At 64.7% G+C, this 175,218-nt stretch carries 173 protein-coding genes and 2 tRNA genes (1 of these 175 running past the window's edge); 74 read left to right on the plus strand and 101 right to left on the minus strand.

All coding sequences use genetic code 11. The annotated features are described in order from the left end of the window. The 10 genes from BLW02_RS03745 to BLW02_RS03790 all read right to left on the minus strand — a co-directional run. Positions 1–537, minus strand: the 5' portion of a protein-coding gene (locus BLW02_RS03745) for an NADH-quinone oxidoreductase subunit C (RefSeq protein WP_092697216.1). Its footprint begins 72 nt before the window's first position; the window shows 537 of its 609 coding nt (coding positions 1–537); its start codon is at positions 535–537; the stop codon falls past the left edge of the window. A 10-nt stretch (positions 538–547) separates the two neighbouring features. Continuing rightward, positions 548–1,027: a NuoB/complex I 20 kDa subunit family protein gene (locus BLW02_RS03750; protein WP_007849129.1), complete on the minus strand. Its 480-nt coding sequence runs from the start codon at positions 1,025–1,027 to the stop codon at positions 548–550. A gap of 24 nt (positions 1,028–1,051) precedes the next feature. Next, positions 1,052–1,411: an NADH-quinone oxidoreductase subunit A gene (locus tag BLW02_RS03755; protein ID WP_026436480.1), complete on the minus strand. Its 360-nt coding sequence runs from the start codon at positions 1,409–1,411 to the stop codon at positions 1,052–1,054. A gap of 73 nt (positions 1,412–1,484) precedes the next feature. Beyond that, positions 1,485–1,569: transfer RNA gene (locus BLW02_RS03760), tRNA-Leu, on the minus strand. Positions 1,570–1,682: 113 nt separating this feature from the next. After that, positions 1,683–2,069: a preprotein translocase subunit SecG gene (gene secG, locus BLW02_RS03765; RefSeq protein WP_092697098.1), complete on the minus strand. Its 387-nt coding sequence runs from the start codon at positions 2,067–2,069 to the stop codon at positions 1,683–1,685. Positions 2,070–2,110: 41 nt separating this feature from the next. Further along, entirely contained in the window at positions 2,111–2,854 is a 744-nt protein-coding gene (gene tpiA / locus BLW02_RS03770; protein ID WP_092697099.1) for a triose-phosphate isomerase, read from the minus strand. Continuing rightward, complete coding sequence (locus tag BLW02_RS03775) at positions 2,851–3,843, minus strand: NAD(P)H-quinone oxidoreductase (protein WP_092697100.1); 993 nt, start codon at positions 3,841–3,843, stop codon at positions 2,851–2,853. Before BLW02_RS03775 ends, tpiA begins: the two co-directional genes overlap by 4 nt. Positions 3,844–3,934: 91 nt before the next feature. Then, positions 3,935–6,181 carry a polyribonucleotide nucleotidyltransferase gene (gene pnp, locus BLW02_RS03780; RefSeq protein ID WP_092697101.1) on the minus strand — a complete coding sequence of 749 codons (2,247 nt, stop codon included), beginning with the start codon at positions 6,179–6,181 and terminating at the stop codon, positions 3,935–3,937. Between the two features lie 207 nt (positions 6,182–6,388). Further along, positions 6,389–6,655 (minus strand): 30S ribosomal protein S15, encoded by a 267-nt coding sequence (gene rpsO, locus BLW02_RS03785; RefSeq protein WP_034712472.1) that lies wholly within the window; start codon positions 6,653–6,655, stop codon positions 6,389–6,391. 112 nt (positions 6,656–6,767) lie between these two features. Beyond that, positions 6,768–7,925: a pyridoxal phosphate-dependent aminotransferase gene (locus BLW02_RS03790; RefSeq protein ID WP_092697102.1), complete on the minus strand. Its 1,158-nt coding sequence runs from the start codon at positions 7,923–7,925 to the stop codon at positions 6,768–6,770. Between the two features lie 89 nt (positions 7,926–8,014). Here BLW02_RS03790 and BLW02_RS03795 point away from each other — a divergent pair, with 89 nt between their 5' ends. The 8 genes from BLW02_RS03795 to ribD all read left to right on the plus strand — a co-directional run bounded on the left by BLW02_RS03795 (position 8,015) and on the right by ribD (position 15,161). Next, entirely contained in the window at positions 8,015–8,305 is a 291-nt protein-coding gene (locus BLW02_RS03795; RefSeq protein ID WP_092697103.1) for a hypothetical protein, read from the plus strand. A 263-nt stretch (positions 8,306–8,568) separates the two neighbouring features. Next, positions 8,569–9,150 (plus strand): GspH/FimT family pseudopilin, encoded by a 582-nt coding sequence (locus BLW02_RS03800; RefSeq protein WP_159433763.1) that lies wholly within the window; start codon positions 8,569–8,571, stop codon positions 9,148–9,150. Between the two features lie 112 nt (positions 9,151–9,262). After that, positions 9,263–9,748 (plus strand): type IV pilin protein, encoded by a 486-nt coding sequence (locus tag BLW02_RS03805; protein ID WP_092697105.1) that lies wholly within the window; start codon positions 9,263–9,265, stop codon positions 9,746–9,748. Continuing rightward, a complete protein-coding gene (locus BLW02_RS03810; RefSeq protein WP_092697217.1) occupies positions 9,745–10,263 on the plus strand; it encodes a GspH/FimT family pseudopilin in 519 nt (172 codons plus the stop codon). Before BLW02_RS03805 ends, BLW02_RS03810 begins: the two co-directional genes overlap by 4 nt. After that, on the plus strand, positions 10,257–10,952 hold the full coding sequence (locus BLW02_RS03815; RefSeq protein WP_159433764.1) for a PilW family protein: 696 nt from the start codon (positions 10,257–10,259) through the stop codon (positions 10,950–10,952). The genes BLW02_RS03810 and BLW02_RS03815 overlap by 7 nt, the downstream gene beginning before the upstream one ends. Then, on the plus strand, positions 10,952–12,292 hold the full coding sequence (locus tag BLW02_RS03820) for a pilus assembly PilX family protein (protein ID WP_092697107.1): 1,341 nt from the start codon (positions 10,952–10,954) through the stop codon (positions 12,290–12,292). The genes BLW02_RS03815 and BLW02_RS03820 overlap by 1 nt, the downstream gene beginning before the upstream one ends. Continuing rightward, positions 12,292–13,929, plus strand: coding sequence for a hypothetical protein (locus BLW02_RS19580; RefSeq protein WP_139285327.1), 1,638 nt, complete (start codon positions 12,292–12,294; stop codon positions 13,927–13,929). Before BLW02_RS03820 ends, BLW02_RS19580 begins: the two co-directional genes overlap by 1 nt. 125 nt (positions 13,930–14,054) lie before the next feature. Further along, entirely contained in the window at positions 14,055–15,161 is a 1,107-nt protein-coding gene (gene ribD / locus BLW02_RS03825) for a bifunctional diaminohydroxyphosphoribosylaminopyrimidine deaminase/5-amino-6-(5-phosphoribosylamino)uracil reductase RibD (RefSeq protein ID WP_092697108.1), read from the plus strand. A gap of 35 nt (positions 15,162–15,196) precedes the next feature. Here the strand turns inward: ribD and selD are convergent, their stop codons facing one another. Further along, positions 15,197–16,261: a selenide, water dikinase SelD gene (gene selD, locus BLW02_RS03830; RefSeq protein ID WP_092697109.1), complete on the minus strand. Its 1,065-nt coding sequence runs from the start codon at positions 16,259–16,261 to the stop codon at positions 15,197–15,199. Between the two features lie 57 nt (positions 16,262–16,318). Here selD and mnmH point away from each other — a divergent pair, with 57 nt between their 5' ends. From mnmH to BLW02_RS03845, 3 genes are all read left to right on the plus strand, one after another. Beyond that, positions 16,319–17,368, plus strand: a complete 1,050-nt coding sequence (gene mnmH / locus BLW02_RS03835; protein WP_092697110.1) for a tRNA 2-selenouridine(34) synthase MnmH — start codon at positions 16,319–16,321, stop codon at positions 17,366–17,368. 255 nt (positions 17,369–17,623) lie between these two features. Continuing rightward, positions 17,624–18,826 carry an ammonium transporter gene (locus BLW02_RS03840; protein ID WP_092697111.1) on the plus strand — a complete coding sequence of 401 codons (1,203 nt, stop codon included), beginning with the start codon at positions 17,624–17,626 and terminating at the stop codon, positions 18,824–18,826. 162 nt (positions 18,827–18,988) lie between these two features. Continuing rightward, a complete protein-coding gene (locus BLW02_RS03845; RefSeq protein ID WP_092697112.1) occupies positions 18,989–20,854 on the plus strand; it encodes a phospholipase D family protein in 1,866 nt (621 codons plus the stop codon). 7 nt (positions 20,855–20,861) lie between these two features. Here BLW02_RS03845 and BLW02_RS03850 read toward each other — a convergent pair whose 3' ends face one another. Continuing rightward, positions 20,862–21,815: a tRNA dihydrouridine synthase gene (locus BLW02_RS03850; protein WP_092697113.1), complete on the minus strand. Its 954-nt coding sequence runs from the start codon at positions 21,813–21,815 to the stop codon at positions 20,862–20,864. Between the two features lie 263 nt (positions 21,816–22,078). Between BLW02_RS03850 and BLW02_RS03855 the strand changes: the two genes are divergently transcribed. Continuing rightward, positions 22,079–22,594 carry a hypothetical protein gene (locus BLW02_RS03855; RefSeq protein WP_092697114.1) on the plus strand — a complete coding sequence of 172 codons (516 nt, stop codon included), beginning with the start codon at positions 22,079–22,081 and terminating at the stop codon, positions 22,592–22,594. A 40-nt stretch (positions 22,595–22,634) separates the two neighbouring features. On the opposite strand, the gene BLW02_RS03860 is transcribed toward BLW02_RS03855, so the two are convergent. The 3 genes from BLW02_RS03860 to BLW02_RS03870 all read right to left on the minus strand — a co-directional run bounded on the left by BLW02_RS03860 (position 22,635) and on the right by BLW02_RS03870 (position 24,936). Then, the gene (locus tag BLW02_RS03860; RefSeq protein WP_092697115.1) at positions 22,635–23,783 is read right to left on the minus strand and encodes a methyltransferase; all 1,149 of its coding nucleotides are present in this window, start codon (positions 23,781–23,783) and stop codon (positions 22,635–22,637) included. Between the two features lie 9 nt (positions 23,784–23,792). Then, positions 23,793–24,311, minus strand: coding sequence for a GNAT family N-acetyltransferase (locus BLW02_RS03865; RefSeq protein WP_024814453.1), 519 nt, complete (start codon positions 24,309–24,311; stop codon positions 23,793–23,795). A 121-nt stretch (positions 24,312–24,432) separates the two neighbouring features. Further along, positions 24,433–24,936: a hypothetical protein gene (locus BLW02_RS03870; protein ID WP_092697116.1), complete on the minus strand. Its 504-nt coding sequence runs from the start codon at positions 24,934–24,936 to the stop codon at positions 24,433–24,435. A gap of 218 nt (positions 24,937–25,154) precedes the next feature. Here BLW02_RS03870 and BLW02_RS03875 point away from each other — a divergent pair, with 218 nt between their 5' ends. Then, a complete protein-coding gene (locus tag BLW02_RS03875) occupies positions 25,155–25,805 on the plus strand; it encodes a response regulator (RefSeq protein ID WP_092697117.1) in 651 nt (216 codons plus the stop codon). After that, positions 25,792–27,651 (plus strand): hybrid sensor histidine kinase/response regulator, encoded by a 1,860-nt coding sequence (locus BLW02_RS03880; protein WP_092697118.1) that lies wholly within the window; start codon positions 25,792–25,794, stop codon positions 27,649–27,651. Before BLW02_RS03875 ends, BLW02_RS03880 begins: the two co-directional genes overlap by 14 nt. Here BLW02_RS03880 and BLW02_RS03885 read toward each other — a convergent pair. From BLW02_RS03885 to BLW02_RS03905, 5 genes are all read right to left on the minus strand, one after another. Further along, positions 27,623–29,071 carry a coniferyl aldehyde dehydrogenase gene (locus tag BLW02_RS03885; RefSeq protein ID WP_092697218.1) on the minus strand — a complete coding sequence of 483 codons (1,449 nt, stop codon included), beginning with the start codon at positions 29,069–29,071 and terminating at the stop codon, positions 27,623–27,625. The genes BLW02_RS03880 and BLW02_RS03885 overlap by 29 nt on opposite strands. 60 nt (positions 29,072–29,131) lie before the next feature. After that, on the minus strand, positions 29,132–29,473 hold the full coding sequence (locus BLW02_RS03890) for a hypothetical protein (RefSeq protein WP_092697119.1): 342 nt from the start codon (positions 29,471–29,473) through the stop codon (positions 29,132–29,134). Between the two features lie 105 nt (positions 29,474–29,578). Then, positions 29,579–32,185 carry an ATP-dependent chaperone ClpB gene (gene clpB / locus BLW02_RS03895; protein WP_092697120.1) on the minus strand — a complete coding sequence of 869 codons (2,607 nt, stop codon included), beginning with the start codon at positions 32,183–32,185 and terminating at the stop codon, positions 29,579–29,581. 209 nt (positions 32,186–32,394) lie between these two features. Continuing rightward, positions 32,395–32,871, minus strand: a complete 477-nt coding sequence (locus BLW02_RS03900; RefSeq protein WP_092697121.1) for a molybdenum cofactor biosynthesis protein MoaE — start codon at positions 32,869–32,871, stop codon at positions 32,395–32,397. A 26-nt stretch (positions 32,872–32,897) separates the two neighbouring features. Further along, positions 32,898–33,128: a hypothetical protein gene (locus BLW02_RS03905; RefSeq protein ID WP_026436456.1), complete on the minus strand. Its 231-nt coding sequence runs from the start codon at positions 33,126–33,128 to the stop codon at positions 32,898–32,900. Between the two features lie 74 nt (positions 33,129–33,202). Here BLW02_RS03905 and BLW02_RS03910 point away from each other — a divergent pair, with 74 nt between their 5' ends. Both BLW02_RS03910 and BLW02_RS03915 read left to right on the plus strand, forming a co-directional pair. Then, a complete protein-coding gene (locus tag BLW02_RS03910; RefSeq protein ID WP_092697219.1) occupies positions 33,203–33,457 on the plus strand; it encodes a hypothetical protein in 255 nt (84 codons plus the stop codon). 9 nt (positions 33,458–33,466) lie between these two features. Continuing rightward, positions 33,467–33,802 carry a hypothetical protein gene (locus BLW02_RS03915; RefSeq protein WP_092697122.1) on the plus strand — a complete coding sequence of 112 codons (336 nt, stop codon included), beginning with the start codon at positions 33,467–33,469 and terminating at the stop codon, positions 33,800–33,802. A gap of 51 nt (positions 33,803–33,853) precedes the next feature. On the opposite strand, the gene BLW02_RS03920 is transcribed toward BLW02_RS03915, so the two are convergent. From BLW02_RS03920 to BLW02_RS03950, 7 genes are all read right to left on the minus strand, one after another. After that, a complete protein-coding gene (locus BLW02_RS03920; RefSeq protein WP_092697123.1) occupies positions 33,854–34,180 on the minus strand; it encodes a c-type cytochrome in 327 nt (108 codons plus the stop codon). Between the two features lie 255 nt (positions 34,181–34,435). Further along, positions 34,436–34,690, minus strand: coding sequence for a molybdopterin converting factor subunit 1 (gene moaD / locus BLW02_RS03925; protein WP_092697124.1), 255 nt, complete (start codon positions 34,688–34,690; stop codon positions 34,436–34,438). A gap of 79 nt (positions 34,691–34,769) precedes the next feature. After that, positions 34,770–35,987, minus strand: coding sequence for a molybdopterin molybdotransferase MoeA (locus BLW02_RS03930; RefSeq protein WP_425285641.1), 1,218 nt, complete (start codon positions 35,985–35,987; stop codon positions 34,770–34,772). Continuing rightward, entirely contained in the window at positions 35,984–36,553 is a 570-nt protein-coding gene (mobB, locus tag BLW02_RS03935; RefSeq protein ID WP_092697126.1) for a molybdopterin-guanine dinucleotide biosynthesis protein B, read from the minus strand. The genes BLW02_RS03930 and mobB overlap by 4 nt, the downstream gene beginning before the upstream one ends. A 109-nt stretch (positions 36,554–36,662) precedes the next feature. Beyond that, positions 36,663–38,093 (minus strand): threonine synthase, encoded by a 1,431-nt coding sequence (thrC, locus tag BLW02_RS03940; RefSeq protein ID WP_092697127.1) that lies wholly within the window; start codon positions 38,091–38,093, stop codon positions 36,663–36,665. A 13-nt stretch (positions 38,094–38,106) separates the two neighbouring features. Further along, entirely contained in the window at positions 38,107–39,468 is a 1,362-nt protein-coding gene (locus BLW02_RS03945; protein WP_092697128.1) for a homoserine dehydrogenase, read from the minus strand. A gap of 69 nt (positions 39,469–39,537) precedes the next feature. Then, positions 39,538–40,767 (minus strand): pyridoxal phosphate-dependent aminotransferase, encoded by a 1,230-nt coding sequence (locus BLW02_RS03950; protein ID WP_092697129.1) that lies wholly within the window; start codon positions 40,765–40,767, stop codon positions 39,538–39,540. Positions 40,768–40,923: 156 nt separating this feature from the next. Between BLW02_RS03950 and BLW02_RS03955 the strand changes: the two genes are divergently transcribed. The 4 genes from BLW02_RS03955 (at position 40,924) to BLW02_RS03970 (ending at position 44,260) form a co-directional block, all read left to right on the plus strand. Further along, a complete protein-coding gene (locus BLW02_RS03955; protein ID WP_092697130.1) occupies positions 40,924–41,304 on the plus strand; it encodes an Mth938-like domain-containing protein in 381 nt (126 codons plus the stop codon). A gap of 135 nt (positions 41,305–41,439) precedes the next feature. Continuing rightward, entirely contained in the window at positions 41,440–41,925 is a 486-nt protein-coding gene (locus BLW02_RS03960; protein WP_026436445.1) for a peroxiredoxin, read from the plus strand. Positions 41,926–42,107: 182 nt separating this feature from the next. Further along, positions 42,108–43,871: a PhoH family protein gene (locus BLW02_RS03965; protein WP_092697131.1), complete on the plus strand. Its 1,764-nt coding sequence runs from the start codon at positions 42,108–42,110 to the stop codon at positions 43,869–43,871. Between the two features lie 2 nt (positions 43,872–43,873). Next, positions 43,874–44,260, plus strand: coding sequence for a TraB/GumN family protein (locus BLW02_RS03970; protein WP_092697132.1), 387 nt, complete (start codon positions 43,874–43,876; stop codon positions 44,258–44,260). Positions 44,261–44,336: 76 nt separating this feature from the next. Here BLW02_RS03970 and dnaB read toward each other — a convergent pair whose 3' ends face one another. The 5 genes from dnaB to rpsF all read right to left on the minus strand — a co-directional run bounded on the left by dnaB (position 44,337) and on the right by rpsF (position 47,386). After that, positions 44,337–45,755 (minus strand): replicative DNA helicase, encoded by a 1,419-nt coding sequence (gene dnaB / locus BLW02_RS03975; RefSeq protein ID WP_092697133.1) that lies wholly within the window; start codon positions 45,753–45,755, stop codon positions 44,337–44,339. A 179-nt stretch (positions 45,756–45,934) separates the two neighbouring features. Further along, complete coding sequence (gene rplI / locus BLW02_RS03980; RefSeq protein ID WP_026436441.1) at positions 45,935–46,387, minus strand: 50S ribosomal protein L9; 453 nt, start codon at positions 46,385–46,387, stop codon at positions 45,935–45,937. Between the two features lie 12 nt (positions 46,388–46,399). Then, positions 46,400–46,681: a 30S ribosomal protein S18 gene (rpsR, locus tag BLW02_RS03985; RefSeq protein WP_005795932.1), complete on the minus strand. Its 282-nt coding sequence runs from the start codon at positions 46,679–46,681 to the stop codon at positions 46,400–46,402. 17 nt (positions 46,682–46,698) lie between these two features. Continuing rightward, the gene (gene priB, locus BLW02_RS03990) at positions 46,699–46,989 is read right to left on the minus strand and encodes a primosomal replication protein N (protein ID WP_092697134.1); all 291 of its coding nucleotides are present in this window, start codon (positions 46,987–46,989) and stop codon (positions 46,699–46,701) included. A 19-nt stretch (positions 46,990–47,008) separates the two neighbouring features. Continuing rightward, positions 47,009–47,386, minus strand: a complete 378-nt coding sequence (gene rpsF / locus BLW02_RS03995) for a 30S ribosomal protein S6 (protein WP_026436440.1) — start codon at positions 47,384–47,386, stop codon at positions 47,009–47,011. 229 nt (positions 47,387–47,615) lie between these two features. Between rpsF and grpE the strand changes: the two genes are divergently transcribed. From grpE to accD, 16 genes are all read left to right on the plus strand, one after another. Further along, a complete protein-coding gene (gene grpE, locus BLW02_RS04000; RefSeq protein ID WP_092697135.1) occupies positions 47,616–48,167 on the plus strand; it encodes a nucleotide exchange factor GrpE in 552 nt (183 codons plus the stop codon). Between the two features lie 81 nt (positions 48,168–48,248). Next, a complete protein-coding gene (dnaK, locus tag BLW02_RS04005; protein WP_026436438.1) occupies positions 48,249–50,195 on the plus strand; it encodes a molecular chaperone DnaK in 1,947 nt (648 codons plus the stop codon). Positions 50,196–50,282: 87 nt separating this feature from the next. After that, positions 50,283–51,428: a molecular chaperone DnaJ gene (dnaJ, locus tag BLW02_RS04010; RefSeq protein ID WP_026436437.1), complete on the plus strand. Its 1,146-nt coding sequence runs from the start codon at positions 50,283–50,285 to the stop codon at positions 51,426–51,428. A 218-nt stretch (positions 51,429–51,646) separates the two neighbouring features. Beyond that, the gene (locus tag BLW02_RS04015) at positions 51,647–53,011 is read left to right on the plus strand and encodes an MBL fold metallo-hydrolase (protein WP_026436436.1); all 1,365 of its coding nucleotides are present in this window, start codon (positions 51,647–51,649) and stop codon (positions 53,009–53,011) included. Positions 53,012–53,151: 140 nt separating this feature from the next. Next, positions 53,152–54,078, plus strand: a complete 927-nt coding sequence (locus BLW02_RS04020) for a LysR family transcriptional regulator (RefSeq protein WP_092697136.1) — start codon at positions 53,152–53,154, stop codon at positions 54,076–54,078. A 48-nt stretch (positions 54,079–54,126) separates the two neighbouring features. Further along, on the plus strand, positions 54,127–55,548 hold the full coding sequence (gene leuC / locus BLW02_RS04025; RefSeq protein WP_026436434.1) for a 3-isopropylmalate dehydratase large subunit: 1,422 nt from the start codon (positions 54,127–54,129) through the stop codon (positions 55,546–55,548). 11 nt (positions 55,549–55,559) lie between these two features. After that, positions 55,560–55,685: an entericidin A/B family lipoprotein gene (locus BLW02_RS04030; protein WP_026436433.1), complete on the plus strand. Its 126-nt coding sequence runs from the start codon at positions 55,560–55,562 to the stop codon at positions 55,683–55,685. Positions 55,686–55,696: 11 nt separating this feature from the next. After that, positions 55,697–56,347: a 3-isopropylmalate dehydratase small subunit gene (leuD, locus tag BLW02_RS04035; protein WP_026436432.1), complete on the plus strand. Its 651-nt coding sequence runs from the start codon at positions 55,697–55,699 to the stop codon at positions 56,345–56,347. 90 nt (positions 56,348–56,437) lie between these two features. Further along, entirely contained in the window at positions 56,438–57,508 is a 1,071-nt protein-coding gene (leuB, locus tag BLW02_RS04040) for a 3-isopropylmalate dehydrogenase (protein ID WP_026436431.1), read from the plus strand. A gap of 317 nt (positions 57,509–57,825) precedes the next feature. Next, positions 57,826–58,983, plus strand: a complete 1,158-nt coding sequence (gene asd, locus BLW02_RS04045) for an aspartate-semialdehyde dehydrogenase (RefSeq protein WP_092697137.1) — start codon at positions 57,826–57,828, stop codon at positions 58,981–58,983. A gap of 287 nt (positions 58,984–59,270) precedes the next feature. After that, positions 59,271–61,793 carry a motility hub landmark protein FimV gene (locus BLW02_RS04050; RefSeq protein WP_244273611.1) on the plus strand — a complete coding sequence of 841 codons (2,523 nt, stop codon included), beginning with the start codon at positions 59,271–59,273 and terminating at the stop codon, positions 61,791–61,793. Positions 61,794–61,855: 62 nt separating this feature from the next. After that, positions 61,856–62,662 (plus strand): tRNA pseudouridine(38-40) synthase TruA, encoded by an 807-nt coding sequence (gene truA, locus BLW02_RS04055; RefSeq protein ID WP_034712444.1) that lies wholly within the window; start codon positions 61,856–61,858, stop codon positions 62,660–62,662. Beyond that, positions 62,659–63,420 (plus strand): phosphoribosylanthranilate isomerase, encoded by a 762-nt coding sequence (locus BLW02_RS04060; protein ID WP_051248881.1) that lies wholly within the window; start codon positions 62,659–62,661, stop codon positions 63,418–63,420. The genes truA and BLW02_RS04060 overlap by 4 nt, the downstream gene beginning before the upstream one ends. Continuing rightward, positions 63,398–64,675: a tryptophan synthase subunit beta gene (gene trpB / locus BLW02_RS04065; protein WP_026436426.1), complete on the plus strand. Its 1,278-nt coding sequence runs from the start codon at positions 63,398–63,400 to the stop codon at positions 64,673–64,675. Before BLW02_RS04060 ends, trpB begins: the two co-directional genes overlap by 23 nt. Continuing rightward, positions 64,672–65,493: a tryptophan synthase subunit alpha gene (gene trpA, locus BLW02_RS04070; protein ID WP_026436425.1), complete on the plus strand. Its 822-nt coding sequence runs from the start codon at positions 64,672–64,674 to the stop codon at positions 65,491–65,493. The genes trpB and trpA overlap by 4 nt, the downstream gene beginning before the upstream one ends. Positions 65,494–65,663: 170 nt before the next feature. After that, complete coding sequence (gene accD / locus BLW02_RS04075; RefSeq protein ID WP_026436424.1) at positions 65,664–66,536, plus strand: acetyl-CoA carboxylase, carboxyltransferase subunit beta; 873 nt, start codon at positions 65,664–65,666, stop codon at positions 66,534–66,536. 98 nt (positions 66,537–66,634) lie between these two features. Here the strand turns inward: accD and BLW02_RS04080 are convergent, their stop codons facing one another. Next, positions 66,635–67,186 carry a YggT family protein gene (locus tag BLW02_RS04080; RefSeq protein ID WP_026436423.1) on the minus strand — a complete coding sequence of 184 codons (552 nt, stop codon included), beginning with the start codon at positions 67,184–67,186 and terminating at the stop codon, positions 66,635–66,637. Positions 67,187–67,263: 77 nt separating this feature from the next. On the opposite strand from BLW02_RS04080, the gene BLW02_RS04085 reads away from it, so the two are divergent. The 3 genes from BLW02_RS04085 (at position 67,264) to BLW02_RS04095 (ending at position 70,325) form a co-directional block, all read left to right on the plus strand. Next, complete coding sequence (locus BLW02_RS04085; protein WP_092697139.1) at positions 67,264–67,902, plus strand: LON peptidase substrate-binding domain-containing protein; 639 nt, start codon at positions 67,264–67,266, stop codon at positions 67,900–67,902. A gap of 194 nt (positions 67,903–68,096) precedes the next feature. Next, a complete protein-coding gene (gene lysS / locus BLW02_RS04090) occupies positions 68,097–69,641 on the plus strand; it encodes a lysine--tRNA ligase (protein ID WP_026436421.1) in 1,545 nt (514 codons plus the stop codon). A gap of 21 nt (positions 69,642–69,662) precedes the next feature. Further along, positions 69,663–70,325: a mechanosensitive ion channel family protein gene (locus BLW02_RS04095; protein WP_092697140.1), complete on the plus strand. Its 663-nt coding sequence runs from the start codon at positions 69,663–69,665 to the stop codon at positions 70,323–70,325. 23 nt (positions 70,326–70,348) lie between these two features. On the opposite strand, the gene nagZ is transcribed toward BLW02_RS04095, so the two are convergent. From nagZ to BLW02_RS04200, 20 genes are all read right to left on the minus strand, one after another. Continuing rightward, entirely contained in the window at positions 70,349–71,440 is a 1,092-nt protein-coding gene (gene nagZ, locus BLW02_RS04100) for a beta-N-acetylhexosaminidase (protein WP_092697141.1), read from the minus strand. 69 nt (positions 71,441–71,509) lie between these two features. Next, positions 71,510–71,911: a holo-ACP synthase gene (acpS, locus tag BLW02_RS04105; RefSeq protein WP_092697142.1), complete on the minus strand. Its 402-nt coding sequence runs from the start codon at positions 71,909–71,911 to the stop codon at positions 71,510–71,512. A 58-nt stretch (positions 71,912–71,969) separates the two neighbouring features. Next, positions 71,970–72,752, minus strand: coding sequence for a pyridoxine 5'-phosphate synthase (locus BLW02_RS04110; RefSeq protein ID WP_244273612.1), 783 nt, complete (start codon positions 72,750–72,752; stop codon positions 71,970–71,972). Beyond that, positions 72,749–73,513, minus strand: coding sequence for a DNA repair protein RecO (gene recO / locus BLW02_RS04115; RefSeq protein WP_092697143.1), 765 nt, complete (start codon positions 73,511–73,513; stop codon positions 72,749–72,751). Before recO ends, BLW02_RS04110 begins: the two co-directional genes overlap by 4 nt. Before the next feature lie 12 nt (positions 73,514–73,525). Further along, on the minus strand, positions 73,526–74,530 hold the full coding sequence (era, locus tag BLW02_RS04120; protein WP_092697144.1) for a GTPase Era: 1,005 nt from the start codon (positions 74,528–74,530) through the stop codon (positions 73,526–73,528). Further along, positions 74,527–75,210: a ribonuclease III gene (gene rnc / locus BLW02_RS04125; RefSeq protein WP_092697145.1), complete on the minus strand. Its 684-nt coding sequence runs from the start codon at positions 75,208–75,210 to the stop codon at positions 74,527–74,529. The genes era and rnc overlap by 4 nt, the downstream gene beginning before the upstream one ends. Continuing rightward, positions 75,211–75,573 (minus strand): DUF4845 domain-containing protein, encoded by a 363-nt coding sequence (locus BLW02_RS04130; protein WP_092697146.1) that lies wholly within the window; start codon positions 75,571–75,573, stop codon positions 75,211–75,213. It lies immediately after the preceding gene. A 35-nt stretch (positions 75,574–75,608) separates the two neighbouring features. Then, positions 75,609–76,583 (minus strand): signal peptidase I, encoded by a 975-nt coding sequence (gene lepB, locus BLW02_RS04135; RefSeq protein WP_092697147.1) that lies wholly within the window; start codon positions 76,581–76,583, stop codon positions 75,609–75,611. Then, on the minus strand, positions 76,583–78,391 hold the full coding sequence (lepA, locus tag BLW02_RS04140; RefSeq protein WP_026436411.1) for a translation elongation factor 4: 1,809 nt from the start codon (positions 78,389–78,391) through the stop codon (positions 76,583–76,585). Before lepA ends, lepB begins: the two co-directional genes overlap by 1 nt. A 511-nt stretch (positions 78,392–78,902) precedes the next feature. Next, a complete protein-coding gene (locus BLW02_RS04145; protein ID WP_092697221.1) occupies positions 78,903–80,369 on the minus strand; it encodes a DegQ family serine endoprotease in 1,467 nt (488 codons plus the stop codon). A gap of 276 nt (positions 80,370–80,645) precedes the next feature. Beyond that, positions 80,646–81,263, minus strand: coding sequence for a sigma-E factor negative regulatory protein (locus BLW02_RS04150; protein WP_092697148.1), 618 nt, complete (start codon positions 81,261–81,263; stop codon positions 80,646–80,648). Between the two features lie 69 nt (positions 81,264–81,332). Next, positions 81,333–81,959 (minus strand): RNA polymerase sigma factor RpoE, encoded by a 627-nt coding sequence (gene rpoE / locus BLW02_RS04155; protein WP_092697222.1) that lies wholly within the window; start codon positions 81,957–81,959, stop codon positions 81,333–81,335. A 637-nt stretch (positions 81,960–82,596) separates the two neighbouring features. Next, positions 82,597–83,841 carry a beta-ketoacyl-ACP synthase II gene (gene fabF, locus BLW02_RS04165; protein ID WP_092697150.1) on the minus strand — a complete coding sequence of 415 codons (1,245 nt, stop codon included), beginning with the start codon at positions 83,839–83,841 and terminating at the stop codon, positions 82,597–82,599. A 47-nt stretch (positions 83,842–83,888) separates the two neighbouring features. After that, positions 83,889–84,128: an acyl carrier protein gene (acpP, locus tag BLW02_RS04170; RefSeq protein ID WP_003058049.1), complete on the minus strand. Its 240-nt coding sequence runs from the start codon at positions 84,126–84,128 to the stop codon at positions 83,889–83,891. Positions 84,129–84,231: 103 nt separating this feature from the next. Continuing rightward, positions 84,232–84,978 carry a 3-oxoacyl-ACP reductase FabG gene (gene fabG, locus BLW02_RS04175; RefSeq protein ID WP_092697151.1) on the minus strand — a complete coding sequence of 249 codons (747 nt, stop codon included), beginning with the start codon at positions 84,976–84,978 and terminating at the stop codon, positions 84,232–84,234. Continuing rightward, the gene (fabD, locus tag BLW02_RS04180) at positions 84,975–85,925 is read right to left on the minus strand and encodes an ACP S-malonyltransferase (RefSeq protein WP_092697152.1); all 951 of its coding nucleotides are present in this window, start codon (positions 85,923–85,925) and stop codon (positions 84,975–84,977) included. The genes fabG and fabD overlap by 4 nt, the downstream gene beginning before the upstream one ends. Before the next feature lie 57 nt (positions 85,926–85,982). Continuing rightward, positions 85,983–86,960, minus strand: coding sequence for a beta-ketoacyl-ACP synthase III (locus BLW02_RS04185; RefSeq protein WP_092697153.1), 978 nt, complete (start codon positions 86,958–86,960; stop codon positions 85,983–85,985). Next, entirely contained in the window at positions 86,960–88,012 is a 1,053-nt protein-coding gene (gene plsX / locus BLW02_RS04190) for a phosphate acyltransferase PlsX (RefSeq protein WP_092697154.1), read from the minus strand. Before plsX ends, BLW02_RS04185 begins: the two co-directional genes overlap by 1 nt. A gap of 108 nt (positions 88,013–88,120) precedes the next feature. Then, a complete protein-coding gene (gene rpmF / locus BLW02_RS04195; protein WP_005794249.1) occupies positions 88,121–88,303 on the minus strand; it encodes a 50S ribosomal protein L32 in 183 nt (60 codons plus the stop codon). A 100-nt stretch (positions 88,304–88,403) separates the two neighbouring features. Beyond that, positions 88,404–88,955, minus strand: coding sequence for a YceD family protein (locus BLW02_RS04200; RefSeq protein WP_026436402.1), 552 nt, complete (start codon positions 88,953–88,955; stop codon positions 88,404–88,406). 25 nt (positions 88,956–88,980) lie between these two features. Here BLW02_RS04200 and BLW02_RS04205 point away from each other — a divergent pair, with 25 nt between their 5' ends. Beyond that, a complete protein-coding gene (locus BLW02_RS04205; RefSeq protein WP_092697155.1) occupies positions 88,981–89,580 on the plus strand; it encodes a Maf family nucleotide pyrophosphatase in 600 nt (199 codons plus the stop codon). Further along, on the plus strand, positions 89,577–90,392 hold the full coding sequence (locus BLW02_RS04210; RefSeq protein ID WP_092697156.1) for an SAM-dependent methyltransferase: 816 nt from the start codon (positions 89,577–89,579) through the stop codon (positions 90,390–90,392). The genes BLW02_RS04205 and BLW02_RS04210 overlap by 4 nt, the downstream gene beginning before the upstream one ends. Positions 90,393–90,518: 126 nt before the next feature. Here BLW02_RS04210 and BLW02_RS04215 read toward each other — a convergent pair whose 3' ends face one another. The 4 genes from BLW02_RS04215 to BLW02_RS04230 are packed head-to-tail and all read right to left on the minus strand — an operon-like array spanning position 90,519 to position 93,678. Continuing rightward, positions 90,519–91,568 carry a S49 family peptidase gene (locus BLW02_RS04215; protein ID WP_092697157.1) on the minus strand — a complete coding sequence of 350 codons (1,050 nt, stop codon included), beginning with the start codon at positions 91,566–91,568 and terminating at the stop codon, positions 90,519–90,521. A gap of 3 nt (positions 91,569–91,571) precedes the next feature. After that, entirely contained in the window at positions 91,572–91,949 is a 378-nt protein-coding gene (locus BLW02_RS04220; protein WP_092697158.1) for a Rieske (2Fe-2S) protein, read from the minus strand. A 39-nt stretch (positions 91,950–91,988) separates the two neighbouring features. Further along, positions 91,989–92,660 carry an HAD family hydrolase gene (locus tag BLW02_RS04225; protein ID WP_092697159.1) on the minus strand — a complete coding sequence of 224 codons (672 nt, stop codon included), beginning with the start codon at positions 92,658–92,660 and terminating at the stop codon, positions 91,989–91,991. A 7-nt stretch (positions 92,661–92,667) separates the two neighbouring features. After that, positions 92,668–93,678, minus strand: coding sequence for an RluA family pseudouridine synthase (locus BLW02_RS04230; protein WP_092697160.1), 1,011 nt, complete (start codon positions 93,676–93,678; stop codon positions 92,668–92,670). A gap of 583 nt (positions 93,679–94,261) precedes the next feature. Between BLW02_RS04230 and BLW02_RS04235 the strand changes: the two genes are divergently transcribed. The 4 genes from BLW02_RS04235 (at position 94,262) to queF (ending at position 100,065) form a co-directional block, all read left to right on the plus strand. Continuing rightward, a complete protein-coding gene (locus tag BLW02_RS04235; RefSeq protein ID WP_092697161.1) occupies positions 94,262–97,300 on the plus strand; it encodes an Rne/Rng family ribonuclease in 3,039 nt (1,012 codons plus the stop codon). A 119-nt stretch (positions 97,301–97,419) separates the two neighbouring features. Further along, a complete protein-coding gene (gene yaaA / locus BLW02_RS04240; protein ID WP_092697162.1) occupies positions 97,420–98,205 on the plus strand; it encodes a peroxide stress protein YaaA in 786 nt (261 codons plus the stop codon). Between the two features lie 36 nt (positions 98,206–98,241). Further along, complete coding sequence (locus BLW02_RS04245) at positions 98,242–99,153, plus strand: 2OG-Fe(II) oxygenase (RefSeq protein ID WP_092697163.1); 912 nt, start codon at positions 98,242–98,244, stop codon at positions 99,151–99,153. Positions 99,154–99,219: 66 nt separating this feature from the next. Further along, positions 99,220–100,065: an NADPH-dependent 7-cyano-7-deazaguanine reductase QueF gene (gene queF, locus BLW02_RS04250; protein WP_092697164.1), complete on the plus strand. Its 846-nt coding sequence runs from the start codon at positions 99,220–99,222 to the stop codon at positions 100,063–100,065. A gap of 12 nt (positions 100,066–100,077) precedes the next feature. Here the strand turns inward: queF and BLW02_RS04255 are convergent, their stop codons facing one another. From BLW02_RS04255 to BLW02_RS04265, 3 genes are all read right to left on the minus strand, one after another. Next, positions 100,078–100,344: a hypothetical protein gene (locus tag BLW02_RS04255; RefSeq protein ID WP_092697165.1), complete on the minus strand. Its 267-nt coding sequence runs from the start codon at positions 100,342–100,344 to the stop codon at positions 100,078–100,080. A gap of 116 nt (positions 100,345–100,460) precedes the next feature. Then, entirely contained in the window at positions 100,461–101,666 is a 1,206-nt protein-coding gene (locus tag BLW02_RS04260) for a Y-family DNA polymerase (protein ID WP_092697223.1), read from the minus strand. Positions 101,667–101,804: 138 nt separating this feature from the next. Continuing rightward, positions 101,805–102,752, minus strand: coding sequence for a DMT family transporter (locus tag BLW02_RS04265; protein WP_092697166.1), 948 nt, complete (start codon positions 102,750–102,752; stop codon positions 101,805–101,807). Positions 102,753–102,835: 83 nt separating this feature from the next. On the opposite strand from BLW02_RS04265, the gene BLW02_RS04270 reads away from it, so the two are divergent. Further along, positions 102,836–103,717: a LysR family transcriptional regulator gene (locus BLW02_RS04270; protein WP_092697167.1), complete on the plus strand. Its 882-nt coding sequence runs from the start codon at positions 102,836–102,838 to the stop codon at positions 103,715–103,717. 13 nt (positions 103,718–103,730) lie between these two features. Here the strand turns inward: BLW02_RS04270 and BLW02_RS04275 are convergent, their stop codons facing one another. The 5 genes from BLW02_RS04275 to amaB form a co-directional block, all read right to left on the minus strand. Next, positions 103,731–105,416 (minus strand): thiamine pyrophosphate-binding protein, encoded by a 1,686-nt coding sequence (locus tag BLW02_RS04275; RefSeq protein ID WP_092697168.1) that lies wholly within the window; start codon positions 105,414–105,416, stop codon positions 103,731–103,733. 27 nt (positions 105,417–105,443) lie between these two features. Beyond that, entirely contained in the window at positions 105,444–106,670 is a 1,227-nt protein-coding gene (locus BLW02_RS04280; protein ID WP_092697169.1) for a pyridoxal phosphate-dependent aminotransferase, read from the minus strand. After that, a complete protein-coding gene (locus BLW02_RS04285) occupies positions 106,667–107,584 on the minus strand; it encodes an amino acid ABC transporter substrate-binding protein (protein WP_092697170.1) in 918 nt (305 codons plus the stop codon). Before BLW02_RS04285 ends, BLW02_RS04280 begins: the two co-directional genes overlap by 4 nt. 50 nt (positions 107,585–107,634) lie before the next feature. After that, positions 107,635–108,825 carry an NAD(P)/FAD-dependent oxidoreductase gene (locus BLW02_RS04290; protein WP_092697171.1) on the minus strand — a complete coding sequence of 397 codons (1,191 nt, stop codon included), beginning with the start codon at positions 108,823–108,825 and terminating at the stop codon, positions 107,635–107,637. 140 nt (positions 108,826–108,965) lie between these two features. After that, a complete protein-coding gene (gene amaB / locus BLW02_RS04295; protein ID WP_092697172.1) occupies positions 108,966–110,513 on the minus strand; it encodes an L-piperidine-6-carboxylate dehydrogenase in 1,548 nt (515 codons plus the stop codon). A 250-nt stretch (positions 110,514–110,763) separates the two neighbouring features. Between amaB and BLW02_RS04300 the strand changes: the two genes are divergently transcribed. Then, the gene (locus BLW02_RS04300; RefSeq protein ID WP_208859683.1) at positions 110,764–111,681 is read left to right on the plus strand and encodes a LysR family transcriptional regulator; all 918 of its coding nucleotides are present in this window, start codon (positions 110,764–110,766) and stop codon (positions 111,679–111,681) included. 131 nt (positions 111,682–111,812) lie between these two features. Here the strand turns inward: BLW02_RS04300 and BLW02_RS04305 are convergent, their stop codons facing one another. The 5 genes from BLW02_RS04305 to argH form a co-directional block, all read right to left on the minus strand. After that, a complete protein-coding gene (locus tag BLW02_RS04305) occupies positions 111,813–112,976 on the minus strand; it encodes an alpha-hydroxy acid oxidase (RefSeq protein ID WP_092697173.1) in 1,164 nt (387 codons plus the stop codon). Positions 112,977–113,165: 189 nt separating this feature from the next. Then, on the minus strand, positions 113,166–115,442 hold the full coding sequence (locus BLW02_RS04310; protein WP_092697174.1) for a diguanylate cyclase domain-containing protein: 2,277 nt from the start codon (positions 115,440–115,442) through the stop codon (positions 113,166–113,168). Between the two features lie 21 nt (positions 115,443–115,463). Continuing rightward, complete coding sequence (locus BLW02_RS19895; RefSeq protein ID WP_159433765.1) at positions 115,464–115,640, minus strand: biosynthetic peptidoglycan transglycosylase; 177 nt, start codon at positions 115,638–115,640, stop codon at positions 115,464–115,466. Between the two features lie 126 nt (positions 115,641–115,766). Continuing rightward, entirely contained in the window at positions 115,767–116,750 is a 984-nt protein-coding gene (locus BLW02_RS04320; protein WP_092697176.1) for a Bug family tripartite tricarboxylate transporter substrate binding protein, read from the minus strand. Between the two features lie 155 nt (positions 116,751–116,905). Continuing rightward, on the minus strand, positions 116,906–118,366 hold the full coding sequence (gene argH / locus BLW02_RS04325) for an argininosuccinate lyase (protein ID WP_092697177.1): 1,461 nt from the start codon (positions 118,364–118,366) through the stop codon (positions 116,906–116,908). A 51-nt stretch (positions 118,367–118,417) separates the two neighbouring features. Between argH and BLW02_RS04330 the strand changes: the two genes are divergently transcribed. Both BLW02_RS04330 and BLW02_RS04335 read left to right on the plus strand, forming a co-directional pair. Next, positions 118,418–119,566 carry a sensor histidine kinase gene (locus BLW02_RS04330; protein WP_092697178.1) on the plus strand — a complete coding sequence of 383 codons (1,149 nt, stop codon included), beginning with the start codon at positions 118,418–118,420 and terminating at the stop codon, positions 119,564–119,566. Continuing rightward, positions 119,563–120,312, plus strand: coding sequence for a LytR/AlgR family response regulator transcription factor (locus tag BLW02_RS04335; protein WP_026435897.1), 750 nt, complete (start codon positions 119,563–119,565; stop codon positions 120,310–120,312). Before BLW02_RS04330 ends, BLW02_RS04335 begins: the two co-directional genes overlap by 4 nt. Before the next feature lie 87 nt (positions 120,313–120,399). On the opposite strand, the gene BLW02_RS04340 is transcribed toward BLW02_RS04335, so the two are convergent. Together BLW02_RS04340 and BLW02_RS20390 are read right to left on the minus strand one after the other, a co-directional pair. Next, positions 120,400–121,278, minus strand: coding sequence for a ZIP family metal transporter (locus tag BLW02_RS04340; protein WP_092697179.1), 879 nt, complete (start codon positions 121,276–121,278; stop codon positions 120,400–120,402). Positions 121,279–121,321: 43 nt separating this feature from the next. Next, positions 121,322–121,483 carry a hypothetical protein gene (locus BLW02_RS20390; protein ID WP_425285642.1) on the minus strand — a complete coding sequence of 54 codons (162 nt, stop codon included), beginning with the start codon at positions 121,481–121,483 and terminating at the stop codon, positions 121,322–121,324. A 176-nt stretch (positions 121,484–121,659) separates the two neighbouring features. Here BLW02_RS20390 and BLW02_RS04345 point away from each other — a divergent pair, with 176 nt between their 5' ends. Then, positions 121,660–122,550 (plus strand): NAD-dependent epimerase/dehydratase family protein, encoded by an 891-nt coding sequence (locus tag BLW02_RS04345; protein WP_092697225.1) that lies wholly within the window; start codon positions 121,660–121,662, stop codon positions 122,548–122,550. An 81-nt stretch (positions 122,551–122,631) separates the two neighbouring features. Here the strand turns inward: BLW02_RS04345 and BLW02_RS04350 are convergent, their stop codons facing one another. The 6 genes from BLW02_RS04350 to polA form a co-directional block, all read right to left on the minus strand. Next, entirely contained in the window at positions 122,632–123,132 is a 501-nt protein-coding gene (locus tag BLW02_RS04350) for a flavodoxin family protein (RefSeq protein ID WP_092697180.1), read from the minus strand. A gap of 4 nt (positions 123,133–123,136) precedes the next feature. Continuing rightward, positions 123,137–123,769, minus strand: coding sequence for a glutathione S-transferase family protein (locus BLW02_RS04355; protein WP_092697181.1), 633 nt, complete (start codon positions 123,767–123,769; stop codon positions 123,137–123,139). 128 nt (positions 123,770–123,897) lie between these two features. Further along, on the minus strand, positions 123,898–124,773 hold the full coding sequence (yghU, locus tag BLW02_RS04360; RefSeq protein ID WP_092697182.1) for a glutathione-dependent disulfide-bond oxidoreductase: 876 nt from the start codon (positions 124,771–124,773) through the stop codon (positions 123,898–123,900). A gap of 229 nt (positions 124,774–125,002) precedes the next feature. Continuing rightward, positions 125,003–125,308, minus strand: coding sequence for an AzlD domain-containing protein (locus BLW02_RS04365; RefSeq protein ID WP_092697183.1), 306 nt, complete (start codon positions 125,306–125,308; stop codon positions 125,003–125,005). Continuing rightward, positions 125,305–126,027 carry an AzlC family ABC transporter permease gene (locus BLW02_RS04370; RefSeq protein WP_092697184.1) on the minus strand — a complete coding sequence of 241 codons (723 nt, stop codon included), beginning with the start codon at positions 126,025–126,027 and terminating at the stop codon, positions 125,305–125,307. The genes BLW02_RS04365 and BLW02_RS04370 overlap by 4 nt, the downstream gene beginning before the upstream one ends. Before the next feature lie 250 nt (positions 126,028–126,277). Beyond that, the gene (polA, locus tag BLW02_RS04375) at positions 126,278–129,070 is read right to left on the minus strand and encodes a DNA polymerase I (RefSeq protein WP_092697185.1); all 2,793 of its coding nucleotides are present in this window, start codon (positions 129,068–129,070) and stop codon (positions 126,278–126,280) included. A gap of 158 nt (positions 129,071–129,228) precedes the next feature. On the opposite strand from polA, the gene BLW02_RS04380 reads away from it, so the two are divergent. The 5 genes from BLW02_RS04380 (at position 129,229) to BLW02_RS04400 (ending at position 134,386) form a co-directional block, all read left to right on the plus strand. Then, a complete protein-coding gene (locus BLW02_RS04380; protein ID WP_092697226.1) occupies positions 129,229–129,648 on the plus strand; it encodes a hypothetical protein in 420 nt (139 codons plus the stop codon). A 119-nt stretch (positions 129,649–129,767) separates the two neighbouring features. Beyond that, the gene (locus tag BLW02_RS04385) at positions 129,768–130,127 is read left to right on the plus strand and encodes a hypothetical protein (protein WP_092697186.1); all 360 of its coding nucleotides are present in this window, start codon (positions 129,768–129,770) and stop codon (positions 130,125–130,127) included. 56 nt (positions 130,128–130,183) lie between these two features. Continuing rightward, entirely contained in the window at positions 130,184–131,134 is a 951-nt protein-coding gene (locus tag BLW02_RS04390) for a homoserine kinase (protein ID WP_092697187.1), read from the plus strand. A 101-nt stretch (positions 131,135–131,235) separates the two neighbouring features. Then, on the plus strand, positions 131,236–132,078 hold the full coding sequence (locus tag BLW02_RS04395) for a BPSS1780 family membrane protein (RefSeq protein WP_092697188.1): 843 nt from the start codon (positions 131,236–131,238) through the stop codon (positions 132,076–132,078). Positions 132,079–132,337: 259 nt separating this feature from the next. After that, positions 132,338–134,386: a PhoX family protein gene (locus BLW02_RS04400; protein WP_092697189.1), complete on the plus strand. Its 2,049-nt coding sequence runs from the start codon at positions 132,338–132,340 to the stop codon at positions 134,384–134,386. A 288-nt stretch (positions 134,387–134,674) separates the two neighbouring features. On the opposite strand, the gene BLW02_RS04405 is transcribed toward BLW02_RS04400, so the two are convergent. Together BLW02_RS04405 and BLW02_RS04410 are read right to left on the minus strand one after the other, a co-directional pair. Further along, positions 134,675–135,805, minus strand: coding sequence for an FUSC family protein (locus BLW02_RS04405; RefSeq protein ID WP_092697190.1), 1,131 nt, complete (start codon positions 135,803–135,805; stop codon positions 134,675–134,677). 30 nt (positions 135,806–135,835) lie between these two features. Then, positions 135,836–138,697 (minus strand): UvrD-helicase domain-containing protein, encoded by a 2,862-nt coding sequence (locus tag BLW02_RS04410; RefSeq protein WP_092697227.1) that lies wholly within the window; start codon positions 138,695–138,697, stop codon positions 135,836–135,838. Positions 138,698–138,728: 31 nt separating this feature from the next. Between BLW02_RS04410 and BLW02_RS04415 the strand changes: the two genes are divergently transcribed. The 5 genes from BLW02_RS04415 (at position 138,729) to BLW02_RS04435 (ending at position 143,244) form a co-directional block, all read left to right on the plus strand. Next, the gene (locus BLW02_RS04415) at positions 138,729–139,484 is read left to right on the plus strand and encodes a hypothetical protein (protein WP_092697191.1); all 756 of its coding nucleotides are present in this window, start codon (positions 138,729–138,731) and stop codon (positions 139,482–139,484) included. Positions 139,485–139,651: 167 nt separating this feature from the next. Continuing rightward, positions 139,652–140,629: a GMP reductase gene (locus tag BLW02_RS04420; RefSeq protein WP_092697192.1), complete on the plus strand. Its 978-nt coding sequence runs from the start codon at positions 139,652–139,654 to the stop codon at positions 140,627–140,629. A gap of 107 nt (positions 140,630–140,736) precedes the next feature. Continuing rightward, on the plus strand, positions 140,737–141,624 hold the full coding sequence (locus BLW02_RS04425) for an NAD(P)-dependent oxidoreductase (protein ID WP_092697193.1): 888 nt from the start codon (positions 140,737–140,739) through the stop codon (positions 141,622–141,624). Between the two features lie 83 nt (positions 141,625–141,707). Further along, positions 141,708–141,783 (plus strand) — tRNA-Lys (locus BLW02_RS04430). A gap of 225 nt (positions 141,784–142,008) precedes the next feature. Further along, positions 142,009–143,244, plus strand: coding sequence for a multidrug effflux MFS transporter (locus tag BLW02_RS04435; protein WP_092697194.1), 1,236 nt, complete (start codon positions 142,009–142,011; stop codon positions 143,242–143,244). Between the two features lie 272 nt (positions 143,245–143,516). Here the strand turns inward: BLW02_RS04435 and BLW02_RS04440 are convergent, their stop codons facing one another. Next, a complete protein-coding gene (locus BLW02_RS04440) occupies positions 143,517–145,403 on the minus strand; it encodes a DEAD/DEAH box helicase (RefSeq protein WP_026435879.1) in 1,887 nt (628 codons plus the stop codon). A 320-nt stretch (positions 145,404–145,723) separates the two neighbouring features. Then, positions 145,724–146,302, minus strand: coding sequence for an oligoribonuclease (orn, locus tag BLW02_RS04445; RefSeq protein ID WP_026435878.1), 579 nt, complete (start codon positions 146,300–146,302; stop codon positions 145,724–145,726). A gap of 38 nt (positions 146,303–146,340) precedes the next feature. On the opposite strand from orn, the gene BLW02_RS04450 reads away from it, so the two are divergent. The 3 genes from BLW02_RS04450 to rsgA are packed head-to-tail and all read left to right on the plus strand — an operon-like array spanning position 146,341 to position 148,943. Next, a complete protein-coding gene (locus BLW02_RS04450) occupies positions 146,341–147,648 on the plus strand; it encodes a M48 family metallopeptidase (RefSeq protein WP_092697195.1) in 1,308 nt (435 codons plus the stop codon). Continuing rightward, positions 147,645–147,980: a 4a-hydroxytetrahydrobiopterin dehydratase gene (locus BLW02_RS04455; RefSeq protein ID WP_092697196.1), complete on the plus strand. Its 336-nt coding sequence runs from the start codon at positions 147,645–147,647 to the stop codon at positions 147,978–147,980. Before BLW02_RS04450 ends, BLW02_RS04455 begins: the two co-directional genes overlap by 4 nt. An 18-nt stretch (positions 147,981–147,998) precedes the next feature. Further along, positions 147,999–148,943, plus strand: coding sequence for a ribosome small subunit-dependent GTPase A (rsgA, locus tag BLW02_RS04460; protein ID WP_092697197.1), 945 nt, complete (start codon positions 147,999–148,001; stop codon positions 148,941–148,943). A gap of 41 nt (positions 148,944–148,984) precedes the next feature. On the opposite strand, the gene BLW02_RS04465 is transcribed toward rsgA, so the two are convergent. The 6 genes from BLW02_RS04465 to rpsP all read right to left on the minus strand — a co-directional run bounded on the left by BLW02_RS04465 (position 148,985) and on the right by rpsP (position 153,054). After that, a complete protein-coding gene (locus BLW02_RS04465) occupies positions 148,985–149,971 on the minus strand; it encodes a CobD/CbiB family protein (RefSeq protein WP_092697198.1) in 987 nt (328 codons plus the stop codon). A gap of 58 nt (positions 149,972–150,029) precedes the next feature. Continuing rightward, the gene (locus BLW02_RS04470; RefSeq protein WP_026435873.1) at positions 150,030–150,749 is read right to left on the minus strand and encodes a CoA pyrophosphatase; all 720 of its coding nucleotides are present in this window, start codon (positions 150,747–150,749) and stop codon (positions 150,030–150,032) included. A 94-nt stretch (positions 150,750–150,843) separates the two neighbouring features. After that, complete coding sequence (rplS, locus tag BLW02_RS04475; protein WP_026435872.1) at positions 150,844–151,230, minus strand: 50S ribosomal protein L19; 387 nt, start codon at positions 151,228–151,230, stop codon at positions 150,844–150,846. A 140-nt stretch (positions 151,231–151,370) separates the two neighbouring features. Beyond that, positions 151,371–152,129, minus strand: a complete 759-nt coding sequence (trmD, locus tag BLW02_RS04480) for a tRNA (guanosine(37)-N1)-methyltransferase TrmD (protein WP_092697199.1) — start codon at positions 152,127–152,129, stop codon at positions 151,371–151,373. Between the two features lie 29 nt (positions 152,130–152,158). Beyond that, positions 152,159–152,728: a ribosome maturation factor RimM gene (gene rimM, locus BLW02_RS04485; RefSeq protein WP_092697200.1), complete on the minus strand. Its 570-nt coding sequence runs from the start codon at positions 152,726–152,728 to the stop codon at positions 152,159–152,161. A 74-nt stretch (positions 152,729–152,802) separates the two neighbouring features. After that, on the minus strand, positions 152,803–153,054 hold the full coding sequence (rpsP, locus tag BLW02_RS04490; RefSeq protein ID WP_010463504.1) for a 30S ribosomal protein S16: 252 nt from the start codon (positions 153,052–153,054) through the stop codon (positions 152,803–152,805). A gap of 144 nt (positions 153,055–153,198) precedes the next feature. Here rpsP and BLW02_RS04495 point away from each other — a divergent pair, with 144 nt between their 5' ends. Together BLW02_RS04495 and BLW02_RS04500 are read left to right on the plus strand one after the other, a co-directional pair. Further along, a complete protein-coding gene (locus BLW02_RS04495) occupies positions 153,199–153,720 on the plus strand; it encodes a GNAT family N-acetyltransferase (protein WP_092697201.1) in 522 nt (173 codons plus the stop codon). Positions 153,721–153,811: 91 nt separating this feature from the next. Further along, positions 153,812–154,258 (plus strand): TM2 domain-containing protein, encoded by a 447-nt coding sequence (locus BLW02_RS04500; RefSeq protein ID WP_092697202.1) that lies wholly within the window; start codon positions 153,812–153,814, stop codon positions 154,256–154,258. Between the two features lie 79 nt (positions 154,259–154,337). On the opposite strand, the gene BLW02_RS04505 is transcribed toward BLW02_RS04500, so the two are convergent. From BLW02_RS04505 to BLW02_RS04540, 8 genes are all read right to left on the minus strand, one after another. Next, on the minus strand, positions 154,338–155,348 hold the full coding sequence (locus tag BLW02_RS04505) for an inorganic phosphate transporter (RefSeq protein WP_026435867.1): 1,011 nt from the start codon (positions 155,346–155,348) through the stop codon (positions 154,338–154,340). Between the two features lie 18 nt (positions 155,349–155,366). Next, the gene (locus tag BLW02_RS04510; RefSeq protein WP_026435866.1) at positions 155,367–156,014 is read right to left on the minus strand and encodes a DUF47 domain-containing protein; all 648 of its coding nucleotides are present in this window, start codon (positions 156,012–156,014) and stop codon (positions 155,367–155,369) included. A 165-nt stretch (positions 156,015–156,179) separates the two neighbouring features. Beyond that, a complete protein-coding gene (locus tag BLW02_RS04515; RefSeq protein WP_026435865.1) occupies positions 156,180–156,542 on the minus strand; it encodes a DMT family protein in 363 nt (120 codons plus the stop codon). Between the two features lie 183 nt (positions 156,543–156,725). Then, entirely contained in the window at positions 156,726–157,454 is a 729-nt protein-coding gene (locus BLW02_RS04520; RefSeq protein WP_026435864.1) for an ABC transporter ATP-binding protein, read from the minus strand. A 2-nt stretch (positions 157,455–157,456) separates the two neighbouring features. Further along, on the minus strand, positions 157,457–158,239 hold the full coding sequence (locus tag BLW02_RS04525) for an ABC transporter ATP-binding protein (RefSeq protein WP_092697203.1): 783 nt from the start codon (positions 158,237–158,239) through the stop codon (positions 157,457–157,459). A gap of 22 nt (positions 158,240–158,261) precedes the next feature. After that, the gene (locus BLW02_RS04530) at positions 158,262–159,338 is read right to left on the minus strand and encodes an ABC transporter permease subunit (RefSeq protein WP_026435862.1); all 1,077 of its coding nucleotides are present in this window, start codon (positions 159,336–159,338) and stop codon (positions 158,262–158,264) included. Positions 159,339–159,350: 12 nt separating this feature from the next. Beyond that, the gene (locus tag BLW02_RS04535) at positions 159,351–160,280 is read right to left on the minus strand and encodes a branched-chain amino acid ABC transporter permease (protein WP_026435861.1); all 930 of its coding nucleotides are present in this window, start codon (positions 160,278–160,280) and stop codon (positions 159,351–159,353) included. A 313-nt stretch (positions 160,281–160,593) separates the two neighbouring features. After that, the gene (locus BLW02_RS04540) at positions 160,594–161,907 is read right to left on the minus strand and encodes a replication-associated recombination protein A (protein WP_092697204.1); all 1,314 of its coding nucleotides are present in this window, start codon (positions 161,905–161,907) and stop codon (positions 160,594–160,596) included. A 102-nt stretch (positions 161,908–162,009) separates the two neighbouring features. Between BLW02_RS04540 and BLW02_RS04545 the strand changes: the two genes are divergently transcribed. Both BLW02_RS04545 and BLW02_RS04550 read left to right on the plus strand, forming a co-directional pair. After that, complete coding sequence (locus BLW02_RS04545) at positions 162,010–162,405, plus strand: DUF488 domain-containing protein (protein WP_092697205.1); 396 nt, start codon at positions 162,010–162,012, stop codon at positions 162,403–162,405. 120 nt (positions 162,406–162,525) lie between these two features. Further along, positions 162,526–163,146: a uracil-DNA glycosylase family protein gene (locus BLW02_RS04550; protein WP_092697206.1), complete on the plus strand. Its 621-nt coding sequence runs from the start codon at positions 162,526–162,528 to the stop codon at positions 163,144–163,146. A gap of 42 nt (positions 163,147–163,188) precedes the next feature. On the opposite strand, the gene lolA is transcribed toward BLW02_RS04550, so the two are convergent. Further along, the gene (lolA, locus tag BLW02_RS04555; protein ID WP_026435857.1) at positions 163,189–163,821 is read right to left on the minus strand and encodes an outer membrane lipoprotein periplasmic chaperone LolA; all 633 of its coding nucleotides are present in this window, start codon (positions 163,819–163,821) and stop codon (positions 163,189–163,191) included. A 38-nt stretch (positions 163,822–163,859) separates the two neighbouring features. Then, on the minus strand, positions 163,860–166,193 hold the full coding sequence (locus BLW02_RS04560; RefSeq protein WP_092697207.1) for a DNA translocase FtsK: 2,334 nt from the start codon (positions 166,191–166,193) through the stop codon (positions 163,860–163,862). A gap of 323 nt (positions 166,194–166,516) precedes the next feature. Here BLW02_RS04560 and trxB point away from each other — a divergent pair, with 323 nt between their 5' ends. From trxB to rpmG, 3 genes are all read left to right on the plus strand, one after another. Further along, positions 166,517–167,470, plus strand: coding sequence for a thioredoxin-disulfide reductase (trxB, locus tag BLW02_RS04565; RefSeq protein ID WP_026435855.1), 954 nt, complete (start codon positions 166,517–166,519; stop codon positions 167,468–167,470). Positions 167,471–167,731: 261 nt separating this feature from the next. Continuing rightward, positions 167,732–167,965 carry a 50S ribosomal protein L28 gene (gene rpmB / locus BLW02_RS04570; RefSeq protein WP_010463481.1) on the plus strand — a complete coding sequence of 78 codons (234 nt, stop codon included), beginning with the start codon at positions 167,732–167,734 and terminating at the stop codon, positions 167,963–167,965. A gap of 11 nt (positions 167,966–167,976) precedes the next feature. Then, on the plus strand, positions 167,977–168,147 hold the full coding sequence (gene rpmG / locus BLW02_RS04575; RefSeq protein WP_008904999.1) for a 50S ribosomal protein L33: 171 nt from the start codon (positions 167,977–167,979) through the stop codon (positions 168,145–168,147). A gap of 127 nt (positions 168,148–168,274) precedes the next feature. Here the strand turns inward: rpmG and BLW02_RS04580 are convergent, their stop codons facing one another. Continuing rightward, positions 168,275–169,489 (minus strand): DesA family fatty acid desaturase, encoded by a 1,215-nt coding sequence (locus BLW02_RS04580; RefSeq protein WP_026435854.1) that lies wholly within the window; start codon positions 169,487–169,489, stop codon positions 168,275–168,277. A gap of 80 nt (positions 169,490–169,569) precedes the next feature. Then, entirely contained in the window at positions 169,570–170,844 is a 1,275-nt protein-coding gene (locus tag BLW02_RS04585) for an RsmB/NOP family class I SAM-dependent RNA methyltransferase (protein ID WP_026435853.1), read from the minus strand. Between the two features lie 186 nt (positions 170,845–171,030). Here BLW02_RS04585 and BLW02_RS04590 point away from each other — a divergent pair, with 186 nt between their 5' ends. Beyond that, positions 171,031–171,291 (plus strand): DUF1653 domain-containing protein, encoded by a 261-nt coding sequence (locus tag BLW02_RS04590; RefSeq protein WP_026435852.1) that lies wholly within the window; start codon positions 171,031–171,033, stop codon positions 171,289–171,291. Positions 171,292–171,312: 21 nt separating this feature from the next. Here the strand turns inward: BLW02_RS04590 and purN are convergent, their stop codons facing one another. After that, the gene (gene purN / locus BLW02_RS04595) at positions 171,313–171,894 is read right to left on the minus strand and encodes a phosphoribosylglycinamide formyltransferase (protein WP_026435851.1); all 582 of its coding nucleotides are present in this window, start codon (positions 171,892–171,894) and stop codon (positions 171,313–171,315) included. Positions 171,895–171,914: 20 nt separating this feature from the next. On the opposite strand from purN, the gene BLW02_RS04600 reads away from it, so the two are divergent. The 3 genes from BLW02_RS04600 (at position 171,915) to BLW02_RS04610 (ending at position 175,089) form a co-directional block, all read left to right on the plus strand. Next, positions 171,915–172,616, plus strand: coding sequence for a YceH family protein (locus BLW02_RS04600; RefSeq protein ID WP_026435850.1), 702 nt, complete (start codon positions 171,915–171,917; stop codon positions 172,614–172,616). Positions 172,617–172,662: 46 nt separating this feature from the next. Beyond that, complete coding sequence (locus BLW02_RS04605) at positions 172,663–173,844, plus strand: acyl-CoA dehydrogenase family protein (protein WP_026435849.1); 1,182 nt, start codon at positions 172,663–172,665, stop codon at positions 173,842–173,844. 129 nt (positions 173,845–173,973) lie between these two features. Continuing rightward, a complete protein-coding gene (locus tag BLW02_RS04610) occupies positions 173,974–175,089 on the plus strand; it encodes an acyl-CoA dehydrogenase family protein (protein WP_092697208.1) in 1,116 nt (371 codons plus the stop codon). Positions 175,090–175,218: the final 129 nt, after the last annotated feature.

Here is a 175,218-nt window from a genome sequence, read left to right on the forward strand (position 1 = left end):
CTCATAGACCACGCGCCGCTGCTCGGTGTCGTAGCGCATTTCCACATGCCCGGACAGCGGAAAATCCTTGCGGAAGGGGTGGCCGATGAAGCCATAGTCGGTCAGGATGCGGCGCAGGTCGCTGTGGCCATCGAACACGATGCCGAACAGGTCAAAGGCCTCGCGCTCGTACCAGTTGGCCGAGTTCCACAGATCGGACACCGACGCCACCACCGGAAAATCATCGTCCGGGCAGAACACCTTGACGCGCACGCGCTGGTTCAGGCTGACGGACAGCAGGTGCGACACCACGCCATAGCGGGCACCCTCGTTCACGGCGTCGGCATAGGCAGAATAGTCCACGCCACACAGGTCGATGAGCTGCTCGAAGCGGCAACCCTCGGCATCGCGCAACACGCGCATGGCATCCAGGTAATCAGCAGCAGCCACCACCACCGTGACTTCGTCCAGGGCCACCGTGATTTGGAGCGCCCGGGCGCCCAGGGCCGCAGCAATGTTGTCTTGGAGTTTTTCCGGCCGAATGGCAACAGCAGTCATCATCAACCCTTCAGACACGAGCAATGGTGTTGGTGCGGCGGATCTTCTGCTGCAACTGGATGATGCCGTAGATCAACGCTTCGGCCGTGGGCGGGCAGCCAGGCACATACACATCCACCGGCACGATGCGGTCACAGCCACGCACCACGGAATAGCTGTAGTGGTAGTAGCCACCGCCATTGGCGCACGACCCCATCGACAGAACCCAGCGCGGCTCCGACATCTGGTCATACACCTTGCGCAAAGCCGGTGCCATCTTGTTGCACAGCGTGCCGGCAACAATCATCAGATCGGACTGTCGCGGACTGGCGCGGAACACCTCGGCACCAAAGCGCCCGATGTCGTAGCGCGCAGCGGCGGCATGCATCATCTCGACCGCGCAGCATGCCAGACCAAAGGTCATGGGCCACAGGGATCCGGTCTTGGCCCAGTTCACCACGGAGTCGTAGCTCGTGGTGATGAAGCCTTCCTTCATCACGCCTTCAATCATTGCATCAGTCCTTGTGAAGCCCGCTCATTCCCAGTTCAGGGCGCCTTTTTTCCACTCGTAGGCAAAACCCACGACCAGGATGGCCAGGAAGATCACCACGGCGACAAAGCCGGTAATCCCTACCTCCTGCAGCGACACGGCCCAGGGAAACAGGAAGGCGATTTCCAGATCGAACAGGATGAAGAGAATGGCCACGAGGTAGTAGCGCACATCGAATTTCATGCGCGCATCCTCGAAGGCTTCGAAGCCACATTCGTAAGGGGAGTTCTTCGCCGCGTCCGGGCGATTGGGGCCCAGCACATACCCCAGGGCCAGGGGAACGACACCTACGGCGATGCCGACCAAGATAAACAAAAGGACGGGGAGGTACTGTTCGAGGTTCATCTGGAGGATGTGCTCACCGCTGTGGCCTTGCCCGTCAGAACCCTGGCCGGGTCATGCAGGCAGGCCTTTGTTTTGGTGCCGTCGGCGAGACTCGAACTCGCACAGCTTTCGCCACTACCCCCTCAAGATAGCGTGTCTACCAATTTCACCACGACGGCTGATTTTTCATCTGGATGGCATGAGGAACCTTGCGGTTTTGGCTTTCCAGACAATCCGGAATTCTACTCCGGAAAAACCCTGCTCCGGAGCCAGAAAACCAATTTAGTGCAGTTTATTTCGTCGGGATCTGCGCTGCACCCGAGGCGGGCGCTGCAGGCGCAGGAACCACCGTATTCGATCCTGCCGTCGCAGGCGCTTCCACCGAAGCCGCGGGAACCACTGCAGCCGGCGTTTCCAGCACGCTGCCCGAACTGGCGGGACGCACATTGCCAAAATAAGCCAGCGCCAGCGTCGCCACGAAGAACACCGTGGCCAGCACGCCCGTGGTGCGCGAAAGGAAGTTGGCACTACCACTGGCACCAAACAGGCTACCCGAGGAGCCGCTGCCAAAAGCGGCCCCCATGTCGGCACCCTTGCCATGCTGGACCAGGATCAGGCCAATCATGCCCAGCGCCGTCAGCATCTGCACACCCAAAATCACATTCACAAGCACATTCATTCTCTGTTCACTCCTGATTTAATCGCTGCCAGCGCAATCCCTTATTGGGCGGCAGCAATAATTTGCAAAAAGTCTTGGGCCTTCAATGCCGCACCGCCCACCAGGCCGCCGTCGATATCTGCTTGCGCCAGCAACTGCGCTGCATTGGCGGCGTTCATGCTGCCGCCGTACAGCAGGCGAATGCGGTCCGCATGTTCACTGGCGGCGGCCAACTGGGCCCGCAGCACGGCGTGCACCTGCTGGGCCTGCTCTGGCGAAGCCGTGCGCCCGGTTCCAATGGCCCAGACGGGCTCATAGGCCACCACGATTTCGCTGATGCAATGGCCGTTGAGATGGATCACCGCCGCCAGCTGGCGCTTCACGACCACCTCGGTCTGGCCAGCCTCCCGCTCGGCCAGGGTTTCACCCACGCAAACAATGGGCGTGATGCCCAGCGCCAGCGCCCGCTGCGCCTTGACGGCCACCACGGTATCGCTCTCGCCGTGGTACTGGCGGCGCTCGGAGTGCCCCACCAGCACATAGCGCACACCGAATTCCTTGAGCATGGCTGCCGAGGTTTCGCCCGTGTAGGCGCCCGCCTCATGCACCGAGACATCCTGCGCAGCCAGCGCCAGCGCCGACCCCGCCGCGATGCCCGCCACCTGCGCCAGATAAGGTGCCGGCACCGCCACCGCCACGTCGCAGGCGGGTTGCCCCATGCCAGCGATCAGGGCGCGCACCAGCGCGTCGTTGGCAGCCAGGCTGCCATTCATCTTCCAGTTGCCTGCGATGAGTTTCTTTTTCATGATGACCACGTCAAAACAATCTTGCCGATGTGCCGGTTGGACTCCATCAGCGCATGGGCCTGCGCGGCATCCGCCGCAGCGAAAGTGCTGTGAATGACCGGGCGGACCGTGCCCGCCGCGATCAGGGGCCAGACATGCTCACGCAGCGCGCGCGCAATGGCACCCTTGAACGCCACCGGGCGCGGCCGCAAGGTCGAACCCGTGATGGTCAACCGGCGCCGCAGCACCAGCCCCGCGTTGAACGCACTCTTGACCCCGCCCTGCACGGCGATGATGACCAGGCGACCGTCCTCGGCCAGGCACTCCACCTCGCGCGCCACATAGTCGCCGGCGACCATGTCCAGCACCACATCCACGCCCTTGCCGGCGGTGATGCGCTTGGCCTCCTCGACAAAGTCCTGCGTCCTGTAGTTGATGGCATGGTGCGCGCCCAGCGCCAGGCAGGCCGCACATTTTTCATCGCTGCCCGCCGTCACGATCACCGTGGCACCCAAGGCGCGCGCCAGCTGGATGGCCGTGACGCCAATGCCGCTGGTGCCGCCCTGCACCAGCAGGGTTTCGCCCGGCTGCAGGCGTCCGCGGTCGAACACATTGCTCCATACCGTGAAGAAGGTTTCGGGCAAAGAGGCCGCCTCGATGTCGCTGAGCCCGGCGGGCACCGGCAGGCACTGCTCGACCGGCGCCACGCACCACTCGGCATAGCCGCCACCAGCCACCAGCGCGCAAACGCGGTCGCCCACCTTCAAACCGGCCTTGGACAGAGCGACAGCATCGCCGCTTTCCACAACACCCGCCACTTCCAGCCCCGGAAGGTCGGAAGTACCCGGTGGCGGCGCGTAATGGCCCAGACGCTGCAACACGTCGGGCCGGTTGATGCCACTCGCACTGACGCGGATCAGCAACTCGCCCGTCCCCGCCTGGGGCATGGGGCGCTCGCCCAGGCGCAACACCTCTGGAGCACCAAAGGCCGTGATTTCTACAGCGCGCATACCGGAACCCTTCGCACGTCCATCTGAATGATTTTGACCTCCAGCACTTGTGCAACAAGTGCCAGAAGCTCCTATATCAACAGCAGATCAATCAACCGTTCAGCTGGCCCGCGCTGCTTTCGGAAGGCACCGCTTGCTGCTGCTGTTGCTGCTGCTCGGCGGGCTGGCGATCACGACCACCATCGCGGCGCTCGCCACCGCGGTCACCCCGCTCGGCCGGGGCCGGACGATCGCTGCCGCCGGCTGGACGCTCGGCCAGTGCCTTCATCGACAGCTTGACGCGGCCCTTTTCGTCGGTCTCCATGACCTTGACCTTGACGATCTGGCCTTCGGTCAGGTAGTCGCCCACGCGCTCGACGCGCTCGTGCGCAATCTGGCTGATGTGCAGCAGTCCGTCCTTGCCGGGCAGCAGGTTGATCAGCGCGCCGAAGTCCAGGATCTTGGTGACCGGGCCTTCGTAGATCTTGCCGATTTCGACTTCGGCCGTGATCTGCTCGATGCGGCGCTTGGCTTCGTCGGCCTTGGCGTTGTCGGTGGCGGCGATGGTGATGGTGCCGTCTTCCTCGATGTTGATCTGGCAGCCGGTTTCTTCGGTCAGCGCACGGATCACGGCGCCGCCCTTGCCGATCACGTCACGGATCTTCTCGGGGTTGATCTTCATGGTGTAGAGCTTGGGCGCGAAGTTGCTCACCTCGGTCTTGGCTTCGCCCATGGCTTCCTGCATCTTGCCCAGGATGTGCACACGCGCTTCCTTGGCCTGCGCCAGCGCGACCTGCATGATTTCCTTGGTGATGCCCTGGATCTTGATGTCCATCTGCAGCGCCGTGATACCGGCGGTGGTGCCTGCCACCTTGAAGTCCATGTCGCCCAGGTGATCTTCATCGCCCAGGATGTCGGTCAGCACGGCAAAGCGGTTGTCTTCCTTGATCAGGCCCATGGCGATACCGGCCACATGCGCCTTCATGGGCACGCCCGCGTCCATCATCGACAGGCAGCCGCCGCAGACCGAAGCCATCGACGAGGAGCCATTGGATTCGGTGATTTCCGACACCACGCGCATGGTGTAGGGGAACTCTTCCTTCGTTGGCAGCACCGCCACCAGCGCGCGCTTGGCCAGGCGGCCGTGGCCGATTTCGCGGCGCTTGGTGCTGCCCATGCGGCCCACTTCGCCGGTGGCGAAGGGAGGCATGTTGTAGTGCATCATGAAGCGGTCTTCATACTCGCCGGCCAGCGCGTCGATGCGCTGCGCATCGCGCTCGGTGCCCAGCGTGGTCACCACCAGCGCCTGGGTCTCGCCACGCGTGAATAGGCTGGAACCGTGGGCGCGGGGCAGCACGCTGCTGCGGATTTCGATGGGGCGCACGGTGCGCGTGTCGCGGCCATCGATGCGGGGCTCGCCCGCCAGGATCTGGCTGCGCACGATGCGCGCTTCGATGTCGAACAGCATGCCTTCGACCTTGACGCTGTCGAACACGACACCGGCTTCCTTCAGGTCGGCCATGACCACGGCATAGGCCTCGCGGCAGGCGTGCGTACGGGCCTGCTTGTTGCGGATCTGGTAGGCAGCGCGCAGCTTGCCTTCGGCCAGCTCGGTCACCTTGGCGATGAGCGATTCGTCCTTGGCGGGGGCTTTCCAGTCCCACACGGGCTTGCCGGCCTCGCGCACCAGCTCGTGAATGGCGTTGATGGCCACATTGCCTTGCTGGTGACCAAACACCACGGCACCCAGCATGACTTCTTCGGACAGTTGCTGCGCCTCGGATTCGACCATCAGCACGGCCGCTTCGGTACCGGCCACGACCAGGTCCATCTGCGAGCTCTTGCGCGCCGTCTGGCCGGGGTTGAGCACGTATTCACCGTTGATGTAACCCACGCGCGCAGCGCCGATCGGGCCATTGAAGGGGATGCCCGAGATGGCCAGCGCGGCGCTGGTGGCAATCAGGGCGGCAATGTCGGCGTCCACTTCGGGGTTCAGCGACACCGTGTGGATGACCACATGCACGTCGTTGTAGAAACCTTCGGGGAACAGCGGGCGGATCGGGCGGTCGATCAGGCGGCTGGTCAGGGTCTCGTGCTCGCTGGGCTTGGCTTCGCGCTTGAAGAAGCTGCCGGGGATCTTGCCAGCGGCGTAGGTCTTCTCGATGTAGTCCACCGTCAGCGGGAAAAAGTCCTGCCCCGCCTTGGCCACCTTGGAGGCCACCACGGTGGCCAGCACCACGGTGTCGTCGATATTCACCAGCACGGCGCCGCCGGCCTGGCGGGCGATTTCGCCCGTTTCCATGATGACGGTCTTGTCACCCCATTGGAAAGATTTGGTGACCTTGTTGAAAATGCTCATATTAAGCTCCTGTTTTAATAGCTGGCAGCGATCTGCCAGATTGGCTTGGAGAGCAATTCAGAACACGATGCCATTCCAGTGAACCTGCCTGCCACCCGCGTGGGGCAAGGCCATTGGAATGACACAGCTTCGCTCTGTTTTGCGGCTCCGAAGTAAAAAACGCCTGAGCTAGCGGACTAACCCAGGCGTTTTGGCATGCAAATCAGATTACTTGCGCAGACCCAGCTTGGCGATCAGCGCGGTGTAGCGGTCGGCATCCTTGGCCTTGAGGTAATCCAGCAGCTTGCGGCGACGGCTCACCATGCGCAGCAGGCCACGGCGACCATGGTGGTCCTTGGCGTGCGTCTTGAAGTGAGGCATCAGTTCGTTGATGCGGGCGGTGAGCAGGGCCACCTGCACTTCTGGGCTGCCCGTATCGTTGGCAGCGCGTGCATTGGCCTTGACGACTTCGGCCTTGATAGAAGATGCGATCATTGATTTTTCCTTGATGAAGACCTGCAGCAAAGCCACAGGCCAATAGTTTTTACTTGCGCCTGCGGCTGGAACGGCCATGGGCGTGCGTCTTGCACCGTGCAAAACCTGCGGATTATAACCCGAGCCAGTTTTTGAGTCGCTCCACCCCCTGCACCAGGCGCTGTGGGTCCTTGGAGGCAAAACACCAGCGCAGCCAGCCCTGGGCCTCCTCGCCAAAGGCATTGCCGGGCGCCAGGCCCAGCCCCGCCTCGGCCACCAGGCGCTTGGCCGTGGCCAGCGAATCGCCATGCCCCGGCAGGCGAAAGAACGCATACATCCCACCGCGTGCGCTGGCCACCTCCACGCCGGGCAGGGCCTGCAAAAGCGGCACCAGGGTGTCGCGGCACTGCTTCAGGTGCGCCACCACGCGCGGCGTGATCGCGTCCGCATGCTGCAGCGCCGCAATACCAGCCCGCTGGGTGAACACGCTGGCACACGAGGTATTGAACTCGACCAGCTTGCCCATGTGGTGCGTCATGGAGGGCGGCATCACCAGCCAGCCCAGGCGCCAGCCCGTCATCAAAAAACTCTTGGAAAAACTGTGCACCACCACCAGGCGGTCCTCGGGCTCGGCCAGGTCCAGGAAACTGGGGGCGCAGCCGTTGGCCGTGGGCTCGTAATACAGGCGTTCATACACCTCGTCGGCCAGGATCCAGGTGCCCGTGGTGCGGCAATGCGCCAAAATGCCTTGCTGCTCCTGCGCCGTCAGGGTCCAGCCCGTGGGGTTGTTGGGCGCGTTCACCACCAGCAATTTCGTGGCCGGCGTGATGGCGGCCAGCAATTCAGCCATGTCCAGCGCCCAGGCACCACCCGGCTGGGGGCGCAGTGAAACACAGCGCAAATCCGCCCCCATGATCAAGGGCTGCGCCGTGAGATTGGGCCACACAGGTGTGACCGCCACCACCTCATCGCCGGCGTCCACCAACGCCTGCACCGCCAGCATCAGCGCATTGACGCCACCCGACGTGATGGCAATGCGGTCGGCACCCACCGGCCGGTGCAGCCGGCTGGTATAGGCCGCCACTTCGGCGCGCAACTCTGGCAAACCCAGGTTGTGGGCATAAAACGTTTCCCCCCGCTGCAGCGAATCGATGGCTGCCTGGCGCACCACATCGGGCGTACCCTCGTCACTCTCGCCAAACCAGAAGGCCAGCACATCGCTGCGCCCCATGCCAGCGTTGGCCACTTCACGGATACGGGATTCTTCGAGGTTCAGCAGGGCGTGGCGCATGGCAGGATGGACGTGGAGAATGTCAAAGCCGCATCGTACGGGATGCCGGCCGCGAACCATCCGATCCACCCGACAGCCATGGAGCACGCATGTCCCTCAACCATTGCAACAAAGTCCCGCCAAGCCCTTGGGAAAGCGCCCTCCTGTGTGCCTGCCTGGCACTTGGCCTGATGGCCACCTCCTTGGGCGCGCAGGCAGCGTCCAAAAAGAACGCCACAGACACAGTCGCCAGCGAATCCGTCAAAAAGAAGGGCTCAGTGAAGGTGAAGCACCAGCGCAGCCCGTCGGAAGAAAGCACCGCCGAGCGCGACCGGCGCCTGTACCGTGAATGCCAGGGCCGGCCCAATGCGGGAGCATGCCTGGGATACACAAGACGCTGACAAGGCCAGGGAAGACCAGGGCGCCAACGAGACCAGCGCCCCTGCCGATCCGGCCCGATGATGCTGGAACCGTTCGCCCCCAACTCGTCGAAGGGCGCTGACCCGCTCAGCCCGAACGGTATTCGAGATTTCAAAGGGCCGAATTTAAAAACATGCGCTCAACTGCCATTCGTCCAACCACAGCAACACGGTAGCCAAAGACACAGTAAATCCATAGCATGCGCTGCAGGCCTCGCAACACCCCCATACAGGAAGTCGCCGCCATGCCGTTGAACCGCCAAACCACCCGCCGCCCCGCGCTTGCGGCAAGTGCCAAAACCAGCCGGCTCCAAGGCTTCAGCCTGGTAGAGGTGATGATCGTGCTCAGCATCGTGGCCATCCTCATGGGGCTGGCCGTTCCGGCATTTCAGGGGCTACAGGAATTGCGCCGCCTTGAAGGCCACGCCGCAGAGCTGGCCACAGACATCCAGCACATCCGCAGCGAGGCCGTGACCAAAAACCGGCAAATGCACCTGCGCTTTGGATCTGACGCGGCAGGCACCTGTTATTTATTGCACAGCGGCAACACCGGCAACTGCACCTGTACCAGCGCCGGGGCCGCGCAATGCACCGACCCCGCCAACTCGCCCGTGAAAAGCGTGGGCCTGGCTTCCAGGCAGGGCGTGCGCCTGCAGGCCAATGTCACCACCATGCTGTTCGACCCGGTTCGCGGCACCACAACCCCTGCGGGATCCATCAACCTGATCGCCGACAGCGGCAAAACCATCCGGCACGTGGTCAACATCATGGGGCGCACCAGAACCTGCTCGCCCCAGGGCAGCGTCAGCGGCTACACCACTTGCTGAAACCCGCAGCCACCCGTCAGCCAACAAGGAAACCTGATAAGCGGCCCGGCACAATCGACCAACGGCACATTCGAAACATCTTTTTCGAAACCTTACGCGACAAAATGGGGGCATGAAAACCTCTATCGCACCACAGGTACGCCGCCAATCCCCCAAGCCGAATGGATTCACGCTGATCGAACTGATGATCGTCGTGGCGGTCGTGGGCATTCTTGCAGCCGTCGCTTACCCTTCGTATGCCGAATATGTCAGAAAAAGCCGCAGGTCGGATGCCATGGCAGCTATTTCCAAAGTCCAGCAGGCTCAAGAAAGATGGCGGGCCAATAACGCCAGTTATAGCGCCGACGTTAGCTCTTCGCCCACGGGCTTGAAGTTGGTATCTGACGCCACCGTAGCGTCAAGCTACAACCTCCCCTCCGGCTACTACTCAATTGGGATCAGCGGCCAGTCGGCCACCGGATACACCGTTACAGCAACGGCTATAGGCGCCCAAACCAGTGATGCCAAGTGCACCACGCTAACTGCGACTTTGGCAAATGGCACTATTACCTATGGAAAAACTGGGACAGGTACAGTAAAAACCTGCTGGAACCAATGAAGCGCCCTATTAAAAATCCCAACGCCAAGGGATTCACACTCATTGAGTTGTTGATATCTGTGGCACTGATTGCAATCATTGCGTCTCTTGCAGCACCATCATTTACTACCATGATAGCCACGCAAAGAATCAAAGGTTTGGCAAATGAAATAATGACAGACCTATCTTTTGCAAAAATGGAGTCCGTACAGAAAAATCAATGTATTGCCGTTGATTTCAGTGCACAAGGCTACACCATAACTCAGTTGACTACATGCACCACAACGACAGGGGCAACGATTAAGACCGTCAACAACATTTCGGCCAGCAACAATTCTTTCTCCCCTTCTTCAGGCACCACCTATTTGGGAATAAAGTTTGAACCTGTCAGAACCACTGCGACCATTACCGGCACGGATCTTGTCATATCCAATACCAACGCAAGCACGCGCTCATTAAAAATAGTGGCAAACACAATGGGTCGAGCAGAAATATGCAGCCCAAGTGCAACCATCACAGGATTCAAACCATGCTAAAAAACCCGCTGAAACGCTCCAGACAGAAAGGGTTTAGTCTGGTAGAGAGCATGGTGGGCATCACGCTGGGATTATTTGTAGTGACCGGCGCTTTAGTGCTCATGTCAACTATGACAAAAAATAATCGCGATCTGATGATGGAAACCCGATTGATTCAAGACTTGCGTACCAGTTCTGATCTGGTCGCAAGAGACATCCGCCGCGCGGGATACTGGGCAAGTGCCGCAGATGGTGTTTATGTGCCACCTAGTGCAGGCAGCCCGGTGGCTGCTGCGTCCTTACCTAAAAATCCCTATCAAAATATTATTCAGGACAGTTGCGACGCTCCAACTCCTGCATCGAGTAACCCATCTACCGCCATATGCTATTACATAGACGCGAATAATTATGGTTTCAAACTAGATGCAACGGCGGGTGTTTTATATGCGTTTGTTGCAGGCACCCCCCCGCAAGCGCTAAGCGACCCCAACACCGTCAAAATTACCCAATTCAACCTGATTGCTTCACCTTTGCAAATATCGCTACCTGGCAACTGTGCAGCAGCCTCAGTTCCCAACCCACCTCAAGTGGTTGTACGCGAATTTGAAATCGAGTTGCGGGGTCACCCGCCATCAGATTCCACATTGGTTCGTGCGGTAAGAACCAAGGCAAGAGTTCGAAATGACGCAGTTAGCGGGAGTTGCAGCTAATGAATAACCACACCAACAGGCAGATTCTTTGCATGCCTGGAATAAATCAGCGCAAATATGAACGCGGAGCAGCATCTGTTGTCGTGGTTGCGTTACTTCTACTGATCATGGCCATCGTGGTTGCTTTTGCCAATCGAACCATAATTTTTGAGCAAAAAACATCGGCCAATCAGTACCGTGCCACGCTAGCCTTCGAAGCTGCCGAAGCGGGTCTTGCATGGGCCCAAGCGATGCTCAATGAACAAAAATATATTACTACAGCCTGTACAGAGGCCACAGCATCAGGCAATGAAAGATTTAAAAATCGTTATCTTAATATTCGACCAGACACCACTATAGAGTTTACATACGTTAACTCTGCCACTCCACCAGCACCCATAGCTGCTTGCATTTACAACCAAGCAGGCGGCAGCATGAATTGCAGTTGCCCTGTACGGGCAAGTCCCTACCCGAACCCACCCACGCTTTCCCCTACAAATACACCGAACACACCCAACCCCTCCGTCCCCACAGCGGGCTCAGGATATAACTTACGGTTTGATATTGCTTTCGAAAGCAACACAAGAACAGGAACCGTAAACATTATTTCTCAAGGCTGCACATTACCAGCGGGCGCTACGGCATGCGCTGGCGGCGACGCCAGTGCAACCGTCAGAGCCACCTTAGGCCAAATCTCTGGATTAGCTACTCCGCCAGCCTCACCACTTACTGCACGGGGCAATGTCAGCATTGGAAATGCCGCCCTAGGCGTCAGCAATCCAGACCCCAATACCAACGGCGTCACAATCAATTCTGGCGGCACCATTGACGCCGCAAGCGCAAGAATAACTACCGTACCAGGCACACCGCCTAAAGCGACGCTGGTAGGTAATGATGCTTCTTTGCGGGATAAAACGGAGGACGGCTTATTCTCCTCATTTTTTGGCATGAGCAAAGACGCTTACAAGAGCTTAAGCTACGTATTACCGTGTACTGCATGTACTAATACCGATTTAATTAAGGCCTACGATGCAGGCGAAAGGCAAATTTGGGTGCCAGGCTCAATGACTATCAATGCGAGCCCCACAATCGGAACATCCACAGATCCTTTTGTCATGGTTGTTGATGGTATGGTCAATATCAGCGGTGGCCCTCAAATTTCCGCCGTAATCTACTCCACCGCTGCCACCTGGGATTCAACTGGCGGCGGTAGCGCATTGTTTCGCGGCGCTATCATTTCTGAAGGTGATTACACAGGGAATGGCACACCCGACTATTATTACGACCCCGAAGTCATGAAAAATATTCGATCAAGTGCAAAATCATTTGCGCAAGTACCTGGCAGTTGGAGGGATTTTTAATGGCCAAAATAAATAAAAGCAGCCATGGCAAGCATGGCGTCACCACCCAACAGCGCGGTATCGCGCTGATTGAAGCCATGGTTGCGCTGCTGATAGTTTCTCTTGGCGCACTCGGCTTGATAGGAATGCATTTATTCCTGAACCGCAATGCCGACGTCGCCAAGCAACGCAGCGAGGCAGCCAAGCTGGCGCAGGGTGAGATGGAAAATATGCGCGTTTATAGAACTGCAACACCAAGTTCTGATGCCTTGTTTTGGACAAATGTTATTAAAACTGATGCAACCGGTGCCGAAATAAAAACCGGGACTGCCAGCAGCCCATACACCTCCAATACGGCTTATACATTGCAACGCAGCGTCCCTGCTTCAGCCCCCACCGCTGGTAATTACAGAGATGTGCAGGTGAAGGTGACATGGCCGGATCGAAGTGGCGAAAACCAAGCCCTTGTCTTCAGAAGCATAATGAATGGCGTCGATCCCGCGACAGCAGTATCGCTATCGCTTGTCCCCAACGGTTCCAATGTGCGCGACACCTTGGGCCGTAACGTGAGCATACCTATTCCATCGAAAAATCTGGGTGATGGCACGAGTGTTTTCAAACCAAAATCGGGCGATGATACTGCTATTGTTTTTGACAACACCACTGGATTGATCAAAAAAACATGCCGAATAACAAAAACAATACAAAGCGCCCAAATTACGCTTGCCGACCTAACCGATTGCACCAATAAAATCGCCTATTTATTGAGTGGTTTCATACGCTTCAAGTCCGTCGACCTGAAATCCAATTTCGTTTCAACCGATGCAAATGATCCAGTACCTACCAACACCACTTGGTCGGTTAACATGATCATGAATGATGCTACTCCATTACCGGGAAGTGCTCTCCCTACTCAAAAACACGGCTTACTATCTCTTTTATCAAAAAACTCTGCGGCCTGGACCACCACCATTTCCAACAGTCGCTATCCATCCGCCCCTAAATGTGCGGCAGAGTCGTTAAAAACCATCAAATTCACGGCCGCCGTCGACTACAGCTTTACCAACAATGGCAGCACCACCCCTACGACCAGCACCACGGTATATTTAACGATACCAGAATCAACCGCACTCACACCCACTGCCATTGCACCATATACCATATATCCAGCAGAAAAAATTATAAATACAAGCATTGTTGATTTAAGTGAGTACTATGTTGGCTACTCCTGCGTCATTGAACCGATTGATTTGGATAATGACCCTTTAACAGCAAATGCCTGGACAGGTATAACCCAGTTGTCCGTCTCAGGAACAGGCACAGCATCCAGCGCTTCTATAGGCACGACATACAAGATCTGCCGATTCAGCGCGGACTACAACCTTAGCTACAATCCATCTTTTCCATATAGTTCTAGCAATTATCCTATTTGGTACCCTGTCTCTCCGACCCCTGATGCTGCGACCAATCAAAATATCGACAGAATAAATAACGAAGAGCATCCCTATGCCTACCTCAATGTGCAAAGATCCCTTAGCAATCAGAACTTTCTTGTGATTAATGGAAGCAACAGTTGTCCATCGGGTTCCGCTGTCGAGGTGAATGGCACTGGCAGTGAGGTTTATACAGACACCACAACCGTATTGCACCAACCTTAACCGTTGAGAAGGCGCCATTTACTTGCCTGGGAGCAGCAGTCGTAACCCTGCGTGACGCGGGAAAAGCAGGCACCATCGTTGCCAAGCGGCAAAGTCCACAGCGCCTGCATTACCATCACCGCGCAATGACCACACCAGCGCACTTCACCTCCCAAGCGCTTGGGCTCGCCGCCCAGGCGCTTTTTCTTTCCAACCCCAACCCCCGCGTGGGCTGCGTGCTGGTGGCGCCCGATGGCCGGGTGATTGGCCAGGGTTTCACCCAGCAGGCCGGTGGCCCGCACGCTGAAGTGGTGGCGCTGCGCGATGCGGCGGCTGCCGGGCAGGATGTGCGGGGCGCCACGGCCTACGTCACGCTGGAACCTTGCGCCCACCAGGGCCGCACGGGGCCTTGCTGCGACGCGCTGGTGGCGGCGGGCATTGGCAAGGTGGTGGCCTCCATTGCCGACCCCAACCCCCTGGTGGCCGGCCAAGGTTTTGCGCGGCTGCGCGCTGCGGGCGTGGCGGTGGAGGTGGGGCCGGGTGCAGCCGAGTCACGCGAACTCAACATCGGGTTTTTCAGCCGCATGGTGCGGGGCACGCCCTGGGTGCGACTCAAGGCGGCGGCGTCACTCGACGGCACCACGGCATTGCACAACGGCACCAGCCAGTGGATCACCTCACCCGCTGCGCGCGCCGATGGCCATGCCTGGCGTGCGCGGGCCTGCGCCGTGCTCACCGGCATTGGCACGGTGCTGGACGACAATCCGCGCCTGGATGTGCGCGAGGTGCCAACCCCACGCCAGCCGCATGTGGTGGTGGTGGACAGCCAATTGCAAACCCCGCCGGATGCGCGCCTTTTCATGGCCGGCCGCGCTTGCTATATCTACGCAGCCACCCAAAATGATGACAAAAAGGCCGCACTGGAAGCGCGTGGCGCCACGGTGGTTTATTTACCCAACCCACAAGGCAAAGTGAGCTTGCCCGCCATGCTGCGCGACCTGGCCCGGCGCGGCGTGAACGAGCTGCATGTGGAAGCCGGCAACAAGCTCAATGGCTCGTTCGTGCGTGAAGGGCTGGTGGACGAGATGCTGGTGTACCTGGCGCCCACCTTGCTGGGACCAGGCCTGGGCATGGCCCATGTCGGTCCGTTCGATACCTTGGCGCAAGGCCTGGCCATGGATTTCACTTCGGTAGAACGGGTGGGGCCGGACATCCGCCTCGTGGCAAGAGTGCGCGGGCGCGACGCTTTTTGAGCGCAATGGCGCAGGGCCTGTGGGGCCGGCCTTTTTCACCGGCAAACCAGCTGGCTGCCCTGCCCCGGCGCCCGCACCTGCATGCCACCGATGGCGGCAGCCGCTGCAAAGCCGGCCTGGTGAAAAGTGTCGAGCACGCGCGCCAGCGCGCCGGGGCTGCAGCTCACCAGCAGGCCACCGCTGGTCTGGGGGTCGGTCAGCAGGTGGCGCTGCCATTCGGGCACGCCAGGGGCCCAGGCCACATCGGCACCATAGGCGGCCTCGTTGCGTGCCGAGGCTCCCGTGACCACGCCCTCGGCCGCAAACCGCGCCGCGGCCTCAATGACGGGCACCTGGGCCAGCTCCACCTGGGCTGAAAGCCCCGAGCCCCGGCACACCTCCAGCAGGTGGCCTGCCAGGCCGAAGCCGGTGACGTCGGTCATGGCGTGCACGCCATCCAGCGCACCCAGGGCAATGCCCACCCGGTTGAGCTGTGTGGTGTAGCGCAGCATGTCGGCGTAGCCGGCAGCATCCAGCAGGCCTTTTTTCAGTGCCGCCGAGAGAATGCCCACCCCCAGCGGCTTGCCCAGCACCAGCACATCGCCCGCATGCGCGTCGGCATTGCGGCGCACGCGCTGCGGGTGCACCAGGCCCAAACCCACCAGGCCATAGATGGGTTCGAGCACGTCGATCGAATGCCCGCCCGCGATGGGGATGCCGGCGTCGCGGCACACGGCGGCTCCGCCTTCCAGCACACGGCCAATCACTTCGGCCGGCAGCTGGGCAATGGGCATGCCCACCAGGGCCAGCGCCATGATGGGTGTGCCGCCCATGGCGTAGATGTCGGACAGCGCATTGGTGGCGGCAATGCGGCCAAAGTCATAGGGGTCGTCAACGATGGGGGTGAAGAAATCGGTGGTGGCCACCAGCGCCTGGCTATCGTTCAGGCGGTAAACGGCCGCATCGTCGCTGGTTTCGGTACCCACCAGCAGTTCGGGCGGGACGATGCCCTGCGGTGCGCGTGCCAAAATCTCCTGCAGCAGGCCCGGCGCTATCTTGCAACCGCAACCGCCGCCGTGCGAGAACTGGGTAAGACGAATGGGTTTTGAATCAACAGTCATGGTGCGCGCGATTGTGCCAGCCGGCCGCCGGCCCGCGCGGGGCAAGGGCCTGGCGCCATGAGCCACCGCGGTCCCGTGCGCGTGGCGGATCGCCATGCATTTCACACCCTGATCGATGCGCGCTCGCCCGCCGAATACGCACTCGACCACATTCCCGGCGCCATCAACTGCCCGGTGCTCGACGATGACGAGCGCCGTATCGTCGGCACCATCTACAAGCAGCAAGGCGCCTTTGAGGCGCGGCGCGTGGGCGGTGCCATGGTGGCAGCCAACCTGGCGCGGCATTTGCAAACGCAGTTTGCCGACCAGCCCGCCAGCTGGAAACCCCTGGTGTACTGCTGGCGCGGCGGCATGCGCAGCGGCTCGATGGTGACCTGGCTACGCCTGGTGGGCTGGGACGCCCAGCAGCTGGCCGGTGGCTACAAGGCGTGGCGCCGCCATGTGATAGACCGGCTGGCCGAGCTGGCGCCGCAGCTGCCCCTGCGCGTGATCTGCGGCCCCACCGGCAGCGCCAAGACGCGCGTGCTGCAGGCCCTGGCCGCGCGCGGCGCGCAGGTGCTCGATCTGGAGGCCTGCGCCCGCCACCGGGGATCGGTGCTGGGCGCCTGGCCGGGGGTGGAGCAGCCCTCGCAAACCGCCTTCGAGACCGCCCTGCTGCATGCACTGGAGCCCCTGGATCTGCAGCGCACCATCTATGTCGAGGCCGAAAGCAGCAAGATCGGCCGCCTGGCGGTGCCCCAGCCCCTGGTGCAGCGGTTGCGCGCCAGCCCCTGCATCGAGATCGCCGCCAGTGTGCCGGCGCGGCTGGATTTTCTGCTGCGCGACTACGCCAACCTGGGCGACGACCCCGCCCTGCTGGCCCACCAACTGGGTTTGCTCAAGGAGTTGCACGGCAAGCAGGTGATTGCACGCTGGCAGGACTGGGCCGCAGCAGGTGCGCTGGCGCCGCTGTTTGCCGAGCTGGTGGCCTTGCACTACGACCCGCTCTATGCCCGCTCGCAAAGCACGCACCTGCACCAGTGGGCCACGCGGCTCAGCCTGGCCAGCGACGATCTTTCTGCGGCCGGCATTGATGCCCTGGCCGAGCAGCTGCTGGCGCTGGGTTGACTTCCCCGGCACCAGGCTGTGCTACCCCCTCCACTGGCCATCAAAAAAGATCGCTTTTCGCGCTTGCCAGCAAAGCGCCATAGCCATGTTTCAACATTGTTTTTGCACTTGCCTCAAGACAATGCCCCATGATGGGGCGAACCGGCGGTGCACCTCCATGTTTTTTTTGGCGCGTTTATTGCTTAATTTTGGTGCAAGTCTGGCGCCTGCGTCCGGATTGCACCAGAACAGATCAATTCAGAGCACGAGGAAGTTATGAATGCACACCAACAGGGCGGCGATGCCTTGTTCATATTGCTGGGCGCCATCATGGTGCTGGCCATGCACGCCGGTTTTGCGTTTCTGGAGCTGGGCACCGTGCGCAAAAAGAACCAGGTCAATGCCCTGGTCAAGATCCTGGTGGATTTTTCGGTGTCCACGGTGGTGTATTTCTTGGTGGGCTACGGCGTGGCCTATGGCACGCATTTCTTGGTGGGCGCGGAGACGCTGGCCCAGCAAAACGGCTTTGCACTGGTGAAGTTCTTTTTCCTGCTCACCTTCGCGGCGGCGATTCCGGCCATTGTGTCGGGCGGCATTGCAGAGCGTGCCAAGTTCTGGCCCCAACTGCTGGCAACAGCCGCCATCGTTGGCTTTGTGTACCTGTTTTTTGAAGGTATCGCCTGGAACGAGCATTTCGGCATCCAGGCTGGCATTGCCGCCCTTACCGGCGCCGCCTTCCATGACTTTGCCGGCTCGGTGGTGGTGCACGCCGTGGGCGGCTGGATTGCCCTGCCCGCCGTTCTGCTGCTGGGGTCACGCGCCAACCGCTACCGCAAGGATGGCGCCATCTCGGCCCATCCACCCTCCAACATCCCTTTTCTGGCGCTGGGTGCGTGGGTGCTGGTGGTGGGCTGGTTTGGTTTCAATGTGATGAGCGCGCAAACGCTGGACAAGCTGTCGGGGCTGGTAGCGGTCAACTCGCTGATGGCCATGGTGGGCGGCACGCTGGCCGCGCTGGTGCTGGGCAAGAACGACCCCGGCTTCGTGCACAACGGCCCGCTGGCCGGCCTGGTGGCTGTTTGCGCGGGTTCCGACCTGATGCACCCGCTGGGTGCGCTGGTGGTGGGCGGCGTGGCCGGCAGCATCTTTGTGGTGATGTTCACCCTCACCCAGAACCGCTGGAAGATCGACGATGTGCTGGGCGTGTGGCCCTTGCACGGGCTGTGCGGCACCTGGGGCGGCATTGCCGCAGGCATTTTCGGCAGCAAGGCCTTGGGTGGGCTGGGCGGTGTCAGCCTGTGGGCGCAACTCATGGGAACGGCCATGGGCGTGCTGTGGGCGCTGCTGGGCGGTGCACTGGTGTATGGCGTGCTGAAGGCCACGCTGGGCCTGCGTTTGTCGCAGGAAGAGGAGTTCGACGGTGCCGACCTGTCGATCCACAAGATCAGCGCAACGCCGGACCGCGAAGTGAGCTGGTAAGCCTGCAGCCGCCAGGGCCCGGATGCGCCGTGCCCCGAGAGCTTGGTTTGGTGTGTTGAAACGACGGCGCCACGTCTGACATCCACCGGGCGCGCGGCCCGCTACGCTGGGGCGCACCCCGTTGGGAGTGCCCGCCACCAATTCACGCCGCTACGCCCGCCCATGACCCTCGCCCTTGTTTCCGGCTTTCTTCCCACGCTGCTGCGCCGGCACCTGCCGCCATGGTGGGCTGCCCTGCTCATTCTTGCGCTGAGTGGCTGCGCCGAACTGCCCAAGAATGTGCGGCGCCCTGTTTCCACGGCGCTCGAAGCCACCGCCGGCACCGCACTGGCCACGCTGGTGGACGAGCGCCGCGCGACGGCGAACGCACGCTTTGAATCGGGCTTTGTGCTGCTGGCCGGCCCCCAGGCGGCCTATGGCAGCCGCCTGGCCATGGTGGAAGCGGCACAGAAAACGCTGGACCTGCAGTACTACGCTATCCACGCCGACACCAGCACCGAGCGGCTGCTGCTCGGTGTGATCGCCGCCGCCCGGCGCGGCGTGCGCGTGCGCGTGCTGCTGGACGACTTTCACAGCACCGGAAAAGACGCACAGGTGATGCGCCTGGCCTTCGAGCCCAACATCGAAATGCGCATGTTCAACCCGGTGGCCGGCGCCCGCAACTCCACCGTGTGGCGCATGGTCAGCGCCCTGGGCGATTTTTCGCGGGTGCAGCAGCGCATGCACAACAAGCTCTTCATCGCCGACAACGCCATGGGCGTGGCCGGCGGGCGCAACCTGGGCGATGCCTATTTCGGCCATGACACATCGGGCAACTTTCTCGACCTCGATGTGCTGGCAGCCGGCCCCATCGTGAAGGACCTGTCGCGCAGCTTCGACAGCTACTGGAACAACGAGCGGGCTTACCCTGTGCAGTCGCTGATCACGCCCAAAGAGCTGGACGCCCTGCGCTCGTCGCCTGCCACCACCGACAAGGAGCCAGGCGCACACGCCGGGCCTGCCACGGTGCGCGCGGCCGCCTCCAGCCCGTTGGCCGCGGCGTCCACCCCGGTGGCACCCGACGCCGACGCGGCCGCCAGCCAGGCCCGGCGCAGCCGGGTCTGGGACCAGCAGCCGCTCGACTTGAAGGCCGCACGCTTTGTGTGGGCCCCCGCCGTGGTGCTGGTGGACAAGCCGGCCAAGATTCCGGCCGAGTCCTCCGCCGCCACTCAGCCGCTGGTACCCCAGCCCGCCACGCCCTCGCCGGGCGTCACGGTGGCGAAGTTGAAGGCCCAGCGGCGCAACGCCAAAGCCCCCCACCCCGACGCTGCCACCGATGCACCTGCCGACGATACCCCGGGCGCAGCGCAGAGTGCTTCGGCTGACGATCTGGCCGGCAGGGAAGACACCGTGGTGGATGGCCTGCTGCAGCTCATGGGCCAGGCCCGCAGCGACCTGCTCATCGTTTCACCCTATTTCGTGCCCGGGCCCGAGATCACCGCCGCCTTTGCCGCAGCGCGGGACCGGGGCGTGCGGGTGCGTGTGCTGACCAATTCGCTGGCGTCGAATGATGCGCCCATCGCCCATGTCGGCTATGCGCGCCACCGCAAGGCGCTGCTGGCCATGGGCGTCGAACTCTACGAGATGCACAGCGAGGCCACCGACCTGCGCCAGGCCTTCAGCGCCACGGGCGGCAGTGGCGGCAGCACCGGGTCTTCGCGCGCCATGCTCCACTCCAAGCTGCTGATCATGGACAACCGGTTGCTGGCCGTTGGCTCCATGAACCTGGACATGCGCTCGCAAAAGCACAACACCGAGATCGCGCTGCTGATCCGCAGCACCATGCTGGCACGCCAGGCCGGCACCAGCATCGAGCAGGCGCTGCGCACGGCCGCATGGCAGGTGGAGCTGCAGGCCGGCGGTGGCCTGGTCTGGCGGGCGCCGCAAGGCAGCAAGCTGCCGGACGCCACCGCCGATCCCGACACCAGCCTGCCGCTGCGGCTGATCCTGTGGCTGCTGGGGCCGCTGGCCCCCGACCATCTGCTGTAGCCCGGCCTCAAGGCTGCAAGCCAGCCACCCAGGCGGTGATGGCGCGCTGATCGGTCATGGTGCGCAGCTGCTGAAAGGCCTGCTCGGCCTGCGGGTAGCGGCGGCGCAGCAGGTTGAGCCATTGCTTGAGCCGGCCGGCCCGCTGGCGTGGCTCCAGGTCGTTGCACACCAGTTGCCAGAACGCTGCCAGCTGCGGCAGCAATGCCGGCCACTCCACCGGGTCGGTGCCGGGCTGGCCCCGGTCTGCAGCGCGGATGGCGCGGGCCAGGCCGGGGTCGGCCACCATGCCACGGCCCAGCATGAGGGCGTCGCAGCCCGACAGCGCGCGGCAGCGCTGTGCATCGGCCACGGTCCAGATCTCGCCATTGGCCACCACGGGGATGTGCACGGCCGCGCGGATGGCCGGAATCTGCTCCCAGTAAGCGGGCGGGCGGTAGCCATCGGCCTTGGTGCGCGCGTGCACCACCAGCTCGCTGGCGCCACCGGCTTGCATGGCCTGCGCACACTCGCGCGCCAGGCTCGCATCGTTGAAGCCCAGGCGCATCTTGGCCGACACCGGCAGGTGGGCCGGCACGGCGCGGCGCACGGCGGCCACCAGCGTGGCAATGCGCTCGGGCTCCTGCAGCAGCGCCGCGCCGCCGCCGTGGCGGTTGACCACCTTGGCCGGGCAGCCAAAGTTCAGGTCGATCCCCTCGGGCCCCAGCGCGGCCAGGTGGGCCGCGTTGTCGGCCATGCACGCCGGGTCGGAGCCGAGCAGCTGCGCGCGCACCGGCACGCCCGCCAGCGTGCGCCCGCCATGGCGCAGCTCGGGCAGGTAGCGCAGAAACACCTTGTCGGGCAGCACGGTGCCGGTGACGCGGATGAACTCGGACACGCAGCGGTCCACGCCGCCCACGCGGGTCAGCACATCGCGCAGCACAAAATCCAGAAGCCCCTCCATGGGGGCGAGCAGCAGGGTCATGGGACGATCCACCCGCCAGGGCGGGTCGGAGGATTTTCAGAGGAAATTGACAGTAAAACAGGCCATTGCGCCTATGCAGAAAGCGTCGATAGCTACTATAAATATAGCAAAACAACACCCCGCCGAAGGCCGCGGCAGAGCCCGCCATTGTGCGGCAGCCCGGCGCGGGGCCCGGCCGGCCATGCCGGGCTCTGGGCAGGTCATGACAGCGTCATCGCGCGCTGCTGGAATGCGTGCACTCCCCTTCCGTGATCCGCGCGCCCATGTTGCTCCAACGAACCGAAAAAGCCCGCCGTGAACTCTCGCCCGGCGTTCGCACCCTGAGCCTGCGTGAACGCTCGCTGCTGTTGCTGGCGGACGGCAGGCCCCTGGCCGAACTGCAGGCCATGTACAACGGAATCGGCGCGCAGATGGTGGAGCACCTGCTGCACGAGGGCTACCTCACCGATCTGGCCACCACCGACGCCACAGGCACTGCCGCCCCCGCGCCACCAGCGCCCCCCGAGCCGACCGAAGCCCTGCGCTCCCTGGCGGGCACGCGCATGTACCTGTTCGATCTGTCCGAGCGCCTGTTTGCCCGCCGCGACCCCGATCTGGCCCGCGCCTACCACGCGGCCCTGCGCGCAGCGCGCGACCGCCAGAGCATGCTGGAAGTGGGCGAATCCCTGATCGCCGAGGTGGCCAAGGTGGCCGGTCAGGAGCGCGCCCACGGCATCCGCGAACGCCTGGAGCAGCTGCAGCCGCCAGAACGCGCGCTGTCGGCCGCCATGAGCGACTGAGCGGGCAGCGCAGCCCCGTCACCCCATCGGTTGGGATCGATCAGGCCGCCGCCAGGCGCCACAAAGAGGTGACTTCCGCCGCGCGGGCCGCGTGCAGGGCATCGCTCGCGTCGACCGCCTTGGCGTGGCGCGGGCGCATGTCCGCGCGGCCCAGCACCTGCAGGCCGGCCGCGGCGATCCAGCCCAGCAGCTGTTCGCGCGAGCGCAAGCCCAGGTGCTCGGCCAGGTCCGACAGAATCAGCCAGCCCTCGCCGCCAGGCTCCAGGTGATCGGCCAGCCCCGCCAGAAAGCCCCGCAGCATGCGGCTGCCCTCGTCGTACACGGCATGTTCAATGGGCGAGCTGGGGCGTGCAGGCACCCACGGCGGATTGCACACCACCAGCGGTGCGCGCCCGGCAGGGAACAGGTCCACCGGCTGCAGCTCGACCTGCGGCAGCACGCCCAGGCGCTGCAGGTTGTCACGGGCACAGGCCAGCGCGCGCGGCGCGTTCTCGGTGGCCACCACGCGCTGCACGCCGCGGCGCACCAGCAGGGCCGACAGCACGCCCGTGCCCACGCCGATGTCAAAGGCCAGCGCCTTGGACGGCAGGGTTGCGGCTGCCACCAGGTCCACATATTCGCCGCGCACGGGCGAAAACACCCCGTAATGCGGATGGATACGGTTGTTCGGTGCGGCGCCCAGCGCGGGCACCTCCACGCCCTTCTTGCGCCACTCGTGCGCTCCCACCAGGCCCAGCAGCTCGCGCAGCGAGGCCACCGAGCGCTCGCCCGTGGCCGGACCCCAGGCTTCGGTGCAAGGCTGGCGCAGGTCGGGCGCACGGCGCAGCGCAATGCCGTAATCACCCTCCAGCGGGATCAGCAAGGCCGACAGCACGCGTGCGCGCTGGGCCTGCGCCTGGCGGTGCAGGTGAAACACCTCGGCCGCCGTGGCTGCCGCTATCTTCTGGGCGGCCTTGGCCGTCGCCTTGGGTGGCTTGCGGTCCACCCGCCGCATGAGGGCCTGCAGCAGCATGCGGGCGTTCTGGAAGTCGCCCTGCCACAGCAGGCCGGTGCCTTCACAGGCGAACCGATAGGCCGTGTCGGCAGGCAGCGTGTCATCGGCCACCACCACGCGGCGCGGCGCGGCCGCCCCGCTTTCGGAGCGCCAGCGGGCTTCGTGGGTCTGGCCCGAGTCGCTCCAGGAGATCATGGGATGGCCTTAGTTGATGGGGCGCTTGAGGCGCACTTCCTCGATCTTCACGCCGCCCACCACGGCCGTCTTGGCGGTGGAGAGTTCGCGCTTGAAGCCGGCCATTTCATGGAAGCGGATGGCGCGTTCGTTGCGCAGGGGCACCCACGCGGTCACGTTGGTGCAGCCTTCTTCGTGCAGGCCGTCGCGGGCAGCATCCCACAAGGCCAGGCCTACGCCCTGGTTCCAATGGGTGGGCGCCGCGTAGATGGCCCAGATTTCACCGGTGGTGGGGCGGGATTTTTCATCGCGCGAGCGGTCATAGCCGACAAAACCGACGATCTTTTCACCATCGATGGCGACCTGCACCTGGGGTTCGCAATACTCGATGGCCTCGCGCCAGTAGGCTTGGCGCTTTTCGACCGACATGGATTTCAACTGCTCGTCTGGCACCAGACCTTTGTAAGCCTCTTGGGCGGATACGGTGTGGATCTGTGCAATGGCTTTGGCATCGCGAAGCGTGGCGGGACGAACCTGGATACTGGACATGGAAAAACCGAACGAAAACAGGGAGTGGAAAAACAAAAAGGACCGGCATTGTCGCCGAAACGCTTTTTCACCCTGCACCGCCGGTTAATCCGGGGGCCTGCACAGGCCCCTGCACCCGCCCTCAGGCAAGCGCCAGCGCAGCCGCGCGCGCACCCTGCGCCAGGGCCCGCTTGTTGCGCGGACGCGGCACTTTCACGGCCGGCGGCACCCCGTTGATGGCGCCCAGGCCCAGCACCAGCGTCACACTGAGCGAGGCGTCCTCGCGTTCATCCGGTGCGTAGGGGCGATAGCTGCCGTTGCCGGGGCCATGGCTGCGCTGCACGGCATGGAACACCATGCGTGCTCCCTCGCGGCTGGTACCCAGGGGCACCACGCGCAAACGCGCGCCGTGATCGAGGGCCAGGCCCATGTGGCCGGGCCGGTTGATCAGGTCGGTGCGGATGGCGCGCCAGGTCTGCCCGTCGTCCAGCGAAAACTGCCAGGTGCCCGCCTGCGCATCCAGGTATTCAAGGACCACGCCGACCGATGGCAGCAGATGGGGGCAGTTTTCCTGGACCAGCCGGGCTACGGTGTTGCCCCCCACGCCAGCACCCGCAACCGTTGCCACGGTGCGCGGATGGGCCATGTGTGGGTGGGTTGCGGAAGCTCCGGCGGCAAAATGCAAAGCACTGGCACTCATGATGAACCTCTTTTTTGGACAACCAGGACAGGATCGGCGGTACGTTGCGGCCCAGCTGCGAGCCCTCACAACGCCTGGGACAAAGTCTAGAAAGCGCACGCCGGTGCGTCCATCGCACAAATGGACTAGGCCCACGCCCGGGCGTTGTGCGCAATACTCGCCACATGCCCGCCAGCCTGCTGCTTGTTGACGACCACACCCTGTTTCGCACCGGGCTGCGCCTGATCGTGCAGGACCATCCCGCGGTGGCCTGCATTTCCGAGGCCGGCACGGTGGCCGAGGCCTGCGCGCTGCAGCTGGACGACGCGGACCTGGTGCTGCTGGATATTCAGATGCCCGGCATGAGCGGCCTGGACGGCCTGCGCCTGTTGCGCCAGGCCTGCCCCCGGGCGCGCATCGTGCTGGTATCCGCCAGCATGGCACCCGACGCCGTGTACGAGGCCCGCATGCGCGGCGCCGACGGCTTCCTGCCCAAGTCGGCCAGCGGCGAGGACATTCTGGAGGCGATCACCTGCGCCCTGTCGGGCGCGCCCTGCTTCCCCCCCAACAGCGGCAACGCCGCCGCCACCCGTGCCCCGGCCGCGCCCTCGCTGACGGCACGCCAGCTCGATGTGCTCGCGCTGCTGTGCACCGGCAAGCCCAACAAGGTGATTGCGCGCGACCTGGGGCTGAGCGAGAACACGGTGCGCGTGCATGTGGCCGCCATCTTTGCGCAGCTGGGCGTCAACAGCCGCAGCGCAGCCTTGCTGGCTGCGCAGCGGCTGGGCCTGTCGCTGCCGCCACTGCAGACGCTGCCTGACCATGACGCCGGCTGAAGCGCTGGGCATCGCGTTGCGCTGGCCCTGGCCGTCGCTGCGCTGGGAGCGCGATGATGTCCTGCGCGAGCAGGTCGCGTTGCTGCGGCAGAACTTTCCCATGACCCTGCTGGCCTCGCTGGCCACGGCACTGGGCACCCTGTGGGTGATGGGCAGCGGGGTCGACGGGCAGGCGCTGGCCGCCTGGCTGGTCTCGCACCTGCTGGTGGTGGCGGGGGTCTATCTCGCGCTGCGCAGCATGGACCCGACCCACGCACCCGCCCGCCCGTCGGCCTACAAGCTCATGGCCTGCATGGCCTGCATGGCCGGCATGGGGCTGAGCTGGGGCAGCCTGGGCCTGGTGGTGATGCAATGGGGCAACGCCGACAGCGTGATCTATGCGATCGGCATCATCAGCACGGTGTCATCCGGCGCCCTGGGGCTGGGGGCGCCGCTGTACCGCGCCTACCTCACCTACCTGAGCTGCGCCATCGGCGGCGTGCTGCTGGCCATTGCCATGGCGGGCGGGCCGGTGCTGTGGCCGGCGCTGGTTCTCACGCTGGTGTACTACGGCCTGACCTGCATGCAGGCCAGCACCACCGACACGGCCACGCGCCGCAGCATTGCCCTGAAGCTGGAAAACGTGCGCCTGGTGGGCGAGTTGCGCGCCGAATCCCAGCGCGCCCTGGCGGCCCAGAAGACTGCCGAAAAGGCCGATCGCGACAAATCCCGCTTCCTGGCGGCAGCCAGCCACGACCTGCGCCAGCCCCTGCATGCCATGGGCCTGTTTCTGGAGAGCCTGCAGCGCAGCCCCCTGAACGAGCACCAGCAGACGGTGCTGGACCATGCCCATGCCGCATCCAGCGCCGCGGCAGAAATGCTCACCACCTTGCTCGACTACTCACGGCTGGAGGCAGGTGTGGTCAAGGTACGCCCGGCGGCATTTGCCGTGCAGCCCCTGCTCACGGCCCTGGAGCAGGAGTTTGGCGTGCAGGCCGACAACGCGCGCCTCGTGTACCGCACGCGCGAGACTTCGGCGGCCGTCCACGCCGACCGCGCGCTGGTCGGCCTGGTGATGCGCAACTTCATCTCCAATGCGCTGCGCTACACCGCCCGGGGCGGCGTGCTGATTGCATGCCGCCGGCGCGGCCAGCGCGTGGCCCTGGAGGTGTGGGACACCGGGGTCGGCATTCCCCAGCACCAGTGGGATGACATTTTTCAGGAGTTCCTCCAGCTCGACAATCCGGAACGCGACCGGCGCAAGGGACTGGGTCTGGGCCTGGCCATCGTGCACCGGCTGGTGCGCGAGATGGGTACCACGGTCGAGCTGCACTCGCAGCCGGGCCGGGGCTCGGTGTTTCGCCTCTGGCTGGATGCGTGGGACGGTGCACTGGAAGATGAAGCCGCGCCACCATCCGACGACCACAGCCTGGAGGGCCTGCATGTGCTGGCCATCGACGACGACGAAGCGGTGCTCCTGGGCATGCAGTCGCTGCTGCAAAGCTGGGGCTGCCGCTGCACCGTGGCCGGATCGGGCGCGGAAGCGCTCGCGCGCCTGGGCGAACGCCGGCCGGATCTCATCATCACGGACTTCCGGCTGCGCCACGAGGAAACCGGCAAGCAGGTGCTGCAGGCCCTGCGCACCCGTCTGGGCATTGCGGTGCCGGCCATCATCATGACGGGCGACACTTCGCCCCAGCGCCTGCGCGATGCGCAAAGCACCTCGGCGCTGCTGTTGCACAAGCCCGTGTCCACCGGCCAGCTGCGCGAGGCCATGGTGCAGCTGCTGGCCCAGGGCCAGGAGCGCCCCGCCACCCGAGGCACATTGACAGCGGCGCTTACAGCCAGCGGCGCAACAGCCCCATGATGCGGTCGAACCGCGGGCCGTACGGCGGATAGAGCAGCGAACCCATGGCCCAGCGCGACTGCACCAGCACCGACTTCTGGTGGCAAAAGCGCAGGAAACCCTGCTCGCCGTGGTAGGCGCCCCAGCCGCTGTCGCCCACGCCGCCAAAGGGCAGGTTGTCGTGGGCGAAGTGCATGAGCGTGTCGTTCACCGTGACACCGCCACTCACGGTACGGCGCAGCACATCGCGCTGCACCGCTTCACTGCGGCCAAACCAGTACAGCGCCAGTGGGCGGGGCCCCGCATTGATGTGGGTGATGGCATCGTCCAGCCGGTCGTACGAGATCACGGGCAGGATGGGGCCAAAAATCTCCTCCTGCATCAGGCCCATGCCCGACGTGGCGCCAAACACCAGCGAGGGCGCCATCTGGCGGCTGGCCCCGTCGCCCAGTGTGCCCACGGTGGCGACCACAGGCTTGCCTGCGGTGGGATCGATGGTGTGCACCTCTGCGCCCTGCGTCTGGGCCTGCTGCAGCAGGGTGCGCAGCCGCGCATAGTAGCGCGGCGTGATGATGGAGGCGTAATCGGGGTTGCCCTCGATGCCGGGAAACAGGCGCGCCACCGCGGCCTGGTAGGCCTGCAAAAACTCGGCCTCGCGCCCGCGGGGCAGCAGCACGTAATCGGGGGCAATGCAGGTCTGGCCCGCATTGAGCAGCTTGCCGTGGGCAATCTTGAGCGCGGCGTCCTGCATGTCGCAATCGGCGTCCACGATGCACGGCGACTTGCCCCCCAGCTCCAGCGAGGTGGGCGTCAGGTTCTGCGCCGCCGCCTGCGCCACCTTGCGCCCCACCGCGGTGGAGCCGGTGAACACCAGGTGATCAAACGGCAGTGAGGCCACCAACTGCGCCGTGGCCGCATCGCCCTGCACCACGCAAAATTCATCCGCCGCAAAGAACTGCGCCACCAGCAGGGCCAGCTGCGCCGATGTGTGGGGCGTGAGCTCGCTGGGCTTGAGCATGACGCGGTTGCCCGCCGCCAGCGCCGTGATGGCGGGCGCCAGCGCCAGTTGCACGGGGTAGTTCCAGGGAGAAATCACACCCACCACGCCCAGGGGCTGGCGCGCGACCCAGCCCCGCGCGGGCTGCAAAAAGAAGGGCGTGCGCACCCTCTGGGGTTTCATCCAGCGCGCCAGGTAGCGCAAGGTGTGCGACAGCAAGGTGCGCAGCACGAAAAAATCGGCCATCTCGGTCAACCGCGGCGAGCGCATGCCGAAGTCGGCCTGCACGGCGGCGACCAGCACGGGGCCGTGCTCGTCGAGCATCTTCTGCATGCGCAGCAGGCGCTCGCGGCGGACCAGCAGGGGCACGTCAATGTGCTCGCGGCTGGCCTGGTGTTGCAGATTGAATTGGGCGCGGATGTCGTCAGGTGTCATGGCAGCCATCATAGAAGACGGCCCCCCTGCCTGAAACGTAAGAACCTGTGCCTTGCCAGCTTGCCGGCTTTACCGCAAATCGGCTGGTTCGCGCGGTTCGCGCGGCTCCACGTCCACCACCTCGCCGGCCCCCGGCAGCACGCCCGCGCGGCGCGAGGGCGTATCGGCAGCGGGCGCGGTGGACCAGCGCTCGGTGGAGCGGTACACCGTGCGCCAACCCGTGCGCGGGTCCACCCGCATGGTCCAGGGCATGACGGGCCGGCCGGTAAGCCGCGCCCAGACCGCCCGCAGCCCCCACGCCAGTGCGAGCACCAGCACAGCGGCCAGCAGGCTCAGAAACATCACCAGCCCGGCCACCACCACCACGGCCCGGATGAGCCAGCGGGTCAAGCCCGCCACAAAATCATTCAAACAACCTCCTCAGGCATCCGCCAGTTCTTTGCATTCAACAGGCCGCCAGCGCTTATTCATAAATCGCCAGAAGCTATATTATTTATAGCACCATAATCCCATCTGTCACGCCGACGCGAATGCGCCGAAGTGAAAGATGCCGGGCTCCCGCACCGGATCGACATCGACCGGGATCACGCTCTTGGGCGGGAAGCGCCCTTCCAGCAGCAGTTTGGACAGCGGGTTCTCGATGCGCTGCTGGATCGCCCGCTTGAGCGGCCGCGCACCAAACACCGGATCGAACCCCACCTTGGCCAGTTCTGCCAAGGCGGCGTCGGACACCTGCAACTCCAGGTCCATCTTCGCCAGCCGGGTTTGCAGCAGCTGCAGCTGGATCTTGGCGATCGATGCAATGTGCTGCGCATCGAGCGCATGGAACACCACGGTCTCGTCGATGCGGTTCAAGAACTCGGGGCGGAAATGGTTCTTGAGCTCGCCCCAGACCGCATCCTTGATGTCCTGCGAGTCCTGCCCCACCATGGCCTGGATCAGATGCGAGCCGATGTTGCTCGTCATCACGATCACCGTGTTCTTGAAGTCCACGGTGCGGCCCTGGCCATCGGTCAGGCGGCCATCGTCCAGCACCTGCAGCAGCACGTTGAACACGTCGGGGTGGGCCTTTTCCACCTCGTCGAGCAGCAGCACGCTGTAGGGCTTGCGGCGCACGGCCTCGGTGAGGTAGCCGCCCTCCTCGTAGCCTACGTAGCCGGGCGGCGCGCCGATCAGGCGGGCCACGGAATGCTTTTCCATGAACTCGCTCATGTCGATGCGGATCAGGTGTTCCTCGCTGTCGAACAGGAAGCCCGCCAGCGCCTTGCACAGCTCGGTCTTGCCCACGCCCGTGGGGCCGAGAAACAGGAACGAGCCCGTGGGACGATTCGGATCGCTCAGGCCCGAGCGCGAACGGCGGATGGCGTTGGCCACGGCGGCAATGGCCTCCTGCTGGCCCACCACGCGCTCGTGCAGCTTGGCTTCCATCTGCAGCAACTTGTCTTTTTCGCCCTGCATCATCTTGGCCACGGGGATGCCGGTGGCGCGGCTCACCACCTCGGCGATTTCCTCAGCGCCCACCTGGGTGCGCAGCAAACGGTTGGCCTGGGCCGCACCGTCCTTGCCTTCTTCCTTGGCCTGGGCTTCCTTGAGCTGCTTTTCCAGATCGGGCAGCTTGCCGTATTGCAGCTCGGCCACCTTGTTGAAGTCACCCTTGCGCTTCAATTCCTCGATCTGCAGCTTGACCTGCTCGACCTGCTCGCGCACCTGCTGGCTGCCCTGGGCCTGGGCCTTTTCGGATTGCCAGATTTCGTCGAGGTCGGCGATCTCTTTTTGCAGGGAGGCGATTTCTTCCTCGATCAGCTCAAAGCGCTTTTGCGAGGCCTCGTCTTTTTCACGCTTGACGGCTTCGCGCTCGATCTGCAACTGGATCAGGCGCCGGTCCAATTTGTCCATGACCTCGGGCTTGGAATCGAGCTCGATCTTGATCTTGCTGGCCGCCTCGTCAATCAGGTCGATCGCCTTGTCGGGCAGGAAGCGGTCGGTGATGTAGCGGTGCGAGAGTTCCGCCGCAGCCACGATGGCCGGGTCGGTGATCTCCACGCCGTGGTGCACCTCGTACTTTTCCTGCAGGCCGCGCAGGATGGCAATGGTGGCCTCCACCGTGGGCTCGCCCACCAGGATTTTCTGGAAGCGCCGTTCCAGCGCCGCGTCTTTCTCGATGTACTTGCGGTACTCGTCGAGCGTGGTCGCGCCCACGCAGTGCAGCTCGCCGCGCGCGAGCGCCGGCTTGAGCATGTTGCCGGCGTCCATCGCGCCCTCGGCCTTGCCCGCCCCCACCATGGTGTGCAGTTCGTCGATGAAGACGATGGTCTGGCCCTCGTCCTTGGCCAGCTCGTTGAGCACGGTTTTCAGGCGTTCCTCGAACTCACCGCGGAACTTGGCACCGGCCAGCAGCGCCGCCATGTCGAGCGACAGCACGCGCTTGCCCTTGAGCGATTCGGGCACCTCGCCGGCCACGATGCGCTGGGCCAGCCCCTCGACGATGGCCGTCTTGCCCACGCCGGGCTCGCCGATGAGCACGGGGTTGTTCTTGGTGCGGCGCTGCAGCACCTGGATGGCACGGCGGATCTCATCGTCGCGGCCGATCACCGGGTCGAGCTTGCCGATGCGGGCGCGCTCGGTCAGGTCGATACAGTATTTCTTCAAGGCCTCGCGCTGGCCCTCGGCCTCGGCGCTGTCCATCTTCTGGCCGCCGCGCACGGCGTCAATGGCGGCCTCCAGGCTCTTGCGCGTGAGGCCGTTTTCCTTGGCGATGCGCGCGGCCTCGCCCTTGCTGTCGATCACGGCCAGCAAAAACAGCTCGCTGGCGATGAACTGGTCGCCGCGCTTGATGGCCTCTTTTTCGGTGGCCTGCAGCACGCGGCCCAGCTCGGGCCCGACCTGCACCTGGTCCTGGCCCTGCACCTGGGGCAGGCGCTTAACGGCCGCTTCGGCCGCTGCCAGCAGGCCGGGCACATTGACGCCCGCCCGCTGCAGCAGCGCCTTGGGGCCGTCGTCCTGCTGGAGCATGGCCACGAGCATGTGCACGGGCTCGATGTAGGCGTGGTCGTTGCCCAGCGCAATGCTCTGGGCATCGCTCAGGGCTTCATGGAACTTGGTGGTGAATTTGTCGAGACGCATGGGTCAATGTCCTCCGAATTGCAGAGCACTTGGGGCAGGGGCTGCCTGATTTCAAGGCAGTGCCCTGCCTGCCGGTTGCGCTGTGTCAATGCACCATTCAGAAGCCATCGCCCCTGAAAACTACTTTTTTGATAGCTGCCAGCGCTTTACCAATCGCCATCAAAGGCCAATTTCATCCAAATTCTCCATGTCGAACAACGCCCAGGGCTTCAGGCATTGCTCGCCGTGATGCCCCAGCGTGCCAGGGCGGCGTCGTCGCTCACGCGCGCATCCACCCAGCGTGCGCCCTGGGGCGTTTCTTCCTTCTTCCAGAACGGTGCCTGGGTCTTGAGGTAGTCCATCAGGAACTCGCAGGCCTGAAAACTCTGGCCCCGGTGCGCGCTGGTGACGGCCACCAGCACGATCTGGTCGAGCGGCTGGAGCAGCCCGACGCGGTGGATCACGCGGGCACCCAGGATGTCGAAACGCCGCAAGGCCTCGTCCACCATGGCTTCGATGGATTTCTCGGTCATGCCGGGGTAATGCTCCAGCTCCATGGACGACACCGCGTCCCCCTCGTTCCTGTCGCGCACCGTGCCAATGAAACTGCATACCGCACCCACGCCCTTGTTCTCCCGGCGCAGAGCGGCGATTTCACAGGACAGGTCGAAGTCCTCGGTCTGGATGGAAACGCGGGGCAGGTTCATGGCAAAACGACTTTCATGCGACAGATTCACGGCGAGCGGTGCAGCCGGGGTGCGGCCAGCAATGCGCGCTCTTCCTCCACCACCTTGTTCAGTTGCGCGAGCGCGGGCGAGGGCGGCAATTGGGCCAGCAGGGTTTGCAGGCGCGTGACATCCGCCACGGTGGGGGCCACCTTGATCTGCGCGATGGCGGCGGGCAGGTTGCCGCCCCGCACCAGCGCCAGCACCTTGGCGGGCCATTCACTTTTATTGCGTGCCATAGATTGTGAAACAGGTTTGTCTGTACGATTCGCCCGCACTGTACCCGCACTGCAACCCCCTGCACCTGATTACCATGGCCACCCAAACGATTCAGACCGATCTGTACAAGCTCTACCCGTCCCCGCGCAACACGGTCCGCGATGTGTTCGAGTACCAGGTCTTCGTGCCCCACCCCTACGCCATCATCGACCTGGCGGCCATGGAACTGGCCGGCAAGACCACGCTGTTTGCCGCCTGCCGCCTGTCGGACATGAAGATGGGGCAACTGGTCACGTTCGCGCTGGCGGCCGACCAGGCCAAATTCGAGCGCCTGTTCACCCCCGACTGAACCGTGCCCATGGACGACGACAACCAGATCCACGTGCCGCCCTCCTTCCTGGCGGTGTACACCGACGCCCGCGGGCGCCTCACCGAAAAGGCCGATGAAGTGCGCAGCCGCTACGAGCTGTGCGAAGACCTGGCGGGCCACCTGGTGGAACACGCCCAGACGCTGTACCACGTGCAGGCGCCCTCCGAGGCCGAGATCCTGCGGCGCATCCATGCGGGGCTGTGCACGGCGGAATCGGGTGTGTCAGTGCCCGAAGCCACCTGGATCGTCACCCGGCTGGCCGAGTTGCTGGCGTGGCAGTGCCCTGAACTGGCCCTGGCGAAGGATGCAACGGTGAGCGACTGACGGGTGGCGCCGCCACTCCGTCCCTGCGCCCCAGGTTGCTGCGTGCAGCGATCAGAGCGACAGAATCCATTTGGCGAGCTGTTTGGCCTCAGCCTCACTGACCAAGGGCCGCTCGGAATCGTCGGGCATCTTGGCGATGCCCCAATGCCGACCGCTCCCGCCGTCACTGCCCTTCCGAATGGTGGCCACCAAGGTTTTCTCGGCACTCCGATCACCTTTCCACCGAACCGCAATCTTCTGGAATGCAGGGCCCGCGCCATCCTTGGTGATCGAGTGACACTGCATGCATTGTTTTTCGTCAGCGAGCTGGGGGTTGGCCCACGCAGAAAAGCCCATACCCAGCAAACCTGCGACGACGAGGAGGTGGAACGTCTTCATAAATATCCCCTTGCGGTTTGGCGACATGCCACATGCAAGATATTCCTGACGCAACCGCACGTCAATTGGCCCGCAACCAAATGCCATCGCAGTATTGACATACGTCAAAACAACCCAGGGGGATACGCAGGCCGACTTTCGGGGGCGGCGGCCGCTAGCAGACTGCAAGCCATGGTGCACCCGGTTACCGCCCACACCATTCAACGGCGGCACAGTGCCGAAACACAGCCGGTCTGGCCGATCCGGCTCCCCCGGCTACCCCCCCGTCACGGGCGGGAAAAACGCCACCTCGGCGCCATCGACCAGAACCGCCGACTCTTCGCTCAAGGCCTGGTTGAGCGCCATGCGCACCGCACGGCCACGTGCAAGGCTGGTGGCATGGGCACCACCGCGGGCAATGAGCTCGTCGCGCAACGCGCCCAAGGTGGTGGCCGTGGTTTGCATCGGCTCTTGCCCCGCGCCGATGGCCTCGCGGATGGAGGCGAAATAGCGCACTGTGATCTTTTTCATCGCTGGGCCGCCCCAAGATGAAAAGCGGTCCCCTCGGGGGGCAGCGAGCACACGAAGTGGGAAGTGTGGGGGCACATGTTCATGACAGCAACTCCGAAAACGCGATGAACCGCACCGTATCACCGGGTGCGATCGTCTGGCCGGCCGGGTTGTCCACCACGCCATCGCCCCAGGCGGCCGAGGTGAGCACGCCCGAGCTCTGGTTGTCGAACAGGTCCAGCCCGCCCGTGGTGTTGTGCCGCACGCGCAGGAATTCGCGGCGTTTGTCGGCCTTGGGCCAGGTGAAATCAGCGCGGACAGCCATGGATTGGGGTGCAACATCCTGCACGCCCTGCAGCCGCAGCACAAATGGCCGCACCAGCAGCGCGAAGGTCAGAAAACTGGACACCGGGTTGCCGGGCAGGCCCATGAAGTGCGCTGCACCCACGCGGCCATAGGCGAACGGCTTGCCGGGTTTCATGGCGATCTGCCACAGATCGAGCGTGCCCAGCGATTCGACGGCGGGCTTGATGTGGTCTTCCTCGCCCACGCTCACGCCGCCGCTGGTCAGGATCAGGTCGTGTGCGTTACTGGCTTGGCGCAAGGCGGCTATGGTGGCGTCGCGTCGGTCGGGCACGATGCCGAAATCGCTCACCTCGCAGCCCAGGCGCAGCAGCATGGCGCGCAGAAAGAAACGGTTGCTGTTGTAGATGGCGCCGGGGCGCATCTGCTCGGGCGGCACGTCGCCGGGCATGACCAGTTCATCGCCGGTGGAGAACAGTGCCACGCGTGGGCGGCGGGCCACCTGCAGTTGTGCCAGGCCGATGCTGGCAGCCAGGCCCAGCTCGGCCGGCGTGAGGCGGGTGCCGGCCTGCAGCACCACGGCGCCGCGCGTGATGTCTTCGCCGGCGCGGCGAATCCACTGGCCCGGCCGGGGCACGGCGTTGACGCGCACTCGGCCGTCGGCAAGCGCCTCGCAGTCTTCCTGCATCAGGATGGCGTCGGCGCCTGCGGGCACGGGCGCACCGGTGAAGATGCGCGCGGCGGTGCCGGCCTGCAGCGGCTCGCCCGCGCTGCCGGCGGCAATGCGCTGAGACACGGGCAGCGCAAGCCCCACCGCCGCTACATCGGCGCAGCGCACGGCATAGCCGTCCATGGCGCTGTTATCGATAGGAGGCACCTGCAGCACCGAGGAGCAACCCTGCGCCAGCACGCGGCCGTCGGCATCAAAAGTGGTGACAGTGTCGGTGCCCGCCAGCGGTGTGGCGTGGCCCAGCAGCTCGGCCAGCGCCTCATCCAGCGGTTTCAGGGGTTTCATTGGGGGACGCATGGCAACAGGTCTCCGTGCAGGTCCCACTGGTAGTCGAAGCGGTCGGCATGCTGCAGCAGCCAGTCCACCACCTGATCGGGGGCATTGAGGTCGAGCACGGGCCGTTGCGTGGGTACGGGCAGGTTGTGCGGGGCGTCGGTGGCGATGGCGACCACAAAGTCGTCGTCGGGGTACCGCACGGGCTTGGCCGCGCGGCCGGGCTCGGGTGCGCGCCAGACTTCGATCTTGAGCAGATCGCTGTCCTTGAAGCCCTCCACCAGCACCCAGTCCACGCCCTGGTACAGCTCTGCCAGCAGGTGGTGCACGCTGAGCGTGGCGGGCTGTTCGAACTCGCGCACCAGCATCAGGCGCTTGTCGGAGGCGGCCACCACTTCGAAGGCCCCGGCTTCGCGGTGGCGGTAAGTGTCCTTGCCAGGGTGGTCGATGTCGAAACTGTGGTGGGCATGCTTGACCACCGACACCCGCAGTCCCCGCAGGCGCAGCTCGGGGATGAGCTGCTCGACCAGCGTGGTCTTGCCACTGCCAGAGAAACCGGCAAAGCCTACAACCTTCATCCAATGCTCCTGTGAATAGCTATGCTATTTATAGCTGCCAGCGCTTATCAGAAAATCGCCAGGGGCATTTTTTACTCAAAACCCTGATATCCCGCACTTCCGACAGGGATCACTGGCAATGCCGCTCGATGTAGGCCTTGACCCGTTCCACATCGGCCGGCATGACCTGAACACGCTTGGGCAATGCCTCGATGCCGGCAAACCTGGCGGGCCGCTCGGGCGCATGGCCCAGGGCCTCCTGGATGGTTTCGGCAAACTTGATGGGCAGCGCCGTCTCCAGCACGATCATCGGCACCGCCGGGTCGCCCCGGTGCTCGCGCGCCACCTTCACGCCATCGGCGGTGTGGGTATCGATGGTCACGCCAAAGCGGTGGTAGGTGTCCTTGATCGTGGCCAGGCGGTCGGCGTGCGTGCTCCTGCCGCTTTCAAAGCCGTATTTGGCGGCGGCATCGGCAAACAGCGGGTCGGCGCTCAGATCGAAGCGGCCATAGGTCTGCAAGGCAGCGCTGAACAAGGCCTTGGTGCGCTGGCCATTGCGCCCCAGCAGGTCAAAAATGAAACGCTCGAAGTTGCTGGCCTTGCTGATGTCCATCGAGGGGCTCGACGTTTCGTGCGTGTCGGCACTGCCGCGCACACGGTACACGCCGGTGCGAAAGAACTCGTCGAGCACATCGTTTTCGTTGGTGGCCACCACCAGCCTGGCAATCGGCAGGCCCATGCAGCGCGCCACATGGCCGGCGCAGATGTTGCCAAAGTTGCCGCTGGGCACGGTGAAGCTGACCTTCTGGTCGTTCGTTTCCGTGGCCTGGATGTAGCCCGCGAAGTAGTACACCACCTGCGCCAAGAGGCGCGCCCAGTTGATGGAGTTGACCGTGCCGATCTTGTACTGGCGCTTGAAGTTAAGGTCATTGCTGACCGCCTTGACGATGTCCTGGCAGTCGTCGAACACGCCTTCGATGGCGATGTTGTGGATGTTCTCGTCCTGCAGGCTGAACATCTGCGCCTGCTGGAACGCGCTCATGCGGCCGTGCGGACTGGTCATGAAGACGCGCACGCCCTCTTTGCCGCGCATGGCGTATTCGGCCGCGCTGCCGGTGTCGCCGCTGGTGGCGCCCAGGATGTTGAGCTCTTCGCCCCGGCGCTTGAGTTCATATTCGAACAGATTGCCCAGCAGCTGCATGGCTATGTCCTTGAATGCCAGCGTGGGGCCATTGGACAGGGCTTCGAGCCACAGGCCGTCTTCGAGGTGGCGCAGGGGCACGATCTCGCCCGTGCCGAAGACTTCGGCGGTGTACGTCTTGGCGCACAGGGCTTTCAGGTCGGCGGCGGGAATGTCGTCGATGTACAGCGACAGGATCTGGAACGCCAGCTCGGCGTAGCCTTGGCTTTGGTACGCCTTGCGCAGGCGCGTGAGGGCGGCATCGTCGATCTGCGGGTAATGCTCGGGCAGGTACAGCCCGCCATCGGGCGCCAGGCCTTCAAGCAGGATGTCGCAGAAATGCTTGCGGTCGGGATGGCCGCGCGTGGACAGGTACAGCATGGCAATCTCGCTCTTAATTCAGCTCTTCCTTGCGGATGCGCGTGATGGGGGCCAGCACCGTGGGGAGCTGCTGCATCTGGGCGATGGCATCGTTCATGGTGCCTTCGCGCGTGTCGTGCGTGAGGATGATGAGGTCGGTTTGCGTGGAGCCCTCGCCGCCCACCTCGTCGGCCTCGCGCTGCAGCACGGCGTCGATGCTGATGCCGGCGCCAGCCAGGATGCCGGTGACCTTGGCCAGCACGCCGGCCTGGTCGGCTACGCGCAGGCGCAGGTAGTAGCTGGTGACCACTTCACTCATGGGCAGCACCGGCAGCTCGCTCATGGCCTGGTCGAGGGTGTGGGGCTGGAAAGCCAGGTGCGGCACGCGATTGAGCGGGTCCACGGTGTGCAGGCGGGTGATGTCCACCAGGTCTGCAATCACGGCACTGGCCGTGGGCTCGGAGCCCGCGCCCTTGCCGTAGTACAGCGTGGCACCCACGGCGTCGCCCTGCACCACCACGGCGTTCATAGCGCCTTCCACGTTGGCAATCAGGCGCTTGGCAGGCACCAGGCTGGGGTGTACGCGCAGCTCGATGCCCCCGACGGCTTTGCCGGTGGCATCGGTTCTTTCCACGCGCTTGGTGATGCCCAGCAGCTTGATGCGGTAGCCCAGCTGCTCGGCGTACTTGATGTCGGTGGCGCTGAGCTGGGTGATGCCTTCGACATAGGCCTTGTCGAACTGCACCGGTATGCCAAAGGCAATGGCACTCATGATGGTGGCCTTGTGCGCGGCGTCCACGCCCTCGATGTCGAAGGTGGGGTCGGCCTCGGCGTAGCCCAGGCGCTGCGCTTCCTTCAGCACCACGGCAAAGTCCAGGCCCTTGTCGCGCATCTCCGACAGGATGAAGTTGGTGGTGCCGTTGATGATGCCGGCCAGCCACTGGATGCGGTTGGCGGTGAGGCCCTCGCGCAGCGCCTTGATGATGGGGATCCCCCCGGCCACGGCGGCTTCAAACGCCACCATCACGCCCTTGGCCGATGCGGCGGCGAAGATCTCGGTGCCATGCACGGCCAGCAGCGCCTTGTTGGCGGTGACCACATGCTTGCCGGCGGCGATGGCTTCGAGCACCAGCGCCTTGGCCACACCGTAGCCGCCGATCAGCTCGATGACGATGTCGATGTCGGGATTGGCAATGACGGCGCGCGCGTCGTTCACCACCTGCACGCCCTCGCCCACCACTTTTCTGGCGCGCTCCACGTCGAGGTCGGCCACCATGGCGATCTCGATGCCCCGGCCGGCGCGGCGGCGGATTTCTTCCTGGTTGCGGTGCAGCACGTTGAAGACGCCACTGCCAACGGTGCCAATGCCCAGCAGGCCTACTTGGATCGGTTTCATGGAAAATTTACCAGTCAAAATGATTGCAGCGCTTTACCTATCAGCGCAAGCAGCTATCAAAAAAGAGTCTCAGTTGGTGCCAGACCGCTTGCGGTACTGCTCCAGGAAGCGGGCCACGCGGCCAATGGCCTCGCGCAGGTCATCCTCGTGCGGCAAAAACACGATGCGGAAATGGTCGGGCCAGGCCCAGTTGAAGCCCGTGCCCTGCACCAGCATGACCTTGGTTTCCTGCAGCAATTCCAGAAAGAACTGCTGGTCGTCCTTGATTGGATAAATCTCCGGATCGAGGCGCGGAAACATGTACAGGGCAGCCTGTGGCTTCACGCAGGTGACCCCCGGAATGGCGGTGATGAGCTGGTAGGCCAGGTCGCGCTGCTTGCGCAGGCGCCCGCCCTCGCCCACCAGCTCGTTGATGCTCTGGTAGCCGCCCAGCGCGGTCTGCACGGCCCACTGGCCAGGCACATTGGCGCACAGGCGCATGTTCGAGAGCATGTTCAGGCCCTCGATGTAATCGCGGGCGGGCTTCTTGTCGCCCGACACCACGAGCCAGCCGGCGCGGTAACCGCACGAGCGGTAGCTCTTGGACAGCGAGTTGAAGGTGAGCGTGAGCACGTCTTCGCTCAGCGAGCCAATGGCCGTGTGCTTGGCGCCGTCGTACAGCACCTTGTCGTACACCTCGTCGGCAAAGATCACCAGGCCATGCTCGCGGGCGATGGCCACAATGCCCTTGAGCAGCGCGTCGGAGTACAGCGCGCCCGTGGGGTTGTTGGGGTTGATGACAACAATGCCCTTGGTGCGGGGCGTGACCTTCGCGCGGATGTCATCGAGGTCGGGCATCCAGCCATTGGCTTCATCGCACAGGTAATGCACGGGCGTGCCGCCCGACAGGCTGGCCGCCGCCGTCCACAGCGGGTAGTCGGGCGAGGGCAGCAGCAGTTCGTCGCCGGTGTCGAGCAGCGCATTGGTGGCCATGACGATGAGTTCGCTGGCACCGTTGCCCAGGTAGATGTCGTCCAGCGTGACGCCCTTGATGCCCTGCTTCTGTGTCTCGTGCATCACGGCCTTGCGCGCCGCAAAGATGCCCTTGCTGTCCGAATAGCCTGCCGAATTGGGCAGGTTGCGGATCATGTCCTGCTGGATTTCCTCGGGGGCATCGAAGCCGAACACGGCCAGGTTGCCGATGTTGAGCTTGATGATCTTGTGACCGTCCTCCTCCATCTGCCGGGCCGCGTCCATGATGGGGCCCCGGATGTCGTAGCAGACGTTGGCGAGCTTGGCGGATTTGTGGACGGTTTTCATGGGCTGACGTTGGAATGCGATGGAGCCAGAGACCTGACAGCGCCCGGGCGCTTTGGCGAAACCTATAATTTGACCACAGATCGCCGGCGACCCCGAGGCCACAACGCCCCCGTAAAGCCCCAACCCACGGCCCGCGCCCACCCACCCCGTCCTTGCATGAAATTCCAGCCCGAACCTTCCACCGCGCAGACCATCCGTGCCTACGGCCCCGGCTGGATCGGTGTGGATACGGAAAAGATCACCACCAGCATCATCCTGGGTTCGGGCGGCCTGCGCCTGGCCTGGCCATGCACCCGCTTTGAAGACCTGACACCCGAGCATTTCGCCCAGCTGGCCACCCTGGAGGCGGAACTGATCGTCTTTGGCAGCGGCACACGCAACCGCTTTCCGCCACCCGCCTGGCTGCAGCCGCTGATGGCCCGGCGACTGGGCCTTGAAACCATGGACACCCCCGCTGCCTGCCGCACCTACAACATTCTTGCCAGCGAAGGCCGCAACGTGGTGGCGGCGCTCATTCTGGAAGCGCCAGGGTCTTAGGGGGCGGGGTGGCAGCTTGGTTCTCGGGCGTTTTCAGGGTAAAATCTCGGGTTGCGGTCGGGGGCACCACCAAAAGCAATAACACCCCAGCTCCCCCGGCTTTTCAACGACTACATCCTGAGAGATTGAAGTGCCATGGCGATCGTTGTCAACAAACCCCTCCCTGAATTTGAAGCCAACGCGACTGGTGGAATCAAGGTGTCCAACACCTCCCACCTCGGCCAGATTGTGATTCTGTACTTCTACCCCAAGGACAACACCCCTGGATGCACCACGGAAGCCATGCAGTTCCGTGACCGGTACAAGGACTTCGTCAAGGCGGGTGCAGCCGTTTTCGGCGTATCGCGCGACAACATGAAGTCGCACGACGAGTTCAAGGAAAAGCTGGAGCTGCCGTTTGAGCTGATCGCCGACACCGAAGAAAAGATGTGCCACATGTTCGGCGTGGTCAAGAACAAGATCATGTACGGCAAGAAGGTCAAGGGCATCGAGCGCAGCACCTTCCTGATCGGACCCGATGGCATTCTGCACAACGAATGGCGCGGTCTCAAGGTGCCGGGCCACGTGGACGAAGTGCTCAAGGCCGTCAAGACCATCAAGGCCCTGAAAAAGGCCGCCTGAAATTCACCGTTGCAAGCCTGCCGACACGGACTGCGGACGCCTTCCGCAATCCGACACGGTGAATGGGCATAATGGTTCGATGCTTCTGAAATCAGCAACGCTTTTTTCTCCCTCCAAAGCCGCCTTGGTCTCCAGGCGGCTTTTTGCTTTCTGAACACCCCACTGCCCGAGACCCCGCCACCATGCCCCTGCCCCCCGCCCCCAGCCGGCGCGCCGCCCTCCTCGCGCCTGAAGCCTACAAAGCAAGCGCCCGCGCCCGCCCCGTCGAAAATCTGCTTCCCGACCCAGAGACAGTGGCCATCCCCGCCAGCCGGGGTGGACGCAAGAGCGCACGCAACGATGGGGCGCCCATCGAAATGGGCGCGGCCCCTGCCCTGATCCAGGTCGAGACCCGGTCGCGCACGCCGGAACCCGCACGCACGCCCGCCACGGCCCCTGCACCCGCTGCGCGCAGCTCTGCCAGCACACGCGGCTCGCGCAGCCCCGGCAGCAAGACCACTGCCAGCGCGCCCGCAGCAGCCGGTGCGTCCCGCAGCAAAAAGGCGGCACCGCAGGGCCCTGCGAAGCTGTTCGTGCTGGACACCAACGTGCTGCTGCACGATCCGACCAGCCTGTTCCGCTTTGAGGAACACGACATCTTCCTGCCCATGATCGTGCTGGAAGAGCTGGATGGCCACAAGAAGGGCATGACCGAAGTGGCCCGCAACGGCCGCCAGACCAGCCGCACCCTGGATGCCCTGGCGGGCGTGCAAGGCGCCGACATTGCGCATGGCCTCAAGCTCGACTCCACAGGCCAGCGCGCTGCGGGCGGCCACCTGTTCTTCCAGACGGCCCCGCTCGATTACAGCCTGCCCACCAGCCTGCCGCAAGGCAAGGCCGACAACCAGATCCTGGGCGTGGTGGAAGCGCTGCGCAAGCTGCACGCCCCGCGCGAAGTGGTGCTGGTGTCCAAGGACATCAACATGCGCGTCAAGGCGCGCGCCCTGGGCCTGAACGCCGAGGACTACCAGAATGACAAGACGCTGGAAGACGGCGACCTGCTCTACTCTGGCGTGCTGGCCCTGCCCCCCGACTTCTGGGCCAAGAGCGGCAAGAACGTGGAAAGCTGGCAAAGCGGCGCGAGCACCTATTACCGCATTGGCGGCCCCATCGTGCCGCAGCTGATGATCAACCAGTTTGTGTACTTCGAGGCTCCGGGCGAGCCCAGCATGTTTGCCCGGGTCAGCGAGATCCGCGAGAAAACCGCGGTGCTGCAGACGCTCAAGGACTATGGCTCGGCCAAGCATGCGGTGTGGGGCGTGACCACGCGCAACCGCGAGCAGAACTACGCCATGAATCTGCTCATGGACCCCGAGGTCGATTTCGTCACACTGACCGGCACGGCCGGCACCGGCAAGACCCTGCTGGCCCTGGCCGCGGGCCTGACCCAGGTGCTGGACGACCGCCGCTACACCGAAATCATCATGACCCGCGCCACCGTGAGCGTGGGCGAGGACATCGGCTTTCTGCCCGGCACCGAAGAGGAAAAAATGGGCCCCTGGATGGGCGCGCTCGACGACAACCTCGAATTCCTGGCCAAGGGCGACGGCGGCAACGCCGGCGAATGGGGCCGCGCCGCCACCAACGAGCTCATCCGCAGCCGCATCAAGATCAAGAGCATGAACTTCATGCGCGGGCGCACCTTCCTGAACAAGTACGTGATCATCGACGAGGCGCAGAACCTGACGCCCAAGCAGATGAAGACGCTGATCACCCGCGCCGGCCCCGGCACCAAGATCATCTGCATGGGCAACCTGGCGCAGATCGACACGCCCTACCTCACCGAAGGCTCGTCGGGCCTGACCTACGCCGTGGACCGCTTCAAGGGCTGGCCGCACAGCGGCCACATCACGCTGGCGCGCGGCGAGCGTTCACGCCTGGCGGACTTTGCCAGCGAGGTGCTGTAAGCATGGCGGTGGGCTGGGTTACCGCCCTCAAGCTGGTTCCCTGGGGCGATGTCCTGGAGGCAACGCCCCAGATCCTGCAGGCAGCCAAGAAGCTGCTGGGCACCACGCGCCAAGGTACTGCGGATGCCGCTGCAGGCAAACTGGCGGATACGGACGGCGCAGCCGCTCCCCCGGTCACCCTGCAACTGCAGCAATTGCGCGAACGCGTGGCGCGGCTAGAACTGGAGCAGCAGGAATCAGCCCTGTTGATCCAGTCCCTGGCCGAACAGCATGCCCAGGTGGTGCAGGCGGTCGAGGCACTGCGCCTGCGCAACCGGCGCCTCACGGCAGCCGTCGCCATACTGGGGACGTTGTGCGTGGGCCTGCTGGCGTGGGCACTGCGGCCGTAGCATCGCTCGCAGCACCAAACCGCTTTTATTTTGATAGCTGCTAGCGCTTATGTATAAGCGCTAGCAGCTATTTTCATTAGAAGTCGTCGCCCGACCCCATCGCCAGGCTTTCGAAGCGCGTCTGCGACTTCTGGAAGAACAGCTTCACGGTGCCGGTGGGGCCATTGCGCTGCTTGCCGATGATGACCTCGGCCACATTCGGCTCCTTGCTGTCCTTGTTGTAGTAGTCGTCGCGGTAGATGAACATGATGATGTCCGCATCCTGCTCGATGGCGCCCGACTCGCGCAAATCGCTCATCATGGGGCGCTTGTCGGTGCGCTGCTCCACCGAACGGTTGAGCTGCGACAACGCGATCACCGGGCACTGCAGCTCCTTGGCCAGCATCTTCAGGCCGCGCGAGATCTCGCCCAGCTCGGTGGCCCGGTTCTCGCCCTGCGAGCCGCTGGAGCCGCTCATCAGCTGCAGATAGTCCACCACGATCAGGCCCAGCTTGCCGCACTGGCGCGCCAGGCGCCGCGCATTGGCGCGCAGCTCCGACGGCGTCAGGCCCGGTGTTTCATCGATGTGCAGCGACACGGTGCGCAGTTTTTCGATGGCCTCGGTCAGGCGCGGCCATTCCTCGTCGGAGAGCTTGCCGGTGCGCAGGTTGCCCTGGTTGATGCGGCCAATCGAGCCCACGATACGCACGGCCAGCTGCGCGGCGCCCATTTCCATCGAGAAAATGGCCACGGGCAGGCCTTCGTTCAGCGCCACATGCTCGGCAATGTTCACGGCAAACGCCGTCTTGCCCATGGACGGACGCGCCGCCAGCACCACCATGTCGCCGGCCTGCAGACCCGAGGTCATGCGGTCGAGGTCGATGAACCCGGTGGGCACGCCGGTGATGTCGTTCGGGTTGTCGGCCATCTCCTGCACGCGGTCGAGCAGGTCCACCACCAGCGTGTCCATGGCCTGAAAGCCCTGCTTCATCCGCGAGCCTTCCTCGCCGATGTTGAAGATCTTCTGCTCGGCCTCGTCCAGGATCTTGTCGACCGGACGCCCCTGCGGATTGAACGCATTGGTGGCGATCTCGTCGCTGGCCGTGACCAGCTTGCGCAGGATGGCGCGCTCGCGCACGATCTCGGCGTAACGCCGGATGTTGCTCGCGCTCGGCACATACTGCGCCAGATTGTTCAGGTACCCCAGGCCACCGATTTCCTCGGCCTTGCCCAGCCCCTGGAGCTGCTCGTACACCGTGATCACGTCGGCGGGCTTGCTGCCATTGATCAGGCCACCGATGGCGGCATAGATCAGCTTGTGCTCGTAGCGATAAAAGTCGCCATCCTTGAGCAGGTCGCCCACGCGGTCCCAGGCGTTGTTGTCCAGCAGCAGCCCGCCGAGCACACTCGATTCCGCCTCGATCGAGTGCGGTGGCACGCGCAACTGGGCAATTTCGCGATCCGGCAGGGGCGGAGCAAAACCGTGGTCTTCGAGCGGGGGAAAAACAGCGGACATGGGGTTCCTTGGGACAGGCGTTCAATGCTAGCGCAGAGCAGCCTGGCGGGATGGGGACAAGCCTGTGGATAACCAGGTGGCAGACTGTGGATGGCCCTGTATGGGCGTACCGCACCAAAAACAAAAGCCGCCCGAGGGCGGCTTTTGCACAACGTCACGAAATGACGATGGAGCGACGATCAGGCGGTTTCGCCGTAGACCGACACGTTGACTTCCACCACCACATCGGTGTGCAGAGCCACGCTGACAGCCGTTTCGCTGACAACCTTGATAGGGCCGTTGGGCAGGCGAACCTGGGCCTTCACCACCTTGTAGCCTTGCTTGTTCAGCTCTTCGGCGATGTCATGGTTGGTCACGGAACCGAACAGACGGCCGTCCACGCCCGCCTTTTGCGTCAGCTTGACGGTGGTACCGGCCAGCTTTTCGCCTTCAGCCTGGGCTTGTGCCAGCTTGGCAGCGGCTGCCTTTTCGAGTTCGGCGCGCTTGGCTTCGAACTCGGCCTTGTTGGCTTCGGTGGCGCGGCGTGCACGGCCCGAAGGAATCAGGAAGTTGCGGGCGTAGCCGTCTTTCACCTTGACGATTTCGCCGAGGTTGCCGAGGTTCACAACCTTGTCGAGCAGAATGATTTGCATGGGTTGTGCTCCTTAGATCTTGTGCTGGTCGCTGTAAGGCACCAGGGCCAGGAAGCGGGCGCGCTTGATGGCGGTGTTCAGCTGGCGCTGGAAAATGGCGCGCGTGCCGGTCAGGCGTGCGGGAATGATCTTGCCGTTTTCGGCGATGAAATCGCGCAGCGTGTCGACATCCTTGTAGTCGATTTCTTCAACACCGGTCACCGTGAAGCGGCAAAAGCGCTTGCGCTTGAACAGCAGGGACTGGGTGTTGCGCTTTGGGCGCTTGTCTTTGTTGAACTTCTTGAACGTGGCCATTGCGGACCCCTTGAAAATTAATTTTGTTGAATATCCTGGATGTGGAGCACTGCGTTCTTGCCGTTGCGCGGTGTGGCCAGAAATCCACTGAAAGTCCAGAGACTTCCGATGTTCTGCCGGGCCAACCGTTCGGCCATTGCACCAAAGGCAACGGCTTTCATGGCAGCCTTGACGTCCCGGGGCTGGCCTGCTTCGGTTTGCTGGGACTCGTGTTCGAGTCGCAGGGCGATGGCAGGCAATCCAGCGGGGGTGTAGCGCAGGGCCTCGGCCTCAGCGATACATGCAGTCAAGACAACGCGGTTTTCCACTCCCGTGAGGGCTGGAAGATCAGCGGTCGTTGGCCGCTGCGTACTCGGCCTGGCTGACCTTGCGGGCTTCTTCGCGCTCGACGGTCTTCATCATCGAAGACGGGCCGGTCTCGGCCTTCTTCTTCTGAACCGTCAGGTGGCGCAGCACGGCGTCGTTGAACTTGAAGGCGTGCTCCAGTTCAGCCATCACGGCCTGGTCGGCTTCGATGTTCACGCACAGGTAGTGGGCCTTGGCCAGCTTGTTGATCAGGTACGCCAGTTGACGGCGGCCCCAGTCTTCCACGCGGTGCACCTTGCCACCGCCAGCGGTGATCATGCCCTTGTAGCGCTCCAGCATGGCTGGAACTTGTTCGCTTTGATCCGGATGGATCAACAAAATGATTTCGTAATGACGCATGCATACTCCTTTTGGGTAAGACCACCCACTGCGTCTCGAAGTGGTGTGGCAAGGCAAAGCCGGCAATTATAACCAGCATGTTTGCGCTTGTACACTCCCGGCCTGATCCATGCGTTCCTTCGGTGTCAGCGGACATGGATAAAGCGCCCTGGCGCTGCCGCAGGCCTTGAAATACGGGCCACCCGCCCCATCCTTGTCGCGTATCCGTACGTTTCATAAAAATTCCGACATGCCAGATAACAGCCAGTCCTCCACCCTCCCAAGCAATCCCGCCCCCGAAGAAGCCGAGGCCGCCATGGCCGCCAACGCTTCTGATGAAATGGCCCGCCTGCAGGGCGAGCTGGCCGAACTCAAGGCCAAGAGCGCCGATCTGGCCGACCAGTTCCTGCGCGCCAAGGCCGAGGCAGAGAACGCCCGCCGCCGCGCGGAAGACGAGGTCTCCAAGGCCCGCAAGTTCGGCATCGAGAGCTTTGCCGAAAGCCTGCTGCCCGTCTGCGACAGCCTGGACGCCGCCCTGGCCATCCAGAACGCCACGGCCCAGCAACTGCGCGAAGGCTCCGACGCCACGCTGCGCCAGCTGCAGGCCGCCCTGGAACGCAACAAGGTGCAGGCCATCAACCCGGCCGCCGGCGACAAGTTCGATCCGCACCAGCACCAGGCCATCAGCGTGGTGCCGGCCGAGCAGGAGGCGAACACCGTTGTGGCCGTGCTGCAAAAAGGCTATGTGATCGCCGAGCGCGTGCTGCGCCCCGCCCTGGTGACCGTGGCCGCCGCCAAATAATTTCACGGAACCAGCTTGAAGCCCTTCAAGTTATCCACAAGTTACTAGCTATCCAACCATTCCAACATTGCGGAGAAGAACATGGGAAAAATCATCGGTATCGACCTGGGCACCACCAACAGCTGCGTGTCCGTCATGGAAGGCAACACCACGCGCGTGATCGAGAACTCGGAAGGTGCCCGCACCACGCCGTCGATCGTGGCCTACCAGGAAGATGGTGAAGTGCTGGTCGGCGCCTCGGCCAAGCGCCAGGCCGTGACCAACCCCAAGAACACGCTGTACGCCATCAAGCGCCTGATCGGCCGCAAGTTCACCGAGAAGGAAGTGCAAAAGGACATCGACCTGATGCCCTACAAGATCACGGCCGCCGACAATGGCGACGCCTGGGTGGAAGTGCGCGGCAACAAGATCTCGGCCCAGCAGGTCAGCGCCGACATTCTGCGCAAGATGAAGAAGACCGCCGAAGACTACCTGGGCGAGCCCGTCACCGAAGCCGTGATCACCGTGCCCGCCTACTTCAACGATGCCCAGCGCCAGGCCACCAAGGACGCCGGCCGCATCGCCGGCCTGGAAGTCAAGCGCATCATCAACGAGCCCACCGCTGCAGCCCTGGCCTTCGGTCTGGACAAGCAGGAAAAGGGCGACCGCAAGATCGCCGTGTACGACCTCGGTGGCGGCACGTTCGACGTGTCCATCATCGAAATCGCTGACGTCGATGGCGAAAAGCAGTTCGAAGTGCTGTCAACCAACGGCGACACCTTCCTGGGTGGCGAAGACTTCGACCAGCGCATCATCGACTACATCATTGCCGAGTTCAAGAAAGAGCAAGGCGTGGACCTGTCCAAGGACGTGCTGGCCCTGCAGCGCCTGAAGGAAGCCGCCGAAAAGGCCAAGATCGAGCTGTCCAACAGCGCGCAGACCGACATCAACCTGCCCTACATCACGGCCGATGCCTCGGGCCCCAAGCACCTGAACATCAAGCTCACGCGTGCCAAGCTCGAAGCCCTGGTGGAAGAGCTGATCGAGCGCACCATCGCCCCCTGCCGCACCGCCATGAAGGACGCCGGCATCAGCGTGTCCGACATCAACGACGTGATCCTGGTCGGCGGCATGACGCGCATGCCCAAGGTGCAGGAGAAGGTCAAGGAATACTTCGGCAAGGAACCCCGCAAGGACGTGAACCCTGACGAAGCCGTGGCCGTGGGCGCGGCCATCCAGGGCCAGGTGCTGTCGGGCGACCGCAAGGACGTGCTGCTGCTGGACGTGACGCCATTGAGCCTGGGCATCGAGACTCTGGGCGGCGTGATGACCAAGATGATCACGAAGAACACGACCATCCCCACCAAGTTCGCTCAGACCTTCTCCACCGCCGACGACAACCAGCCGGCCGTGACCATCAAGGTCTACCAGGGCGAGCGCGAGATGGCCAGCGGCAACAAGCTGCTGGGCGAGTTCAACCTGGAAGGCATTCCACCTGCATCGCGCGGCACGCCGCAGATCGAGGTGTCGTTCGACATCGACGCCAACGGCATCCTGCACGTGGGCGCCAAGGACAAGGGCACAGGCAAGGAAAACAAGATCACCATCAAGGCGAACTCCGGCCTGTCCGAGGACGAGATCCAAAAGATGGTCAAGGACGCCGAGCTGAACGCCGCCGACGACAAGAAGAAGCTCGAACTGATCCAGGCCCGCAACCAGGGCGAGGCTGCCGTGCACAGCGTGAACAAGAGCCTGGCCGAGCATGGCGACAAGCTCGACGCCGGCGAAAAGGATGCGATCACCGCTGCGGTCAAGGCACTGGAAGAAGCGCTCAAGGGCGAGGACAAGGACGCCATCGACGCCAAGACCACGGCGCTGATGGCTGCCAGCCAGAAGCTGGGCGAGAAGATGTACGCCGAGACCCAGGCTGCGCAGGCCGCCCAGGCAGCCGGTGGCGCGGACGCGGCAGGCGCATCGGCGTCGTCGGGCAAGGCCGCGGACGACGACAACGTGGTCGACGCCGAAGTGAAGGAAGTCAAGAAGGGCTAAAGCAGCCCTTGCTGACCCGAGCCGCCGCGCCGGCCCCTTTCCAGGGTGCCTGCGCGGCGTTCCTCTTCCAACCAGGCTGATTCATCCATGTCCAAAAGAGACTATTACGAGGTCCTCGGCGTTCCCAAGAACGCCTCCGAGGACGAAATCAAGAAGGCCTATCGCAAGCTGGCGATGAAGCACCACCCTGACCGCAACCAGGGGGATAGCGCCAAGGGCGCCGAGGAGAAATTCAAGGAGGCCAAAGAGGCCTACGAGATGCTTTCCGATGCCCAGAAGCGCGCGGCCTACGACCAGTACGGCCACGCTGGCGTGGACCCGAACATGCGCGGCCCCGGTGGCCCCGGTGCGGAAGGGTTTGGCGGCTTCGCCGAGGCCTTCGGCGACATCTTCGGTGACATGTTCGGCCAGCAGGGCGGACGCGGGCGTGGTGCGGGCGGCCGTCAGGTGTACCGCGGCAGCGACCTCAGCTACGCCATGGAAATCACCCTCGAAGAAGCCGCGCGCGGCAAGGATGCACAGATCCGCATTCCATCGTGGGAAAGCTGCGACACCTGCCACGGCAGCGGCGCCAAGCCCGGCACCAGCGCCAAGACCTGCACCACCTGCAGCGGAAGCGGCACAGTGCAGATGCGCCAGGGTTTCTTCAGCGTGCAGCAGACCTGCCCGCACTGCCGCGGCACGGGCAAGATCATTCCCGAGCCCTGCACGTCCTGCCACGGCCAGGGCCAGCTCAAGAAGCAAAAGACGCTGGAAGTGAAGATTCCGGCCGGCATCGACGACGGCATGCGCATCCGCAGCACCGGCAACGGCGAGCCGGGCACCAACGGCGGCCCGCCGGGTGATCTGTACATCGAGATCCGCCTGAAGAAGCACGACATCTTCGAGCGCGATGGCGACGACCTGCACTGCCAGGTGCCGGTGAGCTTCATCACCGCGGCACTCGGTGGCGAGATCGAGGTGCCCACGCTCGCCGGCAAGGCCGCCATCGACATCCCCGAAGGCACGCAGGCCGGCAAGCAGTTCCGACTGCGCGGCAAGGGCATCAAGGGCGTGCGCGCCAGCTACCCCGGCGACCTGTATTGCCACATCACGGTGGAAACACCCGTCAAGCTGACCGAGCACCAGCGCAAGCTGCTGCGCGAGCTGGATGAATCGCTGAAGAAGGGTGGCGGCCGCCACTCGCCCAGCGGCGAGAGCTGGACCGACCGGCTGAAGAACTTCTTCAGCTGAACGCGTGGCGCCGCATCGGGCGCCGGCCATGGCACACCAGGCTGCCCCGCACCGCGCGGGGCAGCCTTTTTTCTTGCGCCCGCGTTCCTGCCGCGCGTCCTCCCGCAATCTTTGCCAGCGCAGCTTGATCTGAATCACCTTTCGACCCGCTCCACCCCGAGAAGTCAGCCAGCACAGGCCGCTACGATGGCAGCCATCGGCATGCATGGAGGATCGCAATGGAAGTCAACATCACCTTTCTGGGCGGCGCGGGCACCGTCACCGGCTCCAAATACCTGGTGCGCCACAACGGCCACAGCATGCTGGTCGATTGCGGCCTGTTCCAGGGCTACAAGCAGCTGCGCCTGCGCAACTGGCAGCCCCTGCCCCTCACGCCCCACCAGATCGATGCCGTGGTGCTGACCCACGCGCACCTGGACCACAGCGGCTACCTGCCCCTGCTGGCACGCGATGGCTATACCAAGGCCATCCACTGCACGCCCGGCACGCGCGACCTGTGCGCCATCCTGCTGCCCGACAGCGGGCACCTGCAGGAAGAAGACGCCGCCTTCCTGAACCGCCACCAGCTCTCGCAGCACGCACCGGCGCTGCCGCTGTACACCCGGCTGGATGCGCAGCACTGCATGAAGCAGTTCCGCCCCCACGCGTTCCACAAGGCCTTCGAGCCCATTCCCGGCTGGCGCGTGACCTTCACGCCGGCCGGACATATCCTGGGCGCGGCCAGCGTGCTGCTGGAAGTGGGCGGGCGACGCATCCTGTTCTCGGGCGATCTGGGCCGGCCCGATGACCTGCTCATGAACCCGCCCGAGGCTCCGCCGCAGGCCGACACCGTGCTGGTCGAAGCCACTTATGGCGACCGCCAGCACCCGCAGGAAGACATCCTGCAAGAGCTGGCCCCCGCCCTGCAACGCCTGGCCCAGCGCGGCGGCGTGGCCGTGGTGCCGGTGTTTGCCGTGGGCCGGGCGCAGGCCGTGCTGCACGCCATCAACCTGCTCAAGAAGCAGGGCAGCATTGCGCGGTCGCTGCCGGTGTTTCTGGACAGCCCCATGGCCGTGAGCACCACCGGGCTGTTCGCGCACCACACGGGCGAGCACCGGCTGACCAGGCACGAGGCCGATGCCCTCGCGCACTGCGCCACCATGGTGCAGACCACCGACGAATCGAAGGCCCTGGCGCGCCGCCACGGGCCCATGGTGATCCTGTCGGCCAGCGGCATGGCCACGGGGGGGCGCGTGCTGCACCACCTGGCCCTGTACGCGGGCGACCACCGCAACATGGTCATCATCACCGGCTACCAGGCGCCGGGCACGCGCGGCGCGCGCATCGCCAGCGGCGAAAAGACCACGCGCATCCACGGGCAGGACATTGATGTGCGCGCCGAGGTGGTGCAGCTCACGTCCGCCTCGGCCCATGCCGACGCCAACCAGACGCTGGCCTGGCTGCGCAGCATGGGGCACGCGCCCGACCGGGTGTTTGTGGTGCACGGCGAGATGGGCGCGGCCGACATGCTGCGCCAGCGCATCGAACATGAGCTGCGCTGGCGCGCCACGGTGCCCGAGCATGGCAGCACGCTCCCTGCCTGAAGGTGCGGGATCAGCATCTCATCAACTGGATGAATCCGCCTCTTGCACGATGAATGCCATCGCATTCAGCGATGGCAACAAACAATAATTGAGCTGAGAATACACAGTCTTCTCGAAACAAGAAGACTACACCCCATCCCATGAAAAGCTCCGAGCGCAGTTTTGCGCGCCGTATCGACCTCACCTCGCTGCAACTGTTTGTGGCGGTGTGCGAGCTCGGCAGCATCGGCCGCGCGGCGGAGCGCGAGTTCATTGCCGCCTCGGCCGTCAGCAAGCGGCTGTCCGACCTGGAGACCGCCGTCGACACCGCCCTGCTCTATCGCCACAGCCGGGGCGTGACGCTCACGCCTGCCGGCGAGAGCCTGCTGCACCATGCGCGCACCGTGCTGTTTGGCCTGGAGCGCATGCAGGGCGAACTCAGCGAATACGCCGAAGGCGTGCGCGGCCATGTGCGCATGCATGCCAACATCTCGGCCATCGTGCAGTTTCTGCCCGAGGACCTGGGCGCTTTTGCGCGCGCCCACAGCCAGGTCAAGATTGATCTTCAGGAACACTTGAGCAGCGATGTGCTGCACGCCGTGCAGGAAGGCGCGGCCGACTTGGGGCTGTGCAACACCGGCGGCCCCGCCGCCGCCGATCTGCAAAGCCGCCCTTACCGCACCGACCGTCTGGTGCTGGTTGTGCCTGCAGCGCACGCCCTGTCTGCGCAAGAAGCGATCCATTTTGAAGAAGTGCTGGACTGGGACATTGTCGGCCTGCATGCCAACAGCAGCATCAGCCTGGCCATGCGCGCTGCTGCGGCGGCGGCCGGCCGGCCCCTGCGCCAGCGCATCCAGGTCACCGGGCTCGACGCCATGTGCCGCATGATCGACAACGGCCTGGGCGTGGGCCTGCTCCCCGACCGGGCCTTTGCCCTCATGCAGGGTGTGGGCCGCCTGCAGGCCGTGCCCCTGGCCGACCCCTGGGCACGGCGCGAACTGCGCCTGGTGGCCCGCGATTTCGACGCCCTGCCCGTGACGGCCCGGCTGCTCGTGGAACACCTGGCACCCCCACGCGCGGCACTTTGACGCACCCCTAAAATCCAACCACCCCACCTGAAAGTAGAAAGCCACGCCATGGGACGCACCCTGTACGACAAGATCTGGGACGAGCATGTCGTCCACACCGAAGAGGACGGCACCTCCATCCTCTACATCGACCGCCATCTGGTGCACGAGGTCACCAGCCCCCAGGCCTTTGAAGGCCTGCGCGAGGCCGGCCGCAAGGTCTGGCGCATGAGTTCCATCGTGGGCACGGCCGACCACAACACGCCCACCACCGGCTGGGAGCGCGGCTACGACGGCATTGCCGATCCCATCAGCAAGGAGCAGATCACCACGCTGAACGACAACATGGCGCAGATCACGCCAGCGGCGTTCTTCCCCTTCATGCACAAGCGCCAGGGCATCGTCCACGTGATCGGCCCCGAAAACGGCGCCACCCTGCCCGGCATGACCGTGGTCTGCGGCGACAGCCACACCAGCACCCATGGCGCGTTTGGTGCGCTGGCCCACGGCATCGGCACCTCCGAGGTCGAGCACGTGATGGCGACCCAGACCCTGCTGGCCAAGAAGGCCAAGAACATGCTGGTGCAGGTGGACGGCCAGCTGGCCAAAGGCGTGACCCCCAAGGACGTGGTGCTGGCCATCATCGGCAAGATCGGCACGGCCGGCGGCACGGGCTACACCATCGAATTTGCCGGCTCGGTGTTCCGCGCCATGAGCATGGAAGGCCGCATGACCGTGTGCAACATGGCCATCGAAGGCGGCGCGCGCGCGGGCCTGGTGGCGGTGGACGACAAGACCATCGAATACGTCAAGGGCCGCCCCCTGTCGCCCACGGGCGTGGAGTGGGACCAGGCCGTGGCCTACTGGAAGACGCTGCACTCGGATGCCGACGCGGTGTTCGACACCGTCGTCAAGCTCGACGCCGCCACCATAGTGCCCCAAGTCACCTGGGGCACCTCACCCGAGATGGTGCTGGGCGTGGACGCCCGCGTGCCCGACCCGGACAAGGAAAAGGACGCCAACAAGCGCGGCGCCATCGAGCGCGCTCTCACCTACATGGGCCTGCAACCGGGCAAGGCGATCAACGACATCACCATCGACAAGGTGTTCATCGGCTCGTGCACCAACAGCCGTATCGAAGACATGCGCGAAGCCGCCGCCGTGGTGAAGAACCTGGGCCGCAAGGTCGCCAGCAACGTCAAGCTGGCGATGGTGGTGCCCGGCTCGGGCCTGGTCAAGGAACAGGCCGAGCGCGAAGGCCTGGACAAGATCTTTGTCGCCGCGGGCTTTGAATGGCGCGAGCCCGGCTGCAGCATGTGCCTGGCCATGAACGCCGACCGGCTGGAGCCCGGTGAGCGCTGCGCCAGCACCAGCAACCGCAACTTCGAAGGCCGCCAGGGTGCTGGTGGTCGCACCCACTTGGTGAGCCCCGCCATGGCCGCAGCGGCTGCCGTGCACGGTCATTTTGTGGACATTCGCCAATTCGCCTGAAGGAGACCGCCATGAAGAAGATCGCCACCCTTATCGCCCTGTCCGCCGCTTTCCTGCTGGCTGGATGCAACACCGTCAAAGGCGTGGGCCAGGACATCGAACGCGCAGGCAGCGCCATCGAACGCGCCGCCAAGTAACAAAGAACGCCATGCAGAAATTCACTTTGCTCAAGGGGATCGTCGCCCCCATGGACCGCGAGAACGTCGATACCGACGCCATCATTCCCAAGCAGTTCCTCAAGTCGATCAAGAAGACCGGCTTTGGTGTGAACCTGTTTGACGAATGGCGCTACCTGGACCACGGCGAGCCCGGCCAGGACCCCGCCAGCCGCCAACCCAACCCCGACTTCGTGCTCAACCAGCCGCGCTACCAGGGCGCCTCCATCCTGCTGGCGCGCAAGAACTTCGGCTGCGGCTCCAGCCGCGAGCACGCGCCCTGGGCGCTGGACCAGTACGGCTTTCGCGCCGTGATCGCGCCGAGCTTTGCCGACATCTTCTTCAACAACTGCTTCAAGAACGGCCTTCTGCCCATCGTGCTGCCCGAAGCCACGGTGGCCCAGCTATTCGACGAAGTGGCCGCCTTCCCCGGCTACCAGCTCACCATCGACCTGGAGCGCCAGGTCATCGTGCGCCCCCAAGGCGAAGAGATCGCGTTCGAGGTGCAGGCCTTCCGCAAGTACTGCCTGCTCAACGGTTTTGACGACATCGGCCTGACCCTGCGCCAGTCCGACAAGATCAAGGCCTTTGAAGCCCAGCGCCTGGCCACCAAGCCCTGGCTCGCGCACACCATGGTGTCGTGAGACCGTGCAGGCATCGAAAGCATCAGTCAAACTGGCATCTAGCGTTTTAATCATAAGCGCTGAACGCTATCAAAAGTAAAGCATCCGACAATGAAAATCGCAGTTCTACCAGGTGACGGCATTGGCACCGAAATCGTGGCCGAGGCCGTCAAGGTTCTCAAGGCGCTCGACCTGAAGTTCGAGATGGAGTCCGCCCTGGTCGGCGGCGTGGCCTATGACGCCCACGGACACCCCCTGCCCGAGTCCACCCTCCAGCTCGCCAAGGAAGCCGACGCCATCCTGTTTGGCGCCGTGGGCGACTGGAAGTACGACAAGCTCGACCGACCCCTGCGCCCCGAGCAGGCCATCCTGGGCCTGCGCAAGCACCTGGGCCTGTTCGCCAACTTCCGCCCCGCCATCTGCTACGAGCAACTGGTGGACGCTTCCAGCCTCAAGCCCGAGCTGATCGCCGGGCTGGACATCCTCATCATCCGCGAGTTGACCGGTGACATCTACTTCGGCCAGCCGCGTGGACGCCGCGTGGCCACCGACGGCCACTTCCCCGGTGCCGAGGAAGCCTTCGACACCATGCGCTACAGCCGCCCCGAGATCGAGCGCATCGCCCACGTCGCCTTCCAGGCCGCGCGCAAGCGGAGCAAGAAGGTGACCAGCGTGGACAAGGCCAACGTGCTGGAGACCTTCCAGTTCTGGAAGGACGTGATGACCGAGGTGGGCCAGCAATACCCCGACGTGGAACTGCAGCACATGTACGTGGACAACGCCGCCATGCAGCTCGTGAAGGCCCCCAAGGCGTTTGACGTGGTAGTCACCGGCAACATGTTTGGCGACATCCTGTCGGACGAAGCCTCCATGCTCACCGGTTCCATCGGCATGCTGCCCTCCGCATCGCTCAACAGCAAAAACCAGGGGCTGTACGAGCCCAGCCACGGCAGCGCCCCCGACATCGCCGGCAAGGGCGTGGCCAATCCGCTGGCCACCATCCTCTCGGCCGCGATGATGCTGCGCTTCAGCCTGAACCAGGAGGAAGCCGCCCAGCGCATCGAGGCCGCCGTGCAAAAGGTGCTGGCCCAGGGCCTGCGCACGCCCGACATCTACAGCGAAGGCACCACCAAGGTAGGCACGGCGCAAATGGGGGATGCGGTGGTGAAGGCGCTGGGATAAATAAATAAGCCCCGCGGACACGACACCAGGGCGGCCCCGTGCCGCCCTTTCGCTTTTTGCGGACCTCGCGGCGGCGCCCCGCAAACGGGCGTCAAGCCACCATCCGCTACAATCCGAACCATGTTTGTCGCCCGCCCGTTCGCCCTGAACACAGCATCCGCCGCCCTGGCCGGTGTGGCTGCGCGCGCAATCACCACCAAAACCACGACCATTAAGGACTGATCCAGCTCCGGTTCGTCGTGCGCCCTCCCTGGCCAGACGAGCCGGGGCAAAACAGCCAGGTCTGGCACTGTTTCTTACTTTGAAAGGGCGTTGAAATGAGCAAGTTGGTAGGTTTGGTCGGCTGGCGCGGCATGGTCGGCTCGGTGTTGATGGACCGCATGGTGCAGGAGAAGGATTTCGATCTGATCGAGCCCCTGTTCTTCTCCACCTCCAACGCCGGCGGCAAAGCCCCTGCACAAGCCAAGAACGAAACCACGCTGCAGGATGCGTTCAACATCGACGCCCTCAAGCGCTGCGACATCATCCTCACCGCCCAGGGCGGCGACTACACCAACGAGGTGTATCCCAAGTTGCGCGCAGCCGGCTGGAATGGCCACTGGATCGACGCCGCATCCTCCCTGCGCATGGAGAAGAACGCGGTCATCGTGCTCGACCCGGTGAACATGCCCGTCATCCAGAACGCGCTGGCGAACGGCGGCAAGGACTGGATCGGCGGCAACTGCACCGTCAGCTGCATGCTGATGGGCGTGGGCGCGCTGTACAAGGCCGGCCTTGTCGAATGGATGAGCACCCAGACCTACCAGGCCGCCAGCGGCGGCGGCGCCCAGCACATGCGCGAGCTGCTCACGCAGTACGGCACGCTGAACGCCGAGGTGGCGGACCTGCTCCATGATCCCAAGAGTGCCATCCTGGAGATCGACCGCAAGGTCATCGCCAAGCAGCGCAGCCTCACCGCCGCTGAGACCGCCAATTTCGGCGTGCCGCTGGGCGGCAGCCTGATCCCCTGGATCGACAAGGACCTGGGCATCGGCAAGAGCCAGGACGAGCCTGGCTGGGGCACATCCAAGGAAGAATGGAAGGGCATGGCCGAGACGAACAAGATCCTCGGCATGGGCGAAGGCTTCAACTCGGCCGCCATCCCGGTCGATGGCTTCTGCGTGCGCGTGGGCGCCATGCGCTGCCACAGCCAGGCCCTGACCTTCAAGCTCAGGAAGAATGTGCCTGTGGCCGACATCGAAGCCATGATTGCGGCCGACAACCAGTGGGTGAAGGTGGTACCCAACACCCGCGAGGCGACCATCCAGGACCTGACCCCCGTGGCCGTGACCGGCACCATGACGATCCCCGTGGGCCGCATCCGCAAGCTGGCCATGGGCCCCGAGTACGTGGGCGCCTTCACTGTCGGTGATCAATTGCTGTGGGGCGCGGCAGAGCCTCTGCGCCGCATGTTGTGCATCCTCCTGAGCGCCTGAACCAGACAGATCCCGCAAGCGCGCACGGCCTCGCCGCTGCGCGCTTTTTCTTGTCCGCCCGGCCAGAAACACCCGGTTACGCTACGTTGGCAATTGACAACAAGGAAATACGCCAAAACCGGGCACCAACACCCCGCACAAAGCTTCCACGCTACCTCAGCTTGTCAGTGCAAAACATTGATGCTATGGTGCTTTTTACATATTTTCACGCGCCGGGGCGGGATCAGACCATGAGAAGAACCACGCCGCTCGACCGGGCCGCACAACCACCACTTTTGATGGCACACATGCATCGTTGGAAATTTTCTGTCCTGGCCGCTGCGGCCGTCGCATTGACCGGCTTCCATGCCGACGATGCTTCTGCCTTAGCTCTGGGTCGCATCACGGTGCAGTCTGCTCTTGGTGAGCCGCTGCGCGCCGAAATCGAACTCCCCCAAATCACCCCGGAAGAGGCTGACACCCTGCGCGCCACCACCGCTTCGCCCGAAGTGTTTCGCGCCCAGGGCATGGAGTTCAATCCGGCGGTGACCAACCTGCGCGTGCAACTGCAGCGACGTGCCAATGGCACTGCCGTGTTGCGCCTGTCCAGTGACCGCCCCGTCAACGACCCCTTTGTTGACCTGGTTCTAGACGCCTCGTGGAGCAGTGGCCACATCGTGCGCAACTACACCATGCTGTTTGATCCCCCGGCATCGCGCCGCGCAGCACCTGCCGTCACTGCGGCAGCGCAAGCCTCAGCGCCCACCGCTCAGGCACGGGGCGGCTCTGCAGCGGCAAGCGCACGCGCATCGGCTCCCGCTGCACCCCGCAGCACCGCTGCAGCCGGCCCACGCCCAGCGCCTGCCAATGGTGTCACCGTTCAGGCGGGAGACACGGCTGGCCGCCTCGCCAATGCTTACCGCCCCGCCAGCGTATCGCTGGATCAGATGCTCGTGGCACTGCTGCGCGCCAACCCGGACGCCTTCATCCAGGGCAATGTCAACCGGGTCAAGGCCGGAGCTGTGCTGCAAATGCCTGACGAGGCTTCCGCACTGGCAACGCCACCGGCCGAAGCCCGCCAGATCCTGGCGGCACAAAGCCGGGATTTCAACGATTTCCGCCGCAAACTCGCTGCGGCAGCCCCCGCGACCAAGGTGGCGGCCGCAGAGCGCTCTGCCAGCGGCACCGTACAAACCCGCATCGAAGACAAGAAGCCCGCAACGGCAGCGCCTGACAAGCTGACCCTGTCCAAGGGGTCCATCACGGGCCAGAAGGCGGCAGAAGACCAGCTGGCCAAGGACAAGCAGGCCAGCGAATCCTCGGCCCGGATGGCCGAACTGTCCAAGAACATCAACGAGTTGAACCAGCTCAGCGCGGCGTCTGCGCCAGTTGCCGAACCTGCAGCTGCTGCCTCCAGCACACCCGGCCTGGTTGCCGTGGCCACGCCGGCATCGCTGCCCAGCCAGCCAGCCGCCTCCGAGCCAGCGGCCGTTGCGGCCTCCCCTGCGGCCAGCATGCCCGCTGCAGCCGAAGCAGCCGCCTCGGATCCCGCCGTGCCAGCAAAAGCCGCTGCACCGGCATCCGCTCCTGCGCCAGCACCTGTGCCCAAGCCCGCACCCGTGCCTATGCCAGCCATCGAAACGAGCTTTCTTTCGGGCCTGATGGAAGACCCCCTGGTGCCTGCTGGGGGACTGCTCGCATTGATCGCCCTGGGGGGTTACGGTGCCTACCGCGTGGTCCAACGGCGCCGTGCCAACGCCGGTGTTGACAGTTCATTCATGGATAGCCGTGCACAACCCGACTCCTTTTTTGGCGCCAGCGGCGGCCAGCAAGTGGACACGGCCAACAGCCAGATGAGCACTGGCTCGTCCATGGCCTACTCCCCCAGCCAGCTGGATGCCGGTGGTGACGTGGATCCAGTGGCCGAAGCCGATGTGTACCTGGCATACGGCCGCGACCTCCAGGCCGAAGAAATCCTCAAGGAAGCGATTCGCCACAACCCGGCCCGCGTATCGATACGGGTCAAGCTGGCCGAGATTTACGCCAAACGACAGGATCGCAAGGCCCTGGAGGCCGTGGCAGGCGACGTATTCCAGCTCACACAGGGGGAAGGCCCGGACTGGACGCGTGTGACCGATCTGGGGCGCGATCTGGACCAGGAAAACCCGCTGTACCAGCCTGGCGGTCGCCCTGGTGCGCCAAATGGCGATGCCTTGGCCACACCCGCCGCCAGTGCGGCGAGCGCCGCGATGGCCGTGGCGTCCGCGGCAGCAACGCTGCCACCCGATCTCGACCTGGATCTGGATTTCCTCCAGGACGCTCGGACCAAGGCACCAGCTGCCGCAACCCACGAAGGTGACACCGCATCGGCCGGACTTCCACCACTGGATCTGCCCACGTTGCCGCATGCCGCTGAGCCAGCCGTGGCAGCAACCCCTGCCATCACGCCACCTCCCATGGCAGACCTGGATTTTCCAGCCACCGACGACCTCGCCATGCTCACGTCCGGGGCCATGCCGACAACGGCCAGCCTCCCGGCAGCCACCCCGCACACGGCCCCGATGGAGTTTGACCTGGGCGATCTGACGCTGGACTTGGGCACACCATCCAAACCTGTCACCGCGCCCGTATCGGCCGCGGCACCGGCCTTGGCTGACAGCGGCGTCGATGCGGCGGCAGACGATCCATTGGCAACCAAACTGGCACTGGCGCAGGAGTTCAATGCCATCGGCGATACAGACGGCGCCCGAACCCTGATCGAAGAAGTGGTCGCCGAGTCCTCGGGAGCGCTCAAGGCCCGCGCCCAGCGGCTGCTGACCGACCTGGGCTGATGCGCCCGGTCGATTCCACCGCACCGCATAACCCGACCCCGGGCCACCTATCCAGGGTGGCCATGGGGGTCGGCTACAACGGCCAGCGCTACAGCGGCTGGCAAAGCCAGCTCTCTGGCAACACCATCCAGGATCACCTCGAAGCGGCCCTGAGCCGCTTCGCTACGCAGCGGATCAGCACCCTGTGTGCGGGCCGCACCGATGCGGGGGTGCACGGCCTCATGCAGGTCGTCCACTTTGATACCCCGCTGCACCGCCCGGCGGCATCGTGGGTACGCGGCACCAACACCTTTCTGCCAGCGGATATCGCCGTGCAATGGGCCCAGCCAGTGCCCGCTGGCTTTCATTCGCGCGGGAGCGCCATTGCACGGCGCTACGCCTATGTGCTGCTCCAGTCTCCCGTACGCCCCAGCGTCGATGCGGGCCGCGTGGGCTGGGTCTTTCACCCGCTCGACCATGCTGCCATGCAGCAGGCGGCGCAACAGCTACTAGGCGAACACGACTTCACCTCGTTCCGGGCTTCGGCTTGCCAGGCCAAGTCGCCCGTCAAGACCCTGCAACGGATCGCCATCACCCGCACGCCAGCCAACGGGGCAGGGCCGTCTGACGGCTTTGCGCCCTGCTACTGGCGTTTCGAGTTCGAAGCCAATGCCTTCCTGCACCACATGATCCGCAACATCATGGGCTGCCTGATCGCTGTGGGCCAGGGCAAGAAACCGCCGCAATGGATCGGTGAAGTGCTGGCCGCGCGCTCACGCAACGCGGCAGCGCCCACCTTTTCACCCGACGGCCTGTATTTTCAAGGCCCGGTTTACGAACCCCATTGGGGCCTGCCCAGCCGCACGGCTGCGTATGATTGGCTGCCATGAGCAGCCTGCCACCTGAAAAAACATCCACTTCCCCCTGCATTCGCACCCGCATCAAGATCTGCGGGCTGACACGCGAACAGGACGTTGACGCAGCGGTCGCCGCGGGTGTGGATGCCATCGGCTTCGTGATGTACCCAGCAAGCCCCCGGGCCGTCACCCCGCAAAGGGCTGCCGCGCTGGCCTCCCGCCTGCCCCCGTTCGTTACGCCTGTGCTGCTGTTTGTCAACGAGACCGCTTCCAATATCCTAGCTGCCAGCACTTTACTGGCGGGCGCTACCATTCAGTTTCATGGTGACGAGTCCCCTGCGGATTGCCTGGCTGCCACCCTCGGGGGCGCCCGTCCGTTTCTGCGCGCTGCCCGCATTCCCCTTGGCGATGGTGCCGAACGCTTCGACCTCGTAAAATACGCACAGGATTTTTCACGCGCCCAAGCCATCCTGCTCGACGCCCATGTCGACGGCTATGGCGGCGGCGGCAAGGCATTCAATTGGTCACTCCTTCCACCAAGCGTCAACTCTCATCTCGTTTTGTCTGGTGGACTCACGCCTGCAAACGTGATCGATGGCATTTTGCAAGTCCGCCCGCGAGGCCTCTCGCTGGCGGTTGACGTCAGTTCCGGCGTCGAGGCCGATGGCCCCGATGGCAAACCCATCAAGGGCATCAAGGACGCCAAAAAAATCCAACGCTTCGTTGCCGCCGTGCGTGCGGCCGATGCCCAACTTGCAAAGACCCCCCATGAATTCCTATCAGCAACCTGATGCTTCCGGCCATTTCGGCCCCTACGGCGGCAGTTTTGTCAGCGAAACCCTGACCCATGCCATCCAGGAGCTGCGCGACGCCTACGCCCGCTACCAGAACGACCCCGAGTTTCTGGCCGAGTTCGAGTACGAACTCAAGCACTTCGTGGGCCGCCCCTCGCCCATCTACCACGCAGCCCGCACCAGCCGCGAAATGGGCGGCGCGCAGATCTACCTCAAGCGCGAAGACCTGAACCACACTGGCGCGCACAAGATCAACAACGTCATCGGCCAGGCCATGCTGGCCAAGCGCATGGGCAAGCCGCGCGTCATTGCCGAAACCGGCGCCGGCCAGCATGGCGTGGCCACCGCCACCATCTGCGCACGCTATGGCCTGGAATGCGTGGTGTACATGGGCAGCGAGGACGTCAAGCGCCAAAGCCCCAACGTCTTTCGCATGAAGCTGCTGGGCGCCACCGTGGTGCCCGTGGAATCGGGCAGCAAGACACTGAAGGATGCACTGAACGAAGCCATGCGCGACTGGGTGGCCAATGTGGACAACACCTTCTACATCATCGGCACCGTGGCCGGGCCCCATCCCTACCCAATGATGGTGCGCGACTTCCAGAGCGTGATCGGCAAGGAATCCATCGAACAGATGCCCGCCATGCTGGCCGACCAGAAGCTGCCAGCCCGGCAACCCGATGCGGTGATTGCCTGCGTGGGTGGCGGCAGCAATGCCATGGGCATCTTCCACCCCTACATTCCGTTCGAGAACACCCGCTTGATTGGCGTGGAGGCGGCCGGAGAAGGACTGGAGTCGGGCAAGCACTCGGCCTCGCTGCAAAAAGGCAGCGCCGGGGTGCTGCATGGCAACCGCACCTTCATCCTGCAGGACGACAACGGCCAGATCACCGAAACCCACAGCATCAGCGCAGGCCTGGACTACCCCGGCGTGGGACCTGAGCACGCCTGGCTGCAGGAAATCGGCCGCGCCGAATATGTCGGCATCACCGACAAGGAAGCCCTGGAAGCCTTTCACTACCTGTGCCGCACCGAGGGCATCATCCCTGCGCTGGAGTCCAGCCATGCCGTGGCCTATGCCCTGAAGCTGGCCAAAACCATGCGCCCTGACCAGTCCATCCTCGTGAACCTGTCAGGCCGGGGCGACAAGGACATAGGCACTGTGGCCGACCTGTCCGGCGAAGATTTTTACGACCGCCCCTCCATGCGCGGCCTGTCCGTCAAGGGCGCTGTGGGAGACGCCAAGCCATGAGCCGCATCCAGACCACTTTCAACCAACTGCAAGCCCAGGGCCGCAAGGCGCTGATCCCCTACGTCACGGCCGGGTTCCCGTTTGCGGACATCACCCCTTCGCTCATGCACGGCATGGTGGAAGCCGGTGCCGACGTGATCGAGCTGGGCGTGCCGTTTTCCGACCCCATGGCCGACGGCCCGGTCATCCAGAAGGCGGGTGAAAAAGCCCTGGGCATGGGTGTTGGCATGGTGCAGGTGCTGGAGCATGTGCGCGAATTCCGCCAACGCAACACCACCACCCCCGTGGTGCTGATGGGCTACGCCAACCCGGTCGAGCGCTACGACCAAAAGCACGCCACGACAAAGGCAGGCAGCGCCTTTGTGCGCGATGCCGCCGAGGCCGGGGTGGACGGCGTGCTCATCGTGGACTACCCGCCCGAGGAATGCGAGGCCTTTGCAGCCGATCTGCGCGCCCACGGCATGGACCTGATCTTTCTGCTGGCACCCACCAGTACCGACGAGCGCATGGCCCAGGTGGCCCGCGTGGCCAGCGGTTATGTGTACTACGTGTCGCTCAAGGGCGTCACAGGCTCTGGCGCTTTGGACACGGCGGCCGTGGAGCAGATGCTGCCCCGCATCCGCCAGCATGTGCACATCCCTGTGGGTGTGGGCTTTGGCATCCGGGATGCCGCTACGGCCCAGGCGATCGGCCAAGTGGCCGATGCGGTAGTGATCGGCAGTCGCATCATCCAGCTGATTGAAGACCAGGAGCACGCCAAGGTGGTCCCCATCACGATCGACTTCCTGCGCGGTATCCGGAAAGCGCTCGACGCATAATAGAGGGCAACCCCCTGAGCGGCTTCGCCGCTTCCCCCTTCTCTCGCGCTGCGCGCGGGAAGGGGGACGCTCCCAGCGCTGCGGGGCGGCCCTTGCGCGGGAGCCCTGGTCTGGGCAGCGCCCGTTTCAAGGCCGCTCCGCAACTGGCCCATCTATACAGAGGAATACGCATGTCCTGGCTTGAAAAACTTCTGCCCTCCAAGATCCAGCAAACCGACCCCACCGAGCGCCGCCAGGTGCCCGAGGGGCTGTGGATCAAGTGCCCGAGCTGCGAAACAGTGCTCTACAAGGCCGATCTGGAACAAAACCAGAACGTCTGCCCCCACTGCAGCCACCACCACCGCATCGGTGCACGCGCACGGCTGAATGCCTTCCTGGACCCCGAAGGCCGTTACGAAATCGGCCAGGAAGTTCTGCCGGTCGATGCACTCAAGTTCAAGGACAGCCGCAAATACCCCGAGCGCCTGAAAGAAGCGCTGGAACACACGGGCGAAACCGACGCCCTCATCGTCATGGGCGGTGCGGTCAAGAGCGTCAATGTGGTGGTCGCCTGCTTCGAGTTCGACTTCATGGGCGGCTCCATGGGCTCGGTAGTGGGGGAGCGCTTCGTGCGCGGCGTCGAAGCCGCCATCGAACAGAAGGTCCCCTTCATCTGCTTTACCGCCACCGGCGGCGCGCGCATGCAGGAAGGCCTGCTCTCGCTCATGCAGATGGCCAAGACCAATGCGGCGCTGACCCACCTCGCCAAGAAGGGCCTGCCCTACATCAGCGTGCTGACCGACCCGACCATGGGCGGTGTGAGCGCCGGCTTTGCATTTGTGGGCGACATCGTGATCGCCGAGCCCAAGGCCCTGATCGGCTTCGCCGGGCCGCGCGTGATCGAGTCCACCGTGCGTGTGACCCTGCCCGAAGGCTTCCAGCGCGCCGAGTTCCTGCAGACCAAGGGGGCCGTCGATCTCATCTGCGACCGCCGCGAGCTGCGCAACACCGTGGCCAGCAGCCTGGCCATGCTGCAACGCCTGCCAGCCGACGCCGTTGTGTAAGCCGGCTCAGCGTCGGCTTTGCGCAGTAGCTATTCATTGAATAGCTACTAGCGCTTGTCCCATAAACGCCAGCAGCCAATCTGCCACAAAACCCGCCATCACCCCTGCATGACGCCCGCCTGCAGGTGCCCCAGGACGATCATGGCAACCTGCAAGAGCACCAGCACGGCCAGCGGCGAAAGATCCACCCCACCGACCAGCGGAATGATGCGCTGAAACGGCCGCAGCACCGGTGCGCACAAACGCGCCACCACATCGGCAATGGGCGAACGGGTCTGCATCCATGACATGACCGCATGGACAATCAGCAAACCGATCAGGCCCGAGATGGCCACCCGCACCAGACCAAAAAGCGCCAGCCACGGCAGCCAGGCCCAGGCGGACCCCGCCCCCAAAATCAGCCACAGCAGAAAATACTGGACCAATTGCAACAAGGCGGCCGCGACCAGGCTGGAGAGATCCCAGCGGCCCACCGGGGCAATCACACGCCGCAGCGGCATGACCAGCCAGTCGGTGAGAGCAAACACCAGCCCGCCGATCGGATTCGAGAACGGCACACGCTGCCACTGCATGTACAGACGCAACAGGCAGGCCCCGGTCAGCAGGCCACCGATGACATCGAGCAGGAAAGAGGCGATCTGGTAGAGCATGGATGAGACAAATTGGATGGAATCGCGTGCGAAAGCGGACTGCTGCATGGGATGATAGCGACCGCAGATCCCCGCCCATGACACAACCCCTCACCCTGTCATCCCTTCCGCTGTTCCCGCTCCATTCCGTGCTGTTTCCTGGCGGAGTGCTGGCGTTGCGCGTGTTCGAGGTGCGCTACCTCGACATGGTGCGCAAATGCCACCACGCTGGCGCCCCCTTTGGTGTCGTGGCGCTCACGCAGGGCCACGAGGTCCGGCAGGCGGGTGCGCCAGAGGAAGGGTTCCACGACATCGGCACCCTGGCCGTGATCGAAAGAATCGACTATCCGCAGCCCGGGCTGATCACCCTGCTGTGCCGCGGCAGCCAGCGTTTTCGCATCACAGAGCGTAGCCATTTGCCCCATGGCCTGTGGATTGGCAATGTGGAGCAACTGGCCGCCGACCTGCCTGTGCCCATTCCCGACGATCTTCTGCCCACCGCAACCACCCTGGCCCAGGTGCTGGCATCCCTGCGCGAGCGTGACACCGAGGCCGCCACGGCCATCCACCCCACCCCCGAACAGCTGGCCGACTGCGGCTGGGTTGCCAACCGCTGGTGCGAGCTGCTGCCCATCCCCCTCAAGCTCAAGCAGCAGCTGATGGAACTGGACAATCCGCTGGTGCGGCTGGAGCTGGTGGGGGATGTGCTGGAGCGGACGGGGATTGCGCCGCCATAGACGAATGCCCTAAAACCGGTATTTATTGCGCCAAGTTCTGGAATGGCCACGCTCGGCACCACACCCTATACCGACATGACGTAACGGACGTGTTGCCAGCGCTGCCCGGATCCCGTCGATAGCCCATAAAATCAACGGTTTGGCTGGCATCGGCCCGTCCAGTCCTTTATTCACGCCCCGCATCCACGGCTCCTATGTCTGACCAGAATCACGCCCCAGCCCCCCAAGACGAAAACCAGCTCATCGCCGAGCGCCGCGACAAGCTGCGCGCACTGCGCGAGGCCCATGCACAGGGCGGGGGCGTCACGTTCCCCAATGACTTCAAGCCGGCGCACCACGCGGCCACGCTGCAGGACCAGCACGCCAGCAAGGACGCTGCATCGCTTGAAACCCACGCCGTTCATGTGAGCGTTGCCGGGCGCATGATGCTCAAGCGCGTGATGGGCAAGGCCAGCTTTGCTACCGTGCAAGATGGCTCGCTGGGCGAAACCGGCGGGCGCATCCAGCTCTACATCACGCGCGATGCGCTGGGCGAAGAACTGTATGCAGCCTTCAAGCACTGGGACCTGGGCGACATCATCGGCGCCGAAGGCACGCTGATGAAGACCAAGACCGGCGAGCTGTCGGTCAAGGTGACCACCCTGCGCCTGCTGACCAAGAGCCTGCGCCCCATGCCGGACAAGTTCCACGGCGTGGCCGACCAGGAGGTCAAATACCGCCAGCGCTATGTCGATCTGATGACCGACGAGCAGGCGCGCAAGCGCTTCGTGGCACGCAGCAAGGCCGTGAGCGGCATCCGCGACTTCATGGTGCAGCACGGCTTCCTGGAGGTCGAGACGCCCATGCTGCACCCGATTCCGGGCGGCGCCAATGCCAAGCCTTTCGTCACGCACCACAATGCGCTGGAACAGGAGATGTACCTGCGCATCGCGCCCGAGCTGTTCCTCAAACGCCTGCTGGTGGGCGGCTTCGAGCGCGTGTTCGAGATCAACCGCAACTTCCGCAACGAAGGCATCTCGGTGCGCCACAACCCCGAGTTCACCATGATGGAGTTCTATGCGGCCTACTGGAACTACCAGGACCTCATGGGCTTTACCGAACAGCTCGTGCGCGACGCGGCCCTCAAGGCCACGGGTACGCTGCAGCTCAGCTACCAGGGCCGCGAGGTCGACCTGGCCCAGCCCTTTGCGCGCCTGACCATCCGCGAGGCCATCTTCCAGCACACCGAGGCTGGAGCCCATGTGGACGATGCGGCATGGCTCATCAGCGCCCTCAAGAAGCTGGGCATGTCGGAAGAAAAGAACCAGCTTTCCGGGCGCACTCTGGCTAGCCTGCAGGTGCTCTACTTCGAGGAAACGGTGGAAGACAAGCTGTGGCAGCCCACCTTCATCATGGAGCACCCCACCGAGATCTCACCGCTGGCCCGTGCCAACGACACGCGCCCCGAGGTCACCGAGCGCTTTGAGCTGTACATCACCGGCCGCGAATTCGGCAACGGTTTCAGCGAGCTCAATGACGCCGAAGACCAGGCCGCGCGCTTCCACGCCCAGGTGGCGGCCAAGGACAGCGGCGACGACGAGGCCATGTACTACGACCACGACTTCGTGCGCGCGCTCGAATACGGCATGCCGCCCGCCGGCGGCTGCGGAATCGGCATCGACCGACTGATGATGCTGCTGACCGACAGCCCCAGCATCCGTGACGTGATCCTGTTCCCGGCCCTGCGGCGCGAGTCCTGAGGCGGCCCACCGCACCGCTCGATGGCCGCATCCCGATTGCAGTTGCTGAAGGCCCACCTTCCCGAGTGGGTGCAGGACTGGCTCGACGTCATTGTTCCGGGCGCGCAGATCCTGCTGATCCTTGTGGCTGCATGGGCGCTGCAACGCCTGCTGCGCCGCGTTCTGGCACGCGCGAGCGTGCGCTTCCAGTTTCCCGAGGAACTCCTGGCTCCCATCAAGGGGCTGGTCCGCTGGACCATTGTGGCCAGCGCCTTGCTGCTGGTGCTGGAGCGGCTGGGTGTGTCGGCCACCGTGCTGTGGACGGCTTTCACCGGCTTTGCCACGGTGGGCGCCGTGGCGTTCTTTGCGGCCTGGAGCGTGCTGTCCAACCTATTCTGTGCGCTGCTCATCTTCACCGCGCGGCCTTTTCGCGTGGGCGACTACATCGAGGTGCTGGACACCGCCGAGAAGCCCGGTGCCAAGGGCCGGGTGGTGGACATCAATCTGCTCTACACCACGCTGAAAGACCACAGTGCAACCCCAGGCCAGGCGGCCTGGCTGCAGATTCCGAACGCCCTGATCTTCCAGCGCGTGGTGCGCCGCTTCCAGGATGCACCGCCACCGGACCCGGCTGCACCGGAGCCCACCGTGGCAACCACCAGCCCATCTGACGCCTTGCCCGCCCGCGCCACTCCAGCGCCGTAGCGCGGGCCCACACCCTCAAGGCGTCAAGGCAGCAAATCCAGCGCCTGCAGATAGGCCGGCTGGTACATCAGATCGTCCCAGGCCTGGGGCAAGGTTTCCGGCAGCAAGGCCAGGCGGCGCGATTCGCTGTCCACGCTGGGCTGCCAGCGGCCCTGGGCGCGGGCCTCGTCCAGGCCGGCGAGGAGTTCGTCCACCGCCCGGCCATCGCCCACGCTCTGGTTGCACAGCAGCACCAGGTCGCAGCCGGCGGCCAGCGCTGCAATGGCGGCATCGGTGTAGCTGACCACCTGGCCGTCCAAACGGCGGGCGCCTTCCATGCTGAGGTCGTCGCTGAAGATCGCGCCGTCAAAGCGCATCTGGCGCCGCAGGATGTCCTGCAGCCAGCGCTGCGAGAAGCCCGCCGGGCGGCTGTCCACCTTGGGGTAGATCACATGGGCCGGCATCACGCTGGTGAGCGTGCTGCTGAGCCAGGGGTACGGCGCGGCGTCGTCGGCCAGAATGGCCTGGAGGCTGCGTTTATCGACTGGCACCTCGGTGTGCGAATCCGCCTTGACGAAACCGTGCCCCGGAAAGTGTTTGCCGCAGTTGGCCATGCCCGCCTGCAGCAGGCCATGCATGAGGCTCTTGGCGAGCAGGGCCACTACACGAGGGTCCCGGTGAAAGGACCGGTCGCCGATCACGCCACTCTCTCCCCAGTCGAGGTCCAGCACAGGCGTAAAGCTGAAGTCCACACCGCAGGCACGAAGCTCGCTGCCCAGGACGTAGCCCGCAGCGGTGGCCGCATTGGTGGCGCGCAGCGCACCGCTGCCGGGCACAGTCTTGGCGCCCTTGCCGTCATTCATCCACAGCGCACCCAGGGCGCGCATGGGCGGCAGGTGCGTGAAGCCATCGGTGCGAAAGCGCTGCACGCGGCCGCCTTCGTGGTCCACGCAGATCAGCAGGTCATCGCGCACGGCCTTGATGGCGGCGGTGAGCTGCAGCAGCTGTGCGCGGTTTTCCCAATTGCGGGCAAACAGGATGACACCGCCCGTCAGCGGGTGGGCCAGGCGGCGGCGGTCGGCGGGGGTCAACGCTGTGCCTGCCACGTCGAGGATCAGGGGGGCGTGTTCGGTCATCGGGCTTCCAATCATCAATTTGCTATCTAAAAAATAGTTGCTTGCGCTTATTAAACAAGCACTACAGAGCTATTTGGTTTGGATTTTTTCGACCACGCAAAAGCTGGCGGCGTAGTCGGTCTCGTCGGTCACGCTCAGGTGCGCCTGCAGACCCTTGGCGTCGAACCACTCCTTGAGGGCGCCGTGCAGCACGATCACCGGCTGACCGCTGGGCAGAGACCCCACCTCACACGCACGCCAGGTCATGGGCATGTGCATGCCCAGCCCGACGGCCTTGCTGAAGGCCTCCTTGGCGGAAAAGCGCGTGGCCAGGTAGCGCACGCCGCGCTCGGGCCAGCGCGCGCTGCGCGCGCGCCAGGTGGCCAGCTCGCCATCGGCCAGCACCTTCTCGGCAAAGCGCTCGCCGTGGCGCTCCAGGCTGGCCGCGATGCGGCGCACGTCGCAGATGTCGGTGCCAATGCCGTAGATCATGTTTTTTGAACGGAATATGCCGATAGCGCTTATTCAGCAAGCGCTGAAAGCTATCAAATCAGGAGTTACTGGTGGACGCAAAACCCGCCTCGATGCAGCCCAGGTACGCCTGTACCGTGGCGCCATAGCCCAGCTCCAGCGCGTCGGCGATGAGGGCATGGCCAATCGATACCTCCAGCACGCCGGGCACCTCGCGCACAAAGGCGGCGAGGTTGTCGCGGTTCAGATCGTGGCCGGCGTTCACACCCAGGCCTGCATCCAGCGCGGCCTGTGCCGCCGCCGCGTAACGTTTCAGTTCGATGGATTGCCGCGGCGTGCCCCAGGCAGCGGCATAGGGCTCGGTGTACAGCTCCACGCGGTCGGCACCCACCGCCCTGGCAGCGGCCATCTGCTCAGGAATCGGGTCCATGAACAGGCTCACGCGCACACCCAGTGCCTTGCATTCGGCCACCAGCGGCGCCAGGCGCCCGGCATCCTGTGGAAAGCTCCAGCCATGGTCGCTGGTGAACTGGTCTTCGCTGTCGGGCACAAAGGTGGCCTGGTGGGGTCGCACCTGGCGGATGAAGTCCATCAGGTTCTGCGACGGATTGCCCTCGATGTTGTATTCGCGGCCCGGCCAGGCTTTCATCAATGCGGCCAGCTCGAACACGTCCTGGCTGCGGATGTGCCGCTCATCGGGCCGGGGGTGCACCGTGATGCCCTGGGCACCGGCCTGCAGGCACAGCTCGGCCGCGCGCGTGACACTGGGGATGCCCAGGTGGCGCGTGTTGCGCACCAGGGCCACCTTGTTGACGTTGACCGACAGGGCGGTGCGTTGCGGAGCGTGTAAAGGCATGGTCATAAGGACTGCAGGTCGATCATGAGCTGGCGGGTGCGCAGCGTGGGGCTGCCACAATGGTATTGCAGCAGGGCACGCAGCTGGGGTTTGAGTTCTGCGGCCACCGGCACACAGGCGCGCAAGGTGGCGGTGTAACTGGCGGCATCATCGAGCGCACGTTGCAAGGCCTGCCACTGGCGGCCAGGCAGCCCTGCGCGGTCGGCATCGGACGAAATGCGCAGGCCGCCTTCGGGCACCAGCGTGTAGCGCGCGGTGGCCTGCAGCGGCGCAAACGTCATGGTCTGGGCATCCAGGCTGGGCAGCAGGCCGATCTCGCGCAGCAGCAGCAGCTCGAAGCTGCGCAAAACCGGCTCCAGCGCATCGCCATGCTCGCTGGCCAGCACACGCACCACGCCCGCGTAGGCGTCGAACAGGGCGGCGTGCGGGTCGGCCCGGGCCAGCAGGCGCAGCAGCAATTCGTTGAGGTACAGGCCCGACAGCAGCGCATCGCCCGTGGGCATCACATGGCCACCCACCCACTCGGCGCCCTTCAAGCTGTGGATGTCGGCCGTGCCATCTCCCGCCAGGGTGTAGGTCACCAGCAGCGGCTGCAGCGGCAGCAGCACGGGGCGGAAGTTGGAGCTGGGTTTCTTGGCCCCCTTGGCCACCAGGGCCACGCGCCCCTGGCGGCGGCAGAACACTTCCAGGATCAGGCTGGACTCGCTCCAGTCGTAGCTGTGCAGCACGAAGGCGGGTTCATCGGAAATGCGCTTGGCGGCAGCCACGGAAGCCCGGGATTATTCGTAGCCAAAAGAGCGCACCCGCGCTTCATCGTCGGCCCAGCCCGAACGCACCTTGACCCACAGCTCCAGGAACACCTTGGCGTCCATGAGCTTTTCCAGCTCCTGGCGGGCTTCGGTGCCGATGCGCTTGAGGCGCTCGCCCTTGTCGCCGATGACCATCATCTTGTGGTTGTCGCGCTCGACCACGATGGTGGCGGCGATCTTCACCAGGCGCTTGTGCGCCTTGCTGGCTTCTTCTTCAAACTTGTCGATGACCACGGTGGAGGTGTAGGGCAGCTCGTCGCCCGTGAAGCGGAACAGCTTCTCGCGCACGGTCTCGGAGGCCAGGAACTTTTCGCTGCGGTCGGTCAGCTCGTCTTCGGCATACCACCAGGCCTGCTCGGGCAGGTATTTGGCGCAGATGCCAAACATCCGTTCGATGTCGCCCTTGTTCTTGGCCGACATGGGCACGAACTCGGCAAACGGGTGGCGCTCCTGCATGCTCTTGAGCCAGGGCGCCAGTTCGGCACGGCGGTGCACCATGTCGAGCTTGTTGGCCACCAGCAGCGTGGGGATGCCGGGCTTGAACAGGCTCAAGACCTTGGCGTCGGCCAGCGTGAAGTGACCGGCTTCGACCACGAACAGGATCAGGTCCACATCGCCGATCGCGCCCATCACGGTCTTGTTCAGCGACTTGTTGAGCGCCGTGGCATGGCGGGTCTGGAACCCGGGCGTGTCGACAAAGATGAACTGCGTCTGCTCGCGGGTGCGGATGCCGGTGATGCGGTGGCGCGTGGTCTGTGCCTTGCGCGAGGTGATGCTGATCTTCTGGCCCACCAGGGCATTGAGCAGCGTGGACTTGCCCACGTTGGGCTTGCCCACGATGGCAATCACGCCACAGCGCTGGCCCGGCACGGCGGCCGGCGCACCGGCAGCGGCCAGCATGGCTTCGAGGTCATTTTGCACGGGGGCGCTTTCAGCACCAGCGCTGTCAGCTACATCCTTGGTAGCATCATTCATACATTCTTCGCTTTCAGTGTGGCCAGCATGGCGGCGGCGGCGGCCTGTTCGCCGGCACGGCGCGAACCGCCGATGCCACGTTCGGTCAGACCCAACTCGGTGATTTCGCACTCCACGTCAAAGGTCTGGCGGTGCGCCGCCCCTACCGTGGCCACCACGCTGTAGTGCGGCAGCTTCATTTTGCGACCCTGGAGCCACTCCTGCAACGCGGTTTTGGGGTCCTTGGCGGCGGCCTGCATCTGGGGGTTGATCTCCACCCCCTGGAACAGGCGGTGCACCAGCGCTTCGGCGCTGGCGTAACCGGCATCCAGGTACACGGCGCCAATCAGTGCTTCGAGGGCGTCCGCCAGGATGGAGGGCCGTTGCTGGCCACCGGACTTGGACTCGCCCTCCCCCAGGCGCAGCACGTCGGACACCTGCAGGCGCAGTGCCAGCTGGTGCAGGGTGTCCTGCTTGACAAGGTTGGCGCGCACGCGCGACAGGTCGCCCTCGGGCAGATCGCTCAGACGCTGGTACAGCAGGCTGGCCACGGCCAGATTGAGCACCGAGTCCCCGAGAAACTCCAGGCGCTCGTTGTGGTCCGCCGAAAAACTGCGGTGCGTGACGGCGCGCTGCAGCAGCGAGGCGTTGGAGAACTGGTGCTGCAGACGACTCTGCAGCGCGAGAAGTGCCGGCTGCACCTAGTTGGTCTGCCCATCAAAGCGATACACCAGGTAGGCTGGACCTGCCAGGGGTATCTCGCGCGCATATTTGAAGGACACCACCACTTTCTCACCCCGCTTGGTGATTTCGAGGTCCGAACCCTTGAGCGAATTGATGTCGTCAATGGCTGCGGCGCGGTCGAAGGCTGCACGAATCGCAGGCACTGTGCTTTCGGTCTTGGCCTTCTCGATGGCTTTTTTGGCGGCGACGTATTCCAGGAAGATCGGAATGGACTGCCCGCCAATGGCAAAGGCAGCCACGGCAAACAGACCGACAAAGATCAGCCCGAAAAACGACAGACCGCGCTGACGCGACCGGCTGGCTGTGCGATGCATGCTCATGCTTTTACTCCCTCGTTGTTCTGTGTCTGGCGTCTTCAATGGAACGAACCAATCCGCTTGAGGTTGCCAAAATTCATCCAGACAAAGAATGCCTTGCCGACGATGTTGGCCTCTGGCACAAAACCCCAATAGCGTGAATCCAGCGAATTATCGCGGTTGTCGCCCATCATGAAATAGTGCCCCTGCGGCACCTTGCACACGACCCCTTCCACGCTGTAGCGGCAGTTCTCGCGGTAGGTGAAATTGCTGGCCCCCTGCACAAAGGCGGGCACATCGGGGTTGTTCAGCAGCCGGTGCGGCTGGCCACCCAGCTGCTCTTCGTACTGCTTGAAGTAACGCATGGCGTCTTCATCCAAGAAATCGGGCATGGCCGTGGTTGCCACCGGCTTGCCATTCACGGTCAGGCGCTTGTTGAGGTAGGCCACCTCATCGCCGGGCACGCCCACCACGCGCTTGATGTAATCCAGGCTGGGCTGTGGCGGGTAGCGAAACACCATCACATCACCACGCGCTGGTGGCGTGCCTTCGGTCACTTTGGTGTGGATCACGGGTAGCCGGACGCCGTAGGTGAACTTGTTGACCAGGATGAGGTCGCCCACCAGCAGCGTCGGAATCATGGAGCCGGACGGAATCTTGAAGGGCTCGAACAGAAACGAGCGCAGCAGGAACACCGCGGCGATCACCGGAAACAAACCAGCGGTCCAGTCCAGCCACCAGGGTTGCATCAGGATGCGGCCCTTGGCCTCCTGCACGTCCATGTCCACCTTCTGGATGCCCATGCGGTCGAGTTCCGCGCGGCGCTGCACGGCCGCATCCTCGACGGCCTGGGCCGCGCGGCGCCGGCGCGGCAGAAAAACCAGACGCTCCGCCAGCCAGTAGGCCCCGGTGACCACGGTGGCCAGGAACAGCAGCAAGGCAAAGTTGCCCTCGATTGCCCCCGTGTACCAGGCACCGATATAGCCCACGAACGCGGCGAGCACCATCGAAGTCAGAATTTGCATGAACTGCATCAATCTTCCACCTGCAAAATGGCGAGGAATGCCTCCTGGGGCACCTCGACCGAGCCAATCTGTTTCATGCGCTTCTTGCCCGCCTTCTGCTTTTCAAGCAGCTTGCGTTTGCGGCTGACGTCGCCACCGTAGCATTTTGCCAGCACGTTCTTGCGCAAGGCCTTGATGGTTTCGCGCGCAATGATGTTGGCGCCAATGGCCGCCTGGATGGCCACGTCGTACATCTGGCGGCTGATGATTTCGCGCATCTTGGCCACCACGGCGCGGCCGCGGTACTGCGACTGCGAACGGTGCACGATGATGGACAGCGCGTCCACCTTGTCGCCATTGAGCAGGATATCGACCTTCACCACATCCGACGCGCGGTACTCCTTGAACTCGTAGTCCATCGAGGCATAGCCGCGCGACACCGATTTGAGCTTGTCGAAGAAGTCGAGCACGATCTCGCCGAGCGGCATCTCGTAGGTCAGCATGACCTGGCGCCCGTGGTAGGCCATGTTCATCTGCACGCCGCGCTTCTGGTTGGCCAGCGTCATCACCGGGCCCACGTAGTCCTGGGGCATGTACAGGTGCACGGTGACGATGGGCTCGCGGATTTCTTCCAGGCGCCCCTGGTCGGGCATCTTGGAAGGGTTTTCGACCATGATGACTTCACCGTCGGCCCGCACCACCTGGTAGACCACGCTGGGCGCGGTGGTGATGAGATCCTGGTCGAACTCGCGCTCCAGGCGCTCCTGCACGATCTCCATGTGCAGGAGGCCCAGGAAGCCGCAGCGGAAACCAAAACCCAGGGCCTGACTGACTTCGGGCTCGTAATGCAGCGAGGCATCATTGAGCTTGAGCTTTTCGAGTGCATCGCGCAGCGAGTCGTACTCGCTGGCCTCGGTGGGGTACAGCCCGGCGAACACCTGGGGCTGGATTTCCTTGAAGCCGGGCAGCGCCTCGGCCGCAGGACCTGCATTGTTGGGCAGCTTTTTTTCGAGCGTGATCGTGTCGCCCACCTTGGCCGCCTGCAGCTCCTTGATGCCGGCGATGATGTAGCCCACCTGGCCGGCATCGAGCGAGTTGCGCGGCTCGTTGGCGGGCGTGAACACACCGAGGTTGTCGGCGTTGTACACCGCGCCACTGGCCATCATCTTGATGCGCTCGCCCTTGAGCAGGCGGCCATCGACCACACGCACCAGCATCACCACGCCCACATAGCTGTCGAACCAGCTGTCGATGATCATCGCGCGCAGGGGGCCCGTGGCGTTGCCCTTGGGTGCGGGCACCTTGGCAACGATGGCCTCGAGAATCTCGTCAATGCCCATGCCGGTCTTGGCAGAACACGGGATGGCATCGGTGGCGTCGATACCGATCACATCCTCGATCTCGGCCTTGGCATTGTCGGGATCAGCATTGGGCAGATCCATCTTGTTGAGCACCGGCACCACCTCCACACCGAGGTCGAGCGCCGTGTAGCAATTGGCCACGGTCTGTGCCTCCACGCCTTGCGAGGCATCGACCACCAGCAAGGCACCTTCGCACGCGGACAGTGAACGGCTCACTTCATAGGAGAAGTCCACATGCCCCGGCGTGTCGATCAGATTGAGGTTGTAGACCTGCCCGTCTTGCGCCTTGTAGTGCAACGCAGCCGTCTGCGCCTTGATGGTGATCCCGCGCTCTTTCTCGATGTCCATCGAGTCAAGTACCTGCGCCTCCATGTCGCGATCGGCAAGCCCGCCGCACCGCTGGATCAGGCGATCGGCCAACGTCGATTTGCCATGGTCGATGTGGGCAATGATGGAAAAATTTCTGATGTGTTTCATCAACGGGAAACGTCAAATAATTGAATTGAAACGGCGCGGACAAGAAAAAAGGGCGCGTCGAATGGCGACGCGCCCTGAACCAACAATCATTGGCAACTGCGAAGGTTGGAGCTTCATTGTAGGCAAAAAGCCTGCACCAATGACCTCACCCCCCCCACAGGCGAGGCGCGTTGCCGCAGTGCAACAAGCATTTTACACACAGCTTATTCACAGCCAGCATCCGAACAACATGGGACAACTTGTGGGTTAGCTGTGGATCAGCTGTGCATGGGTCATCCTCATTCCACCATATGGCCGCAGCGTCGGCCGATATGTCGATATGTGTAGAACGGAGGTCTGCATTCTATCCAATATGATCGATGGACAGATCGACCCAGTTCGCGTGAGCCAACCTCACATAGCCAAAAAATAGACGCCAGAGCACCCTCGCCGGCCATACCGGGCACGGGAAATTCCGAAAAAATGCCCGGGATTTCTCTGCCAGTGCAGTCAGCGCAACCTCAACGCAGGTTCATTTGGCAGAGCGGATCAGGGCGTATTGGGCCCATTCTCCGCGCCGGTACAGCACATTGATGGGCTTGCTCTTGTCCACCTTGGCGAGGGCCGCCTCGAAATCCTTGACGCCGCCGATTTCGGTGTTGGCGATGGAAAGGATGATGTCGCCTTCGCGCAGACCGGCACGGGCAGCGGCATCGGTGGCAGCATTCACCACCACGCCACCTCGGATCTTCAGTTCTTTCTTTTGCGCGTCGGTCAGAGGGCTCACTGACAATCCCACCAGCTGTGCGGCCGCCGAGGCCTTGGGCTTTTCTTCCCGCTCGGCGGTTTTGCTGGCCGGCTTGTCGCTGTCGATCTCCGCGATGGTGATGCCCAGGTCCTTGGCGCTGCCACGGCGAAACACCGTGACCGTGCTTTTCGTTCCAGGCTTGGTATTGCCCACCATGCGTGGAAGATCCGCGAGCTTGTCGATCGGCTTGCCGTCAAACCGGGTAATGATGTCGCCGGCCTCGATGCCCGCCTTGTCGGCCGGAGAACCCGCCTCCACGCCCGTCACCAGGGCTCCCGATGCCTTGCCAAGGCCGATGGATTCAGCAACATCCTTGGTGACCTGCCCCACCTGGACGCCAATGCGCCCGCGCGTGACCCGGCCCGTTGCACGCAACTGATCGCTCACGCGGATGGCCTCGTCCATGGGAATGGCAAACGAGATGCCCATGAACCCCCCCGACCGCGAATAGATCTGGCTGTTGATCCCCACCACCTCGCCGCGCATGTTGATCAGCGGCCCGCCCGAGTTGCCGGGGTTGATGGCCACGTCGGTCTGGATGAATGGGAGGTAATCCCCCGTGTCCCGCTGCTTGGCGCTCACGATACCGGCAGTGACCGTGCTCTCCAGGCCAAACGGCGAACCGATCGCCATCACCCATTCGCCCACCTTCAGGCGGCTGACATCCCCCACCTTCACGGCGGGAAGCCCGGTGGCTTCGATCTTGACCACGGCCACATCGGTGCGCTTGTCAGCCCCCACGATCTTGGCCTTGAACTCCCGCTTGTCGGTCAGGGTGACGATGACCTCATCAGCACCGTCCACCACATGCGCATTGGTCATCACATAACCGTCGGCAGTGAGAATGAATCCCGACCCAACGCCCCGAGGCTGCTCCTCTTCAGGCTGAGGGCGCTGGGGACGCTGCTGCCGTGGCATGTTGGGAATGGGCACGCCAAACCGCTTGAAGAACTCCAGCATGTCCTCATCCATGCCGTTCGTGTTGGCGCGGGCCGACACCTTCTCGGAAGTCCGGATATTCACCACCGAAGGCCCCACCTGCTCCACCAGTTCGGTGAAGTCCGGCAAGCCGCGCGACACAGCAGCTTGCGCATGGGCTGCACCATGGGGCACAGCCACCAGACTTGCCGCCCCCATCAGCACGCCTGCCAGTGCATAGGAGTGCAGCCTTTTCCAATCGATCCTGAGCATCATCGACCTTTCTTCAATTATGGCAATCGTTACGAACAGCGCTTGTATAACAGTGGAGGAAACCAGAGTGACTTGGTTCCCCGCACCGCACGCTCCGTCCTTTCCAACAGGTCCTGTTCCGGCGCTGTCAGTGCGATGCCCCTGGTTTCGGGCAATGGCGGGAACGGGCCGGACGCACCACGAATGTCCTGGTGGACAATTTTTGACAGGGGCAGAAGGTGCGCTCCACCGCATTGCGACACCTCCCCTGGCGAACAGGATCACGCCGCCAGGGTATCAGCGGGCAGGCGCCTCAAAAGTGGCATTGCGAAGGAACCCTGCAGGCATCTGCAATGCAGAGGTGTTTCCAAATTGCCGGTGTGCGGCCAGCAGCTCATCCAGCCGCGGATCGCGAATCATGACCTGTTGCCCATCGTTTCCCGCGACGGAAACCACGGGTGCCACCGGCTGGGCTGGCGCTGGGGCTGCGGCCAGCTGTGCGCCAGAAGATGGCGTCCCTTGCAGCCCTGCCAAAGAACTCCAGCCAATAGCCACCACAGCAGCCAACGAGGCGAATCCAGCCGCCATCTTCCAGCGGAACACCGATGCATTGGCGGCAACCGCCGTTTCTGCGCGCACGACCTGCTCCACCGCAGGTGCGGCTTCGGGCAGACGCCCGTGCATGGGCTCTTGCGCCAACTGCTCTCGAACGCGCATCACCATCGAATGATTGCCCTGCTGGTGCAGCGCCAGCTCTGGAGAACGCAGGACATCCCCCACCAGTTGGTAGAGCTGCCAGGTGGCCTGGCCCTCGGCCTGCGCAGCGAACTCCAAGGCCTGCGCCAACTCGTCGCCCTGTAATTGCCCGTCGGCCAACGCCGACAACTGTTCGCGATTCATCCAATCTGTGGTCATAGCATCACCTGCCCATCTCGTCCTTAACCCAAGCACCCGCGCTTGCACGCGAATCCCAAAGAAACTGCATCACCAGCGCTTGCCCGACTGGTTCTCCAGCAACGGGCGCACGCGCGCAGAAATCGCCTCGCGCGCCCGAAAAATCCGTGACCGCACTGTTCCGATGGGGCATTCCATCGCTGCGGCGATCTCTTCGTACGTCAAGCCTTCTATCTCACGCAAGGTCACGGCCTGCCGCAGATCCTCCGGCAAAGCCTCCATGGCCGCATTCACAGCCGCCGCAATTTCCTGGGCCGCAAGAATGGTTTCGGGCGTTTCTTCGGAAGTTAGTTCGTGTCCCAGGCGGGAAGTTTCATCTTCTTCGTCACTGCCCCGCAGGGCGTTTTCCGAGATGACAGGATTGCGCTTCATGTCCATCAGCGCCTTTTTGGCGGTGTTCACGGCAATCCGGTACAGCCAGGTATAGAACTGCGCATCGCCCCGAAACTGGTGCAGTGCCCGGTAGGCGCGGATGAAGGTTTCCTGGGCGATATCGGGGACGAGGTCAGAATCCCGCACCATGCGGCCAATCAGGCGCTCAATGCGCCTCTGGTATTTGATGACCAGCAATTCGTAGGCACGCTGGTCACCCGCAACCGTACGTTCCACCAGTTGGAGGTCGCTGTCTGCGGGGGCGGTGGGGAGTGTTACGGTCATTGTCACTTTGAATTTACGCGTCCGTGCGGCGCGCTGCGGCAGGTTCACCAGCCCCTGGGGCATCCGGCCTGGGGCGCGAATATACCGCACGCCGCAGATCGCCCCATCGGTCGGGAACGCTCTGGCGTTCAAGCCACAACCAGGTGCTGCGTCCATCGGGGCCATCCAGGCAAACCCAGAGTTGACTCTGGAGATCCAGCCGCACCCAGAGGACTCCCTCCAGTGGATGCGCCGGCTTGCCCCGCTGGTCGATCTCCAGGCGCCATTGCAAACCGTCCCACTGCAGCAGCCCGCGAACGCGGTGCCGCCAGAAATGCCATATCGAACCAGCAGCGTACAACCAGAAAAAAATGGCCACGGACAGCCGCACTACCGAGTGACCAGCCCCCTGCAGGAGCCAGTTCAACAAAGCAGCACCGCCCACACCCAGCAGGGCCAGCAACCCCCAAAGCAACACCAGCCCCCGTCCAACGGGGTATTGAACCGGTGGTGCAGAAAAATGGGACGAAGCGCGGCGCATGGTCAGCGCCACTCGACGGGATACGGGCAAGCAAACCGGCCCTGCGGACGGGCCGCGGCATGGCAGACCGCCACGTTCAAGGCTGTCACCAGCAAGGCCTGGCGACCGCAAGCGGCATCAAAAGCGCTTGAAGACCAGCGTGCCGTTGGTTCCGCCAAAGCCAAAGTTGTTCTTGACGGCCACGTCCATCCGCATGTCACGCGCCGTGTTCGCGCAAAAGTCCAGGTCGCATTCGGGATCCTGGTTGAAGAGGTTGATCGTCGGCGGCACCTTCTGGTGGTGCAACGCCAGCACGGTGAACACACTTTCAATCCCGCCCGCGCCACCGAGCAGGTGGCCCGTCATGGACTTGGTGGAGCTGACCACGGTCTTGTAGGCATGTGCACCCAAGGCCGCCTTGATGGCGTTGGTCTCGTTGAGATCGCCCAGCGGTGTGGACGTGCCATGCGCGTTGAGATAGTCCACCTGATCAGGGTTGATACCCGCATTGTGCATGGCGCTCAGCATGGCGCGGCGTGGACCGTCCATGTTGGGAGCGGTCATGTGACCGGCATCGGCACTCATGCCGAAGCCGCTCAGTTCGGCATAGATTTTGGCTCCGCGCGCCTTGGCATGCTCGTACTCTTCGAGCACCATGACACCGGCGCCCTCGCCCAGCACAAAACCGTCACGGTCTTTGTCCCAGGGGCGCGAAGCCGTCTGGGGGTCGTCGTTGCGCGTGGAAAGTGCACGCATGGCCGCAAAGCCACCCACGCCCAGGGGCGACACGGTAGCCTCGGTGCCACCTGCCACGGCCACGTCGGCATCGCCGTATTCGATCATGCGACCCGCCTGGCCAATGCAGTGCAGGCCCGTGGTGCAGGCGGTCACCACCGACAGATTGGGTCCCTTGAAGCCAAACCGCATGGAAACATGCCCTGCCACCATGTTGATGATGGAAGCGGGCACAAAAAATGGGGTGATGCGCCGAGGTCCCCGGCTGGCCAGCTCGGCATGGGTGTTCTCGATCAGCGGCAGGCCGCCGATACCCGAGCCGATCACGCAGGCGATGCGTGTGGCCAGGTCGTCGTGCAGCGCCTCCCCTGTGGGCAAGCCTGCATCCTGCACCGCCTGGGCCGCCGCAGCGATGCCGAAATGGATGAAAGCGTCCATCGCGCGCGCATCCTTGGCGCTGATGTACGACTCCAGATCAAATCCCTTGACCTCGCCTGCAATCTTGCAGGCAAAGTTCGACGTATCGAACTTGGTGATGAGATCAATGCCGGACTTGCCGGCCAGGACGTTGGCCCAGGAATCCGCCACCGTGTTACCCACGGGACTGACACACCCCAGGCCGGTCACGACAACGCGACGACGGCTCATGCGTAAAACCTTCTGCTGATCGCTCAAGTCAGGCGCTGAAAGCCCGCTCAGGCCTTCTGGTGGGTGTTGGCGTAGTCGATGGCGTTCTGCACCGTCGTGATCTTCTCTGCATCTTCGTCAGGGATCTCGATGCCGAATTCGTCTTCGAGTGCCATCACGAGTTCGACGGTATCCAGGGAGTCAGCGCCGAGGTCGGCCACAAAGGCTTTCTCGTTGGTGACCTGGGACTCTTCAACGCCGAGTTGTTCAGCAATGATTTTTTTGACGCGTGCTTCGATATCGCTCATGGTTTCCCTCTGGGGGTTGTGAATAGATCCGCGATTCTAGCCGCTTGAGGAAAGCCCCCAAGTCAACCCGTCGCACGGATGAACCGACGTTAACTCTCAATAATTACATGTACATGCCGCCATTGACGTGCAATTCCTGCCCCGTCACATAGCCCGCCTCGCGCGATGCCAGGTAGGCGACCGCATGGGCGATGTCGGCAGGCTTGCCCATGCAGCCCAACGGGATCTGTGCGTTGAGGGCTTTTTGCTGCTCTTCGGGCAGGCTGGCCGTCATGTCGGTTGCTATGAAACCCGGTGCCACGCAGTTGACCGTGATGCTGCGGCTGCCCAGTTCGCGGGCCAGTGCACGCGTCATGCCGGCCACACCGGCCTTGGCCGCCGCATAGTTGGCCTGGCCCGGGTTGCCCGATGCACCCACCACGCTCGTGATGCTGATGATGCGCCCGAAGCGCTGCTTCATCATGGGACGAATGGCGGCACGGCTCACGCGGAAGACCGCCTTGAGATTGGTGTCCAGCACGGCGTCCCAGTCGTCATCCTTCATGCGCATGGCCAGGGTATCGCGCGTGATGCCGGCATTGTTCACCAGCACATGCAGGCCGCCCTGCTGCTTGACGATGGAGTCCATCAGCGCCTCGATGGCCGCGCCATCGTTGACGTTCAGATTGGCGCCCCGGCAGCCCGGGTAGGCCGACAGGGCCTGGCTGATGCGCCCGGCGCCTTCATCGGTGGTGGCTGTGCCCACCACCTGGTAGCCGCGCGCGGCAAGCTCCAACGCAATCGCCGCGCCAATGCCGCGCGATGCGCCGGTCACCAGCGCCACTTGCGCTTCAGATGCAGATTGCGTCATGCCAACAACTCCCGGGTTTCGGCCAATGTAGCCGGATCAAACAGTGCCGCGCCGACCAGTTCGGGGTCGATGCGCTTGGTCAGGCCCGCCAGCACCTTGCCGGGGCCGCATTCGATGAGATGGGTGATGCCGCGTGCCTTGAGCGCCTGCACGCACTCGACCCAGCGCACCGGGCCGAAGGCCTGGCGGTACAGCGCATCCCGGATGGCATCCGCGTCTTGTTGCACGGCCACGTCCACATTGTTGAGCACCGGAATCTGCGGAGCGCCCAACACCACATCGGCCAGCGCCATGCGCAGCTTCTCTGCAGCAGGCTTCATCAGGCTGGAATGGAACGGCGCCGACACGGGCAGTGGCAACGCACGCTTGGCACCCGCCGCCTTGAGCAGTTCGCAGGCCTTGTCGACACCCGCCTTGGTGCCCGCGATCACGGTCTGGACCGGATCGTTGAAATTCACGGCTTCGACCACTTCTGCCGATCCCGCACCAAAGGATGCCGCCGCCTCGGAGCAACCAGCGATGACACGGGCGGCCTCCATGCCCAGAATGGCCGCCATGGCCCCCGTGCCTACCGGCACGGCTTCCTGCATGGCTGCAGCGCGCAGACGCACCAGCGGTGCCGCCTGCGCCAGCGTCAGTACGCCCGCAGCCACCAGCGCCGAATACTCACCCAGCGAATGCCCGGCCACGGCCAGCGGCGTGGCTCCGCCCTCGGCGCGCCAGACGCGCCACGCGGCCACCCCGGCCACCAGCATGACCGGCTGCGTGTTGGTCGTCAGGGCCAGCGCCTCCTTGGGGCCCTCATGAATCAACCGTCCCAGGTCTTCACCCAGGGCATCGGAGGCTTCTTGAAGCGTCTGGGCCACCACCGGGTGATCGCCCCAGGCGTCCAGCATGCCCACGGACTGCGAGCCCTGCCCCGGAAAGACAAATGCAAAAGATTTCATACCACCAGATGTTTATAAGACATATGCCTCAAGCGATTACCCATCATGCGCAAGCAGCTACAACTTCAGGAGCACCGCACCCCAGGTGAAACCGCCCCCCACGCCTTCGAGCAGCAGGGTCTCGCCCTTCTGGACCTGGCCCGTGCGCACCGCATGGTCCAGCGCCAGAGGAATGGAGGCCGCAGACGTGTTGCCATGCTGGTCCACCGTCACCACCACCTTGTCCATGGACAGCTTCAGTTTCCGGGCCGTGCTTTGCATGATGCGGATATTGGCCTGGTGCGGAATCAGCCAGTCGATGTCGGCATCGGTCAGGTTCGCCTTGGCCAGGGTGGCGCGGGCAGCTTTGTCCAGCACGCCCACCGCCAGCTTGAACACGGCCTGGCCGTCCATCTTCAAGAGCGGATGGCCCAGCACCTCGCCGCCCGAGACGCCGCCCGGCACACACAGAATATCGACATACCGGCCATCGGCATGGAGTTCGCTGGCCAGGATGCCGGGCGTCTCCGACGCCTCCAGCACCACCGCGCCCGCGCCATCGCCAAACAGCACACAGGTCGTGCGGTCCTTGAAATCCAGAATGCGGCTGAAGACCTCGGCGCCCACCACCAGCGCACGCCTGGCGGCTCCGCTCTGGATCATGGCATCGGCCACCGTGAGGGCATAGACAAAGCCGCTGCACACGGCCTGGACGTCAAACGCAGGGCAACCGTTGGCACCCAGCTTGTTTTGCAATATGCAGGCCGTCGAGGGGAACACCATGTCCGGCGTGGAGGTGGCAACGATGATCAGGTCGATGTCCTGCGGCTGGCAGCCGGCAGCCTCCAGGGCCTTGCGCGCAGCCTCCAGGGCCAGATCGCTGCTGGTCACGTCGGGGGCGGCGAAGTGGCGCGCCCGGATTCCGGTGCGCTCCACGATCCATTCGTCAGAGGTCTGGATACCGCTCTGTGCCAGTTCGGCCACCAGATCGGCGTTGGTCACGCGGCGCGGCGGCAGGTAGCTGCCGGTGCCGGTAATGCGGGAATAGCGTCTCATCAATGTGTTGTCGCCGCGGCACCGGGCATTGGCTGGGCATTGGCGGGCGCCAGCAGGGGCGCCGCATGCGCAATCCGGGTCCGGACACGATCGAGCAGGTTGTTGCGGGCTGCATCATACGCCCGGTTCAACGCCTGCTCGAAGGCCATGACATCAGCCGAGCCGTGGCTCTTGAACACCAGCCCCCGCAGGCCCAACAGCGCCGCGCCGTTGTAGCGGCGGTAATCGATGCGCTTCATCAGCGCTTTCAGCACGGGATAGGCGACGATGGCAGCAGCTTTCGTCAAAATGCTGCGCGAAAACTCCTGTTTGAGCCCGCCCACCACCATGGTTGCCACACCTTCGGCGGACTTCAGTGCCACGTTGCCCACAAAACCGTCGCACACCACGATGTCCACGGTTCCCTTGAAGATGTCGTTGCCCTCGACATTGCCATAAAAATTCAGATCACCCGAATTGGCAGCAGATCGAAGCAATTCACCCGCTTTCTTGATGACTTCACTGCCCTTGATGATCTCTTCACCAATATTGAGCAGGCCCACGGTCGGCTCATCGGCATCTTTCAGCACGGAGACCAGCGCAGAGCCCATGACAGCAAACTGCAGCAGGTGTTCGGCCGAGCAGTCCACATTGGCCCCCAGGTCGAGCACCGTGGTAGCGCCGCCCTGGGCATTGGGCATCTGGGTGGCGATGGCCGGACGGTCTATGCCATCGAGCGTCTTGAGGATGTAGCGGGCAATGGCCATCAAGGCCCCCGTATTGCCGGCGGAAACCGCAGCGGCCGCCGTGCCGTCCTTCACCTGCTGGATGGCAACGCGCATGGACGAGTCCTTCTTGCGGCGCAGTGCAATCTCCACCGGGTCGTCCATGGCGACCACTTCGGAAGCCGGCACCACGGTGGCTCGCTCATGCGAGAACGACTGCAGACTGTCCTTCAGACCGACCAGCAGCAGATGGGCATCAGGATGATGTTGGAGGAACTGACGGCACGCCGCGAGCGTGACGCGGGGGCCATGGTCGCCCCCCATGCAGTCAACAGCCAGTGTGATCATGGGCGACTTGTCCGGCCAGCAAGGCTGGTCGAAAGATAAATGCAGTGGTCAAAACAAAGGCCCGTGCTACAGCAAGAGTAGCAACGGGCCTTGCGGGGAAGGCTGATGTCAGGCTTCAGATTTGTTCTTCAGCACCTGGCGACCACGGTAGAAGCCGTTGGGGCTGATGTGGTGGCGCAGATGGGTTTCACCGGTGGTCGGTTCCACGGCAATGCCCGGCACGTTCAGGGCATTGTGCGAGCGGTGCATGCCGCGCTTGGAAGGGGACTTTTTGTTTTGCTGAACGGCCATGATGGCTCCTGGTCTTGAATAGGGTTGGTAAAAACGCGATCAGCCCATTAAAGACACGAGGGGATTCGCGTGAAGCCCTCGATTATATCCCAAACGCCAATTATTGTCCCTTTTCTTCTTTGCGCAGGCTCGCCAGCGCAGCAAAGGGATTGGGTTTTTCGGCGCTGGCGGCCTCGAAATCGTCGTCGCTGGAGGCCAGCGGCACGGCCGTTGGGCATTCATCGTGCCGCGGCACCACGGGCAGGGCCATCAGCAGTTCATCCTCGATGAGCTCGCGCAGGTCGAACTCGCGGCTCAGTGCCAGCAGATCCTCCTCGCTCTCGTCGTCCAGCGCCTCGGCCGTGGCCTCATCGGCCACGAAGCGAAAGGAGCGCTCCACAGCCAGGGGCACATCCACCGGCGTCAGGCACCGCTGGCACTCCATGGGAAAGGTCGCCTGCACCTGCACATGCAGCCACACCTGCACGATTCCACCCAGTGCGGTGCGCAACTCGCCAGTGGCCGTCCAGTCCACGCGCAGATCAGGGTGCAGGCTCTTGGCCTCCTGGGACAGCCGCTCGTATTTCAGCAGCGAATCGTGCCCGGACAGCTGCCCGCCCGCCTGCGCGAAAGCCTTGACATCGAGCCGGTCGGGGGAGAATTCCTTGGTCATGGCGGCAGTGTAAGAGAATCGGCCGATGCATCCATCCCACACCCCGCAACGCCCACTGGTATTGGGCTCGACATCGCGCTACCGCCATGGGCTGCTGTCGCGGCTGAACCTGCCTTTCACGGTGACAGCCCCCGCAGTGGACGAAACCCCGCTGACCGCCGAAACACCCCGCGCCCTGGCCTTGCGCCTGGCACTGGCCAAGGCCCACGCAGTGGCCCGCCAGCACCCGCAGGCGGTGGTGATCGGCTCCGACCAGGTGGCCGACCTGGGCGGCCACCCGCTGGGCAAGCCAGGCACGCACGAACGAGCGGTGGCCCAGCTGCGCCAGATGCGCGGCCAGACCGTGATCTTTCAGACAGCCGTGGCCGTGGTCTGCGCCGCCACCGGGTTCGAGCAGGTGGACCTGGCGCCGGTCGAGGTGCGCTTTCGCCAGTTGTCGGACGATGAAATCGAGCGCTACCTGCGCGCCGAAGAGCCCTACGACTGCGCGGGCAGCGCCAAGAGCGAAGGCCTGGGCATTGCGCTGCTTGACGCCATCGTGAACGACGATCCCACCGCCCTGATCGGCCTGCCGCTGATCCGCACCTGCCGCATGCTGCGCGCCGCGGGCCTGGTGTTGCCATGAGCACGCGCCCCACGCCCCCGGCAGACACGCCTGCCTACACCGCCACCAACGGCACGCTGTACCTGGTGCCCGCGCCGCTCGACTTCGGCTGCGACACCCAGGCGCCCCTGCAGGACGCCCTGCCCGACGGCACCCTGAAAACGGCCGCCCGCCTGACGCACTGGATCTGCGAAAACGCCAAGAGCACGCGCGCCTACCTCAAGCGCATCGAGCCCCTGCACCCGCTGGCCGCCTCGCTGCAACAGCAAACCATCACCGAGCTGCCGCGCGAAGTCCACAAGAAAGGCGACCACGGCGCCAAGGGCTCGGCCCCGTTCGACGCCCGGCCGTTGCTGGCCGCAGCCCTGGTGGGGCATGACATGGGCCTGATCAGCGAAGCGGGCATGCCCGCCGTGGCGGACCCGGGCTCGTCCGTGGTGCGCGCGGCGCACGACCTGGGCATTCCGGTGGTGCCGCTGGTGGGCCCCGTCTCGCTGCTGCTGGCGCTGGCCGCCAGCGGCCTGAACGGCCAGAATTTCGCCTTTACCGGCTACCTGCCGCAAGACGCGCAGGAGCGCATCCAGCGCATCCGCGAGCTGGAATCGCTGGCACTCAAGACGGGGCAGACGCAGCTCTTCATCGAAACACCTTACCGCAACGCGGCGCTCTGGCAGGCCCTGGTGCAGACGCTGCAGCCGCACACCCGGCTGGCACTGGCAGGGGGGCTGACACTGCCCCAGGTGCAGATCCGCAGCCAGCTGGTGCGCCAGTGGCGCCAGCAGGCCATCCCCATCGACAACCGCACGCCGGTGGTATTTGCCTTCGGCCGTTAGCCGTAGCGGCCCGGGAATACCATCTATTCGATAGCCATCAGCGCTTACAAAATAAGCACTGGAGGCATTTTTCTATCCAATTTTCGGCCCTGCGCCGCCTCCAGGCAAAACCCGGGGCCGCGGCGTTCAATGCAATTGCGGAGCGGCAGTGTTTGCCAGGGCCTTGGCCGCGCCCACGCCCATCGCCGCGCCAAAACGCTTGGCCAGGCGCTCGGCCACATTTTCACGGCGGGTGTAGTCGATGATGTCTTCAGCCTTGACCACTTCGCGCGCCACGAAGTCGAGGCTGCCCAGTTTGTCGGCCAGGCCCATCTCGATGGCCTGCTGGCCCGTCCAGAACAGGCCGCTGAAGGTTTCGGGCGTGGGCTTGAGGCGGTCACCCCGGCCGGCCTTCACGACGCTGATGAATTGCTGATGGATCTGGTCGAGCATGGTGAGGGCGTAGGCACGCTGCTTTTCGGTCTGCGGACTGAACGGATCCAGGAAACCCTTGTTCTCGCCTGCGGTGAGCAGGCGCCGCTCCACGCCCAGTTTCTCCATGGTGCCGGTAAAGCCGAAGCCGTCCATCAGCACGCCGATGCTGCCGACGATGCTGGCCTTGTCGACAAAGATCTCGTCGGCAGCCGCCGCGATGTAGTAAGCGGCCGAGGCGCAGGTCTCTTCCACCACGGCATACACGGGCTTGTTGTGCTTGGCCTTCAGGCGCACGATTTCATCGTTGATCATGCCCGCCTGCACCGGGCTGCCGCCGGGGGAGTTGATCAGCAGCACCAGCGCCTGCGAGCCCTCGTCCTCCAGTGCGCTGCGCATGGCGGCCACCACCAGTTCGGCGCTGGCTTCGGCGCCCGAGGCGATTTCACCCTTGATGTCCACCACCGCCGTGTGGGGCGCCGACTTGCTGGGGCCGCTGGTGCTCTGGTACAGGGCCGCCCAGGCCACCAGCAGCGCCACCAGCAGCCAGGTCAGGCGAAAGAAGATCTTCCATCGGCGGGCGCTGCGCTGTTCGTTGAGGGCAGCGAAGGCCAGTTTTTCCAGCGTGGCACGCTCCCAACCGGGTTCACGCGATGCAGCGCTCACTTTTGCTGCCGAATTTGTAGCTGGTTGCGCCCACAGATCGGTCGCTTGCGCTGGATTTTGCCCAGAACCCGTGGGTTCGGTGCGGGTGGTGTCGGTCATGGGTCAGAACTCAACAGGTTGCAGGTTGTAGGCAGTATGCCAGTGCACCACCCCGTCCACTTCGGACAAGGCGATCTTCACCAGCCCGCCGCGGCAGGGGCCGCCCGCGCAGGCGCCGGTGTCCGGCCGGTAGGCCGCGCCATGGGTGGCGCACAGCAGCCACTGGCCAGTGTCATCAAAAAAACGGTCGGGCTGGTAGTCCATCTCCATGGCCACATGGGTGCAGCGGTTCAGGAAGGCATGGGGCCGCCCCTCGAAGCGGATGGCAAAGGCCCGGCAGGTCTGCCCGGTGTACACCACATCAAAGGGCACGGCCAGGTGGCGCTCCTGCAAATCGGCGCTGCTGCACAGCGCAATGGCGACGGAATCAGCGGTGGTCATGGGCGGCAGACAAGCAAGGATCTCGCAACGGCAGGCCCATCAGGCGTTGGACAGCAGCCAGTCGTGCAGCTCGCGCACCGAGTGGGCCACATGCAAGGGGTTCAGCACCTCAAAGGCTTCGGGCTCGTGGGCGCCGTAACTCACGCCCACGCTGGCGCATCCAGCCGACAGCGCCATCTGCAGGTCGTGGGTGGTGTCGCCGATCATCAGCAGGCGCTCGGGCGCGACATCCAGCTCGGCCATCAGCTCTTGCAGCATCAGGGGATGGGGCTTGCCAGCGGTTTCGTCGGCGGTACGGGAACTGTCGAACACGCCCTTGAGCTGCACCGAGTGCAACGCCTCGTCCAGGCCCCGGCGGCTTTTGCCGGTGGCCACGGCCAGCAGGTGGCCCTGCGCCCGCAGGTCGGCCAGCAGCGGCAGCACGCCGGCAAAAAGGTTCAGGTCGTCCTGGTGCTGCAGGTAGTGGAAACGGTAGCGGTTGCCCAGCTCGGGGTATTTTTCGGGCGGAACATCGGGTGCCGCATGGGCCAGCGCCTGCGTGAGGGCCATCCCGATCACATAGGCGGCCGCCTGGTCGGTGGGCACAGCGCCGCCCACGTCGCGCACCGCCTCCTGGATGCTGCGCACGATGATGGCGGTGGAATCAAACAGGGTGCCATCCCAGTCAAAGGCGATCAGGTCAAAGCGGCGCGGGCGGATGGTAGGGCGCATGGGGCAATCAGGCGGTGGGGACGAAATCGGCAAGTTCCGGTGGCAACTCGGCATTCAGCAGCACGCGTTCGCCAGTGGCCGGGTGGGTGAACTGTAACCGCCAGGCATGAAGGAACATGCGCCGCATCCCCAGCTTCTGCAGGCGTTTGTTCAGGTCAAAGTCGCCATATTTATCATCCCCCACGATGGGATGGCCTTGGGCTGCCAGGTGCACTCGGATCTGGTGGGTACGACCGGTCTTGATGGTGACCTCCAGCAGGCTCATGGCGGGCAGGCCCTGCGCCGCGCGGGCGGGCAGCGTCTGCCGCACCTTGACCAGCGTGATGGAGCGCATGCCGTCGGGGTCGTCGGTCGTGGTCACACGCACCCGGCGCTCGCCGTCGGCCTGCAGGTATTTGTGCAGCGGCTGGTCGATCACCTTCTTGTTGGCCGGCCAGCCCCCCGTTACCAGCGCCAGATAGGTCTTGCCGGTTTCACGTTCGCGGAACTGGTCTTGCAGGTGAGTGAGCGCTGACCGCTTCTTGGCCACCAACAAAATGCCCGAGGTCTCACGGTCGAGCCGGTGCACCAGCTCCAGAAACCGGGCCTGCGGCCGCGCCTGGCGCAGTTGCTCGATCACGCCAAAACTCACGCCGCTGCCGCCATGCACGGCCACGCCGGCGGGCTTGTCCAGGGCGATCAGGTGCTCGTCTTCGAGCAGAATGGGAAATTCGCGCGCCGGCGCGGGCCGCTCGGCCTTCTCGGCCACCTTGTCGGAAATGCGCACGGGCGGCAGGCGTACCACATCGCCCGCCTCCACACGGGTGTCGGCATTGACCCGGCCCTTGTTGATGCGCACTTCGCCACTGCGGATGATGCGATAGACATGGGTTTTGGGCACGCCTTTGAGCTGGCGCAGCAGGAAATTGTCGAGGCGCTGGCCAGCGGAGTCTTCGTCGACCTCCACCAGGCGCGCCGCAGGAGCGGGAGCGCCGGGAGTACGGTCGGATGGTGGTTTGCCCCCTATAATGTGTTTCACCTGCGCGTCAATGTGTAAGTGGTTGATTTGTCTGGAGTTTAGTCCACACAGCCCTTGCATCTGCGCAGGCAGGTCGATGCCAGCGGGCGTCGTACAGGTAGATTGCAGGCCAGATGCCTGCAGTGGCCCGTACACCGCACGGCGGGCTGACAGATTGAAACACTGATACGGAATCCCCCAAGCTGGCAGATTCGCCCCACCAGGGCACCGTCTGCCAGCGGATCGAAGCGAGCATGTGGTTGCTGATGGCATGGATATTGACTCTCTGGCGGTGGTGCTTGCCCCCGCTTTTGGGCGTCATATCGCCTCTAGCGCTCATTCTGCCTGCGCAAAAAGCTATTACTTCAATAGCAAAACTGCGCCCACTCCCACTCGCCCCCATCCACCCGCCCTTGCCGCCCCCGCTGAGCTAGCGCTCGACGGCCCTGCGGCATCCCCGGCAATTCCCTTCGTTTCAATGCGTCAGTCCAGGCATTCACAGCTCCGGTAGAGCTTGTTATTGGTTTGGAACTGCGGGTGGCAGCCCGCGCAGCCCTGCTGGCTGCGCCGCTGCCCACCGCAAAACACGCAAAGGAATCGCATCATGAAGCGGATGCTCATCAACGCCACGCAGCCCGAAGAACGGCGCCTGGCCATCGTCGACGGACAAAAGCTCCTCGACTACGAGATCGAGATCGAAGGGCGCGAACAGCGCAAGGGCAACATCTACAAGGCCGTTGTCACGCGTGTCGAGCCTTCTCTGGAAGCCTGCTTCGTCGACTACGGCGAAGACCGCCACGGCTTTTTGCCATTCAAGGAAATCTCGCGCAGCTACTTCGCCCCCGGTGTCTCGCCCAGCCAGGCGCGCATCAATGAAGTGATCAAGGAAGGCCAGGAACTGCTGGTCCAGGTCGAGAAGGAAGAGCGCGGCAACAAGGGCGCCGCCTTGACCACCTTTGTCTCGCTGGCCGGCCGCTACGTGGTGCTGATGCCCAACAACCCTCGTGGCGGTGGCGTTTCGCGCCGCATCGAGGGTGAGGACCGCGCCGAGCTCAAGGAGGCGATGGACCAGCTCGAATACCCGAACGGGATGAGCATCATCGCCCGCACCGCCGGCATCGGCCGCAGCGCGCCTGAACTGCAGTGGGACCTGAACTACCTGCTCAAGCTCTGGAACGCCATCGACGGCGCCGCCAAGGGCGGCAAGGGCGCCTTCCTGATCTACCAGGAATCGAGCCTGGTGATCCGCGCCATCCGCGACTACTTCAACAACGACATCGGTGACATCCTCATCGATACCGACGACATCTACGAACAGGCACAGCAGTTCATGGCGCACGTCATGCCCGAGCATGCCGCCCGCGTGAAGCGCTACCGCGACGACGCCGCCCTGTTCAGCCGCTTCCAGATCGAGCACCAGATCGAGTCGGCCTACGCCCGCACCGTGCAGTTGCCCTCGGGCGGCGCCATCGTGATCGACCACACCGAAGCGCTGGTCAGCGTGGATGTGAACTCGGCCCGCGCCATCAAGGGCGGCGACATTGAGGAAACCGCCACCCGCACCAACCTGGAAGCCGCCGACGAAGTGGCCCGCCAGATGCGCCTGCGCGACCTGGGCGGTTTGATCGTGATCGACTTCATCGACATGGAAGAGTCGAAGAACCGCCGCGAAGTGGAAAACCGCCTGCGCGACGCGCTGCGCCAGGACCGTGCCCGCGTGCAGTTCGGCACCATCAGCAAGTTCGGCCTGATGGAAATGAGCCGCCAGCGCCTCAAGCCAGCCCTCTCCGAAGGCTCGTCCATCCCCTGCCCCCGTTGCGGCGGCTCGGGCCACATCCGCGACACCGAATCGTCGGCGCTGCAGATCCTGCGCATCATCCAGGAAGAGTCCATGAAGGACAACACGGCCGCCGTGCATTGCCAGGTGCCGGTGGAAGTGGCTTCGTTCCTGCTGAATGAAAAGCGCACCGAGATCGCCAAAATCGAACTCAAGCAGCGCGTAGCCGTGCTGATGGTGCCCAACAAGACGCTGGAAACCCCCAACTACCGCCTGGAGCGCCTGAAGCACGACGACCCGCGCCTGGACCACATCGAAGCCAGCTACAAGCTCGCAGAGGAAGTGGAAGACCCCACCGCCGTGACGCGCCGCTCGCAAGAGCCCACCAACAAGCAGACCCCGGTGATCAAGGGCGTGCTGCCCGACGCACCCGCCCCCGTGGCCGAGCCCCGCCCCGAAATCGCCGCACGCCCACCGCGCGCCGGCCAGCGCCCTGCCACGGCCGCCCCGGCACAAACCGCCCCGGTTGCTGCGAAGCCGCAGGAACAGGGCTTCTTCGGTTGGCTCAAGAGCCTGTTTGGCATGGGTGACAGCCCCGCACCCGCACCGGTGGTGGCTCCCGCTCCCGCTGCTGAAGCCGGCACGCGCGGCGAACCCCGCCGTGAAGGTCGCAACGGCGAAGGCCGCGGCCGCCGCGGTGGCCGCGATGGCAACCGGGACGGCCAGCGCGACGGAGCACCCCGTGACGGCAACCGCGAAGGCACCGGTGAAGGCCGTGGCCGCCGTGGTGAGCGCTCGGCCGAAGGCCGGGCACCGCGCGATGGCGAAGGCCGTCCGCCCCGTGGTGAAGGAGAAGGCCGCAATGGACGCGAAGGCCGTGAGGGCCGTGAGGGCGGCCGAGGCCGCCGCGATGCCGAGCCCCGCAACAACGCCATCGCTGCCGACACCGACAACACCGCCGCCCAGACCGCCATCCAGGCGCAGGTGACCGGTCCGAACGGCAATGGCGCCGAAGCGGCCGGCAACCCGCCCCGTGGCGAGCGCGGCCCCCGCCGTGAGCGCGGCGAAGGCCAGGGTCGCCGGGAACGTGGCGAGCGCGCCCCCCGCGCGGCCGAAGCCCCGCGAGACACCGGGGTCCCCGCCGCCGACTTTGCGGATACCGCCCCGCTGGCATCGCTGCCCGATCTGGACCTGACCGGCAACGACACCGCACCGGCCAGCGACGACCGCCGCGAGCGCCGCTCGCGCGACCGTTATGGCCGCGACCGGCGTGAGCGTGGCGAGCGCGCTCCCCGCGACACGGTGGAGCCGACGGCACCCGCACGGATGGAGTTGGATTCGCCGGCCGCAGTGGCTGCCCCGGCCGCCGAAGCCCCGCCAGAGCCCGCACGCCGCAGCTACTTTGATACTGCCCCGGCAGCCCAGGCACCGGCACAGGAGCCCGCACCCACGCTGACGCCTGCCCCTGCCCCTGCCCCTGCGCCAGCAACCGCAGCGCCGGCACCCATGGCCGCCGCGCCCGCGCCGGTGGCCGCACCCGCGCCGGTGGCCGCACCCGCACCGGTGGCCGCACCGGTCCCTGCTGCAGCGCCTGCCACCCAGGGCATGCCACGCGTCCAGGGCTTCACGCTGCCGCTCGATGCCCTGCAGCAGGTGGCTGCCGCATCCGGATTGCAATGGGTGAACTCGGACGCTGAAAAGATCGCCGCCGTGCAGGCAGCGATTGCAGCCGAGCCACAGCCCATCCGTGTGCCACGCGAGCGTCCGCCCGCCGTGGTGCTGGACGAAGGCCCGCTGGTGCTGGTGGAAACCCGCCGCGACCTGTCGGCCATGACGCTGCCTTTTGAGCAGCCCCCGGCTGCCTGATGCAGTCACCAAGAAGGCGGCCCAGGCCGCCTTCTTTCATTGGGGCCCCTGGTGCCTCCGTCTGCTCCGTTTCGTTGACCGCCTTCCTTTCCAAGATCCCCGGACCACCACGCCCCACCATGCTGTTCCTGCTGTCTCCCGCCAAATCGCTCGACTACGAAACGCCTCTGCCAGCGGGACTGCCACACACCCTGCCACAGTTCGTGCCGCAGTCCACGCAGCTGATCGAGGTGCTGCGCCAGAAATCGCCGCAGGACATCGCCTCGCTGATGGGCCTGAGTGACGCGCTCGCCGCCCTGAACGTGGCGCGCTACCAGGTCTGGCAACCGAAATTCACCGCCACCAACGCGCGCCAGGCGCTGCTGGCCTTCAACGGCGACGTATACGAAGGCCTGCAGGCCCGCACACTCACTGCGCCCGACCTGGACTGGGCGCAGCACCACCTGGCCATCCTCAGCGGCCTGTACGGCGTGTTGCGCCCGCTGGACTGGATGCAGCCCTACCGGCTGGAGATGGGCACGCGCCTGGCCACCGATGCGGGCAGCAACCTCTACCAGTTCTGGGGCCGCCAGATTGCCGAACACCTCAACCACCGCCTGCAATCCGACACCACGCCCGTGCTGGTCAACCTGGCCTCGCAAGAGTATTTCAAGGCCGTGGACCGCAAGGCGCTCAAGGCGCGCGTCATCGAATGCGTGTTCGAGGACTGGAAGGGCGGTGCCTACAAGATCATCAGCTTTTATGCCAAGCGCGCACGCGGTCTGATGGCGCGCCATGCCATCACGCAGCGCGTCGCCACCCCGCACCAGCTGCAGGCATTCGATCTGGAAGGCTACGCCTTCGCTCCGGCCTCGTCAGAACCCGAGCGCCTGGTGTTCCGGCGCAAGACCGCGCCCACCGCGTAAATCCGCACGAGACCACGCCCCTGTCGAAGGACCGCCATGGCATCGCGTTCTGACCAGCGCCCGCACACCACCGCTGCAAGCCCCCAGCGCAGCCGCGCCGCACGGCAGGCCATCACACCCGAGCTGCGCCGCTGGATCAGCGCTCAGGCCCAGGCCGGCCACACGGCACCCGTGATGCTGCAGTCCCTGCGCGATGCGGGCTGGAACGAGGCCTTGGCCACCGATGTTCTGCAGATCACGCTGCAGGAACACCTGGACGCCATGGCCACCCCCAAGGGCCCTCCGGCAGCGCCACGGGTGCCTGAACCCCGGCTGCATGACTCCCCTGCCGTGGTGGATTGCGGCGACCGCACCGCGCAGGTGCTGCTGACCATGGCCCAGCCGCGCATCGTGGTGTTTGGCAACCTGCTCTCGCCCGAGGAGTGCGACGCCCTGATCGCTGGCGCCACGCCGCGCATGGCCCGCTCGCTCACGGTGGCCACGCAGACGGGCGGCGAGGAAGTCAACGACGACCGCACCAGCGACGGCATGTTCTTCCAGCGTGGCGAGAGCCCGCTGATAGCGCGCATCGAGGCACGCATTGCCCGCCTGCTGCACTGGCCCGTCGAGAACGGCGAGGGCCTGCAGGTGCTGCACTACCGCCCCGGGGCCGAATACAAGCCGCATTACGACTATTTCGATCCCGGCGAGCCCGGCACCCCCACCATCGTGCGGCGCGGCGGGCAGCGCTTGGGCACGCTGGTGATGTACCTGAACACGCCCGAGAAAGGCGGCGCCACCATCTTTCCGGAAGCGCAGATCGAGGTGGCGCCGCAGCGCGGCAATGCCGTGTTCTTCAGCTACGCGCGCCCTGACCCGTCCACCCGCACGCTGCATGGCGGCGCGCCGGTGATCGCGGGCGACAAGTGGATCGCCACCAAGTGGCTGCGCGAACGGGAATTCAAGTAAGAACAGGTTGCAGCGCTTATAGATAAAGCGCTAACAGCTATTCATTAAATAGCAAAAGGATTCACCATGACCACACCGGAACAATCCCAGCTGGGCAAGGCATCGGCGTACGCCGACCAGTACGACGCCTCGCTGCTGTTTCCCATACCGCGCGCGGGCAAACGCGCCGAGATCGGCATTGCGGGCGCAGCGCCCTTCTTCGGGGCCGACCTGTGGACGGCCTTCGAGCTGTCGTGGCTGAATGCACGCGGCAAACCGCAGGTGGCACTGGCGCACATCACCGTCCCCTGCGAAACGCCCAACATCGTCGAGAGCAAGTCGTTCAAGCTCTACCTCAACAGCTTCAACAACACGCGCTTTGCCGACGCAGCCGAGGTGCAGGCGCGCATCCGCGCCGACATCAGCGAGGCCGTGTGGCGCGGCGCCGAGCACCCCGCCACCGTGGGGGTCAAGCTGTTGCTGCCCGAGCTGTTCGACCGCGAGCCCGTGCACGAGCTCGATGGCCTGAGCCTGGACCGCCTGGATGTGGAATGCACGCGCTACCAGCCGGCACCCGAATTGCTGACGGCCGAGTTCAACGAGGCGCCCGTGACCGAGACGCTGACCAGCAACCTGCTCAAGAGCAATTGCCTGGTCACGGGCCAGCCCGACTGGGGCAGCGTGCAGATTGCCTACAGCGGTCCGCAGATCGACCAGGAGGGGCTGCTGCAATACATCGTGAGCTTTCGCAACCACAACGAATTCCACGAACAATGCGTGGAGCGCATCTTCATGGACATCTGGACGCGCTGCCAACCCATCAAGCTCACGGTATATGCCCGCTACACGCGCCGCGGCGGCCTGGACATCAACCCGCTGCGCACCAGCCACCCGCAGGGCCTGCCGCGCAACGTGCGCACCGCCCGCCAGTAAGGCTCTAAAGCATCATCCCGGCACATCGATCCAGTCGCACCGCAAGGTGTGGTGCAAGTGCGCACGCGTGCGCCAGGTCACATACAGGCTGGGTGCAAAAATGCCGATCACGCACACCGGCACGGTGTACGGCTCGCCCAAGGCGCAGATGGGGAACCAGCCCACCCAGCCCAGCACCCATAGTGTCAGCACCAGGTCCCAGAGGTGGTACTCCAGCGGGTGGTCTGCCTTGTGCGCAACATGCCACTGCTTGATGCGTTGCAGCTCGTTCAGGGTCACGGTGATCTCCCGAGAAACGGGAAAATCACTGTAAGTTTTCAGTAAGAATTCGTCAAGAAATACCGATCACCTCCCGGCGCAGGCGTGGCCGTTCCCAGCGGTGGAGCCCAGCTGGATCAAAACAGCGGCGCGGTGTGCGGATCTGCCTTGCGCGCGGGGCGGCTGCTGGCGGAAACGGGCTCGCTGCCTGCCTGCGGGTGCTCGGACAGGCGCACCAGCGCCCCCACCCGCACGCCCAGCAGCCGCAGACGCTGGTCCAGCGGCACGCGCTTGAGGCACAGCCCGGCCACGCGGCGGATGGTGGCTGCGTCGTGCGTGGGTTCCGCAATGGTCTGATCGCGCGTGGCCATCCTGAAGTCGTCATAGCGCAGCTTGATGCCAATGGTTTTGCCCACGTAGCCCTTGCGCTGCAGGTCCTCGGCCACGCGCTGGCACAGGTCGGAGAAGATGCGCGAGAGCTCGGCCTTGTCGCGCACGGCGTGCAGGTCGCGCTCAAACGTGGTCTCGCGGCTCATGCTCACAGGCTCGCTCTCGGTCACCACGGGGCTGTCGTCCTGGCCCCAGGCCACGCGGTGCATCCAGGCGCCGGTCGATTTGCCGAAATGGCCCATCAGCCATTGCGCATCCTGTGCCGCCAGCTGGCCGATGGTCTCGATACCCAGCCGCGCCAGTTTTTCGCCCGCCTTGGGGCCGATGCCGTTGATCTTGCGCACATGCAGTGGCCAGATGCGGGCTTGCAGGTCCTCTGCGTAAACGATGGAGATCCCGTTGGGCTTGTTGAACTCGCTGGCCATCTTGGCCAGCAGGCGGTTGGGAGCCACGCCGATCGAACAGGTCAGGCCCGTGGCGTCAAAAATGCTTTTCTGGATGAGGCGGGCCAGCACACGCCCGCCCTCGCGCTGGCCACCGGGCACATCGGTGAAGTCGATATAGACCTCGTCCACGCCCCGGTCCTGCATCACCGGCGCGATCTCGGTGATGGTCCGCTTGAACAGGCGCGAGTATTTGCGCACCTCGTCAAAGTCCACCGGCAGCACGATGGCCTGCGGGCACAGCCGTGCGGCCTTCATCATGCCCATGGCCGAGCCCACGCCAAACTGGCGCGCGGCATAGGTGGCAGTGGTGATCACACCCCGGCCCACGTAATCCTTGAGCAAGGGGAAATCGGCCACGGGAATAAAGCGCGGCTCACGCGGCCCCGTGCCATCCGGGCTTTGCAGCAGCCAATCATCCACCTTGCGCCGCCCGCCGCCAATCACCACCGGCAGGCACTTGAGCTGCGGGTAGCGCAGCAACTCGACGGATGCAAAGAACGCATCCATGTCCAGGTGGGCGATGCGGCGCAGCTTGCCGCCTGAGGCAGGCTGTGCGGGCGGAAGGTCGGCAGGTAAATCGGTCTCGACGGCGGTCACACCCGGTATTGTGCGCGGCGGCCTGCCATCCAGGGCCTTGCGGCCATCCTACCGCCGGCCACGCGCCACACGCTCCCCCACCCCGATGAAGCCCAGCATCAGCAACACCCCCACCAGTTGCAAGGCACCCAGGGCTTGCTGAAAGTAGGCCCAATCGACCACGATGGCGACCACGGGGTAGGCAAACTGCAGCACCGCCACCCGGGTCGTTGGCATCCGGGCCATGCCTGCATACATCAGGGTGTAGGCGAGCCCGGTGTGGATCAGCCCCAGTCCGGCCAGCCATGCCCATGAGGCGCCCCAGGCGGGCCAGCCTTGCTCTGCGGGTGCGACCCACAGCACCACCGAGCCCAGCGCGCATTGCCACCAGGCCAGGGTGCCCACGGGCAAGGCCTGAAGGCGTTTGGCCACCACCGTCACCACAGCGGTACACAGCGCACCCACCAGGCACAGGGCTACTCCCTGCCAGTAGCCAGGCGCCTGCCCACCACCCGGCGCGGCCAGCCCCTCGGCCACACCTGTTGCCAGCACCAGGCCCGCCATGGCACCCAGCACCGACAGCACACGCTGGCGTGGCATGGTCTCCTTCAGCCACCACACCCCCAGCAGCAGCACCCACAACGGCTGCACATGGAACAGCACCACCGCCACCCCGGTAGGCACCTGCTGGATGGCCGTGAAAAACAGCCACCAGCTCGTCAGCATGAGCCCGCCGAGCAGCAGCACCCAGGGCAACGCAGCCCAGCCCACCCAGAGCCCGCGCCACAGTCCACGCAAGGGCCTGCGCCAGACCAGCCACAGCGTGAGCCCCAGCAGGCCCAAGGCGCACCGGAACCAGGTCAGGGTCGCCGGATCTGCCTGGGCCTCATGCACGAACACGCCAATGCTGCCCAGCAGGGCATTGCCCAGGACAAAGGGCAAAACCCCCTGGTACGCGGGAGTGGCGGGGACAACGGCTGCGGGTGCGCCAGTAACGGAAGAGGATGGCTTTTGCATGCCCGCAGTGTGGCTGCCAGCAGTCACCACGAAAAGCGCATAATTTATGCAAACATCATTCGATAATCGAATTCATTTACACCATGGGCTACCGCGACCTGCAACTCGATTGGCTCCAATGCCTGGTGGCCGTGGTGGATGCGGGCTCACTCTCGGGCGCCACGCTGGAGGTGCACCGCTCCCAGTCCGCCGTGAGCATGCAGCTGAAAAAACTCGAAGACGCCGTAGGCCACCGCTTGCTGGAGCGCGACGCACGCAAGCAGCACCTGACGCCCGAGGGTGAAACCCTGCTGGGCTACGCGCGCCGCATCCTGGCGCTGCATGCCGAAGCCCATGACGCGCTGAGCGGTGATGCGCTCACAGGCCGCGTGCGGCTGGGTGTGCCCGATGACTACGCCGCCCGCTACCTCACGCCCGTACTCAAGCGCTTTGCGCCCCGGCACAGCGGGGTGGAGATCGAGCTCGATTGCGAGCAGTCCACCGCACTCATCCCGCGCGTGGCCAGCGGCGACCTGGACCTGGCCCTCATCTCGCGCGACCACGCGCGCCGTGGCACGCTGCTGTTCCACGAGCCCATGGTGTGGGTGGGCTCGGCGCAGTTCGAGTTATGGCGGCGCGACCCGCTGCCCATTGCGGTGTACGAGTCGGCCAGCCTGGCGCGGCGCGGCGCCATCCACGCGCTGGCACAGCAGGGGCGCCGCTACAAGGTGGTCTATCACAGCTCCAGCCTGGCCGGGCAGATTGCGGCCGTCGAAAGCGGCCTGGCCGTGGCCGCCCTCACCCACTGCAGCGTGCCGCCGCAGCTGCAGGTGCTGGGCACCGAGCATGGTCTGGGCCCTCTGGCGCCCATGGAGGTGGCCGTGTACCGCAGCCGCGCATCGCGCGGTGCGAAGGCGGTGGACAGCCTGCAGAGCCTGCTGGTGCAGACCCTGAGGCAATCGGGTAGCGCCCGCACCGCGCCGTAAAAGCCCGAGACCCTTAGTTCTTCGCTAGCGCTGCGCTGCGCAGGCCCTGCAGCGTGCCCGTGGGCGTGATCGCCTCGGGGTCGATCAGGCAGTGCAGCACGCTGGGCAGGCCGCTGGCGCGGGCGCGGGCCAGGGCAGGGGCGAATTCTGCCGTCCGCTCCACGCGCTCGCCGTGGCCGCCAAAGGCCTGGGCGTAGGCCTTGAAGTCGGGGTTCTGGAGCTGCGTGGCGCTGATGCGGCCGGGGTACTCGCGCTCCTGGTGCATGCGGATGGTGCCGTACATGGCGTTGTCGAGCAGCACCACGATGAGGGGCAGACCATATTGCACGGCGGTCGCAAACTCTTGCCCGTGCATCAGAAAGTCGCCATCGCCCGCGAACACCACCACCTCGCGCTGGGGCCACAGGCGCTTGGCGCCCACGCCCGCGGGCAGGCCATAGCCCATCGACCCGCTGGTGGGCGCGAGCTGGCTCGCGTAGGTGGTAAACGGCCAGAAGCGGTGCACCCAGGTGGCAAAGTTGCCAGCGCCGTTGCAGAAGATGGTGTCGGCGGGCAGCACTTCCTTGAGGTGCTGCATCACCTGGCCCATCTGGAGGTTGCCGGGGATGCGGATGGGCGCCGTATCGCTCCAGGCCAGGTATTCGGCATGGGCGGCCTCTGTGTGGGCCTTCCAAGGCACGGCGGCCGTGGGGCGCACCGTATTGAGCGCCGCAGCAAACGCCTGGGGCGTGGCGTGGATGGCCTGCGTGGGGCGGTAGAGCTTGCCCAGTTCATGGGCATCGGCATGCACATGCACCAGGGGCTGCGCGGGCCTGGGGATGTTGAACAGCTCGTAGCCCTGCGATGGCACCTCCGACAAGCGGCCGCCCACCACCAGCACCAGGTCGGACGCCTTGATGCGCGCCAGCAGCTTGGGGTTGACGCCCAGGCCCAGATCGCCGCCATAGCAGGCATGTGTGGCCGGGAACAGCATCTGGCGACGGAACGAGCAGTACACAGGAATGGACCACGCTTCGGCAAACGCGGTGAACTCGCGCACCGCCTGCTCAGACCAGCGGCTGCCGCCCAGGATCGCCACGGGGCTTTGGGCGGCTTGCAGGCGCTGCGCCAACTCGGCCATCTGCGCAGCGCCAGGGTGGGTCTCCGTCACCTGGTAGGGCAGCGCATCGGCCACGGTGGCGGCCTCGGTCAGCATGTCTTCGGGCAGCGCCACCACCACCGGGCCGGGGCGGCCCGAGGTGGCCACATGGAAGGCGCGCGAGACCAGCTCGGGCACACGCGCCGGATCGTCGATCTGCACCACCCACTTGGCCATGGTGCCGAAGACCGCGCTGTAATCGAGCTCCTGAAACGCCTCGCGCCCCATCGCGCCGCGCGCCACCTGGCCCACGAACAGGATCATGGGGGTCGAGTCCTGGTGCGCGATGTGAATGCCCGCCGAAGCATTGGTGGCACCCGGACCGCGCGTCACAAAGCAGATACCGGGCTGGCCGGTCAGCTTGCCCTGGGCCTCGGCCATCATGGCCGCACCGCCCTCCTGGCGGCAGACGGTGACGGCGATGTGGGCATCGTGGAGCGCATCGAGCACGGCCAGGTAGCTTTCGCCGGGCACGCAGAACAGCTGCTGCACGCCGTGGAGGAGGAGCTGATCGACCAGGATCTGGCCGCCGGTGCGGGAAGTGAGGAACGTTGAGTTCATGGCTACGGTAACGGATCAAAAAGTAATTCAGAACAGTGCCTGGCAGGCGCGCTGGATGCGCGCGCAGGCCTCTTGCAAATCGGCGGTAGGGGCGGCGTACGAGATGCGGAAGTATGGCGCGAGCCCCAGCACCCCGCCGGGCACCACGGCGACATGGTGTTCGCGCAGCAGGTAAGCACAAAAGTCGGCATCGGTGCGCAGCAGCATGCCGCCCGGTGTGGTGCGGCCCAGCACGCCTTCGCAGCTGGCAAAGGTGTAGAACGCGCCCTCGGGCACACGGCAGCGCAGGCCGGGTGAGGCGTTGAGCGCGGCCAAGACCAGGTCGCGCCGGTCCTGGAACGCTTGGCAGCGCTCGCGCACCACGTCTTGCGGCCCGGTCAGCGCCGCCACGGCCGCCGCCTGGCTGATGGACGAGGGGCAGGATGTGGCCTGGCTCTGCACCACGGCCATGGCCGCGATCAGCGCCTTGGGGCCTGCGCCATAGCCGATACGCCAACCCGTCATGGCGTAAGCCTTGGAGACGCCATTCACCGTCAGCGTGCGGTCGCGCAGCGAGGGCAGCACGGCGGCGGGCGTGGCAAACGCACGGCCGTCGTACAGGATGTGTTCGTAGATGTCGTCCGCCAGCAGCCACACCTGCGGGTGGCTCTCCACCACCTCCAGCACCGGGCGCAGCTGCTCGGCGCTGTAGGCCGCGCCGCTGGGGTTGGACGGCGAGTTGATGAACACCCAGCGCGTGCGCGGCGTGATGGCAGCCTCCAGCTGCTCGGGCGTGATGCGAAAGCCGTTGGCCTCGGTGCAGGGCACCACCACCGGCACACCGCCTGCAATCAACACCATGTCGGCGTACGAAGTCCAATATGGCGCGGGCAGGATCACCTCGTCGCCGGGGTTCACCGAGGCCATCAGCGCGTTGTAGAGGATCTGCTTGGCGCCCGCGCCGGCGGTGATTTCGTTCAGCGCAAAGTCCAGGCCGTTGTCGTGCTTGAACTTGTGCTGAATGGCGGCTTTCAGTTCAACCGTGCCATCCAGCACCGTGTAGTGCGTCTCCCCCCGCACCATGGCCTGCTGGGCGGCTTCCAGGATGTGGACAGGTGTATCGAAGTCAGGCTCGCCCAAGCCCAGCACGATGACGGGCTGGCCCTGGCGCTTGAGCTGGTGGGCCTCTTGCGTCAGGCGCACGATTGCGGAGACGCCGATGGCACCCACGCGGTCGGCCGTGCGAAAGGCTGTGGCGGGGAGGGGAGCGTTCATTGCTGGTAGGTCTCGAGGGGCTTGTCGTTGGGCGCGGCAAACAGCTGGCGCAGCGTGGTGCCCAGCGGCAGGTTGAGGCTCATGTTCTTGGGCGGAATGGGGGTCACGAACCACTTGGCGTAGATCTTTTCCATCTCGCCGGTTTGCATGAGCTTGGTGAGCACACCGTCCACCGCCGCCTTGAAGGTGGGGTCGTCCTTGCGGAACAGCAGCGCAATCGGCTCGGCGCCCAGCGGCTCTCCCACGATGCGGTAGGCCGAAGGGTCCTTGGAGTTGGCGATCATCCCGGCCAGCAGGTTGTCGTCGAGCACAAACGCATCGGCACGGCCGGTCTCCAGCAGCAAGAAGCTCTCGTGGTGATCCTTGCCCAGCACGGTCTTGATGGGGGCGCCCAGCGTGCGCTCTTGCCTGCGCAGCAGCTGCACGGCGGTCGTACCCGTGGAGGCCGCAATGGTGCGATTGCCCAATTGGCTGACGGATTGGAGGTCCGAATCCTTGCGCACGGCCATGCGCACTTCACTCACGTAAGTGGTCACGGCAAAGGCCACCTGCTGCTGGCGCGCGGTGTTGTTGGTGGTGGGGCCGCAGCCGATGTCCAGCGTGCCGTTCTGCACCAGCGGCAGCGTGTTCTGTGCCGTCACGGCCATGTATTCGAGCTTGGCCTGGGGCACGATTTCCTTGAGCACCCGCTCGCACAGCTCGACGTGGTAGCCCACGTATTTTTCGTTCGCGCCCAACGCATAGGCCATGGGCGGCGAGGTCTCGCGCACGCCCAGCACCACCTTGCCCGACGCCTTGATCTTGTCGAGCGTGCTGGTCGCCGGGGCCTGGGCATGTGCCGGGGCCCATGCCATGCATGCGAGTGCCAGCCCTGCGGTCAGCGCAGTGAGCGTTGCCTTGCGGAAAGATGCCATGTCGTTGTCTCCTTGTGTGTGGTGGATGGCAGGTTGAGAAAGAGCGAAACTCAGATCACGTTCTTTTCGAGCAGCGGCTGTTGGCGCGCAAGGCGCTCGATGGACAGCGGCGACAAATCCAGGCTGTGGTAGCGGCCGGTCAGCATCCACTCGGCCAGGCCGCGCCCCACGGCCGGGCTCTGCTGCAGGCCATGACCCGAGAAGCCGTTGGCGAACACCAGGTTGTCGCAGGCGGTGTGCAGGCCCAACAGCGCGTTGTGGTCGAAGGTGTTCATCTCGTAGTAGCCTGCCCAGGCGCCCTGCATGCGCAGCGCCTCAAAGCCGGGGATGCGCCCTGCCAGCGTAGGCCAGATGTGTTCCTCGAACGCGGCGTACTCGGGCTCCAGCGGGGCAAAGTCGGCATCGTTGTCTGCGTCGGGCGCAAAGCCGCAGATGAAGCCCTTGCCCTCGGGCCGCAGCCAGATGCCGCTGGTGTCGATCAGCAGCGGGCAACCCGGCAGCGCTGCCGGGCTGGCGAGGTTGAACACCGTGCGGCGCTTGCCCACCACGGGCAGGTCAATGCCCGCCCAGCCCGCAATGGCAGCCGCCCACGGGCCGCCCGCGTTCACGACATAGCGGCAGGGCAGCACGGTGCCGCTGTGCAGGCGCACGGCGTTCACATGCTGCACGCCATCGCTGGCGGCCAGGTCGAGGCCCACCGCCTCGTCGGCCACGTAGCGCACACCCTGGCGCTGCGCCTTCTTGCGCAATGCCGTGAGCAGCAGGTAGCCGTCAAACCAGCCCTCGCCCGACAGGCCCAGCGAGCCCAGCGCTACATCCTGCAGCGCCAGCCACGGAAAATGCTCGGCCAGCTGCTGCGGGCTCAGCAGCGCCACATCGGCGCCATGCCGCTTCTGCAGCGCATGGTTCTCGCGCAGCGTGGCCGCGCCCGCCTGGGTGGCCAGGTACAGGTAGCCGCCTTCGTGCAGGCCGATGTCGGGCGCGTCGCCATGGCAGGCCAACAGCTGGTCCACGTTGCGCAGGAAGCCGATGCCAAACGCCGAGACCTGGATGTTGATGTCGGTGGAAAACTGCTGGCGAATCGAGCTGGCCGACAGCGCCGACGACGCCCGCGCGTAGGTCGGGTCCCGCTCGACCACCACGACCTCGCAGCCCGGCTGCTGCAGCGTGAGGAAGTACGCAATGGCACTGCCGATGACGCCGCCGCCAATGATGACGATGGGAGAGGAGTCAGTGGTCATTCTCAAAGATCTCGCGGTGCACCAGCCCTTCGACAAGCTCAGGGCGCGCGGGGGGACACGACGCACCCCGCCTCACCCCGCCCGTTCGGGCTGAGCCTGCTGTCGAAGCCGGGGCGTACCGCATGCTTTCCACAGCCAAATCACACATCAAAGGTCACGCCCTGCGCCAGCGGCAATGCGGTCGAGTAGTTGATGGTGTTGGTTGCCCGGCGCATGTAGGCCTTCCAGCTGTCCGAGCCCGCTTCGCGGCCACCGCCTGTTTCCTTCTCGCCGCCAAACGCGCCGCCAATCTCGGCGCCGCTGGGGCCGATGTTCACGTTGGCAATGCCGCAGTCCGAACCTGCTGCAGACATGAACAGCTCCGCCTCGCGCATATTGAGCGTGAAGATGGACGATGACAGGCCCGCGCCCACGGCGTTGTTCATGGCGATGGCCTCGTCGATGCTGCTGTAGCGCACCACGTACAGGATGGGCGCGAAGGTTTCGTGCAGCGCCGGGCCTTCGTGCTTTTGCAGCTCCACCAGCGCGGGGCGCACGTAGTACGCACCGGCACCGCCAAGGCCTTCCACACGGCCGCCGCCGTGCACCGTGGCACCCAGCGCGCGGCCTTGCTCCAGCGCCTTTTGCATGCCGTCAAAGGCCATGCGGTCGATCAGCGGGCCCACCAGCGTGCCCGCAATGCGCGGGTCGTCCACCTGCACGTTGGTGTATACCTTGACCAGCTGGGGCACCAGTTGGTCGTAAATGCTTTCGTGCACAAACAGGCGGCGCAGCGTGGTGCAGCGCTGGCCTGCCGTGCCCATGGCGGCAAACGCGATGCCGCGCAGGGCCAGATTCAGGTCGGCCGAAGGCGCCACGATGGCGGCGTTGTTGCCCCCCAGCTCCAGGATGCCGCGCGCAAACCGCGCTGCCAGGCGCGGGCCCACGGCGCGGCCCATGGTGGTGGAGCCGGTGGCCGACAGCACGGGCACGCGGGCGTCGTCTACCAGCACCTCGCCAATGTCGCGCTGGCCCACGATCAGCTCCAGCAGGCCCTCGGGCGCGTCGCTGCCAGTCTCACGGTTGAAGCGGGCGATGGCACGCTGTGCAATCGCATGCGTGGCAAGTGCGGTGAGCGGGGTCTTTTCCGAAGGTTTCCACACCACCGAATCACCGCACACCAGCGCCAGCGCCGCGTTCCACGACCACACGGCCACCGGGAAGTTGAAGGCCGAGATCACACCGCACACGCCCAGCGGGTGCCAGGTTTCCATCATGCGGTGGCCGGGGCGCTCGGTGGCAATGGTCAGGCCATACAACTGGCGCGACAGGCCCACGGCAAAGTCGCAGATGTCGATCATCTCCTGCACCTCGCCCAAGCCTTCGGACGAGATTTTGCCCACCTCGATGGTCACGAGCAGGCCCAGGTCGGCCTTGGCTGTGCGCAGCTCTTCACCCAGCAAGCGCACCAGCTCGCCCCGGCGCGGTGCGGGCACATTGCGCCACGCCTGGAAGGCCGCATGCGCGCGGCCGATGGCGGCGGTGGCGTCGGCAGGGCTCTGCTGCTGCACCTGGGCCAGCACCTCGCCCGTGATGGGTGAGCGCGCAGCCAGCGTGCCGCCCATGTAGGCCGCACGGGGCACGCCCAGGCGTTGCAGCAGTGGATCGACTTCGGGCACAAGGGAAGCGGCGGCAAGGGTTGCAGGCATGGCGGCTCGCAATAGTGAAAAGGGTGCGGAAAAACAGAACAGCGCAAGAGAACCCACGCAATGAATGCGCCAATATCCGCCAATACCACCACAATGGATAGCAAAAAAATGGAACTACTTGATCACAATCGAGAATGAAGTGTCTGAAAACTGCAGAGCTGCCAGCGCATGCCCTTGCCCTATAAGCACTGCGACTCAAAACAGTCACAGACGGCCAACACCCATCATTCCCCCGACGCATGATCCACGCATGACCCTGCTGCGCCGCACCTTCCTGCCCTCCACTGCCGACCTGCTGGCCTTTGAGGCCGCAGCACGCCACCAGAGCGTGTCCCGCGCGGCAGAGGAGCTGCACCTCACGCAAAGCGCCGTGTCGCGCCAGATCCGTCAGCTCGAAGAGCAGATCGGCACCGCCCTCTTCCACCGCGTGCGCCAGCGTGTGGTGCTGACCGACGCGGGCCGCGTCTATGCCGCCGACGTGCAAAACGTGCTGCAACAACTGTCGGCCAGCACGCAAAAAGCCATGGCTTTTTCCAGCACCGACGGCCTGCTCAACCTGGCCGTGCTGCCCACGCTGGGCACGCGCTGGCTCATCCCGCGCCTGGGGCGTTTCATGGCGCTGCACCCCGAGGCCATGGTCAACTTCTCGGCCCGCACCGAGCCCTTTGACTTTGCGGGCACGCCGTTCGACGCCGCCATCCACTTCGGCGCGCCGCACTGGGCCGGCGCCGTGTGCGAATACCTGATGCACGAAGAAACCGTGCCCGTGTGCAGCCCCACCTACCGCGACCGCCACGGCATCAAAACCCCGCAAGACCTGACGCGCGTGGTGCTGCTGCAGCAAAGCACCCGCCCCACGCAATGGGCCGAATGGTTCGCGCTGGTGGGCACCCCCACGGCGCTGGCGCTGCGCGGCCCCCAGTCCGAACACTTCGCCATGATCGCCCAGGCCGCAGTCTCCCACCTGGGCGCGGCGCTCTTGCCGCGCTTTCTGATCGAGCAGGAACTGGCGGCAGGGCGTCTGGTGGAGCTGTCAGACCGGGTGCTGACGAGCACCGATGCGTATTACCTCGTCTACCCCGAGGCGCGGGCGCAGACGCCGTTGGTGAAAGCGTTCAGGGATTGGGTCGTGGGGGAGTGCGCGGGGCAGCGGCAGGGGTCGCGCTAACCCACCGCGCTTACCACCCGCCGTTACCCGCCATGCCCATGCTGCGCGCGAGCAAGATCCTGTGGACGCGTGCCACGCTCAAACGCCTGCCTGCATCGGTGGCGGCCACCCGGTGATGAGTCGGCCTGGACTCAGGCGATGGGATAGGTGCCCGGCAGCAGGATGCCACGGTCCACCGTATCGATGTCCGTATGGCCGCAGAACGCCATGGTGATATCGAGCTCCTTCTGGATGATCTCCAGCGCCCGGATCACGCCCGCCTCGCCATAGGCACCCAGGCCATACAGGAAGCTGCGGCCGATCAGTGTGCCGCGCGCGCCCAGGGCGCGGGCCTTGAGCACGTCCTGGCCGCTGCGGATACCGCCGTCCATCCACACCTCGATGTCCTTGCCCACCGCCTCGGCGATGGCCGGCAGCGCGGCAATCGACGAGGGCGCACCGTCGAGCTGACGGCCGCCGTGGTTGCTGACGATAAGCGCATCGGCCCCGCTGTTGGCGGCCAGGCGCGCGTCTTCGGCGTCCATGATGCCCTTGAGGATCAGCTTGCCGCCCCAGCGCTTCTTGATCCACTCCACGTCGCCCCAGTTGAGCTGCGGATCGAACTGCTCGGCCGTCCAGGACGACAGGGAAGACAGGTCGCCCACGCCCTTGGCATGGCCCACGATGTTGCCAAAGCTGCGCCGCTTCGTGCCAAGCATGCCCAGGCACCAGTGCGGCTTGGTCGCCAGGTTGATGAGGTTCGTGAGCGTGGGCTTCGGCGGCGACGAGAGGCCGTTCTTGATGTCCTTGTGGCGCTGGCCGAGGATCTGCAGATCGAGCGTGAGCTGCAGCGCCGAGCAGCCGGCGGCCTTGGCGCGGTCGATAAGGCGTTCGATGAAATCGCGGTCGCGCATGACATACAGCTGGAACCAGAAGCCGGGGCCGGCATGCTGGGCCACGTCTTCGATGGAGCAGATGCTCATGGTCGAGAGCGTGAACGGTATGCCGAAAGCCTTGGCCGCGCGCGCGCCCAGGATCTCGCCATCGGCATGCTGCATGCCCGTGAGGCCCGTGGGCGCAATCGCCACCGGCATGGCCACGTCCTGGCCGATCATGGTGGTGCGGGTGCTGCGCCCTTCCATGTTCACTGCCACGCGCTGGCGCAGCTTGATGCCCTGGAAATCGGCAGTATTGGAACGGTAGGTCCCCTCGGTGTACGAGCCCGAATCGGCATAGTCATAGAACATGCGCGGCACACGGCACTGGGCCACGACACGCAGGTCTTCGATGCAGGTAACTTTGGACAGATTGGGCACGCGGACACTCCAGGTAACAGATGGGTTGGCGTCGAATGGTAGGCCGCGGCACAGGCCAGGGCCATCAAATTTATTTGCGCAGCCTTGCAACAAATTTCGCGCCAGCCAGCCAGTGGCGCGGCACTCCAGCACAAAATTTCACCAAAAACGATCTACGGCACTTGTACAGCAAGCGCTAAAAGCTCTCATTCAAGGGGCAAACGGCGCAGCGCCGCTTTCTTGCACCACCCGCACGGGCTCGGCATCCGCGCCCGCATACAGGCGAAACTGTCGCCGGCCGGCCTGTTTGGCAGCATACATGGCCGCGTCGGCATGGCGCGACAGCGCTTTGAAGTTGTCGCCGTGCTGGGGAAACAGGGCAATGCCGCCGCTCAGCCCCACCGACAGCACCCGGCCGTTGAGCACATAGGGCACACTGCATGCCGCCTCGATCTTGCGCGCCACATGGCAGACCTGCTCGGCAGCGTCGATGCCCGGCAGCAACACCACGAATTCGTCGCCGCCCTGGCGGCACACGGTGTCGGAGGCCCGCACGGCGCCCGTGAGGCGCTGCGCGATCTGCACCAGCAATTCGTCGCCCACATCGTGGCCCAGCGTATCGTTGACCTGCTTGAAGCCATCGAGATCGATGTACATCACGGCCAACGATGTCTGGTCGCGCTGCGCATGGATCAGCGCCTGGCGGGCCCGGTCCTGCAGCAGCACACGGTTGGGCAGGTCGGTGAGCGCGTCGTATTGCGCCAGGTGGACCATGCGCTCGGCCATGGCCACGGCGTCGGTCACATCGCGCAGCACGGTGACGGCACCGGTGATCTGGCCATGGCGGTCGGTGATGGGACTGGCCGTTTCCTCCACATCAAAGCGCTGGCCGCTGGTGCGGTGCAGCACCACGCCGCGCGTGGGTTCCACAGGCTTTTGCCCGTGCAGTGCCTGGCGCAGCGGACTGGGCTGGGGCACTTGCCCGTCGGGGGTGTGCAGGTGAATCACATCGTCCACCGAGCGGCCGACGGCGTCAAACCTCTGCCAGCCCGTGAGGCGCTGGGCCACGGGGTTCAGGTAGGTGACCAGGCCCTGCGCATCGGTGCAGACCACAGCATCGCCAATGGACTTGAGCGTCAGGTGCATGCGCTCTTTCTCTTCGAACAGCGCGTCTTCCATGCGCTTGCGCTCGGTGATGTCGGTCACCTGCACAAAGATGCCGCGCACCTGGTCGCCCTCCATGTCGGGCACATAGGAGGCGATGGCGTAGCGTGCGCCCCCCTTGGGGTCCACGATGGTGCGCTCGAACAACTGCGCATGCCCCTGCAGCGCCTGCTCCAGATACGGCCGGTTCTTCTCGTAAAGCGCCTCGCCCAGCAGCTCACGGATGTGCCGGCCACGCATCTGGTCGGGCGCCTGCCCAAACCACTCCACATAGGCATGGTTGGCAAAGCGGTTGTGCAGGTTGCTGTCCCAGTAGCCGATCATGGACGGCAGGTTGTTCAGGATGGTGCGCAGGTCGTGCTCGGCCTGCGCCAGCTGGCCGCTGACCTGCTGGCGGCGGCGCAACTCGCGTGCAAACAGCCACGCCAGCCCCGCACAAGCCACCATCAACACCAGGGCAAAGCCGCCCAGCAGCCAGGCGCTGCGGTACCAGCCGGCATAGATGGACGCCACCGACTGGGCCACACTCACCATCAGCGGGTAGTCGCCCACATGCTGGAAGGCGTAGAGACGCTCGACGTTGCCATGCGCTGCCCGCCCGGTGAAAACGCCGCTGCGGGCAGACTGAAAGACACGAATGTTGGGCATACCCGCCAGACTGCGGCCCACCGCGTCCTCACGGAAGGGGAAACGCACAATCAGAACGCCATCGGACCGAAAGAGGTTCAGGCTGCCATCCGGCCCCAGGTTCAGCGCGTTGAACAGTTTCTGAAAGTGCTCCAGCTGGATGGTGCCCGTCACCACCCCCGCCAACTGGCCCGAAGAGTCATAGAAGGCGCGACTGACGGGCAGGCTGTACTGGCCGGACAGGCGCGCACGCACCGGCGCCCCCACAAACAGACCCGTGTGGGCCCCGCCGTCGAACACCTGCACATAGTCACGATCGCCAAAATTGGCCTGGCGTGGCTTCTCGAATTCCGAGTCGATCACCACATTGCCCGCCCGGTCCAGCACCAGGATGGAGCCGATACCCTGCACGCGCAGCGAGTTGTCGAACAGCGCGCGTTGGCGCATTGCCGGGGGCAAAGCCATCACCTGGGGATCGGTCACGCCCTCCACCACCCCTTGCATCGACTGGTCAAAAGACTCCATCGTGCGGGCGATGTTCTCGCTCAGTGTGCGAGCCAGGTTGACGTTGGTGCGCTGGGCGTTGCGCCAGGCTTCTTCGTGCAGCGCCCAGATGCTGCGGGCAAACAGTCCGCCAATGCCCAGAGACAACAGCAGGGCCAGCAGGATCAGACGGGAAGAGACAGACAGGCGCACAAGGGGTCTGCAAATGAACTTTTACAATTGTATGCACTGGCCTGGCGCGGACGGGCGGACAGGCCGCAGCGTGCTGCGCCCATCCTCCAGCGGCTTGCCATTCATGCGCCACGCCAGTTCGCTGCGAAACGGCACGCGGTTGAGGTAGGCCTGCAGGATCCGGTTCTTGCGCCATTCCAGCACCTGGGCAGCGACCAAGGCGGCGCGCCAATCGCTGCATTGCAAGCGCTTACGAGAACCACGGCACCTGCCTGCATCGCACGCCCAGGGCTTCGGGCACCTTGCGCGGGCCGAAGATGGCGTGAAGGGCCGCGTTCGCGCCGCCTATTGCGGCACAAACCCGCTGGCCTTGATGATCTGGCGCCAGGTGTCGGTGTAGGCGTGTTCGCGCGCGGCCAGTTGCTGCGGCGTCATGAAGCCCACCGTGAGGCCCATGGCGGTGAGGCGCTCGCGTACCTCGGGTTCGCCCACCACCGTGGCCAGCGCCACGGCGAACTGGTTGAGGAATTTCTGCGACGTCCCGACCGGGGCATAGAAGCCGTAATACGGCAGGTCGGCAAAACCCTTGAGGCCCAGTTCGTCCAACGTGGGCACCTGGGGCATGGCCGCCTGGCGCCTGGTGCCCAGCACCGCCACCACGCGCAGCTTGCCGGCCTTGTGGTTTTCCATGAAGTCCTGCACCGAGCCCACGCCCGCGCCAATCTGGTTGCCCAGCATGTCGGCCATCATGGGTGCCGCGCCCCGGTAGGGTGCCGACACCAGATCGAGCTGGAATTTCTCGCCCACCAGCTTCACCAGAAATTCTGGCGTGGAGGCCGGCGCCGGAATGCCCACGGCGCCCTTGCCGCCCTGCGTACGCACCCATTGCACGTATTCGTCAAAGTTTTTGGCCGGGGTGCCGCCCGACACGGCAAAGGCATTCACAAAGGTGGCAAAGCCGGCCACAGGCACGAAGTCATGGTCGGGCTGGTAGCCGGGGTTTTTCACCACCAGCGGCAGGATGGAGATGGTGTGGTCGTGCGTCAGAAACACCGTGGTGCCGTCCGGCGGCGAAGCCTTGAGCACCTGCGCGGCAATCTGCCCGCCGGCGCCGGGCCGGTTTTCCACCACCACCGGCACGCCCAGCGCGTCCTTGAGCCGTTCGGACAGCGTGCGCGCAATGGCATCGGTGCCGCCGCCCGGTGGAAAGCCCACCAGGATGCGCACCGGCTTGGCCGGTTGGGCCAGGCCGGTGGACAGGGCCAGCGCCGCCGCCAGGGCAGCCAGGCCGCGCAGGGCAAGCGACATCAGGGGGCAACGCAAAGTCATATCCAACTCCTCAGGAAAATACCGGGCGGAGAACGCGGCAAGACGGGATGAAGCGCAGGATGCACCTGGCTTCACGCGCACTCAAACGCTATTGAATAAAAAGCGTATTGCGCAATACCCCAGAGCGCCATTGCCACATCTCATTCAAAAACCGGTCATGCAGCCAGGCGTGCCTGGTGGCGGGCGATCTGCGCACGCACCTGGGCAGGCGCAGTGCCGCCCAGCGTGTTGCGCGCATTGAGCGAACCACGCAGGCTCAAGCACTCGTACACATCCTTTTCGATCTGCGGGTGAAAGCCCTGCAGCACGGCCAGGGGCAGCTCCGACAGGTCGCAGGCGTGGGTGGTGGCGGCCTTCACGGCGTGGGCCACGGTTTCGTGGGCATCGCGGAACGGCAGGCCCTTCTTCACCAGGTAGTCGGCCAGGTCCGTGGCGGTGGCGTAGCCCTTGAGCGCGGCCTGCTCCATGGCGGTCGCGTTGACGGTGATGCCGCCCTCCTTGTTGCCCGTGGCGGGGTTGGGCTGGCCGCCCACCATCTCGGCGAAGATGCGCAGCGTGTCCTTCAGCGTATCGACGGTGTCGAACAGCGGTTCCTTGTCTTCCTGGTTGTCCTTGTTGTAGGCCAGGGGCTGGCCCTTCATCAGCGTGATCAGGCCCATGAGGTGGCCCACCACGCGGCCGGTCTTGCCGCGCGCGAGTTCGGGCACGTCGGGGTTCTTCTTCTGCGGCATGATCGAACTGCCCGTGGTGAAGCGGTCGGAGATCTTGATGAAGCCGAAGTTCTGGCTCATCCAGATGATGAGTTCCTCGGACAGGCGGCTCACATGCACCATGCACAGGCTGGCGGCGGCGGTGAATTCGATGGCGAAGTCGCGGTCGCTCACGGCGTCCAGGCTGTTCTGGCACACGCCCTCCATGCCCAGGGTCTTGGCCACGCGCTCGCGGTCCAGCGGATAGGTGGTGCCGGCCAGGGCCGCGCTGCCCAGGGGCAGCACGTTGGTGCGGCGGCGCACATCGGCCATGCGCTCGGCGTCGCGCTGGAACATTTCCACATAGGCCAGCATGTGGTGGCCAAAGCTCACAGGCTGCGCCACCTGCAGGTGGGTGAAACCGGGCAGGATCACCTCGACGTTCTGCGCGGCCACATCGACCAGCGCCACCTGCAGTTCTTTCAGCAGATCGCCAATCAGGTCGATCTCGCCGCGCAGCCACAGGCGCACGTCGGTGGCCACCTGGTCGTTGCGGCTGCGGCCGGTGTGCAGGCGCTTGCCGGCGTCGCCCACCAGCTGCGTCAGGCGCGCCTCGATGTTCAGGTGCACGTCTTCGAGGTCGAGCTTCCATTCGAACGCGCCGGATTCGATTTCGGCGCTGATCTGCGCCATGCCGCGCTGGATGCTGGCATGGTCGTCGGCACTGATGATGCCCTGCGCGGCCAGCATCTCGGCATGCGCCAGGCTGCCCGCGATGTCGGCCTGCCACAGGCGCTTGTCGAAGAACACGCTGGAGGTGTAGCGCTTGACCAGATCGCTCATGGGCTCGGAAAACAGCGCCGACCAGGCCTGGGCCTTGGTGTCGAGCTGGTTGTGGGAGGGGGTCGTGGCTTGGCTGGTGGGCATGGCAGGGCAATAATCCGGTGGAACTGACACCCGGAACACCCGGATGCCGCAATGCAAAACAAGCAAATTTTATCGACCCAGCCCCTGGACCTGGAATTGACGCCCGCAAAGCCACGCCTGCTGGGCAAAGTGCAGCGGGCGCTGGTGTTCGATGCCTGCCATGTGGGCGTGGTGCTGCGCGCCGTGCTGTTTGTGGAAATCGTGCTCGGCGTGGGCGCCATGTATGGCGCCAGCACACCGCTGGAGTGGCTGGCCCGCGTGTCGCTGCTCACCGGCGGCGCCCTGCCCGCCACGCTGGTCTGGCTGATAGCCGCCTGCAGCCTCAAGACCCTGCTGCAGCGCCTGGACACGAACGGGCAATTTGCGGCGGGCGTGGCGCTGGGCACCCTGGCGGGGCTGTATGCCTGCGCCATGCTGGCCCTGGTGGGCATGGCGGAGCAGCCGCCCTGGCTGGCCAGCGCGGCCAGCGGCGCACTGCTGTCGGCGGCGCTGGTGGCGGCGCTGGTGATGCGCGCGCGCGGGCGCACCCCGGCGGCCACCACGGCGCGCCTGACCGAGCTGCAGTCACGCATCCGGCCGCACTTTCTGTTCAACACCCTCAACAGCGCCATCGCCCTGGTGCGCGAAGAGCCGGCCAAGGCCGAGTCGCTGCTGGAAGACCTGTCGGACCTGTTCCGCGTGGCGCTGATCGAACAAGGCGAATCGACCACATTGGCGGAAGAAATCACGCTGGCACGCCGCTACCTGGCCATCGAAGAGGTGCGCTTTGGCCAACGCCTGCAGGTGCAATGGAACCTGGACCCGCGCACCGACAACGCCCGCCTGCCCCCCCTGCTGCTGCAGCCGCTGGTGGAAAACGCCGTCAAGCACGGCGTGGAACCCAGCGCCCGCGGCGGCAAGCTGCGCGTGCTGACCGAGCTGCGCGGCAGCCGCGTGGTGGTGCGCATCACCAACACCCTGCCCTCCCGGGTAGGCAAAAACGGCGAGGGCGACGACCCCGCCACCAGGGGCCACGGCATTGCACTCGACAATGTGCGCGCCCGCCTGGCGCTGCTGCACGATGTGCAGGGCGCGTTCAGTGCAGGCGTGCAGGATGGCCTGTACCAGGTGCGCATCACCCTGCCGGCCCCCGGCGCGCACCAGCGCACCGCGCCTGCCCAGGCAGCCCGAACCCTCACCCCGCGCCGCTCCCATCCATGAACATCCTCATCGTTGACGACGAAGCCCTGGCCCGCGGCCGACTGCGCACCCTGCTGGGCGATTGCCGGGACACCGTGCCATGCACCGTGGACGAAGCAGCCAACACGGGTGAGGCCCTGGCGCAGCTCACCCCCACCGGCGGGCGGGCGTTCGATCTGGTGCTGCTGGACATCCACATGCCCGGCCAAGACGGCCTGTGCCTGGCCCACGCCCTGCGGGCGCTGGCGTACCCCCCGGCCGTGGTGTTCGTGACCGCCCACGCCGACCACGCCGTGAGCGCGTTCGAACTCGACGCCGTGGACTACCTCACCAAGCCCGTGCGGCGCGAACGCCTGCTGCAGGCCCTGGCCAAGGCCCAGCGCAACATCCGCAGCCCCGCACCGGTGGCAGCACCCGGCGTGCCAGAAGGCGAAACCCTGCTGATACAGGACCGGGGCCGCACCGAGCGCCTGTCGCTGGCCGAGGTGCTGTATTTCAAGGCCGAGCAAAAATATGTGACCGTGCGCACCGCCACGCGCAGCTACATCATGGATGGCTCGCTGAGTGAACTGGAGGCCAAGTTCGCCCCGCGCTACCTGCGCATCCACCGCAATGCGCTGGTGGCACGCCGCGCCGTGCGTGCGCTGGAAAAGCACTACGACCCCGAGGAAGGCGAAGGCTGGGCCGTGCGCCTGCAGGGGCTGACCGAGCTGCTGATGGTGTCGCGCCGCCAGGTGGCGGCCGTGCGCGAGGAGCTGGCGGGCTGAGGCCTGCCGTCCATTCAGCGTTTTTAGCCTTGAGCGCTTATACAGAATGCGTCAAATGCTATTTTTTCAATAGCAAAACACCTGCACTCAGTGCAAATGTGACGCACTGCTGACCAGCATCACCAGCCCCATGCCTACCAGCAGCCAGACGATCTGGGTCAGCGTTTCGGGCGCCGAGAGGCGCTTTTGCAGCTGCGGAATCAGGTCGGCCAGGGCCACATAGACAAAGCTGCTCGACGCCACGACCAGAAAATACGGCAGCCAGTCGTGCAGCTGCCCCACCAGAAAATACCCCACCAGCCCACCCAGCGCCGTGACGGCGCCGGCCAGCGACACCTTGACCAGCGCCATGCGCCGGTTCGGACTGGTCTGGCGCAGCACCACGAGATCACCCATGTGGTGGGGCACCTCGTGGGCCAGCACGGAAAACGCAGCAATCACCCCCAGCCGCATATCGGCCATGAAGGCCGAGGCAATCAGGATGCCGTCGCCAAAGCAATGCACGCTGTCACCGGTGAGCACGGCCCAGCCCCCGGCCTTGGGGCCGTGGTGGTGGGAATGGGCGTGGTCATGGTCATGCCCCTGTGCATGGGCATGGGCACGCCCCTGCTGCGCAGCCACCGCATGGTCGTGCCCTGTCGTGCCATGCCCGCTGGCGGGCAGCGCCCCATGGCTGTGCTCGTGGCCGTGGTGCCACAACTCGGCCTTGTCGAGCAGAAAGAAAAACACCAGGCCCACCAGCAGCGTGGCGAACAGGTCGTGGGCGTCCGCAGGGCTTTCAAACGCCTCGGGCAGCAGGTGCATGAAGGCCGTGGCCAGCAAGGCGCCCGCCGCCAGGCTGAGCAGGCGCTGCGGCCCCACGCTGCCGCCACCGCCTCGCAGCCCTGCGCCCATGAGCAGCGCTGCCACCCATACGCTACCGATACCTGCCGCCAGGGTGGCCAGAATGATTGCTGCCAAAGTCATAGCTATTTGTGCTTTTTGTATATGCCCCAGGGGCATTTTTTGATCAAGATCCGGTGCCTGATGCACCCCGAAAGAAGCCTCCCCCCGCTGCGGCCGGGGCGGCTGGTGCGCGGTAGTCGGCATGCAACGCGTGCGGCGCGCCGGGGTACACCACGAACTGCGAAACCCTGGCGACGGCCATGCCGCCGGCCAAGGCAATTTTCATCTTAGCAACCGTGTCAAGAGGGATGCCGGTGTTTTTTCACCGCCAAGGCGAGGATTGGCGCAAACCCAAGCAGCGGCCCAGGGCAAATGGGGCCTGCGCCCCCGCGCTGCATGGCCGGGCAAAAAATCGCAAACCGGTTTATTGTCAAGCTCTCCGCAATTTTCGGGCGCCGCACCATGCACATCCTTCTCACCGGCTCCACCGGCTTCATCGGCCACACCCTGCAAGCGGCGCTGCAGCGCGCGGGCCACACCGTGCACGGCGGCGTGTCGCCGCGCCAGCGCACGCTGCAGCCCGGCCAGGTGCCCATGGACTTTGCCCGCGACACCACGGCCACCGCCTGGCTGCCGCGCCTGGCGGGCATCGACGCCGTGGTCAACGCGGTGGGTGTGCTGCACGACACGCGAGCGCGCCCCATCGACGCCGTGCACCGCGATACGCCCATCGCCCTGTTCGACGCCTGCGCCCAGGCCGGCGTGCAGCGCGTGGTGCATATCTCGGCGCTGGGCATTGAAGGCAGCAGCACCCGCTACGCCCAGACCAAGCGGGCGGCCGAAGCGCACCTGCAGGCACTGGCAGCGCAAGGAAAATTGCGCTCTGCCATCCTGCGCCCCAGCGTGGTGTTTGGCAAAGGTGGCGACAGCAGCGCCCTGTTCATGAATCTGGCGCGCCTGCCGGTGGCGCTGTTCCCTGGCCCGGTGCTGGAGGCGCGCGTGCAGCCGGTGTCGGTGCACGACCTGGCCGCCGCCGTGGTCGCCCTGCTGGGCCCGGCGCTGCAGCAAACCGGCACCATCGACTGCACCGGCCCCGAGGCGCTGACCATGGGCGCCTTCATCGCCAGCCTGCGCCAGCAACTGGGCCACCGCCCCGCCACCGTGCTGCGCCTGCCCCAGCCGCTCACCACCTTGAGCGCGAAGCTGGGCGATGCCGTGCCGCAGTCGCCCTGGTGCAGCGAAACCCTGGCCATGCTGGGCAGCGACAACGTGGGCCACCCGGCGGCGTTCGAGCAGCTGCTGGGAAGAAAAGGCGTGCATTACAGCCAGCTGGTGGCCACGGCGTGGCGCTGAGGTGGTGCCCCATGGATTCAGATCAAAACGACCTCTGGCGCCTTCTGGACAAGCGCCACCCGCTATCAACCCGATAGCCCATCAAAACACCCCCAGCACCAGCCCCGTCGCCAGGGCCTCGCCCAGCGCCCGGCAGCGCGCCAGGTCTTCCCCTCCGATCTGCTTGGGCGCCAGGATGGCCTCGGGCGTCTGCGCATGGGTGCACACGATCAGCGGCTCGGCCACGGCCTTGAGGCGCCAGCCGGTGGCGATGCGCGCGATCTGGCGCGCCGCGTTGCTGCCGTCACTGCCCGCGCAAACCAGGCTGGCGTAGGGACGGCCGTTGACCTGGTCGAGCACGGCGTAATAGCTGCGGTCAAAAAAATCCTTGAGCTGCCCGCTCATCGCCGCCAGATTCTCGGGCGTGGCAAACACATAACCCTGCGCCGCCAGCACATCGGCCGGCCCGGCCTGCGCGGCGTGCAGCAGGCGCACCTGGCAGCCGCCCTCCAGCGCCGCCCCGGCCCGCACCGCCTCGGCCATCTGGTGCGTACCGCCCGTCAGCGAGTGGTAAACGATCAGCAGGGTCTTGGGCACGCTCATGGGATCAAAGCGACATCGAGGGCCTGGCCGCCATGGCCGCGCGCCAGCGCAGCAGGTGCGGATGCTGCTCGCCAGGCTTTTGCTTTACCACGCGTGCAAAGTCCACCGCCACCACGGCCGTGATGTCGGCCACGCTGAAGCGGTTGGCGGCCACAAAGTCGCGGCCCTCCAGGCGGTCGTTCAGCAGCGTGAAAAACTGCGCCACGCGCAGCAGCCCGCGCTCGGCCAGCGCGGGAATTTGCGGGTAGTTCACCGCGCCCGGCAGCGCCCGGTTGGCCATGGCGGGCGCGCTGTTGCGCAGCGCCTCGGCAATGGCCAGCAGGCCCTCGAACTCCACGCGCCAGTTCCAGCTGGCGATCTCGGCCTTTTCCGTGGGTGTCTCGCCCAGCAGCGGCGGGTTGGGATAGCGCGCTTCCAGGTACGCCGCAATGGCCGCGTTGTCGGTCAGCAGCAAGCCATCGTCGGTGCGCAAGGCCGGCACCGTGCACTGCGGGTTGATGCGCCGATAGGCCTCGCCCAGCTGTTCGCCGCTGCGCAGGTCCACCTGCACGGTGTCGTGGGCAATGCCTTTTTCGGCCAGCAGGATGCGGGCGCGGCGCGGGCTGGGCGCGGTGGCGCAGTCGTACAGGGTGATCATGGCAACTTCTCCTTCAGTGCGTTGCAACGGTTGTGCATTCAAGCGGATAACTAGGCGGGAAGCCGCAGACAGTGCTGTAGCACGGCAAGGCGAACCAACGACGTTATACGGTGGAAGGCAAATCCGTATCAGGCGGCAGGCGCCAGCTTGTCCTGGGTCTTGGTGTCGAAATCGCTGGCGTCATGGCGCTCATGCAGCTGGCTGGCCGGCTCGCCCCAGGTGCGGTTGACCTTGCGGCCACGCTGCACGGCCGGACGCTGGGCAATCTGGTTGGCCCAGCGCACCACATGGGTGTATTCCTGCACCTGCAAGAACTCGCCCGCCTCGTAGAGCTGCCCCTTGGCCAGCGCGCCATACCAGGGCCAGGCCGCAATATCGGCCACCGTGTAGGCATCGCCCGCCAGGTATTCGTGCGCGGCCAGGCGCTGGTTGAGCACATCCATCTGGCGCTTGACCTCCATGGCGTAGCGGTTGATGGGGTACTCGTACTTCTCGGGCGCGTAGGCATAAAAGTGCCCGAAGCCGCCCCCCAGAAACGGCGCACTGCCCATCTGCCAGAACAGCCACGACAGGCACTCGGCCCGCTGGGCGGGCTCCTTGGGCACAAAGGCGCCAAACTTTTCCGCCAGGTACAGCAGGATGGCGCCGGATTCAAACACCCGCACCGGCACTGGCCCGCTGCGGTCCATCAGGGCCGGAATCTTCGAATTGGGGTTCACGGCGACGAAACCGCTGCTGAACTGCGCGCCCTCCTGGATGGGAACCAGCCAGGCGTCGTACTCGGCACCGCCGTGGCCCAGCGCCAGCAGCTCCTCCAACATGACAGTCACCTTAACGCCGTTGGGCGTGGCCAGGGAATACAGCTGCAACGGGTGGCGGCCGACCGGCAGCTCCTTGTCGTGCGTGGCGCCAGCGATGGGCCGGTTGATGCTGGCGAACTTGCCGCCGCTTTCCTTGTTCCACTGCCAGATGGCGGGTGGGGTGTAGGGGGTGGTGTCAGACATGCAGGGACTCCGAGGAGAAGGCAGGTGGGGACGGTGGCTGGATGGCCAGTTACTGGATGAGTTTACCGATGCGGTCTGCGATCTGCTTTCCCTGCACCCCTACTTCATCATCCGAAAAGCTGCCTGGCGTGCGCCCACGCCTATGGTGTCCGGTGGAATGGCGGCTACTTCAGTCCTGTGATCCATGAAAGCGGGCAGGTGAGGTGATCTATTGGGGTGAGGCACGCCCTCACCCCCACCACCGCACCACCCCCGCTGCTGCTGCTCCCAACACCACCACCAGCAAAAACGGCAGGCGCAGCCACAAGGCCAGCGCGGCCGCAGCCAGGGCTGCCAGCCGCGCATCCAGCACCAAAGCGGTACCTGCAGCGAAGGTGTTCATCACCGTCAGCGCCGACAGCAGGGCCACGGTGATGGCGCCCGCCACGCGGGCCATGCGGGGGTTTTGCAGCCAGCGGGCGGGCACGGCGTAGCCCGCGAGCTTGGTGAGGTAGGTGACGGCGCAGGCCAGCAGGATGGCGGTCCAGAGCGTCATGGCGCCCCCTCCCTGCGGACAGGCGGTACATCCGGGCTGCGCACCCACCAGCCCCAGGCGGCACCCACCACAGCGGCCAGCAGAATGGGCAGGCCGGGTGGCAGCAGCGGCACGGCCAGGGCGGTGGCCACGCCGCACAGCACGGCCAGGGCCACGGGCTCGCGCTGACGCAGGCGCGGCCACAGCAGGGCCAGGAAGGCCGCCACGGCAGCGCCATCCAGGCCCCAGCGGCGCGGGTCGCTCAGGGCATCACCGAGCACGGCGCCAAGCAGGGTGAACAGGTTCCAGAGCACGAACACGCCGATGCCGGCTGTCCAGAAGCCGCGCCGCTGCTCCGCAGGTTCGGTTTGGCCCGAGGCCGTGGCGGCGGATTCGTCGATGGTGAGCTGCGCGGCCACGGCCTTGCGCCAGCCGGTGGGGGCGACCATGCCGTTCATCTGCATGCCATAGACGGCGTTGCGCACGCCCAGCAGCGCGGCAGCGCCCAGCGCGGCAGAACCCGCACCACCGCCCGCGATGACGCCGATGAAGGCGAACTGCGAGCCGCCGGTGAACATGAGCAGGCTGAGCGCCATGGCTTGCCACACGGTGAGGCCGGTCGCCACGGCCAGCGCGCCGAACGAGATGCCGTAGAGGCCGGTGGCGGCGGAGATGGACAGGCCCATGCGCATGGCGGGGGTCCAGGTAGAGGGGCGCAGGGTGGATGGGGGAGATTGCATCTGCTTCTGGTTTGAGCGCTGGTGGCGCTTTCTGGATAAGCGTTGGAGGCTAAAAATACTTAAAAAATCTGTAGGACGACTGGTGAGTGGTTGGATGTCTGGGGGCTCGGGGGCTTTTGGTAATGCCGCGCCTTGTGGTCCGACATGGGCGCCTTCCGTGCCAGCGCCCCCGCGCAAGGGCCGCCCCGCCGCGCTGGGGGCGTCCCCCCGGGGGGAAGGCGCGAAGCGACTCAGGGGGGCTTTGTGTCCTTCAATGCGCCTTGTCCCAGTTGGGCCCCACACCCACCTCGGCCAACAGGGGTACCTTGAGGTCCGCCACGCCAGCCATCAGGCGCGGGATATGGCTTTTGAGCCAGTCCACCTCGCCCTCGGGCAGCTCGAACACGAGTTCGTCGTGCACCTGCAGGATCATTTTGATGGCGGGCTTTTCGGCGTCCAGCACCTGCTGCACCTTGACCATGGCCATCTTGATGAGGTCGGCCGCCGTGCCCTGCATGGGGGCATTGATGGCGGCGCGCTCGGCGCCGGCGCGGCGCGGGCCGTTGGGGGAGTTGATTTCGGGCAGGTACAGGCGGCGGCCGAATACCGTCTCGACATAGCCCATGGACTTGGCGGCGGCCTTGGTGTCGTCCATGTACTGCTTCACGCCGGGGTAGCGCTGGAAGTAGCGGTCGATGTAGGCGGCGGCGGCCTTGGTCTCTATCCCCAGGTTCTTGGCCAGGCCGAAGCTGCTCATGCCGTAGATCAGGCCGAAGTTGATGACCTTGGCGTAGCGGCGCTGCTCGCTGGTGACCTGGCCCACCTCCACGCCGAACACCTCGGCCGCGGTGGCGCGGTGCACGTCCAGCCCGGCATGGAAGGCATGCAAGAGCGCGTGGTCGCCGCTGAGGTGGGCCATGATGCGCAGTTCGATCTGGCTGTAGTCGGCGCTGGCGATCACGCAGCCGGCGGGCGCCACGAAGGCTTCGCGGATGCGCCGGCCCTCGGCCGTGCGGATGGGAATGTTCTGCAGGTTGGGGTCGTTGCTCGACAGCCGCCCGGTCACCGCCACGGCCTGCGCGTAGTGCGTGTGCACGCGGCCGGTGCGCGGCAGGGCCAGTTGCGCCAGTTTGTCGGTGTAGGTGCCCTTGAGCTTGACCAGGCTGCGATGCTCCAACAGCTTGGCGGGCAGGGGGTAATCCTCTGCGAGCTTTTCCAGCACCTCCTCGTCGGTGCTGCGCGCGCCGGTGGCTGTCTTCTTCACCACGGGCATGCCCAGCTTGTCGAAGAAGATTTCGCCCAGCTGCTTGGGGCTGCTGAGGTTGAAGGGCTGGCCGGCAATGGCGTAGGCCTCGGTTTCGAGCTGCACGATGCGCTGGCCCAGCTCGTGGCTTTGCGCGGCCAGCGTGGGGGCATCAATCAATACGCCGTTGCGCTCGATACGGTAGAGCGCCTCGCTGCTGGCGATTTCCAGTTCGTAGATGGCACGCAGTTTGTCGTCAGCCTGCAGCAGCGGCCACAGCGCCAGGTGCACGTCCAGCGTCTGGTCGGAGTCTTCGCACGAGTAGGCCGCGGCCTTGTCCACCGGCACCTGGGCGAACGGGATCTGGTGCGCGCCCTTGCCGCACAGGTCTTCGTAGCTGATGCCGGTACGGCCGGTGTGGCGCTCGGCCAGGCTGGTGAGGTTGTGCGGCTTGTGCACTTCGAGGACGTAGCTTTGCAGCATGGTGTCGTGCACATAGCCGTGCACCTCGATGCCGTGGTTGGCGAACACATGGCGGTCGTACTTGATGTGCTGGCCCAGCTTGTGGCGCTTGGAATCTTGCAGCCAGGGCCGGAGGCGCACCAGCACCTCGGCCAGCGGCAATTGCGCGGGCGCATCGGGCCCGGCATGGGCCAGCGGAATGTAGGCCGCCTCGCCAGGCTGCACACTGAACGAGATGCCGACGATTTCAGCGCGCATTTCGTCGAGCGAAGTGGTTTCGGTGTCCAGCGCCACCAGCTCGGCTTTCATCAGGCGCTGCAGCCAGTGGTCGAAGTCGGTCCAGTTGAGGATGGTGTCGTACACCACAGCGCGCTGCTGCGCGGCCTCGGCCACGGGGCTGGCGGAATGGTCGGCGAACAGGTCGCCACTTTCGCCCGGCATGGCGACCACGGTAGCGGGGGCGGCGGCCGGTGCGTCGCCACCCAGCGCGCGCGCCAGGCCCTTGAAGCCGTATTGTTCGTAGAAGTCCTTGAGCCGGGACGTGTCGGGCGTGCCGATGGTGATGGCATCCAGCCGGGGCAGGCCCTCGACCCAGCCGTCGAGGTCGCAGTCGGTCTTGATGGTCAGCAGCTGGCGGCCCATGGGTAGCCAGCCGAGCGCCTTGCGCAGGTTCTCGCCGGCCACGCCCTTGATCTTGTCGGCGCTCTCCACCACGGCATCGAGCGAGCCATATTCCTGCAGCCACTTGGCCGCCGTCTTGGGGCCGACCTTTTCCACGCCGGGCACGTTGTCCACCTGGTCGCCCACCAGCGTCTGAAAATCCACCATCAGCCGCGCGGGCACGCCGAACTCGGCCTCCACGCCGGCCAGGTCGCGGCGCTTGCCGTTCATGGTGTCGATGATGGTGATGTGCTCATTCACCAGCTGCGCCAGGTCCTTGTCACCGCTGCTCACGATCACCTCGATGCCCTGGCGCGCGGCCGTCACGGCCAGCGTGCCGATCACGTCGTCGGCCTCCACGCCGGGCACATCCAGCACCTTCCAGCCCAGCAGGCGCACCACCTCGTGAATGGGCGAAATCTGCGCTCGCAGGTCGTCCGGCATGGGGCTGCGCTGCTGCTTGTAGGCGGGGTAGATGGCATCGCGGAAGGTGGGGCCCTTGGCGTCGAAAACGCAGGCGGCGTAGTCGGCATGCACCTCCTTGCGCAGCGCCTGCATCATGTTGATCATGCCGCGGATGGCGCCCGTGGCGGGGCTGGCCGGGTCGCCCGGCACGGCGCGCAGGTCGGGCATGGCATGGAAGGCGCGGTAGAGGTAGCTGGAGCCATCCACCAGCAGCAGGGTCTTTTTGTCGCTCATGCGGCGATTGTCACAGCAAGCCGCTGCCAACGGGCGCCCACGCGCACCGGCATGCCTCGGCCCTCGGCCCAGAGCATGGAAACCGGCAAAATAGCCCCTTTCCCAGGCACGGCGCCATGCCGCAAGGCTGCGGCGTCTCCATTGAAAAAGGTCAACCCATGAAAAAACTGCTGGCGTTGCTGGTCGGCGCGGCGTGCACGCTGGCAATGGCGGACACGGAATTCAAGAACGTGCCGGTACCGCTGCAAAAGGCCCTGCGCGGGAACGCGCTCAAGACGGTGCAACTGGACAACGGCGTGCTGCGGCTGCAAATGGACAAGCCGGCCGTCACCGAACTGGTGTATGCGACCTTCGTCTTCCACAACATCTGCGCCGAGCAATGGCACAACCCGGAGCAGTTCGCCCAACTGGCCCTGAAGCGGGTGGAACTGCTCAACGCCACAGGCGCCCAGGGCTTCGCCTTTGACGCCCGGGGCGATGTCTGCGAGCAGATGGGGCAGCTGGGCAAGAACTTCCGCACCTTCATCGGCCAGCGTACCGTGCCGTGCGAGGCCGGCACCTGCCCCAAACATCCCTGAGCGGTTTTCAGACAGCACTCTGGCGCGCTTGCCACGGGCGGGCAGCCGTGCGCCTCCCCCCGCTGGGCGGCACCAGGCCATGCGCCGCCTTGCCGGCACGCCCCGCCTACAATGGCGCCATGCGCGCTGTTCACCTCTTTTTGCTGCTGGGCCTGACCGCCAGCCCCCTGCTGGCCCAGACTCCCCCTTCAATTGCCCCTCAAGGCAATGCAGACAAGCGCGAGCAACTCCCAAATCCAGAGAAACTGGACGGCCGCAAGAACCAGCGCACCGAACGCATTCGCGTGGAAGACGAGGGCAGCCGCGTGGACGAACTGCGCGTGGGCGGCCAGACCCAGAGCATCACCGTTCAACCCAAGACGGGCAACATGCCCGAATACGAAGTGCAGTCTCCCGACGGAGCGCGCAGCCGGGCCGGCAGCCGCAACGGCGCCGAAACCAACACCGCCCCGCGCGTCTGGAACGTCATCAAGTTCTGACACCGCGCGCTGGCTGCCTCCCTTTTCTATTTTCTATCCCGTATCTGCGCTGAGCGATGGCCGTTTTTACCGAAGTCTCGACGAATGAGGCGCGCGAACTGCTGCGCCGTTTGCAACTGGGTGACCTGGTGGCGCTGCGCGGCATCGAGGGTGGCATCGAGAACACCAACTACTTTCTCACCAGCGACCAGGGCGAATTCGTGCTCACGCTGTTCGAGCGGCTCACCGCCGAGCAGCTGCCGTTCTACCTGCACCTGATGAAGCACCTGGCCCACCACGGCATGCCGGTGCCCGATCCGCAAGCCGACCAGAACGGCGACATCCTGCACACCGTGTGCGGCAAGCCTGCGGCCGTGGTGAACAAGCTGCGCGGCAAGAGCCAGCTGACGCCGCAGCCCGTGCACTGCGCGGCCGTGGGCACCCTGCTGGCGCGCATGCACCTGGCGGGGCGCGATTTTGACCGGCACCAGCCCAACCTGCGCGGCCTGCCCTGGTGGAATGAAACCGTGCCCGTGGTGCTGCCCCACATCGGCCCGCAGCAGGCCGCCTTGCTGCGCTCCGAGCTGGCCTACCAGAACCATGTGGCCGCATCATCGGCCTACGCGGCGCTGCCGCGCGGCCCGGTGCATGCCGACCTGTTCCGCGACAACGTGATGTTCGATGGCGAAGAGCTCACGGGCTGCTTCGACTTTTATTTCGCGGGCGTGGACACCTGGCTGTTCGACCTGGCCGTCTGCCTGAACGACTGGTGCATCGACTTGGCGCAGGGCACCCATGACGCCGCCCGCGCCACCCGCATGCTCGACGCCTACCAGGCCGTGCGCCCCCTGACGGCGGCCGAACGCGAGTTGCTGCCCGCCATGCTGCGGGCGGGCGCCCTGCGCTTCTGGATTTCGCGTCTGTGGGATTTCTACCTGCCCCGCGAGGCCGCGATGCTCACCCCGCACGACCCCACGCATTTCGAACGCGTTCTGCAAGGCCGCATCGCGCACCCGGTGCACGCCTGAATCCCTTCAACCCGGTGTCTTTGGGGGCGCTGGGTTAAATTCGCCGGTGCTGCCCCGCCACCCAGGGCCCTGGGCCCTCTCCTGATTGTCAAACCCTCTCCATGAAACTCCACATCGTCCCCGCACGCACCGGCCTGGAATGGGTCAAGCTTGGCATCCGGGCGTTCTGGCGGCAACCCATGGCGCTCGCGGCCCTGTTCTTCATGACCATGGCTGCCATGTCCCTGGCCACCATGATTCCGCTGGTCGGCCCCGCCGTGGCGCTGGCCCTGCTGCCCTCGGCCACGCTGGCCATGATGGTGGCCGCCGCCGAGGCCGTGCAGGGCCGCTTTCCCACGCCTGCCGTGCTGCTGGTGGCCTTTCGCACCGGGCGCCAGCGCCTGCGCGACATGCTGGTGCTGGGCGCCCTGTATGCGGTGGGGTTTCTCGCGGTGATGGGCCTTTCAGCGCTGATTGACGGCGGCCAGTTCGCGCAGGTGTACCTGGGCGGTGCTCCCCTCACCCGCGAGATGGCCGAGACGCCCGCTTTCCAGGGCGCCATGTGGCTTGCGATGCTGCTGTACCTGCCCTTGTCGCTGCTGTTCTGGCATGCGCCCGGCCTGGTGCACTGGCATGGCGTGCCGCCGGTGAAAAGCCTGTTCTTCAGCATCGTGGCCTGCCTGCGCAATTTCGGCGCCTTCATGGTCTATGGCGTGGCCTGGATGGGCGTGTTCCTGCTGGGCGGTCTGGTCGTCAGCCTGGTGGCGGGCCTGCTGGCCGTGGGCGGCCTCACCGCCGTGGTGGGCGGCATCATGGTCGGCGCGGCCATGATGATGGCGGCCATGTTCTTCACGTCGGTGGTGTTCACGTTCCGCGACTGTTTTGAGCCGCCCGAAAAATCCGGGCCCCAGGCACTGCACAGCCAAGCATCCGACTCCGCGCCAGGGCCGAACAGCCAGGCGTAAAGCCATCCCGCCGCGGCAGCCAGCCTGCCGCTGGAGCGAGAAGGCCCCAGGCGCAGCGTGCCTGGATGCCTCAACCAGGCTGCCTGAAGCGGGGCCAGCCAGCCCGCAAACCGTCACACAAATGTCAGACCTCTGTCACAGGGGGTTTCTAGCATTCGCGGCTGGAACAGTTCCGGCTCTGCCACCGCAGCCTCATGGCCCCGGTGCGGGGCAACGGCGCTTCCTGCTTTGACCGAATACCAACCTGGAAACACCCCCAATGCCCCACACGACGCCTACCCGCCGCAAGACACTGCAAATGCTCGCCGGCTTCCCGCTGTTGCCTCTGGGTGCAGGCTCCTCGGCCGCCAGCCTCCTAGCCGCATGCGGCGGCGGCGACGGTGCGCCTGCCGCCACCTTCAAGTCCGCCGAGTTTGTCGGCTTCGCCACGCCAGGCCTGACCGAAGCCGCTGCCATTGCCACCACCACCGTCAAGTCGTCGCTGAAGATCACCTACAGCGACAACAGCACCACAACCTTCGCTCTGGGCTACGAAAGCTTCTTCAAGACGGGCGACAGCGTGGAAAAGACCGGCGGCGGCAAGATCGTCGCAGCGGGCTATTTCGACTCCACGGGCAAGCCCATTACCGCTATCAAGGCTGATGACGGTTCAGTAGCCGTGCTGGACGGCTACAACAAGGACGTTGCCGTCGCTGGCTGGGCCACCGCTGGCCAGGTCTATTCCGAATGCGTGGACGGCACCTCGTTCCTGACGGTGCCCAACGCCCCCGCAAACACGGTCTATGCCGTGGTGCAGTTCGAATACAACTCCAACGCGTACGGCAAGCTGCCCTCGCCCATCGCCGTCCTGACGCTGAACCAGGACGCCAACACCGGCAAGCTGACGCTCAAGAGCTACCACAACGTGGACACCTTCGCCAACGACGCCAAGGGCCTGTGGATTCCCTGCGGCGGCAGCCTGTCGCCCTGGGGCACCCATCTGTCGAGCGAGGAATACCACCCTGACGCCTTCGACCAGGGCGACAACCAGTCGCTGAAGAACCTGAAGGCCTTCAGCCAGAACGCCTTCGGTGACGCCAACGCCAGCCCCTACTGGTACGGCCACCTGCCCGAAGTCACCGTCAAGGCCGACGGCACGGGCACCTTCAAGAAGTACTACAACCAGGGCCGCTACTCGCGCGAACTGGTGCAAGTGTTCCCCGACCAGCGCACCACGCTGGGCGGCGATGATGCCAACAACAGCGGCCTGTTCATGTTCGTGGCCGACAAGGCTGCCGACCTGTCTTCCGGCACGCTCTACGTGGCCAAGTACACCTCGGCGCTCAATGAAACCAGCACCGGCAAGATCCTGTGGATCAAGCTGGGCAAGGCCACCAGCGACGAAGTCAAGACTCTGGTGAACAACACGGCCCTGACCACGGTGAGCACCAACGCCGCCGGCATCAAGGAGAACGGCATCCTGGCTTCGACCACAACGAACCCCAACGATGCGACCTACACCGAAGTCAAGGTCAGCGGCAAGAGCATGTGGATCAAGCTGAAGGCTGGCCAGGAAAAGGCCGCCGCCTTCCTGGAAACACACCGCTACGCAAGCCTGAAGGGCGCTACCCAAGTCTTCAACAAGATGGAAGGCACGGCAGTCAACGCCAAGGACAAGATCGCCTACACCGCGATTTCCGGCAGCACGTCCACGCTCGTGGCCGGCAGCACCCACAACAAGGAACTGCCGCTCAATGCGCCTGCCGGCTCCGTGCCAGGGGCCAGCCTGGTGGGCTTCAAGTCCAACACAGCCGGGTACGTGCTCGCGCACAAGCTGGCTGGTGGCCAGAAGGACAGCGACGGCAACCCCATCGATAGCGAATGGGTACCAGTGGAAACCAGCCTGCTGCTGGCTGGCGTGCAACTCTCCGCCCCAGACGCTATGGGCAACACGGATGACGCGGAGAAGATCTCGCAGGCTGACAACCTCAAGTTCTCCGAGAAGCTGCGCACGCTGTTCATCGGCGAAGACAGCGGCCAGCACGTCAACAACTACATCTGGGCCTACAACGTGGATACCAAGTCGCTGGTACGCGTGCTGTCCGCACCGGCTGGTGCCGAATGCACGGGCCTGCAAGGCCTGGACAGCCTGAACGGCTGGACCTACATCTCCGCCAGCTTCCAGCACGCAGGTGAGTACACCAGAGACACCGTGGCCGCTATCAAGACCGTAGGCAGTGATGTGGACAAGGCTATCAACGCCAACTACAAGAACAAGCTGTCCGCATCCGTGGGCTACATCACTTTTAACGGCGTGAAGCTGTCTTGATACAGCACCGATAGGCAAACAGCCATCTGATCAGCCCGGTGCCCACAAGGTGCCGGGCTTTTCTTCGTCTGCCGTGAGCGATTTCGCGGCTGCCAAACACTGCTCTGCGTGGGTTTGCATCCAGGCATAGCCTGCGCAAATCGACCACCGCCAGCTCCAGCCGCTTGGTGCCGTGGCGCGCAAAGCCGACCTGGGCGCGGGCGTCGCAAGTCCTCGGATCGTTCGCAAAAAACGGCGGGAACAACCGTCAATGGACCGCTGCCGCACCCACGGCGCAGCGCTCAGAATTCAGCGGTCCTTGCTGTGGTGCTCATGCAGGTACACCCGGTCGTCCACGCTGGAGAAAATCACGGCAAACACGATGCCCAGCGCCGCGCCCAGAATGGTGTCCAGCACGCGCTCGACCGGCATGCTCGCGGCCACCGCCGGCGATGCCAGGTAGGTCATGAGCAGCGCCATGGGCGTCACGGTGATCTGGCCCAGGGCGTAGTTGTAGCCAATGACCACCTCGGTCAGAAACTGGAACACCACGATGGCCGCCACCACCATCCAGAACGATGGCTGCTGCGCCAGCATGGCCCAGACGATGAACGAGCCCACGATGGTGCCCGCCATGCGCTGCAGCGCGCGGTTCATGGTGATGTGCAGGTGCCCGCCCTGCAACACCGACACCGCACCGATCGCCGCCCATGCAGGATGCTGCCAGCCGGCCATGAAGGCGATCCAGGCGGCCAGTGCGGCGCAGGCCGTGATACGCCCGGCGGCAATCCACTGGTGCGACCAGGGGGCCACATGTGCGGGCGGCAAGCGCAGCGCCTTGAGTTCAGGGGCACGCCACCGGTCGGTCACCAGACAGGTCAACACGGCCACCACGCCGCCGGCCAGGGTAGCCAGCACCCGGGCCAGAACCTCTGCGCCACTGCCCACGGGGTGGTAGGCCGCCCCGGCGGCAAACACGATGATCACCGCCCCGGGACCGCCCAGCCCCCACCACGACACCGCCACAGTGGCCGCGCCGGCCACCAGGGCCAGCGCGAACGCCATCATCCACGGTGGCGCGCCCGCCCACGATGCGAGCGAAGGCACCAGCACCCCCAGCGCCAGCAGCAGCGCGCAGATCACAACGATGCGCATGCGCCGCTCCACCGTGGCGAAACGCCCGAACAGGGCCGCCAGCGCGCCCAGCGAGGCAAAACCCACCAGCTGGGGCCAGGGCGAGAAATGGGTGGCCACGATGGCCAGCAACACCGCCAGCGCGGCCTGAAAGCCGGCAATCGCAAAGATGCGCGGCGAAGGCGGCGCGCCGATGGCCATGCTCTCCCGCCACTGCGCCGGGCTGACGAGATGGCGCGCAGAAGTGCCGTGCGAGGCACCGCGGTGGCGCCGGGATTTTCTTGCAGGTGTATTTTTATCGGTCATGGATAGCCTCGTTCCTGGCAACTGGCACGGTCACTCCACCACCGTCAGCTTGGCCACCGACAGCGCCAGCCACTTGGTGCCGTGGCGCGGAAAATTGACCTGCGCGCGCGCGTCATCGCCCTGGCCTTCGATGGCCAGCACCTTGCCTTCGCCGAACTTGGTGTGGAACACGTTGATGCCCGCGCGCAAACCGTGGGAGGGTGTGGCTTTCTGCGCCGGCACGGGCGGACTGGCGAAGGTTTCTGGCTTGAAGCCCAATGAGTTTCTGGCACCGGATGGATAGGCGCCACCAGATCCTGAATTAGGAGCATACGAGCCAAACCCCTGCTGTCTGGGTGTGATCCACTTGAGGGCCTGTTCGGGCAGCTCGTCAAAGAACCGGCTTTTGATGTTGTAGCGCGTCTGGCCATGCAGCATGCGCGTCTGCGAGTGGCTCAGGTACAGGCGCTTGCGCGCGCGGGTGATCGCCACGTACATCAGGCGGCGCTCTTCCTCCAGGCCGTCACGGTCGCTGGCGGAGTTCTCGTGGGGGAACAGGCCCTCTTCCATGCCGCCGATGAACACGCCGTCAAACTCCAGGCCCTTGCTGGCGTGCACGGTCATGAGCTGCACGGCGTCCTGCCCGGCCTGTGCCTGGTTGTCGCCCGCCTCCAGCGCGGCATGGGTGAGGAATGCGGCCAGGGGCGAGAGGGTTTCGCCAGTGTCGGCGTCGATTTTTGGGTGCTCAATCCATTGAACCTTGATCGGAGGCCGGATTGCCGCGACCGCAGCGCGAGAACGCCTTTCTGCCGCTTTCTTGCTGCGTAGTCTAGCCCTCCGCACTTCCAGAAATTCACGCCTAATCAACCTAGCCAAACCTGCAACATCGTTCTTGAGAAGTTCCACCTTATTTTCGGACAGCTTCTCTTCCGATTCATATCTCGCACTGTAAGCGCCGGGGTACGCCTTTGCAAAACACCCGGAGCCAAATCGCAGCACTCGATCACCACTCTCCACGATATGCACTTTGCTATGCACATATCGTGTGCATTCAGGACATTCGCACTTCACCTTATCGCTTTTTTCTACAGTCACAATCGCCAAAAGTGGTGACGCTCCAAGCTCCTCCGTTAGTTCGCGATCCAAAGCCTCATCAGTCTCTTCCGTCTCGTCATCCAATGACAACGACTCTTGAATTAGCCCCTGGCTGGCTGGGCTTTGCGTCAGAGCCGTGCCGTGCTCGTCCAGCGGCAGGGCCACCGCGTCGCGGCCAAAGCCCTCTTGCGTGACGAAACTCTCGGCGGCGTTGACCAGTTCTTCCAGGTTCTCGATACGGTCTGCGCCTTCCTTCTCGGTGCGGAAATGCTCCACCAGCCCCGTGGATTGCAGCATCTGCTCGATGATGCCGCGCAGGTTCAGCCCCTGCGTCTGCTCGCGCAGCACGTCCACCATGGCGACAAACGCGCCCAGGTTGGCGCCCGCCTTGCCGGGCACGGCGCTCACCGCGTCGTGCAGCGAGCAGCCAGCGGCGCGGGCGGCGTCCTGCAGCACCTCGATGCTGCGCGCACCGATGCCGCGTGGCGGAAAATTGACCACGCGCGTGAAGCTGGTGTCGTCGTGCGGGTTCTCCAAGAGGCGCAGGTAGGCCAGCGCGTGCTTGATTTCAGCGCGTTCGAAGAATCGCAGGCCGCCGTACACGCGGTAGGGCACGCTGGCATTGAACAGCGCCGACTCGATCACCCGGCTTTGCGCATTGCTGCGGTAGAGCACGGCGATTTCCTTGCGCTCAAAACCGTCGCTGCGCACCAGCTGCTTGATCTCATCGACCATCCACTGCGCCTCGGCCAGGTCGGAGCTGGCCTCGTACACGCGCACGGGCTCGCCGGCGCCCTGCGTGGTGCGCAGGTTCTTGCCCAGGCGGCGGCTGTTGTGGCTGATGAGGGCGTTGGCCGAATCGAGAATGTTGCTGTAGCTGCGGTAGTTCTGCTCCAGCTTGATCTGGCGCTGCACATCGAACTCGCGCACGAAGTCGGTCATATTGCCCACGCGCGCGCCACGGAAGGCGTAGATGCTCTGGTCGTCGTCGCCCACGGCGATCACGCTGCCACGCGCTTCAAAGTGCCCATCGACCTCGTTGCCCGCCAGCTGCTTGAGCCAGGCGTACTGCAGCTTGTTGGTGTCCTGGAACTCATCGACCAGGATGTGCTGGAAGCGGCGCTGGTAGTGCTCGCGGATGGGGTCGTTGTCGCGCAGCAGCTCGTAAGAGCGCAGCATCAGCTCGCCAAAATCCACCACGCCTTCGCGCTGGCATTGTTCTTCGTACAGCTGGTAGATCTCGACCTTGCGGCGTGCATCGCTGTCATGGGTCTGCACGTCGCCGGGGCGCAGGCCTTCTTCCTTGCAGTTGGCAATGAAGTAGGCCAGCTGCTTGGGCGGAAAGCGCTCGTCGTCCACGTTGTGCTGCTTGCACAGGCGCTTGATGGCCGAGAGCTGGTCCTGCGTGTCGAGAATCTGGAACGACTGCGCCAGGCCCGCCGCCTTGTGGTGCGCGCGCAAGAGCCGGTTGCACAGGCCGTGGAAGGTGCCGATCCACATCCCGCGCACGTTCACCGGCAGCATGGCCGACAGGCGCGCCACCATTTCCTTGGCCGCCTTGTTGGTGAAGGTGACGGCCAGGATGCCGCCGGGCGTGGCGTAGCCGTTTTGCAGCAGCCAGGCGATACGGGTGGTGAGCACCCGCGTCTTGCCCGAGCCCGCCCCCGCCAGGATGAGCGCATGGCCGGCGGGCAGCGTGACGGCAGCCAGTTGCTCGTCGTTCAGGCTGGCTAGGAGGGGCGATGCGGCCGAGGCCGCACCGGCGTGTGGGGGCACCAGAGGTTCTGGCGCGCCGGAAAACGGGTCTTGTGGGAACATGGGGCCATTGTAGAAAGCACCCCACCCGTCCATGAGAAGCCTGGCTTTCACCCTGACCGCCCTGCTGGCACTGCACAGCCCCCCGCTGGCGGCGCAAGCCAGTTGCAGCAGCGACGGCGCACCGCGCCCCGTGGCCTTGTTTGAACGCTTCATCAGCGCCGACTGCGAGGCCTGCTGGAGTGATCCCAGCACGCCAGCGCCCGGTTCGGACGCGCTGGTGCTGGACTGGATCGTGCCCGGCACCCTCGGCGACGATGCACCCCTGTCGGCCGCCGCCAGCGCGGATGCCCTGGGCCGTTTGCAGGCGCTCGGGCGCCAGGTGCCTGCCACCACCGATGTGCACACCGCACCGGTAGCGGGCGCATCCTCTGGGCGGCTGCGCGTGGCGCATGGCATGGCCTTCAACGACTACCTGGGCACCTCCATCGCATTCACGCCGGTGCGGGCGGCCGCTGGGCGCAACGCGCCATCGGCCCCGTGGCGCTTTTTCCTGCTGCTGGTGGAAACCGCGCCTGCAGGTACCGAGGGCTCGCCCGTGGCCCGGAATATTGCCCGCAACCTGCTCCAGGGCCTATGGAATCAGCGCGAGCATCCATCACAAGCAGAGCCAAAGCGCTGGATGGAGGCACGCCCCATGCGCATCCCCGAAGGCGCCCGGCCCGAGCGCCTGCGCGTGGTGGGCTGGGTGCAGGATGCGCAGGGACGGGTTGTGGCTGCGGCGCAGTCGCACTGCGGGGCGCAGCCTGGCGGCCAGCAGGGCCATGACGAAAATCCCGCGCGCGGGTAGAATCAATCACCGGGCCCAAGTTTCTTGCAGCCCGGTTTTTTGTGCCTGCGCACCGCAGGGTCCGGTGCAGCCACCACGCCAGCACCCACGAAGCCGGTTTTCAAGCCAAGCGCCCATCGCGCCGGAAATCCTTCCGCTGCGACCCTTTCACAGGAGCTTGGAATCTCATGGAAATCTTCGACTACGACAACGTTCTTTTGCTGCCGCGCAAATGCCGCGTGGAAAGCCGCTCGGAATGCGACGCCAGCGTGGAGCTGGGCGGCCGCTCATTCCGCATCCCGGTGGTGCCGGCCAACATGAAGACGGTGGTGGACGAAAAGATCTGCACCTGGATGGCACAGAACGGCTACTTCTATGTCATGCACCGGTTTGATCTGGACAACCTGCAGTTCGTGCGCGACATGCACGCCAAGGGCTGCTACGCGTCGATCTCGCTGGGTGTCAAAAAACCCGATTACGACACCGTGGACCAGCTGGCGGCCGAGGGGCTGTGCCCGGAATACATCACCATCGACATCGCCCACGGCCATGCCGACACGGTGAAGGCCATGATCAGCTACCTCAAGGAAAAACTGCCCCGGGCCTTTGTGATCGCCGGCAACGTGGCCACGCCCGAAGCCATCATCGACCTGGAGAACTGGGGCGCCGATGCCACCAAGGTGGGCGTGGGCCCAGGCAAGGTGTGCATCACCAAGCTCAAGACGGGCTTTGGCACCGGCGGCTGGCAGCTGAGCGCGCTCAAGTGGTGCGCGCGCGTGGCCACCAAGCCCATCATCGCCGACGGCGGCATCCGCAGCCATGGCGACATCGCCAAGAGCATCCGCTTTGGCGCCACCATGGTGATGATCGGCTCGCTGTTCGCGGGCCACGAAGAATCACCCGGCAAGACCGTGGAGGTGGACGGCGAGCTTTTCAAGGAGTACTACGGCTCGGCCAGCGATTTCAACAAGGGTGAATACAAGCACGTGGAAGGCAAGCGCATCCTGGAACCCATCAAGGGCAAGCTGGCCGAGACGCTGATCGAGATGGAGCAGGACGTGCAAAGCTCCATCAGCTACGCGGGCGGCACCCGGCTGATGGACGTGCGCAAGGTGAACTATGTGATCCTGGGTGGCGACAATGCGGGCGAACATCTGCTGATGTAGGCCACGCGGCGGGTGCGTGCAAGGCGGCACTGCAAGCTCGCTGACAGGGAGCGTCAGCGAAAAAGACCATGATGGCGGCATAAAAGTAGCTGCCCAAGGATGCGCCCATGACCACCACCACACCGCTTCGCATTGCTGTTCTCGGCATTGGCATGATGGGTCTGCCCATGGCCCGGCGCCTGTGCGCGGCGGGCCACCAGGTGCACGCCTGGAACCGCACCCGCGCCAAGGCCGATCCGCTGGCATCCGTGGGCGCCACGGTGCACGACGCCCCTGCGGATGCAGTCCGCAGCGCCGACTTCGTCATCAGCCTGCTGGAAAACGGCCCCGCAGTGGACCAGGTGCTGTTCGCAATGGGCACGGCAAAGGCCATGCGTGTGGGCACCCTGTTCATCGACATGGCATCGATACAGCCCCGGGAAGCCCGCGACCACGCGGCCCGCCTCGATGAAATGGGGCTGGCCCATCTCGATGCACCAGTGTCCGGCGGCACGGTGGGCGCCGAGAACGGTACGCTGGCCATCATGGCCGGCGGCCGGGCGCAGGATTTTGCGCGCGCACAGCCCCTCTTCGCCATTTTTGGCCGCGCCACCCATGTGGGGCCCCATGGTGCCGGCCAGCTGGCCAAGCTGGCCAACCAGATGATCGTGGGCATCACCATCGGTGCGGTGGCAGAAGCACTGCTGTTTGCCGCCAAGGGTGGTGCCGACATGGCCAAGGTGCGGGAAGCCATCGGCGGCGGCTTTGCCGACAGCCGGATTCTTCAGTTGCACGGCCAGCGCATGGTGGACCGCGACTTTGCACCACGCGGGCGCATGACGGTGCAGCTCAAGGATCTGGACAACGCCCTGATCACCGCCCGTGAAATCGGTTTCGACGCCCCCATCACCACGCTGTTCGAGGCGCTGTACAAGGACGGCATCGAGCACGGACTGGGCCAGCTGGACCACAGCGGCCTGTTTGTGGAGCTGGCGAGTCGCAACGCCATGCAATAATTTTTTCGTTCCGCCTTGTCAGCACCAGAAAAAATGGTGCATAATTCGAGGCTCAGCAGCAATGCTGAAAGATTAAATAGTTTGGGTTCTTAGCTCAGTTGGTAGAGCAGCGGACTCTTAATCCGTAGGTCGAGTGTTCGAGTCACTCAGGACCCACCAAACTGGAAAGCCCCGCCTTCTTCAAGATGGCGGGGCTTTTTTATTTACCGGGTCTGCCAGGTCGACTGCATCGGCACGCGATGCGCCTGCACTCGCCCCATGGATGGACCCAGCTGCTGCGCCACCCCCAGGTGAAATCGCTCGTTGATAATGGACCGGCCCGGCACCGATCATGACGCCCCCGTCGTTTCCGGCCCCCTCTCGATCCATTGACTCCACCACTCCATGAACCCACAAGCCCGCCTGCTTTGGCCTGCACCCCAATGGGCGCTGGCCGTGCTGCTGGCTGTGCTGGGCATGCTCGGACCCTTTTCGATCGATACCTACCTTCCCGCGTTCTCGGGCATTGCTTCTGCCCTGGGAGCCACGCCGGTGGAGATGCAGCAGACGCTGTCTGCCTATCTGTTCGGCTTTGCCTTCATGAATCTGTTTCATGGCGCGCTGGCGGATAGCTTTGGCCGCAGACCTGTCGTATTGACCGGTATTGCGATGTTCACGCTGGCATCGGCCGGCTGCGCGCTTTCTCAGACCATTGGACAACTGGTGGTCTTCCGCGCGCTGCAGGGCCTGTCTACCGGCGCCGGCATCGTGGTGTCGCGCGCTGTCATTCGCGACATGTTTCCGCCCGCCCAGGCGCAGAAGGTCATGAGCCAGGTCACCATCTACTTCGGTGTCGCGCCAGCCATTGCCCCGATCGTTGGCGGCTGGCTGTTTGTGCATCTGGGCTGGCACAGCATCTTCTGGTTCCTGACATTGGTGGGTGTGGCGCTCTGGATCGCCAACCTGCGCTTCCTGCCCGAAACCCTGCAAGCGGACCAGCGCCAGCCCTTCAACATACCGCACCTCCTGCGGGGATACTGGGAACTGGGTTCGAGCATGCGTTTTCTCCTGCTGGCCCTCGCCAGCGGTGTGCCATTCAATGGCATGTTTTTGTATGTGCTGTCGGCCCCCGCCTTTCTGAGCGGCCACCTGGGGCTGGCACCTACCCAGTTTTTCTGGTTCTTTGGCCTGACCATCTGCGGCATCATGGGCGGCGCATGGCTGAGCGGTCGGCTGGCAGGACGCATTGCGCCCAAGCGGCAGATACGGCATGGCTTCGCGATCATGTGCGTGGTTGCGGTTGCCAATGTGGTCGCGAATACCGTTTTTGCAGCGCATGCGAGCTGGGCACTCCTACCCGTCGCCCTGTTCGCTTTTGGCTGGGCATTGATGGTGCCGGTGGTCACCCTGCTGGTACTGGATCTGCACCCGCACCGACGTGGCATGGCATCGTCCTTGCAAGCATTTGTGGGCTCTGCCGCCAATGGCGTGGTGGCCGGCGTGGTGGCCCCATTGGTGATGCACTCCACGGTATGGCTGGCTGTGGCGTCGCTGATGATGATGGGCGTCGGCATGCTGGCCTGGATCTGCGTGCACCATCGCTGGCCCGAGATTGGACGCAGCACCCCCGGGCATGGTTGACGGCACTGGCATGCTCCACTGCCAGCTGCCCTTCCACAATCGACCGGAATATCCCGCCCCCTTGAACGACCCACGACACAGATGACGCACCCAACCGGGCTCGACACAGATCGATGAAATGGGATCGATGAAATAGCCCAGTTGCTGCGCACGACCGATGCGTTCATGGCGCGCATCGGCCGGACCACCGCCACCGATGGCGAACAAAAAAGGGCTGACTCCTTGCGGAGCCAGCCCTTTTGAACGCTTGTCAGTGCGTCTGAGCAGCCAAATCAGCGTGCAGGGCGCGCAGGGCGCTTGCGGGCATCATGGGGAGCAAAAGGCTTGCCACCACCAGCGCCGGCTGGCTTGGAGAAAGCAGGCTTGCGGGGAGCGAAATCACCGCGGGGTGCGCCGGCGTCGCCACGGGGGGCAAAGCCACCACGGCCCGCATCGCCAAAGCCGGGCTTGCGGCCGTAGCCCTCGCTGTCGCGACGGGGGGCGCCGAAGCCGCCACGGTCATCACGGCCGGCATAGCCGCCGTTGCCACCCTGGTAGCCATCCCGGGGAGCGGAAGCACCACGGTTGTCGCTGCCACGGCCAGCGAAACCGCCGCCAAAGCCACCCCCGAAACCGCCACGGTCATTGCCACCGCGTGCGGGACCGCCAAAGCGGCCACGCGACGGGTTGTCACGGTTGTCGTAAGAACGGCCCGGGGCGCCACGGCCACCACCGAAATCGCCACCGCGTGGCGCCTGGGGCGAGCGCTGCGAAGGCTCCATGCCGGCAATGACGTCCGACTTGAACTGCTGGCGGCTGTAGCTTTCGATGTCGAAGATCTTGCGGCGATCGCGGAACTCGGCAAAGGTGATCGCCAGGCCATCGCGACCGGCACGGCCCGTGCGGCCAATGCGGTGGGTGTAATCCTCGGCCTTCATGGGCAGGCCGAAGTTGAACACGTGGGTGATGGTGGGCACGTCGATGCCGCGGGCCGCCACATCGGTGGCCACCAGGATCTGCACCTGGCCAGCGCGCAGCGCCATCAAGCGGCGGTTGCGCAAGCCCTGGCTCAGGGCGCCGTGCAGTGCCACGGCCGAGAAGCCTTCTTGCTGCAAGTCATTGGCCAGGCCGTCGCACTCCACCTGGGTGCTGGCAAACACGATGGCCTGGTTGATGGTGGTGTCGCGCAACCAGTGGTCCAGCAGCTTGCGCTTGTGCTGGGCGTTGTCGGCCCAGTACAGCACCTGCTTGATGTTGGCGTGCTTCTCTTGCGGAGAATCGATGGTCACCTTCTGCACGGACGAGCCGCCGTCGTGCATCACGCGCATGGCCAGTTGCTGGATGCGGGGTGCAAAGGTGGCACTGAACATCATGGTCTGCTTGCGCTGGCTGGTCAGCTGGTTCAGTTCGGCCAGGTCGTCCGAGAAGCCCAGGTCGAGCATGCGGTCAGCTTCGTCAACCACCAGGAACTGCACCTTGTCGAGCTTGATCTGCATCGAGCGCTGCAGGTCCAGCAGGCGGCCGGGGGTGGCGACCACGAGGTTGGCGTTCTGCAGCTTGGCGATCTGCAGCTGGTAAGGCATGCCACCCACCACGTTGGCCACGCGCAGGCCGCGGCAGTGCTTGACGAGGTCGATGGCGTCGTGCGCGACCTGCTGCGCCAGTTCACGCGTGGGGCACAGGATCAGGGCGCCAGGGGTGGCGGCCTTGAAATTGCGCGAGTTGGTGGGGTCCTTGCGCTTGGCGCGCTTGGGAGCGGGCTCGCCCCGGGCAGCGGCTTCGGCCACAGCACGCTCGAAGGCGGCGCGTTCTTCGGCTTCGGCCTCGGCCTGTTGCTGGATCAGCGTGTTCAGCACGGGCAGCAGGAAAGCAGCGGTCTTGCCGGAACCGGTCTGGCTGGAGACCATCAGGTCGATGAACTTGGTGGCGTCGTTGCCACCACCCATGGCCAGAGGAATGGCCTTGCGCTGCACGCTGGTAGGCTGGGTGTAGCCCAGATCGGCCACAGCTTGCACCAGTTCAGGCGCCAGTCCCAACTCGATGAAACCATTGGGCTCGGCAGTGACAGCCTCGCTGGTGGATTCCACAGAAGATTCAAGGGTAGGCTGCACGGCAATATCGGCAGCAATAGAAGTATCGGCAGGCGCGAAATCGCCCTGCACCAAGGAGGTGTCGGTCATGAATTTTTCTCTCACGAAGACGTTCGCAGGCGTAACCCGCGATGGCTTCGTCAATGGTTAAAAAACATCAACCATCAAACGAAACCTGCATGCGCTCTGGGCGGCATGCGGGTGGGCGTTGTTCGCCAGTCCTGCGCTGTCTGAGACAGCCGGCTGGCAAGCCCGGTGTGTGAGGGGAGATGCACAATCTGCGTACAGTTTCCTGCGCAGCCAGCGATTATCGCACAGTTAAGGGTTTCCCCGCAAGCCCTCTTTGAATTGCACCCACATGCCGGGCCATCAAACTGTCACTCGCCCGGCAATGCGGCGCCCGGCCGTCGTCAGACGGACAGCAGGTTCTTGCGATAGTGCGCCAGTTCGTCGATGCTCTCGTGCACATCGGCCAGCGCGGTGTGCTTTTGCGCCTTCTTGAAGCTGCTGTAGGCCTCGGGCTTCCAGCGCCTGGCCAGTTCCTTGAGGGTGCTCACGTCCACATTGCGGTAGTGAAAGAAGCGCTCCAGCTTTGGCATGTAGCGCACCAGAAAGCGCCGGTCCTGGCCGATGCTGTTGCCGCACATGGGCACCGTGCCCTTGGGCACGTAACGGGCCAGGAAATCCAGGATCTGCTGCTCGGCCTCGGCCTCGGTCACCGTAGAGGCCTTCACCTTGTCGATCAGGCCGCTACGGCCATGCGTGCCCTTGTTCCAGGCATCCATCCTGTTCAGCAGTTCATCCGCCTGGTGAATGGCCAGCACCGGGCCTTCGATGCGGGGCTCCAGCTGGGGGCCGGTCACGATCACGGCAATCTCCAGCAGGCGGTCGGTATCGGGCTCCAGGCCGGTCATTTCGCAGTCCAGCCAGACCAGGTTCTGGTCCGATTTGGAAAGCACGGGGGGTACGGGGTTGTTGGCTTCAGACATGGCGCGCATTGTCGCTGATGGCCTAAACTCGCCCCCTCATGCCCACGCCCGACGCTTTTTCGCCCTCCACCGCACTCACATTCGCCTTTGCTGCGATCGTCTGCGCTGGCCTGCTGCTCAAATTCTGGCTAGCCTCCCGCCAGATTCGCCATGTGGCCGAGCACCGGTCCAGCGTGCCCGAGGCCTTTGCCACGCGCATTGCGCTGGCCGCCCACCAGAAGGCCGCCGACTACACCATCACCAAGGCACGTTTTGGTCTGCTGGAGATGGCGCTCGGCGCCGCTGTCTTGCTGGGCTGGACGCTGCTGGGCGGCCTGGACGCCCTGAACCAGGCGCTGCTGGGCGCCCTGGGTGGCGGCATGGTGCAGCAACTGGCCCTGCTGGGGGCCTTCGTGGTCATCAGTGCCGCCATCGACCTGCCGGTAACGCTGTACCAGACCTTCGTGATCGAGCAGCGTTTCGGCTTCAACAAGATGACGCTGGCCCTGTGGCTGGCCGATCTGGCCAAATCGGCCCTCGTGGGCACCCTCATCGGTCTGCCCATTGCAGCGCTGATCCTGTGGCTGATGGGCGCTGCCGGGCCCTTGTGGTGGCTGTGGGCCTGGTGCCTGTGGATGGGCTTGAACCTGCTGCTGATGGTGGTGTACCCCACCTTCATCGCGCCGCTGTTCAACAAGTTTCAGCCGCTCGAAGATGAATCACTCAAGGCCCGCGTCACGGCGCTGATGCAACGTTGCGGCTTTGCGGCCAAAGGGCTGTTCGTCATGGATGGCAGCCGCCGCAGCGCCCATGCCAATGCCTATTTCACCGGCTTTGGAGCCGCCAAGCGCGTCGTTTTCTATGACACCCTGCTGCGCCAGCTCTCCCCGGGCGAAGTCGAAGCCGTGCTGGCCCATGAGCTCGGGCACTTCAAGCACCGCCATATCCTCCAGCGCGTGGCGAGCCTGTTTGCCCTGAGCCTGGTCGGTTTTGCCCTGCTCGGCTGGCTGTCCACCCAGGTGTGGTTTTATACCGGGCTGGGCGTGCGCCCCAATATCTCGCTGGACCTGTCCGTGGCTGCCGCGCCCAACGATGCGCTGGCCCTGCTGCTGTTCCTGCTGGCCGTACCCGTCTTCACGCTGTTCATCGCCCCGCTGTTTGCCCAGTTGTCGCGCCGCCACGAATTTGAAGCCGACGCGTATGCGGCATCCCAGGCCAGCGGTGCCGATCTTTCTTCGGCGCTGCTCAAACTTTACGAAGACAACGCCTCCACACTCACCCCCGACCCGGTGTATGTGAAGTTCTACTACTCGCATCCGCCCGCTTCCGAGCGGCTGGCCCGCATGCCCTCACCTGCCCGAGCATGACATCGATGTTAAAGAAAAAAGACTGGTCAGCGCTTACCCGCCGTGCGCTGACAGCCACAGAAATTGTGGCCAATCTGGCCAAGATCGAGGGCTGGTCCCTGAGCGGCGACGGCACCCAGGTGGCCATCGAAAAGACCTTTCATTTCGCCAACTACTACGAGACCATCTCGTTCGTGAATGCCGTGGCCTTCGTGGCCAACGCGCAAGACCACCACCCCGATCTGTCGGTGCACTACAACCGTTGTGTGGTGCGCCTCAACACCCACGACGTGCAGGGCATCTCCGCCACCGACTTCGATTGCGCAGCCCGATTCGACGCCCTGCTGGCATGAACCCTGCCAATCGTCCGCATGACTGAACGCAGCGCCCTGATGGAAGGTTTTGTGGTGGCCGGCCACGGGCGCCACTGCATGGTGGAAACCGCCGACGGGCAGCGCCGCATCTGCCATCCGCGGGGCAAGAAGAACCAGGCCGTGGTGGGCGACCGGGTGCTGTGGCAGGCCCCTCCCAAGGGTCAGGGCGAGGAAGGCACCATCGAAAAGGTGCTGGAGCGGCGCAACCTGTTCTACCGCCAGGACGAGATCCGCACCAAGTCCTTCGCCGCCAATCTCGACCAGATCCTGATCCTGATCGCAGCCGAACCGGTGTTCTCGGAAAGCCAGCTGGCCCGCGCATTGATCGCCGCAGAAGCAGCTGGCATCAAGCCCCTGATCGCGCTCAACAAGAGCGATCTGGTGGAGCCCTTTGCCCGCGCCTGGGAGCGCCTGCTGCCTTACCGCCACATGGGGGGCGGGCACCACTATGGCGTGCTGCCGCTGTCGTTGTCGATGTCGGGCGACGTGGACCGCGCCTTGCTCATGCAACACCTGCAGGGCAAGACCACGCTGGTGCTGGGTCCCTCGGGGTCAGGCAAGAGCACGCTGATCAACCAGCTGGTGCCGGGCGCCAGCGTGCTGACAGGCGAGATTTCACAGGCACTGAACTCGGGCAAGCACACCACCACCAGCACCAACTGGTACTGGGTGGACAGCGCCCGCACCACCGCCCTGATTGATTCGCCGGGTTTTCAGGAGTTCGGCCTGCAGCACATCGCTCCCATGCAGCTCGCATCCTGCATGCCCGACATCGCCGTCCACGCCACCGACTGCAAGTTCTACAACTGCAGCCATCTGCACGAACCGGGTTGCGGCGTGATTACAGCACTCGAAAAGGATGCCAGTGCAGAGGGAATCAGCGCAAATCGCTATAAAATTTATAGCGATTTATTCGCCGAATTGAGCCACACGCGCTACTGAATCACACCCCACACCTCGGCCACCTGGCCAGGGGACGGCCATCAGCCCAGCAAGCGCGCCAGGGTCAGCAGCGCCAGCAACAGCATCCACACCACCACCGAGCGCCAGACCAGGCCCACCACGCTGCGCAGATGCACCACCTCTGGCTCGCGACCGGGGGTGCTGTCGCTGTCGCCCATGTCGGCCTCGATTTCCAGCCCCTGGGGTGTCTTCGGATCGGCGCGGGCAGGCAGGGCCTCGCCGCCCAGCTGCACATTGATGGCGCCTGCGGTGGCGGCCAGCACCACGCCGTCGTTGTCACTGGGAAAGCGCTGCGCATGAAAACGCCAACCCTCGATGGCCTCCTCAAAACTGCCCACCACCGCAAAGCTCAAGGCCGTCATGCGCACGGGCAACCAGTCCACCAGGGTCCAGGCCTGGGCCGAGGCTTGCTGCAATGCCGCGCTGGCGGGCTGGACGCCAGTACGTTCCTTGTACTGCCAATAGCGCGAGACAAATTCTGCCAGCCGGTACAGCACCGCACCCGTGGGCCCCAGACCCAGCGCTGCCAGCACGGAAAACCACGCCAGCACGCCGAACACATGGCGGTGCGCCGACAGTACCGAATATTCGATCACATGGCGCACGATCTCGCTGCGCGGGAGCGCGCCGACATCCACCTGCTGCCAGTCGGCCAGGCGCTCGCGCGCCCGGTCTTCATCGCCCTCCTCCAGCGCATCGCGGATGCCGGTGAAATGGTGGCTGAACTGGCGAAAGCCCAGCGTGACATACAGCACCGCCACACTCCACACCACCGCAAACGGCCAGCCCAACCCCAGCAGCAGCAACCAGTGGACAGCCAGTGTGACCAGCGCCGGCACCAGCACGGCCAGGCTCCAGGCCACCCAGCCGTGGTGAGGCTTGCCCGCGTCGAAATTGCGGCAGACCGACAGAGCCCACGCGCGCAGTCCCGCGTGGATGGGGTTGGTGCGGGCCAGAGGGCGGGCCTGCTCGATCAGCAGAGCGAACAGGATGGCAAAGAAACTCATGGAGGGCAATGATACTGGGGCTGCGCGCCTTTGGATCATGCGGGCGCCGGCCCCTCCATCACGCCTGCATGAATCGATAGAAATTGCGCAGCATGCCGGCAGTAGCGCCCCAGATAAACCGGTTTTTGGTGCCATCCTGGTAAGGCATGGAGAACCATTCCCGGTGCACGCCTTGCCACTCGAAAACATGGCGCTGGTGATGGGCAGGATTGAGCAGGAACGCCAGCGGCACCTCGAACACATCCGCCACCTCGTAGGGGTTGGGATGCAGCACGCAGTCCGGTTGCACCAGCGCCACCACCGGCGTGATGATGAATGAGGAGCCGGTGACATAGGTGGGCAGCACGCCCAGCACCTCGACAAAGCGCCGCGCCAGCCCGACCTCTTCCTCGGCCTCGCGCAAAGCCGTGTCGGACGTGGAGACATCTTCTGGATCTGCCCGCCCACCCGGAAAGGCCACCTGGCCCGAATGGGTGGAAAGATGGGCCGTGCGCTCCGTCAGCAGCACCATGGGCTGTTCGCGCAGCACGATGGGCACCAGCACGGACGCGTGGGCCGGCTCGCGATGCATGAACTTCTTTTCCAGCACCACCTCGGGCGTCCATACAGGCGGGTGGGCAAAACGCGCCCGCAGGGCCTGCGGCGTCTGCGCCTGCACCGGCACTGCGGGCAGGTGCCCATCCACGCCCACCACCGGGACGGCACGCGGGTCGAAATCAGGCAGCGCCGAAAGCGACGCCGGGTTGGCCGATGGAACAGGGGCGGATGAGGGATTCACGACAAGCCTGGAACGCAGACCCAAGGGGGCCGCAAAAAACAAAAAGCCGCTACAGGCGATGCTGTAGCGGCTCCGGTCAGGGATGGCCTGTGCCTTATGCGGCGACGGGTGCAGCCACCTTGGCGCGCGAAGGCAGCTTTTCCTTGATACGTGCCGACTTGCCGCTGCGTTCACGCAGGTAGTACAGCTTGGCGCGGCGCACGTCGCCACGGCGCTTGACTTCAATGCCGGCGATCAGCGGGCTGTAGGTCTGGAACGTACGCTCCACGCCTTCGCCGCTGGAGATCTTGCGCACGGTGAAGCCGCTGTTCAGGCCGCGATTGCGCTTGGCAATCACCACGCCTTCGTAGGCCTGCACGCGCTTGCGCGTGCCTTCGACCACGTTCACGCTCACGATGACCGTGTCGCCAGGGGCGAACACGGGAATGGTCTTGTTCAAGCGGGCGATTTCTTCCGCTTCCAGGGTCTGGATCAGGTTCATTTGGGTATCCAACGATCTTGTCCGCGCCAAAAATGGCAGCGTCGGGATTGACGATTCAGGGTTTCGCGGCAGGCTTTGCAAGCAAAGCCACTGGGCAAAACGGCCGGCCAGAGGATCGAAAAGCCTTTGATTATAGCAATTCAACCCAGCTTGGCCAAGACCGCCTCATCGGCGGGCGCCAGGCGCCCTGCCTTGCGTGCGACATCGATCAGGTCGGGACGGTGCTTTGCCGTGGTGGCCAGGCGCTGATCACGGCGCCAGCGCTCAATCTGCGCGTGGTGCCCGGACATCAGCGGCGCGGGCACCGGGCGACCCTGCCATTCGTCGGGGCGGGTGTAGTGGGGGCAATCGAGCAGGCCGTCGAGCGCCGGGTTGAAACTGTCGAGCTGGTGGCTGCCCTCGTCATGGAGCACCCCTGGCTGCAGCCGCGCCACGGCATCGAGCAAGGCCATGGCCGCAATTTCACCGCCCGAGAGCACGAAGTCACCCAAACTCATCTGCAGATCGACATGGGCGTCGACGAAGCGCTGGTCGATCCCTTCATAACGCCCGCACAGCAACACAGCGCCAGCGCTGGCAGACCAGCGCTCCACCGCGGCATGGTTGAGCGATTCGCCGATGGGCGAAAAAAGCACCAGCGGCGCCTGGCCGTCTTGCGGCTCGCCACGCTCCGCCCGGATGGCTGCAAGGCACCGCGCCAGCGGCTCGGCCAGCATCACCATGCCCGGGCCGCCGCCAAACGGGCGGTCGTCCACGCGCCGGTAGTTGCCCTCGGCATGGTCGCGCGGGTTCCACAGATGCACATCGACCTGTCCGCTGGCATAGGCGCGGCGGGTCACGCCGCTCACCAGGAAAGGCGCAAACAGCTCGGGGAACAAGGTGATGATGTCAAAGCGCATGGTGCGCGGCGTGCCAGAGCGCAGGCCGGTCAGTAGTCAGGCTGCCAGTCGACCGTGATGCGCTTTTCGGGCAGATCCACCTTGTCGACAAACGCCGACACGAAGGGAATCATGCGCTCCCGGGCCTTGCCGTCCTGCTCGTAGGCCAGCACCAGCACGGTCTGCGGGCCGGTGGACATCAGCTCCTGCACCTGCCCCAGCGCCACGCCTTCACGGTTGAGGACCTGAAGGCCGATCAAGTCAACCCAGTAATACTCGTCCTGCGTGGTGGCGGGAAAGCTCGACCGCGGCACGAAGATGCGCGCACCCCGCAAGGCCTCTGCGGCATCGCGGTCATCGATGCCCTGCGCCCAGGCCACCACCGTGTCGGAATGGTCCTTGGCCTGGCGGATCGGCAACAGCACCGTGCCAGAAAACGTCTTGGCACCGCGCTCGGACGGCTGCAGATACCAGTGCTTGGCGGCAAACAGCGCCTCGGGCGTGGTGCTGTGCGACACCACCTTGAACCAGCCCTTGACGCCCCAGGCATCGGCAATGCGCCCGACCTCGACGGCATCGGCAGGGAGTACGGCGGATTCGAGCGACAGGGGTGCAGCCATGGTGTGTCTCGTGCAAAAAGAAAAGGGCGGGTTCCGCCGGGCAAGCCCACGGAACCCGCCCTTTTCGGGGAGCTTTAAGCAGCCTTCTTGGCGGCTTGCTTGATCAGGCGGTCCACCGTGGGCGAGGACTGGGCGCCCACGCTCTGCCAGTAGGTCAGGCGGTCTTGCACGATGCGCAGACCTTCTTCGGTTTCCTTGGCGGTGGGGTTGTAGAAGCCGATGCGCTCGATGAAGCGGCCATCACGGCGCACGCGCTTGTCGGCAACGACGATGTTGAAGAAAGGACGGCCCTTGGAGCCGCCGCGGGAGAGTCGAATGACGACCATGATTTATCCTTCGGGTGGTGAACTCCGGCAACATTTGCCCGGAGCCACAGTGTTCGCAACCATATTCGCAACGCTTGAGACACGCGACATGGCCACCCGGCCAGCGACACGCTGCAAAGCCCGCGATTATATCTATTTGTTCCCATGTCCACCATCCGCCCCAGCACAGACCGCGATATTCCCGCCATCACCGCCATTTACCAGCACCATGTGCTGCACGGCACAGGCACGTTCGAGATCGATCCCCCCTCCGAAGCCGACATGGCAGGCCGCCGCGCCGACGTGCTGGCCAAGGGCCTGCCCTGGCTGGTGGCCGAGAAAGAGGGCCAGGTGCTGGGCTTCGCCTACGCCAACTGGTTCAAACCACGCCCGGCCTACCGTTTCTCGGCCGAAGACTCCATTTACGTGGCCGACAGCGCGCGCGGCATGGGCGTGGGGCGCAAGCTGCTGGCCGCACTGGCGATGCAGGCCGAGGCCGCCGGCGTGCGCAAGCTGCTGGCCGTGATCGGCGATTCGGCCAACGCGGGTTCGATCGGATTGCACCGCGCGCTGGGCTTCACCGACGTGGGCGTCATGCGTTCGGTGGGCTGGAAGTTCGGCGCCTGGCGCGACATCGTGCTGATGGAAAAACCCCTGGGCGCGGGTGACACCACATCCCCGGAATAATGCCGCGCATGAACCATAACCCCCACGCTCCCCACTTCGTCTGCTCACTTCCCCCCGAGGGGGCCGCTTTTCATCTTGGGGCGGCCTGGCAATGAAAAACAAAACCGTGGCGGCCTGGCTCGCCTTCTTGGGGGGTCCTCTGGGCCTGCACCGCTTCTATCTGCATGGCCTCTCCGACATGCTCGGCTGGCTGCTGCCCATTCCCACCGCCCTGGGCCTGTACGGCATCCAGCGCGTGCAGGCGCTGGGGCAGGACGATCACACCAGCTGGATACTGATACCGCTGCTCGGATTCACCATTGCAGGCTGCGCACTCCAGGCCATTCTGTATGGCCTGACGCCCCCCGAGAAATGGAATGCCCGCTTCAATGCGGCGGCCGCGCCGGATGCGCCTGCCGGCCGCACCCGCTGGGCCACCATTTTTGCCATCGGACTGGCGCTGATGATAGGCACCACCGTGCTGATGGCCAGCCTGGCCTTCAGCTTTCAGCGCTATTTCGAGTACCAGATCGAGGAAGCACGCAAGATCTCGCAGTAAGCACCGATTTCAAGCAAAAAGAGCTGCCAGCGCCTGATTGGGAAGCGCTGGCAGCTCTTTTTTAATAGCGTTTGCGACCTCAGTACAACTGCAGGCTGACCCAGTAAGCCATGGCAGCAACGAACGCACTGGCCGGAATGGTCAACACCCAGGCCCAGATGATGTTGCCCGCCACACCCCAGCGCACCGCGCTGGCGCGCTGCGTGGAGCCCACGCCGACAATCGCCCCGGTGATGGTGTGAGTGGTGGACACCGGAATCCCCAGCGCGGTCGCCAGGAACAGGGTCAAGGCCCCGCCGGTTTCGGCACAGAAACCGCCCACGGGCTTGAGCTTGGTGATTTTCTGCCCCATCGTTTTCACGATGCGCCAGCCGCCGAACATGGTCCCGAGGCCGATGGCCAGGTAACAGCTCACGATGGTCCAGGTGGGCGGAGAGGCATCCGCAGCCGACGCATAGCCGGTGGCGATCAGCAGCAGCCAGATGATACCGATGGTCTTTTGCGCGTCATTGCCGCCATGCCCCAGGCTGTAGGCGCCGGCGGACACCAGCTGCAGGCGACGGAACCACTTGTCCACTTTATTGGGACGGGTGCGCCGGAACAACCACGCCACCAGCACCATCATCGCCGAGCCGAGCAGAAACCCCAGCAGCGGCGACACAAAAATGAAGGCCACCGTCTTGAGGATGCCTGCGGACACCAGCGAGCCCGCCCCCGCCTTGGCAATGACCGCGCCCACGATACCGCCGATCAGCGCATGCGACGAACTGCTGGGAATGCCGTAATACCAAGTGACCACGTTCCAGGTGATGGCGCCCACCAGCGCGCCGAACACTACATGGGTATCGACCACACCCGGCTGGACGATGCCCTTGCCCACCGTGGCCGCCACGCTCAGGTGGAAGACAAAAATGGCCACCACGTTGAAAAACGCGGCAAACAGCACGGCCTGGGCCGGCTTGAGCACACCGGTGGAGACCACCGTGGCAATCGAATTGGCGGCGTCATGGAACCCGTTCATGAAGTCGAACAGGATGGCCAGCGCCACGAGCAAGACCACAACCCACAGGGCCGTCTGTACGGTTTGCATGGTGATGGGCCCTGCGGATCAGGAGTTTTCGAGGACGATGCCCTCGATGCAATTGGCCACGTCCTCGCACTTGTCGGTGATGGTCTCCAGCAGCTCGTAGATGGCCTTGAGCTTGATCACCTCGCGCACATCCGGCTCTTCACGGAACAGCTTGCTCATGGCGCTGCGCATCACGCGATCGGCATCGCTTTCGAGCCGGTCGATCTCTTCGCAGGTCTTGAGGGCGGCTTCGGCCACGGCCGGGTCGGCAATCGTGCCAAGCAGCTTGACCGCATCGCGCAGGCGTTCGCAGCATTTCACGCTGAGGTCGGTGAGGCGCGTGATTTCCTCGGTCATGTGGTGCACGTCATACAGCGCCATGGTCTCGGCCGAGTCCTGGATCAGATCGGCCACGTCGTCCATGGTGTTGATGAGCGTGTGAATCTGCTCACGGTCAATGGGCGTGATGAAGGTCTTGTGGATCAGGCGATTGACGTCCTGGGTAACGCGGTCGGCGGCACGCTCGGCGTTGTCCACATCCTCGTTGTACTTGTCGCGCAGGTGCAGATCGCTGTAGTTGGCCACCAGTTGCGAAAAGGCCCTGGCGGCCTCGACGATGCGATCCGCATGCTGGTTGAACATCTCGAAAAAATTGCCTTCGCGCGGCAACAGCTTGCCAAACAGCATGAGGGGGAGCTCCTGGTGCGGAATCGGAATAAAAAACGGTCATATACCGCCTGTTCATGACAGGCGAGTGACCTATTTGTGACTTTGAAAACCCGCGAAGTTTAACCGCCCGCCGCTTCTCGCCGGGCGCCCACCTCGCACCCAAGCGGCGCGAAGCGCCCCCAATCACCCGCTGCGGAAGATGAAATACACCGCGCCGACCATGCACAGACCTGCCCAAAGGTAGTCCCACTTGAGGGGCTGGTCGAGATAGAACACCGCAAACGGCACAAACACCGACAGCGTGATGACCTCTTGCAGGATCTTGAGCTGCCCCACATTGAACTGGGTGTAGCCAATGCGGTTGGCAGGCACCTGCAGCAGGTACTCGAACAGCGCAATGCCCCAGCTGACCAGCGCAGCCACGTACCAGGGCGATGTCGCCAGGTTCTTCAGGTGGCCATACCAGGCAAAGGTCATGAAGACGTTGCTGGCCACCAGCAACACGATGGTTTGCAGGCTGACGGGAAGCGATTGCAGAGAGTTCATGGACACCATGCCACAGAGCAGCCAACACGAAAACACAAGCCAGATATGGTTTTATCCCTTGCCGGATAAACGCCACGAGCTATCCATCGTGGAATATTCCACACCCGGCACAGGATCAACAAAAAAGGCACTGCAGCCAGTGCAGTGCCTTTGGAATAACGCCTGCACCCGCAGGCACCACGCTCACTCGCCCAGATAGGCGGCGCGCACGCGCGGGTCGCTCAGCAGTTCCTGGCCGGGGCCGGTCATGGTGATGAGGCCCGACTCCATGACGTAGCCACGGTCGGCAATGGCGAGGGCCCGGCTGGCGTTCTGCTCCACCAGCAAGATGGTCACTCCCAGGGCGTACACGTCGCGCACCACCTCGAAGATCTTGTCCACCATGATGGGCGACAGGCCCATGGAGGGCTCGTCGAGCAGCAGCACCTTGGGCTGGCTCATCAGCGCCCGGCCCATGGCCAGCATCTGCTGCTCACCACCGCTCATGGTGCCGGCCAGCTGGTCCTTGCGCTCACGCAGGCGCGGGAAGATGGAGAACATCTTCTCGATATCGGCCGCGATGCCCGCCTTGTCGTTGCGGATGTAGGCGCCCATCTGCAGGTTTTCGGTGATGGTCATGCGCGCAAACACGCCGCGGCCTTCCGGCACCATGACCAGGCCCTTCTTCACCAGGTCCCAGGCGCCCTTGCCCCTGATGCTCTCGCCCAGGTATTCGATGTCGCCATCGTTGATGGGCAACGTGCCGGTAATGGCCTTCATGGTGGTGGTCTTGCCGGCGCCATTCGACCCGATCAGCGACACCAGTTCGCCCTCACGCACTTCGAAGTCCACGCCCTTGACGGCCTGGATACCGCCGTAGGCCACCTTCAGGCCCTTGACCTGCAGCAGTACCTTGTTGGATTTTTCGGCCATTCTCAATGTCCTCCGGTGCCCAGATAGGCCTCAATCACTTTTTCGTTCTTCTGCACTTCGGCCGGGTTGCCCTCGGCGATCTGCTTGCCGTAATCGAGCACCGTCACGCGGTCGCACAGGCCCATCACCAGCTTCACATCGTGCTCGATCAGCAAGATGGTGCGGTTGTCGTTGCGGATGCGGTCGATCAGCTCGCGCAGCTGCACCTTCTCGGTGGCGTTCATGCCGGCGGCGGGCTCATCGAGCGCAATCAGCTGCGGGTCGGTGGCAAGCGCACGGGCAATCTCCAGGCGGCGCTGGTCGCCATACGACAGCGTGCGCGCCTTGTAGTCGGCGAACTTGCCGATGCCCACGTAGTCCAGCAGTTCCTGGGCACGCTTGGCAATCGCGGCTTCTTCTTCCTTGAAGCCCTTGGTGCGCAGCACCGCGCCCAGCAGGCCGGACTTGGTGCGAATGTGGCGGCCCACCATCACGTTCTCCAGGGCCGTCATTTCGGCGAACAGGCGAATGTTCTGGAAGGTGCGGGCGATGCCAGCCTTGGCCACTTCGTGCACGGCCGTGGGCTCGTAGGGCTTGCCGGCCAGCTCGAAGCTGCCGCTGTCGGGCGTGTACAGGCCGGTGATCACGTTGAAGAACGTGGTCTTGCCCGCGCCGTTGGGGCCGATCAGGCCATAGACCTGGCCGCGCTGGATGGTGATGCCCACGTCGGACAGGGCCTGCAGGCCGCCGAAACGCTTGGAAATGCCGGCGACCTTCAGCACCACATCATTGGATTTCTCTGTCATTGCGAACTTTCGGTGGAGTGCTTCAGGTCTTTTGCGTCAGGCTCTTGCCGTGCTCGGGCGTTGGCCACAGGCCGCGGGGGCGCAGCAGCATGATGATGATCATGGCCAGGGCAATCAGCAGCTGGCGCAGGATGGCGGAGTCGATGCGGCCGTCGGTCATGGCCTGCAGCGGGCCGGCCACGTAGCGCAGGACCTCGGGCAGGGCCGACAGCAGCACGGCGCCCAGGATCACGCCGGGGATGTGGCCAATACCGCCCAGCACCACCATGGCGACGATCATGACCGACTCCATCAGGCTGAACGACTCGGGCGACACGAAGCCCTGGAAGGCTCCGAACATGGAACCCGCCACACCACCAAACGAGGCGCCCATGCCAAAGGCGAGCAGCTTCATGTTGCGGGTGTTGATGCCCATGGCCTTGGCGGCAATTTCGTCTTCGCGGATCGCCATCCAGGCACGACCGATGCGCGAGTCCTGCAGGCGGTAGCAAATCACCACGCTGACGACCACCAGTACCAGGAACAGGTAGTAGTAGAGCGTGACGGAGTTGATGTCAAAGCCGAACAATTCGAGCCGCTTGCCCAGATCCAGTCCGAAGATCTTGACCGAGTCGATCTGGCCCATGCCCTTGGGGCCGTTGGTCAGGTTGACGGGATGGTCCAGGTTGTTCAGGAAGATGCGGATGATTTCACCGAAGCCCAGGGTCACGATGGCCAGGTAATCGCCGCGCAGCTTGAGCGTGGGCGCCCCGAGCAAGGCGCCGAAGAACGCCGCCACCAGCGCCGCCAGCGGTATCACCAGCCACAGCGAGGTGTGCAACCCGTTCGGGAACATGGCGGCAAACGCCGCGAAATTGTCTGCCAGGTGCGGCGACGCCATCAGGGCAAACAGGTAGGCACCCACGGCGTAGAACGCCACATAGCCCAGGTCGAGCAGGCCGGCGTAGCCCACCACGATGTTCAGGCCCAGCGCCAGCAGCACATACAGCAGGGCCAGGTCGGCAATGCGCACCCAGGCGTTGCCGAAGGATTGCAGGATCAGTGGCAGCACCAGCAGCGCCACGGCGCCGATGATCCAGTTGGTTTTGGTGTTCTTCATGGCAATAGGTCCTCAGGCGCGGTCGGCCACGCGTTCACCCAGCAGGCCCGAGGGGCGCAGCGTCAGGATGATGATGAGCACGATGAACGCAAAGATGTCGGTGTAGTGGCTGCCCAGCAGGCCGCCCGTGAGCGCGCCGATGTAGCCCGAGCCGATGGCCTCGATCAGGCCCAGCAGGATGCCGCCCACCACGGCACCGGCCAGGTTGCCGATGCCGCCGAACACCGCCGCCGTGAAGGCCTTGAGTCCCGGCAGGAAACCCATGGTGTGCTGCGCCGTGCCGTAGTTGGATGCATACATGATGCCGGCGATGGCCGCCAGAACGGCACCGATGATGAAGGTGGCCGAGATCACCATGTCAGGCTTCACGCCCATGAGCGAAGCCACACGGGGGTTTTCTGCCGTGGCGCGCATGGCACGGCCTAATTTGGTGTAGTTCACCAGGTACATCAGCGCAGCCAGGGCCACCACGGTCACGCCCAGAATCAGGATCTGGGTGGAGGTGATGACGGCCCCGCCCACCTGGAACGGCGTGGCCGGCAGCAAAGTGGGATAGGACTTGTAATTGGGCTTCCAGATGATCATGGCCAGCGTCTGCAGCAGGATCGACATGCCGATGGCCGTGATCAGCGGCGCCAGACGCGGGCTGCTGCGCAGCGGTTTGTAGGCCACCTTCTCGATCGTGAAATTGAGCGCGGCGGCCACCACGCAGGCAATGATGGTGGCCAGCAGCAGAATGAGCCAGCCCGGTGCTCCCGGCATGGCCTCCTGCATGAGTCCGATACAGCTCCAACTGGTGAGAGCGCCGACCATGAGCACTTCGCCATGGGCAAAATTGATCAGCTGAATAATGCCGTACACCATGGTGTAGCCCAAGGCTATCAAGGCGTACATGCTGCCGAGAACCAGACCGTTGATGATCTGCTGCAGCAAAATGTCCATAAGAGAAGTCCTTCGTTTGTGACGTACCCACCGCTTTGGCACCGAAATCGGTACAGCCTTGTGGGCCCGACTGCCATGTAGCAAAAAACCCGCCAGGAATGCAGCTGTGCGGGTTTGAGGACGCGATTGTAGCGAGTAGTTTTCGGCCGTCCGGGCCTTGTCTGGCGGGGTTTTCCCTTGGGTTTGGGATCCATCAGCCGGGGACGCAACGCATAAGAAAGATTGATGGATCTATCTCAAAAACGGAGTAAATGGATTGCCGGCGGCAGGCCGGGCCGGACGCACCGCTCGGCGGCCCGGTCGGTACTGTGACTCAGGGGTTTTCCGGGTCCGCGCTGGCAGCCGCATTGCGCACCCGCAGGTCCCGCAGCTTTTGCGCGATCTTGATTTCCAGGCCCCGCTCCACCGGCTGATAGAAGCCCGGTTCCGCCATGCCTTCGGGCAGGTAACGTTCGCCAGCGGCAAAACCGCCCTCCTCGTCATGGGCGTAGCGGTAACCCTTGCCGTAGTCGAGCGCCTTCATGAGCTGGGTGGGCGCATTGCGCAGGTGCATGGGCACGGGGCGCGTACCGTCTTGCTTCACATGGGCGCGCGCGGCGTTGTAGGCCTTGTACACGGCGTTCGATTTGGGCGCCACGGCGAGGTAGATCACGCACTCGGCCAGCGCCAGCTCGCCCTCCGGGCTGCCCAGGCGCTCGTACACCTCGCTGGCGTCGAGCGCCAGGCGCAGCGCGCGCGGGTCGGCCAGGCCCACATCCTCGGCCGCCATGCGCACCAGGCGGCGCGCCATGTAGCGCGGATCGGCGCCGCCGTCGAGCATGCGCACCAGCCAGTACAGCGCGGCGTCGGGGTCGGAGCCGCGCACCGACTTGTGCAGCGCGCTGATGGTGTCGTAGAACTGCTCTCCGCCCTTGTCGTAGCGGCGCATGCGCTCGCCCAGCACGCGGACCACCCAGGCGTCGGTGATCTCGGCCAGCTGCTCCTGGGCGGCCGCCATGGACAGCGTCTCCAGCGTGTTGAGCAGGCGGCGGGCATCGCCATCGGCGTAGGCCACCAGCCGTTCGATTGCTTCGTTTTCAATAGCTGGAAGCGCTTGCTCCTTCTGCGCCAGAGCCACAATTTTTTTCAAATCCGCGATGGACAGCGGTTGCAGCACATACACCGCCGCACGCGACAGCAGGGCCGAGTTGACCTCGAACGAAGGGTTCTCGGTGGTGGCGCCGATGAAGGTGAACAGCCCGCTCTCGACATGCGGCAAAAACGCGTCCTGCTGGCTCTTGTTGAAGCGGTGCACCTCATCCACAAAGACGATGGTGCGCTGCTGCATGAGGCCGCCCTTGGCCGCCTCGGCACGCTCCACCGCCTCGCGGATGTCCTTGACCCCGCCCAGCACGGCACTGATGCTGATGAACTGCGCATCGAACGCGTCGGCCATCAGGCGCGCAATGGTCGTCTTGCCCACACCGGGCGGGCCCCAGAGGATGCAGCTGTGCGGCCGGCCCGACTCGAACGCCAGGCGCAGCGGCATGCCCGGCCCCAGCACATGCTGCTGGCCGATGACTTCGGAGAGCTGGTGCGGGCGCAGGCGCTCGGCCAGGGGCTGGTGGGAGACGGCGGGCGGTTTCACGTTCGGCGAGGGGGCTGACTTCAATGGTAGCCGGCATTCCGGCCAATGACCGCCGGCTTCTAGAATGACCCGCATCGCGTCCGCAGCCCCTGGAGGATTTCCATGCCCGTGCGCATCGTTCAACTCGGCAGCCCTCGTGCCCCCGGCGAGGGCACCCGCATCGGCACCGTGCGCCGCCCGCCGCGCGGTGTGCCCAAGGAGCAGTTCGCGGCGCAGGACTGGTACGACGTCTGGTACCCCAACCTGGCACCGAGCCCCGAAACCGTCAAGCAGGCCCAGGCCGCCACCACGCCCCAGGAATGGGCGGCCTTCGCGCGCAAGTACCGCGCCGAGATGGCCACGCCCGAGAACCGCCACACCCTGGCGCTCCTGGCCCGGATGTCGCAGGACGCGAACTTCTCGGTCGGTTGCTACTGCGAGGACGAGGCCCACTGCCATCGCTCGGTATTGCGCCAACTGCTGGCCGAGGCCGGAGCACGGATATCCAATCCCCCCTGAGCCGCTTCGCGCCTTCCCCCCAGGGGGACGCCGCCAGCGCGGCGGGGCGGCCCTTGCGCGGCGTCTGCTGGCCTGGGCCACGCCGGTTTCGTATGCAGCGCCGCGCCATGAGTCACTGAGATGCACCCAAAAGACCAAGAACCGCTCGACGCCCTGCTCGCCCGCGTGCGCGCCTGCCACCTCTGCGCGGGGCACCTGCCGCTCGGGCCGCGCCCGGTGCTGCAGGCGCATGCAGATGCACGCATCCTCATCGCGGGCCAGGCGCCGGGCCGCAAGGTGCATGCCTCGGGCGTGCCTTTCGACGACGCCAGCGGTGAACGCCTGCGCCTATGGATGGGCATCTCGCGCGAGACCTTCTACGACCCGCGCCAGGTAGCGATACTGCCCATGGGTTTTTGCTACCCTGGCCGGGGCACATCGGGCGACCTGCCGCCGCGCCCCGAATGCGCACCGGCCTGGCGCCAACCGCTGCTGGACCGTCTGCCGCAGGTGCGGCTCACTCTCGCGATCGGCCTGTACGCCCTGGCCTGGCACCTGCCCGCCCGCAAGGGCCAGCCGCTGGCGGAGGCAGTACAGGGCACCTGCGCACGGCCGGATGCGCCCGTCCTGGCCCTGCCCCATCCGAGCCCGCGCAACAATGGCTGGCTCAAGCGCCACCCGTGGTTCGAGATCGCGCTGCAGCCCCTGGTACGGGCACGCGTGGCGGCCGTGCTGGCCACTCAGGACGAAAAACGACTCTAGCGGTTGATAAATAAGCGCCAGAAGCTCTCAAAACAAAAGCGTTTACTGCTTGAGCACATCCGCCCCTGCTGGCGGCTTGAACTGGAAGGTGCCCGGCGGCAGCGCGGCATTGGTCTGCATGCCCGTGAAGCGGATGGCTGAACGCTGGCCAAAGCTGTCCAGGATGTCGAGCGCGGCCAGTTGCTCGCCCGAAAAACCCACGCGCACGCTCTGCAACTGGCCGTCCTTGGCCTTGGGGCGGGCCAGCACCCATTGCAGGCCATCCTGGTCAGGGGCCGCTTCGAGCGTGAACTCGGCCTTCAGCGCCGACAGGTCGGGCGCCGAGGCCACCAGGGCCGCGGGCGTGCTGCCCAGGGCCTGGGCCTGGGTGCGCTGTGTCACCTGGTTCAGGTCGGCGTCGTACAACCACAGCGTCTGCCCATCAGCCACGATGGTCTGCTCAAAAGGCTTCTTGTAGATGAACTTGAAGCGCCCCGGCCGCTGGAACTCGAAGCTGCCGCTGCTGGTTTTGGTGCGCGCGGCCTGGCCGTCCTTCGGGGGCGAGGTGACGACCTGGGTGAAATCGGCGCGACCCGTCTGGCTGCCCTTCATGAAGGACTCCAGGCTTTTCAGGCCGTCAGCGCTTGCCAGTTGTGCACCAGTAGCTATCAAGAAAGTAGCAATCAATTTCTTCAACGGAAACTCCTGTCAGGGTGCAGAAAGCCCGTTCGCGGTCACTCGCTGCGGGTCGGGACCAGCACTTCGCGCTGGCCGCTGGTGGTCAGTCCGCTCACCAGGCCGGCCTTTTCCATGTCTTCGAGCAGCCGCGCCGAACGGTTGTAGCCAATGCGCAGCTTGCGCTGCACGTAGGAGATGCTGGCCTTGCGGTCCTTGAGCACCACTTCGACGGCCTGGTCGTACATGGGGTCTTTCTCGCCCCCATCGCCGCCGCCGTCCCCTGACAGATCACCGTCGCCGTCCACAGTTCCGCCTTCGAGCACGCCATCGATGTAGTCCGGCTCCCCTTGTTGCTTGAGGTAACTGACGACACGGTGCACTTCCTCGTCCGATACGAAGGCCCCATGCACACGGATCGGCAGGCCCGTGCCGCTGGCCATGTAAAGCATGTCACCCATGCCCAGCAGGGCTTCGGCGCCCATCTGGTCGAGGATGGTGCGGCTGTCGATCTTGGAGCCTACCGAGAACGCGATGCGGGTGGGAATATTGGCCTTGATCAGGCCGGTGATCACATCCACGCTGGGGCGCTGCGTGGCCAGGATCAGGTGGATGCCGGCGGCGCGCGCCTTTTGCGCCAGGCGGGCGATCAGCTCTTCGATCTTCTTGCCCACCACCATCATCAGGTCGGCCAGCTCGTCAATGATGACCACGATGTGCGGCAGGCGCTGCAGCGGCTCGGGCTCCTCGGGCGTGAGGCTGAAAGGGTTGTAGATGAACTCCTCGCGCGCCATGGCCTCGTCGATCTTGGTGTTGTAACCGGCCAGGTTGCGCACACCCAGCTTGCTCATGAGCTTGTAGCGGCGCTCCATCTCGCCCACGCACCAGTTCAGGCCGTGCGCGGCCTGCTTCATGTCGGTGACCACGGGAGCCAGCAGGTGCGGGATACCTTCGTAGACCGACATTTCCAGCATCTTGGGGTCGATCATCAAGAGGCGCACATCGCGCGCCTCGGCCTTGTACAAAAGCGAAAGGATCATCGCGTTGATCCCCACCGACTTGCCCGAGCCCGTGGTACCGGCCACCAGCACGTGTGGCATCTTGGCCAGGTCGGCCACCACCGGGTTGCCCACGATGTCCTTGCCCAGGCCCATGGTGAGCATGCTCTTGGCCTCGTGGTAGACCTGCGAGCCCAGGATTTCGGACAGGCGGATGGATTGGCGCTTGGCGTTGGGCAGCTCCAGCGCCATGTAGTTCTTGCCCGGGATGGTCTCCACCACGCGGATCGAGACCAGGCTGAGGGAGCGCGCCAGGTCCTTGGCCAGGCCGACGATCTGCGAACCTTTCACGCCGGTGGCGGGCTCGATCTCGTAACGCGTGATCACGGGGCCGGGCATGGCCGCGACCACGCGCACTTCCACGCCGAAGTCCTTGAGCTTCTTCTCGATGAGGCGGCTGGTCATCTCCAGCGTCTCGGGCGCCACGGTTTCCTGGCGCTGCAATGCGCTGTCGAGCAGATCCACCAGCGGCAGCTTGCTGTCGGGCATTTCGGTGAACAGGGGTTTTTGCCGCTCTTTCACCACGCGGGCGCTCTGCGGCACATCCACCAGCACCGGCTCGATGATCTGCACCGGCTGCGGGTGATGTTCTTCGCTTTCGGTGCGTTCCTCCAGCACCACCACCGCGCGCTCACGCGCAGCCTTGCGGCCCACGGCCACATCCTTGGCCACTTCGCGCTGGGCGCGGCGCGACTGAACCAGGGCATCAATCCGCGCACCCAGCACCTCGGCCACATGCCCCCAGGAAAAGCGGAACACCAGCGCCACCCCCAGCACCAGCAGCACGATGCCCAGCAGGCCCGAGCCGGTAAAGCCCAGCCATTTCACGCTGGCAGGCCCCACAAGGTAGCCCAGCACGCCACCGGCATGCCCCGGCAGCAAGGCTTCGAGCCGGTACAGGCGCGACCATTCGAGCGCGGTGCTGGCGCCCATCAGCACCACCAGCCCGCCCCAGAACAAGGAACGCCGCACGACGGGACTGACGGCGCCCGCGGCTGCTTCGCCACCACGCATCCACCGCGCCAGCGAGGCAATCCAGGCACGCCCCCCTGCCGCCACACACCACCACACCGAAAATCCCAGTGCGAAATAGCTGCCATCGGCCAGCCAGGCACCAAAACGCCCTGCCCAGTTGGCCACCAGTGGGTCGCCGCGCGTGCCCGAAGTGGACCAGGCAGCGTCCTGTGCGGAATAGCTGACCAGGGCCAGCAGCCAGAAAACCAGCGCCAAAAGGCCCACGACCAGGCCTATTTCGTGGCCAAAGCGGGCCGCACCGGTGCGAGGCGCAGACTTGGCCGAAGAAGATGCATTCAGGGTATTGAGGGAGTAGGTCATAAGCGTGCCGGACAAGCTTACCCCATGCACGGCGGGGCTTGCCCCACCCCCCGCCGCCACGCTGCCACACCGCCACGCACGCTCACACTCTGTAACGCAAGTGACGCTATCTTGCTGTTTTGCCGCGACCACATGGCAGCCAGGACCCCGTCCCCCTTGATCCGGCAAGCAGTATCATCAGGGCTTTTCCATGGGTTCTTACAATCGCGCTGATTGATAAGGCGTCACCAGAAAAAGCCGCGCGCGGTGGATACTTCATGGCTGATTCCGCATTTTTTCAACAGCAGCTGCCTTGAGGCAACTGCACCACACAGGTTTTGTCCATGTCCTCCACCCAACACGCGAAAGTTCTGATCCTCGGCTCCGGCCCTGCAGGCTACACGGCGGCCGTCTATGCGGCACGCGCCAACCTGAACCCGGTGCTCATCACCGGCATCGCGCAGGGCGGCCAGCTCATGACCACCACCGAGGTGGACAACTGGCCCGCCGATGTGCACGGCGTGCAGGGCCCCGACCTGATGCAGCGCTTTCTGGAGCACGCCGAGCGCTTCAAGACGCAGATCATCTTTGACCACATCAACAAGGTCGATTTCAGCCAGCGCCCCTTCACGCTCACGGGCGACAGCGGCACCTACACCTGCGACTCGCTGATCATCGCCACCGGCGCATCGGCCAAATACCTGGGCCTGCCCTCGGAAGAGGCCTTCATGGGCAAGGGCGTGTCAGGCTGCGCCACCTGCGACGGTTTCTTTTACCGTGACCAGGACGTGTGCGTGGTGGGCGGCGGCAACACGGCCGTGGAAGAAGCCCTGTACCTGTCCAACATCGCCCGCAAGGTGACGCTGGTGCACCGGCGCGACAAGTTCAAGGCCGAGCCCATCCTCGTGGACAAGCTCAACGAGAAAGTGGCGGCCGGCAAGATCGAACTCAAGGTGTTCCACACCCTGGACCAGGTGCTGGGTGACAACACCGGCGTGACAGGCATCCGCATCAAGAGCACGCTCGACGGCAGCACCCAGGACATCGCACTGCAGGGCTGCTTCATTGCCATCGGCCACGCGCCCAACACCGAGATCTTCCAGGGCCAGCTGACCATGGAAAACGGCTATATCGTCACGCAGGGCGGGCTCAAGGGCTTTGCCACCCAGACCAGCGTGCCCGGCATCTTTGCCGCGGGCGACGTGCAGGACCATGTCTACCGCCAGGCCATCACCAGCGCCGGCACGGGTTGCATGGCGGCACTCGATGCCCAGCGCTTCCTGGAACAGGAAGCTTGACGAGGCGAAGGCCCCCACGCTCCGCCGCCGCGCGGGCCGCTGCCCCCGGGGGCTTTTTTGTCTTGGGGCGGCCCGGCGACAAAAACTGGGCATCAGGCTATAATCTGCGGCTTTGCTGAATTCGGCCCGCTTTGCGGCACCCCGAAACAGCAAATCGGGTTACCGCCACCCTTTCTGGCGAGGTGAGGCCGCAAGCCATCCTGGGCAAACAAACAGCCCAGGGCTCAGCGAACGGCCGTTTATCAGTATCGGAGTGTCCTCATGGCACGCGTCTGCGACGTAACGGGCAAGAAGCCCATGACGGGGAACAATGTTTCCCACGCCAACAACAAAACCAAGCGCCGGTTCCTGCCGAACCTGCAATACCGCCGTTTCTGGGTCGAGACCGAAAACCGCTGGGTGCGCCTGCGTGTTTCGAGCGCTGCCCTGCGTTTGATCGACAAGAACGGTATCGACTCGGTGCTCGCAGACCTGCGTGCCCGTGGCCAGGCTTAAGGAGTAGCACCATGGCAAGCAAAGGCGGACGCGACAAGATCAAGCTGGAATCCACTGCGGGTACCGGCCACTTCTACACCACGACCAAGAACAAGAAGACCATGCCCGAGAAGATGCTGATCATGAAATTTGATCCCAAGGCTCGCAAGCATGTGGAATACAAGGAAATGAAGCTGAAGTAATCCAGCCTCAGGTCTTTCGGAAAAACCGCCCCGCCGCAAGGTTGGGCGGTTTTTTCATGCCCGCAGGCGGGTGCAGGCCACGGGCGTGGCAAGGAGCCTGCATGCAGCTCAGGCGCTGGGCTGGCACTCAGGCCTGCGCCGCACGCAGGCGCATCGAAAAATCACGCAGCACGGCAATGCCGCTGTCCTCGGCCCGGCGGCACCAGGCCTGCAGGTCCGCCGTGAGCTGCTCGCGCGAGTGCGAAGTGTTGAGCCACAGCTGGCGCAGTTCTTCGCGCATGGAGATCATCTTGTCGAGCACCGGTGATGCGGCGCGCACCTGGGCCAATTGCGGCAGAACCACGGCAGGCACCTTCTCGACATCCCGGTGCAGCCAGCGCATGGCGACGTTCAGCACCGATGCATCGGCCTGGCGCGCCTGCAATGCGGCCATTTCGGCCTTGCAGGCCTGGCGCACACCGCGCGCATAGGCGGCCATGACCTCGTAGCGGTTGGCAATCAGGGCCTCCAGTGTCTTTGCATCGGCCACGGGTTTCACATCGCCCAGTTGCAATCGGGGTGGCACCTTCTTGACCGTGGCCCAGCCGATCGCCTGCATCAGGCGGATGTAGGCCCAGCCAATGTCCAACTCATAGGGCTTGATCGAGAACCTGGCCGACGTCGGATAGGTGTGGTGGTTGTTGTGCAGCTCCTCGCCACCAATGAGGATGCCCCAGGGCGAGAGATTGGTGCTGGCGTCCTGCGCCTCGAAGTTGCGGTAGCCCCAGTAGTGGCCCACGCCGTTGACCACGCCAGCCGCCCAGAAGGGAATCCAGGCCATCTGCACCGCCCACACGGCTGCGCCGAGCGCGCCAAACAGGGCCAGATCCAGGACCAGCATGAGCGCCACCCCCTGCCAGCGCAAGCGGCTGTATAGATTGCGCTCGATCCAGTCATTGGGCGTGCCGTGGCCGAACTTCTGGATCGTTTCCATATTCGTCGACTCGGCGCGGTACAGCTCGGCGCCACGCCACATCACGGTGCCAAGGCCGCGTGTCTGGGGGCTGTGGGGATCGTCCACGGTTTCGCATCTGGCGTGGTGCTTGCGGTGGATGGCCACCCATTCCCGGGTGACCATGCCCGTGGCTATCCACAGCCAGAAACGGAAAAAATGCGCTGGAATGGGATGCAGGTCCAGCGCACGGTGCGCCTGGGCGCGGTGCAGGAAAATCGTGACCGCGGCAATGGTGATGTGGGTGGTGGCCAGGGTGTACAGCACGATCTGCCACCAGGCCAGGCCCCACAAGCCATGGGCCAGCCAATCCATGGCGGCGTTCAGGGCCACCCCATCCGGCAACAGCATGTTCAAGACTCCTTGTTTCCCATACCCCATCCACCACGCCCCACGGCCGCTGGTGCGGAAATACCGCGTCCCGCTGCGGTTCAGCCCTTTTTGACCCAGACCGCCGCGAAAAATCCGTCGGTCTGGTGGACATGGGGCCACAAACGCAAATAACCACTGCCGGTATCACCACCGCTGCACAGCCCCCTGGCGCCCTCCACCTTGAGTTGCTCCAGCAATTCACCGGCGTCCAGCAGGCGGAAGTCCGTGTGCGCGGCGCTGAAAGCCTCGGCAATGGCCTCATTTTCCTGCGGCAGGATGCTGCAGGTGGCATACACCAGCCGTCCGCCCGGCTTGAGCAGGCGGGCGGCGCTGTCCAGAATGGCCGTTTGCTTGACCACCAGTTCGTCCACCGCCTTGGGCGACTGGCGCCACTTGAGATCGGGGTTGCGGCGCAGCGTGCCCAGGCCCGAGCAGGGTGCGTCCACCAGCACGCGGTCGATCTTGCCGGCCAGGCGCTTGATGCGCTCGTCCCGCTCGTGGGCGATGGCTGCCGGGTGCACATTCGACAGGCCGCTGCGCGCCAGCCGCGGCTTGAGCGCATCGAGCCGGTGGGCCGACACGTCAAACGCATACAGGCGGCCGGTGCTGCGCATGCTGGCGCCAATGGCCAGCGTCTTGCCGCCCGCGCCCGCGCAAAAATCCACCACCATCTCGCCGCGCTTGGCGTCCAGCAGCAGGGCCAGCAACTGCGAGCCCTCGTCCTGCACCTCGATGGCGCCGCGCGTGAACGCATCGAGCTTGGTCAGCGCAGGCTTGTCGTCCACGCGCAGGCCCCAGGGCGAATACGGCGCGGGATGCGCCTTGATACCGGCCTTGGCCAGCTCCTTTTGCACATCGGCGCGCTTGTCCTTGAGCGCATTGACACGCAGGTCCAGTGGCGCGCTCTGTGCCAGGCTCTCCACCAGCGGCCAGAAACCCTCCCCCAGCTGGTCCTTGAGGGGCTTGACCAGCCATTCGGGCAGGTTGTGGCGATGGCGCTCCATCAGGTCATCCACTGTGACCGCATCACACTGGTCCAGCCAGTTCTTCTCCTGATCGGTCAGCGCGCTCTTGAGAAAATCGCGCGGGCCATGAAAGCCGAGGATGGCCAGGCGGCGCTCCTTGGGGCCCGAGCCCGAGGGCGCCATGTGGTCGAACAGCAGCTTCTTGCGCAGCACGGTGTAAACCGTCTCGGCCAGCGTGGCACGTTCGCGGGGGCCCAGGCCCCGGTTATCGCGGAAGAATCGTGACACCACCGCGTCGGCGGGGTGTTCAAACGTAAGGGTGAGCCTGACAAGTTCGGCGCAGGCGTCGAGAAGGACTTTGGGATGCATGCCCCGATTGTCCCACCGACACCCTGATCGGTGCATGCACCTCACCCCGAGACGCAGCGGCACAGCGGCCCTTCTGCGTCAGCCGGCACTGCCGCAGCCGCCTGCGGGACGGCTCGTTGCGAGCGCACCAGGCGCGCACAATCTGCGCCTCCCCTCTGTACTGCTCTGATTCACCGCCCTTCCCCCATGACCGACGAAGACCTGCCCGCACTCATCCGCACGCCACCTGGCCTGTACCGCCACTACAAGGGAATGCTCTATCAGGTGATCGACACCGTGCGCCACAGCGAGACGCTGGAGCCCATGACGCTGTACCGCGCGCTTTACGGCCAGCGGGGCCTGTGGGTGCGCCCTGCAGCCATGTTTCTGGAAAACGTTTCGGTGGATGGGCAGTTGCGGCCCCGCTTTGAGCGCTGCAGCGATGCGACCCCTGACATGGAGAGCTGACCCTCCGTTGCGCCAACGCAGTTACAAGGCTTGCACCAGCGCCCGCACAGCGCGCGGGTAGATCACATGTTCCTGGGTGAGCACACGCGCCGCCAGCGTATCGGCCGTGTCCCCCGGCAGCACAGGCACCACGGCCTGGTCCAGGATCGGGCCCACGTCCAGTTCGGCCGTCACCTGGTGCACCGTCACACCGGCAAACCTGCAGCCCGCATCAATGGCGCGCTGGTGCGTGTGCAGCCCGGTGAAAGCCGGCAGCAGCGAGGGGTGGATGTTGATGAGCCGCCCCGCGTAATGCGCCACAAAACCCGGTGTGAGGATGCGCATGAACCCGGCCAGCACCACCAGGGCGGGCTGATGGCGGTCGATGGTGGCGGCCAGTTCGGCGTCAAAGGCCTCGCGGCTGGCAAAGGCCTTGTGGTCCAGCACCTCGGTGGCAATGCCCTGCGCGCGGGCAAAAACCAGCCCGCCGGCATCGGCTTTGTTGCTGACCACGGCGGCCACGCGCGCGCCATAGCGCTGCTCCCAGTTTTCCTGCTGCGCGGTTCGGACGATGGTGGCCATGTTGGAGCCGCCGCCAGAGATCAAAATCACAATGTTTTTCATTGCCTGCAATTATCCCCGCCATGCCGTTCGACCCTCGTACCCGCCCCCTCACACCCCAAGAAGCCCGCGTGCTCGCCACCCTGATGGAGAAGGCCCGCACCGTGCCCGACAGCTACCCCATGTCGCTCAACGGCCTGCTGACCGGCTGCAACCAGAAGACCAGCCGCGACCCGGTGATGCAGCTGAGCGATGCCCAGGCGCAGGAAGCGTTGGATTCGCTCAAGCTGCTGAGCCTGGCGTTCGAGAGCAGCGGCAACCGCACCACCCGCTGGGAGCACAACTTCCAGCGCGGCGTGGGCGTGCCCGAGCAGTCGGCGGTGCTGCTGGGCCTCTTGATGCTGCGCGGCCCGCAGACGGCGGGCGAGCTGCGCATCAACGCCGAGCGCTGGTACCGCTTTGCCGACATCTCCTCGGTAGAAGCCTTTCTGGACGAACTGCAGGAGCGCAGCGCCGAAAAAGGCGGCCCGCTGGTCGTGCAGCTGCCCCGCGCGCCCGGCGCCCGTGAGCAGCGCTGGGCGCATTTGATGTGCGGGCCCGTGGACACCACCCCCAGCCATGTGCCCGCAGGCAGTGTGGGCTCAGCCCCGTCGCCCGCCCTGCAGGCCCGTGTGGATGCCCTGGAGGCCGAAGTGGCCATCCTCCGAAATACCGTGCAGCGGCTGTGTTCCGAACTGGGCATTTCCCCTGACTTCAGTCCAATGTCGCCACCCGGACAGGAGTGAAACGAACGCCCGTGCTACAACAGCGGAATCATTTGGAGACAAACCGATGGATCTCGCATTCACACCCGAAGAACAGGCCTTCCGCGAAGAAGTTCGCGCATGGGTTCACGCCCACCTGCCCAAGGAAATTTCCCACAAGGTGCACAACGCCCTGCGCCTGACCCGCACCGACATGCAGGGTTGGGCCAAGATTTTGGGCCAAAAGGGCTGGCTCGGTTTTGGCTGGCCGAAGGAGTTTGGCGGCCCCGGCTGGACGGCCGTGCAAAAGCACCTGTTTGAAGAAGAATGCGCCCTCGCCGGCGCACCCCGCATCATCCCCTTCGGCCCGGTGATGGTAGCCCCGGTGATCATGGCGTTTGGCAATGCCGAGCAGCAAAAGCGCTTCTTGCCCGGCATCGCCAGCGGCGAAGTGTGGTGGAGCCAGGGCTACAGCGAACCGGGCTCGGGCTCGGACCTGGCCAGCGTCAAGACCCGCGCCGAGCGCGTGGGCGACAAATACATCGTCAACGGCCAGAAGACCTGGACCACGCTGGGCCAGCACGGCGACTGGATGTTCAACCTGGTGCGCACCAGTACCGAGGGCAAGCCGCAGACCGGCATCTCCTTCCTGCTGCTGGACATGAAGTCCAAGGGCGTGACCGTGCGCCCCATCAAGCTGCTGGACGGCGAGTGTGAAGTCAATGAAGTGTTCTTCGACAACGTCGAGGTGCCTGCCGAGAACCTGATCGGTGAAGAGAACAAGGGCTGGACCTACGCCAAGCACCTGCTGAGCCACGAGCGCACCAACATCGCCGACGTGAACCGCAGCAAGCGCGAGCTGGAGCGCCTGAAGCGCATCGCCCGGGCCGAAGGCGTGTGGGAGGACCAACGTTTCCGCGACCAGATCGCGCTGCTGGAAGTGGACATCGTGGCGCTGGAAATGCTGGTGCTGCGCGTGCTATCCAACGAGAAGTCGGGCAAGAACTCGCTCGACATCGCCGGCCTGCTCAAGATCAAGGGCAGCGAGATCCAGCAGCGCTACGCCGAGCTGATGATGCTGGCCGCAGGCCCCTTTGCCATGCCCTTCATCGAAGAAGCCATGGAAGCCGGCTGGCAGGGCAACTTCCCCGGCGGCGTCACCGCCAACGCGCCGCTGGCATCCACTTACTTCAACCTGCGCAAGACCACCATCTACGGTGGCTCGAACGAGGTCCAACGCAACATCGTGGCGCAGACCGTTCTGGGCTGACGCCCAGTACGGTCCGCGCCTTGCGCGACAGAACTGCTCCCCCGTGCCCCCTCCGGGAGGGGGTTCCCGATAGAGCTTCGCTGGTTGTTGAGGGCGCCACGGCGCCACAACCAGCACAAGGAGAGACACATGGATTTCGATTTTTCTGACGACCAGGAACAGCTGCGCGACGCCGTGCGCAAGTGGGTGGACAAGGGCTACACGTTCGAGCGCCGCCGCGCTGCCGTAGCCGCGGGTGGTTTTGACCGCGCCGCCTGGAACGAACTGGCCGAGCTGGGCCTGACCGCACTCACCGTGCCCGAAGCGCACGACGGCATGGGCCAGGGCGCGATCGACGCCATGGTGGTGGCCGAAGAACTGGGCCGCGGCATTGTGCTGGAGCCCATTGCCCAGGCCTTCATCGCCTGCAGCGTGCTGTCGCACTACGCACCGGCCGACATGCAATCGGCCTGGCTGCCCCGCGTGGCCAGCGGCGAGGCGCTGGTGGTACTGGCGCAGCAGGAGCGCAAGGCGCGCTACCGCTTGAACGTTTGCGAGGCAAAAGCGATTCAAGCGCAATCGGGACATTTGCTGACAGCTACCAAAAGCATAGTACCCGCCGGGGACAAGGCCGATGCGTTCATCGTGCCTGCACAGTTGGACGGCAAAATCGTCCTTTTCCTGGTCGAGCGCACTGCCAGCGGCGTGACCACCCACGGCTACGTCACGCAAGACGGCAGCCGCGCTGCTGAAGTGCAGCTCGCCAACGCCCCTGCCACGCTCATCACCACCGATGGCCTGGCCGCGCTGGAGCTGGCCGTGGACACCGGCATCGCCGCCACCTGCGCCGAAGCCGTGGGCGTGATGGGCAAGACCGTCGCCATCACCGTCGAATACATGAACCAGCGCAAGCAGTTCGGCGTGTTCATTGCCAGCTTCCAGGCGCTGCGCCACCGCGTGGCCGACATGAAGATGCAGCTGGAGCTGGCCCGCTCGATGAGCTACTACGCCAGCCTCAAGCTCGGCGCGCCCGCGGACGAACGCCGCCGCGCCATGGCCCGCGCCAAGGTGCAGCTGGGCCAGTCCATGCGCTTCGTGGGCCAGCAGGCCGTGCAACTGCATGGTGGCATCGGCGTGACGGACGAATACATCGTGAGCCACTACTTCAAGAAGCTCACCCAACTCGAAGTGGCTTTTGGCGACACGCTGCACCACCTGGGTGAAGTGTCGGCGCGCATGCAGGACACCGCGGGTGTGTTTGCCTGAGGCCAGGTTCCCGCCGCCCGAAAAACCGCCTTCGGGCCAATGCCAGTCAGTTAAGCTTGGCTTGATCTGATTGGCAGTAAAAAGGGAACGTGTTTCACGTTCCCTTTTTATTTTGTCGATCCTGCTGCA

The organism is Acidovorax soli (genome assembly GCF_900107605.1).
Classification (GTDB): domain Bacteria; phylum Pseudomonadota; class Gammaproteobacteria; order Burkholderiales; family Burkholderiaceae_C; genus Acidovorax; species Acidovorax soli.

Excerpts from the sequence above, each read along its gene's own strand:
- rpsO (WP_034712472.1), bottom strand. The coding sequence starts at position 6,655 with ATGATCGCATCTTCTATCAAGGCCGAAGTCGTCAAGGCCAATGCACGC.
- BLW02_RS04225 (WP_092697159.1), bottom strand. The coding sequence starts at position 92,660 with ATGCGCCCTACCATCCGCCCGCGCCGCTTTGACCTGATCGCCTTTGAC.
- pnp (WP_092697101.1), bottom strand. The coding sequence starts at position 6,181 with ATGAGCATTTTCAACAAGGTCACCAAATCTTTCCAATGGGGTGACAAG.
- mobB (WP_092697126.1), bottom strand. The coding sequence starts at position 36,553 with ATGAAGGTTGTAGGCTTTGCCGGTTTCTCTGGCAGTGGCAAGACCACG.
- BLW02_RS03800 (WP_159433763.1), top strand. The coding sequence starts at position 8,569 with ATGCCGTTGAACCGCCAAACCACCCGCCGCCCCGCGCTTGCGGCAAGT.
- BLW02_RS20390 (WP_425285642.1), bottom strand. The coding sequence starts at position 121,483 with ATGAAAATTGCCTTGGCCGGCGGCATGGCCGTCGCCAGGGTTTCGCAG.
- BLW02_RS04450 (WP_092697195.1), top strand. The coding sequence starts at position 146,341 with ATGCCCACGCCCGACGCTTTTTCGCCCTCCACCGCACTCACATTCGCC.
- BLW02_RS04525 (WP_092697203.1), bottom strand. The coding sequence starts at position 158,239 with ATGACAGAGAAATCCAATGATGTGGTGCTGAAGGTCGCCGGCATTTCC.
- BLW02_RS03795 (WP_092697103.1), top strand. The coding sequence starts at position 8,015 with ATGTCCCTCAACCATTGCAACAAAGTCCCGCCAAGCCCTTGGGAAAGC.
- BLW02_RS03870 (WP_092697116.1), bottom strand. The coding sequence starts at position 24,936 with ATGGCCCATCCGCGCACCGTGGCAACGGTTGCGGGTGCTGGCGTGGGG.
- BLW02_RS04560 (WP_092697207.1), bottom strand. The coding sequence starts at position 166,193 with ATGACCTACTCCCTCAATACCCTGAATGCATCTTCTTCGGCCAAGTCT.
- BLW02_RS04605 (WP_026435849.1), top strand. The coding sequence starts at position 172,663 with ATGGATCTCGCATTCACACCCGAAGAACAGGCCTTCCGCGAAGAAGTT.
- trpB (WP_026436426.1), top strand. The coding sequence starts at position 63,398 with ATGAATTCCTATCAGCAACCTGATGCTTCCGGCCATTTCGGCCCCTAC.
- BLW02_RS04435 (WP_092697194.1), top strand. The coding sequence starts at position 142,009 with ATGAACCCACAAGCCCGCCTGCTTTGGCCTGCACCCCAATGGGCGCTG.
- BLW02_RS03815 (WP_159433764.1), top strand. The coding sequence starts at position 10,257 with ATGCTAAAAAACCCGCTGAAACGCTCCAGACAGAAAGGGTTTAGTCTG.
- BLW02_RS04455 (WP_092697196.1), top strand. The coding sequence starts at position 147,645 with ATGACATCGATGTTAAAGAAAAAAGACTGGTCAGCGCTTACCCGCCGT.
- dnaB (WP_092697133.1), bottom strand. The coding sequence starts at position 45,755 with ATGTCCGCTGTTTTTCCCCCGCTCGAAGACCACGGTTTTGCTCCGCCC.
- BLW02_RS03755 (WP_026436480.1), bottom strand. The coding sequence starts at position 1,411 with ATGAACCTCGAACAGTACCTCCCCGTCCTTTTGTTTATCTTGGTCGGC.
- plsX (WP_092697154.1), bottom strand. The coding sequence starts at position 88,012 with ATGATCACACTGGCTGTTGACTGCATGGGGGGCGACCATGGCCCCCGC.
- BLW02_RS04585 (WP_026435853.1), bottom strand. The coding sequence starts at position 170,844 with ATGCATCCCAAAGTCCTTCTCGACGCCTGCGCCGAACTTGTCAGGCTC.
- rimM (WP_092697200.1), bottom strand. The coding sequence starts at position 152,728 with ATGGCTGCACCCCTGTCGCTCGAATCCGCCGTACTCCCTGCCGATGCC.
- dnaJ (WP_026436437.1), top strand. The coding sequence starts at position 50,283 with ATGTCCAAAAGAGACTATTACGAGGTCCTCGGCGTTCCCAAGAACGCC.
- truA (WP_034712444.1), top strand. The coding sequence starts at position 61,856 with ATGGGGGTCGGCTACAACGGCCAGCGCTACAGCGGCTGGCAAAGCCAG.
- BLW02_RS04185 (WP_092697153.1), bottom strand. The coding sequence starts at position 86,960 with ATGAGACGCTATTCCCGCATTACCGGCACCGGCAGCTACCTGCCGCCG.
- BLW02_RS04535 (WP_026435861.1), bottom strand. The coding sequence starts at position 160,280 with ATGGACATTTTGCTGCAGCAGATCATCAACGGTCTGGTTCTCGGCAGC.
- BLW02_RS03945 (WP_092697128.1), bottom strand. The coding sequence starts at position 39,468 with ATGAAACCGATCCAAGTAGGCCTGCTGGGCATTGGCACCGTTGGCAGT.
- BLW02_RS04110 (WP_244273612.1), bottom strand. The coding sequence starts at position 72,752 with ATGACCATGCCTTTACACGCTCCGCAACGCACCGCCCTGTCGGTCAAC.
- BLW02_RS04050 (WP_244273611.1), top strand. The coding sequence starts at position 59,271 with ATGCATCGTTGGAAATTTTCTGTCCTGGCCGCTGCGGCCGTCGCATTG.
- BLW02_RS04015 (WP_026436436.1), top strand. The coding sequence starts at position 51,647 with ATGGAAGTCAACATCACCTTTCTGGGCGGCGCGGGCACCGTCACCGGC.
- BLW02_RS04550 (WP_092697206.1), top strand. The coding sequence starts at position 162,526 with ATGCACCCAAAAGACCAAGAACCGCTCGACGCCCTGCTCGCCCGCGTG.
- amaB (WP_092697172.1), bottom strand. The coding sequence starts at position 110,513 with ATGCCTGCAACCCTTGCCGCCGCTTCCCTTGTGCCCGAAGTCGATCCA.
- BLW02_RS04265 (WP_092697166.1), bottom strand. The coding sequence starts at position 102,752 with ATGCAAAAGCCATCCTCTTCCGTTACTGGCGCACCCGCAGCCGTTGTC.
- acpS (WP_092697142.1), bottom strand. The coding sequence starts at position 71,911 with ATGATCTACGGCATTGGCACCGACATCTGCGACGTGCGCCGCATCGCG.
- BLW02_RS04320 (WP_092697176.1), bottom strand. The coding sequence starts at position 116,750 with ATGACTTTGCGTTGCCCCCTGATGTCGCTTGCCCTGCGCGGCCTGGCT.
- BLW02_RS03775 (WP_092697100.1), bottom strand. The coding sequence starts at position 3,843 with ATGCGCGCTGTAGAAATCACGGCCTTTGGTGCTCCAGAGGTGTTGCGC.
- BLW02_RS03930 (WP_425285641.1), bottom strand. The coding sequence starts at position 35,987 with ATGAAACCCCTGAAACCGCTGGATGAGGCGCTGGCCGAGCTGCTGGGC.
- BLW02_RS04395 (WP_092697188.1), top strand. The coding sequence starts at position 131,236 with ATGAAACTCCACATCGTCCCCGCACGCACCGGCCTGGAATGGGTCAAG.
- tpiA (WP_092697099.1), bottom strand. The coding sequence starts at position 2,854 with ATGAAAAAGAAACTCATCGCAGGCAACTGGAAGATGAATGGCAGCCTG.
- rsgA (WP_092697197.1), top strand. The coding sequence starts at position 147,999 with ATGACTGAACGCAGCGCCCTGATGGAAGGTTTTGTGGTGGCCGGCCAC.
- BLW02_RS04530 (WP_026435862.1), bottom strand. The coding sequence starts at position 159,338 with ATGAAGAACACCAAAACCAACTGGATCATCGGCGCCGTGGCGCTGCTG.
- BLW02_RS04215 (WP_092697157.1), bottom strand. The coding sequence starts at position 91,568 with ATGACCGACACCACCCGCACCGAACCCACGGGTTCTGGGCAAAATCCA.
- thrC (WP_092697127.1), bottom strand. The coding sequence starts at position 38,093 with ATGCTGTACCTGTCCACGCGCGGCCATCCCGACCGCAAGCATTTCTGC.
- BLW02_RS04370 (WP_092697184.1), bottom strand. The coding sequence starts at position 126,027 with ATGCAATCTCCCCCATCCACCCTGCGCCCCTCTACCTGGACCCCCGCC.
- BLW02_RS04080 (WP_026436423.1), bottom strand. The coding sequence starts at position 67,186 with ATGCTCTACCAGATCGCCTCTTTCCTGCTCGATGTCATCGGTGGCCTG.
- BLW02_RS04330 (WP_092697178.1), top strand. The coding sequence starts at position 118,418 with ATGCAAAACAAGCAAATTTTATCGACCCAGCCCCTGGACCTGGAATTG.
- BLW02_RS04290 (WP_092697171.1), bottom strand. The coding sequence starts at position 108,825 with ATGACCACTGACTCCTCTCCCATCGTCATCATTGGCGGCGGCGTCATC.
- BLW02_RS03960 (WP_026436445.1), top strand. The coding sequence starts at position 41,440 with ATGGCGATCGTTGTCAACAAACCCCTCCCTGAATTTGAAGCCAACGCG.
- BLW02_RS04440 (WP_026435879.1), bottom strand. The coding sequence starts at position 145,403 with ATGACCGACACCTCCTTGGTGCAGGGCGATTTCGCGCCTGCCGATACT.
- BLW02_RS04580 (WP_026435854.1), bottom strand. The coding sequence starts at position 169,489 with ATGCTGTTGCCGGATGGGGTGGCCCTGAACGCCGCCATGGATTGGCTG.
- purN (WP_026435851.1), bottom strand. The coding sequence starts at position 171,894 with ATGAAAAACATTGTGATTTTGATCTCTGGCGGCGGCTCCAACATGGCC.
- BLW02_RS04520 (WP_026435864.1), bottom strand. The coding sequence starts at position 157,454 with ATGGCCGAAAAATCCAACAAGGTACTGCTGCAGGTCAAGGGCCTGAAG.
- rpoE (WP_092697222.1), bottom strand. The coding sequence starts at position 81,959 with ATGACCGTAACACTCCCCACCGCCCCCGCAGACAGCGACCTCCAACTG.
- BLW02_RS03820 (WP_092697107.1), top strand. The coding sequence starts at position 10,952 with ATGAATAACCACACCAACAGGCAGATTCTTTGCATGCCTGGAATAAAT.
- BLW02_RS03915 (WP_092697122.1), top strand. The coding sequence starts at position 33,467 with ATGGACGACGACAACCAGATCCACGTGCCGCCCTCCTTCCTGGCGGTG.
- fabF (WP_092697150.1), bottom strand. The coding sequence starts at position 83,841 with ATGAGCCGTCGTCGCGTTGTCGTGACCGGCCTGGGGTGTGTCAGTCCC.
- trmD (WP_092697199.1), bottom strand. The coding sequence starts at position 152,129 with ATGCGCTTTGACATCATCACCTTGTTCCCCGAGCTGTTTGCGCCTTTC.
- BLW02_RS04365 (WP_092697183.1), bottom strand. The coding sequence starts at position 125,308 with ATGACGCTCTGGACCGCCATCCTGCTGGCCTGCGCCGTCACCTACCTC.
- BLW02_RS04415 (WP_092697191.1), top strand. The coding sequence starts at position 138,729 with ATGAGAAGCCTGGCTTTCACCCTGACCGCCCTGCTGGCACTGCACAGC.
- BLW02_RS03865 (WP_024814453.1), bottom strand. The coding sequence starts at position 24,311 with ATGTCCAGTATCCAGGTTCGTCCCGCCACGCTTCGCGATGCCAAAGCC.
- grpE (WP_092697135.1), top strand. The coding sequence starts at position 47,616 with ATGCCAGATAACAGCCAGTCCTCCACCCTCCCAAGCAATCCCGCCCCC.
- BLW02_RS04030 (WP_026436433.1), top strand. The coding sequence starts at position 55,560 with ATGAAGAAGATCGCCACCCTTATCGCCCTGTCCGCCGCTTTCCTGCTG.
- BLW02_RS04095 (WP_092697140.1), top strand. The coding sequence starts at position 69,663 with ATGGCCGCATCCCGATTGCAGTTGCTGAAGGCCCACCTTCCCGAGTGG.
- fabG (WP_092697151.1), bottom strand. The coding sequence starts at position 84,978 with ATGACGCAATCTGCATCTGAAGCGCAAGTGGCGCTGGTGACCGGCGCA.
- argH (WP_092697177.1), bottom strand. The coding sequence starts at position 118,366 with ATGCCCACCAGCCAAGCCACGACCCCCTCCCACAACCAGCTCGACACC.
- BLW02_RS03885 (WP_092697218.1), bottom strand. The coding sequence starts at position 29,071 with ATGGCTGCCATGACACCTGACGACATCCGCGCCCAATTCAATCTGCAA.
- leuC (WP_026436434.1), top strand. The coding sequence starts at position 54,127 with ATGGGACGCACCCTGTACGACAAGATCTGGGACGAGCATGTCGTCCAC.
- lepB (WP_092697147.1), bottom strand. The coding sequence starts at position 76,583 with ATGCAGTTCATGCAAATTCTGACTTCGATGGTGCTCGCCGCGTTCGTG.
- BLW02_RS04405 (WP_092697190.1), bottom strand. The coding sequence starts at position 135,805 with ATGACCGATAAAAATACACCTGCAAGAAAATCCCGGCGCCACCGCGGT.
- BLW02_RS04275 (WP_092697168.1), bottom strand. The coding sequence starts at position 105,416 with ATGAACTCAACGTTCCTCACTTCCCGCACCGGCGGCCAGATCCTGGTC.
- BLW02_RS04260 (WP_092697223.1), bottom strand. The coding sequence starts at position 101,666 with ATGGATGCGTTCTTTGCATCCGTCGAGTTGCTGCGCTACCCGCAGCTC.
- BLW02_RS04145 (WP_092697221.1), bottom strand. The coding sequence starts at position 80,369 with ATGCTCAGGATCGATTGGAAAAGGCTGCACTCCTATGCACTGGCAGGC.
- BLW02_RS04510 (WP_026435866.1), bottom strand. The coding sequence starts at position 156,014 with ATGCTGTTTGGCAAGCTGTTGCCGCGCGAAGGCAATTTTTTCGAGATG.
- BLW02_RS04300 (WP_208859683.1), top strand. The coding sequence starts at position 110,764 with ATGACCCTGCTGCGCCGCACCTTCCTGCCCTCCACTGCCGACCTGCTG.
- BLW02_RS04600 (WP_026435850.1), top strand. The coding sequence starts at position 171,915 with ATGCCGTTCGACCCTCGTACCCGCCCCCTCACACCCCAAGAAGCCCGC.
- BLW02_RS04385 (WP_092697186.1), top strand. The coding sequence starts at position 129,768 with ATGCGCGCTGTTCACCTCTTTTTGCTGCTGGGCCTGACCGCCAGCCCC.
- fabD (WP_092697152.1), bottom strand. The coding sequence starts at position 85,925 with ATGAAATCTTTTGCATTTGTCTTTCCGGGGCAGGGCTCGCAGTCCGTG.
- yaaA (WP_092697162.1), top strand. The coding sequence starts at position 97,420 with ATGCTGTTCCTGCTGTCTCCCGCCAAATCGCTCGACTACGAAACGCCT.
- BLW02_RS03950 (WP_092697129.1), bottom strand. The coding sequence starts at position 40,767 with ATGAAAACCGTCCACAAATCCGCCAAGCTCGCCAACGTCTGCTACGAC.
- BLW02_RS03790 (WP_092697102.1), bottom strand. The coding sequence starts at position 7,925 with ATGCGCCACGCCCTGCTGAACCTCGAAGAATCCCGTATCCGTGAAGTG.
- BLW02_RS04410 (WP_092697227.1), bottom strand. The coding sequence starts at position 138,697 with ATGTTCCCACAAGACCCGTTTTCCGGCGCGCCAGAACCTCTGGTGCCC.
- BLW02_RS03860 (WP_092697115.1), bottom strand. The coding sequence starts at position 23,783 with ATGATCTCCTGGAGCGACTCGGGCCAGACCCACGAAGCCCGCTGGCGC.
- BLW02_RS04425 (WP_092697193.1), top strand. The coding sequence starts at position 140,737 with ATGACCACCACCACACCGCTTCGCATTGCTGTTCTCGGCATTGGCATG.
- BLW02_RS03910 (WP_092697219.1), top strand. The coding sequence starts at position 33,203 with ATGGCCACCCAAACGATTCAGACCGATCTGTACAAGCTCTACCCGTCC.
- trpA (WP_026436425.1), top strand. The coding sequence starts at position 64,672 with ATGAGCCGCATCCAGACCACTTTCAACCAACTGCAAGCCCAGGGCCGC.
- rpsF (WP_026436440.1), bottom strand. The coding sequence starts at position 47,386 with ATGCGTCATTACGAAATCATTTTGTTGATCCATCCGGATCAAAGCGAA.
- BLW02_RS03850 (WP_092697113.1), bottom strand. The coding sequence starts at position 21,815 with ATGACCCTGCTGCTCGCCCCCATGGAGGGGCTTCTGGATTTTGTGCTG.
- BLW02_RS04280 (WP_092697169.1), bottom strand. The coding sequence starts at position 106,670 with ATGAACGCTCCCCTCCCCGCCACAGCCTTTCGCACGGCCGACCGCGTG.
- rpmF (WP_005794249.1), bottom strand. The coding sequence starts at position 88,303 with ATGGCCGTTCAGCAAAACAAAAAGTCCCCTTCCAAGCGCGGCATGCAC.
- BLW02_RS04340 (WP_092697179.1), bottom strand. The coding sequence starts at position 121,278 with ATGACTTTGGCAGCAATCATTCTGGCCACCCTGGCGGCAGGTATCGGT.
- secG (WP_092697098.1), bottom strand. The coding sequence starts at position 2,069 with ATGAATGTGCTTGTGAATGTGATTTTGGGTGTGCAGATGCTGACGGCG.
- BLW02_RS03965 (WP_092697131.1), top strand. The coding sequence starts at position 42,108 with ATGCCCCTGCCCCCCGCCCCCAGCCGGCGCGCCGCCCTCCTCGCGCCT.
- BLW02_RS04345 (WP_092697225.1), top strand. The coding sequence starts at position 121,660 with ATGCACATCCTTCTCACCGGCTCCACCGGCTTCATCGGCCACACCCTG.
- queF (WP_092697164.1), top strand. The coding sequence starts at position 99,220 with ATGACCACACCGGAACAATCCCAGCTGGGCAAGGCATCGGCGTACGCC.
- BLW02_RS19580 (WP_139285327.1), top strand. The coding sequence starts at position 12,292 with ATGGCCAAAATAAATAAAAGCAGCCATGGCAAGCATGGCGTCACCACC.
- BLW02_RS03905 (WP_026436456.1), bottom strand. The coding sequence starts at position 33,128 with ATGGCACGCAATAAAAGTGAATGGCCCGCCAAGGTGCTGGCGCTGGTG.
- era (WP_092697144.1), bottom strand. The coding sequence starts at position 74,530 with ATGAATGATGCTACCAAGGATGTAGCTGACAGCGCTGGTGCTGAAAGC.
- acpP (WP_003058049.1), bottom strand. The coding sequence starts at position 84,128 with ATGAGCGATATCGAAGCACGCGTCAAAAAAATCATTGCTGAACAACTC.
- dnaK (WP_026436438.1), top strand. The coding sequence starts at position 48,249 with ATGGGAAAAATCATCGGTATCGACCTGGGCACCACCAACAGCTGCGTG.
- BLW02_RS04210 (WP_092697156.1), top strand. The coding sequence starts at position 89,577 with ATGAGCACGCGCCCCACGCCCCCGGCAGACACGCCTGCCTACACCGCC.
- clpB (WP_092697120.1), bottom strand. The coding sequence starts at position 32,185 with ATGCGTCTCGACAAATTCACCACCAAGTTCCATGAAGCCCTGAGCGAT.
- BLW02_RS04020 (WP_092697136.1), top strand. The coding sequence starts at position 53,152 with ATGAAAAGCTCCGAGCGCAGTTTTGCGCGCCGTATCGACCTCACCTCG.
- BLW02_RS04285 (WP_092697170.1), bottom strand. The coding sequence starts at position 107,584 with ATGGCATCTTTCCGCAAGGCAACGCTCACTGCGCTGACCGCAGGGCTG.
- asd (WP_092697137.1), top strand. The coding sequence starts at position 57,826 with ATGAGCAAGTTGGTAGGTTTGGTCGGCTGGCGCGGCATGGTCGGCTCG.
- BLW02_RS04500 (WP_092697202.1), top strand. The coding sequence starts at position 153,812 with ATGAAAAACAAAACCGTGGCGGCCTGGCTCGCCTTCTTGGGGGGTCCT.
- BLW02_RS04590 (WP_026435852.1), top strand. The coding sequence starts at position 171,031 with ATGACCGACGAAGACCTGCCCGCACTCATCCGCACGCCACCTGGCCTG.
- BLW02_RS04245 (WP_092697163.1), top strand. The coding sequence starts at position 98,242 with ATGGCATCGCGTTCTGACCAGCGCCCGCACACCACCGCTGCAAGCCCC.
- lysS (WP_026436421.1), top strand. The coding sequence starts at position 68,097 with ATGTCTGACCAGAATCACGCCCCAGCCCCCCAAGACGAAAACCAGCTC.
- leuB (WP_026436431.1), top strand. The coding sequence starts at position 56,438 with ATGAAAATCGCAGTTCTACCAGGTGACGGCATTGGCACCGAAATCGTG.
- rpmG (WP_008904999.1), top strand. The coding sequence starts at position 167,977 with ATGGCAAGCAAAGGCGGACGCGACAAGATCAAGCTGGAATCCACTGCG.
- BLW02_RS04205 (WP_092697155.1), top strand. The coding sequence starts at position 88,981 with ATGCATCCATCCCACACCCCGCAACGCCCACTGGTATTGGGCTCGACA.
- BLW02_RS04355 (WP_092697181.1), bottom strand. The coding sequence starts at position 123,769 with ATGATCACCCTGTACGACTGCGCCACCGCGCCCAGCCCGCGCCGCGCC.
- BLW02_RS03900 (WP_092697121.1), bottom strand. The coding sequence starts at position 32,871 with ATGAACCTGCCCCGCGTTTCCATCCAGACCGAGGACTTCGACCTGTCC.
- lepA (WP_026436411.1), bottom strand. The coding sequence starts at position 78,391 with ATGAAACACATCAGAAATTTTTCCATCATTGCCCACATCGACCATGGC.
- BLW02_RS03810 (WP_092697217.1), top strand. The coding sequence starts at position 9,745 with ATGAAGCGCCCTATTAAAAATCCCAACGCCAAGGGATTCACACTCATT.
- BLW02_RS04150 (WP_092697148.1), bottom strand. The coding sequence starts at position 81,263 with ATGACCACAGATTGGATGAATCGCGAACAGTTGTCGGCGTTGGCCGAC.
- BLW02_RS04060 (WP_051248881.1), top strand. The coding sequence starts at position 62,659 with ATGAGCAGCCTGCCACCTGAAAAAACATCCACTTCCCCCTGCATTCGC.
- BLW02_RS04380 (WP_092697226.1), top strand. The coding sequence starts at position 129,229 with ATGAAAAAACTGCTGGCGTTGCTGGTCGGCGCGGCGTGCACGCTGGCA.
- polA (WP_092697185.1), bottom strand. The coding sequence starts at position 129,070 with ATGAGCGACAAAAAGACCCTGCTGCTGGTGGATGGCTCCAGCTACCTC.
- BLW02_RS03855 (WP_092697114.1), top strand. The coding sequence starts at position 22,079 with ATGTTGCTCCAACGAACCGAAAAAGCCCGCCGTGAACTCTCGCCCGGC.
- yghU (WP_092697182.1), bottom strand. The coding sequence starts at position 124,773 with ATGTCTGACACCACCCCCTACACCCCACCCGCCATCTGGCAGTGGAAC.
- BLW02_RS03845 (WP_092697112.1), top strand. The coding sequence starts at position 18,989 with ATGACCCTCGCCCTTGTTTCCGGCTTTCTTCCCACGCTGCTGCGCCGG.
- BLW02_RS04465 (WP_092697198.1), bottom strand. The coding sequence starts at position 149,971 with ATGAGTTTCTTTGCCATCCTGTTCGCTCTGCTGATCGAGCAGGCCCGC.
- rpsR (WP_005795932.1), bottom strand. The coding sequence starts at position 46,681 with ATGGCCACGTTCAAGAAGTTCAACAAAGACAAGCGCCCAAAGCGCAAC.
- leuD (WP_026436432.1), top strand. The coding sequence starts at position 55,697 with ATGCAGAAATTCACTTTGCTCAAGGGGATCGTCGCCCCCATGGACCGC.
- BLW02_RS04610 (WP_092697208.1), top strand. The coding sequence starts at position 173,974 with ATGGATTTCGATTTTTCTGACGACCAGGAACAGCTGCGCGACGCCGTG.
- rplS (WP_026435872.1), bottom strand. The coding sequence starts at position 151,230 with ATGAACCTGATCCAGACCCTGGAAGCGGAAGAAATCGCCCGCTTGAAC.
- BLW02_RS03840 (WP_092697111.1), top strand. The coding sequence starts at position 17,624 with ATGAATGCACACCAACAGGGCGGCGATGCCTTGTTCATATTGCTGGGC.
- BLW02_RS04390 (WP_092697187.1), top strand. The coding sequence starts at position 130,184 with ATGGCCGTTTTTACCGAAGTCTCGACGAATGAGGCGCGCGAACTGCTG.
- BLW02_RS04235 (WP_092697161.1), top strand. The coding sequence starts at position 94,262 with ATGAAGCGGATGCTCATCAACGCCACGCAGCCCGAAGAACGGCGCCTG.
- BLW02_RS03805 (WP_092697105.1), top strand. The coding sequence starts at position 9,263 with ATGAAAACCTCTATCGCACCACAGGTACGCCGCCAATCCCCCAAGCCG.
- BLW02_RS04335 (WP_026435897.1), top strand. The coding sequence starts at position 119,563 with ATGAACATCCTCATCGTTGACGACGAAGCCCTGGCCCGCGGCCGACTG.
- BLW02_RS03955 (WP_092697130.1), top strand. The coding sequence starts at position 40,924 with ATGAAATTCCAGCCCGAACCTTCCACCGCGCAGACCATCCGTGCCTAC.
- BLW02_RS03875 (WP_092697117.1), top strand. The coding sequence starts at position 25,155 with ATGCCCGCCAGCCTGCTGCTTGTTGACGACCACACCCTGTTTCGCACC.
- selD (WP_092697109.1), bottom strand. The coding sequence starts at position 16,261 with ATGACTGTTGATTCAAAACCCATTCGTCTTACCCAGTTCTCGCACGGC.
- rpmB (WP_010463481.1), top strand. The coding sequence starts at position 167,732 with ATGGCACGCGTCTGCGACGTAACGGGCAAGAAGCCCATGACGGGGAAC.
- BLW02_RS03970 (WP_092697132.1), top strand. The coding sequence starts at position 43,874 with ATGGCGGTGGGCTGGGTTACCGCCCTCAAGCTGGTTCCCTGGGGCGAT.
- trxB (WP_026435855.1), top strand. The coding sequence starts at position 166,517 with ATGTCCTCCACCCAACACGCGAAAGTTCTGATCCTCGGCTCCGGCCCT.
- BLW02_RS04505 (WP_026435867.1), bottom strand. The coding sequence starts at position 155,348 with ATGCAAACCGTACAGACGGCCCTGTGGGTTGTGGTCTTGCTCGTGGCG.
- moaD (WP_092697124.1), bottom strand. The coding sequence starts at position 34,690 with ATGAAAAAGATCACAGTGCGCTATTTCGCCTCCATCCGCGAGGCCATC.
- BLW02_RS04495 (WP_092697201.1), top strand. The coding sequence starts at position 153,199 with ATGTCCACCATCCGCCCCAGCACAGACCGCGATATTCCCGCCATCACC.
- orn (WP_026435878.1), bottom strand. The coding sequence starts at position 146,302 with ATGTCTGAAGCCAACAACCCCGTACCCCCCGTGCTTTCCAAATCGGAC.
- BLW02_RS04545 (WP_092697205.1), top strand. The coding sequence starts at position 162,010 with ATGCCCGTGCGCATCGTTCAACTCGGCAGCCCTCGTGCCCCCGGCGAG.
- BLW02_RS04515 (WP_026435865.1), bottom strand. The coding sequence starts at position 156,542 with ATGAACTCTCTGCAATCGCTTCCCGTCAGCCTGCAAACCATCGTGTTG.
- nagZ (WP_092697141.1), bottom strand. The coding sequence starts at position 71,440 with ATGACCGAACACGCCCCCCTGATCCTCGACGTGGCAGGCACAGCGTTG.
- ribD (WP_092697108.1), top strand. The coding sequence starts at position 14,055 with ATGACCACACCAGCGCACTTCACCTCCCAAGCGCTTGGGCTCGCCGCC.
- rpsP (WP_010463504.1), bottom strand. The coding sequence starts at position 153,054 with ATGGTCGTCATTCGACTCTCCCGCGGCGGCTCCAAGGGCCGTCCTTTC.
- BLW02_RS04350 (WP_092697180.1), bottom strand. The coding sequence starts at position 123,132 with ATGAGCGTGCCCAAGACCCTGCTGATCGTTTACCACTCGCTGACGGGC.
- BLW02_RS04200 (WP_026436402.1), bottom strand. The coding sequence starts at position 88,955 with ATGACCAAGGAATTCTCCCCCGACCGGCTCGATGTCAAGGCTTTCGCG.
- BLW02_RS04420 (WP_092697192.1), top strand. The coding sequence starts at position 139,652 with ATGGAAATCTTCGACTACGACAACGTTCTTTTGCTGCCGCGCAAATGC.
- mnmH (WP_092697110.1), top strand. The coding sequence starts at position 16,319 with ATGAGCCACCGCGGTCCCGTGCGCGTGGCGGATCGCCATGCATTTCAC.
- BLW02_RS04220 (WP_092697158.1), bottom strand. The coding sequence starts at position 91,949 with ATGACCACCGCTGATTCCGTCGCCATTGCGCTGTGCAGCAGCGCCGAT.
- BLW02_RS04400 (WP_092697189.1), top strand. The coding sequence starts at position 132,338 with ATGCCCCACACGACGCCTACCCGCCGCAAGACACTGCAAATGCTCGCC.
- BLW02_RS03750 (WP_007849129.1), bottom strand. The coding sequence starts at position 1,027 with ATGATTGAAGGCGTGATGAAGGAAGGCTTCATCACCACGAGCTACGAC.
- rplI (WP_026436441.1), bottom strand. The coding sequence starts at position 46,387 with ATGCAAATCATTCTGCTCGACAAGGTTGTGAACCTCGGCAACCTCGGC.
- BLW02_RS03880 (WP_092697118.1), top strand. The coding sequence starts at position 25,792 with ATGACGCCGGCTGAAGCGCTGGGCATCGCGTTGCGCTGGCCCTGGCCG.
- BLW02_RS04085 (WP_092697139.1), top strand. The coding sequence starts at position 67,264 with ATGACACAACCCCTCACCCTGTCATCCCTTCCGCTGTTCCCGCTCCAT.
- BLW02_RS04130 (WP_092697146.1), bottom strand. The coding sequence starts at position 75,573 with ATGAGCATGCATCGCACAGCCAGCCGGTCGCGTCAGCGCGGTCTGTCG.
- accD (WP_026436424.1), top strand. The coding sequence starts at position 65,664 with ATGTCCTGGCTTGAAAAACTTCTGCCCTCCAAGATCCAGCAAACCGAC.
- BLW02_RS04270 (WP_092697167.1), top strand. The coding sequence starts at position 102,836 with ATGGGCTACCGCGACCTGCAACTCGATTGGCTCCAATGCCTGGTGGCC.
- BLW02_RS03920 (WP_092697123.1), bottom strand. The coding sequence starts at position 34,180 with ATGAAGACGTTCCACCTCCTCGTCGTCGCAGGTTTGCTGGGTATGGGC.